This window comes from Heliomarina baculiformis (assembly GCF_019966545.1).
In the GTDB taxonomy this organism is placed as follows: domain Bacteria; phylum Pseudomonadota; class Alphaproteobacteria; order Rhodobacterales; family Rhodobacteraceae; genus Heliomarina; species Heliomarina baculiformis.
Genome location: NZ_JAIMIC010000002.1, coordinates 170169 through 399525, shown reverse-complemented (window position 1 = coordinate 399525; position 229357 = coordinate 170169). Strand labels below are relative to the sequence as shown.

The following is a 229357-nucleotide window of genomic DNA, read 5'->3' as shown; positions in this document are numbered from 1 at the left end:
GCACCTCGGTCGAGAACTCGGTCCATTTCGTACCCTCAAGCGCATGATCCGCCTCGCCCGGTATCGCTCCGACCGTCAGCGGGAACAGCGTCCGCCACGCCGCCGGATGCGCCCCGGCCAGATCGTCCTGACCGCCCTTGCGCAGGACCGAGCGGACATGAACGATCGGTACACCCAGAGCCCGCGCCTCACGGTGAAAAGCGTTGACCGGCGCGATGATCTCGCGCCCGCGTGGTGCCGGACAAGGGCACATCGGGTCCTCAGACAGATGCCCCTCGTGCATGTCGATGGAAATGATCGCCGTATCCGCGCGCGACACCCATGCGCCGAATGTCTCGTCGGGCAGGTCCTTTTCTGCCCCGTAAACCAACGCTTTCACGTGATTACCCCTTGTCTCTATATGAAAAAGGCGGCCGCACGTTGCGCCCGCCCTGAAACCGGCCCGCGGGCCGAACCGTTACGGCGTTGTGCAGGCCAGCCGGATCGCGTTTCCATCCGGATCGCGCATCACCGCCATGTACCAGTGGTAATAGGTCATGAACTGTTCCTGTACCATGGTGCCGCCCATGCCCTTGGCCTTTTCGACGATAGCGTCCAGCGCCTCCTTGCTCTCGCATTGGAAGGTAAAGGCGGTCTGGTCGCCCTCGCCTGCCTTGCGCGGCTCAAGCCCCAGCATTTCGTAAGCGGCCAGCGCGCTGAAGCCGACCATGACGTCGCCCGACATATAGCCCCGGAACACGTCCGAGCGCAGGCTTTCGTTCTCGGTCAGGTCGAACAGGTCGCGATAGAACTCGGACAGGGTGATGAAATCCTCGGAAAAGAGGCTCACCTGCATCAACAGATTCATGGTTTTTCCTTATGCCGCAGCGATGCCAAAGGTCTTTTCGAACTGTGCACGCAAATGCTCGCCCGCCGTCATCGCCGGGTACTTGGCATAGCCGTCATGCTCGAGGATCGTCGGCGCGCACTCGACCTTGTAGAAATATTCCGGATCGCAGAACGTCGGGCAGGAATAGCGGGTCTTGTCGCTGTGGTTGTTCAGAACCCGGTGATAGGTCGCCTTGTAACGGTCATTGGTGATGACCGGCAGCATCTCTCCGAGGTTGATGATATAGGTGCCCGGGATCGGCGGCGCGGCGATCCATTCGCCATCGGCGTTGCGCACTTCCAGACCGCCGATATCGTCCTGCAGCAGCAGCGTCAGCAGACCCCAGTCCGAATGCGCGCCCGCGCCCAGCTGGTTGGCGGCAGCATCTTTTGGCATCGGCGGATATTTCAGGATGCGGCAGTAATGTAGCGGCTCTTCCAGCGCCTGGTCAAAATAATCCTCGGGAAGTTCCAGCGACAACGCGACCAGCTGCGCCAGATGACGCCCCAGATCCAGAACCTTTTCCACATAGGCTTCGTATTGCGGGCGAAACTCGGGGAAGGTTTCGGGCCACTGGTTCGCCCCGGTGCCCGGCACGTTCGCCTTGGTATAGCGATGCTCCGGCCCGGCCTCGACGCTCGACATATAGCCTTCTTTCAGATCCGGCGGAGAGCCCTCGTCCAGCGTCTGCGCCGCCATCGGCTCATAGCCACGGGTCGAATGCTGGTTGACGGAATCGAGCTTCATCTTCTCTTCCAGCGGCAGGTCAAAGAATTCGGCCGCGAGCTTGATCTGGTTGTCCATCACCTCCTGCGGGATGCCGTGGTTCTTGATGTAAAAGAAACCGGTATCGACACAGGCCTTGTGAATTTCCCAAGCCACTTTCTTGCGCTTTTCGATGTCGTCGGAAAAGCTGTCGGTCAGGTCGATCAGCGGGATTTCCGTCGCCGCGTGAGGGGGTTCGTAGATGATCATGGTCTCAAAGTCCTCTTGAGTTCGTTTCAGGGTTCAGGCGCTCAGTCACGCTCTTCTCTTATGTGATGCTGGCCAAGGGCAGCCGGTTGCGCCCAGCGGTCCGACCCGCGCAGCGCGGCCCAGATCATGACGCCCAGCGTGGCCAGGTAGGGGGTCATCTGCAGGAAATAACGGGGTACATCCGCGCCGGTCGCCGCGATCCTCGGGATCAGCGCCTCGATACAGCCAAAGAGCACCGCGCCCAGTACCGCGCGCCACGGATGCCAGCGCGCAAAGATCACAAGCGCAATTGCGATCCAGCCGCGCCCGCCGACAACCGTATCGACCCAGATGCGCGACACCGCCACGGTCAGATACCCGCCCGCCAGACCGATCAGCCCCGCACCGATGACGATGGCGGCAAAACGCATCGCAGTGACGTCAATCCCCGCCGCATCCGCCGCGCCCGGGTTTTCACCAACCGCTCGCAGGGAAAGCCCGAACCGCGTTTTGTTCAGTAGCCAGAGCACCGCAAGCGTCAGCACCGGCACCGCGAATATCACCACGTCTTGCCCCAGGAAGACCGGTTCAAGCCCGGCTATCGCCTTGTTATTCCAGCGCTCCGCGCTTGCGATGAAACTCACCAGCGCCTGCGCGAAGAACACCAGCGCCAGACCAGAGATCACGTGATTGATCCGCAGCGAAGCGACCATGACCGCAAAAAGCAGCCCCAGCAGCATACCTGCCACCACCGATCCGCCCAGCGCCAAGAGCGGTGCCGAACCGTTGAGCATCGCGCCCACACCGGCCAGCGCACCGACCAGCATGAACCCCTCTGCGCCAAGGTTCAGCACCCCGGCCCTTTCGGTGATGATGAGCCCCAGCGCCGCCAGCGCAAAAGGCGCGGCAAACCCGGGAATGTTGATCAGCCAGTTCAGAAGGAAATCGCTCATGCCGCCTGCCTCCAGTGCATCCGGTAGGTCAGGAAGAATTCCGAGGCCGCGACGCAGGTGATAAAGATCGCCTGGATCAGCTGCACCAGTGCGAAAGGCACGCCAAAGAACACCTGAAGGCTCTGTCCCACGAGTAAAAGCACCGCCATAAAGAAGGCAACGACCACCACGCCCAGCGGATGATTGCGCCCCAGAAAGGCGATCAGCACCCCGGAAAACAGGTAGCCGCTAAAGAAATCCTGCGTCATGCGGAATTCGACCCCGGCGGAAATCGCGAACCCCGTCAGACCTCCCACCGCCCCCGACCCAAGGATCGCGGCCACCGTCAGACCAGCCACCGGCACGCCCACGGCCCCCGCCATCCGCGCGTTCGAACTCATCAGGTCCAGCAGGTATCCGACCCGGCTGAACGACATGATCCACCACAGGATCAGCGCCAGCCCCACCGCCAGCGGCAGCGCCCAGTTCAGGTTGAGCCAGCCCAGCATCGGCAGCCGTTCAAAGGTCTCGTATTGCTCGGTATGGGGAAAGGCGCTGACCGGGTCTTTCCACGGCCCGTACACCATATGCAGCAAAAGGTTGAACGCCACGTAGTTCAGCAACAGCGTGGTGATGACCTCGTTGATGCCAAGACGTTGCTTCAGCAGACCCGGCCCCGCGATCCAGAGCATCCCGCCCAGACAGGCGGCCAGCGCCATGGTCACAACGCGCCCGTTCTCCGGCCCGATGTCATATATCGCCACAGCCGAGGCAAAGATCGCACCAAGGATCATCTGCCCTTCCAGACCAATGTTCCAGAAATTGGCGCGAAAGGCGATGGCCGTCGCCAGCCCTGCAATGACCAGCGGCGCCGTGCGCACCAGAACCGAACCGAGCGCGCGCGGGCTCGAAAAGGCGGTCGTGGCAATCTCGCGTCCCAGATCGGAGGGCGCGACGCCAGACCACGCCAGCAATGCGACGGACAACGCCGCCGCCACCAAGAGGCTTATGACATATACGCCGATCCGCAACCTCTCGGAAACGCTCTGGCGCACTTCAAGCAGCGGCACCATGCGCAGCCGCGTCGCGGGGGGCGTCGCCGCCACCGTTTCATGCCCTGTATCTGTCAACTCTGTACTACTCATGTGAAACCATCGCCGCACCGATGTCGCCGCGTTCAGCCGGTGCCTTGAATTCGCGTGTCAGACGTCCGCTGTTCAGCACGCCGATCCGGTCAGAAAGCAGCATGATCTCGTCCAGATCGTCGCTGATCAGGATGACCGCCGCGCCCCGATCCCGCGCGGCCCGCAACCGGTCATGGACCGCCGCTCCGGCCCGCACATCAAGACCCCGCGACGGGCTATGGGCCAGTACCACACGCGGCGCGCCTTCAAATTCCCGCGCGATAACAAGCTTTTGCGCGTTGCCGCCCGACAAAAGCCCGGCCCGCTGACCAAGGCTGCGCACGCCCTGCACGTCATAAGCGGCAACCGCCTCACGCGCGGCGGCCTGCGCCAGTCCGCGCTTGAAATAGCCCCAGCCGCCATAGGCTCCGGCCATCGCACCATTGACCGCGTAATTGTCCGTCACGCTGATCCGTCCGGCCAGCCCGTGGCTGTAGCGATCCACCGGAATACAACCCAGCCCGTGCCGCCGCCGATAACCGGGCCCGCGTTTGGAGACATCGCCCAATCCGTTCATCCCGATCCGCCCCGAAGACGGAAAGGACAGGCCCATGATCGCGGCCGAGAGTTCGTTCTGACCGTTGCCCGACACGCCCGCGACGCCGTAAATCTCGCCCCGACGCACGCGAAAGCTCACATCGACCAGCCCTTTGCGCCCGCTCTCCCCGCTCAGCGTCACGTTCTCAAGCTCAACCTCGATCGGCCCGACCGCCTTGGAAAGCTGCGGTTTTTCAATAATCTGCTCGCCCACGATCAACGTCGTCAGGCTCGCCGGGTCCATCCCTTCGGGCGTGGTCTCTGAAATCTTGCGCCCGCCTCGCATCACCGTGATCCGGTCGGAATGGTGCAGCGCCTCGTGCAACTTGTGAGTGACAAGGATCACCGCGCTGCCCGCCTCGGCCAGCTTTCGCACCAGCCCCATGAGCATCCGCCCCTCTTCGGGGCTGAGCACGGCGGTGGGTTCATCCAGAATGACGATCCGCGCGCCCGCCAAGAGCACTTTCAATATCTCGATCCGCTGCTGCTCGGCCACGCCCAGCGTCCCGGCCTTGTCCGAGAGCGAAATCTCGAACCCCATCTGCCGCGCCAGATCCTGCGCCTTGCTCGCTACCTCACTTGGGCTGCGACCCGGGTTGAACAGCATGATATTCTCGAGCACGGAAAAGGCTGGCACCAGCTTGAAATGCTGGTGCACCATGCCGATGCCCCGTGCCGCCGCGTCCCGCGCCCCGGAAATCCGCACGGTTTTCCCGTCAATGGCCACATGGCCCTCGTCCGGCGCGTACAGGCCGCAGGCAATATTCATCAGCGTCGATTTCCCGGCGCCGTTTTCGCCCAGCAGCGCATGCACCTCCCCGGCCCGCGCCACGAAGTCGACGGTATCGAGGGCCCGAAAGCCCCCGAAACTCTTGGACACCGACGAAAGAGCCAGAGTGTCAGTCATCACCATCCCCGGTTACTGGCCCGAAACGCCGTCAACGAACCAATCCATGCCCCAGAGATCGCCGTCGCCCAGAACTTCGCCCTCGGCCACGCGCTCGGTGCCGTCGCGGTCGCTTAGCGGACCGGCAAAGACATGCTTGCCATTGATGATCGCGTCGCGTTCGGCCATGACCTGCGCTTTCAGCTCTTCGGAAACCGCCGGACCACAGCAGGCGATATCGGTGCCGCCCTCGGCAATCGACAGGAACGCGCCATAGGGGGCCGGTTCGAACTCACCTGCCGCGATTTTTTCGATCTCAGGCTTGAGGAACTTGTCCCATGTCCAGATTGACGAACACTGCGTTGCTTCGGAGAATTCTGACAGGTCGCGGTGGTGGCCGGTGCCGTAGATACCCTTTTCAGCCGCAACGATCTGCACGGTCGGCGTATCGACGTGCTGGCCGATCACATCGACCCCCTGCTCGATCAGCGCCTCCGCTGCCGCGCGCTCCTTGACCGGGTCGGCCCATGCGCCGGTAAAGACAACCGTCAGCTCCGCATCCGGGTTCACCTGCCGCGCGCCCATCAGATAGGCGTTCACCGTCCAGTTCACGAGTCCAAAGGGGTTCGCCGCGACAAAGCCCAGCTTGTTGGATTCGGTCAGACCGCCGGCAACCATCCCGCAGAGATACTGGCTCTCATAGGTGCGGCCGTAGACGCTCTTGAGGTTGTCGCCGTTGGTCGTGCCCGCCGGGTTGATAAAGACAACATCCGGATATTGCTCGGAAAGTTCCTTGAACGTGTCGGAATACCCAAAGGCCGAGCCAAGGATGATATTGGCGCCGCGTTCGATGAACAGCTCGGCCGCCGGACGGATTGCCGTGGCAGATTCGGGGACCTCCTCGGCCATCGGGATGCGCAGATCCAGCTCTTCTTCAAGCTTGCCGCGCGCCTCGTCGATGGATTGCGACCAGCCACCGTCATCGGACTGGCCAAAAAGAATGACGGCCGGGCTGGGGTTCCCCACGGCGGCAAATTCCGCCTGAGCGGTAACGCCTTGAGCAGCCAGAATGGCGCTTGCCGCCATCAGCCGGAAAAAGGTGCGAAAGGTAGTCATATCGGTTCCCTGCATTTGCTTATGGTGCGCGGCTTCGTTCACGCACGACGTGTTTCACCGAGTTTCGAACGCGGATCGGAATATTGGCTTGCACCCGGAAAATAGCCGGTACAAAAGTCACGCTGTCCCCTGCCGGGGCATCGCGTCAAAGCAAACACAGCCCGGTTTGCCGTTAGATCGCGAAAATTTTTCCAATTGGACAAAATTTAATCGGAACTTTGGCCCTCCAAGGACCGTTTGCTACGGTTTTGCGACGCAACCATACAAAAAATGGCGCGAGTGATTCTCGCGCCATTCGATCATTTCCAGCCTATACAGCTATTCATGTCATAGATGTGACGCCAATTGACGTCAGGACATCTGACCCGCGCTGGAAGGCCGCCAAGGATCCTCCACAGCATAAGATGACGCCAACCAGCGCCAGTTTCTACCAGCTTCAGGAACCGATCAGCCGAGGATACCCGGCAGGTTCAGCCCTTGCTCGCGCGCGCAATCAAGCGCGATGTCATACCCTGCATCCGCATGGCGCATCACACCCGTCGCCGGGTCGTTCCACAACACGCGCTCGAGACGTTTATCGGCCTCTTCCGTCCCGTCACAGCAGATCACCATGCCGGAATGCTGGCTGAACCCCATGCCCACACCGCCACCGTGATGCAGCGACACCCATGTCGCCCCGCTCGCCGTGTTCAGCAACGCATTCAGCAGAGGCCAGTCCGACACGGCGTCCGAGCCGTCCTTCATCGCCTCGGTTTCACGGTTGGGCGAAGCGACCGAACCGCTGTCGAGATGATCGCGCCCAATCACCACCGGCGCTTTCAGCTCGCCATTGCGGACCATTTCGTTGAACGCCAGCCCCAGCCGGTGCCGCTGCCCCAGCCCGACCCAGCAGATCCGCGCGGGCAGCCCTTGAAACGCAATACGTTCGCGCGCCATGTCAAGCCACTGGTGCAGATGCTCGTCATCGGGGATCAGTTCCTTGACCTTCTGGTCCGTCTTGTAAATGTCCTCCGGATCACCGGAGAGCGCACACCAACGGAACGGACCGACACCCCGGCAGAACAACGGCCGGATATAGGCAGGCACGAATCCCGGAAAGGCAAAGGCATTGTCCAGACCTTCGTCCAGCGCCACCTGCCTGATATTGTTACCATAATCCAGCGTCGGCACACCTGCGTTCCAGAAATCGACCATTGCAGCCACGTGGGTTTTCATGCTCGCCCGCGCAGCCTTTTCCACCGCTTTCGGATCGCTTTCGCGCTTTTCGCGCCATTCGGCGAGGCCCCAGCCCTGCGGCAGATACCCGTTCAGTGGATCATGCGCGCTGGTCTGATCGGTCACCATATCCGGACGGATGCCGCCTTCGTTCATGCGCCGGACAAGTTCCGGAAAAACATCCGCCGCATTCCCCAGAAGACCGACCGACTTCGCCTCGCCCGCCTTGGTCCAGCGCTCGATCATCTCCAGCGCCTCGTCCAGCGTTTCCGCCTTTTCGTCGAGGTATTTCGTGCGCAGGCGGAAATCGATGCTGTCAGGATTGCACTCGACCGCCAGACAGCATGCACCGGCAAAGACAGCGGCCAGTGGCTGCGCCCCACCCATGCCGCCAAGACCGCCCGTCAGGATCCATTTTCCCGTCAGGTCCCCGCCGTAATGCTGACGACCGGCCTCGGCGAATGTCTCATAGGTTCCCTGCACAATCCCTTGCGTGCCAATGTAAATCCACGACCCGGCCGTCATCTGGCCGTACATGGCCAGCCCCTTTTTATCGAGCTCGTTGAAGTGATCCCAATTCGCCCAATGCGGCACGAGGTTTGAATTCGCGATCAAAACGCGCGGCGCGTTTTCATGGGTTTTGAACACACCCACGGGCTTGCCCGACTGCACAAGCAGCGTCTCATCCGCTTCAAGCTCTTTCAGCGCGGCGACGATACGATCAAAATCTTCCCACGTCCGCGCGGCCCGGCCGATGCCGCCGTAAACCACCAGCTCATGCGGGTTTTCCGCGACATCGGGATGCAGATTGTTCATCAGCATCCGCATCGGCGCCTCGGTCAGCCAGCTTTTGGCGGTGATCTCGGGCCCGGTGGGCGGGAAAATATCGCGGATATTATGGCGCGGATTGGTCATGTCAGGTCTCCGGATAGGGCGAGAGTTTGCAAGGATTGAAGGATTTCCGAAAGCACGGTACGGGTTGGACCAGCCTTCTCAGGCAGATAGGTCCAGGGCGCGGATTCCGTCATATAGGTCGATTGCGCCAGCTCCATCTGGATCGCGTGAAAACCCTCGAAAGGTCTTCCATAATGGCGCGTTGTCCAGCCTCCCTTAAACCTTCCGTTAAGGATCGACGTGTAACCCTGAGTTGAGCGGCAAATCTTATCCACACAGTTTTCCACAAGCGGATCGCAACTCTGCCCTGCATTGGTCCCAATGTTGAGATCCGACAATTTGCCGTCGAACAAATAGGGAATCCACGACCTGATCGAGTGGCAATCGTACAAGACCGCAACACCGTGGATATCCTTCACGCGCTGTAATTCAGCGGACAGGGCATCGTGATACGGCGCGTGATAGCGCTCTCTCCGGTGTTCGATCTCAGCGGCATCCGGCTCTTCGCCTGTCCGATATATTGGATTGCCGTCGAAATCGGTCACCGGGCACAAACCCGTCGTATTCTGCCCCGGATACAGGCTTGAATCGTCAGGTCCTCGATTAACATCAATGGCATAGCGGTGGATCGGCGTGCGCACTGTCGTCACCCCGTCAAGCAGCCCGTCATACAGCCGATGGATGTGCCAGTCCGTGTCCGCTATCGCCAGCCCGCGTTCGTTCAGCCGCGCGGCGACCTCCTCGGGCAGATCGGTCCCCGTATGCGGCAGGCCCAGCACGAGCGGCCCCTCTCCACGTTGAATTTCGATCATGCCACGACCTCCGGGAAGACACCGTCGCGCACCAGAGAAGACGCGATTTCAATGTCCGGCGCGAGGAACCGATCATCAACTAAAGGTTGAACGTCTTGCCTTAACCGTTTGATAACCCTGCCCAGCGGCCCCGAGGTTTGCAACGGCGCTCGCGCTTCGACCCCCTGCGCCGCGCAGAGCGCCTCGATCCCCAGAATGACGTTCAGGTTCTCGATCATCCGCATTAGGCGAAACGCCCCATGGGCCGCCATGCTCACGTGATCTTCCTGGTTGGCAGAGGTCGGCGTGCTGTCGGTCACACATGGGTTGGCGAGATGCTTATTCTCGCTCATCATTGCCGCCGTGGTCACTTCGGCGATCATAAAGCCGGAATTCAGCCCCGGATCGGGTGTCAGAAACGGCGGAAGGTCATAACTCAGCGTCGGATCGACCATCAGCGCGACGCGACGCTGCCCGATGGCACCGATCTCGGCAAGCGCCAGCGCGATATCGTCGGCGGCAAAGCCCACCGGTTCCGCGTGGAAATTTCCGCCCGAAACGATCTGCCCGGTTTCGACCAGCACCAAGGGGTTGTCCGTCACCGCATTCGCTTCGATTTCAAGGGTTTGCCCGGCACGCCGGATTACGTCCCATGACGCGCCAACCACCTGCGGTTGGCACCGGATGCAATACGGGTCCTGCACCCGCGTGTCATTGTCACGATGGCTTTCGCGGATTTCCGAGCCTTCCATCAGCGCCCGCATCCGCGCCGCCACGTCGATCTGCCCCTTGTGACCGCGCAAAGCATGGATTTCCGGCGTCAGCGGCGCGGTAGAGCCCATGATCGCATCAGTCGACAGCGCGGCGATGATGATCGAATTCTGTACCGCCCGCTCGGCCCCGAAACACCCGGCCAGCGCGCAGGCCGTGGAAAACTGCGTGCCGTTGATCAGCGCGAGCCCCTCTTTCGCCCCCAAAACAACCGGCGTCAGCCCGACCTTTTCAAGCGCCGCACCACCGGACAGACGTTCCCCCTTGTAAAACGCCTCGCCCGCCCCGATCAAAACCGCCGTCATATGGGCGAGCGGCGCCAGATCGCCGGAGGCCCCGACCGATCCCTGATGCGGCACGACCGGCGTAACCCCTGCCTCCAGCATCCCTTCGATCAGCGCGCAAATATCCCAGCGCACGCCCGAAGCCCCACGCCCCAGCGACATCAGCTTAAGCACCATCATCAGCCGCGTCAGCCGTTCAGACAGCGGCGCGCCGACGCCGCAGCAATGGGACAGGATCAGGTTTTCCTGAAGCTTTGCGGTATCTTGCGGGGCGATCTTGCGGCTCGCGAGCTTGCCGAACCCGGTGTTCACCCCATAGACCGGCGCGCTTGCCGCTGCCGCCTTGGCCACCAGTTCCGCAGCCGCCTCGACCTTTGGACGTGCCTCGTCCGCAAGGCGCACGGGCGTTTCATTGCGATAGATGCGCTCAAGATCCGACAGGGAAACCTGCCCCGGTGTCACGATCATCCTTCACCTCCAATGATGCGGGCATAAAGCGGGTTGAACCCGATCCGATAAGCAAGCTCGCCCGGTGTTTCGACATCCCAGACTGCCAGATCCGCGCGGTATCCCGGCGCGATCTCTCCGCGATCCGTCAGGCCCAGCGCGCGGGCGGCGTGGCAGGTCACCCCGGCCAGCGCCTCTTCGGGCGTCAGGCGGAACAGGGTGCAGCCCATGTTGAGTGTCAACAACAGCGAGGCCAGCGGCGAGGAGCCCGGATTGCAATCAGTCGCCAGCGCCATCGCCACCCCGTGATTCCGAAACGCCTGCACTGGCGGCACCTGCGTCTCGCGCAGCGTGTAAAACGCCCCGGGCAGCAGCACGGCGACGGTTCCCGCGGCCGCTAGTGCCCGCGCGTCCTCGTCATTCGCGTATTCCACGTGATCGGCCGACAGCGCCCCGTATTCGGCCGCCAAGGCCATTCCGCCCAGATGGGACAGTTGCTCCGCGTGGAGCTTTACCGGCAGGCCCAGTTCCTTGGCGACATCAAAGACGCGCGCGATCTGCTTGCAGTCAAAAGCAATTCCCTCGCAGAACCCGTCCACCGCATCAACCAGCCCCTCGGCGTGGGCGGCCTTGAGCGTGGGGATACAGACCTCGTCGAGATAGGCATCAGGGCGATCCTTGTATTCTGCCGGAACGGCGTGTGCGCCGAGGAATGAGGTCCGTACCGCCACGTTGCGGCGCACGCCCAGTGTCCGCGCCGCCCGCAGCATCCGCAACTCGGTATCGAGGTCGAGCCCATAGCCGGACTTCACCTCGACCACGCCGACCCCTTCGGCGATCAGCGCATCAAGCCGCGCCAGCGCCCCCTCGACAAGCGCCGTCTCATCCGCCGCCCGCGTGTCGCGTACTGTCGAAACGATGCCGCCCCCGGCGCGGGCGACCTCCTCATAGCTCGCGCCATTCAGCCGCATCTCGAATTCCAAGGCCCGGTTGCCGCCAAAAACCAGATGCGTGTGGCAATCGATCAGCGCCGGAGTGACCAGCCGCCCGCCCATATCCTCGGGCGTCACGCCTGCGAAATCATCGGGAATGGCCTGCCCCACATGGGCGATCACTCCATCCCGCAGGGCAATCACCCCATGTTCGATCAGCCCGTAACCGCCGCCGGTCATCGTCGCGATCCGCACCCCGACCAGAACTCGCTCCACCATCCGTGATTGACCTTTTATGTCTACTTTAATAACTTTATGTATAGACATAATTGAGTCGTCAAGAGAGTCCAAATGACCGTTTTCCATGCCGGCGCCGCCTTGCTTACCGATGGGTGGCAAAGTGATGTCACGCTTACCCTTGCGCCGGATGGCACGATTGCGCGGCTCGGCGGCGAAAGCCCCGATCATCATGTCGGCATCCTGCTCCCCGCCCCTGCGAACGTGCATTCCCACGCGTTTCAGCGCGCGATGGCGGGGCTGACGGAAGCGCGCGGGCCATCGGGGCGTGACAGTTTCTGGACATGGCGGCAGCTCATGTTCCGCTTTCTCGACCGGCTCACCCCCGAAGACATCCGCGCCATCACCGCGCAGGTACAGATGGAGATGCTGGAATCCGGCTATGCGGCCAGCGGCGAATTCCACTATCTGCACCACCAGCCGGGGGGCACGCCATATGCCAACCTCGCCGAGACGAGCGCCGCGATCTGCGCCGCCGCCAGTGAGACAGGCATCGGTCTGACCCTCCTGCCAGTGCTCTATGAGCAAGGCGGCGTCGATGGGCGACCGCTTGGCCCCGGACAGATCCGCTTCGGCAACGATCTTGACCGTTTTCACAATCTTCACGCGCAGACAGCCAAGGCGCTAAGCCTACTCCCCGAGGACGCAAAGATCGGCGCCGCGCCTCATTCTCTTCGCGCGGTCACCCGTAACGCACTGGCAGAACTGGCCAAATCCAGCAGCCCGATCCACATGCATCTTGCTGAACAGGTCGCCGAAGTGGATGAGATCAAGGCCGCCTACGGCGCCCGCCCGGTCGAATGGATGCTCGACAATTGCCCGCCGGATAAGAACTGGTGCCTGATCCATTGCACCCAGATGGAGCCGCATGAAACCGCCGCGCTGGCGCAGAGTGGCGCAGTGGCCGGACTTTGCCCGCTGACCGAATCCTCGCTGGGCGACGGGATTTTCGACGGTGTGCGCTGGCTGGAAAACGACGGTGCCATCGGGATCGGGTCGGACAGCAACATCCGGATTTCCCTTGCCGAAGAACTCCGTCAGCTCGAATACTCCCAGCGGCTGCGCGACAAGGGCCGCGCCGTTCTCGCCGCGCCCGGCGGCAGCACGGGCCGACGCCTGTTCGACGCGGCCACGGCAGGCGGCGCACAAGCCATTGGGCGCAAATCCGGCCGTATCGCGACGGGATATCTTGCCGATCTCATCGCGCTGGATGCGGATGATGCCGACCTCATCGGGCGCAGCGGCGATCAGATCCTCGACACATGGATTTTTGCCCGCGACGACCGGCTGGTGCGCGATGTATGGTCCGCCGGGCGTCACGTCGTACAGGGTGGCCGCCACATCGCCCGTGAGACCATCACCGCAAACTACCGCGCCTGCCTCTCTCGCTTGGCCGAGGTCATGTGATGGCGCAAAGCTGGCAGGACATCCACAAGGAAGCGCTGCGCCGCATTCACAGCCGCGAATGGGCGCCCGACACGCTGATCCCGAACGAGGCTGACCTTGCCGAGGAGTTCGGCTGTTCGCGCGCCACGGTCAACCGGGCCCTGCGGGCGCTGGCCGAGGCAGGATGGCTCGAACGTCGCCGAAAGGCCGGCACCCGGGTCGCCCGCGCCCCGCAACGCCGCGCCCAGCTTGCCATCCCGCTCCTGCGCGAGGAAATCGAGGCGCGCGGCCAGCGTTTCGCCCATCGCATCCTGTCCCGCAGCCGTTCAAAAATGCCCAGCCCTCTGCGTGCCGCGCTTGGTCTGTCGGATGACGCCCCGGTGGAACGGGTCCAGACGCTCTATCTGGCTGACGGTCACCCCTTCGCGCTGGAGGACCGCTGGGTGCACCTGTCCGCCGCGCCGGGTTTCGAGACCGCCGAGCTGGAAAAAACCAGCCCGAATGAATGGCTTGTCCAGCATGCGCCGTTTTCACATGGCACGCTGGACTATAGCGCCGCGCCGGCCGGTGATTTCGAGGCGGAACAGCTCGGCTGCGCCCCCGGCACCGCCCTGCTCTGCATGCAGCGCAGCACCTTTGGCCCCGGCGACCACGCCGCAACGCTGGTCACAACGCATTTCGCGCCGAACCACCGGGTCAGACTAGAGATTTAATTGCCGTTCTGGCTGCGCAGCCATTCCACGATGGCCGGGCGCACCGATTGTTCGCCTCTTTCGCGCGCATCCCAGATGATCTCGCGCGCCTCTTCAAGGTTCACCCGCCGCAGCAGGCTCTTGACCGGACCGATCGACGCCGGGCGCATCGACAGGGTCTCTACCCCGATGGCCGCAAGGCATAGGGCTTCTATAGGCCGGCCCGCGTCTTCTCCGCAGAAAGACAGCGGCGTATTCGATTCCCGGCAGCGCTGCACCACCTTGTCGATCAGGCTCAGGAAGCTGACGTTCAGCGTGTCATAGCGACGCCTCACGCGTTCGTTTTCCCGGTCGGCGGCAAAAAAGAACTGTTTAAGATCGTTGCCGCCAATCGACAGGAACCCGACATCGTCAAAGAATTTCTTGGGTGCGAAGGCCAGCGAAGGCGTCTCGAGCATTGCGCCGATTTCGATGGATTCCGGCAGCACATGGCCCAGACGTTCCTCTCGGGCGATGGTCTTGTCGAGTTCGGCCCGCGCCGCAGTATATTCCTCGAACTGCGCAATGAACGGGAACATCAGCGTCAGCGGCCGACCCGCCGCCGCACGGATCAGCGCCTGCAGCTGCATCCGCATGATGCCGGGCTTGTCGAGTCCCACCCGTATCGCGCGCCAGCCCAGCGCCGGGTTCGGTTCGTCATTGGGCTTCATATAGGGCAGCACCTTGTCCGAGCCGATATCCAGCGTCCGAAAGACCACCCGCTTGCCCTTGGCCGAATCCAGAACCCGCGCATAAAGTGCGCTCAGTTCCGACCGTTTTGGCATCTGGTTGCGCACCAGAAACTGCAATTCCGTGCGGAAAAGCCCTACCCCCTCGGCGCCCGAACTTTCCAGCGACGGCAGATCCGCCATCAGCCCGGCATTCATATGCATCCCGATGGTGCGGCCGCATTTGGTCTCGGCTGGTAACCCCCGGATCGAACTGAACCGCTCCTGCGCCTGCGCCAGCATCGCGATCTTGTCGCGGAAGGCACTGACCACCGTATCGTCCGGGCGCAGATGCACCACGCCCTGATCGCCATCGACCATGATGTGATCGCCGTTCAGCGCCTCGGTGGTGATCCGGCTGGCATGGACCACCAGCGGAATCGCCAGCGCCCGCGCGACAATGGCCGCGTGCGAGCCGACCGACCCTTCCTCGAGCACGATGCCACGCAATTTGCGCCCGTATTCAAGCAGATCCCCGGGGCCAATGTTGCGCGCGATCAGGATCGGATCGGGCGGCATCTCTGCCCCGGTCTCGCTCCCCTGCCCGGTCAGGATACGCAAAAGACGGTTCGAAAGGTCGTCCAGATCCGAAAGTCGCTCTCGCAGATAGGCGTCCTGCACCTGCTGCATCCGAGCCCGCGCCTGCGACTGTTCCTTTTCCACGGCAGCTTCGGCAGAAAGACCCCGGCTGATGTCTTCCTCCATCCGCCGCATCCAGCCCTTGGAATTGGCGAACATGCGATAGGCTTCAAGCACCTGAAGCTGGTCCTTGTCCCCGGTCAGGGACATCTCCAGCATCCGGTCAACGCCGACCCTCAACTGCTCGACGGCCTCGGTAAGACGCACCAGCTCGCTCTGAGGGTCGTCCGAGATCGGGTTGGCGACCACCACACGAGGTTCATGCAACCAGACATGACCCTCGGCCGCGCCTTCCTGCCCGGTCGTCCCGCGCAAAAGGACGGCCTGCTGATGGCGCGCCGACAGCGCTGCACCCTCACCGATAAAGGCACCAAGCTCGGTCATCTCGGCCAGCACCATCGCCACCACTTCCAGCGCGTATTGCTCGTCTTCGGAAAACTCCCGCGCATCGCGGGACTGCACCACCAGCACGCCCAGCTTTTCGCCAAGCCGCTGAATCGGCACGCCAAGGAAAGAGGAATACCGCTCTTCGCCGGTTTCCGGCATATAGCGGAACCCCTTGGCCGCCGGGGCGTCGGGGGTATTCACCACTTGCCCGGTACGCGCCACACGCCCGACAAGACCCTCGCCCAGCCGCATACGGGTCTGGTGAACGGCCTCGGGTTTCAGACCTTCGGTCGCGCAGAGCTCCAGCGTTTCCTCGTCCCGGAAAAGGTAAACGGAGCAGACCTCGGACCCCATGCTGTCGGCAATCAGATGGGTGATCTGATCCAGCCGCGCCTGCCCGGCCACATCGCTGGCCATCGTGTCTCGCAACCGCCGCAAAAGCTTGCGGCTTTCGGTTTCCATGCGTTCAGCCATTCTGGCGACAGGTGTCCTATGCAACCTCCGGGCGTTCAGCCCGACCGAAGCCTATAGAACACATGACGCGGAAAAGCGAAATGGATTTCCGTGGCGGAAGGCCCGAAGATTGCCAGAGAAAACCCAACGCCGGCGCAAATCCGCAAAAAAATTGATCGCAATTTTTTCCGAAATTTCTTCAAGAAATTTCCAGCGCGCCGATGCGGAGGGTCAGCCTGCCTTGTCCAGTTCGAAAGCGTCATGCAGCGCCTGCACGGCAAGCTCCATGTACTTGCGATCGATCAGGACAGAAATCTTGATCTCGGAGGTCGTGATCACCTTGATGTTGATCGCCTCATCGGACAGGACACGGAACATCTTGGCCGCGACACCCGTGTGCGAGCGCATTCCGATCCCGACGACCGACACCTTGCACACGTTCGTATCGGCCACCAGTTCCGAGAAGTTCAGCACGCCATCTGCCTTGGCCGCGGCCAGCGCCTTGTCGGCGCGAGCAACCTGATCGGTCGGGCAGGAAAAGGTCATGTCCGTGCGACCCTCTTCCGAGATGTTCTGCACGATCATGTCGACGTTCACATTCGCATCGGACAGCGCGGTAAAGATCGTGGCGGCGATGCCCGGACGGTCGGCAACCGACAAAAGCGTCATCTTGGCCTCGTCACGGGAATGGGCGACACCGGCGACTACATTGGATTCCATAATCTCATCCTCATCACAGACAAGCGTTCCCGCCTCGTCCGACTGTTCCTCAAAGCTCGACAACACCCGCAGGCGCACCTTGTAGCGCATGGCGAGCTCGACCGAGCGGGTCTGAAGCACCTTGGCCCCAAGCGATGCCAGTTCGAGCATCTCTTCAAAGGCGATCCTGTCAAGTTTGCGGGCTTTTTCGCAGATGCGCGGATCGGTCGTATAAACGCCATCCACATCCGTGTAGATATCGCAGCGTTCCGCCCCAAAGGCCGCCGCAAAGGCCACGGCAGTCGTATCCGACCCGCCCCGTCCCAGCGTGGTGATCCGTCCCTCGGGACTCACGCCCTGAAAGCCCGCGACAACGGCCACGCGCATTCCCTGCTCGAACCGGCCCATGATGTTCTCGGTCGGGATTTCTTCGATCCGTGCGGCGGAATGGCTCGACGTGGTCTTGACCGGTACCTGCCAGCCTTGCCAGCTGCGCGCGGGCACGTCCATTTCCTGAAGCGTCAGCGCCATCAGCCCGGCGGTCACGTTTTCACCGCTCGACACTACCGCGTCGTATTCACGCGCGTCGTACATGGGCGAGGTTTCATTGACCCAGCCAACCAGCTCGTTGGTCTTGCCCGACATGGCGGAAACGATGACGATAACATCATAGCCCTTGGCGACTTCGACACCGACGCGTTTCGCCGCCCGCTTGATGCGATCAAGCGTTGCCACCGAGGTGCCCCCGAATTTCATCACGAGAACGGGCATGTTACTTCCTTCGTGCCTAAGAACGCGCCCGCTTTACTTGCGGTAAACACCAAGGGCAACAGGTTTTACATGCGCCAAAGTCTCAATCAGAACGGATGCGCGCGCCCGTCCCATGTCTCGAAACAACCGGTGGTCTCGACCGACAGCGCCTCGAAACGCGATTTCAGCCCCCGGGCTGCCTCATCCACATCGATATCGGCCGTGCCGCCGCCCATATCGGTGCGCACCCAGCCAGGGTGATAGATGCCGACGGCAATGTCTTCAACCTGCAGATCCGTGGCAAGGTTGCGCCCAAGGTTCAGCGCCGCCGCCTTGGAAGCGCGATAGATATAACTGCCTCCCGGCGCCCGTTCCTGCGAGGCCATCTGCGAGGAAATGATCGCGATTTTCGGGGCCAACGCCATGCGCAGGCTTGGCAGCAGCGACTGGATCGTCAGGAAGACACCGGTCACGTTGACCGCGAACATGTCGGCCCAAAGCTCGGGCGCGAACCCGTCGTCAAGCTTTTGCCCCTTGTCGAGATAAACACCCGCGTTGCAGACGAGCAGATCGAGCGGCTCTCCGGTCAGCGCTTGCGCCAGATGGCGATGTGATTCCGGATCGGTCACGTCCAGCTTGGCATCGCCCGACGTGTCGCGCGCCGTGGCGATCACCGTCTCTCCGGCGTCGCGATACACATTTGCAATCGCCTGCCCGATGCCGCGATTACCTCCGGTGATCAAAACTTTCATCAGTTCGCTTTTCTGGTTGGGAGGAAAGGGAGCGGCGCGACCGGCACGCCTTCGTCGACCAGCTTCTTGGCCTCGTCCAGTCGTGCTTCGCCATAGATGGCGCGTTCAGGGGCCTCGCCTGCATGCATCGCGCGGGCTTCGCTCACGAACTTGTCACCGACGTAGCTTGCGTTTTTCTCGATGTTCTTACGCAATTCGGCCAGCGCCTGTTCCGCCGGGCTGCGTTCCTTGGCAAGCGCCGGTGCCGGCTTTTGCCCTTCGCGCGCGGCTCCGACACGCGGCGTCATCATCGCCTTTTCGACGTCAGATCCGCCACATACGCTGCATTCCACCATTCCCGCCCCGGCAAGCCGGTCAAAGGCGCTGGCGGACTGAAACCAGCTGTCGAATGTGTGCCCGTTCGAGCATTTCAAGGCGTATTGAATCATGGTCGTGCCAAGTTAAACCGTTGTGCTTTAATTATTTGTTGAATTGTTAAGATCAAGACCTGTCAGCGCAACTGCTGCGGACGAAAGTCTCTCAAAATCCGCGCCAGTTCCGGCTCGACCACACGCGCCGCAGCTTTCTTGGGCGAAAACCATTTTACACGCCGTTGATTTTGCTCTGGAAATTCCGGGTCGAGGGATTTGACGCGCACCGGATAGACCATGACGACACAAGGCAGCGTCCCGTTCTGGGCGCTGGTCTTGTTATAGGCATAAAGCCCGACGCACTGATTAATGGCAGCACCAATCACGCCCGCCTCTTCCCATGCTTCGCGGGCGGCGGATCGCGCCGGTGTCAGCTTGTCGATGGGCCAGCCCTTGGGAATGATCCAGCGTTTGCTCCGGCGCGACGTGATAAGAAGGATTTTGACCTTGCCGTTTTCCACGCGATAGCAGAGCGCACCGAACTGAGTGCGTACGTCGCTTTTGTGCGTCGCGCGGATGCGCATCGGCAATTGCCTTATCATCTGGTCTTCCCACTTCCTGCGGGTTTTTCCCTGTCAGGAAAAACTACAATGGGACGCAGCCCAGTTCACGCGATTTCTCACCTGAAGCCGGAAAAACCGACGGGCGGTTGCAGAAATCTCCGATGCCCGCCCTAGCGCAGAGGCTTGGCCATCCGCCGATTGAGTCGGGTCACCAACTCGGCCTCGGAGACGCCCGAGTCGATGGCCAGACGGCGCAGGCCAAAGTGGACCTGGGCGATTTCCTGGTAGTAGCTGGTAAAGAGATAATTCGTCGTCGCCCCGGCCACGGCCCCCAAGAGAGGCACCGTCTGCGTTGCGAGTTTCTGCCCCAGAACGGTGGCCAGTTTCGGCGCAACCGCCGCGATCATCCGGTGCATCGTCGGGCCGGTCAGGGTCAGCCGCAGCGTGACAAAAGAGAGATCGGCCCCGTCGTCCTGATCCAGCGGCCCTGCCGCGGCAAAGACCCGAAGACAGTCGAACTGTACGCTTTCCTCGTCGGGGTTGAACCCGTTCTCGGCCGCAACGCCCTGTATCGCGCGCATCAGAACGGTGGTCGTCGCCGGAAGCTCTATCATCGCGGTTGGCAATCCGCCCATGCCTCCGGCCGCACCCATAGCGGTGGTCATCGCGGTGTTGATCCACGCCTTCTGGTCCGGCACCTGCCGGCGCGACTGACGCGCGCCCTCCATCGCGACTTTCAGCGCTGCCTGGGTCGCGCCTTCCATGCCGTTGCGGATCGGCGTGGGCAGACGATCAAGCAGGTTCTCGGCACGGCTGCCGAGCACGTTCAGCAGCCGCATGCCAATCCCGCTGGCCGCACGGTAACGCTTTGCCAGCCTGTCAAGCTCTGCCTCGGCGTCCACTGGCCGTGCCATCACGATGTCATTCATGCCAAACCCTCCCGGCTTCCCGATAAGATTGGCACGAATGCGCGGCATTTCAATCAAGTTATGCGTCCCAGCGGGTCACATCTCCGCAGATGCCCAGCCATGCATCGTCAATCAAAGCCCGGCCAAGCACCCGGTCGGGGTTGGTGGGCGGTGGCATATGTACGTCATCCAGCCGCTCGAACCCGAAGCGCGAATAATAGGGCGCATCGCCAACCAGCATGACGCGCTCCCACCCGGTTTCGGCGGCTTTCTGCAAGGTGCCCTGGATCAGCAGCGCCCCCAGCCCTTCGCCCTGGTGCGTCGGGTGCACAGCGACCGGCCCCAGCAACAGCGACCGCGCCGCACCGATTCGGACCGGCCAGTACCGGATCGCCCCGGCGAGAATGCCCTGCGCATCGCGCGCAACCGTCGAGAGGCCCGCAACCGGCGGCACATCCTCGCGCAGCCGGTACGAAGAAAGGGCAGTCCGGCCCGGCGCGAAACACAGATCGAAAAGCGCTTCGACCTCCCACCAGTCGCTCGCAAGTTCCGGATGCATGTCGATCAAAGGGGCATACACGGGAGAGGCTGGCTTTCTTTAAGTCTATTTGGTGGCAATCCGCGTATCACGCCGCTATCCCTAGGGCAAACGTCAGGAGTTATCTAATGTTCTATCGCCCCGAAGATGGCCACGGCCTGCCCCATAACCCGTTCAACGCTATCGTCACGCCGCGCCCGATCGGCTGGATCTCGACCCGCAACGCCGCAGGGCAGAACAACCTTGCGCCCTATTCCTTTTTCAACGCCATCGCCTATTTCCCGCCGCAGGTGATGTTTTCCTCGACCAGCGCCAAGGACGATCAGGACGGCACCAAGGACAGCGTCGCCAATATCCGCGAGACCGGCGTTTTCTGTGTCAACATCGTTGAATACGAAATGCGCAACGCGATGAACGAGACCTCCATGAACCTGCCCAAGGAGGAGGACGAATTCAAAGTCGCCGGGCTCGATTTCGAGGAATGCGAAACCATCAACTGCCCCCGCGTCGCCGGTGCGCCCGCCGCGCTGGAATGCAAGCTGACCCGGATCATCGACCTGCCGGGCGAAGCCAACCGTCTCGTGCTGGGCGAAGTCACCGGTGTCCATATCCGCGACAACTGCTTGGTCGATGGCCGGTTCGACATAACCACGTTCCATCCACTGTCGCGTCTTGGGTATCGTGACTACACTCGTGTGACCGACCTGTTCGAACTCACGCGCCCCGACGACTGATCCGGACCAAGGGCGGAACGGTGCACCGCCGACGTACAGGGGGTGTACAGGTTGTGCATCGATATCACCCCCCCTGTTTTCGGTCAGATCGGCTCGATCAGGTCGGGCCCGCTGGCCCGGTTCGAATTGACCTTGGGATCGACCCGATACCAGCTCAGAACGTCCTCGTCCCCCGGCACCATGAGCCGGGCCGCCCCGCGGCCCGCCTCCCCCAGCCAGAGCGGCCAGTTCTCCGGTTCCACGATCAGCGGCATGCGGTGATGCAGCTCTGAAACCCGCTTGTTCGCCGCCGTCGTGACAATGGCGCAGGTGTCCTGCGTTTCGTCCTTGCCCCAGCCTTGCCAGATACCGCCAAAGGCAATCGGTTCACCATCCTGACGCTGGAAATACCACGGCAAACGGTTGCCCTTCTCATCCTTGGTCCACTCAAAGAACCCGGTCGCAAGGATCAGGCAGCGCCGCTCACGACAGGCGGATTTGAAGGCCGGTTTGTCCGCCACCGTCTCGGCCCGCGCATTGATCAGAAGCGGGCCGTAATTCTCGGCCTTGTACCAGTGCGGCAGGAACCCCCAGCGCATCGAGACCAGCCGCCGACCGCTGTCTTCGCCCAGAATCACATGTACCTGATTTGTCGGGCAGACATTAAAATTCGGCACTGGGGGCAAGGCATTAGCGGGCTTGGCCGCGAAAAGCTGGGCCATCGCATCCGGAGGCAGGGTGACTGCAAATCTACCGCACATATCCGACAGTCTAGATTTACACGCGGCTTAGTAAAGCCGATAGATGGGCTCAAAAAAGCGTCTTCACAAACCAAACACGTGATAATATTCGGCGGGAAACGGCAGATCATCGAAAACGCGATTGTGTCTTCCGCCAATTAAGGCAAATGACACTTCCATGACAGTTCAGTCTGACCTGACGACATGTATGACGCTGCTTCAGGGCGGCCGACAGAAAGCTGCCTATGACGCCGCCCGAAAAGCCATGGGCCGTCACAAGACCCAGCCTGAATTTCCCAATATCGCGGGTATCGCACTCTGCGGTAACGGGAAATACGCCGAAGGCATCCAGTATTTCAAAAAGGCTCTGAACCTCAGCGCGGATTTCAGCGATGCGCGCAAGAACCTTGCCCAGACGATGATCCTGCTTGGCCAGTTCGCCCCTGCAGAAACCCAGCTTGCCCGGCTGGTGCGCGAAACCCCGCGCGACGGGGCGGTCTGGTATCTGCTGGCGCAGGCGCGGTTGCAGACCGGACAACTGGAGCAGGCGCTTGAGGATATCGAACAAGCCATTTTGATCGACCCGAAACAGGCGCGTAATCATAACCTGCGTGGCTTGCTGCATGACAGGCTCGGCCAGCCCGCAGAGGCGCTGGAGGCTTTCGAGAAAGCGCTGGCGCTGAACCCGAATGACGTGGAAACACTGGTCAATATCAGCCTGCCGCTGGCGCGCCAGCTTCGCGTGGATGAGGCGACCGATGCCGTCCGCCGCGCCGTGGCTCTTGCCCCCGGCCATCTCGCCGCGCGCCTGCGGCTGGGGATGACCATGCTAGAAGCGGGCCAGACCGAAGAGGCAAAGGCCGCTTTTGCTGCGGCAATCGAGATCGACCCGCTGAATGGCGAAGCCTACGAACAGCTGGTGACGCTGAACGATGCCGACGCGAACGAGGCGCTTGGCCCCGCGGTCCGACGGGCCTACAGGAAAGCGCCAAAGAACAGCGAGACCCGCGCGGCGCTGGCCTTTGCGCAGGCCCGCATGGCGCAGCAGCAGGGCGACGCCGAAGAAGCTGCCGAATGGCTGAGGGACGCCAACCGGAACATGGCCGCCCTGCGCCCCTTTGACAGCGAGGCGGACGAGGCGTTCAACGACAGGATCCTCGCGCGGTTCCCCGCCCCGCTGACACTTTCAACGAAGGGCGGGAACAAAAACGGTCCGCGCCCGATCTACGTTCTCGGCCTGCCGCGCTCCGGCACGACCCTTGCCGAAGCGGTGCTTGGCGCGCATCCCCGTGTCAGCGCCTTGGGCGAACGCGCCACCGCCGGCATCGCGATCTATCCCCTGATAGATTCAGATGCCGAATTCGACGCCGACGTCTTTCGCAGGATGGAGGCCGCAGCCCTGCCGCCGCTCCCCGATGGCACGCAGGCTTTCGTCGATAAAATGCCCGAAAATTATAGGCTTATCGGTTTCCTCAAGACCGCGCACCCCGAATGCCGGATCATCAATATGCGCCGCGATCCGCGCGATATCGCGCTTTCGATGTGGCGTGGCCGGTTCACCGGACGGGCGCTCGATTACACCTATGACCAGCAGACGATGGCACGGCGATTCAACACCTATGCCCGGATGATGGCCCACTGGCACAAGGTGCTGCCCGGCCAGATCCTTGACCTGTCCTACGAAGAGATGGTTTCCAATATCGACAGCGCCAGCCGTTCCCTCGCCGACTGGTGCGGGTTGGAATGGGATGCCGCGATGGCCCGCCCGAACGAATCCGCCGGTCAGGTTCTCACCATGAGCGCGGCGCAGATCCGCCAGCCCGTGCATCAACGCTCAGTCGGGGGGTGGAGAGCACATGAAGCCATGCTGCGTGAGTTCATCGACAAACTTGATCCGGCGCTGTGGCCGGAGATTGAAGGCGACTGAAGGGTTACGCCTCGATGGTGCTGACCGCGAACAGCGCTGGCGCCTCAAAGGATACGCTCCCCTCGGCCCCCACATAGCCCGCAAGCCGCTCGCGCGCTTTTTCCTTGAGCGTCTGCATCATCGTGGCGTCCACCATGCGTGCCAGAGTCCAGCCGCCGATTTCCGTGTCGAGCCAATCGCTTAGCGAGGCATGCCGGATCATCCCGACCTTTCGGGAAATCTGCACATGCGGCAGCCCGCCCTTGTCGAGTACTTCCTCGAACGCCTCGCCCTCGCCAAGACAAAAGGGCGCCTTGAGCGCTTCGGCCCCGTCATTGCCAACAACTTCACCCACCAGCGGGATCAGGTCGCGATAGCCCGGTGATTTCTCCCACGCCTCGAATACGGCGACGGCAACCTTTCCGCCCGGCTTGCAGACCCGCGCCATTTCGGTCAGCGCCCGGGGCCGGTCAGCAAAGAACATCAGCCCGAACTGGCACAGCACCGCGTCGAACTGACCATCTTCAAAGGGCAGGTTTTCGGCCACTGCATGTTGGAAATCGACTTCGCGGGCATGTCGGCGCGCCACCGTCAGCATGCCCTCGTTAATGTCGACAGCCGTCACGCGGGCACCGGTGGCCGCCGCGACACGCGCCACCACGCCCGTACCTGTCGCGACATCCAGAACCTTGTCGCCCGGACCGGCCCCGGACAGCTCTACCAGCCACGGCGCGAACTGGCCAAAGAGCGCCGGAACAAAGAAGTTTTCATAAACAGCGGCGGCCTCGGCAGTGATCTGACCTGCGGCGGCCTTTTCCATTTGCTCAGCCATGACAGTTCCTCCCTCACTGCTGACGCAGGGACAGTATACCACGAAACGTCAGTGATTTCTGCGGAGAGGCCGAGCCACCGACTTTTTACCTGATCGTACCAGAGCGACGGGATCGAGGCAGAATAATATGGCGAGTTCAAAATGAAAACGGAGGCCGAAGCCCCCGTTCCCATCGTCTTTTACCAGCAGAACGCCAGCGGTCACTTCACCGCGATGCGGCCATCCGTATAGGGCTTGTAGGGGGCTTTCTCGGCCAGATACTCCGCCGTCACTTCCGCAAGATCCGGCCCGAAGTCATAGGCGTTCTGGGCATCCGTGAACATCTTGTAACCGTCGCCACCGCTGCGCACGTAGTTGTTCGACACAACGCCGTAAAGCTTGTCCATCTCGACCGGTGCGCCGCCAATCATGACGTCGCTGACACGCTCGCCCGCGGGCTTAGAAGCGTCAAAGGCATAGGTCATGCCGGCGACCTGCGCGAAACGTCCCGCTCCCTCCTCGATCTGGCTCACGCCGTTTTCCAGCGCCTCGACAAGCGTTGCGCCGGTGACCTGAAAGGTCGACAAGGTGTTCTGGAAGGGCAGCACCGTCAGCACTTCGCCCATGGTGACCTCGCCCGCGTCGATGCTGGCCCGGATACCGCCGCCGTTCTGGATCGCGACGTCGATACCCTGATCCTTGACCCGGTCGAGCATCGCATCCGCGATCAGGTTGCCCATGGTGCATTCCTGACTGCGGCAGGTTTCACGATCACCGCCGATGGCCTCGTCCGTCTGGGCGACCACCTTGTTGCGGATCTCGTCCAGCGGTTTGGCCGCCTCGACGATCCGAGCAATGGTCTCTTCATCCTCGACCACGGCGGCATCCATCAGAAGCGGCGCGCCGCTTGCTTCGATCACCTTGCCATCGTCGTCAAAAGTGACGTTCAGCTCACCAAGAAACTTGCCATAGGCATAGGCCGAAACGATCGCCGTATCGCCCACCATTGTCGGATAAGGCCCCTCTGCGCGTTCCATATCGCCCAATAGCGTATTCGTATGCCCGCCCACGATCACATCGACACCGGTGGTTTGCTCGGCCAGTTCCAGATCAACCCCATAACCGGAATGCGACAGCACAATGATCTTGTTCACGCCCATCTCGGTCAGCTTGTCGACTTCGCCCTGCACCGCGTCGGCGGGGACGGTAAAGATGACGTTCGGGCCGGGGCTGGCAAGCTCATCCGTGTCCTGCGGGGTCAGGCCGATCAGGCCGATCTTTTCACCGTTCTTTTCGATCACGGTGGATTTCTTGAGCACATCGGCCAGCAGCGGCTCACCGCTGACATCGGCGTTGCTCATGAGGATGGGAAATTCGAGCGCGTCCATGAAGCCGCGCAGTACTTCGGGCCCATCGTCGAATTCGTGGTTGCCCACAGTCATCGCGTCATAGCCCATCTTGTTCATCATTTCGGCGGCCAGTTTGCCCTTGTAATAGGTATAAAACAGCGTGCCCTGGAACTGGTCGCCGCCGTCAACGAGCAGAGAATTGTCGAGCCGCGCACGGGCATCGCGGATTGCGCTCATCAGACGGGCAGAACCGCCGAAACACTTGCCTTCGGTGTTGTCTTCGGAAGAGCAACCGCTGTCGTACTTGTTGATCGGTTCGAACCGGGCATGGAAATCGTTGGTGTGCAGAATCGTCAGTAAATAGTCGGCAGCGGCCGCACCGGCACTCAGGCCAAGCGCCGCAGCAGACATCAGGAATCGGTTCATCATTATTACTCTCCCGGTTGGTTATGCGCGAATGGTGCGCCATTTCCGCTGGCCCTGTCAAAGCTCTCATGCGGCTTGTCGCAGGGGCAATTCGCACCGCGCGCCGATGCCTCTCCCGAGACGCCTTTTACATGGGCAAAAGCGCGCACTCTTGACCGGATCGTCAAAGACCGGCATCTGCAAACCATGCTGATCTACAAGATATTCCGCTCCCCCGAATGGGAGGCACTGGTTGCCGATGGGTCCACGCTGGGCGCGCCCATCGACATCGACGACGGGTTTGTTCATTTCTCGACCGCCGAACAGGCTGCCGAGACCGCCGCGAAACATTTCGCCGGGGTCGATGGGCTGGTTCTTTTGGCTGTCGAGGCCGACTCGCTTGGCGATGCGCTGCACTGGGAGCCCTCGCGTGATGGCGCCCTGTTCCCACATCTCTACCGCCCGTTGCGGATCGACGATGTGAGCTGGCACAAGCCGCTGCCGCTGGTTGACGGTGTACACCAGTTCCCGGAGGACATGGCGTGAGCCTGATCGAGCGTCTTGGCCTTGCCTTCATGCACCGGATCGATCCGGAAACAGCGCATGGGGTGGCCATTCTCGCCCTTCAAAACGGGCTGACGCCCAAGCCGGGACCGGTCACGTCCGACCGGTTGCGCTGCACTTTCGCCGGGATCGACCTGCCCAATCCGGTTGGTCTGGCGGCGGGGTTCGACAAAAACGCGACCGTTATCGCGCCCCTGTCACAATCAGGCTTCGGGTTCATCGAGGTCGGCGCCGCCACCCCGCGTCCGCAGCCCGGCAACCCCAAGCCACGCCTGTTCCGGCTGAGCGAGGACCTCGCCGCGATCAATCGCTTCGGGTTCAACAATGACGGGATGGAAGCAATCGGTGCGCGCCTTGCGGGCCGACCAAAGGACGCTGTGATCGGTCTGAACCTTGGTGCGAACAAGGACAGCACCGACAGGGCGGGCGATTTCGCCGCCGTGCTGCGTCATTGCGGGGCGCATCTGGATTTCGCCACGGTCAATGTCTCCTCCCCCAACACGGAAAAGCTGCGCGACCTTCAGGGCAAGGCGGCGCTGACCGCCCTGCTGAACGGTGTCATGGAGGCGCGTGCCGAGTTGCCACGGCCGGTACCTGTGTTCCTGAAGATTGCACCGGACCTTGAGACAAGCGAATTGCAGGACATTGCCGAAGTTGCGCGTGACACCGGGATCGACGCGATCATCGCGACGAACACGACCCTGTCGCGCGAGGGGTTGAAAAGCGCCCATGCGGGCGAGACCGGCGGTCTATCCGGCGCGCCCCTGTTCGAGAAATCGACCCGTGTTCTGGCACAGTTGTCGCAGATGACGGACGGGTCCATCCCGCTGATCGGCGTCGGCGGCATCGGCTCGGCCGAGCAGGCCTATGCCAAGATCTGTGCGGGTGCTTCGGCAGTGCAGGTCTACACGGCGCTGGTCTATCACGGTCTAGCGCTGGTGTGCGAAATCGCGACAGGTCTCGACCGCCTGCTGGCGCGGGATGGGTTCGCAAACGTGGCCGATGCGGTCGGCAGCAAGAGGAATGACTGGCTATGATCACCTATTGGCACAACCCGCGCTGTTCCAAATCCCGTCAAGGGCTGGCGCTGCTTGAGGAAACCGGCGCCGAGATCACCGTGCGCAAGTACCTTGAGGACGCGCCCGATATTGCCGAGATCACCGCCGCGTGGGCAGCGCTTGGCAAGCCGCCGGTCGCCGACATGATGCGCACGGGCGAGAAAGTCTTTCGCGAAGAGGGTCTATCCAAGGGTGATGACAGCGGCAAGCTGCTGGCAGCGATGGCCGCGCATCCGATCCTGATCGAGCGTCCCTTGGCGATTAAGGACGGCCGCGCCGTGATCGGTCGCCCGCCCGAGGCGCTGCTCGAGTTGCTCTGAACGCGGCCCCTTTTACCACGCTCTCCGGGACATTAAGTTAATGCCAACAAGGAGAGCCTCCATGACCCGATTTTCCGTACTCGATCTGTCGCCCATCGTCGAGGGCAGCACCGCCGCTGAATCGCTCGCCAGCACGCTGGAACTGGCGCAGCATGCCGAAGCGCTTGGTTTCACGCGGTTCTGGCTGGCCGAACATCACAACATGCCGGGCATCGCCTCGGCGGCGACCTCTGTGGTGATCGGCCATGTGCTGGGCGGCACCAAGACGATCCGCGTCGGCTCGGGCGGGGTGATGCTGCCAAATCACGCACCGCTGGTCATTGCCGAGCAGTTCGGCACCCTTGCGACGCTCTACCCCGACCGCGTCGATCTGGGGTTGGGCCGCGCGCCTGGCACTGATGGTAAGACCGCATGGGCGCTGCGCCGCAACATGAACCAAAGCGACGAGTTCCCGCGCGATGTGGTAGAACTGATGGGCTATCTTGGCGACAAGGCGCCGGGGCAGCCGATCATGGCGGTGCCGGGCGTGGGAACCAAGGTGCCGGTCTATATCCTCGGCTCAAGCCTTTATGGCGCGGAACTGGCTGCGCAGCTTGGCCTGCCCTATGCCTTCGCATCGCATTTCGCTCCCGCCGCGCTGGATCAGGCCCTTGCGATCTATCTCGATCACTTCAAACCCTCGGCCATGCTCGACAAACCTTATTTCATCCTTGCCGCCAATGTCTTCGGCGCCGAGGATGACGAAACAGGCGCCTATCTCAAGACGTCGATGCAGCAGGCATTTGTCCGGCTGCGCACGGGCCAGCCCGGCCCCTTGCCGCGCCCGGTGCGCAACATCAGCGAACATGTCGATCCGGCGATGGTGCGCATGGTCGATCAGGCGCTCAGCGTCTCGGTCACCGGCGCGCCGGAAACCGTCGAGAAGGGCATCAGTGACCTGATCGAACGTTACGCTCCGGACGAGATCATGTTCAACGGTCAGATCCATGACCAGCAGGCCCGGTTGCGTTCATTTGAAATTGCCGCCAAAGCGATGCAATCATTGAATGCCCGCCAGCAAGCGGCGGAATAGGGAGGAATTACATGACGAAACCTGCGTTTGACCTGACCGGCAAGGTGGCGCTTGTCACCGGCGGCAATGGAGGCATCGGCCTTGGGATCGCCGATGCGATGGCCGCCGCCGGGGCCAACATTGCAATCTGGGGCACCAATGCGGACAAGAATGCCGCCGCCGTTGAGCAGATTCGCGCACATGGCGTCGAGGCCGAAGCCTTTGTCTGCAACGTGGCCGACCGGGACGTGGTCGATGCGCAGATGGCCGAAACGCTGAACCGTTTTGGCCGGATCGACGGATGTTTCGCCAATGCGGGCGTGTCGGGACGCGGCGCCCGGTCCTTCCTTGAAATCACGCCCGATGAATGGAAGCGCGTGCTGTCGGTCAATCTCGACGGCGTCTACCACACTTATCAGGCCGTGCTGCGCCACATGGTCGAACGGTCCGAAGCGGGTGATACCGGTGGTCGTCTGGTTGCCATGTCGAGCCTCGCCTCGGTCTCCGGCGCGGCGCGCAGCGAGCATTACGCGGCCTCCAAGGGGGCGCTGAACGCGATGACCTATGCGCTGGCAGTGGAATTCGCGCGCTACGGGATCACCGCGAACGCGATCCTGCCGGGCTGGATCGCAACCGACATGACACAGGACGCGATGGCGAACCAGAAATTCGCCGAGAACGCGGGCAAGCGTATCCCTGCCCGCCGCTGGGGCGCGCCCGAGGATTTCGGCGGCATCGCCTGCTATCTTCTGTCGGATGCCTCGGCCTATCACACCGGCCAGCTCTTGCAGATCGACGGTGGTTACTGGCGGTTCTAGGCAGACTTTGAAAACAGTGAACGCGCCAGCAGAGGCGCGTTCGCTATTTTGGAGGATGCTGAGAGGGACGCCCTCGTCAGATCACTACTTCGATCAGGTACGGACCCTTGGTTTCCAGCCCGTGTTCGATAGCACGGGTCAAGTCATCGGCCTGTTCGACCCGCACGCCGTCGACTCCCATGCCCTTGGCCATCGACACCCAGTCAAGCGCCGGACGGTCGAGCGAGAGCATGTCCACCGCCCGCGGACCGGGGTTCTGGACACCGACATTGGTCAGTTCGCCGCGCAGGATCTGGTAGCTGCCGTTGGACATGATCAGCACGGTGATATCGAGTTCCTCGCGTGCCATGGTCCAGAGCGACTGCACCGTGTACATGGCGCTGCCGTCCCCGACCAAAGCCATAACTTTACGATCCGGGCAGGCCACCGCGCAGCCAATTGACACCGGCAGGCTATAGCCAATGGAACCGCCGCAATTGTTGATCCATGTATGCGGCGGCGTCCCTGCGGTATCCGGGAAGAACGCGCGGCCCGTGGTCAGCGATTCATCTACGACGATAGCGTCTTGCGGGATCGTGGCGGCCAGCGCCTGCGCGATGGTGTCCGGATTGTTCTTGCCGGTCGGCATGTCGACTTCCTTGCGCTCGGCGAGAACCGGTTCGCAATCGTCTGCGCCGGTCGCGCTCACCAGCGCGTCAAGGACCGCGTCGAGATCACCGCTGGCCCCGGCCAGTTCGACAATCTCACAGCCTTCGCGGGTCAAGACGGCAGGCTTGCCGGGATAGGCGAAGAAGCCGATGGGCGCCCGTGCGCCTACGAGAACAACCTTTTTGTACGGCTCGAGTTCTTTGAGCGCGATGTCGATCGGATAAGGCACGCGGTTGATAACAACCCTCCCCGCGCCGCGTTCAAGCCGCTGGTTCGACCATTCCGACAAAAGCTTGCAGCCAGTTTTCACCGCGATCTTGCCCGCCAGTTCGAGGTTCTCCGCGCTCAGCGCCTCGCCACCCAGCAAGAGAAGCGTATCCTCGCCATCCAGCGCCTTTGCGGCCTTTTCGAGCATGGCCGGGTCCATCGGGTCTCGCGCGGGCGGTTCACCGGCCACATGCACCTCACCGCCCTCGTTCCACGCGGTATCGCTTGGCAGGATCAGGGTCGCGATCTGCCCGGCCCCGGTCCGCGCCGCCTGAACCGCGTCGGCCCCGGCCTTGCCCACGTCCTCGGCGCGCTCGGAGGTATGCACCCAATGCGACACCGGACGCGCAAGCCCCTGAATATCAGACATCAGCGGCGCATCGAGCTTGCGGTGCGTTTCGGCATGTTCGCCGACGATGTTCACAACGGAGGAGTTCGCCTTTTTCGTATTGTGCAGGTTGGCGATGCCATTGGCGAGCCCCGGCCCGAGGTGCAGCAGCGTACAGGCCGGTTTCCGCGCCATCCGGTAATAGCCATCGGCGGCCCCTGTCGCGACACCTTCAAAGAGCGCCAGCACCGAGCGCATCCCCGCCACATGGTCAAGCGCGGCCACAAAGTGCATCTCGGAGGTGCCCGGGTTGGTAAAGCAGGTATCTACTCCGCTATCCACCAGACTTCGCACAAGGCTTTCGGCTCCGTTCATTTCTTTTCCTTTCCAGTTCAATATGTTGAGCAAATCACAATCCGTGATCCCGCTTTATCCCTGCCAGCGCGACCAGCGCTGCATCGCGCCGGTGGACCAGCGTGTCGCGGTCCTGCCCGGCCAGTTCCCTTTCGACCCCGGCGATCAGTTCTTCCTGCAATTCTGGCGTCAGCGCGCTTTGGCCAAGCTCGCCCCAGCGGACCTCTTGCGTGGGTCCGAGATGTTCGAGGTAATGGCGATAGCCACCCGCGCCGCCACCGAGATGATAGAGAAGATGCGGCCCCATCAGCGCCCAGCGCATTCCCGGCCCATAAGCGATTGCCTTGTCGATATCTTCGACATCCGCGATGCCTTCGGCAACCATATGCACCGCTTCTCGGTAAAGCGCCGAGGTCAGACGATTGGCCAGATGGCCCGCCACCTCTTTCTTGACACGGATCGGCACCCGGTTCAGCGCGCGATAGATCGCTTCGGCGCGGTCAACCACGCCGGGAGAGGTCGCCTGACCGGCGACAAGTTCGACCATGGGCACCATGTGTGGCGGGTTCATCGGGTGGGCAACAAGGATACGTTCGGGGTGCTGCGCGCCCGCCTGAATATCGCTGGCCTTCAGTGAAGAGGTGCTCGACGCGATGATCACGTCGGGCCCGATGTGTTTTTCCAGTTCGGCGACGAGATCCTTTTTAACCGCGATCCGGTCCGGCGCGTTTTCCTGAATGAATTCTGCTTCACCCAAGGCGCTGATGTCCGGAGAAACGATCACCGGCCCCCATGTATCCGTCTCGGTCAGCCCAAGCGCCCGCAGATTGGGCCATGCGTCGGCCAGAAAGGTCGAGAGTTCAGCCGCCGCTTCGTTGCGCGGATCGACAACGATCACCTTGGCGCCATGGGCAAGGAACAGGCTTGCCCAGCTCATCCCGATCAGACCGCCGCCGAGAACGCCGAAAACGGGCAGATCGGTCATGCTGATTCCCAGTAGGGAACGCGCAGGTCCTTCTTGAGGATTTTCCCGATCGAGCTGCGCGGCAGTTCCTCGCGGATCTCGACGGCTGACAGCCGCTGGCTCTTGCCGAGTTTGTTATTCGCGGCTTCACAGATCTCCTCTGCGCTGCGCTTTGCGCCGTTGCGCAAGACCACCAACCCAAGAGGCGTTTCGCCCCATGCCTCGGACGGGACACCGATCACCGCCGCGTCGATCACATCCGGATCGTTCAACAGGACAAGTTCCAGATCATTGGCATAGATATTCAGACCGCCGGAAATGATCATGTCCTTCTTGCGGTCGGACAGGACCAGAAAGCCATCCTCGTCAAAGCTGCCCATGTCGCCGGAGCGAAAATAGATATCGCCAGCCGCGTCGCGCCAGATGTAATCTTCGGTCAGGTCCTCGCGCCCGTAATACCCGGCCATCATGGTCGGCGACCGGCCGCAGATTTCACCCACCTGCCCGGGCGCGACTTCGCGTCCTTCGGTATCGATCAGCTTGATCACGCAGTTTGGCGCGGGCTTGCCCACTGTATGCAGCTTGTCCGGCGTCTCATCGGCGATGAGAACCGTCACGCCCCCGCCCTCGGTCAGCCCGTAATACTCGCACAGTTTGCCCGGAAAGCGTTTCAGCACGTCGGCTTTCACATCTGCCCGCAGCGGGGCCGAGGTCGAGAATTTCACCCTCATTGTGGAAAGGTCGAAATCGTCGAAACCGGGAACATCCATGATGCGTTTGTACTGAACGGGGACCAGCATCGTATGCGTGATCTTTTCATTTTCGACCAGCTCAAGGTAGCCACGCGCGTCGAATTTCGGCATCAGGACCACGGTCGAGCCGCCCACCAGAGTCGGCAGGAACGCCACAATGGTCGTGTTGGAATAGAGCGGAGTCGACAGCAGCGTGCGCGCGTTCTGGTCGTAGCCATTGGCGCTGACGCGGTCCATCTGCGCCGCCCGCATCCAGTGGTTATGGAGGATGCCCTTGGGCGTGCCTGTCGTCCCCGAGGAATAGATCAGGTTCACCGCATCGGTCATCTCGATCGGTATCATCGGATCGGTGACCGGGGCCTTTTCCAGCATATCCTCGTAATCGGCAAAGCCCGAGGCATCGAAATCGATTGCGACCTTCTCGGCACTCAGCCGGTCAAGGAAGGGCGCGGCAAGATCGCGGTACTGGTTGGCGAGAAAGAGCATCCGGGCCCCGCAATCGGCCAGCATCTTTTCCAGAGCGTCAGGCGATGCCATCGTCGAGAGTGGGGTGATGCAGGCCCCCGCCCGGATGATCCCCATGAACAGCTCGGCATAGGCGATGGAATTCGGGGAGAGCACGGCAACATTGTCGCCCTTCCCGACGCCACGCGCGATCAGCGCATTCGCGACCCGGTTGATGCGCGTGTCAAAGTCGCCCCAGTTCAGCCGTTCGTCACCGCAGATCAGCGCCTCTTGATCGGGGTTCTTTCGGGCGCTGGCACGTACCATGTCCACCACCGTCAGTTTCGGCGGCGTTTCTGGCATCGGAGGAGTTATGTCGATCATTTTTCGCTATTCGGTTTTCAATTCCACTTTCGCGTGACCTTAGGGCAAGCCTTTGGAAACACAAGCCACCTTGGTCGGACAATCCGACCGTCAAGCAAACCGATAGGTGCCGCCCCGCTCAAGCGCGCGCTGCCAGGCGGGGCGTTCATGCATGGCCTGAACAAAGGCGGCGAGTTTCGGGTAGCGTTTGCCGCCATCCTGTTTCACGGCAATCTCCGCAGGGAAGCTCAGCATGATATCGGCGGCTGAAAGGTCATCGAGCACGAAATGGCCCGAGGGGCGCAGCATGTGTTCCATGAACTGAAAATGGCTGTCGAGCTGCTGCTCGATGCGCGGTTTGAGCGGTTCGCCTGCCGAACCCAACCTGCCGGTATACAGTTGCAGCAGGATCGGCGTCATCGCAGAGCCTTCGGCGAAATGCATCAGCTCCATATGGGTGATCGCTTCGTCGCTGCCCTTGCGCGGCAACAGGTGCCGGCCGAACTGGTTGCAGACATATTCGACGATGGCTCCGCTTTCGGCGATTTTGCGCCCGTTCTCTTCCAGCACCGGCGATTTCCCCAGCGGATGAACGGAGGCCAGCTCGGAAGGTGCGAGATTCGTCACCGGGTCGCGTTCGTACCGGCGCAGTTGATACTCGATTTCCAGCTCTTCCAGCAGCCACAGGATTCGCTGGGATCTGGAATTGTTCAGGTGGTGAACGATGAACATGTACTTCTCCCCTAGTCGGGGCAGAGAGTGGTCGCCCGCAGCCGGAATGGCAAGGGAAGACGGGACCGGAATGTTACCTGAAAGCAGCGTCCTGTGCGGACGTCCCGCCCGGAAATGCAAAAGGGCGCCCTGTGAAGGACGCCCTTCGATTGATCAACTGATACCGCCTCAGAGAGCGGCCTGGAAAAGCGCCAGCGTGTTCTCGGAGGTCATCTTGACCGGGTTGCCGCCGACACTCGGATCTTCGAGCGCCATCGCGGTGAGTTCGTCGAGACGGTTGTCGCCGACACCCAGATCGCGCAAGCCGTTTGGAATGCCCAGCTCTTTGCGCAGCGCCATCACGCGGTCGTAAAAACCGGTGTAGCCGCCAGAGATGCCCATATAGGCCGCTGCCTGCGCCAAGCGCGATTCGACCTCGGGGCGGTTGAAATCGAGCACCGCAGGCATCACCACCGCGTTGGTCGTGCCGTGGTGCGTGTTATAGACCGCGCCAATCGGGTGGCTCAGCGCATGGATCGCGCCAAGGCCCTTTTGAAAGGCCGTCGCGCCCATGGCTGCCGCGCTCATCATATGCGCGCGTGCCTTAATGTCGGAACCATCCGCATAGGCGCGCGGCAGGTATTCATTCACCAGACGCAGACCTTCGAGCGCGATGCCCTGGCTCATCGGATGGTAATGGGGCGAGCAGAAGGCCTCGAGACAATGGGCGAAAGCGTCCATACCGGTGCCTGCCGTGATCATCTTGGGCATGCCCACGGTCAATTCCGGGTCGCAGATCACGACCTGCGGCAGCACCTTGGGATGGAAGATGATCTTTTTCACATGGGTTTCGGAATTGGTGATGACGCTGGCGCGGCCCACTTCGGAACCGGTCCCTGCGGTGGTCGGAACGGCGATGATCGGTGCGATTCCGGCTGGATCGGCGCGGGTCCACCAGTCGCCGATGTCCTCGAAATCCCAGACCGGGCGCGACTGACCGGACATGAAAGCCACCATCTTGCCCAGATCGAGCCCCGAGCCGCCACCAAAAGCGATGACCCCGTCATGATCGCCGTCACGATAGACCTTGAGTCCGGCGGCGAGGTTGATTTCATTCGGATTGGGATCGACCTCGGAGAAGATCGCGCGGCCAAGCCCCGCCCCTTCAAGGATGTCGAGCGCCTGAAGGGTGATCGGCAGGGAGGCAAGCCCCTTGTCTGTCACCAGAAGCGGCTTGCTCATCCCGCAGGCGACGCAGGCCTCGGCCAGTTCCGCGATGCGGCCCGCGCCAAATTTGATTGCGGTCGGATAGGACCAGTTACCGGTCAGGTTCATTTCGTCACCTTTTTCAGATGGTAGGATTTGGGTCGGGTCAGGTTGTGATAGCCGATTTCGGACAGCGAGCCGCCCTTGCCGGTGCTCTTGCAACCGGTCCAGCAAAGCGCAGGGTCAAGGTAATCGGCGCGGTTCATGAAAACGGTGCCGGTTTCGATCTCAGCGCCCAGCGCCTCGGCGCGTTCCACGTCCTGCGTCCAGAGCGAGGCGGTGAGACCAAACTCGCTGTCGTTCATCAGTTCAAGCGCCTCGGCATCGGATTTGACCGGCATGATGCCGACAACCGGGCCAAAGCTTTCTTCGCGCATCACCCGCATGGAATGATCCACATTTGTGAGGATCTGCGGGGTCAGGTAGGCGCCGCCATCGTCACCGGCCATGGTTTCGATATGCGCCTTGGCCCCGGCCTCGATCGCCTCGTCGGTCTGGGCGCGCACCAGTTCGGCAAAGCGCACATGCGCCATCGGACCGATGTCAGTTGTCTTCTCAAGCGGGTTGCCAAGCATATAGCCATTCACGATCTCAAGCGCGCGGCCGAGGAAATCATCGAACAGGTTCTCATGCACGTAGATCCGTTCGATGCCACAGCAGCACTGGCCCGAGTTGAACATGGCCCCATCGATCAGCGTATCGACCGCCGCCTGCACATCAGCGTCTTCCATGACATAGCCGGGGTCCTTGCCGCCAAGCTCAAGCCCGACGCCGGTGAAGGTGCCAGCCGCAGCGCGTTCGATGGTCTGCCCTGCCCCGACCGAGCCGGTGAAGTTGACGAAGCCAAAGGATTTAGCCGCGATCAGGTCCGAGGTTGTTGAATGGTCAAGGAATACGTTCTGGAACACATCCTCGGGCACGCCCGCTTCGTGGAACGCCCGCGCCATGCGTTCGCCCACAAGCAACGTCTGGGTCGCGTGTTTCAACAACACAGTGTTGCCCGCGATCAGCGCGGGGGCGACGCCGTTGATCGCCGTCATATAGGGATAGTTCCACGGCGCGATGATCAGCACGACACCATGCGGTTCGCGTTTGATCAGGCGGCGGAAGGTGGCGCCATCCTCGATCTCGATCGGGGCAAGGCCTTTTTCGGCGATCTCCGCCATGTATGAGGCGCGTTCATTGAAACCGCCGAATTCGCCGCCGTAACGCACCGGGCGTCCCATCATATGGGCCAGTTCGGGCACGATCTCGTCATTCATTTCGCCGATGCGGGCGACGCCTTTCATCACGAGGTCAATCCGTTCCTGAACCGGGCGCGCCGCCCAGTCCTTCTGAGCGCGCCGCGCGCGGGCGACGGCGTTTTCGGCGTCAGTGCCGGAGAGCACCGCGCGTTCGGCATAGACCGACCCGTCGATGGGCGAGATACATTTCAAAACCTGTGTCATCATTGGTCCTTTGTGGAACCGGTGCGGGTGAGGCACCGGGTTCTTCTGTGAATTGCATGGTCCCGCGCGGACCGGCGTTTGGATCAGGCGCGTTCGAACCCGCGCGCGATTTCCCAATCGGTCACCGCGGAATCAAAGCTTTCCTGCTCCCATTCCGCAGCCCGCGTATAGTGACGGATCACCTCTTCGCCAAACGCTTCCTTGAGCATGGACGAACCGGCCATCGCCACCGTCGCCGCGATCAGCGAAGTCGGGATTTCCTCGGCCTTGCCTTCATAGGCGTCGCCGGTCAGCGCCTCACCCGGATCGAGCTTTTCCTCGATCCCGCGAATGCCTGCCGCAAACAACGCGGCCATTGCCAGATAAGGGTTCATGTCCGATCCCGGCACCCGGCATTCGATCCGCACGGCGGGTGAACTGTCGCCGCAAAGTCGGAAGGCAGCGGTGCGGTTGTCGACGGACCAGACCCGCCGCGTCGGGGCAAAACTGCCCTTTTGAAAGCGTTTGTAGCTGTTGACGTAGGGCGCAAGGAACCACGTCACGTCGCCCGCATAGGCCAGCAACCCACCAAGGAAATGCCGCGCCAGTTCCGACATGCCCAGATCGGCGTCCTTGTCGTAAAAGACAGAGTTGCCATCCTTGTCACGCAGAGACATGTGAATATGCGCCGCCGAGCCGACCCGGTCGGGCCGCCACTTGGGCAGGAAGCTGACCGCGTGGCCCTGCTGCCAGCCGATTTCCTTTGCGGCATGCTTGGAAATCGTGTGGTGATCAGCAGTTTCCATGGCCCCGCCATAGCGGATGTTAAGCTCTTCCTGTCCGGCCTCGGCCTCGCCCTTGGAGCCTTCGACCGGGATGCCGGAATTGTAGAGCCCGTTGCGCAGGGTGCGCATCACGTTCTCTTCCTTGGTGGTCTGAAGGATCGAGTAATCCTCGTTATAGCCCGAGATCGGCTCGAGATTGCGATACTGGCCCTTGCGCAGCGCATCGAAGCTCTGCTCGAAGATGAAAAATTCCAGCTCGGTCGCGGTGATCGGCGAATATCCCATATCAGCAAGCCGCGCGATCTGCGCCTTGAGCAACGCACGCGGTGAATGGGCAACCGGCGCGTGGCCGTGGTGATCCATGATGTCCGAAAGCACCATCGCGGTGCCTTCCAGCCACGCGACCCGGCGCAGGGTGCTGAGGTCGGGCTTCATCGTGTAATCGCCATAACCGCGTTCCCAGCTTGTCGATTCATACCCCTCGACCGTCCACATCTCGAGATCGGTGGCGAGCAGGTAGTTACAGCAATGGGTCTCTTCCCATGCGCTGTCGCAGAAATGCGCGGCGTGAAACCGTTTTCCCATCAGGCGGCCCTGCATGTCGATGACGCAGACCAGAACGGTATCGATCTCGCCCGTCTGGCTCAGGGCGCGCAATTCATCAAGTGTCAGCTGTCCGGGCATTTCCAAAATCCTCTTGTCAATAAAGCCCCGGCCAAAAGCCGGGACTTCTGTTCGTTAAGACGGGGTGTAACCCGGGGGCGCTTAGCCGTAGCGGTAGGGACGCCCAGCCGCGCGCATGTCGGCATTGTACTTCTTGAAGATCTCGACAACCTTCGCCTTGGTTTCGGATTCCGCAGCGATTTCATCCCAGAAGGCCGAAGCCGCATTTTCGACCTGTTCCCATTCCTCGTCGGGGATGGTGGTCAGTTCCATCTTGGTGCCATTGACACGCAGGTCGGCCTCACCGCCCCAATACCAGTACTGGCGGTAGTAGTGGCTGTCCGCACAGCAGACTTCGAACAGGGTCTTGAGATCGTCGGGCAGTTCGTTCCAGCGCTCCATATTGGCAAAGAAGTGGCCGATCCAAGCGCCCGAGATGTTGTTGGTCAGGAAGTAGTTGGTCACATCCGCCCAGCCGACGGTGTAATCCTCGGTGATGCCGGACCATGCCACACCGTCGAGTTCGCCGGTCTGAACCGCAACCTCGATGTCTTCCCACGGCAGCGTGACAGGCACGACGCCGAACTGGCTGAGGAAGCGGCCAGCGGTCGGGAAGGTAAAGATGCGCTTGCCCTTGAGGTCGGCCAGCGAGTTGATCGGATCCTTGGTTGCGAAATGGCAGGGATCCCAGGACCCGGCGCTGACATGCTTGACGCCGACTTTTTCGTATTCCGCCTTCCAGATCTCATCGAGACCATAGCGTTCGAACAGCACCGGCACGTCCAGCGAATAGCGCGAACCAAAGGGGAAGTAGCCGCCGAAAACGGTGACTTCGGTCGGCGACGCCATGGAGTCATCGTCGGACTGAACCGCGTCGATCGTGCCACGCTGCAGGGCCTGGAACAGTTCGCCCGTAGGGACAAGCTGGTCGGCGTAATAGACTTCGATTTCCATCCGGTCGCCGGCGATCTGGTTGAACTTCTTGATCGCGGGGTCCAGCACGTGCTCGGCCAGCGCGGCACCGGCATAGGTCTGCAGACGCCAGGTGATCTTGCTTTGCGCAATCGCGGGCGCAGCCAGCGCAGCGGCCGGAGCGGCAGCGGCGGTGGTCAGGAACTTACGTCTTGTTGTCATCTTCACTCTCTCCTTGTGGATATGATTGCCCCGTTGGCGGGGTTCTTGAGGTTAATTTCCGTATACGTAATTGGGCAGCCACAGCGCGATCTGTGGGAAGGCCATGACCAGCACCAGCGCCAGCACCATAACCAGCACAAAGGGCACGATGGACCGATAGATGTCCTTCAGCCCGATCTCGGCCGGGGCCATCGCGCGCATCAGGAACAGGTTATAGCCGAAAGGCGGGGTCATATAGGCGATCTGCGTCGTGATCGTATAAAGCACGCCATACCAGACCAGATCAAAGCCCAGCGCCTGAACAAGCGGCACATATAGCGGGGCCACGATCACCAGCATGGCCGTGTCGTCCAGGAATGTGCCCATCAGGATAAAGCTGAGCTGCATCAGGATCAGGATCATCCAGGGCGACAGGCCAAGCTGCTCGGTGAACAGGGATTCAATGGCCCGAACCGCGCCCAACCCGTCGAACACCGCCCCAAAGCCGAGCGCGGCAAGGATGATCCACATGAACATGCAGGAGATACCCAGCGTGTTGCGCACCGAATTCTCAAACACCTCGCGCGTCATCCGCCCCTTGAACACCGCCGCGAGAAACGCCGCCAGCGCCCCAACGGCCGAGCTTTCGACGAGAGAGGTCCACCCGTTCACGAAGGGGATCATCATGACGGCAAAGATCCCAAGCGGCAGCAGCCCTGCGCGCAGAAGGCGCAGCTTTTCGTTGCGGCTGACATCGCGATCATCGGCGGGCATCGCCGGGCCAAGCTCGGGCTGGATTCGGCAGCGGATCACCACATAGAGGATGAACATCGCCGCCATCATCAGGCCGGGCACCGCACCTGCCAGCCAGAGCTGCCCTACCGGCGCCCGCGCGATCATCGCGTAAAGGACCAGAACGACCGAAGGCGGCACAAGGATACCAAGGCTCGACCCCGCCTGAATGACGCCGGTCACCATGCGTTTGTCATAGCCGCGCTTAAGCAGTTCGGGCAACGCGATGGTGGCCCCGATGGCCATACCGGCCACCGACAACCCGTTCATCGCCGACACCAGCACCATCAGCAGGATCGTCCCAATCGCCAGCCCGCCCCGCAGCGGACCCATCCAGACGTGGAACATACGATAAAGATCGTCTGCAATCTTGGATTCCGACAGCACGTAGCCCATGAAGATAAACATCGGCAGGGTCAGCAGCGGATACCATTTCATCAGCTTCATTGCTGATGAAAAACCGATATCCGACCCGCCCGGCCCCCACATTAGCACCGCCGCCGCGACGCCGACAAAGCCGATGGCCCCGAACACGCGCTGCCCGGTAAAGAGCATCAGCATCATGGTCGAGAACATGAGGATGGCGATCATTTCATAGGACATCAGACTGTCACCCCGCGAATGGTGGCAACGTCCTTGAGAAACTCGGAAACCGCCTGCAGCAACATGCAGAGAAAGCCAAATATCATGATCACCTTGATGGGCCAGAGATAGGGTCGCCATGCGGTCGGGCTGCGTTCGAGGTAGCCCATTTTTTCTGCCGCGCCGTCCGTACCTCCGGTGACAAAGGCGACCAGCAGCTCCCAGAAGTACTTGAACGGTTCCTGCCCGAAATACCCAAGGCTATAGGCGGTCGAACTTACCGCGCCCATGATAAGGATCACGAGGAAGAACAACAGGAAGAAGACGGTAAAGGCATCGACCCATGCCTTCTGAAGGGCCGTCCATTCGCCATAGAACAGATCCATCCGCACATTCGCGCCAAGCTGGATCGAATAGGGTCCGCCCAGCACGTAATAGGCCACCATCGCGAACTGCGCCATTTCCAGCGTCCAGAGCGAGGGGTTGAAAAAGGTCTTGGACACCGACGACCAGAGCAGGATGCCCATGATCACGAAGATGCCGTACATCACGAGACGGCCTATACCTCGATTGAACCCGTCCACCACACGGATATAGCCAAGCAGGATTTTGGGCATCAGCTCTGCCCCCAGTCGCGCACGTCGGGGCGCGACATGACCCGGCCCAAAGCCCCGGAGAGCATGCTGCCCATACGCGCCACAAGCTCGGGCCGGTTCAGCAGGTCGTTGCGGATTTCCAGCATGACATTGGCAATGCCGCGCGACATCGCGTGACGCTTGAGCGAATGGGTGACACCATCCTGCGGGCCATAGGGCTGGTTGCGTTCCACCTTGTGCGGCGCGCCTTCCAGTTCTTCAAGCAGCGCATCGGCAAGGCGCGTATCCTCATCATGCAAGATACCGATTTCGACGTCACGCTGTGCACCGAAATAGACCGGGGTAAAGCTGTGCACCGTAACCACCATCGCGGGTTGCACATCCTGAAGCGCCTTGTCCATCGCAGCGCAGAAAGGATCATAGATGCGCGACACCCGCTCGGCTCTTGCCTCTTCACTCAGACCCGCATTCCCGGGGATCTCGTAGATCTCGCTCTTGGCTGGGATCGCATCCGGTGCCTCGGGCGGGCGGTTGCAATCGTAAAGCAGGCGTGAAACTTGACCGAAAACCAATGGCGCCTGAAGCGTCACCGCAAGCTGGCGGGACAACGCAAGCGCGCCCGGATCCCAAGCGACGTGGCTCTGACGAACCTCCTCGCTCAGACCAAGGTCGCCGAACTCTTCGGGAAAATCACAGGAGGCATGTTCACAGACAAGCAGAACCGGCGCTGGCGCGGCGGCTCCCTCAAAGGTCGCGGCGGCAATGGCAGTCTGATCTTGTGGCATCTGTCCCCCTTACGCGGGTAAGGTTTCGCCAGCCATGGCAGCCGAGTCAATGATATTTCTGAAACTTTTTCTTCTTTCCCTCCGGCAATGAAACTATGATTACAAAATCGACAATCTGGCAAGGACCTCAGGTTTGGACGACACCGCCCAGCAACGGCTGAAAAAAGTGCATGACACGCTGACCCGTGCCGAGCGGCAGCTTGCCGGAGCCATCCTTGAAAACTATCCGATGTCGGGGCTTGGTTCGATCACCCGGCTTGCCGAAAAGGCCGAGGTTTCAACGCCCACCGTGGTGCGGATGGTGCAAAAGCTGGGCTACAGCGGCTTTCCCGAATTTCAGGCCGCGCTGCGCGAAGAGCTCGAAGCGCAGATCTCGAACCCGATCGACAAGCGCGACAGCTGGTCGAACACCGCGCCGCAGGAACATCTGCTGAACCGCTTTACCGACGCGGTGATCGGCAACATCCGCCAGACCCTTGCCCATATCGACCCGGCGGATTTCGACGCGGTCGCCGCGCTGCTGGCGGATGAGGCGCAGTCGGTCTTTATCGCCGGTGGCCGCATCACTCATGCCCTGTCGGAATATCTGCACCTGCACCTGCAAGTGATCCGGGGCCGCGTCCAGCATATCCCGACCACCTCGAACGCATGGCCTCATGCGCTGCTCGACATCGAACCGGGCGATGTGGTGGTGATCTACGACATCCGACGTTACGAGAATTCGACGCTGAAACTGGCCGAGATGGCCGCCGCACGTGGCGCGCGCACGGTGCTGGTCACCGACCAGTGGCAGTCGCCGATCAGCCGCTTCGCAACCTATTCTTTCTCCTGCCGGATCGAAGCGCCTTCGGCATGGGATTCCACCGTGGCGATGATGCTGCTGTCGGAAACGCTCATCGCCGCCGTACAGGAAGCGGCATGGGAACGGACCCGCGACCGGATGGGCGCGCTTGAGGAAATGTTCGACGAAACGCGGATCTTCCGCAAGTTTGTCTGACCGCCTATTCGTCCTGACCGTATTCGGCTTCGTCGATGATCTGGCGCGACGTGCGTTCGTCCAGAACCGCCCAGCAGGTATCCTTGCCGGGACTCGGCAGAACTTCTTCCTCGCTGTGCCGATGGATATGGGCCTTGGCAAGGAACAACGCCGTCACCGGGGCGGTCAGGAAAAGGAACAGGGTGATCAGCAATTCATGCACCGACACATATCCCTCAAGCACAAAGGAGTGGATCAGCGAGGCGATCAGCACGCCCCCTACGCCAAGGGTCGTGGCCTTGGTCGGGGCATGTAATCTCGACATCGGATCGCGCAGCTTGATCAGCCCGAAAGAGCCCACCAGACCAAAGCAGCCGCCGACCACCAGAAAGATCGCTGTCAGGATATCGCCTATCTCGCCCATCTGGCCCTCACTCGATAATGTTGCCGCGCAGCATAAAGCGCGCATAGGCCACGGTGGAAACGAACCCCAGCATGGCGATGATCATGGTCGCCTCGAAGAACACCTCGGTGCCTTCCTGGATACCTGCAAGAACCAGGATGGCGATAGAGTTCACCACCATCGTATCCAGTGCCAGAACCCGGTCGCCCACGCCTTCGGAAGTGATGATCTTCCAGAGATTCATCAGGACGGCCAGCCCGAAACAGGCAAAGGCAAAATAAAGCGCGTAGGAAAGGATCATTCGAAAATCTCCATAAGGCGGCTTTCGTAACGGTCGATGATCTCCTGGATCACGGCATCCGGATCGGGCGCGTGCAGGCAGTGCACCAGCAGGTTGTGCCCCTCGCTCGACAGATCACAGGAAACGGTGCCGGGCGTCAGGGTGATCGTGGCCGCGAGTGTCGTGATCGCCTCGGGCGTGCGCAGCCGCAGCGGAACGGAAATCCACGCCGGTTGCAACGCGTCGACCCGCATGAACAGGATCTGGTAGGCCACGGTGACATTGGCCACGAAGATATCATAGATCACGACACCGATGTAGCGCGCGACTTTCAGCGGACTGCTGATGCGCGGGTTGTTCGGCCAGTACGGGCGGATCACAAAGGGAATGAAGACGCCCAGCAGAAAACCGAAAATCACCGAGTTCCAAGAGAACCTGTTGACCAGCATCAGCCAGACCAGTGTCAGCAATACAGTCAGCAGCGGGTGCGGGAAAAAGCGGCGGAAGAGGCTCATGATCCGGGCCCTTTCAAAACGGCGTCGATATAGAGCTGCGGCGTGTAAAGTTGATCGGCCGTGTCTTCGGCAAAGCGCATCACCGGACCTGCGAACACGGTCAACGCGATCAGGACGGCGAAAAGGCCGAACACCGGCACAAAGGGCAAGCGCGGCGCATCCGTCGGAAAGACCACGCCTTCGCGCCGGGCGGTATCCTCGTCGACATCACCCCGGCCGCTACCCGTGTCAAACGCCTTCCAGAACACAAGGCTCCCGGCGCGGGCCAGACCAATGATCGCGATCAGCGAAGTGATCAGCACTACGGACCAGATCAGCACCACATCGGGCGCATCCCATGCCGCGTCCAGCACAAGCAGTTTGCCAATGAAACCCGACAGGGGCGGCATGCCCGCCATCGCCACAGCAGCACCAAAGAACAGGGCCGCGATGACGCCGCCATGCTGCATCGGGCGGCGCTGGCTGATGCTGTCGCCACGGCGTTCGATGATCATGTCGGCGACAAGGAACATCATCGCCGTCGCAAAGGTCGAATGGATCAGGTAGTAGATCGCCGCCGCGCTGGCCTCGGGCGTAAAGAGCGAGATGGCAACCATAAGCGTCCCTGTCGAACCGATGGTGATGAATGCCGTCATCCGCGCCACATGTGCCGCGCCCTGCGTGCCGATCATACCGACAGCCACCGTCAGAAGCGCCGCGTAGACCAGCCACTCACCGGCCAGCCCCTGCGCCACCGGTGTCTCGGGACCAAAGATCAGCGTGAACATCCGCAGGATAGAATAGGCCCCGACTTTGGTCATGATTGCAAAAAAGGCCGCCACCGGCGCTGGCGCATTCGAATAAGAGGCGGGCAGCCAGAAATGCAGCGGCAGAACCGCAGCCTTGACCGAAAAGACCAGCAGCAAAAGTACCGCACCGATGCGCAGCAGGGCGGTATCTTCTGCCGGGATCTCTGCCGCCTTCACGGCCAGATCGGCCATGTTCAGCGTCCCCGCGACACCATAGATCGTACCCAGCGCAAAAAGGAACAGCGTCGAGCCGATCAGGTTGTAGGCGACGTATTGAACGCCCGCACGCAGGCGCGTGCCGCCACCGCCATGGATCATCAGACCATAGGAGGCGATCAGCAGAACTTCGAAGAAAACGAAGAGGTTGAACGCGTCACCGGTCATGAACGCGCCGGACACCCCCATGATCTGGAACTGCAACAGCGGGTGGAAATGCCGCCCGCGATTGTCCCAGCCGGACCAGATCGCGTAAAGCACCACCGCCAGCGCCAGCTGTGAGGTCAGCACGATCATCAGCGCCGACAGCCGGTCGAGCACCAGCACGATGCCAAAGGGCGCAGGCCAGTCACCCAGTTCGTAAACCGAGACTTCGCCGCTCATCGCATGGTTCAGCAGGGCAAGCGTGATGCCGTTCAGCACCAGCACCCCGGCAACCGAGAAGATCCGTTGCAGATCAAGATGGTGACGGATCACCATCAGAAAGAATGGGGCCAAAAGCGCCGGCAGGACGATTGGCAGAACGATCCAGTGGCTCATGCGTCGTCTTTCGCCGGTTCAGAGGGGTTGTCCATGTCGATCCTGTCGTCATTCTCGGAAAGATAGGCGCTAAGCGCGATCATCACGATCACCGCCGTCATGCCAAAGGAAATCACGATGGCGGTCAGCACCAGCGCCTGCGGCAACGGGTCGGTATAAGTCTCGACCCCGTATTGCAGAATCGGCGGTGCGCCCACCGACAACCTGCCGGTGGCAAAGAGGAACAGGTTCACCGCGTAGGACAGCAGCGACAGGCCAAGGATGACCGGGAACGTCCGCTGACGCAGGATAAGGTAGATGCCGCAGGCGGTCAGAACACCGATGGCCGAGGCGAATAACAGCTCCATGCTCAGTCCTTTCTGATGACGCGGCCGTTGTCATCGCGCGACGGGTTGATGTCCATCGGATGACGGCTGTCGATATTGGGGTTCCACGCGTAGCGCGACAGGCTTTCAAGCGCGAGCAGTACCGCGCCGACCACGGCCAAGAACACGCCAAGGTCGAACAGCGCCGCCGTCGCCCATTCGAATTCCTCAAGCCCCGGCGGATGGATATAGCCGAATGCCGAGGTCAGGAAGGGCATACCGTTGAACCAAGCGCCAAGCCCGGTCACAGCGGCGACAAGAACACCGGAGCCGATGATCCCGTGATACGGGAAGTGCTGCCGTGCGGCAGCCCAGCCGAAACCCGACGCCATGTATTGCATGATGATGGCGATGGCCGCGATCAGACCGGCAATGAAACCACCACCCGGCAGGTTGTGCCCACGGAAGAAGATATAGGCCGCCACCATAAGCGCCACCGGCATCATCAGACGCGTCACGACCACCATCATCAGCGGATGCGCGTCCCCGGCAACCGGTTGGTCCGGCACGCGGTTCAGCAGACGCGCACGCACGCTGGTCTGCATGATCGCCTCGGTGATCGCATAGATCACGATGGCCGCGATCCCCAGCACGATGATCTCGCCAAAGGTATCAAAGCCCCGGAAATCCACGAGGATCACGTTGACGACGTTGTCACCGCCGCCGCCCTTGTAGGAATTGGCAAGGTGGAATTCAGAGATCGTGTCGAAGGCAAAGCCGCGCGTCATGATCGCAAAGATCAGCCCGCCGACACCAAGTCCTGCGGCGACCGAGATCAGAACATCGCGCGTCCGGCGTCCGACAGAGCTTTCACGCGGGGTGGTTTTGGGCATGAAATTCAGCGCCAGCAGCATCAGCACGATGGTGACCACCTCAACCGAAAGCTGGGTTAGTGCCAGATCGGGCGCCGAGAAGTAGTTGAACAGCATCGTCACGACCAGCCCGACAACACCGATCAGCACCAGCGACAGCAGGCGGTTGCGGTGGAAGGCAACGATACAAAGCGTCGCCGCCACCAGGCCGAACCAGCCAATCGCGGGCAGCACCTCGATCTCGAGCATTGGTCGCGTCTGCGGTCCCATTGCGCCAGTGGTGAAGGCATAACCGCCAAGGACCAGAACAAAGACGATGAAGATCGCCGCATAGCGCCCGATGGCCCCGTCATGCAGCGTGTCGGTGATCCCGCGGCAGGCCCGCGTGAGCGCGCCGACAAGCCCGTCGAAAATCGTCTTGGCCTCGGGCCGGGGCGTTGCGATCCAGCCCTTGTCGAGCGGGCGGTGCAGCGCCAGCAGGATCAGGCCACCCACTACAGCGATGCCCGACATGTAAAGCGCAGGCGTCACGCCGTGCCAGATCTTGAGCGGATAGTAATCGCCGTATTCGCCCATCACTGCGTCGGTAACGGTGCGCACGAGATTGCCCGCGACAGCCTCGGGGAAGAGACCGATCGCGATCACCAGCAGAACGAGGAAGGCGGGCGATATCCACATGCCGACACCGGGATCGTGCGGCTTGGACGGGTAGTCGTCGCGCACCGGGCCAAGGAAGACATGGCCAATGAAGCGGAAGGAATAGGCCGCCGAAAACAACGCACCGATGGTGGCCAGCACCGGGAAGAACCAGTGCGAGTCAAGCCACGTGGTGTGCGAAATCTCTTCGAGCATCATCTCCTTGGAGAGGAAGCCGTTCAGCGGCGGAATACCCGCCATCGACAGCGACGCGATGGTCGCGATGACGAATGTCACCGGCATCAGCGTGCGCAGCCCCCCCAGCCGCTTGATATCGCGGGTATGGGTTTCATGGTCGATGATGCCCGCGCTCATGAAGAGCGCCGCCTTGAAGGTCGCGTGGTTCAGGATGTGAAAAACAGCGGCCAGCGCCCCGGCCTGTGTTCCGAGCCCAAGCAACAGCGTGATCAGGCCTAGGTGACTGACCGTCGAAAACGCGAGCAACGCCTTGAGGTCGTCCTTGAAGAGCGCGATCACCGCGCCCAGCACCATCGTCACCAGACCTGTAGTCGACACGATATAAAACCAGGCGTCGGTGCCCGCAAGCACAGGCCAGAGCCGCGCCATGAGGAACAGACCGGCTTTGACCATCGTCGCCGAGTGCAGATAGGCCGAAACCGGCGTCGGCGCGGCCATCGCGTGGGGCAGCCAGAAATGGAACGGAAATTGCGCGGACTTGGTGAAACAGCCAAGCAGGATCAGGATCAGCGCCGTAAGGTAAAGCGGCGAGGACTGGATAAGCTCTTTCTGATCAAGGATTTCGCTCAGCGAATAGGTGCCTGCGATATTGCCCAGAACCAGCATGCCCCCGATCAGCGCAAGACCGCCCGCGCCGGTCACCGCCAAGGCCATGCGCGCGCCCTGCCGGCCTGCCGGCAGGTGCTTCCAATAGCCGATCAGTAGGAAAGACGATAACGAGGTCAGCTCCCAGAACACCACCAGCAGCAGGATGTTGTCCGACAGAACAATGCCGACCATCGCGCCCTGAAACAGAAGCAGATAGGCATAGAACTGGCCCATCGGGTCTTCGCGCGACAGGTAATAGCGGGCGTAGATGATGATCAGCAGCCCGATCCCAAGGATCAGCGTGGCGAAAAACATGCCAAGCCCGTCCATGAAGAAATGCAGGTTCATGCCAAGCTGCGGCAGCCAGTCGATCTGCGCCGTAACGACGCCGCCTGCCATGACACGGGGCGCGTTCACCAGCACACCGATCAGCGCCAGCAAGGTCACCGCCCCGGCCGCCGAGGCGCAGGCATTGCGCCCCGCCCGGATCAGAAGCGCCGGAAAGACAGCGCCCAGAAAGGGAAGAGCAGCAATCAGAAATAGCGACACTGGCGGCACTCCATTCTTCGGACGCGAAAAGGTTTACACGTGCCTAAGCAAATTTTCCTGACTGTCAAACCCTTCGCGGAGCCGAACTTTGAAAACGCGGCATTTTGCGCCCGTTCAGACGGCCTGCAGCCCTTGTCATGCAGTCCGCAAGCAAGTGTTGCACAAAGGGCGAGTTGACATGAATTTGATCGCATGGATCGGCGGCCGACGTGATGCGCCCTTGCCGGTCGCCAGGCGGCAACGCAAGCTTTGGCGATGGAGCAAGCGAAAGACCCGGCCCCTCTCTTTTCCCGCCGTCGCCTTATGGCAGGTACGGCGCTGACGGTCCTTGGCGGGGGTGCCGCTTTTTACATGTCATCGCTTGCCCCCGGCTACGCGGGTCTCTCGCTGAACGTCCGGGAAGCGCACCAGCAGGCCGTCGCGGGCGACATCACCCTAATCGATATTCGCCGCCCCGACGAATGGGCGCGGACCGGAATCGGCGAAGGCGCGCATCCCATCGACATGCGCCGCGATGATTTTACCGAAGCGCTGGTAACGCTCGTCCCGGATCGGGCCGCCCCCATCGCGCTGATCTGCGCCCGTGGCGTTCGTTCCGCACGCATGGCCAACCGGATGAGCCGAGAAGGTTTCAGCAATATCATCGACGTGCCCGAGGGCATGCTGGGCTCCGCCGCCGGTCCGGGCTGGCTTGCCTCAGACTTGCCTACCCTGCCCTACAAGGAGCCAACATGATCCGCCCCCTCCTCGCCGCGCTGTCGTGCTTCGCCACGCAGGCGCTGGCCGATTGCGGGCCAACACCCGGCGCCTGTTCGACAGAAAACGGCGAATATCACGCCGCCCCGGTCGAGGCCGACAATGCCCCGGCAGTGATCTTCCTGCACGGCGCGGGCAGCAACGGCGCCAACACCATGCGCAACACGGGCCTCGTAAATGCGCTCAATGCGCGAGGATATACGGTGATTGCCCCGACCGGTTCACGTTCCTTCGGAGAATCCGGATCGAGCTGGAATTTTTTCCCAAGCTGGGAAGGCCGGGACGAAACCGAATTTCTTCAGGAAGTCGCGCGAGACGCGGAGACCCGCTTTGGCATCGACCCTGAAAGGATCCTGCTCGCCGGATTCTCGGCGGGCGGATTCCAGGTGACATACACGGCCTGCGATGCTCCGGAAACGTTCGCCGCCTATGCCCCGGTTTCCGGCGGCTTCTGGCGACCCCAGCCGCAAAGCTGCGTCGGTCCCGTGCGGCTCTTCCATACCCACGGCTGGCGCGATACCGTCGTTCCGCTGGAGGGACGCTCGCTCGGGGGTGGCAAATTCGTGCAAGGCGATATCTTCGCCGGTCTGGAGCTCTGGCGGCTTACCAATAAATGCGACGGACACGACCCGACAAGCCATGCAGACACAGGAGAATTTCAGCGCCGCCGCTGGGAAGATTGCGCCCCCGGCAGCGCGCTTGAGTTCGCACTCTTCCCCGGCGGACACATAGTGCCTCCGGGATGGTCTGACATGATTGCGGACTGGTTCGAAAGCCTTCCGGAGTAAGCGTGTTACTCGGCCGCGATCTTATGTGCGCCGCGCCCTTCGAGCATCGTCTTCAATTCGGCCCGGTAGTGACGGGCGGCAAAGGTTATCGGCGGTGCGCGGAAATCCTCGCGGGTTCCCATCCAGCGCCCTGTACGGCTGAACGACACACCGCTCAGCATCGACAGGGGCACAGCCAGCGCAAGGCTGATGGCGATCGGCAGCAGCCACGGCGACACCACGCCAAGCGCCATGCCGGTCAGCAAGGCCGCACCGCTTACCGTTTCGAGGATGTGCACCTTGAGAACCGTCAGGAAGGAATAGTGGCCGCCTTCACGTGCCTGCGGCGACCAGCCCTGCTGCATGCCGGTTGCAGTACGAAACACGGCAACCACCTGCTGCACCATCAGGATAGGCGCATAAAGAACGGACAGGACGACTTCGGAAAGGAAAGACAGGGCAAACCGGGCAGATCCGCCGAACTCAGAGAAACGCGCACCGGTCAGCGGCAGGGCTGCGATCCCCAGCAATTTCGGCGCAAGCAGCATGGCATACATGATGACGATGATCAGCACATGCCGCCCTTCGCTGAGCTCGGGCCAAGTTGGCATCAGTGGGTTCGACGGGCTGAAATAACGCAGCACGCTTGCTTCTTCGCTGGTCCCGATCAACGCCCACATCACCAAAAGCGCAAACCACATCGGCGACAGCAGATACCCGATGGCACCGTGGAACATGTGAAACCGCGACATCGAACGGAAACCACGCGCATTCAGCAGGCTCAGGTGCTGAAGGTTGCCCTGACACCAGCGACGGTCGCGTTGAATATGGTCGATAAGCGTCTGCGGTGTCTCTTCGTAACTGCCCCGGATGCGCGGCAGGAAGCGCACGCCCCAGCCAGCCCGACGCAGCAGGCCGGCTTCTACGAAATCGTGGCTCATGATGAGCTGCGACCGTCCGCCCCGCCGCTTAAGATAGGGCAGACCTGCGCAGGCCGCAAAGGCCGCAGTGCGGATGATTGCGTTGTGACCCCAGTAGTTGCCTTCATGCCCGGCGAGACGGGCGACGCCTTCGGCGAGAGCCGCGCCATAGACCCCCGAGGCAAACTGCTGCATCCGGCCAAAAACCGATTGCGCCCCGATAAGCTGCGGAAAACTCTGGATCAGGCCAGCGCCCGGGTCACGGGCCAGCGCGTCGGTCAGGCGAACGATGGCGCGACCGGTCATCAGGCTGTCGGCATCCAGCACCAGCATAGCCTCATAACCGCCGCCCCAGTTGCAAACCCAATCCGCGATATTGCCCACCTTTCGGTCGGTATTTTCCTCGCGGCGGCGATAGTAAAGCTCAAGCCCCGGCGACAGAACCGCCTGCACGGCGCGAACCGCTTCCTGCTCCTCGCGGGCGATTTCATCGTCGCGCGTGTCAGACAGGATGAACATTGCATACCGATGGGCGCCGCCCCGCGCCCGCAATTCTTCCAGCATGGACCGGGCGTTCCCCAGCACGTACCAAGGCACTTCGTTATAGATAGGCATCAACAGCGCGACGTTCATCGGCTTGGGCATCGCGCCGGCTGAGCGTTCCTGCGGACGTGCGCCCTTTCGTGTCAGCGACCAGACACCCAAAAGAACGGTCGTTACCGAAAAGGCGATCCAGAAGAAGTTGAAGCAGATGAGGGCGATCAGCGTGCCTTCGATCAGGGTGATCCCGGCATCCGAAAACCAGCTGATCATCGCGTAAAGCAGCCCAATCGTCGCGGCAATGGCGGGACCGAAGGCGCAAATCCGGCTCACCGCCGCACCCTTGGCGTAGCCCGCGCCGGGCGCGGTCTCGTCATGGTATTCCTGAAAGAAGTCCTGAACCGGCATCGCGCGGGGGGTGCGCTCCGGCATGAAACGATACTCAGACATTTCTTGTCCACCGATACAGCCAGACTTCACTGGCGGGCGCACCATCCTTGCGGATCTGGGCGCGAAGCTCGACCACATCCCGGTCGCCGGGATCAAATGAAAAGGCCAGGCGCAGGCCACCTGTATCGGGGTTTCTCTGAAGCACCCCTTCAGTGGTCTCGGCCTGTGCCGAAGTGATACGAAGTTCGAACGTATCCAGTTCGTCTTCGAAAATGACATCGGGTTCGAAATCGATGGTGACGATACGCCCGTGTTCGTGTTCCGACCATGCGTGGCTTTCGCCCATGCGCGTCTCGATGACACGGGCCATGCCCGTGTCGACGGGCGCCTCGGCACACCATGTGAGGCGATAGGCCACCTCAAGGCTTTCACCCGCCGGAACCGGATCCTTGGGCCGCCAGTAGGCAACGATATTGTCATAGATCTCGAGGTCTGCCGGAATCTCGACCAGCGTGACCGAGCCCGGCCCCCAGTCGCCTTTGGGTTCGACCCATACACCGGGACGCTTGTGATACAGCGCCTCGAGATCGGCGAAATCGGCAAAGCGGCGAGACCGCTGCATCAACCCAAAACCTTTGGGCATCTGATCCACGAAAGAAGAGATCTGAAGGCGCGTCGGATTGGCCAGCGGCCGCCACAGAACTTCTCCCGCACCGTTCCACACCATCAGCCCGTCCGTATCGTGTACGGCGGGTCTGAAATCATCGAACCGGGTCCGGTCTGTGGCGTCATGTAAAAACATGCTGGTCAACGCGCCAATGCCGATATGGTTCAGTTCTTCTCGCGCAAAAAGTGTGGCCGTCACATCCATGATGCAGGACGGCCCCGGCGTGATGTCGAAACGATAGGCACCGGTCACGCTCGGGCTGTCCAGAAGCGCATGAACAATCATGTTTTTCTGCCCCGGCACTGGCGCCTCAAGCCAGAAACGGGTGAAATCCGGAAACTCCTCGCCCTCGGGGTCGCCGGTCTTGAGCGCAAGCCCGCGCGCCGACATGCCATAGTTCATCGCGTAACCGATCGCGCGGAAATAACTCGCCCCCTGAAAGACGCAGAACTCGTTCTTTTTACCCGGCTCCGTCAGCTCTGTACGTAAACGCAGCCCTGAATAGCCGAGGTTACCCTCAAGGGTTACCTCAGGGAATTTGTCGCTGTGATCGAAACGACTGAAATCGAATGGAAAATCGCGGGCAACTCCGTCTTCGACGATATCGATTCCGACAGTGCGCTTGAAATACAAGCCGGGCGGGAAGAAATCGACCTCGTAGGGGCGGTCCGTATGCGACCAGAGCCCATCCTTGGACCGGAACCAGATAGAGCGGTACTGCTCATAGGTCAGGTCGATCCAGTCCTGCGGAACTGTCGGGCGGGGCGTATACTCCTGCCCTGCCATCTCGTGTGCCAGCGCGATGACCTGATCGTGCGAAAACGGTTCGCTCTGCGCTTTGGCGCGTGACGCGCCCAAGGCCATAATTGCGGTTGATGAGGCCAGAAAAGCGCGTCTAGTCAAACTCATGTCCGTTTCGATCTCCAAGGCTGGGATTTAAACCAAGCCGCGATATAGGCCACTGCAATCAATAAGCAAAAGCCGCCTAAGTTAATCAGCGCGAAGGTGCCGAAATTGCGCCCGATCTGGTCAAGAACAAAGCCAAACAGGCGGGCAACCGCCATCGAGGTGACAAAAACGGCAAGGGATTGCTGCCCAACCTTGAGTGTCACGGTCAGCAGCACCGACCAGACCCGCGCCGCCGCGCCTTCGCCAACCGCGCGCAGACGGTCCCCACCGTCGCCGGCCACGACCCAGGCGAGATAGGCCAGCGACAGGAAATGGACATAGCGCAGGATAGCGAAGTCGGTCTTGTCCCGAAGGTCGAACCCGGTGCTTTCGTTCAGGGCCTTCATTCCGTCCCAAATCGCCAGCAGATCGGCGCCCAGCCCGGGCGTGAGGGCATTCACCCAGCTATAGACTTTCCACGACCCAATCGGCGCGCTCAGCACGAGAAAAGCAGCCGCAGCCCAGATCAGCCCCTTTTTGACGGGCGGTGGCGGCAGCCAACCGCGCATGAATGCGAAGCCGGTAAAAAACAGCAATTGCCAGCCGAACGGGTTAAAGAACCATTCGCGCGACGACCACGGCTCGGCGGGAAAATGGATGCTGCCCACGTTGGCCGCCAGCCAGATCGCGATGACACAGGCAGCCACAGCCCAGAGCGACACCCGCGCAAGCGCCATGATCAGCGGCATCATCGCCAGAACGCCCAAGTACATCGGTAGAACGTCGAAATAATTGGGCACATAGGTCAGCGTGAAGACCCCGACCATCTGCTCTGCGGGATCGTCGAAGAAAAACCGCAGATTGAGATCGTCGATGTAGGAGAACGAGCTGCCCGAGTAGAGATCGAGCGCGGCCATCGCCGTGGCGGTAAAGAAGAAGAGGCAGATATGCGCCCAATAGACCTGCCAGCACCGAAACAGCACACGCGCCGTTCCCATCAGCCATCCCCGGCGCACAAAGGCGCCGCCAAAGGCGATGGCCGAGGCCATGCCGGAACAGAACACAAATATCTCGGTCGCGTCGGAGAACCCGAAACGGGCAGGAATCCAGTTGGCCCAGGCGTTGCCGGGAATATGGGCGACAAGGATGATGAACATCGCGATGCCCCGGTAGAAATCAAGCCGAATATCGCGAGTCGTCGAAACCGCCGCCGGTGTCTTCGTGGCGCTACGGGGCGCAGAGAAATCGGTACTGGGCGAAACTGTCGCCATATGGTTATTCATCCTCGAAAATCATTGTGCAGGCATCGTCCGGGCGCCTGAACCACCGCGTGCCGCCGCGATCAGGTCACGTCGGCTGGTTGTATAGGCGTCTTCGGAACCGGCACGCCGAATCTGCCGCTGACACAGCAGACGCTCGACCGCGTCGATATATCCCGCGCGTAATCCTGCGTCGATAGTAATTCGTTCAAAAACATCACGTTGCGCGTGACTCCCGCCGGCAAGCTGCAACGTGTCTCGGGCGCGCTCCAGATGCGTAAAGGCCACTTCGAAACGGGCCTCGGAAAAAGCGGTGAGACCCGCTGCCGCGTCAAATCCCGGAGCCGACATCCGGGCCGCAGTCTCTCCTTCTCCAAGCTTGGCATCACGCGCGATCCGGGCCAGCATCGCCGCGCCGTTACCAGCGTCGCCACCCCGCATCAGTGCCATGAGATAGTGCAGATCGGCGAAAATCAAACAGCCGTCCTGCGTGCGCTTTGCGCTGATTTCGGCCATCTCCTCCCAGCGATCGCCCACGTCGACGCCCTCAAGCTCCAGCCGCATCAGCAGCGAGGCGCCATTCGATATGTCTCGGTAATCGTCGGTTTTATCGGCGCGGATCTGCTCGTCGTAAAGCGCCAGAACCCGGTCAGTATCGCCCTGATCCAGATGCATCAGCGCCTTGTGCCACCAGACGTGATAGCGGAAATTGTTGCAATGCGCCCATGCGGCTTCGCGCCCTTCCAGCCATTTCAGCCCGGATTGCGCGCGCCCGGTCATGTCATAGACATGGGCCACCGCGTGCAACCCCCAGGCGTCGTTCGGCGCGGTCCAGAGCGCATGCCGTCCGGTGATTTCCGCCTGCTCATAAGCGCCGGTTTCCTCAAGGGTGAAGGCATGGCACCCCAGCATATACCCCCGCGCCGCATGATCCGCGCCATACGCGGGTAGCACTCGCTCGACCGAGGCTCGCATCCCCGCCGCATCGCCCAGCGTGAAACGGATCGCATGGCTCAGCTTCATGGCCAGCGCATCCTCGGGCGTAGCCGCCAGAACCGTTTCCATCGCGTCGACCGCCCCGCTCGGGCTACCATCCATCCAGCGTTCGAGCGCCGCGATGTAAAGCTTTTCCCGGTCCGAGAGCGAAACTGCCGCCGCGGCCTGTCGCGCCTCTGCCAATGCCTCGCGCGCCGTTTCCGTCAGTTCCGCCCGCGCCAGCAGAAGAAAGAACATGCCTTTGACCGCATGGCCCAGCGCGAAATGCGGCTCCGCCTCCAGAACCTTCGCAAGATCGCCGGGCGTCGAGGCCGCATGTGCGAGAAACCCAAGCTGGGTCGCGTTCCATGCCGAAAGACCCTCGGCGGTCTCAAGACTGACCGGCAGGCCAAAAACATCATCTTTCATCGAACGCTTCCCTGTCACTTTTGTGGCTTCTCCAAGGGCGTAACAAAGGTAGGGAATTTGAAATAAGATTATCCACGCTGCTCTCGCATTGGTGAAGCACCGTGTGAGGCCACGTGTTAATTGTTGCAATAATTTCGCCTATGAGCCGGTTTCTCAGGCATAATTCCGCGTGGATTCCAGAATGATAGCGCCACCGGCGCATGACGCGGAAGATGCGTCAGATGCGCCCGTCGTAGGCTCCGCGCGGGATCTCGGCAGCGATCACCGTGAACCGGGAGGCGGAGAGCGCATCCTTGAGCGCCGCGCGCAATTCTCCCCGCGATGCCACTGTGACGCCTTCGCCGCCAAAGGCCCGCCCGATGGCGGCAAAATCGGCTCGGGCGAAATCGACGCCCCGGTTGATCATCTGCCGTTCGCGCTGCTTCTTTTCGATCAGCGCCAGCGAGGCGTCGACAAACACGACAAAGATCACCGGCAGGTTGAGCTCTGCCGCCGTGGCCAGTTCGCCCGCCACCATCAAGAAACCCGCATCACCGGAAAAAGACACCACCGGCCGCTCCGGCGCGGCCAGCTTCAGTCCCATCGCCAACGGTACAGCGCAGCCCATGGTGCAAAGCCCCGAGGACTGCACCAGCCCCCGCGCCTCGGAGCAGCGCCACATCTGCGACAGCAAGATCCGGTGAGCTCCGCTATCTGCCGTGGCAAGCGTGTTATCGGGCAGAACCTCGCGACATTCCGCGATGACCGCTCCCGGCCCCCATGTCTCATCCACCGGGAAAGCCTGATCCAGCGCCGCGCGTACCTTCGCCGGTTCGCCATTGGGCCATACATCCCGTCCCGGTCCCTCAGGCATCAGCGCGTTGAGCGTCGCAGCGGGGTCGGCCACAAAACCCAGGCCCGCGTGGTGCATGTAATGGTCGTTCTGGACCGGCGCGATATCGATAACTTTCTGCCGCGACGGCTCCCACACGTGTCGCCAGCCGGGCCGCATCTCAATCGGGTCGTAACCAACGGCCAGAACCAGATCCGCCTGTTGTACCAGTGGCAGCAGGTGGCCATCCGCCAGCGGCGACAACCCCGCCCCGCCAAGGCAGAGCGGATGGTCTTCGGGCATCACACCCTTGGCCTTGTAGCTGGTGACGAAGGGGATGCCATAGGCCTCGAAAAACGCGTCCAGCGCCGCGCCCTGATCCAGCATATCCAGCCCGACCAGCGCAATCGGGCGCTCGGCACTTAAAAGCCATTCCCTCGCCTGCGCCAGATCCGCGCCCACGGGCGCCACAGCACTGGCCGGCGCGCGCCTCGGCTGGGCCACGTCCGGCACCATCTGATCGGCGACTCCGATAGGCACATCCACATGCACCGGGCCAGGACGCGGATCGGTCGCAACGCAAACAGCGCGATCCGCAACAATTCCCGCCGCCTCGGCGTTCAACCGGAAACTCGCCTTGGTGATCGGCGCGAAGACCGCGCCGTGATCCAGCACCTGATGCGTGTATTGCTGGGCTTCGGCCTCATCGACACAGCCCGTCAGCACGATCAGCGGCACCCGATCCTGATGGGCATTTGCCACGACATTTACCCCGTTCATCGCCCCCGGCCCCAGCGTGGCAACCAGAATGCCCGGCGCTCCGTCCCGATGATAGACACCCTCGGCCATGAACCCGGCCGCGTTTTCATGCTTGGCCAGCACAAAGCGTATCCCGGCTTTCTCAAGAGCATCCACAAGGGTCAGCACTTCGCCCCCCGGCATCCCAAAGGCGTGGCGGCACCCGGCCTCGTAAAGACGACGGGCAAGGACATCGGCTGCGCGGATCGGGGCGTCGGACATGAGGACCTCCAAAAGCTCTGCTTCCTGCAAAGCCCGGTCACGCCCGCCGCGCAAGCCCCTAATTGAATTCATGAAACCTAGTTCACCGCCTCGTCAGCGATTGCGGCGAATTTCTCATCCAGACCTTCGGACAGCTTGACCAGTTCCACGCCGCCCTCCTCGAAATATGGCCCAAAGACAAAGCTCGGCTTTTTATAAGAAAGCATCGCCGTCCCGCCCGCCTGTTCGGTCACGTAGAACCGGATCGGCGCCTCGATCATGGCCGCCTCGGACAGGCGCAGGATCGTCACCGCGAAATCGTTGTTGAACACGCCGATCACCCGGTTGCCGGGGATCGTGATGCCACGGCTCGCCGCCATATCGGTCGGCCCCGCTTCTGTCACCACCCCCATACCATTGGCCTTGGTCGCGTCCTTCACTGCAATGACCAGATCGTCAAAGGGCTTTTGCGTGGCAAAGACCGCCCAGCCTTCTCGCTCGGTCACTTCCGAAGAAGCTGGTTCGGCGGCAAGAGCAAGGATCATGAAGAACGGCAGGGCAAAAAAACGCATATCAATAACTCTCGTAGCGATACCTATCACGATGCCAGCCCCCCACCCGATCCGGCAAGGAACCTGTTTGTGATCGGCATTGCCCCGCCTAAAGCGCCGCGTTCAGCCCCTTGACGATCCAGCTTCGCGTGTCGACCGGATCGATCACCGCGTCGATCTCCTGCAGGGCGGCGATGTTCAGCGCCCGGCCCTTATCATAGGACTCCCCGACCAGCCGGTCGAACAGCGCCTTGCGCGCCATCTCATCCGGTTCGGCGTCCAGCTCGCGCTTGAACCCTAGCGTCACCGCCCCTTCAAGCCCCATCGGCCCGAACTCCCCCGTCGGCCACGAGATATTGAAATCGGGCGTCTCGAAACTGCCGCCCGCCATCGCCTGCGCGCCGATGCCATAGCCCTTGCGCAGACAGACAAAGAAGAGCGGCGCGGTCAGCTCGGCCCCGGCGCTCAGGAAATCGCAGGCCGCCTGAACGCCGCCCTGCGCCTCGCTCTCCGGCCCGACCATGAACCCCGGCGTGTCGCAAAGCGAAACCACCGGCAGCCCGAACCGGGCGCAGAGCCGCAGGAACCGCGCCGCCTTGGCCGAGGCCGGTGCATCCAGCGCCCCACCCAGATGATGCGGGTTATTCGCGATCAGCCCCAGCGCGCGCCCCTCAACACGAACAAGCCCCGTGATCATGCCGGGCGCATGAGCGCGACCCAGCTCCAGAAAACTGTCCCTGTCGACCAACCCGTCGATCACCGCACGCACGTCATAGGCGCGCAGCCGGTTCTCGGGGATGACGTGGCGTAGTTCGCGCGCATCCGCCGCCTCCCAATCCGCGACCGGTCCCTGAAAATAGGACATTGCCCGCCGCGCCGCCTCGGTCGCTTCGGCTTCATTCTCAACCAAGATATCGACCAGCCCGATCTCGGCCTGCATCGGCGCGGGGCCGATCTCTTTCGGGTCGAAACTACCCAGACCGCCCGCCTCGATCATTGCCGGACCGCCCAGACCGATCCACGAGTTGCGTGTGGCGATGCGGATATCCCCCGCGCCAAAGATCGCCGCGTTCCCGGCAAAGCAATAGCCTGAATTGACGGCGATTTTCGGTCCCCGCCCCCTGAGCCGGGCAAAGACATGAAAGGTCGTCACGTCGAGCGCACAGCGCATGATATCGGCGAAATCGACGTCTCCCGGTCGCCCGCCACCGCCTTCGGTGTAAAAGATCACCGGCAGCTTGCGCCTTTCGGCAATCTCGAACAGACGGTCGGTCTTCATATGGCCACGCATCCCCTGCGTGCCCGCCATAACCGTACCGTCATAAGCAAGGATCGCGACCTGCGCGGCCTCGACCGGCACCATTCCCGCATTGACTTCGCCCAGCCCAGTGACGATCCCGTCCGCCGGAGATTTCTCCCGCAGCTCCTCGGCCGAGCGTCGCCGCAGCTGCCCCGCCACGACGAGCTGGCCGTATTCGTGGAACGTCCCGCCCCGGCAAAGGTCCTCGACATTTTCCCGCGCTGTCCGCTGGCCCCGCGCGCGCCGCCGCGCGACCGCCTCGGGACGGTTTTCATCCAGCGTCAGCGCAAGGCGGTCGTTCAGCGCCGCCAGATCGGGCCGGATCGCGTCAAGGTCCCGCGCCTCGGCCACGCTGGCATCAGTGACGTCCCCGGCCCGTGGTTCATAGCTCACAAGCGCGGCCCCGTCCGCGACCAGATCACCCGGCGCCACCAACAGGTCGAGCACGCGCCCCGGCCCATGCGCACTAACCACATGCTGCATCTTCATCGCTTCGAGGATAACAAGTTCCTGCCCAGCGACAAAATCTTCGCCCGGCGCGACCCGGACCGAATGCACCACCCCCTGCATCGGCGCCTTCAGCGAGGACACCCCTTCGGGCAGCACCGGCTCCGGCTCATCGGTCTGAGCCTCGTTCGCAACCGCTTCATCGTCCTGCGCCAGTTCCGTCACCAGACCGCGATCCACCGATCCCACATCCACTGACCAATCCGCCAGTTCCTCTCGCGCCAGCAGGGCCCCAAGATACGGCAGGGTCGTCCCCGCCCCCTCAACCCGGAACTCCGACAGCACCCGAACCGCCCGCACCAGCAGCGGCCCCAACTCGCCCGAGCGTTCGTGCACCACCACCTTTGCCAGCAGGGAATCGAACATCGGGCTGATCGTGTAACCGGCATAGCCATAGGTATCGACCCGCACGCCCGGCCCGCTCGGCGGCGAAAACACGTCAAGCCGCCCATGCCCCGGCCGTACCGACCCATCCAGACCGATCACCTCGCAATTGACCCGCGCCTGCAAGGCCATGCCGCGCGGCAGGCGCGGCCCATCCGCGAGCCCGACATCGGCAAGGCTCGACCCGTCCGCGATCTGTAATTGCAGAGCTACCAGATCAAGCCCCGTGATTTCCTCGGTCACCGTGTGCTCGACCTGAATGCGCGGATTGACCTCGATGAAATGGAACTCGTCGCGCTCCGTCTCGACAAGGAATTCCACCGTGCCGATCCCGCGATAGCGCACGGCCTCGCCGATGGCGACGGCCGCATCCAGCAGAGCCGCCCGCAGGTCCTCGTCCAGAGCCGGTGCCGGAGCTATCTCGACAAGCTTCTGATGCCGCCGCTGCAGGGTGCAGTCACGCTCCCACAGATGGGTCACGTCGCGCCCGTCGCCAATGATCTGCACTTCGATATGGCGCACCGGATGCAGGTAGCGCTCGCCATAGATCCCATCGGACCCGAATGCCGCCTTCGCCTCGGCCCGCGCCTGCGCCAGCGCGCCTTCCATTTCGGAGGCCTCGCGCACCACGCGCATACCTCGCCCGCCACCGCCGCTCACCGCTTTCAGCACCACCGGCGCCCCGTCCTGCGCCAGCAGAAAATACCGCGCGTCTTGCGCGCTCTCCAGCACGCCCGAACCTTCGATGACACCGACCCCAGCCGCCTTTGCCAGATCCCGCGCCGCCACCTTGTCGCCCAGCCGCGCCAGCACCTCCGGCTCCGGCCCGACAAAAATCAGCCCCGCACTGCGACAAGCCCCGGCAAATTCGGCGCTCTCGCTCAGCAGCCCATAGCCCGGATGCACCGCATCGCAGCCTTCATCCCGCGCCACCGCGACCAGCGCCTCGATGTCGAGATATCCCGCAACCCCGCGCCCTGGCAGCTCGACCGCCAGATCCGCATGGCGCAGGTGCAGCGACTCCGCATCGTCCGGCGTGTATACCGCCACCGTCCTGATCCCCATCGCCGCCGCCGTCCGTGCCACCCGTATGGCAATTTCTCCCCGGTTCGCGATCAAAAGCGTCGGAATCATCGTGACTTTCTCCCTTCCTCCCGGCCCTATGGCCGGCCACCCCGGCGACGTTAACCTTAACGTCACCCATGAGGCCAGCGCGATTTCCAAGCCGCTTGCAAGGCCCGCCAAACCGGCCAATAAGCAAAGGATGAACGGTCCCACCTTTCCCCTTACCCATGATGTCGTGCTGATCGGCGGCGGCCATACCCATGCGCTGGTTCTGCGCATGTGGGGGATGCGTCCTCTTCCCGGCGCAAGGCTGACCTTGATCAATCCCGACCCCGGCGCCGCCTATTCCGGCATGCTCCCCGGCCATATCGCCGGTCACTATGATCGCGAGTCGCTCGATATCGATCTCGTGCGCCTCGCCCGTTTTGCCAATGCGCGGCTGGTACTGGGCGCGGCGACCCATCTCGACACGGCCAATGGCATGATCCATGTTCCCGGTCGCCCGCCCATCGGCTACGATCTGGCCTCTATCGACATCGGCATCACTTCGGACCTGCCGGACCTACCCGGCTTTAGCGACCACGCGATCCCCGCCAAACCGCTCGGCCCCTTCGCCAGCGCCTGGACAAGCTTCCTTGAAAAAACCACCGGCCCTGCGCGCGTAACCGTGATCGGCGCGGGCGTGGCCGGTGCCGAACTCGCCATGTCCCTCCACCACCGGCTAAAGCGGTCCGGCCGCCCCGCCACGATCACGCTGATCGACCGGTCGAACGCCCTTTCCGACACCGCCCCCGGCGCGCGCGACAAGCTGCTGAACAAACTGGAAAATTTCGGCATCACTGTCATCGAAAGAACCGGGATCGCGCGTATCGAAGCAAATGCCGTCCAACTCGAGAACGGAAAACAGATCCCGTCCGATTTCACCATCGGCGCCGCCGGTGCCACCTCGCACCAATGGCTCGCCCGCTCCGGGCTCGATCTGACCGACGGATTCCTCACCACATCCGAGACCCTGCAAACCAGCGATCCCGCGGTCTTTGCCGCCGGAGACTGCGCCCATTTCGCGCCCTCCCCCCGCCCCAAGGCCGGGGTCTTCGCGGTCCGGCAGGCGCCCGTCCTGTTCCACAATCTCCGCGCCCGGCTGACCAAAACACCGCTCCGCCCCTACCGACCGCAAAAGCGCTATCTCAAGCTGATCTCCCTCGGCGGCAAATCCGCCCTCGCCGACCGTCCCGGCCTGCCCGCAGTGGCAGGTCCGCTGATCTGGCGCTGGAAGGATCACATCGACCGGAAATTCATGGACCGGTTCACCGACCTGCCCGCGATGCCCGCGCCGCGGCTCCCGCGCGAACACACTGCCACACTGCGCGACACCATCGGCGACAAACCCATGTGCGGCGGTTGCGGCGCCAAGGTGGGGCGCGACACGCTCACTCGCGCCCTCGCCGCCCCCACCCATGCCATCCGCGACGACATCACCGCCCTGCCCGGCGACGATGCCGCCCTGCTCCACACCGGCGGCGCGCAACAGGTGATGACTTCCGACCACCTGCGCGCCTTCACCAATGACCCGGACACCATGACCCGCATCGCCGCGATCCATGCGCTCGGCGACATCTGGGCGATGGGGGCCGAACCACAGGCTGCCACCGCTACTCTGATTCTGCCGCGCCAGAGCGAAGCGCTGCAATCCCGCCTGCTGGCCGAGATCATGACAACCGCCCGTGACACGCTGCACAAGGCCGGCGCCGAAATCGTCGGCGGCCATACCTCGCTCGGCGACGAACTCACCATCGGCTTTACCCTCACCGGCCTCTGCAGGACCGAGCCGATCAAGCTTCAAGGCGCAAAGCCCGGCGATGCGCTGATCCTCACCAAACCCATCGGCAGCGGGACGATCCTCGCCGCCGAAATGCAGATGAAGGCCCGCGGCGACTGGGTCGCAAATGCCTACCGCCAGATGATGCAGGATCAGTCAAAAGCCTCGCAAATCCTGCAAAACGCCCATGCCATGACCGATGTTACCGGCTTCGGCCTCGCCGGTCACCTGCTCAACATCTGCGAGACCTCCGGCACCGCCGCCAGCCTGTCCCTCAAGGACATCCCAACCCTCGAGGGCGCCCAGACACTCGCGGAAACCGGTATCCGCTCCACCCTGTACCCGCAAAACCGCGCCCTCCTCCCCGATCTCCCCGAAACACCCGACACGGATCTCCTCTTCGATCCCCAGACCGCCGGTGGCCTGCTCGCCGCTGTCCCCGCCGAAAAAGCCACCGCGCTGCTCCAGCAGCTCCAGAACGCCGGCTACCCCGCCGCCCTTATCGGCCAGATCACCGAAGGCCCCCCCGGGATCACCCTCACCTGATCCCCATTTCCTCTTGCCCGAAATACTCCGGGGGAGTCCGCGCCAGCGGACGGGGGCAGCGCCCCCCCCAAAAAAACGGCCTCACATGCACCCAATCCCCTGTTTCTCCCGGAAAATCCGCCTCACCGGATGACAGCCCCGGCAGGCTGACCTAAAAGAAGCCCCAACAGGCTAAGACAGGATTTCCCATGTTCGACCTTCTGATCCGCAACGCCACCCTGCCCGACGGGCGTAAGGGTTGCGATATCGCCGTCCGCAACGGGCGCATCGCCGCCGTGGAACCGGGCATCGACGGCGAGTCCGCCGCAACCATCGACGCGGCAGGCCAGCTGGTCAGCCCGCCCTTCGTTGATCCGCATTTCCACATGGATGCGACCCTCTCGCTCGGCCTGCCCCGGATGAATCGCTCCGGCACCCTGCTCGAAGGCATCGCGCTCTGGGGCGAGCTGCGCCCGACCCTGACCAAAGAGGCCCTGATCGAACGCGCGATCCGCTATTGCGATCTTGCCGTCTCCAAGGGGCTGCTCGCCGTGCGCAGCCACGTGGATGTCTCCGACCCCCGGCTCGTCACCGCCGAGGCGCTGCTCGAAGTGCGCGAGCTTGTCGCGCCCTATCTCGATCTCCAGCTCGTTGCCTTCCCGCAGGACGGCTATTACCGGGCTCCCGAGGCCGAAGCGGCGCTGACCCGCGCTCTCGACATGGGCGTGGAAATCGTCGGCGGCATCCCCCATTTCGAACGCACGATGGCGGATGGCGCCCGCTCGGTCGAAGCGCTCTGCCGCCTCGCCGCCGACCGGGGCCTCATGGTCGACATGCATTGCGACGAAACCGACGATCCGCTGTCCCGCCACGTGGAAACCCTTGCCGCCGAGACCGTGCGCTTCGGGCTTCAGGGACGGGTCGCCGGGTCGCACCTGACATCCATGCATTCGATGGACAATTACTACGTCTCCAAGCTGCTGCCGCTGATGGCCGAATCCGGCATGGCCGCGATCCCCAACCCGCTCATCAACATGATGCTGCAGGGTCGCCACGACACCTACCCGAAACGGCGGGGTCTCACCCGCATCCCGCAGATGATGAAAATGGGCATTCCCCTCGGCCTCGGGCAGGATTGCGTCATGGATCCTTGGTATTCGATGGGCACCGGCGACCTGCTCGACGTGGCCCATATGGCCGTCCATGCCACGCAGATGGGCTCGATCGAAGACAAGCGCGCGCTCTTTGACGCGGTCACGGTGAATTCCGCCCGGATCATGGGGCTCGACGGTTACGGGCTGGAACCCGGCTGCCACGCCGACATGGTACTCTTGCAGGCCCGAGACGTGACCGAGGCGATCCGCCTGCGCCCGAACCGGCTCAAGGTCATCCGCAGGGGCAAGGTCATTGCCGAAACCGCTCCGGAACACAGCCGTCTCTCGCTCGACGGCCGCCCCGAAACCGTCGACCCGGCCGATTACGCGCCGGTAAACGCTTCTTGACCAAATGGTCAGAAAATGACCATTAAAGCGGCACTTGCACAGGCTGGTCCCCGTCCGCGGTGACCCGTAGCCTTGACAGGAACCGGCTTCGGCATGCTGACTTCTGCCATGCCATTTCACAGGCAATCATAAACGCCCGATGCTGTGCAGGGGGCGAACAGGGACAAGGAAAACTGACATGAAACCCACTCTCATGAACCGCCGCCGCCTTCTCGGCACCGGCGCCGCCCTCGGCGCTTCCACGCTTTTCGCCCCGTCGATCCTGCGCGCGCAGTCCGGTCCGGTCAAAGTGGCAGGCATCCACGCCTCCCCCGTCGAAAACGCATGGAACTCGGTCCTGCACGCGGCCATGGTCGCCGCCAACGACGAAGGCATGATCGAATACACCTTCTCCGAAGGCGTCTCCGGCACCGACTATCCCCGCGCCATGCGTGAATATGCCGAGGCGGGCAACGTGCTGATCGTCGGCGAATCCTACGCGGTCGAACGCGAAGCGCGCACCGTCGCCGGCGACTATCCCGATACCGCCTTCCTCATGGGCTCCTCCGGCGAAGCGGCGGGCGACAATTTCGGCGTCTTCGGCACCTGGAACTGGGAAGCGGCCTATCTTTGCGGCATGCTCGCCGGTGCGATGACCAAAACCGGCACCGTCGGCTCGGTCGGCGCGATCCCGATCCCCGAGGTCAACATGCTGATCAACGGCTTTGCCGATGGCGTCAAAGCGGTGAACCCCGACGTCAACCACGTGGTCAGCTTCATCGGCACCTTCTTCGATCCGCCGAAAGCACGCGAAGCCGGTCTCGCCCAGATCGACAGCGGCGCCGACATCCTGTTCGGCGAACGCATCGGGACGGCAGACGCGGCGCAGGAACGCGGCATCAAGGCCATCGGCTCTCTGATCGACTATACGCCGCGCTACCCGGATACGGTTTTTGCCAACGCACTCTGGTCCTTCCGTCCGCTGCTCGATTCCGCGCTGGCCGATGCCACTGGCGGCAACCCGGTCGGCAAGAACTACACGCCGCTCAGCCTGATGGAAGACGGCGGCAACGACATCACCTATGTCGATGGCGTCGCCCCGGCGGATGCGGTTGCCAAGATGGAAGAGGTCCGCGCCGCCATCAAGGCAGGCGAATTCGAAGTACCGCGCAACTTCGACGAACCGGCCTGATCGCAATGGCCGGATCCTTCCGGCATATGCAAAGATCCTGCCCCTTTCTGGGGCAGGATGTTTACCGGTGCCCGGCGTGAAAGACACGGGTCACGACATGGAAGATGCGCTCGGCCTAGCCAAAGACATCGCCAATGGCAGCCTGAGCGCCGATGACGCCATGCGCGCGGCCCGGAGCCGGGCCGACGCGGTCCAAGACCTCGGCGCCACCTGCTGGATCGCCCCCGATGACCCGGCCCCGGCCAACGATGGCCCCTTCGCGGGCGTACCGCTGCTGGTCAAGGATCTGGGCGGGCCTTTCGCAGGCATCCCCATGCACGCAGGATCGGCCGCCCTCGCCCGGATGAAGGGCGCAGCCGACAGCGATCTTGCCGCCCGTTTCCGCGCCGCCGGGTTCCGCCCTTTCGGCGCGACCACCGTGCCGGAATTCGGCCTGGCGCTTTCGAGCGAACCGGCAACCGGCCCGATCTGCCGCAACCCGCTGAATCCCGATCTTAGCGCCGGAGGCTCCTCGGGCGGCAGCGCCGCCGCCGTTGCCGCCGGTATCGTGCCTCTCGCCCATGCCACGGACGCGGGCGGCTCGATCCGCGTCCCCGCCGCCTGCTGCGGGCTGATCGGGCTGAAACCCTCGCGCGGGGCCATCCCCGGCGGCCCCGGCTTCGGCAATCATCTCGGTGGCATCGCCAGCGAATTCGCCATCACCCGCACGATCCGCGACGCGCAGGCGCTCTGGCCCTGCCTCACCGGCAATCCACGCGGCCTCTCTCTCGCACCGGTACAACGCCCAACCGAAGCCCCCCTGACCATCGGCCTTTTGACCGCAGCAGAAAACATAACCCCCGACCGAGCCGAAATCCTCCCCGAGGCCGCGCGCGTATACGAAACCGCCGGTCACCGGATCGTCGAAATCCCCGCCAGCGACCTCGCAAAAATTCGCGAGATCTCGGCCCGCGCCTTCGGACGGATCATCGCGGCCAACCTCGCGACACTCTTCCGAAACGGTCTCGACGCCAGTTTGACCGAACCACTGACCCAGGCCTTCATCGAACAGGGCCTGTCGATGAAAGCCACCGATCTCTGGTCCGCGACCGAGGCAGGCGCGACCGCTGCCTACCAGCTCTGGACCCTCTTCGACCGGGTCGATATCCTGCTCACACCGATTCTTTCCTCGGTCCCGCTGCCGCTTGGCTCCTTCCCGATGGATCACGATGACACCGCCGCCCATCTGGGCCGCATGGACGATTTCGCCCCATACGCGGCGCTCGCCAATATCACCGGCGCACCGGCGCTGACCATGCCGTTTGGCAGCGATGCCAATGGCTTGCCCCTGCCGATCCAGCTCATCGCGCCCCTCGGCGGCGACCTGCAACTGCTGTCCCTAGGTGCCACGCTGGAAGCCGAAAACCGTTGGCAACACCCGATCCCGCTCTTTGGAAATCCTGCATGACCCCTGTCCTTGAACTCTCCGGCATCACCAAGCGGTTCGGCCATGTCACCGCGAACGAAGATGTTTCGCTGCATCTCGACAAGGGCGAGATCGTCTCGCTTCTGGGCGAAAACGGCGCTGGCAAGACGACGCTCATGTCGATCCTTTTCGGCCATTACACCGCCGACGAAGGCACCGTTCGCGTCGAAGGTCAGGAACTGCCCCCCGGCCGGTCCCGCGCCGCGATCCGCGCGGGCGTCGGCATGGTGCATCAGCATTTCGCACTGGCCCCGAACCTAACGGTTCTGGAAAACGTCATGACCGGTACTGAACCCCTGTGGAAGCTGCGCTCGGACCGGGCCGCCGGACGCAGAAAGCTGGTCGATCTCTCCGCCCGCTTCGGGCTAAAGGTCGACCCCGACGCCCGCGTTTCCGACCTTTCGGTCGGCGAATGCCAGCGCGTCGAAATTCTCAAGGCGCTCTATAACGATGCCCGTATCCTGATCCTCGACGAACCCACTGCCGTCCTGACCGCGCAAGAGGCCGAAAGCCTCTTTGCCACCCTTCGACAGATGACCGGCGAAGGGCTGTCGCTCATCTTCATCAGCCACAAGCTGCATGAGGTTATGTCCGCATCGGACCGCGTTGTAGTCCTTCGGCGCGGCAAGGTCGTCGCCGAACGGCGCACTTCAGATACCACACGCGAGGAACTGGCCGAGTTGATGGTGGGCCGCAAGGTCGAACGCCCGGCGCGACCGCCTGCGACCCCCGGCGCGGTGCTGCTCGAAGGGGTCGACCTGCATGTCCGCGGCAAGGGCGGCGCATCGCTGCAAGGCATCGGCTTCAAGCTGCGCGCGGGCGAAACCCTCGGCATCATTGGCGTTTCCGGCAACGGACAGACTACGCTCGCCGGGCTGGTCTCGGGGTTGATGGCCCCGGATTCCGGCGCCCTACTAGTTAAGGTCCAGACCGTGGCGACCCATGACGTGCCCCATGCCATCGCCGCCGGGATCGGTCGCATCCCCGAGGACCGCAACGCCGAGGGCACCATCGGCGACATGGCCACATGGGAAAATGCCGTGCTCGAACGCATCTGGTCGCCCGACTTTTCCCGGCGCGGCGTGGTGCGCCGCGCCGCCGCTCGCTCCGCGACCGAAGACATCATCAAGGGCTATGACGTGCGCGGTGCCACCGTCGATGGCCGCATCCGGCTCTTGTCCGGGGGGAACATGCAGAAACTGATCCTTGGCCGGGTGCTCGAAGCCGGGCCCGATATCCTCGTCGCCGCCCAGCCCAGCCGGGGCCTCGACGAAGGCGCCATCGCCGGTGTCCACGAACGCCTCCTCGAAGCGCGGGGCCGTGGTGCGGGCGTCCTGCTGATCTCCGAGGATCTCGACGAAGTGATCGCCCTCTCCGACAACATCCGCGCCATTGTAAACGGCAGGCTCTCGCCCGCGATCCCCGCCGAGCGCGCCAATGCCCAGTTGCTTGGGCTGATGATGGCCGGGGACTGGTCCGCCGCCGAGGCCATCGAAGCGGAGAACACGCATGCGCTTTGAACGCCGCGACCACCCTTCCCGCCTACTCACCGTGCTGGCCCCCATCGGCGCGATCCTTGCCGCGCTGGTCGTGGCAGGCCTGCTCATCGCCATCGCCGGGGCAAACCCGATCCGTGCCTACGGGCTGATCCTCAAGGGCGCCTTCGGCTCTCGCCTCGGACTGTCGGAAACCCTCACACGAGCCACGCCGCTGATCCTCACCGGGCTTGCCGCCGCCGTGGCCTTCCGCGCGCGGCTCTGGAACATCGGCGGCGAGGGCCAGCTCTATCTCGGCGCGCTCGCCGTGCCCGCGCTCGGGATGCTGCCGATCATGGCCAGCCTGCCCGCGCCGATCTCCATCGTACTCTGCCTTGCCGTTGGTGCCATCGCGGGCATGATCCTGCTTTTGATCCCGCTGGGTCTGCGGCTCAGGTTCGGCGTGGACGAGGTGGTGACGACGCTACTGCTGAACTTTGTCGCCGTGCTCTTTGTCTCGCTGATGATTGAAGGCGCGATGAAAGACCCGCTCGCCTTCGGCTGGCCGCAATCGGTGCCGGTCCCCGACAGCGCCATCCTGCCCAAGCTGATGGAGCGCACCCGTCTGCACGCTGGTCTCCTGATCGCGCTGGCCATGTCTATCGCCGTCTGGTGGCTTCAGGCCCGCACCGTCTTTGGCATGCGCGCCCGCGCCGCCGGTCTCAACCCGCGCGCCGCCGCCTTTGCCGGCGTTCCGCTTGGCCGCACGCTGATCGCGGTCGCCTGTCTTTCGGGCGGTCTGGCCGGTCTGGCCGGCGCCATCGAGGTCATGGGCGTCAAGGGATACGTCACCACCGACCTGTCGCCCAGCTACGGCTATTCCGGCATCGTCATCGCCATGCTCGCCAACCTGAACCCCATCGGCGTGATCGGCGCAGCGCTATTCTCGGCGGTCATGTTTGTCGGCGCCGACAGCATGTCGCGCGCCCTTTCGATCCCCTCCTACATCGCCGACGTCACCGTCGCCTTGTCGCTGCTCACCATGCTGGTGGCGATCTTTCTCGCTCAATACAGGATCCGCAGATGAGCGTCTTTCTCGATATCCTCGCCTCGGTCGGCATGTGGGAGGCGGTCCTGCGCATCGCCACGCCCCTGATCCTCGGCACCCTCGGCGTATTGCTCTGCGAACGGGTCGGGGTACTCAACCTCGGCATCGAAGGCATCATGACCTTTGGCGCGATGATTGGCTGGCTGACGGTCTATTCCGGCGGCGATCTCTGGACCGGCATGCTGGTCGCAGCACTCGGCGGCGCGATGTTCGGCTTTCTCCACGCGCTGCTGACCGTGCCGCTGGGTCTCAGCCAGCATGTGACGGGCCTCGGCATCACCCTCTTCGCGTCGAGCTTTTCCTATTACGTCTTCCGCCTCGCCGTACCCACCGCCTCTTCGCCCCCCACTGTCGAACCGTTCCGCCCGCTGGAAATCCCGCTGCTGGCCGATATCCCGTTTCTTGGCCCGGTGCTCTTTAACCAGACCGCGCCGACCTACCTGGCGCTGGTGATGGTGGCGCTGCTCGCATGGGTGCTTTACCGCACGCCGCTGGGCCTCGCGATCCGCATGGCGGGCGAAAACCCCCATGCGGTCGACGCGCAGGGCATCGACCCGATCTGGCTGCGTATCGGCACGATCATGGCCGGTTCCGCGCTGATGGGCATGGGCGGCGCCTTCCTGACCCTCGCCGCCTTCAACTCCTTCTTCCCAACGATGATCCAGGGCCGCGGCTGGATCTGCGTGGCGCTGGTGGTTTTTGCTTCGTGGCGGCCCGCCCGCGCCCTGCTCGGCGCCCTGCTCTTCGCGTTTTTCGACGCTTACCAGCTGCGCCTGCAAACCGTGGTCGAGGGCGTTCCCTATCAGCTCTTCCTCATGCTGCCCTACGTGCTCTCCATCGTCGCCCTGATCCTGATGGCGCGCCGCGCGCGGGTGCCGCAGGCGCTGATGCAACCCTATCGGCGGGGCGAGCGCTAAGCCCCGCCTCTCCCATCGGAGCGAATTTTCCAGCAGTTTCCGGCCTTTCACGGTCGGAAACGCGTGATTTTTCACGCGCCATACGCTGCCGTTTTCACGACCCAGGCGTAGGCGGCCCGAAATCGGCCGGGAATCAGCCCGCCCGGATGCGCCAATGACGCTGGAGAATTCAGATGGTATTCGTAACGAGAAACCTGTCCCCCGAAGGAGCCGCATCAGGCATGGAAATCCGATCCGTCCGCCCCGACGATCTCGATGCGGTGATCGAGATCTGCCAGTCCGATCACGTCAATCGCGGCACCATGCGACTGCCGGTCGAACCCCGCGCCTGGGTCGAAAAGCGCATCAAGGAGGTGCCCGGCACCTACAAGATGGTCGCCCTGCGCGACGGTGCCGTAGCGGGCTATGGCGAGCTTGTGACATATCCCGACTTCCCGCGCCACTGGCACGTGGCCGAGGTCGAGATGATCGCCACCCACCCCGATCACAGGGGCGCAGGCGTCGGGCAGGAACTGCTCGACCGGATGATCGACATGGCCGACCGCTGGCTTCAGATCCGGCGCCTGCAGCTCTTTGTCTGGACCAGCAATACCTCTGCCATCCGCCTTTACGAAAGCCGCGGGTTCCGGATCGAAGGCACGATGAAGGATTTCGTCTTTCTCGACGGCGCCTATGCCGACGCCCATGTGATGGCCCGGTTGCGACCTGCACCAAGCTCGCAAGACGAGGGCTAGGTCATGGGACATTTCTTACCGACGCAACCCGTGCGCGGGCGCGACGGCTGGGCGATCCACGGCGCTACACACGCCTCGGTCGCCCTGTTCGACCGGGCCATCGAAAGCCTGCAAAGCGATCCGGACACCGCCGATGACCTGCTGCGGCAGGCGCTGCGTCTCAGCCCCGGCTGTATCCTGTTTCATGCCGCGCGAAGCTATCTCCTCGCGTCTTGTGACAAGGCCGCCGGTCCCACATTGCTTCGGCTTTTCGGCCCCCTGACCGGGGACAGGCGCACGCTCTCGCACCTGTCCATCCTCGCGGCGCAGCTTGACGCAAAGCAGATCGCGGCGCATCTCGACCGTTGGCCGGGCGACCGGCTCGCGCTTGCTGTGCAGCGCAACATTCAAGCAAAAGCGGCCTGAAACGCCCTGAAATCCTGCCCCCGACGCGCCCATTTACGCGCGTGATCACGGGATTCTTGATCGGCTGAACCAAAGCGGCCATAACGGGCCATCAATTTTCTGACATAACACATTCGCTAACCGTCGGGCGGGCGCGACACCCCGTTCGACCAGGCATTGAAGACAAGACATGAGCCGGATCAAGGTCAACCTACTCGGGGAATTCGAGCTCTGGCGCGGCGATACCCGCCTGCGCCTGCCGACCCGGCGTGCGGAACTGCTCGTCGCGCTCCTCGCGCTGTCACCCGGTCTGGTACACAGCCGAGAACGCCTCTCCACTCTGTTCTGGCCCGGTCGGGACGAAGAACAGGCGCGGACCTCGCTGCGGCAGGCCGTCTACCAGATCCGCCGGTCCCTCGGTGCCGACAAGGACATCCTGCAGACCGATATCCGTTTCGTCGGGCTCGACCCCCAAGGCTTCGACAGCGACTTGGCCCTGCTCCTCGCCCCCGGCGAGACCGAGATCGAAACCATCTGGCGCGGCGATTTCCTTGCCGGTCACGACCCGCGCGAAGAGGCGCTTGAAGCGTGGCTCACCGAGGAACGCGCCCGACTGCGCAGCCTCGCCCTTGAAAAGGCGCAAGCCCGGGCGCAGGCGCTGATCGACCGACACCGTTTTGTCGAAGCCGAGACCGTCGCCCGCCGCTGTCTTACCGTCGATCCCTATGACGAGCTGAGCAGCCGCATTGTCATGCTCGCCTGCGCGCGGCAGGGTCGGCGCAACGCGGCCATCGCCACCTATCGCGACCTCGCCGACCGGCTGCGCACCGAGCTCGCCACCGCGCCGGAACAGGAAACCACGGACCTCTTCCAGTCAATCCGCGCCGGTCAGGACAGCCCGGCCGACGCCCCCGCCCCGCCAGCGGAGACTGAAGCCCCCCCGGCCACCAAACCCGCCGCCCCGCCGCCCGACGAAAACCCCCAGTTCGAGCGGCGCGTCGCCACCGCGCTCAGCCTGGCGCTGCCCGCGCCCGCGCTGGATGTCGACCCCGAGCTTGCGCAGGAACTCGACAGCTCGTGGTATGCCGAGATGACCGCTCTCATCGACCGCCACAGCGGCCGTGTCGTCCACGCAGATGCCAGCGGCCTGACCTGTCTCTTCGGCCTCAGCGGCACGGCCGAAAACCACGCCGTGAACGCGGGCAAAGCCGCCCTCGCGCTGCTCGAGATCAATCAGGATGCCGCGCTCGCCGCCCATTCCGGTCTGGTCGTCACCCCGGCGCGGGGCGCGCAGGCACCCGATAATCCCTTCCTTGGTCCCGTGGCCATGACGGCGCGCGCCCTTGCCGCCACGGTACCTCCCGGCCAATGCCTGTTCAGCGCCGCCGCCCGTCTCGGCGCCGAAGGCTGGTTCGAATTCGCCAACCCTGCCCCGGTGACCGTCCCCGGTCTCTCCGGCCCGCTTCCCGTCAGTGCGCTCAAAGGCGAAACCGACGCCCGCACCGGCTGGGACGTGCTGGCCAGCCGTAACCTTTCCCCCTTTCAGGGCCGCGCTATCGAGGTCGCCGTGCTGAGCGACCTTCTCAAACGCGCCTCGACCCATGCGCAGGTCGCGCTGCTGTCGGGCCTGCCGGGCATCGGCAAATCGCGGCTGGCCCATGAATTCCAGCGCAGATTGCCGCCCGGAACGCGGACGCTACGGCTTGGGCTCACCGCACATGACGTGGATTTCACCTATCGCCTGCCGGAAATGCTGGTGCGCGAATGGCGCTCGGGTCGTGCGCAGAACGGCCTGCCCGATCTGCCTGAGGCGCTGCCCGATCTCGTACGCACCGGCGTGTCGGTGCTCTCTGGCGACGGCCGGACCGGAGGCGACTGGACAGCGCTCGGCCCCAGCCAGCAGATCCACTGCATCGTCGAAACCATCGGCTATATCCTCTCGGACATCGCGCAGGACGATATGCTGGTGCTGGTCCTCGAAGATCTCCACTGGATCGACAGCGCCAGCCGCGAGGTGCTCGCTCAGCTTGTCGGCACGCTCGGGGCGGCCCGGCTGCTCCTGCTAGGCACCGCCCGGCCCGAATTCCAGCCCGACTGGTCCAGTCGCAGCCATGTCCACGTCCTGATGCTGGACGAGCTTGAACAGTCGCAGGCCGAGGCGCTGATCGCCGCCCATATCGGCGATGCGCCCGAACATGCCGACATCCGCAGCGCATTGGCCAGCCACGCCGGGCGCATCCCCCTGTTCATCGAGGAAGTCCTGCGCGAATTGCAGGCCAAGGGCGATCTGGTCCAAGGCTATGACGGCCATATCGTCACGCGCCCGCTCGAAGATCTCGACGTACCGATCACCGTGCGCGGCGTCATCGCCGCCCGTATCGACCGGCTCGACAACGCCCCCCGCACCCTGCTTCAGGCCTTCAGCGTGCTGGGCGCCGAGGTTTCCGAAACCCATCTCGAAGCGCTGGCCGACATGCCCGCCACCCAGTTCCGCGACGCGCTTCAGGCGCTGACCTCGGCCGAGATGCTCTATCGCGGGCGCCGCCCCGGCGAATGGTACATCCGCCACGCGTTGATCCGCGACGTGGTCTATCAAAGCATCCTGCGCGGCACCCGCAAAGCCCTGCATGAAAAAGCCGTCGGCATTCTCTCGGGCGATCAGGATACCGCCTCCGACACGATGGCCGGCACACTCGCCCGCCACGCCCTGCTGGGCGAGCAATGGCAGACCGCCGCGAAATATGCGCGCATCGCTGGCGACCGGGCACATGACCTGTCGATCTTTCAGGCCGCCCGGCGTCATTACAACGATGCCATCGTCGCGCTGAACAACCTGCCCGCCAGCGAGGACACGCTGCGCACGGGCATCGAAACCCGCATTCGCCTGCGCCCGGCACTGATGCTGCTGGGCGAAAGGCAGGAACTCGAACGGGTCCTGGGCGAGGCCGAGGACATGGCGCAGCAGATCGGCGATCCCGGACTCTTTGGCCGGGTTCTGCTGCACCGCAGCTATGCCGAAAGCACGCTGGGCCTCGTACGCGAGTCGCTCTCCACCGCCAGCCGCTGCGCCGCGCAGGCGGAGCTCTACGGCGATCCCTATCTTGCCGCCGAGGCCCGGCTTGCCCGTGGTCAGGCGCTTCGCGTCCAATGCGCCGCCACGTCGGCCATCGACACGCTTGAACCCGATCTGACCTACTGGACCCGCGAAAACCGCATGGTGCGCGGCGACCACCTTGGAACGCGCGCGGTCTGGTACCTCGGCCACCTCGGCGCCGTCTACGCGCTCAGCGGCCGTTTCGATCAGGCCCATGACTGCGTGGACGAGGCGATCCGCATCGCCGACGAAAGCGCCCGCCCCGCCGACCGCCAGCACGCCCGGTTCAGCCGGGCCGAAATCCACTTGCTGCAGGGCGAACTGGACGAAGCCCAGCGCGACACGGAACGCGCCGACGCCATCTTTCAGGCCTCGACCATTTGGCGCACCGGCACCAAGGCGGAAATCTTTCTTGCCACGGGCGAGATCAACCGCGCCATGGACCTGCTGCGCCGGGTCGAAGCCCGCGCCGCCGAACTTGGGCAAGATTACGTGCTGCATTCGCAGGTCGCCGTCGCGCTGGCCGAAGGACTCCTGCTTCAGGGTCACACCGATGAGGCAAAGGCCCGCGCGTTGAAATTGCTTCCCCCGATCCAGGCGCAATCGCTCTACCGGCACGAATTGCGGCTGCGCATCGTCCTGTCGCGCATCGCGCTTGCCGCCAAGGACCACACACTGGCGCTCGATCAGGCGACGGTCGCGCTGACGCTCGCCGAAACCCACGGCCTTGCCCCGGACGAAACCCGCATTCGAGCCCTTCTGGACAAGATCGAAGGCTCCGAGAAAACCAGCCGACTCTCCGCCTGAAAAGCCGAACTTCAGCATAAAACATCCGCTTTTCACAACAAACCCCGCCGTTTTCACGCCAGGCTGACGCTGCGCAAATCACGGTTTTCACGCATCGAAGGCATCACTCTCCCATAGAAGCCTGGGCGTCTCTCCGCAGAAACGGACGCAGCGCCCCCCGAAAAGGAGAAACCATCATGGCCATGTACCGCCACGATCTGCCGCAACTGAAAGACGAGATTTTCCTCACCGACAGCGGTCTGGAAACCCACCTGATCTTCAACGAAGGCTACGACCTTCCGCTGTTCGCGTCCTACACGCTTCTGGAAACCGACAAGGGCCGGGACTCGCTGCGCGCCTACTACCGCCAGCACCTCGAAATCGCGAAAAAGCACGACACCGGCTTCATCCTCGAGGCGCCCACATGGCGGGCCAGCCGCGACTGGGGCGAGCAGATCGGTCACTGTCCGGCAGATCTCGAACGGCTGAACCGTCGCGCCATCGCGATGCTGGCCGACCTGCGAAAGGAATCGAGCTTTGGCCAGCCGATCGTCATCTCGGGCAATCTCGGCCCGCGCGGCAATGGCTACCGTCCCGATCTCGCGATGACCGCCCGGGAATCCGAGGCCTATCACGAGGAACAGATCGGATGGTTCGCCCGGAGCGAGGCCGACATGATCGCTGCCTTCACCCTCAGCACCGTGGCCGAGGCAGTGGGCATCATCCGCGCCTCCGATAAGGCCGGCATGCCCTGCGTTCCATCCTTCACGGTGGAAACCGACGGCAACCTGCCCGACGGGACGCCCCTGCGTGAGGCGATCCTGTCGGCGGATGCGGAAACCGGATCAAGCGCGGCCTATTTCATGGTCAACTGCGCCCACCCGGATCATTTCCGTGACCGTCTCACCGGCGACAAGGGCTGGCTGCAGCGCATCGGCGGCATCCGTGCCAATGCCTCGCGCCTCAGCCACGCGGAACTGGACGAGGCGGAAGAGCTCGATCCCGGCAACCCAGAGGAGCTGGGCCGCGACTACGCCGAACTCCGTCGGCTTCTGCCCCGGGCGCAGGTCCTTGGCGGGTGCTGCGGTACCGACCACCGGCATGTGACCTGCATCGCGGCCTCGAACCTTTCGGCCGTTCCGGCCTGACCGGGTCCCCATTCCCGCGCGTTATTTCGCGCGCGGGCATACCGACCGGCCCGGCAGACCCTGCCGGGCCGAGCAAATTTAATGACGAAAACTTTTAAACCATGAAGAATTGGAGAAGACATATGAAAATCACCATTACCCTTGGCGATCTCGCCGCCCGCAAACTGCCTCCCCGTGACCGCCGCAGGGTCAACGTCCTGCGCGGCCCGGCGGGCGATCACCTCAGGCGGCATCGCGTTTCCCCGCTCGACCAGGTCTGGTTGTCAAAACTGGCCTCGCGCCTCGAGTTATAGGGCGGTGGATATCCGGCAGGCCCCGCAAGGACCCGCCGCAAAGGCGGTCCCGTTCGCGAACCCCGGACGGGCCGAAATACTCCCAGGTCGGGCAGCCCCCTGCCCGACCTTATTTATTGGGGCGTATGCAAACTGTGTTGGACGGGAGGCGAACGATACCGCCTCCGGGATATAAGTCGAAATCTGCTTCGCTCCGCCGCCTCGTAAAGAACCCTGTTCCGCACAGGTTCAAGCACGGGCCGTCCGTCTGCGCGACAGGCGCAGCCCATCGCGCATGTTAAGCCCCAGCAAGGTGATATTGACCGCACCCGCAACCAACTCGATCACTTGCACCCCGTAAAAAGCCATGTCGAACGTCCCCGCCTGTGCCTTGAAAGACAGATACAATGCCGAGGGGATCAGGATCAGGATGCCATTGGCCGCAATGAAAGGCATCCGCTTTTCCTTGGCGTTGACCAGCGGGCCGCGCATTTTCTTGCTTAACTGGAACCCCGAGCCGCCCGCGGCCATCAGGGCAAGAACCAGAATGAAAAAACCGTAGGGAATCAGAGACTTGACCGTCGTAACAGCCTGTTCTCCGGCAAAGGTCTCGGACCAGACGGTAGAGAGCCAGAAACTCAAAATCGTCATCAGAGCTATAGCCCCGGCGATGGGATGAATGGTTTTCGACATGACGAAATTCCTTGTCTGGTGATATTTGTATAGCTAGCTATGTATCAGTTGTATAGCGGGCTATGCAAGTGGTAAGACTTCCCTATGACGTTTTCGAAGGACCAGTCGGCGGGATATCTCGCGAACCACATGGCGCGCATCTTCGCGCAAGGCCTGACCGCGCGGATCAAGCCTCTGGGCCTGACCACCGGCACGTTTCCAGCGCTTCTCGAACTCTGGGAGACGGACGGTCTGACCCAGAAGCAGCTTACCGAGCGGCTCGACATCGAACAGGCGACAATGGCCAATACCTTGGCGCGGATGGAGCGAGACGGCCTGATCGTCCGCAAGAAGGATGCGAACGACGGGCGGGCTCAGCGAATCTGGCTGACCGACAGCGCCCGCAACCTGCGCGACCCGGCCATCGCGGCGGCCCAGGAAGAGAACGCAATGCGACTGGCAGGTCTCACCGAAGATGAAAAGCGCCAGTTCATCGCCCTGATCCAGAAGGTCATCAAAACCAAGCCACCGGGAACAGCGCGGAGATAGGGAAACCGAATCCAAGCAAAAGTAATCACAGCGCCCCGGGCACAACCTTTCACCATGGGCTCAAATCTGACCTCGAGAGCCTACGCTCGACACAAGATGCCGCCCCCCAAATCCCTCAGGCAGAACTCTCGGCAAACGGCATCCGTCCGGCCACCGCGCTTTCGGGCGCCAGCAGCACTGGTTTCGGCGCTTCAAAGGTCATCTTGCCCGACCGCATCCCCCAGACCGGGCGACAGATCTCGGCCACCGCCATCGCCGAAGTCGCACACGGCAAAAGCACCAGATCAGCCGCGTCGCCCGTCTTGATCGCCGCTTCTCGCCCCAGCAGCCGGAAAGGCTGCGCCGAGATCATGTCGAAACAGGCATCCAGCCCCGCCGGATCCCCGATCTGCGCGATATTGGCGAACAGGTTCGCCATCCTCGGCAGCGAGCAATCGCCATAAGGTGTGAACGGGTTCAGCACGTTATTCGTCGCCACGGTGCAGCAAAGCCCCGCCGCATGGAAACGATGTGCCGGGGCCACCCCGCGCGGTACGGAGTCAGTGAATTCACGCCCCATCATGAACAGGTCCGTCGCGGGCAGCACCGTCAGCGCGATCCCCGCGTCGCGCATCACCGCGATTGTCTCGTCAAGCTGCGGTGGCGGCAGGGTCGAGAGCTTGGTGACATGGCCAACCGCCACCCGCCCCTGCATCGCGTGCGCCACGGTTTGCCGTGCCACCTCGTCCAGATGCCGCCATGTATTGTCCAGATCGAAATCGAGGTGGAAATCCAGATCGACATCGTATTCCCGCGCCATATCGAACAGCCGGGCAATCTGCCCCTTCGGATCGCTGTCGGTATAGGGGCAGCCGCCCAGCAGATCCGCGCCCCGGTCCAGCGCCGCGCGCAGCAGCTCTTCGGTGCCAGGGTAATTCAACAGACCCTCCTGCGGAAAGACGCAGATCTGCAATTCCAGCGCCCAGGCATAATCGGCCTTGAGCTGCGCGACCGCATCAAACCCCGCAAGCCCCACCGCCGGGTCGATCTCCACATGGGTGCGGATCAGCGTCGTGCCCTGACAGATCGCCTTTTCCAGCACCCGCGCCCCGCGGGCATATATATCTTCGCGGGTGAAATCCCGCTTGGCCGCGCTCACCGCCTTGATCGCACCTTTCAGCGTGCCCGAGGGGTTCGCCGCCCGGTCCAGCAGGCAGGCCTTGTCGAGGTGCAGGTGACTGTCGGCAAAGCCCTTGATCAGCCGACCGCCTTCGGCATCCATTGCCCGGGCCGCGCTGTCCAGATCCCGGGCGATATCGGCAATGCGCCCGTCGCGAATGCCCAGATCAAGCAGCTCGTCCCCGTCCGACAGCCGCGCGTTGCGGATCACCAGATCAAGTGTCATTGCGCCGCCTCCGCCCGTTCCTGCCCGCCACCCAGATAGGCCGCGATCAGCGCGTCGTCCTGCAACAGCTCCTGCGCGCTGCCCGCGGCCACGATGCGCCCCTGTTCAAGGATATAGCCGCGATCCGCCGCTGCCAGCGCGAGCGAGGCCATCTGGTCGACCAGCAGGATCGTGATCCCGTCGTTGCGCAGTTCGGCCAAGATCGCATAAAGCTCCTCGACCATACCTGGCGACAGGCCCAGCGACGGCTCATCCAGCAGCAACAGCTTGGGCGAGGCCATCAATCCCCGCGCAATCGCCATCATCTGCTGCTCGCCCCCCGACAACAGCCCGGCGCGCGCATGCAGCCGGTCGCGCAGGCGCGGGAAGCGCTGCAAAATCGCCTCCAGCTCGCTCGCATCGGGCCGTGTCTTGCGCCGGTATGCCCCCAGTTCGATGTTATAGGCCACGCTCAGTTCCGGAAAGACCTGCCGCCCCTCGGGCACCAGCACCACGCCGCGCTCGACGATCTGGTGCGGAGGCAACCCGCCGATATAGCCATCGTTCAGGATCACATGGCCCGAGGTCGGCGCCATCAGCCCCGAGACCGTCCGCAGGAATGTCGATTTCCCCGCCCCGTTCGCCCCAAGCAGCGCGACAAGCTCGCCCTTGCCGACCCGCAGGTTGACCGATTGCAGCACATCCGCCGCGCCATATCCGGCACAAAGGTCCTTGGCGATCAGCGTATCCATCGCTCCCGGTTCATGGGCCAGCGACCGGGCCGGAACGCTCAGCGTGCCCTCGCCCAGATAGGCCGCGATGACCCGCGCATCAGCGCGCACCGCCTCGGGCGTGTCAAAGGCAATCGGCTCGCCCGCGTCCATCGCAAGGATGCGGTCGGAAATGCCCATCACCAGTTCCATGTCATGTTCCACCAGCACCACGGCAATCCCGGCATCCGCGAGCCGCCGCAACACCTGCGACATCGCCCGCTTGTCGCCCTGCATCAGACCCGCCGCCGGTTCATCAAGCAGCAACATCCGGGGCCGCATCGCCAGTGCCCGCGCGATCTCGATCAGCCGCCGGTCCACATGCGGCAGGTCCGAGGCCAGCGTTTCCGCCGCGCCTTCATAGCCCACGAGCTGCAGCAAGCCCTGCGCCATCGCTCGCCGCTCCGCCGTGCCCAGCGCGGTAAAGACCCCGCTGAACCGACCCCGCGGAAAGGCCGCCAGCACGTTTTCCTCGGCGCTGAGCGAGCCGAACAGCCGCGTCGCCTGATAGGTCCGCGCGATTCCCTGCCGCGCGGTCGCATGCATAGACCAGCCCGCGATATCGGTGCCACCGGTCTCGATCCGCCCTTCGCCGGGCCGGTAAAACCCCGAGATCATGTTGAGCAGCGTGGTCTTTCCCGCCCCGTTCGGCCCGATGATCGCGGTCACCTCGCCCGGTCGCGCCTCAAAGGCCGCGCCGCTCACCGCCTTGACCCCGCCGAAGGAAATCCCAAGCCCGCTGACACGCAGCCCCTCGGGCGTCTCGGGGCTCACAAATGCCAGCGCCTCTTCCGGCGTGACGGCACTCGCGGGTTGCGCGCGTCGCGGCAGGAAGGCCGCTATGGTGCCGACGATCCCGCGCGGTGCCACCAGCAGCACCGCCACCAGCAGCGCGCCGAAAAACAGCAGCCGGTATTCGGCAAGCCCGGCAAGGAACTCGGGCAACAGCACCGCCACAGCCGCCCCCACCAGCGGGCCAAGCACCGTTCCGGCCCCGCCGAGTATCACCGCGAACAGGAACAGGATCGATTGCGACAACACGAAATTGCTCGGCGCGATGAACTGCATGAGGGAGGCGAACAGCCCGCCTGCAAGCCCCGCCGCGCCCGCCGCAATCGCAAAGGCGGCAAGCTTGGTGAGGAACGGATCATAGCCCAGCGAACCGGCCGAAACCTCCTGATCGCGCAGCGCCGCCATCGCGATGCCCCAGCCGCTGACGGACAGGCGTCGATAGGCCAGCAGCCCCAGCGCCGCCAGCACGATGGCCAGCCGGATCAGGTCCGCCTCGGTAAAGACATAGCCGAAAATGGCGGGCTGATCGAAACCGAATAACCCGTTCTGCCCGCCGGTCAGCGCCCGCCACTCAATTGCGAGATGTTCGACGATAAAGGCAAAAGCAATCGTCACCATGGCAAGGAACGGCCCCGCCATGCGCACCGCCGGTATCGCCAGAACGCAGCCTACCGCCGCGGCAACCAGCGCGCCGGCGGGCAGCGACAGCCAGAAACTCACGCCCGCCTGCGACAGGATCGCATGGGCATAGGCCCCGACGGCGAAAAAGCCGACCTGCCCCAGCGACACCAGCCCGGTCAGACCGAACAGCACGTTCAGCCCGGTGCACAGGATCGTCCAGATCGCCACAAGGCCAAAGACGAACTGCATATAGCCGTTCACCACCCCCAAAAACGCCAGCGCTAGCACGCCAAGCGCAAGGATCGACAGGTCGAGAAGTCGCGATTCACTCATCCGCACAGCGCTATACCTTTCTCAGCGCGGCGGTGCCGAACAACCCGTTCGGGCGCACCGCAAGCACCGCGATCAGCAGGGCGAAAACGACGATATAGGTGTAGGACGACCCGAGGTAGGTGGTCACCAGCGCCTCGACCAACCCATAAAGGAACCCGGCAATCATCACGCCCGAGGCCGAGGTCATGCCGCCAAGGATTGCCACAGCAAAGGCCTTGATCCCGAACAGCGTGCCCATATCCGAATGCACCGAGAGCAGCGGCGCGATCAGCAGCCCTGCTACACCGGCCAGCACCGCCGACAGCGCGAAAGAACCGGAGATCATCGCGGTTGTATTGATCCCCATCAGCCGCGCGGCCTCGGGGTTCTGCACCACGGCCAGCAGGGCGCGCCCCTGCCGCGTGCGGCGGAACAGGACATGCAGGCTAACCGCCAGCCCGACCGCCACCAGCGGGATCAGCAATTGCTGCGGATAGACGCCGGTGCCGAATATCTGCCAGGTCTGCTCTACCAGCGGCGATGGCAGGCTCCTCGGCTCGTTGCCAAAGGTGAACATCACCGCATTGTCAAGGAGGATACCCCCCGCAACGGTCGCCATCAGCCATGCCTCAGAACCGCGCACCGCGAACGGCCGCACCAGCAACAGCTCGACCAACATCCCCATCAGCGCGCATCCCACCAGCGCCAGCGGATAGGCCACGATCACCGGCAGCCCGGCCCGCTCCGTCAGAACATAGCCAAGCACCGCGCCGAGCATCACCATGGAACCTTGCGCGAAATTGACCCGCGAACAGACCGAATAGGTGATCTGGAACCCAAGCGCGATCAGACCGTACATGGCGCCAAGGCCAAGTCCGGTCACCAGTGCCGTTACGAATAATGTCATGTCCTGCTCCGGGACGGGGCCGCGTCACGCGCGGGGAATAGATAAAGACCCCCGGTCACACGGGACCGGGGGTAAAAGATCAGTCTCAGTCCGCAAGCGGAATGATCTGGCCGTCGACGAACTGCGAGAACAGATAGTCGTTCGGACCCAGAGCATCCTGATTGTCGGGCGTGAACGGCGTGTCATAGGTCTTGATGACACCCTCGACACCGCTGATGCCGTACATCGCCTCGCGGATCGCCGGGCCGTCTGTCGATCCAGCAGCTTCGATTGCCGCCGCCAGCAGCAGAACCGAGTCATAGGCGTTGGCGATACCGGTCGCCGGCGTCACATCGGCCAGCGTCTCGATTTCGGGGAACATTTCCTGCAGCTTCACGAACAGCGGGTGTTCCGGATCGGTGAACAGGAAGGTCTGGATAAAATGGACCTTTTCACCGCTCGCCCCGGCCAGCTCGGTGAAACGGCCGCCCGCCGGGCCCCAATGCGACGCAATCGGCACATCCCAGCCCATCTTGTCGAGCGATTTCACCACCTGCGCAGACGGCGCCACATTCGCCACCATGAACAGCCCGTCCGCGCCGTTCTCCTTCAGCCGTGTGAGCTGAGGCACCACGTCCACGTCATTGCTCTCGAACTTCTCGATGCCCGCATGTTCCATACCGCGCGCCTCAAGCGCCTTGAGCAGGCCCTTTTCATTGGATTCACCCCAAGGGTTATTGATCAGGATCATCCCCGGCCTTTTCGCGCCATACTTGGTCACGAGGTACTCGGTGATCGCTTCGTCCACGATCTCATCCACGGCCGAGACGCGGAATACATAGTTTTCCTCGGCCCCGTTCTTGGTGATCGGCGTGCCCGCAGCCCATGGCCCGATAAACGGCACCTTGGCCTCGTTGGCGAAAGGCACGATGGCCAGCGACACGGGCGTATCCAGCCCGCCGATCAGCGCCGCGACACCTTCGCGCTGCACCAGCTCACGCGCGGCGACAAGACCCTTGCCCGGGTTGCTTTCATCATCGCGGCTGACCAGCTCGAGCTGACGGCCCAGCACACCGCCCTCGCCGTTGATCTTGTCGAGCGCCAGCATGATGCCGCGGGTGATCGCCTCGCCGGACTTGGCGGATTGTCCGCTCAGCGCGGCGACAAGGCCGATCTTGATCGGATCTTCCTGCGCCTTGGCAGGAACCGCGCTCAACAGGCCAAGCGCGGCGGCGCCAGCCATTACGGTACGGCGGGTCAGGTTTAGTCGGACGGGCATGATCTATCTCTCCGATGAACAGGGCTTTCAGATGTCTCCTATGGCCGTTGCTGCACCTGCATCTGTCAAAGGCAACCGGTCCAGCGACCCTCAAATTTCCCGCTTTTCCCGCCTCCTGCACAAGGATAAGGCAAATCGCATGCAATTTTTGTATGTAATTTTCGTATGCATCTGGCGGGAGCCCCGCCGGAGTGGCACAGTCGAATCACGCCGAGATGGAAAGGACCCCCATGACCGACACGATGATTCCCGATGCAGACAGCCTACGCGAGGAAGCACGGATCGTCCGCGATTACCTCGAAGCCTCAATGGTACCCGATCCGGAACGCGCCGCGACCTACATGGCCAAGAACGTGACCATCACCTTTACCGGCGGCCGGATGTATCACCACCCCTCAGGCCCGGCGGGCTTCAACGCGATGCGCTACAAATGGGTAAAAAAGGACATGCGCCAGTTCGACGTGGCACAGGGCGCCGAGGGCACGGTGGTCTATTCCACTGGCTATCTCTACGGCGAATGGCATGACGGCACCGCCTTTGAAGGCAACCGCTATGTCGATCGTTTCGTGGTCGAGGGAGGCAAGATCGTCAAGATGGACGTCTGGAACGACAGCGCCGAACGCATCCTGACGGCGCGTGGGATCGAGGCCTGACCGCTCAGCCGCTCTCGCGCATCTTGCTGGCATAGGGCTCCAGCACGTCGAGATAGGAATACCCGCTGTTCTCGGCGCCCTTGAACTGCGCCCTTGCCGATACCGAATCCAGATGCGCGCGGGCGATCCCCTGCGCGCGCGCCACGTCGCCGGTCTTCAGCGCGGCCACGATATCGCGATGTTCCTGTATGCCGCAGGTCGTCGAATGCGGCCGCGAGAATTGCGACAGGGTCAGCCCGCAGCGATAGGCGATCTCGTTGACATAGCGCGCCAGCACCGGGCTGCCGGTCAGTTCCGCCATCAGGATATGGAATTCGGTCGCCAGCCGGATCGAGATTGGCTCCGGCCCCGACTGCGCCTCTTCCTCGCGCCCGATATGTGCCATCAGCGCCTTTTCCTGCGCAGCCGTGAACCCGGTTGCCAGCCGCCGGATCACCAGATCCTCAACCTGCGCGCGCAGCTCGAACAGGTCCTGCGCCTCTTCCAGACTGGGCGAGGCCACCGCCGCACCGCGATTGTGGCGCAGCTCGACCAGACCTTCCGCCGCCAACCGTTCCAGCGCCTGCCTTACAATCGTGCGGCTGGCCCCGAACCGTTCGCCCAGCGAATCCTCGGGCAGCTTCATCCCCGGCAGCAGCGCCCGCTCAAGGATTGCCGAGCGCAGTGCCACACAGATCATTTCCGACCGGTTCTTCTGGGGTTGCCGGGAAGTCATCTGCCATCCTGCCTGATTGTTCCACCGTCAAGGCTGGCACGTCCGCCCCTCTCCCGCAACCTTGTCGCGGCCTCACCGCAGGCCGGCGCCACGCCAACTGTCGCGAAATGCCCGGCCATCGCTCAGCCCATCCGCTCCAGCATCTCGCAAATTTGCGCCGCCGTATCTGCCAGCACCGGCTCCGACAGGTCTGGCAGATCCAGCACCTCTGCCGGTTCCACACCGATCGCCTTGCGCGATTTCAAATAGGACGGATCGTAATGCTGCGCCATCAGCGCCCGCGTCACCCCGGCCTTGTCGCCCGCATCGATCATCGCGTTCCAGCCATCCACGACCTCGCCGCCGCGATGGGCGCGCAGAAAGGACAGCTTGTGGGTCAGCGTCTCGCTGTCCGAAAGGATATCGTCATAGGCCCGCACAAGGTACCGCGTCCGCGCCTCCAGCGGCACGCGCAACTCTATCCGGGGTGCGATCTTCATCGCTTCCCAAATTGCCGGTGGAATGATCCGTTCCCCAACCTTGCTCGATTCCGCCTCAACCAGCACGGGCCGCGCCGGGTCGAACCGGCACAACACCCCGGCCAGTTCCGATTCAAACGCTTTCTGGCTCGGCTGCCCGCCTGCCATCCCACCCAAGAGCGAGCCGCGATGCCCTGCCGCCCCTTCAAGGTCCAGCACCTGCGCCCCGAGATTCCGCGCCCGATGCAGCAGGTCGGTCTTGGCCGTACCGGTAAACCCGTCAAGCGCTACCAGCCGATAGGGCAGCACATCCTCATACAGCATCCGGTTCACCAGCCGCCGATAGGTGCGATAGCCGCCCTCGATCACCTCTGACCGCCAGCCGATCTGCCCCAGCATCCACGCGAAGGATCCCGACCGCTGCCCGCCGCGCCAGCAATAGACCAGCGGCCGCCATCGCCCGTCATGATGCGACAGGCTTTCCTCCAGATGACGCGAGGCGTTGCGAAACACCAACGCCGCCCCCAGCTTGCGCGCCAGAAACGGGCTTTCCTGCTTGTAGATCGTCCCGACCCGCGCGCGTTCCTCATTGTCGAGCACCGGCAGGTTGATCGCGCCGGGCACATGGTCCTCGGCAAATTCCGCCGGGCTGCGCACGTCGATCACGCAGTCATAGCCGTGGTTCAAGAGGTCAATCAGAGAGTCGGATGTCAAAGCCATGTCCCGCTCTACCCTTCTGCTCCGGCAAGGGAAAGCCGGTTAAAACGGGCAATCATAAGCATACTTGCCAGTAATTCTGAAACCCGTCAGGATGAGCAAATGGAAATCTACGCGATGCCAGGCCACCTGATCCGGCGGCTCAACCAGATATCGACCGGGCTGTTCCTTGAACGGATGAATTCGCTCGGCCTGACGCTGACGCCGGTGCAATTCGCCGTACTGTCCACCCTGCGCCTGCATCCCGGCATCGATCAGGCCACCGTCGCGGGCCTTGTCGCCTATGACCGCGCCACCATCGGCAAGGTCATCGACAAGCTGGAAAACCGCGGGCTGCTCGCCCGCTCCACCGCCCGCCACGACCGCCGCGCCAAGGAACTGACCCTGACCGAGGCCGGGCACACGCTCTATGCCACCGCCCAGCCCCATGTGCTGGAAATGCAGCCCGACATGCTCGAAGGTCTGGACGAAGACGAACGCGCGATCTTTCTGCGGCTTCTCGAAAAAGCCACTCTCGCCGCCAATGAACACAGCCGCGCGCCCCTGAAACTACGCGAACCCGACCCGCTTCTGCACCGGCGGTGATTTCGGCCCCGCCCCTTGAACCGCCCGGCGCGATGGATACATAACCACCGCGTGAGGACGACCTCCCCCAGCAAGGGAAACCGGATCGGGACGGCCCGAAAGACAAAAAGGGCCCCGCCATGCGCAGCACCAAGGACCGTATCCGCCACGCCATCCTATTCGAAGTCATCGCGCTTTTTCTGGTCGTGCCGCTGATCGCATGGATCTATGACATGCCGCTTGACCATATCGGCGTCGTCGCCATCGTCAGCGCCACCCTCGCGATGCTCTGGAATTACGCATACAACCTCGGCTTTGACCACCTGATGCGCCACCTGACCGGCAGCACCGAAAAATCCTTGCCCGTCCGCGTCGCCCATGCGCTGCTGTTCGAAGGCGGCCTGCTGGTGATCCTCGCGCCCTTTATCGCGTGGTATCTCGACATCAGCTTTCTGCACGCTGTGCTGATGGATGCGACGCTTGCCGTTTTCTACGTGCTCTACGCCTTCAGCTTCAACTGGCTCTATGATGTGGTTTTCCCGGCACCGGGCACACCCGCCCCGGAACAAGCCAGCTAGCGCAAGCCCCGTAAAAAAACCTGCCAAAACCTGGGTTTCGGCAGGCAAAGTTACCATCCCGGCGGCATTAACCTGCCGCCCTTGTTACGTTCAGGCCCGGCGACGCCCCCGAGCCAGGCCAAACGCCCCCATTCCAAGGAGGATCAGCGGAAGGCTTGCAGGCACCGGAACCGGCGCAGGCGCCTCGAAGTCATAGGTCCCGTCAGCCTCAGTTCCCGAAATGGAAACCCAATCGACATATCCCGTTTCATCCGGGTTATAAGAGCCGATACCAAGCGAAAGTCCGACAAGGCTCGCGTCGCCGAATTCAGCATCGAATTCGCTCAGCCATTCGCTCAGCGTGTAATTCGGCGGTCCGGCAAAAGAAGACCCCACACCGAACATGCCGGTATTCCAGAAACGGCCATTATTCAGATCGACGTTTGCCGTGACCCAATCGCCCTGCGTCGGCGTGATATAATCGTTTTCGTCCACGCCCTGTGCATAGGGTTCGTAAATAAGCTGACCATATCCGTCACCGCCAAAACTCGCGTTGTAAAAGGCAAGCTTCAGCGAAGGCGCAGCCACGGCCCCTCCGGTATCGAACCAGCTATAGGAAAGGCTGAAATTGCCATTCAGAATATCGGAGACCTTTCCGAAATCCTGTACAATGCCAACCTCGGCCTTCGCGGCATTGGTGCTGTCGGTCGTCAGCTTGACCGCACCGGTGCCAGCCGGTTGATTATTCTCAAGATTGCCACCCATTCCCGCAAGATCGACAATCTCGAAATCGCCGCCTGGACGGGTATCGGTGCTTTGCCATCCCTGCGATCCGTCAAAGGTGGTAATAATTTCTGCGGACATTGCCGAGGTCGCCGTTGCAACTGCAAGTACGGCACCTCCGACAAAAGTAATTGAAGTTCTTTTCACTGGTATAGCCCCATTATTAACATTCACATCCGGCATCCTTTCAGGACGAAAAGAACCGATCAAGCCTAAGTGAAAAATAAATATTTCAATTCGAAGTTGTTTAGAAAACGACTGTTTCCATATTGGATATTAATACGGAAAGACTTAATAATCTAATTTCTGCAGCGCGGAAACTTTCGCTATCCAAAATCAATAATCACCCCCATATCGACCTTTTTAATTACTTAAATAGACAGCGCGCAATTTGCATAATACGCCGCTAATAGCGCATTATCAGCGCGCACCGCCGGCAAGCACATGTCCCCTGAATCTCAGCTATCCCACCGCCGAACATTCTCCTTGCCTCAGGACAACACCGCGATACGCTTGGCTTACATGGTCGCGACAGAGGAGTATCGCACATGAATTCCCGTCACATGTTTTCTTTGGCCTGCATCGCCCTGCTGACGAATGCGGCAATAGCTTCGGACAACCCCGACCAGTCCGCGATTGACGCTTGTATCGATAAGCTCGCAGCCTCGGACCTAGCCAGCGCCCCCGGCGGCACCGTGCTGAACTCCAGCTTTTCACAGGCGGGCACCGAGGTCATGCTCGAGGATGGCGGCGGCACGGTCTGGCGCTGCATCGCATATGCCGACGGCACCATCGGTGTGCTCGAAGAAGCAACCGAAGAACAGGCCAAGGCCGCCCGCACAGCGCCGCAACTCTCCGACTTTCAGGAGGTCGTGAAATTCGACGCGGGCAGTTCAGGCACCACCCTTACCCGCAGGCTTGAACCCGGCGGGGCCTTCCAGTTCATCCTCGGCGCGGGTGAAGGCCAGCAACTGGATATCAGCGTGACGCCCCGGGCGGGTAAGATGTATTACACCATCCGCAATCCCGACGGCTCGATCCTGCTAGAGGGCACGGAGGCGGGCACCGCCTATTCAGGCGAGCTTGTGCAATCCGGCGACCATATCGTCGAAGTGGTCAACGAAACGGCCGATGAACTCACCTACGACATTTCGTTCGAAATCGAGTGACGCAAAGGGCCGGAGGTCACCCCCCGGCCCGCGCAACAACCGGTCTCAGTGACCGCCCAGAATACCGGTGCGGACTGAATAATTGACCGCCAGACCGTAATCCGGATCGTCATCGCTATCGACAACCAGATGCCCGGCCTTGTTCAGCAACCGATGGCAATCGCGGCTCAGGTGGCGCAGAACGATCTCCTTGCCAACCGCCTCGTATTTCGAGGCAACGGTTTCAATCGCCTGCAGGGCGGATTGATCGACAACCCGGCTGTCGGCGAAATCCACTACCACGACGCCCGGGTCGCCTGCCACGTCGAACATCTCGACGAACCCGTCCGAAGAGCCAAAGAACAACGGCCCCTGCACCGCGTAAACCCGCGCACCTTCGGGCGTCAGATGGGTCTTGGCATGGATGCGGCGCGCGTTGTTCCACGCATAGGCCAAAGCCGAGACGATCACGCCCACGACCACGGCCACCGCGAGGTCCTGCCAGACCGTCACGACCGTCACCAGCAGGATCACGAAAGCATCGGTCAGCGGCACCTTGCGCAGGATCTTGAACGAGTTCCACGCAAAGGTCCCGATCACCACCATGAACATCACGCCAACCAGCGCGGCCAGCGGGATCAGCTCGATCAGCGGCGCGGCAAAGAGGATAAAAATCAGCAGGAACAGCGCTGCCGCGATGCCCGCAATCCGCGTGCGCCCGCCAGATTTCACGTTGATCATCGACTGCCCGATCATCGCGCAACCGCCCATGCCGCCAAAGAAACCGGTCACCGTGTTGGAAATCCCCTGCGCCACGCATTCCTGGCTCGCCCCGCCGCGCTTGCCGGTGATCTCACCCACAAGGTTCAGCGTCAGCAGGCTCTCGATCAGGCCGATCGCTGCAAGGATCACCGAATAGGGCAGGATGATCTGGAAGGTTTCCCAGTTCAGCGGCACCATCGGGATGTGAAAGCTCGGCAGGCCGCCCTGGATCGAGGCCATATCGCCCACCCGCGGCACATCCAGCCCAAAGGCAATGACGACGGCCGCGACGATCCCGATCCCGGCCAGGGGCGCGGGAACAACCTTGGTAATGCGCGGCGTCAGCCAGATGATCGCCATGGTCACGCCAACCAGCCCTAGCATCAACAGCAGCGGCCCGCCCGACAGCCATTGGCCGCCACCCATACCATGACCGGTATTCTCAACCGATCCCGGCACCTTGAACTGGCTCATCTGTGCCAGGAAGATCACGATCGCCAGCCCGTTGACAAAGCCCAGCATCACCGGATGCGGCACCAGCCGGATGAACTTGCCCCATTGCATGATGCCCGCGAAAATCTGCAACAGCCCCATCAGCACCACGGTCGCAAACAGGTACTCCACCCCATGCTGCGCCACCAGCGCCACCATCACCACGGCCAGCGCGCCGGTCGCGCCCGAAATCATCCCCGGTCGCCCGCCGATGCAGGCGGTGATCAGCCCCACGATAAAGGCTGCATACAAACCCACCAAAGGGTGCACCCCGGCGACAAAGGCAAAGGCCACCGCTTCGGGCACCAGCGCCAGCGCCACGGTCAGCCCCGACAGCAGCTCGATCCGGATCCGCGACGGGCTGAGTTTTTCATCCGGCAGCAGTTGCAGATCGGAAATGGATATACGTTTGGCAAATGACGCCAGAAGTGCCTTGGGCATGAAATGTCCTGAGATTTGACCGGGTTTGAGCAGGCGCATAAGCCATAGCGGCCAAGAAAGCCACCTTTGGCGGGCGGATTGTTGGCCCGAAAGGCCTATCTGCGGCACCACGACCAACTTTCCGCGCGTTAAAGACCGCTCGATAACCATGCGCAGTACCTGCCAAGAACCGAACGGACTGCTCATCAGTCGCTAATACGACTTGGCAAAGAATCAATTCGAGGGGCGAACCGTGCGTCACGGATTGGAACGGAAACGGCTTGGACCATCAATCCACTTGATCAACAATTGCCAGATTAAATCAGATAAATTAATCCAACACGCGCCACTAACGCTGGGAAAGAGATCGCCTGCATCCCCACGGCTGACGGAACGATAAATCAAAAGCGACCATACCGCTGGTGAAAACCCCGACCCACCACCAATGCTGCACTGCGGCGGTGTACAGGGGGTGTACGGATTGTGCACGGCTTGTGCATCGCCGCTGCACGGGTTCACCGAGCACGTTTCAGCGGTTGATTTCCCCGCAGCGGACAGCCACGATCCGCCCAAATCAGAGGAATGGGGCAGCTATGACCAAGACCAAAATCGCCGTGATCGGCGGATCGGGCATCTATGACATCGACGGGCTTGAAGGGGCGGAATGGGTCACGGTCGAAACGCCCTGGGGCACGCCGTCGGACCAGATCCTGACCGGTACGCTCAACGGAGTCGAGATGGCCTTTCTGCCTCGTCACGGGCGCGGCCATGTGCACTCGCCCTCCACCGTCCCCTACCGCGCCAATATCGATGCGCTCAAACGGATCGGAGCCACCGACGTGATCTCGGTCTCGGCCTGCGGGTCGTTTCGCGAAAACATGGAGCCGGGCGATTTCGTCATTATAGATCAGTTCATTGACCGCACTTTCGCGCGTGAGAAATCGTTTTTCGGAACCGGCTGCGTCGCCCACGTAAGCGTCGCCCACCCGACCTGCCCGCGTCTCTCTGCGGCCTGCCTTGCAGCGGCCATCGACGCCGGGATCACCGTGCATGACGGCGGCACCTACCTCGCGATGGAGGGGCCGCAGTTTTCCTCGATCGCGGAATCCAAGATGTACCGCGAAAGCTGGGGCGCGGATGTGATCGGCATGACCAATATGCCCGAAGCGAAACTCGCCCGCGAAGCCGAGCTCTGCTATGCTTCTGTCGCCATGATCACCGATTTCGACAGTTGGCACCCCGATCACGGTGCGGTCGAGATTTCCGATATTATAGCGACACTTACCGGCAACGCCGACAAGGGCCGCGCGCTTGTCTCGCGCCTGCCCGCGCTGCTTGGTCCCAACCGCGAACCCTGCCCCGATGGCTGCGACCGCGCGCTTGAATACGCAATCATGACCGCCCCGGAAAAACGCGACCCCGAACTTGTCGCGAAGCTCGACGCGGTGGCAGGCCGGGTCCTGTAACCAGACCGGCCTCTCGCGCCCGCATCCAACCCGCGTAAAGCAGCCTCTTGCGGTCCGGACGTGCGGCGCGTTAGTCAAATGGCAATGGGCGGTCGCCTATCAACCCTATCGCAAGGAATTCAGAAATGCCCCTTGATCTCTGGTTCGCCTTCCTGGCCGCCTCTACCGCTTTGCTGCTGCTGCCCGGCCCAACCGTGCTGATGGTGCTTAGCTATGCGCTCTCCAAAGGGCGCAGCGTGGCCATCGCCACAGCGCTTGGCGTCTGCCTTGGCGATTTCATCGCCCTAACCGCCTCGCTTCTTGGGCTTGGGGCGCTGGTGATGACCTCGGCGACGCTGTTCTCGGTCCTGAAATGGGCCGGGGCCGTCTATCTGGTCTGGCTCGGAATCAAGCTGATCCGCTCAGCGCCCGAGGATGCGCTGCAACTGGACCGGCCCAGCCGGGACATCACGCCGGGTTCGGTGTTTCGCCACGCAGCGACGGTTACCGCGCTGAACCCGAAATCCATTGCTTTCTTCATCGCCTTCGTGCCGCAGTTCGTGCGTCCCGGAGAGGCGCTGCTGCCGCAGTTCTCGCTATTGATCGCGACCTTCGTGACCCTCGCCGGGCTCAACGCCATCGCCTATGCGCTGATGGCCGACCGCCTGCGCCGCCTGATCACGCAACCGCGCATCATTGCGAACATCACCCGTTTCGGTGGTGCATCGCTTGTTGCCATGGGCTGTCTGACGGCCTTCATGCGGCGCCCGGTTTAGGAAAGGCAGAACCTATTTCGCCTTGTTTTCCTTCATGAATTCGCGAATGAAACGACGGATCTCGCGGGCGGCGCTGGTGTCGAGCTCCTTGCAGAGCTCCACGAAGGCATCGCGCTCTTCCTTGCCAAGCCGCAGAATGAGCTGGCTGTTCTTCTTCGATGCCTTGACGTCTTTCTTCGACACTGACTTCTCCCGCCCGGACCAGGTGACAACCGGATGTATATACATTGTATAGAGGTTGTAAATATAACTGACTCATAAACAATTTGCCGGGCAATGCAAACGCGATGGCAGCGAAATCGCCGCCCTGCCCGAAACGGGGCAAAGCGCCACCCCGAAACCACGCTGAGCCACGGCAATGTGGAAATGCCACCGCCCAAGCTTGCAAGCCGGGCCGGAATGCACCACACCAAGCGCGACCCGAGAAAAATCGAGACCCAGATGCCACCGTCAAGAACCGTTCAGGACTATATCCGCACCATCGAAAATTTCCCCCATGAAGGGATCATGTTCCGGGACGTGACAACGCTTTTCGCCGACCCGCGCGGATTTCGCATGGCCATCGACCAGATGCTGCACCCCTATGCCGGTCGCCGCATCGACAAGGTCGTCGGGCTCGAAGCGCGCGGTTTCATCCTCGGCGGCGCTATCGCCCACCAGCTCTCGGTCGGCTTCGTGCCGATCCGCAAAAAGGGCAAGCTGCCGGGCAAGACGATCAGCCAAGATTACACGCTGGAATACGGTCAGGCGACAGTGGAAATCCACGATGACGCGATCGAGGCCGGCGAAACGATCCTCGTGGTCGACGATCTGCTCGCCACCGGCGGCACCGCCGCCGCCGGAATCAAGCTGATCGAAAAGCTCGGCGGCAAGATCATGTCCTGCGCTTTCATCATCGACCTCCCCGATCTCGGCGGACGAAAGCTGCTTGAAGACATGGGCATGGATGTACACGCGCTCTGCGCTTTCGACGGCGAGTGATCGCGACGCAACTTTCCGCGCGGAATTTTCCCAAGAAAATTGAATTTTCTTGGGCGCACCGCAGCCCTTATGCCCGCAGCACGGCCCCCGGGTTCATGATCCCCTGCGGGTCGAGCGCCGCCTTGATCGCGCGCATCGCCGACAGCTTCACCGGATCGCCATAGCGCTCAAGATCTTCGACCTTGGCGCGCCCGATCCCGTGCTCTGCGCTGATCGACCCGTTCATCTCATGCACCAGCCCATGGATGATATCCTTGGCCTGCACCGCAATATTCTCATACTCAGAACGGTCGCGCCCGGCAGCCGGGAAGATATTGTAATGCAGGTTGCCGTCCCCGAGATGCCCAAAGCAGTTAACCCGGAAATCTCCAAGCGCGGCCAGCTTCTCCGGCGCACTGGCAATGAAGGTCGCAACCGATCCAAGCGGCAGGGCAATGTCATTGCTGACGATCGAGCCGACCTTGCGGTTGGCCTCCGGGATATGCTCGCGCATCATCCAGAAATCCACGGCCTGCGCCTCGGACTGCGCGATCAACCCGTCATAAGCCAGATCGCGTTCCATCGCCTCGCCAAAGAGATCGCTCAGCGCCTCGACCGGATCGCTCCCCTTTGACAGCCCAAGCTCAACCAGCACGCACCACTCCGGCGCTTCGGACCAGGGCTGGCGCAGCTGCGGCAGATGTTCTGACAGGAAGTCGAACCCGTTGCGATGCATCAGTTCAAAGGCGCTCACCCCATCGCCTACCTGCTCCTGTGCCAGCGCCAGCAGCTCCAGCGCCGCGTCGGGGGAATGCACCATCATCAGCGCCGTTCCCTTGGCCGCGGGCTGCGGCGACAGTTTCAGCGCGGCTGCCGTGATCACCCCAAGCGTCCCCTCGGCCCCGATCAGCAGATCGCGCAGATCATAGCCGGTGTTGTCCTTGCGCAGCCGGGTCAGCCCGTGCCAGATGCGCCCGTCCGGCATCACCGCTTCAAGCCCAAGGCAAAGCGCCCGCGTATTGCCATAGCGCAGCACGTTGACCCCGCCCGCATTGGTCGAAAGGTTGCCCCCGATCCGGCAGGACCCCTCCGCCGCCAGCGACAGCGGAAACAGCCGCCCCGCCTCGCGCGCCGCCGCCTGCACATCGGACAGGATCGCGCCCGCTTCGGCCACCAAAACGTTCTCGGAAACATGTACTTCGCGGATCGCGTTCATCCGCTCCAGCGACAGCACCAGCGGCGCCGCCCCCTCGCCCAGCAACTGCCCCGCGACAAGGCCCGTGCCGCCACCATAAGGCACCACCGGCACCCGCGCCTCAGAGGCCGCGCCAACCAGGGCCGAAACTTCTTCAACGGTACGCGGCAGGGCCAGAACACCCGCCTTGCCATGATACCGGTCACGCGGTTCTTCGAGATAACGGGGTTCGACGGGGCGAAAGACATCCGGGGACACCCGGCCCGTAAGCCGCTCCACGAATTGCGCATCTGCTGAGTTCAATTCCATGCCTCTCATTGCCCAAAGCCTCGAGAGGATGCAAGAGTATCAATCGCCCCTATTCGACGAGATAGGCAGGCTCCAGCACGATCACCGTCGGCCGCCCCGGCAGGCTCCGCAGGCCCACCTCAAGGAAATTTATCCCGGCTCGTTCGACCGCGAATTCATCCGCAATATCAATAAGAAAACGCTCCAGCGCCACGCCGCTGAACCAGTGCATCGGGATCACGACCGAAGACTTCAACCGCTTCAGCACCGTGACCATATCCGCCAACGGCAGGGTCATGCCCCCGTCCACCGGTGCCATCACCACATCCAGCCGCCCAAGCGCCGCGAATTGCTCGTCATTGGGCACATGATGCAGATGCCCGAGATGCCCGATACAAAGCCCCGCCACCTCGAAGACAAAGATCGAATTGCCCTGCGGTTCCTCGCCCCCCCACTGCGACCGGATATCCGTCGACACATTGCGCACCAGCATCTCGCCAAGATCGAGGTGATGCGAAATTCCCTCGCCGAAATCCCCCCAGCCCGGCAACACATGCGGAATCCTCGGATCCGGCTCAGCCGTCCAATGGGTCCCATGCGCATGGTTCATCGTCACCACATCCGGCACCATTTCCACCATGCCGATGAAGCCGGTGAAATCCGTCACCGCGTTCAACCCGCCCGGCGTCTGGATCAGAAAACTGGCATGGGACACGTAGCTGATCCGCACCTCGTCCTCAGACACCGGTTCCTGCCAGGAGGCCTTTTGAAGGAACTGCATCCCCGGCGCCGCATCGGCAATTGCAATGCAATGGCTCGGCCGACGCGTTTCCTGCGCCGAAACCGACGTCAGCGACATCACCACAAGACCGATGGAAAAAATCAGAAAACGCATGACACCAACCCTAGCGGTGCCACGCGATTCGACCTTCAAACTTTTTTGTGAGCTTTTCCTCTTGCGGGAAATACTCCAGGGGTGAATTGGCCAGAGGCCAAGAGGGGACAGCGTCCCCTTCCCCGCTCAGCCAGCCTCGGTACGACCCCGCCTGTCACTGCGCAGCGCGGCATAAAGCACATGTGTCCGCCAGCGCCCCCCGATCTGAAGATAGGACTGCGCTACGCCCTCGTACTTGAAACCGGAATTTTCCAGCAAGCCCCTTGATGCCGCATTTTCAGGCAGACAGGCGGCCTCGATGCGCGACAGGTCGAGCCGGGTGAAAGCGTAATGCACCACCGCGCCGATCGCCTCGCGCATGTATCCCTGCCGGGCAAAGTTCTGGCCGGTCCAATAGCCCAGCGTCCCCGCCTGCGCCGGTCCGCGCCGGATATTGTCCAGCGTGATCGCCCCCACGAGAACCCCGCTGTCGCGCCGGAACAGGAACAGCGGAATGGCCGACCCGCCAGACACCGAGCGCTGCGCCCAGTAGACCCGATTGGTAAAGGCCTTGCGGCTCAGATGATCGGGTGCCCAGCTCGGCTCCCACGGCGTCAGGAAATCCGCGCTTTCGCGGCGCAGCGCCGACCATGGGCGAAAATCCGAATGCACCGGCGGGCGCAGGGTCAACCGCTCTGTCTCGATCTTCAATTTACGTTTTGAGAGCAGCATCAAGCGGTTATCCCAGCGGCATCAGGCGGCGCGCCGCTCCTGAAGCTGCGCGAGCGAGGGCGCATCCGCGATCGGGCCATAAAGCGCCAGCGCCGCCGGCGCGCGGCCCGCGATCATCTCGGCAAAGGCACGCACATCGCCCGTTGTAACGGAATCGATCCGCTGGATGGTATCTTCAAGCGACGGCACCTTGTCCCAGATCTGCACCAGCCGGGCCAGACGCTCGGCGCGGTTCGATGGGCTTTCCAGCCCCATCAGCATCCCCGCCTTCATCTGCGCCCTTGCGCGCGCCACTTCCTCGGCGCTGATGTCGCTGGCCGCGCGTTTCATCTCGTCGATGGTGATACCGGCCAGTTCACCGATCTGCGCGGCGCTCGTCCCGGCATAGATCGTCACCGTGCCGGTATCCGCATAGGCACCGGTCTGCGCGAATATCGTATAGCAAAGCCCCCGCCGCTCGCGGACTTCCTGGAACAGGCGCGAGGACATGCCGCCCCCCAGCGCGCTTGAATAGATCTGCGAGACGTAAATCGCATCGTCCCGGTAGCCGGGGCTTTCCAGCGCCAGCGCGAAATGCGCCTGCTCAAGCGTTTTTTCGCGGCGCACTTCGCCACCGGTGAACTTCGCTTGCGAAACCGGCAGGGTCGGGCTCGGCGCGAGGTGGCCAAACAGCTCTTCGGCCGCCTTGACCAGCGCATCGTGATCGACCGCCCCTGCCGCCGACAGGATCATCTGGCCGGGGCCATAATGCTCGCCCACGAAACGCGACAGGTCATCACGGGAAAAAGAACTCACGCGCTCAGACGGACCAAGGATGGTGCGGCCCAGCGGCTGATCGCGATAGCTTTCTTCCTGCAACCAGTCGAAAATCACGTCATCCGGCGTATCCGCCGCCTGCCCGATCTCCTGCAGGATCACGCCGCGTTCGACTTCGATCTCATTCGGGTCGAATACCGGGTTCAGCAGGATGTCGGAAATCACGTCCAGTGCCAGCGGCACGTCGTTCTTGAGCACCCGCGCGTAATAGGCTGTCACCTCGCGCGAGGTATAGGCGTTGATGTAACCGCCCACATCCTCGATTGCCTCGGCGATCTGTAGCGAGCTGCGCTTTTTCGTGCCCTTGAAGGCCATGTGTTCAAGAAAATGCGCAATCCCGTTCTGTTCGATCCGTTCGTGCCGTCCGCCGGCATTTACCCAGATTCCGATGGCCGCGGATTGCAGGCCCGGCATGAATTCAGAGACGATCCGAAAGCCATTGGCCAGTTGGTCTTGTTGAACAGTCACGCGCGGATGTTTCCCTTGATATGGTCCTTGAGCGCCGCGAGATCGTTGGCGATCCGGGTCACCCGTTCCGACCTCTCATACAGATCAGCCATCGCGGGGGGAAGAGGCGGATGTATACCTGTCGCTGCCTCGACCGCGTCCGGAAACTTGGCCGGATGGGCGGTGGCCAGCGTGATCATCGGCACATCGGCCGCGCGTTGCTCTTCGGCTACCTTCACACCAACGGCGGTATGCGGGCAGATCAGCTCGGCACTTTTCTTCAGCGTCTCGGCGATGGTAGCGCTGGTTTCTTCCTCGCTCGCCCGCCCCGAGACAAAGGTTTCGGCGAGGAATTCCATCGCGCCCTGACTCACGTCGAAGCCGCCCTGTTTCAGCTCGTCCATGAGCTGCGCCACGGCCTTGCCGTCGCGCCCGTAGGCATCGAACAGCGCGCGTTCGAAATTGGACGAGACCTGGATATCCATCGAAGGGCTGATCGACGGATGGGTCGGCCCCTTGTGATAGCCCTGCCCCGACAGGCAGCGGTGCAGAATGTCGTTCTGGTTTGTCGCGACCACCAGCTTGTCGATGGGCAGCCCCATCTGCTTGGCGATGTAACCGGCGAAAATGTCGCCGAAATTGCCGGTCGGGACTGTAAAGCTCACCTTACGCTCCGGCGCGCCCAGGCTGACAGCGGAGGAAAAGTAATAGACCACCTGCGCCAGCACTCGCGCCCAGTTGATCGAGTTCACGGCGGCGAGCTTCACCCCGTCGCGGAAATCGTCATCGGCGAACATGTCCTTGAGCGCGGCCTGGCAATCATCGAAATCGCCATCTACCGCCAGCGCATGCACGTTGTCTTCCGAAGGCGTGGTCATCTGGCGGCGCTGAACCTCGGAGACGCGGCCATGCGGGTAAAGGATAAAGACATCGACATTATCAAGCCCCCGGAATGCCTCAATTGCCGCAGAGCCGGTGTCCCCCGAGGTCGCACCGACGATAGTCACCCGATCGCCGCGCCGCGCCAGCGCGGCCTGAAACAGCTGACCGATCAGCTGCATCGCGAAATCCTTGAAGGCCAGCGTGGGGCCGTGAAAAAGTTCGAGTAGAAAGTGGTTCTGATCAAGCTGCACCAACGGCGCACGCGCCACGTGACCGAACCCGGCATCGGCGCGGTCGATGATCGCGCGGAATTCGTCATCGGTGAACGTGTCACCGATAAAAGGGCGCATCACGCGAAAGGCGATTTCGTCATAGCCAAGCCCGTTCAGCGCGGCGATGTCCTCGCGGCTCATCTGCGGGATGGTCTCGGGCACGTAAAGCCCGCCGTCACGGGCAAGCCCGGTCAGCATGGTGTCTTCAAAGCTCAGCGCGGGCGCGGTGCCGCGGGTCGAGATATACTGCATGTCTCTCATTCGGTTTTTCGGGCGCGCGGGCGCCTTATGAAGAAGACGGTCATCGCTACCCAGATCAGGGCCAGCGAAAACCAGGTGATCGCGTATTGCAAGTGGTCATTCGGGATATTGGCCGTCCCGATTGGCATCGGATCAAGCCCCTGATCGGTCTGCGTGCGGGCCACCAGAAGAACCGGCTCGGTATCCAGCGTACGCGCCATTGCGGACACATCACGGGCAAACCAGATGTTGTCTTCGATCTCCGGCTCAGGCGTGAAACGGTCGCGTTCCTGCGGCCAGTGCAGGTTGCCGGTGATCTCGAATGGCCCAAGCGCGCGGGGCGCGTCCTTGGCTGTCTGCCGGACAAAACCGCGATCGATCATGATCCGGCGGCCGGTGTCGGTCACGAAAGGCGCGATCACGCGATAACCGGCACCGATATTCTTTTGCGACACCAGCACATGCACTTCGCCCGGCAGAATCGTCCCAGCAGCGGTGACGGCGAGATAGGTATCGGTTTCCGGATCGGGGTCGGCCGGCAAGGCCACCGGTTGCTCATCGATACGGGCATCGATCTCGGCAAGGATGCCCTGTTTCCATTCCAGCCGCTGAAGCTGCCAGACACCCAGCCAGACAAGGATGGCCGTGCCGACAAGGCCGAAGGTTAACAGGAACAGCAGACGCGGCATCGGAACAGAACCACCTGGACAAGAAGAAGGCGCGCAAACCATGTTGCGCGCCTTGCGTGATACGGGCTGTGCGCGGGATTTTGAACCCGCAATCGACAGCTTACATGCCGGAGGTGCCCCAGATGTAGACTGCGAAGAACAGGAAGAGCCAGACAACGTCGACAAAGTGCCAGTACCATGCGGCGGCTTCGAAACCGACGTGCTGCTCGGGCGTGAAATCGCCCTTCATCGCGCGCAGAAGGCAGACGAAGAGGAAGATCGTACCGATGATCACGTGAAAGCCGTGAAAGCCGGTGGCCATGAAGAAGTTCGAGTAGAACTGGTCGCCGCCGAATTCCCAGCCCTCATGGGCGAGAAGTTCGTAATATTCAAAGGCCTGCAGCGCAGTAAACAAAATGCCGAAGACGATGCCGATGGCGAGGCCGTTGACCAGCGCCTTGCGGTCATTGTTGTGAACCAGCGCGTGGTGCGCCCAGGTAACGGCACAGCCGGACAGCAGCAGCAGAAGCGTGTTGATCAGCGGCAGGTGGAACGGGTCGACCGCGTGGATGACTGGCGGGACGTACTGCGTGCCAACATATTCCGACATCGGGTAGATGGCGTGCTTGAAGAAGGACCAGAACCATGCCGCAAAGAACATGACCTCGGACATGATGAACAGGATAAAGCCATAGCGCAGGCCAATCCGGACAACCGGGGTGTGATCGCCAACGTGGCTTTCCTTTACGACCTCGGACCACCATCCGAACATGGTGTAGAGAACGGCAACCAGCCCGCCCCAGAACAGAAACGGCGTGCTGCCGTGCATCCAGAGCACCGAGCCGAACAGCATGGCAAAGGCGCCGACCGAGCCGATGAACGGGTAGACCGAAGGGCTAAGGATATGAAAGTCGTGGTTTTTTACATGCGCCATTAGAGTTGTCCCTCACCTTGCGGCATTAATTCAGGTTAGTTTCTTGGGCCTGGTCCAGGGCGGCATAGCCCTCGGGCAGGTCGGTTTCGTAGAACGTATAGCTCAGCGTGATCGAATTGACATGCTTGGCATCGATATCGTCGACCATCTCGGGATCGACATAGAAGGTCACCGGCATCTGCACGGTTTCGCCCGGCTGGAGCACCTGCTCGGTAAAGCAGAAACATTCGATCTTGGTGAAATAGCCGCCAGCCTCATAAGGGAAGACGTTATAGACGGCAGAGCCCGCGATGGGCCGGTCGGTCGGGTTGTGAGCCTCGTAAAAGGCCAGCCCCGTCTCGCCGATCTTGATTTCCATCGTGCGTTCGACCGGCTTGAAGGTCCAGTCCATATCCGGATCGATCGAGGCGTCAAAGCGGATCTTGATGGTCTGGTCCAGAACGTGATCTGCGCCCGCCTCGGTCACGTTGGGCACGCCGCCAAAGCCGGTGACCTTGCAGAACCAGCTGTAAAACGGGACCGACGCCCATGCGAGACCGCCCATCAGGACGACCGTGCCGACCGTGGTTGCAACCGTTTTGCCGGGACCGGAAAGAGCCATCAGTTCATCTCCTCGACCTTGGGAACCTGGAAATCGCCACTGGTCACCTTGACCACGGTCAGACCAAAGACGATGCCGATAAAGGCGACAAGCAGCAACGCGACCCCAAGGTTGCGGCCCATGCGGCGCTTGTGGATTTCATGCGTGACGCGAATGCTCATGCCCAGCCTCCAAGGCCCCAGGGCTTGAGCAGCGCCTCGGCCAAAATCGCACCGAAATGCAGGAAAAGATAGAGGAGCGACAGGCGGAAGAACTTGCGCTCGACCGCGAAATTGTCGGCCTCGCTGTCGTTTTCGTCGCGACGCCAGATGCGCAGGGCACCCAGCAGGAACAGCGCGTTCAGCACGACGGCAACGACAAGGTAGATCGGACCGCCAATGCTGGTGAACCCGGCGCCAATGGCCAGCACGGCCAGCAGGACGGTATAGACAAGAATATGAACACGGGTCGCGCGGCGACCGTGGGTCACGGTCAGCATCGGCACGCCGGCATCGTCGTAATCCGAGCGCATGAACAGGGCCAGCGCCCAGAAATGCGGCGGTGTCCACATGAAGATAAGCGCGACCATCAGCCAGGGTTCGACCGCCATGGAACCGGTCACCGCGACCCAGCCCACCAGCGGCGGGAAGGCACCGGCAAGACCGCCGATCACGATGTTCTGCGGCGTCGCCCGCTTGAGCCACATGGAATAGACGACCACGTAGAAAAAGATCGTAAAGGCCAGCAACGCGCCTGCGAGGATATTCGTCGCCAGCGCCAGCATCACCACCGAAAAGCCCGAGAGGGTCAGACCGAGCGCCAGCGCCTCACCGCGTTCGACACGGCCACCGGGAATCGGGCGCTTGCGGGTCCGGCGCATGATCGCGTCGATATCAGCGTCCCACCACATGTTCAGCGCACCTGCGGCCCCCCCGCCAACAGCGATGAACAGCACGGCACAGAAACCGATCATCGGATGCACCGGCATCGGCGCAGCCAGAAGGCCGACCAGCGCGGTAAAGACGACAAGCGTCATGACACGGGGCTTGAGCAACGCGAAATAATCGCCGAATTGGGCCTCGCCCAGATCTGCCTGTGTATTGATGCTTGCGTCAGTCATGCCTGGCCTTGAAACGGGGGCTACCCCCCTGCTGAGTCACTGTGGTTTCGTAAGTTCAGGGCAGGAGACCCGCCCTGCCCTGACATTTGGTACAAGGTGACGGGGCGACCCGCCCCGTCCTGCAATCAATCGGCCATCGCCACGTCGTAACCGGCGGGCTTGCCTGCGTACATTTCGATCGCGCCTTCGAGCCACGCGTCATATTCTTCCTGGCTCACGACCTTGACGGTGATCGGCATATAGGCGTGGTCCTTGCCGCAAAGCTCCGAGCACTGGCCGAAATAGACGCCTTCGCGATCCGCTTCGAACCACAGTTCGGCAAGGCGGCCCGGAACGCCGTCCTGCTTTACGCCAAAGGCCGGGATGGTCCAGGAATGGATCACGTCGGATGCGGTCACCTGAACAACGATGGTCTTGCCGACGGGAACAACGACGGCGGTATCGGTGGCCAGCAGGTATTCGTCCTGGCTATAGCCTGCCTCTTCAAGACCGTCGCGCTGCAGCATGAAGCTATCGAAGCCGAATTCGTTATCCACATATTCATAGCTCCAGTACCACTGGTTGCCGGTCGCCTTGATGGTGATGTCGCCCTCTGGGATTTCCTGCTGTTCGAACAGAACCGGAAGGGAAAACGCGCCAATCAGCACGAGGATGAACACCGGGATGATCGTCCATGCGATTTCCAGCGGCGTGTTGTGGGTAAAAGACGCCGGGTTCGGGTTGGCGCGACGGTTGAAGCGCACAATCGCGAAGATCAGCAGCGCGGTCACGAACACCACGATCAGCGTGATGATGATGAGCAGCAGGTGATCGAGCCCCTGCTGGTCGCGCGCCAGATCAGTCACCGGGGTCTGGAAGTTCACGCCGCCCTGATGCGGCCGCCCAACGATCTCAAGCCCGTCCTGTGCAAGAGCCGGCAGGGCGGAAAGGACCGTCATCAGCCCCGAGAGTGTGAATACATTTTTCATGTCAGTTCCTGATCGTTTGATCGCGTTCTTATTGCTGGCGGCCGGTCGCGAACTGGTCCCGCGCATCCGCCCGTTGTATTTGCTGCATGTTAAAACCATATTCTGTCAGACAGATAAAGAGACCTGCTTGCGTCAAACGGACGCTTTTTTACAAACGGCCCCCTCCTGAAAGGCAAATACCTATGTCCGATGCCCCATTTCGCCCTTTTGAAAGCGCATTTCCGCGGGATGCCGCGCTGAAACAGCTCCAAGAGGCGACGGATGGCGCGGACGACGGAGAGCTGTTTGTCGAGCGCCGCCGCTCGGAATCGCTGGCTTTCGACGACGGGCGGCTGGTGAATGCCAGCTATGACGCCGCCGAGGGATTCGGTCTGCGCGCGGTCCGTGGAGAAGTCGCGGGCTATGCCCACTCCACCGAGCTTTCGATGTCGGCGCTGCGCCGCGCCTCGGAAACCGCGCGGCTCGCTGTCGGCGATGGCGGCGGTGCGCTTGCCGATGCGCCGCTGCCGACGAATCGCCGTCTCTATACGGATGAAGACCCGATCTCCGGCGTGTCCTTCCCGGTAAAGGTTGAAACGCTGCGCGAGATAGATGCCTTTGCGCGCGATCTTGATCCGCGCGTGGTGCAGGTATCGGCGATGCTCGGCGCGTCCCTGCAAGAGGTTGAAATCCTGCGCCCCGATGGCGTGCAGGTGCGCGATGTGCGTCCGATGACCCGGCTCAACGTCTCGGTAATCGTCGAATCGAACGGCCGCCGGGAAACCGGATCGGCGGGCGGTGGCGGGCGTGTCGGTCTGGACGGGCTGATCGATCCGCGGGACTGGCAGGCCAAGGCGCGCGAGGCGCTGCGCATCGCGCTGGTCAATCTCGAAGCGGTCCCCGCCCCGGCGGGCGTGATGGAAGTGGTGCTTGGCCCAGGCTGGCCCGGCATCCTGCTGCACGAGGCGATCGGCCACGGGCTGGAAGGCGATTTCAACCGCAAGGGCACCAGTGCTTTTGCCGGGCTTATGGGCCAGCAGGTTGCGGCCAAGGGCGTGACCGTGCTTGACGACGGGACGATTCCCGACCGGCGCGGCTCGATCACCGTCGATGACGAAGGCACGCCGTCGCGTCGCAACGTGTTGATCGAGCACGGCATCCTTGTCGGTTTCATGCAAGACCGGCAGAACGCCCGGCTTATGGGCGTCGAGCCAACCGGTAACGGTCGGCGCGAGAGCTATGCGCATAAACCCATGCCGCGCATGACGAATACTTACATGATGGGCGGTGATGCCGACCCCGCTGATCTTGTCGCCGAAATGAAGGATGGCATCTACGCAGTTGGATTCGGCGGCGGTCAGGTCGACATCACCAACGGCAAGTTCGTGTTTTCCTGCACCGAGGCCTATCGCGTGATCGACGGCAAGGTGGGCGCACCGGTCAAGGGCGCCACGCTGATTGGCGACGGTGCGACCTCGCTGAAACACATCCGCGCGCTTGGCAATGACATGGCGCTTGACCCCGGTATGGGCAATTGCGGCAAGGACGGGCAATGGGTGCCGGTGGGCGTCGGCCAGCCGACCGTGCTCATGGATGGTCTGACGGTTGGCGGATCTGCGGCCGGCTGACCGAGTCCTGACAGGGCGAGTCGCCGACGGCCCTCGCGCTGGCATTTCTTGCTTAAGAAAGGCCTTACAAAATAGCGCTGCCAGTCGGAATAATTTTCGGAAGAAGAGCGAAAAATCGGCGGCACTTTACGAGCTGTTAACCACTTTGACGCTAGCTTGATGGGGCAATCAGGCGGAGTTACGGATGACCGAGGAAAGTTTTTCTTCCACTCACCCCCCACTCCCACCCACCACGGAAGAAGATCGGTACTCGTGGCTTCGTCTGTTGCGCTCTCGCAGGGTCGGTGTGTCAACGTTCTACCGGCTCCTGTCAGAGCATGGCACGGCGCAGAATGCCCTTGCCGCGTTGCCTGAAGTGGCACGCGCTGCCGGTGTGGACGGATATGAAATATGCCCAGCCGGCGTAATAGATGGTGAACTCAGGGCGGCAAGGGCTGTCAAAGCGCGGCTTTTGTGCCTTGGGTCACCTGATTACCCTCCCGAACTCGCCACCATAGAAGATGCCCCGCCCCTGCTCTGGGCCATCGGGGACATATCGCTGCTGCATCAGCCCGCCATCGGTATGGTCGGCGCGCGCAATGCCTCCTCGCTTGGCACGCGCATGGCCCGTGCCCTTGCCCGCGATCTGGGGGAGCAGGGCTTTGTCGTCGCCTCCGGGCTGGCGCGTGGTATTGATGCGGCGGCGCATCTGGCGGCGCTGCCCACCGGTACGATTGCCGTCATGGCAGGCGGGGTCGATGCGATCTATCCACCCGAAAACGCCGCGCTGGCCCATGACATCGCCGCCAAGGGCCTGCGGATATCGGAACAGCCGATGGGTCAGACGCCCATGTCGCGCCATTTCCCGCCACGAAACCGCATCATCTCAGGCCTGTCGCGGGCCGTCGTCGTGATCGAGGCAGCAATGAAATCCGGCAGCCTGATCACCGCGCGCGACGCGCTGGATCAGGGCCGCGATGTACTGGCGGTGCCGGGCCATCCCTTCGATGCGCGTGCCGCAGGCTGCAATATGCTGATCCGGGACGGGGCCACGCTGGTGCGCAATGCAGAGGATGTGCTGAATGCGCTGTCACCGCGCCGCGCCCCGATCCAGGCCGACCTGCTCGATGACATCCCTCCGCCCCCGCCGGAACGCCGCAGCCTGCGCGAAACCGCCGCGCTGCACAGCCAGATCCTCGACCGGCTCGGCCCCGCGCCGCTGGCCGAGGACCAGCTTATCCGCGATCTCGCCCTCGGGCCGAATATCGTGGCCCCGGCGCTGGTCGATCTGGAGATAGACGGCAAGATCGAACGTCACTCTGGCGGTCTGCTCGCCCGGGCACGCTGATTTCGCTCGCTCAACCTCATTGCGACCCTGCGCCAGTGCCTGCAACACGTGCATCCGGCAGACCAAAGCAACGTCAGATTGACGCGCCGTTTGCAGACGCATTGACATTACACCCTTGCACCCCACATGTTGCGCCGTCATAGAGCAGCCCCGCATCCGCATATGAGGTAAAGCGTTAAATGCCTGTAGTCGTTGTAGAATCTCCGGCCAAAGCGAAGACAATCAATAAGTATCTTGGCCCCGGATACACGGTTCTGGCCTCCTACGGGCATGTGCGGGACCTGCCGCCAAAGGATGGATCGGTCGACCCCGAACACGATTTCGAGATGAAATGGGAAGTCGCGTCGGACAGCAAGAAACACATGAAAGCCATTGCCGACGCACTGGCCGAAGATGGCGAACTGATCCTCGCGACCGACCCCGATCGCGAGGGCGAGGCGATCAGCTGGCACCTGCAGGAGGCGCTGACCAAACGCCGGTCGATCAAGAAGGATACACCGGTCAGCCGCGTGACCTTCAACGCGATCACCAAGGATGCGGTCGCTCAGGCTATGGCCAACCCGCGCCAGGTCGACATGCCGCTGGTCGAGGCCTATCTCGCCCGCCGCGCGCTCGACTACCTTGTGGGCTTCAATCTCTCGCCCGTGCTCTGGCGCAAGCTGCCCGGCGCGAAATCGGCGGGGCGTGTACAATCGGTCTGCCTGCGCCTGATCGTCGAACGCGAGATGGAGATCGAGGCGTTCAATGCCCGCGAATACTGGTCGGTCAAGGCCATGCTCGCCACGCCGCGCGGTCAGGAATACGAAGCCCGGCTGACGGTGCTCGCCGGTAAAAAGCTCGAACGCTACGATATCGAGAATGAAACGCAGGCCGAACTGGCGGTTCAAGCGATCAACAGCCGCAACCTTACCGTGCAATCGGTCGAGGCGAAACCGGCCACGCGCAATCCTTCCGCGCCGTTCATGACCTCGACCCTGCAACAGGAAGCCAGCCGCAAATTCGGCATGGGCGCGCGCCAGACCATGAGCACGGCGCAGCGCCTCTACGAGGCCGGACACATTACTTATATGCGGACGGACGGCATCGACATGGCGCCCGAAGCGGTAACTGCCGCGCGCGACGCGATCCAAAGCCGCTATGGCAAGGAATATGTGCCCGGCAGCCCGCGCATCTACAAGAACAAGGCGAAGAACGCGCAGGAAGCCCACGAATGTATCCGCCCGACCGACATGGCGGCGGATGCGGAATCGCTCAACCTGCGCGAACCCGACCAGCGCAAGCTTTACGACCTGATCTGGAAACGGACACTGGCCTGCCAGATGGAATCGGCGCGGCTTGAACGCACCACGGTCGATATCGGCAGCAAGGATGAACAGGTCCAGCTGCGCGCGACCGGTCAGGTCCTGCTATTTGACGGTTTTCTCAAGGTCTACGAGGAAGGCCGCGACGATTCGGTTGTCGATGACGATGACAAGCGCCTGCCGCAGATCAGCCAGGACGAAAAGGCCGACAAGCGCTCGGTCACGCCCGAACAGCATTTCACCCAGCCCCCGCCCCGCTATACCGAGGCGACTCTGGTCAAGAAGATGGAAGAGCTCGGCATCGGGCGTCCGTCGACCTATGCCAGCATCGTCACCACGATCCAGGACCGCGAATATGTCCGCAAGGACAAAAACCGACTGATTCCCGAGGACAAGGGGCGGCTGGTGATCGCCTTCCTGCAGAACTATTTCCGCCGATACGTCGGATATGATTTCACCGCCGGGCTCGAGGATGAGCTTGACCACGTGAGCGCCGGTGACGCCGATTACAAAGCCGTGCTGGCAAGGTTCTGGCGCGATTTCTCGGCGGCGATTGCCGAAACCAGCGAATTGCGCATCACGGATGTTCTGGAAAAGATCAACGAGGTGCTCGAGCCGCACCTGTTCCCGCCCACCGAGGATGGCAGTGATCCGCGGCTTTGCCCGAATTGCGGTGAAGGACGGCTTTCGATGCGCACGGCCCGGTCAGGCGGCGCATTTATCGGGTGTTCCAACTACCCCGAATGCCGCTATACCCGTGCATTCGGCCCGCCGGGTGCCGAGGACGACGGAGCGATTCCGCCCGATGGCAAGCTGCTGGGCACCGATCAGGGTGACGAAATCCGCGTCTTCAAGGGACGGTTCGGCCCCTATGTGCAGCGTGGCCCGGTCACCGAAGAGAACAAGAAACCGCCGCGCCAGTCCGTGCCCAAGGAATGGCCTGCCGAAGAGCTTGACCTTGAACGCGCCGTGAAACTGCTGAGCTTGCCGCGTGAGATCGGCCCCCATCCCGAGGACGGGATCATGGTCTGGTCGAACATCGGACGCTACGGCCCCTATATCAAACACGCGCCCAGCACCTCTGACCGGGGCGGCACCAACGCCAATCTCGAAAGCCTCGAGGAAGTGTTCACCGTGGGCATGAACCGCGCTGTCCAGCTTTTGGCTGAAAAGGTCGCAAGCCGGGGCGGACGCGGGGCCGCCGCCAAGACCCTGCGCGAGATCGGCGAACACCCTGATGCGGGCGGCCAGATCAGCATCATGGAAGGTAAATACGGGCCTTACGTGAAATGGGAAAAGATCAACGCCACTTTGCCCAAAGAGGTCGAACCGGATGCGGTCACGATGGAAATGGCCGTCGAACTGATCGCGGAGAAGGCGGCGAAGTCGGGCAAGAAAGCCCCGGCCAAGAAAAAAGCCGCCGCCAAGAAAGCCCCGGCCAAGAAGGCGGCGGCGAAAAAGACCACCGCGAAAAAGAAAGCGCCTGCGAAGAAGGCAGCAGGCGACGACTGACGCTTCATCGGGCGCGGCCCTGCGGGGCCGTGCCGTCGCGCGCTGTCGCAACCGGCGCGCGCCCGGCTTCACGCCAATCGCGTTGACTCTCTTCTTCCCCAGGGTCACATAAAGACAGACGCAGAAACTCGGGGATTTTCATGAAAAAGATATACGATTCCGCCGCCGAAGCGCTGGATGGCATATTGTTCGACGGCATGCTGATCGCGGCCGGCGGCTTTGGCCTTTGCGGCATTCCGGAGCTGCTGATCGACGCGATCAAGGAAGCGGGCACCAAGAATCTGACAGTTGCATCGAACAACGCGGGCGTTGACGATTTCGGCCTTGGCGTGCTGCTTCAGACCAAGCAGGTCAAGAAGATGATGTCGTCCTACGTGGGTGAAAACGCCGAATTCATGCGCCAATACCTGAGCGGCGAGCTCGAGCTGGAATTCAACCCGCAGGGCACGCTGGCCGAGCGCATGCGTGCCGGCGGCAGCGGCATCCCCGGGTTTTATACCAAAACCGGCGTCGGGACGCAGATTGCCGAGGGCAAAGAGGTAAAGCAGTTCCACGGCGAGGATTACATCCTCGAGGAAGGTATCTTTGCCGATCTCTCGATCGTGAAAGCGTGGAAAGCCGATGACACAGGCAACCTAGTTTTCCGCAAGACCGCGCGCAATTTCAACCCGCCCGCGGCCATGTGCGGCAAGATCTGCGTGGCAGAGGTCGAGGAAATCGTACCGCGCGGCTCGCTCGACCCGGATCACATCCATTTGCCGGGCATCTACGTGCACCGCCTGATCCAGGGCGAGCATGAGAAGCGGATCGAAAAAGTGACAACCCGCGCGAAGGAGGACGCATAATGCCCTGGGATCGCAATCAGATGGCCGCGCGCGCGGCGGAAGAACTTGAAGACGGCATGTATGTGAACCTTGGCATCGGCATTCCGACACTGGTGGCCAATTACGTGGGCGACAAGGATATCACCCTGCAGTCCGAAAACGGCATGCTGGGCATGGGCCCCTTTCCTTTCGAGGGCGAGGAAGACCCCGACCTGATCAACGCGGGCAAGCAGACGATCACAGAATTGTCGCGCACCTCGTATTTCGACAGCGCGATGTCCTTTGGCATGATCCGTGGCGGCAAGATCGCAGCGGCGATCCTCGGCGCGATGGAAGTGGCCGAGAATGGCGACCTCGCCAACTGGATGATCCCGGGAAAGCTGGTCAAGGGCATGGGCGGCGCGATGGACCTCGTCGCAGGCGTTGGCCGGGTGGTCGTAGTGATGGATCACCAGAACAAGGCCGGTGAATCTAAAGTGTTGAAGGAATGCACCTTGCCGCTGACCGGCAAGGGCGTGGTTGACCGCATCATCACCAACCTCGGCGTGCTGGACGTGGTCGAGGGCGGTTTGAAGATCGTCGAATGTGCGGAGGGTGTCACCGAAGAAGAACTGCGCAACGCCACCGAGGCGACCATCGTCTGATCGGTTTCCGTATTGAGGCAAAGGCCGGGCGGTTGCGTCCGGCCTTTTTCGTTTCCGGCTCAGAGCACAAGAATTTAAGAAATTCTTTGCAAATTTTCGATTAGAAATTTAGCGCTTTGAACGTCAGTCAGTTCATTGTCACAAAGACGCAGCCGTCCGATATCAGTTCAGGCGGTGTCTGGCAGAGCGCGCTTGCGACCTGAAACGCTGCAAGCACCTTGGGCACGTAATCGCGGGTTTCGGCATAGGGCGGAACACCCTTGTGGGATTTCACCGCCCCCTCGCCCGCATTATACCCGGCCAGCACGAGGATCGGATCACTGCCAAACTCCCCCATCAGCCAGTCGAGATATTTCACACCGCCTGAAATGCTCTGATCCGGCGCCAACCGGTCTTTGACGCCAAAGCGCGTAGCAGTATCCGGCATCAGCTGCATCAGCCCCGCCGCCCCAGCCGTACTGAGCGCATCTGTACGTCCCGAGGATTCAACGGCGATCACGGCAAGGACCAGTGCCGGTGAAACCTTGGTGCCGACGGTGCTCTTCAGAATCGGAATGCCCTGTGACTTCGCGATATCCTGCATCGCCTGAAGCCGCGGGGCCGCGACCTTGCCGGAACTGCTCAGCACGCTGAGCGCGGGGGCAAGCCGGCCCGGACCGCTGCCGGACATATCCGGCGAGACCGCATCCCAAAACCAGTCGTAGCGACCGAAGGAGGCCTGCCTGCCCGGCGCGTCGGGATTTGAATCGACAGTCGGGAGAGGTTCGACGGGAAACGCGGGCCGCGCTGCCAGCACGGCGGCCTGTTCTGCCGGGTCGATCTGCACCGTGATGCGTTTGCGCGCCACATTCGGCGCGTTAGCCGTGCGCGCACCGGGCGCGGTCACGCGCTTGGCAGAAAACTCGGGAAATGGCGCGGGCGTATCACCCCGACCGGGAATCGGGCTTGCCAGCGCCAGGCCCATCAGGCCGAAAGCGAGCGCGCGAAAGGTCATGACTTGCCTCACAATTTTCATTTTTTCCACAAGTCTTGCCAAGCGGTGGGCGGATTGCCAGCTTTTCGGAAACGATTCATAATATTCGCTTTGATTTGACACCGAAATGCATCGCCCCCTAGGGTCAAGGGCGTGGTACATTCCAATAATTCCATTTTCTTTTCAATAACTTGATGTTCCCGTAGGGCAATAACCGGGCTTTGCGGCCAAAATTCCCGGATTATGCCCAACTATTGCCATGGCCGAACGCGATAAGCTCTTCATCCCGGTCGAGAATTTTCTGCTCGACTGAATATGTACCATCTTTTCTGTTGATCCTATGGAGGGACCAAAATGAACAAGTTTCTAAACAAATTCCGCAAAGACGAAGACGGCGCCGTTACGGTGGACTGGGTCGTTCTGACCGCAGCCGTCGTTGCCCTGGCGGGCGCCGCCTACACTTCGATCTCCTCGGGCACCACTAGCCTGACCGAAAGCACCGGCTCCTTTATCTCCGGCAAGAGCCCGAGCGGCAGCGGCGGCGAAAGCGAAGCCGAGTAATCTTTCCCCGCGATCTCTCCGATCGTTTGAACCGCGTCCTCTTTCAGAGGGCGCGGTTCTCTTTTGTCCGCCAGAATTTATTCTTTGATCAAAACGACTTCGTGCCGACTCTGCGGATAAGGAGAGTCGCTCTTCCACTCGGCTTGGTTTCTGGCAGCCGGGCAACTGCCGGTCTTTGAGAAAACACAGACATAGTATGAACACATTCGCCCAGCCATCCCCAATCCGGGCGGTGGTCGCATCCATAAATTCAAGGGCTTACAGAATGTCCCTCAAAATCTAACAACTCCGCCGTAAGCGGCGCAAAAAACGAAAATTGATGCCAAATTGCTGCCCCAATCCAACGACTATACTCATTCTAGGCCACGGGATCCGGGTTTGGCAATTTTGCCCCCAACCGGCAAGCGCGGTCTGTATCGCCAGTATATGATCCTATGGAGGGACCAAATATGAACAAGTTTCTAAACAAATTCCGGAAAGACGAAGACGGTGCCGTTACGGTGGACTGGGTCGTTTTGACCGCAGCCGTCGTTGCCTTGGCAGGCGCCGCGTATACCTCAATCAGCTCGGGCACCACAAGCCTGACCGAGAGCACCGGCTCCTTCATCTCCGGCAAAAGCCCGAGCGGCAGCGGCGGCGAAAGCGAAGCCGAATAATCTCTTGCCCGGACAGGCGGTCGTCGTCGCTACGCTTCTCGACAGCGACCCCTGTCCGCCAACGCTTGCGCAACCTGCGAGGACATAATGAAAAATCGCATAGTAAAATTTCTCGGGGGCGAGAGCGGCGCTGTCACAGTGGATTGGGTGGTCCTAACAGCAGCAGTCGTCGGTCTGGCCGGACTTGCCTTTACGTCGATCCAAACCGCGACAGGAGGTCTCGGCAGCAGCACCGGCGCCAGCCTGTCCGGGACAGAAGTCGGAGAGTAATTCTCCAAACTTTTTGAATTTTTCTTCACGTATGACCCGCCGGAACTTCACCGGCGGGTCATTTCGTTTCCCTGATTTGGCCACATTGAAGTTTTAACTTGGCCAGCAACTTGGAACGGCAAATCTCCGGCTCCCCCGCGTGGGGCGGGAATTCTAGAGAGGTACGGAAATGCGTGCGGTGTTTGGACTGGTCCTGATTGTCGGTGTCGCCCTAGCAGGCGGTGCGGTCATGATGGCGAAGAATTACATTACAGCATATCAGAACGAGCTGGCCCGCGAGCGGTCGCAGCGGCAGCCCGCCGTGCCAACAGTCGAGGTCATTGTTGCAGACCGCCCGCTACGCTACGGCGAATCCCTGACACGGGAATCGGTCCGTGCCGTGACCTGGCCACAGAATGCTGTCCCCAAAGGCACGTTCGTCAGCATGGACACCCTGTTCCCCCCCGAGGAGTCGGACGTGCGTGTCGTCCTGCGCGCGATGGAAAAGGACGAGGCCATCATGAAGGTCAAGGTAACCGAGCCGGGACAGGATGCGGGTCTGACTTCGCAGCTTGAACGCGGCATGCGTGCCTTTGCTATCAAGGTCGACGTAGCCACCGGTGTTTCGGGCTTTCTGCGCCCCGGCGACCGGGTCGATGTATACTGGACGGGCAGCCTGCGTTCGGCCGGCGGACGTGGCGAGATTACCCGTCTGATCCAGACCGCTGTCAAATTAATCGCGGTGGACCAGACCGCAAGCGAAGATATCAACTCTGCAACAATCGCGCGAACCGTCACCGTATCCGTCAGCCCCGAACAGGTCGCGGCCCTTGCTCAGGCACAGACAACCGGGCGTCTGTCCCTGTCGCTTGTTGGTGCCGATGACGACACCGTTGCCTCTGTCATCGAAGTGGACCAGCGCTCGCTCCTTGGTCTTGGCGAAATCGAAGCCGCCCCCGAAGCGCCAAAGGAACAGGTCTGCACGATCCGGCAGCGCCGCGGCGCCGAAGTGGTTAACATTCCGATCCCCTGCACAAACTGATGATTACAGGGCAGATTTTCTGATGAGGGCGGTGCCGGTGGCGCCGCCCTCTTTATATTGTTGCTCTTTCTCCACATACAAAACGATCCGGAAACCTTTGATTCTTGCAATAAAAACGCATTCGACGCAGACTAGCGGAAATATCGGGCAAAAAGACCCGCATAATGAGGCGTGATCGGAGAGGCAGGTCACATGACATTGAGAAGCACATTGACGACAGCCCTGCTGGGGCTGGCTCTTGCGTTTGGGCCTGCCGGACAGGCAGCCCTGGCCGAGACGCTGACCGTCGTGAAAACAGGAACTGCACGTTCCCTCGAAGTCCCCATGAACCGGGCCATCGTGGTTGAAAGCGACGTTCCCTTTGCCGAACTCAGTATTGCGAACCCGGGCATTGCGGATATCTCTTCGCTCTCGGACCGAACCATCTATCTGCTGGGCAAGACGCCCGGGATGACCACGCTTACCCTGTTGGATGCGGCCGGTCGGCTGATCACCAACGTGGATGTGCGGGTGTCGGCGGACGTGACCGAATTCAAGGAAAGGTTGCGCCAGATCCTTCCCGGCGAACAGATCGAAGTGCGCACGGCGAATGACGGCATCGTCCTGTCGGGCGTCGTGTCGAGTTCGCAAAGCCTGCAACGCGCGCTGGATCTTGCCCAGCGCTACGCGCCCGAGCGCGTTTCAAACCTGATGAGCGTCGGTGGCGTGCAGCAGGTCATGCTCAAGGTCCGTTTCGCGGAAATGCAGCGCAATGTATCCAAATCGCTCAGCAGTTCGCTTGGCCTGAACGGCAGCATCTTTGGTGGCGACACCGGGTTGAACGGCGGTACCGGTACGGTGAACAACCAGCCGGGCCTGACGAATGCACTGACTGGCAATATCCCGGCTGTGAACGAGAACACCGGTGCGGTCCTGTTCGGCTTTAACGCCGGTTCGGTGCAGGTTGGCCTTTTGATCGAGGCGCTGGAGCAGAAAGGCGTGGTACGCACGCTGGCCGAGCCAAACCTCACCGCGCTGTCCGGGCAAGAGGCGAAATTCCTTGCCGGTGGCGAGTACCCGGTGCCGGTGGCACAGGAACAAGGCCAGATTTCGGTCGAATTCAAACCCTTCGGTATAGAACTGAACTTTACCCCCCGCGTCGTTGCAAAGGATGTCATCAATCTTGAAATGATGGCCGCCGTTTCGGCAATCGACCCGAGCAACAGCGTTACCTTCAACGGGTTTCAGGTCGATGCGTTCAGCCGCCGCGAAACCTCGACCACCGTCGAAATGCGTGACGGCGAAAGCTTTGCAATTGCCGGTCTGATTCAGGATGATTTTGTCGATAACGTCGGCCAGTTGCCCTGGCTTGGCGATGTGCCAGTACTTGGCACCCTGTTCCGCAGCTCGTCCTACCAGCGCAACCAGACGGAACTGGTCATCATCATCACAGCCCATCTCGTCACACCGACACGGGGCGAGGCCTTTGCCCTGCCCACAGACCGTGTCCGCCCGCCGAGCGAAACCGACCTTTTCCTTGGTGGCAAGGTTGCCCAAAAGACCCGCACCACTGGTGCCGTGGGCGAAGTGGCCAAGCAGGATTTCAGCGGCTCTTACGGCTACGTTCTTGACTGATCGGAGGGATCGTCACATGCGCAAGATCATATCGGTTGCCGGAATCGCCCTCGCCCTCGCCGCCTGCGAGAAAGAGGCGGGGCACGAACTGGACCTGAACAGTTTCGGCAATGCCACCAACAACAACCAGTTGGTGATGCGCGGCGAACTCGATTACGCGATCAGCCTTGGCAACCGCTTTGCCAGCGAAGTGCCGACGACGATCACCTTTGCCTTTGACAGCGCGGTTCTCGATTCCGCGGCCCGCGCCACCTTGGACCGGCAGGCCAACTGGATCCGACAGTTCCCCGAAGTGCGATTCAAGGTTTTTGGCCATACCGACAAGGTCGGCTCTTCCGCCTATAACCGGGAGCTTGGACAACGGCGCGCCAACGCGGTGGTGAACTACTTTGCCCAGCGCGGCATCAGCCGCGGACGGCTTGAAGCACTGGTTTCCTTTGGCGAAACGCGCCCACTGATCGACACGCCCGCGCGTGAGCGCCAGAATCGCCGGACCGTCACCGAGGTTTCCGGTTTTGTGAAGCGGCACCCCACGGTGCTCGACGGCAAATACGCACAGATCATTTATCGTGAATACGTTCAAAGCGCCGTGCCAAGAACGAACACGACAGTGACGACCGGCATCAACGAGTAACAATCGCGCCCGTCAGGGCCGCATCGTCGCCCGCCTTCCAACAATTGGGTTTTTTTGGCCTAATTCTCGCCTAGATTACCGGGCACCCTCAAACCACTGGGCGACGTGTGTTTTCCGAATCCGCACGTTGGCAACATAGAACGACTGGGCAGCGAACCGCGTTTCACGCCCGCCGTTCCTGTGCGCCATAGCCCTTTGGAAGAGGATGAAGGGTAATGAGCAGCGAATCGTCGCAACCGGACGTAAATCCTATCGTCGCCTGCACGGTCAGTCGGGACGTGCAGAATTTCGACCTGCTGATTGAAGACATGGAAGCCGTCCTTGGCGAGAGATGGGGCGATCTCGGGTTTTCCGAAGCGCTTGCCTTTTTCAGCCAGCCCGAAGCGGCCGCTCTTGAATTCATCGCGCTTGCCATCGATGCGGATGATGAGGAAGACCTTGTCCTGATGGGTGAAATCATCACCCAGGCCAAATCCCGCAAGATCAACGTGATCCTCATTGCCGAGGACGTCACACCGGCCGCCCTGCACCAGCTGCTGCGCAAGGGGGCCGACGAATTCGTCCCCTACCCGCTTCCCGAAAGCGAACTGGCCGCTGCAATCGAACGGGTCCAGCAACCGGCCGCTCCGCAGGTCACCGATCATGCCACGGCCAATCTCTCCGCGACCGGCGCCAAGGAAGGTGCGGTTCTCGTGGCACATGGGCTTGCAGGGGGCTGCGGCGCAACGACGCTTGCAGTCAACCTTGCCTGGGAACTTGCCAATATCGACAAAAAGAAGCCGCCGAGCGTCTGCCTGCTTGATCTCGACCTGCAATATGGCGCGGTTTCCACCTATCTCGATCTACCCCGCCGCGAGGTCGTTTTCGAAATGCTCTCGGATACCGAAAGCCTTGATCACGACATGTTCGGACAGGCGCTTTTGAGCTTTGAGGACAAGATGCAGGTCCTGACGGCGCCCTCGGACATGGTGCCGCTTGACGTGCTTGGCACCGAGGACATCCAGCGCGTCATCGACATGGCGCGCGCGCACTTCGATTACGTGGTGATCGATCTGCCCTCGACGCTGGTTCACTGGACGGAAACCGTGCTTCAGGCGGCCCATGTCTATTTCGCGGTGATAGAGCTGGACATGCGCTCGGCCCAGAACGCCCTGCGCTTCAAGCGTGCGCTTCAGTCCGAAGACCTGCCGTTCAACAAGCTGCGGTTCGCACTGAACCGGGCACCGAAATTCACCGATCTGTCGGCCAAGAGCCGCGTGAAACGCATGGCGGAAAGCCTTGGGATCTCGATCGACCTGCAATTGCCCGATGGCGGCAAGCAGGTGCTTCAGGGGGCAGATCACGGGATGCCCCTCGCCGCGTCCGCAGGAAAAAACCCGCTGCGAAAAGAGATCCAGAAGCTGGCCCAGTCGATCCACGATCTGGGCCGAAGCGAAGCACAGGCCGCGTAACCTTTCAGGGCGTCTAGGACATGTTTTCAAAGTACAAGAAGACCAATGGAGCACCAGCTCCGAAGCAGATCCCAGCGGCAGCAAAGGTTGCCCAAGCAAGCCCCGCCGCCGCCTCCGAACCCGAGGCGCCCCAAAAGGCCGCGCCCGTCGCGATGCGGCGCAAGATCACCACGGCACCCGCCGCTGCCGCCAATGCCGACAAGGAACGCAAGCGCAAGGAGCGCATGGGCGAGATCAAGATCGAGATGCATCGATCACTTCTCGACAACCTGAACCTTGCCGCGCTTGAACATGCCTCGGAAAAGGAACTACGCGCCGAGATCGGCGCCATCGCGGGCGAGTTGCTTGATGAAAAGGGTATCGTTCTCAACCGCGAAGACAGACAGACCCTGAACAAGGAACTATACGACGAGGTCACCGGTCTTGGTCCGCTCGAGACCCTGCTTCAGGACGATACAGTCAACGATATTCTCGTGAACGGTCCGCAACAGGTTTTCGTGGAGCGAAACGGCAAGCTCGAGCTGTCGGATGTCACCTTCAAGGATGAACGTCACCTGCTACGGATCATCGACAAAATCGTTTCCGCCGTGGGTCGCCGGGTTGATGAATCCAACCCCTATGTGGACGCCCGCCTCGCCGACGGGTCGCGTTTTAACGCGATGGTTCCGCCCGTGGCCGTGGACGGGTCGCTGGTTTCGATCCGGAAATTCAAGAAAGACAAGCTGGGGATCGACGATCTTGTCAACTTCGGTGCCTTTACCGAGGAAATGGCGGCCTACCTGCAGGCCGCCGTAGCAACACGGCTGAACATCATCGTATCGGGCGGTACCGGGTCTGGTAAAACGACGACCCTGAACGCGCTATCAAGCTTTATCGACAACTCCGAACGCATCCTGACCATCGAGGATACGGCGGAACTTCAGCTACAACAGATCCACGTGGGCCGGATGGAAAGCCGCCCGCCCAACGTCGAAGGCAAGGGCGAGGTTTCCCCCCGCGACTGTCTCAAGAACGCGCTGCGGATGCGGCCCGACCGTATCATCGTCGGCGAAACCCGTGGCGAAGAAGTCATCGACATGCTGCAGGCCATGAACACCGGCCACGACGGCTCGATGACCACGATCCACGCCAACTCGGCCCGTGACGGGGTTTCGCGCCTGGAAAACATGATCGCGATGGCCGGGATCGAAATGCCCATGAAGGCGATGCGCTCGCAGATTTCCTCGGCTGTGAACCTGATCGTTCAGGCCAGCCGCCTGCAGGACGGCTCGCGCCGCATGACCTCGATCACCGAGATCACCGGCATGGAGGGCGATGTGATCTCCATGCAGGAAATCTTTAAATATCAGCGTGTTGGACTGACCCCCGACAACAAGATCATCGGTCATTTCACCGCGACCGGCGTGCGCTCCAACTTTTCGGAACGCTTCCGCATGTGGGGCTATGACCTGCCCGCCTCGATCTATGAACCCACCGTGATGGATCCCCGATAATGCAGATCACCGCAGAACCGATCATTTACGGGCTGATTTTCGTCGGCGTCCTCGCGCTGGTCGAAGGCCTCTACCTCGTCGCCTTCGGCAAATCGATCAGCCTCAACAGCCGTGTGAACCGACGCCTGGAAATGCTCGACAAGGGCACCGGGCGCGAAAAGGTGCTGGAACAGCTGCGCAAGGAAATGCAGCAGCACATGAAGTCGCGGTCCATTCCGCTCTATTCGCTGCTGGCGGACAGGGCGCAGAAGGCGGCGATTGCCTTTACACCGCGACAGCTTGTGCTCATCATGGTCGGCGTCGCGCTTTTTGCCTTTATGGGCCTGACGATCGGTACGCAGACCGAGGTTCCCGTGCGGATCCTCGCCTCGGTCGGTATCGGCGTCGGCGGCGTGTTCTTCTGGGTCAACAACAAGGCCAAGAAGCGCATGATGATGATCGAGGAACAGCTTCCCGATGCGGTGGAACTGATGGTGCGAAGCCTGCGTGTGGGGCACCCGTTTTCCTCGGCGATTACAATCGTTTCCAAGGAAATTCAGGACCCGCTGGCCACCGAGTTCGGCATCATCGCCGATGAGACCGCCTATGGGCGCGACGTGGGCGATGCGCTCAAGGAAATGGCCGAACGGCTCGACATGCAGGATTTGCGCTTTCTCGCCGTCGCGGTGACGATCCAGCAGCAATCGGGCGGTAACCTCGCCGAGATCCTCGCCGGTCTGGCCAAGGTGATCCGCGCCCGTTTCCGCCTGTTCCGGCGCGTCAAGGCGATCACCGCCGAGGCGAAATGGTCAGGCAAATTCCTGTCCGGTTTCCCGCTTGTCTGTCTCGCACTGATCATGGTCAACGACCCCGGCTATTACGACGACGTAATGGACCACCCCTATTTCATTCCCGCCTGTTTCGTCGTCGGTATCCTGCTTAGCCTGAACCTCGTCGTCATGCGCGTTCTGACCAACATCAAGGTGTAAGGAGCCCCGCCCATGGATTTCCTGCTTGGCATAAACGAGATGCTGACCGGCACGCTGGGGCCCTTTGGCCCGATCATCGCAATGGGTGGCGTCGGCGTCATCATGATCCTGCTGGTTTTCGCGATGATGCTGAACCAGCCCGAAGATCCGCTCAAAAAACTCAAGCGGAGCATGAACGAGACCGAAAGTTCCAAACCGCAGAAGGAACGGCTGCGTCAGGGCGCGCGCAACGAACAGCTTCAGAAATTCGCCACCTTCCTTGAACCGCAGGACGTGGCCGAGCTTTCAGCGATGCAGCTCAAGCTGCGTCAGGCCGGATACCAGTCACGCGACGCGGTGCGTGTCTTTCACTTTGCCCAATTCCTGCTTGGCGTGATCGGGTTGATCCTTGGCGTCGTCTACGTGACGGTGCTGAACGCCGATCAGGAATTCAGCTCGCAACAAATGGTGATGTATATCATCGGGCCCGGCGGTGTCGGATATTACCTGCCGAAATACTGGGTCACCCGGCGTGTCGAAGAACGCAAGGAAGCGATCACGCGCGGCTTTCCCGATGCGCTCGACATGCTGCTGGTCTGCGTCGAGGCGGGTCAGTCGCTCGATCAGGCCATCGTGCGCGTCTCGCGCGAGCTGACGGCCTCCTACCCGGCGCTGGCGCAGGAATTCGAGGTTGTTTCGCAAGAGATGAAAGCGGGCAAGGACAAGGCCAGCGTGCTGCGCGACATGGGTGAGCGTTGCGGCGTGCAGGATGTGTCCTCTTTCGTCACGGTGCTGATCCAGTCGGCCAGCTTTGGTACCTCGATCTCGGACGCGCTGCGGGTCTTTGCCGGTGAAATGCGTGACAAGCGCGTGATGCGCGCCGAAGAAGCTGCAAACAAGTTGCCAACCAAAATGACCCTTGCCACTATGGGGCTGACAGTGCCGCCACTGTTGATCATCCTTGTTGGTCCTTCGGCGAACGGCATTGCAAATCTGGGCGCAATGAGCGGCAACTAAAATGAAAGTCACAGGTGTGATGAGCAGCACACCGATCCGGGCAATCCTTGCAGGCACCATCCTTGTGGCAGTGGTGGCGGCCTGCGGACCCGAAAGGATCGAATTACCCGAAGAATCTCCCTATGCTCCCGGCACCGACCCGAAAGGCGAGGCTGTGGACGGGGTCGAGGTCGGCAACCGGCTGATCAGCGCAGGCCAGTATGAGCTTGCGCTCGATGCGTTTACACGCGCCGCGCTTGAACAGGGCATGACACCGGAAATTCTTAGCGGTTTCGGCGCCGCAAATCTTGGTCTCGGCCGTCTTGGACAGGCCGAGGAATTGATGCGCCGTTCGGTAAAGGAGGCCCCCGACTGGCCGGAAGCATGGAACAACCTTGGTGTCGTGCTGATGGAAAAGGGCGAGACCGCCGAGGCCGAACAGGTGTTTCGCAAAGCCTACGCGCTGGACAATGGCCAAAGTGACTCAATCCGGGATAATTTGCGCTTAGCACTCGCAAAAACAGAAGTTTCCGGTCATACTGAGACACAAAACGAAGACTTTAAACTGGTTCAACGGGGCGAAGGCGACTTTCTGCTGCGTAAGAACTAGCACTGAGGCACAGCAGTAAAGGACGCAAAAATGCGCCATGTCTTTCTGATTCCAGCAGCGATTGCAGGCGCGCTGACCCTATCCGCCTGCGCTGAAAAGGCCGAAGAAACTGTTGAACGGGCCTTTCAGGATGTGAACGTCGTCGACGAGAGCAACCTCAACGATGTCATGCTGACCGTGGCCGACCCGAACGAAGCCGTCCAATATTTCACCCGCTCCACCAAGAGCGCCCCCGATCGGATCGACCTGCAACGCGGTCTGGCCAAGTCGCTGATCCGCGCAAAGCGCAACACCGAAGGCGTTGCTGCATGGACCAAGGTGGCCAGCATGCCCGGTGCGACCTCCGAGGACAAAGTCAATCTGGCCGATGCGCTGATCCGCAACGGTGACTGGGCCAAGGCCGAAGCGACGCTCGACAGCGTGCCGCCAACCCATGAGACGTTTCAGCGCTATCGTCTCGAAGCGATGGTGGCGGATGCGAACAAGGAATGGGGCAAGTCCGACAGTTTCTATGAAACCGCGATGGGCCTGACCACCACACCCTCGGGCGTTCTGAACAACTGGGGCTATTCCAAGCTGACACGCGGCGACTATGCCGAGGCCGAGCGTCTCTTTGGCGAAGCGATCCGGCAGGATCAGTCGCTTTTCACCGCCAAGAACAACCTCATTCTGGCGCGGGGTGCGCAGCGCAAATACACGCTGCCGGTGATTCCGATGGATCAGACCGAGCGGGCGCAGCTTTTGCACACGATGGCGCTTTCGGCGGTCAAACAGGGCGATGTCCAGACCGGCAAGGCGCTGCTGCGCGAGGCGATCAACACGCACCCGCAGCACTTCGACGAAGCGGTCCGCTCTCTGCAGGCCCTCGAGAACGCCTGATTTGATGCAGGGGAGCTGGTATCTGCCCGAGCAGATGGCGATTACCGCCTATTCTGCCCGGTGGTTCCTGCCCTTTGTCCTGCCCGTCTGCCTTTACGTCTGCTTTACCGATCTGCGCGAAATGCGGATCACAAATCAGGCGGTGCTGGTGCTGGGCGCGATTTTCCTCGTGGTCGGGCTGGTCGCGCTGCCGCTGCCGGTCTATGGCTGGCGGCTGGTGCAACTGGTTGCCGTGCTTGTCCTTGGTGTAATGCTTAACGCGGGCGGTGCCGTCGGTGCCGGAGATGCCAAGTTTGCTGCTGCCGCCGCGCCTTTCGTTGCAGGGGCCGACCTTCGGTTTCTTCTGGCGATCTTTGCCGCCAACCTGCTGGCCGCTTTTGCGACGCATCGTCTGGTCAAATACACGCCCCTGAAACGTATCGCCCCCGGCTGGAAAAGCTGGAATGTCGGCTGGAAATTCCCCATGGGCCTGTCGCTGGGCGGTACGATGGCGATCTACCTTATTCTCGGCGCCATTTACGGGCAGTGAAGGTTTCGTGCCTATGCTCGGGCGGGTTCTGCCGATAAAATATTCTTGTCCGGATTCTGCCGAAATGACCCGAACGCGACACAAAAAAACCATCAAGAAACGGGATCACGGGGCAAAGCAAGAGAGCGGATTCCCCAAGCCATGAATATGCAGAACACGGAAAGCCTGGCCCCTCCTCCTCCGCGCGACCTGAGGAGCATGCGGCTGCCAATGGTGATGATGCGGGATATCCTGCTCAAGACAATTTTCCGCAAGAACACAAATACGACCAGCGAAATCGCCGCTGCCATATGTCTGCCGGTGCAGATCACGCAAGAACTGGTCGACATGGCGCGCGAGCAGAAACTGCTCGAGGCGATGGGCACGCTGAACGCCAACAGCGGCAACGAAATGGGTTACCAGCTGACCGACGCCGGCAAAGCCCGCGCGCTCGATGCGCTGGGTCAGTCGGAATATTTTGGCGCGATGCCGGTGCCGCTGGATGTCTATAGCGAGCAGGTCGAACGCCAGTCGATCCGCAACATCCAGATCACCCGGGGCCAGCTTACTAACGCGATGGGCCACCTCGTTCTGCCGCCCACCCTGCTGGACCAGCTTGGCCCCGCCGTCAGTGCCGGTCGTTCGATCCTGATGTACGGACCGCCTGGCAACGGTAAATCCTCGATTTCAAACGGTATTCGCGACGCGCTGGGGGACCGGGTCTATGTCCCGCGCGCAATCGAATATGCCGGTCAGGTGATCACAGTCTATGACCCGATCGTTCACACCGCCGTGGACGAGGTCGAAGAAGACATGTCGAGCCTGCGCCGTGCCAAACGGTTCGACCAGCGCTACGTCTGCTGCGAACGCCCCACGGTGGTCACGGGCGGTGAACTGTCGCTCAAGATGCTGGATCTGGTCTATAATCCGACTGCCCGCACCTATCAGGCCCCGCTACAGCTGAAATCGACCGGCGGTATCTTTATCGTCGATGACCTTGGCCGTCAGGAAGAACCGCCGCAGGCGCTGGTCAACCGCTGGATCGTTCCGCTGGAAGAAAGCAAGGACATCCTCGGCCTGCAATCCGGTGAAAAGTTCGAGGTGCCTTTCGACACATTGGTGATCTTTTCAACCAACTTCCACCCGAACGAGATCTTCGACCAGGCCGCGCTGCGGCGGATCTTTTTCAAGATCAAGATCGACGGCCCCAGCCAGGAAGACTTTCTCAAGATCTTTGCAATGGTGGCCCGCAAAAAGGGTATGCCGCTCGACGAGGCGGCGCTGGTACATCTTCTCAAGAAGAAATACCCGACCATCGACAACATTTATGCGAATTACCAGCCGGTGTTTCTGATCGACCAGATGATCTCCATCTGCGAATTCGAGGGCATCCCATACCAGATGAGCCCCGAGTTGATCGACCGCGCATGGGGCAACATGTTCGTCAAGGACGAGAAGATCGTCAAATAAGCCTTAGCCCTTTTGATGCCACGGCCCGTGGGTCGCGCCCGGACGGTCGGTGCGGACGAACCCGTGCGCGCCAAAGAAATCGCGCTGCGCCTGGATCAGGTTGGCCGTGCCGGGTGCGCGGCGAAGCGAGTCGTACCAGTTCAGCGCCGAGGCGAGCGACGGAACCGGCAGGCCCGACAAGGCGGCAGCCGCAACGGTCTCGCGCAGCGGCCCGATCGACTTGGCAAGCAGTTCGGCCATTGCCGGTGCAAGCGCGAGGTTTTCGCCCGGGTGGGCCCGCAGCGCGGCGGCAAGTTCATCCAGCAGCGCCGATCTGATGATGCAGCCTGCACGCCAGATTTCGGCAATGCGGCCGAGGTCAAGCGACCAGTCAAATTCCTTCGAGGCCGCTGTCAGCAGCGCAAACCCCTGCGCATGGGCCAGTACCCGGGCCGCCAGGAACGCCGCCCGCAGTGTTTCGGTTGACGGCAATTCGGCTGTCTCGGTCGGCCCGGCCAGTATCCTACCAGCCCGCAACCGGGCCTCCGGATCGGCCGACCAGCTGCGCGCGGCCACTGCCGCTTCGATCACCGTTGCCGAATGCCCGAGCTTCAGCGCCTCGATCACCGTCCAGCGCCCGGTTCCCTTTTGCCCGGCGCTGTCGAGGATCATGTCCACCATGGGCACACCCGTGTCAGGATCACCGGCCGCAAGGATTTCCGACGTTATCTCAACAAGGTAGGACGCAAGCGGTCCGTCGTTCCAGTCACCGAACAGAGCCCCGATCCGGGCCGCATCCCAGCCCTCACCGTCACGAAGCAATCCGTAGATTTCGGCGATGATCTCCATATCGGCATATTCGATGCCGTTATGCACGGTCTTTACGAAATGACCCGCGCCATCCGGTCCGACATGGGCCACGCAGGGATCGCCGTTGAATTTTGCCGCGATGGCTTTGACCATCGGGCGCAGTTGCTGCCAGCTGTGATCGGAACCGCCAACCATCATGGATGGCCCATGCCGCGCGCCTTCTTCGCCGCCCGAGACGCCCATGCCGACAAAATGCAGCCCACTTGTCTCAAGATCGTCAAAGCGCCGCCGGGTGTCGTTGAAATCGGAGTTGCCGCCGTCGATGATCGTGTCGCCCTCTTCGAGCAGAGGCCGGATCTCGGCGATCATCCCATCGACGGGCGCACCGGACGGGATCATGAACAACAGCGTCCTTGGCGCGTCCACGGCAGCCACGAACTCGGCCAGCGTTTCGGTCGGGGTAATCTGCGATGCGAGCGGGCCTGCTTCTTCCATGAAAGGCGCGAGCCATTCCGTTTCCCGGTTGGCGACGGCCACCCGCACCCCGTTTTCCGCAAGGTTCAGCGCAAGGGCGCTGCCCATCGTGCCAAGCCCGTACACCCCGATCTGCGCCTTGCTCATTCGCTTACTCCTTGGTTGACGCATGGTTTACGACCTTGAGCCGGAGGTTCAAGGCCGGAGTATTGAACTTTTGCACCGGAAGCCTATGTTACTGATAACCAGATTTGATTTACTTTTTTTGGGTCACCAGTTCAGAAAAAAAACATAAAATTCGAGTAGCGACAGTCAGTGGCATGACAAGTACCCTTGTGAAAGCGTGGAAGGACGTGCTTCGACCGATGTTCATTCGGCCGAAGCTGGTACAGGTTGCGGCCCTTTGTTACCGCGAGAGCGGCAATGGCATCGAGGTTCTGCTGGTGACAAGCCGGGGGACCGGGCGCTGGATTATCCCGAAAGGCTGGCCAATCAACGGGTTAACCGGATCCGGTGCCGCGCTTCAGGAAGCATGGGAAGAGGCGGGCGTCGTCAGCGCGCAGATCAACAAGCGCCCGGTTGGCACCTATGAATACATCAAGGAGACGGACGAGGGTCTGATGCTCCCCGTCACCACCTATGTCTACCTCGCCAAGGTCTCGCATCTCGAAGACGAATACCCCGAGTGCGAAGAGCGCGAACGGGTCTGGGTGCGGCCACGTGAAGCAGCGGAAATGGTTAATGAACCCGAGTTAAGCGCTCTTCTAAAAACACTTTAAGACAGCTATCACGAAACCTGCATATTGATCACGCATGCTGTGTCCGGACGACATGGCCAGCGGGGGATAGTTTTGACGCAGAGCCCCTTGGGTAACAATTGGACAACGCTCGATAAAGATCTCAAGAGGATCGGTCAGCTCGAACTTGCGACGGCCTATGTGGCCCGGCCGCTTGTCGGGACGGGAATCGCGCTTGTTTTCCTGATCCTTGCGGGTGTCGCGGCAGCAATATTCTTTGAACAGTCGGCCAATAGTCTCGCGGTGATCATCGCGTCGGTCTTCGGGGCCTATCTTGCGATCAATATCGGCGCCAACGACGTGGCAAACAACATGGGTCCCGCCGTGGGCGCCCGTGTCATCACCCTTGGAGGCGCGCTGATCATTGCCGCCATCTGTGAAAGCGCCGGTGCACTGCTGGCGGGCGGGCATGTCATCACGACGATCTCGCAGGATATCATCCATGCGCCCAATGTGGCCGACCCCGAGCATGTCATCTGGGCAATGCTGGCCTCGCTGATCGGCGCCGCCTTGTGGATCAATGTCTCGACCTGGGTAGGCGCACCGGTTTCCACGACGCATTCAATCATTGGCGCAGTCCTTGGCGCAGGTGTAGCGGCGCTGGGTTTATCTGCGGTCAACTGGTCCACCGTGCTCAGCATCGCCGCCGGGTGGCTCGTGGCGCCGATCCTCGGTGGGATTGTCGCTGCCTGCTTTCTAGCCCTGATCAAGTCCCGGGTCATCTACCGCGACGACAAGATTGCCGCTGCCCGGTTCTGGGTCCCGATCCTTGTCGGGCTGATCACCGGCGCTTTCGCCACCTATCTCGCCTCTTTCGGGCTGAGCAAGGTGGTCAGTATCTCGCTGCAAAACGGCTTGCTGATCGGTATCGCGCTCGGCGGGGTGCTCTGGGCCCTCTCGCGCCCCTTTATCCGGCACCAGTCCGAAGAAATGGAGAACCGCAACAAGTCGCTCAAGATCCTGTTCCGGCTTCCGCTGATGATCGCGGCGGCGATGCTCAGCTTTGCCCATGGGGCGAATGACGTGGCGAATGCGGTCGGCCCGGTCGCTGCCATCGCGCATACGGTTCAGAACGGGCCTATCGGCGGTGCAATCGAGATCCCGCAATGGGTCATCCTGATCGGCGCGCTGGGGATTTCCTTTGGTCTTCTACTCTTCGGGCCAAGGCTGATCAGTGTCGTCGGCGACCAGATCACCAAGCTGAACCCGATGCGCGCCTTCTGCGTCGTCCTGAGTTCGGCGATGACAGTCATCCTCGCCAGTTCCTTCGGGCTGCCGGTCAGTTCGACCCATGTCGCCGTTGGCGGCATCTTCGGCGTGGGCTTTTTCCGCGAATGGTACATGGCGCGGCGTTTCAGAAAGACCCGGGGAGGTCTGGCACAGGATCAGACCATCGCCTCGGTCGAACGCCGCCGCCGCAAGCTGGTCCGGCGTTCGCATTTCCTGACCGTGATCGCGGCATGGGTCATCACGGTGCCCGCCTCGGCTCTGCTATCGAGCCTCGTCTACTCGGTGATCAACCTGTTCCTTGGCTGAGCGGCGTATCTCTTCCACGGTCAAGCCGGGTAATCCGGCCCCCTTGTCTTCCGTCTGCAGCACAAGTCTTTGCATCGTCCGGTTCAGCGGCGTCGGAATCCCCAGCCGCTCCCCCATCGTGACGATCCGTCCCTGAAAGGCACCGATTTCACTGCGGCGGCCCGACATAAGGTCATAGGACATTGAGGTGCGCGCCTTTGGATCGATGGTCAGCATCTTTGCCGCGATCCGCCGGAAAAGCACGGTCGGCAGATCGAGCACGCTTGGCACCAAAGCGGCTGGCAGCGGTGTCATCGAACGCGGCTGGATCCCCGCCGCCTTCAGAACTGACAGCGCTTCGCGCATCTGGTCGGCGAGCAGGTGACGCCAGTCACGGTCCGACAGTTGCTCGACCAATGTCAGCCCCGAGAGGGCATTGGGCGCGTTGCCGAGGTTTATCAGCAGCTTGCCCCATTGATACCCTGTTAGATGCGAGGTTTCGCGCACGGGCAGACCGGGTACGCCAAGTGCCAGCGCAGGCTGTCCCGCTTCCATCAGGATGTCCCCGCTGCTGGCCCTGTGAAACCGGCCCTCTCCCATCGGCACAACGTTGAACGGCACCATACCGGCCCGGACATCATATCCCGGCAGGGCCGAGCGAAGGATCTCGATCGCATCGAGCCCGTTCTGCAGGCTGACGATGACCGCGTCGCGCGATGCATGGGTCGCGATCTGTTCCGCCATCGTCCGGGTAGCACCCGTCTTGACCGTCACAAGGATCACACCGGCATCGTCGAGCACGGCCGGATCGTCACTCATCTCGATGGACTTTTGCTTAACGGACATGCCGTCAAAGCCGGTCAGGTGCAGACCATGCACCCGAATTTCTTCGATCACATGGGGTCTCGCCAGCAATCGGATGTCTCGCCCCGATGCCGCAAGTAGGCCGCCGACAAAGCAACCGATCGACCCCGCACCCGCGATGACGATCGGTTGAGCCATGATCAGTCCCGGCTCACGGCAAACGGAAAGCCGCGAGCAAGCGTCGCGCCGCGACTATCGGAACAAGAACGCGCGGTAGCGCACCTTTTGGAAACCGGTATCAAACGCCCAGACACCAGCGCATGATCGCCTTTTGCGCGTGCAGCCGGTTTTCCGCCTCGTCAAAGATCACCGAATGGGGGCCGTCCATGACGGAACTGGTCACTTCCTCTTCGCGGTGTGCGGGCAGGCAGTGCATGAACAGCGCATCCGGTTTCGCCTTGGCCACCAGCGCATCGTTCACCTGGTAGGGGCGCAGCAAGTTGTGGCGTCTTTCGCGGGCCGACTGCGCATCGTGCATCGACACCCAGGTGTCGGCCACGATCAGATCGGCGCCATCGACGGCCTTGGCCGCGTCGCGCTCAATCACGATCTTGCTCCCGCGATCACGGGCGAAGCCGACGAATTCCGCCTCGGGGTCAAGCTGCGGCGGCCCGGCAAAGGTCATGTCGAAACCGAACTGACCTGCCGCATGCAGGAAGGATGCACAAACGTTGTTACCATCGCCGGTCCAGACGACTTTCTTGCCCTTGATCGGGCCGCGATGCTCTTCAAAGGTCATAACATCGGCCATGATCTGGCAGGGGTGCGTTCGGTCCGTCAGACCGTTGATGACCGGCACATCGGCATATTCCGCCATCTCGGTCAGGACGGATTCATCGAAGGTCCGGATCATGATCATATCGACATAGCGCGACAAGACCCGCGCGGTATCGGCGATGGTCTCACCATGGCCAAGTTGCATGTCGCTGCCCGACAGCACCATCGTTTCGCCGCCCATCTGGCGCACGCCAACGTCAAAGGACACGCGGGTCCGGGTCGATGGTTTTTCGAATATCAGCGCGACCATACGGCCCGCCAGCGGCTGTTCGTCATCCGGCGTGCCCTTGGGGCGGTCCGCCCGCGCCTGTTTCATCGCGACGCCCTGATCAATGATCAGCCGCAGCGCGTCGGGGTCGGTCTTATGGATATCGAGAAAATGGTTCATATCGGTTTTCTTCTTTTTCTTGCGTCGCGATCCCCGGCCCGCATCAGCTTGGCCAGGGGATCATCGGGAAAATTCAGGTGTTCTCAACGGCTTTCGCCGCCGCGTCCAGACGGGTGGTGGCCTCGCCGATCTCTTCGTCCGAGATTGTCAGCGGCGGCAGAAGGCGGATGACATTGTCCGCCGCGGGCACGGTCAGCAGCATGTTGTCATACCCGGCCTTGACCACGTCGGCGTTCACAGCCTTGCATTTCAGCCCGAGCATAAGCCCGGCACCGCGCACCTCCTCAAAAACCTCCGGATGCGCATCGACCAGCCCCTCGAGCTTCTGGCGCATCAGGCCTGCCTTGCGATTTACCTCGTCCAGAAAGCCTTCGGCTGTCATTTCATCCATGACCGCCGATCCGACCGCGCATCCCAGCGGGTTACCGCCATAGGTCGACCCGTGCGAGCCTGCGCTCATGCCGCTTGCCGCCTTTTCCGTGGCCAGAACCGCGCCAAGGGGAAAGCCGCCGCCGATGCCCTTGGCCACCATCATGATATCCGGCGTAATGCCCGCCCATTCATGAGCAAACAGACGTCCGGTCCGGCCCATGCCGCATTGCACCTCGTCGAGGATCAGCAACAGGTCATGGTCGTCGCAAAGCGCACGCAACGCCTTGAGATCGCTGTCGTCCATCGGGCGGATTCCGCCCTCGCCCTGCACCGGCTCGACAAGGATCGCGCCGACCGTATCGGTGATCGCCGCTTTCAGCGCGTCTAAATCGCCCCAGGGCAGATGGATGAACCCCGGCAGCAGCGGGCCAAATCCCTTGGTCATCTTTTCGGACCCGGCCGCCGCGATACCGGCCGAAGAGCGGCCATGGAAAGACCCCTCAAAGGTGATGATATCGGTCTTGTCCGGCGCGCCTTTTTCGTACCAGTACTTGCGCGCCATCTTGACGGCCAGTTCGCAGGATTCAGTGCCCGAATTGGTAAAGAACACCGTATCGGCAAAGGTATGTTCGACCAGCTTGTCAGCCAGCGCCTGTTGATTCGGGATCTGGTAGAGGTTCGATGTATGCCAAAGGTTCTGCGCCTGATCGCTCAGTGCCTTGACCAGCGCCGGGTTCGCATGACCCAGAGCGTTCACCGCGATGCCCGCGCCAAGGTCGAGAAAGCGTCGGCCATCCGCCTCGATCAGCCAGGAGCCTTCGCCTTTGACAAAGGAAAGCGGCGCACGGGAATAGGTCGGCAGAACGGACGGGATCATCTGGATCATCCTCTTGAGAGTTGAGCCTTCATGGTTGCCCCATGACAGGCAGGAACGTCAATGTGTTGAGTGAAGTCGCAGCCCATTGGGCGCAGGTGAGCAAACAGCCAGAAGCCGCCGGAATCAACGTCGGCGTCGAAGGATCGAAAAAGGCGCGTTCATGCTCATGACGCGCTGCATACTCATTGGGCGACGCAAAGGAAAGTAAATTCTCTCGCGGGCCTGTGCCCCGGGTGCGACACATGGGGTAAGACGCCTTGTAACTCGCGCTACAGTGATTAAAATAGAGCCCTGTCAAGAATTCGAAGGCGGCCTTTGCGGCCGCTTTTTAGCTGGAAAGGCAACGCATGTCCTGGACTGACGAACGCGTGGAAATGCTCAAGAAGATGTGGAGCGACGGCCAGTCGGCCAGCCAGATCGCCAAGGAACTGGGCGGCGTGACCCGCAATGCCGTGATCGGCAAAGTTCATCGGCTTGGTCTGTCAAACCGCACCGCAGGTGCCGCGCCGGTCAAGCCCGAGCCGCCCAAGGCCGCAAAACCCGCAGCGCCCAAGCCTGCCGAAACAAAGGCCGCAAAGCCGGCCCCCAAGACCGAGGCCGCGCGCCCGGTGACTGCCGCGCCCGAGACGAAATCGTCGATGCCGGCACGCCGCCAGATCATCCCGGCGGGCCAGCCGCTGCCGCCGCAGCCCTCGGCCAATGAGATCAGCCCCGAAGCGCTTGCGAAGGTGAACGAGATCGAAAAGAAATCGAAGAAGATCAGCCTGATGGAACTGACCGAGCGGACCTGCAAATGGCCCGTCGGCGATCCGGCGACCCCCGATTTCTGGTTCTGCGGCTTGCCCGTGCAATCCGGCAAACCCTATTGCGAGGCGCATGTGGGCGTGGCGTTCCAGCCGATGAGCTCGCGCCGCGACCGCAAACGGTAATCGCGAAACGATACATAGAGAAAGCCCCGGTGCAGTGATCCTGCGCCGGGGCTTTTTCTTTGCGGACCGCAGGTTGCGGCCTGTCAGATCTGTTTTTCGGGCATCTGCACGACAAGGCCGTCCAGCGCGTCGCTGACGCGAAGCTGGCAGGTCAGGCGCGAGCGCGCGGGATCGGGTTCATAAGCAAAGTCGAGCATGTCTTCTTCCATGTCTTCCTTGGCCGGCAGCTTTTCGACCCATGCCGGATCGACATAGACGTGGCAGGTCGAACAGGCGCAGGCACCGCCGCAATCGGCCTCGATACCGGGGATGTTATTGTCGCGTGCACCTTCCATGACGGTGAGGCCGTTAGCCACGTCAACCACATGCTCTTTGCCGTTGTGCTCGATATAGGTAATCTTCGCCATGCGCTTGGCTCCTTGATATGCTCTTTCATGACTGTCTAGCCAAGCGATATGGGCCGCGCCACCCCAAATTTCATGGGAAACTCGCACTGTATCTGGACAAAATCGACGTATGTTCTATTTTTGTTCTCATGCGTGTCTATTCCCCCGCCCCCGGCTTTCTCACCCCCGTCACGTCGCCATACCAATGGCCGCGCCCGCCCTCGTGCCTTACGGCAGACCGCCTCCACGAACCGCCCCAGAATGCGCGGATCGCCGTGGCCGGGCTGGTGATCCTGCGCCAGCGCCCCGGCACCGCCAAGGGCGTGATCTTCCTGACGCTCGAGGATGAGACCGGCGTGGTGAACGTGATCGTCTGGCGCAAGATGTACGAGAAATTTCGCCGCGCGGTCATCGCGGGCCGGATGCTGCGCGTCACCGGACGGATTCAGCGCGCCCATGAGGTCGTGCATGTCATCGCCGAAGAGATCGAGGATATATCCTCGATGCTCGACATGCTGCTCGAACGCTGAGCACCGCTTTGCGAAGGCCTCGATTTGCGCTAACCTGTCGCGAACGCCCGACAGAGGCCCCAGAGAAGCCAGAGCATGACCTCTTACCTAACTCTTCTTGCCCCGCTGGCCCTGCTGGCGCTGGCGGCCTGCGACGGGGCCGGTCAGGGCGCTGACCCCGGCTTTGTCGCGCGGCAAAGCCAGACCGCGCCGCCGGGCGCCCCGCCGGGCAGTTGCTGGGGCAAGCTGGTCTCACCGGCGGTTATCGAAACCGTCACCCACCAGGTTCTGGATCAGCCTGCCAAGCTCGCCGCCGATGGGACCGTGCTCAGCCCCGCCACCTACCGGACTGAAACCCTGCAGGAAATCGTGAAGCAGCGCCGCGAAGACTGGTTCGAGACCCCCTGCCCCGATCAGATGAGTACCGAGTTCATCTCTTCGGTTCAGCGCGCCCTAAACGCGCGCAACCTTTTCCACGGCCCCGTCAACGGCCAGATGGACCAGCGCACCCGAGACGCGATCCGCCGTTATCAGGCGCCGCAGGGGCTTGATTCAGGGACGCTTTCCCTCGCCACAGCGCGGCACCTTGGCCTGATCGCCGAGGAAAATGACAACACCGGCTGAACTTCGTCCTTTCATCCAGGCAAAATCCTTGTGACTTGGCATCGCTTTGCTAATCTGCGAGCGCAAACAAAAGGCGCAGGCATGAGCATCAGCACGTTAACCAAGACAGGGTTTCTTTCCGAAGCCTCCGATGCCCTCATCGACATGCTCGATGACCTTGCCACCGAAATCAGGCTTGCCCCCGGCGACGTACTTTTCGAACAGGGTGACGAGGCCCGCGAATTATATGCGCTGGTGAGCGGCGCGCTTGAAATCAGCGTGTTGTCGATGGATGGGCGCAAACTGGCGCTCAACGTGCTGCGCAATGGCGCCCTTTTCGGAGAGATCGCGCTGTTCGATCCCGGTGAACGGACGGCGACGGTGACCGCCTCGGAACCATCGATCCTGCGCCGCATCCGCTATGACGATGTATTGGAACGTATCCGGAAAGAGCCCGAGCTGGCCATCGACCTCATCCAGCTTGCCGGTCAACGCATGCGCTGGATGGACCGCCAGCTGAACGAGCAGGTCTTTCTGCCGATGCCCTCCCGGCTGGCCCGCAAGATCTTATACCTCACCGACCGGCCCGACACCGGATCGGCCACACTTGCGCTCAGCCAAGCGGAACTGGCAGAATTCGTCGGTGCCACCCGCGAAGCCGTGTCCAAGACCCTGTCCTCGTGGAAACGGATGGGGGTGGTGACCTCTGCCCGCGGAAAGCTCTCGGTCGTGGACCGAAACGCGCTGCAAGCCCTCGCGGACCCGGACCAGTTCTGATCGGGGCATAGGCCCCGCGCAAGAATTTCATCGAAATTAATTCTCCAACGTGAACTGCGTCACATACGTGTTGCGCAACTCTGGGCATATTGTTGCTACGAGGTCGCGCAGTCCAACCCCAGTATCAGACCTCGGAGAAAGGAACCGGCCATGCAGCATCTGCTCTCCCCGAACCAATGCTCGACACAGCATGGTTCCGGTTCAACAGCCTCTGTCCGTCTTGGCGACGTCCCGTCCCCAAGTTCCGCCAAGACGGTCAGAGCCAACTTTACAAGCTCGTAACAAGTTAAAATTTAATAGTTTTTAACCAGTAGGCCCGCTATTGCGCAGGTCGCGCCGGAGCCTCCGGACGGGTTAACAAGTCATTTTCTTAGTGTGAGTACCTTATTTCAAAAAGAAAAAGGCCATGTGCTCAACGCACATGGCCTGTTTTTCATCTAGAGGGATCGGGTCAGATCATCCCTCTTCGAGCGACAGCGCCACAAAGCGTGGCTCACCGGCGCGGCGCACCAGCAAGAGCAGTGACTTGCGCCCTGCATCCCTAGCCTCGTCGATTCGTTCTTCAAGCTGGGCAAGGCTGGCGACCTTCTGCTGCCCCGCTTCGGTGATCACATCACCCAGACGCAGACCTTTCTCAAAGGCTTCCGAGGTTTCGTCCACGGCGGAAACAACCAGACCTTCGACATCATCCGGGATGTTCAGCTCCTCGCGTTTCTCCGGGGTGAGCACGCCCAGCGTCAGACCCAGAATGTCCTTCTCAACGACGTCCGGTGCCGCCTCGCCTTCGTCACTCGGCGCTTCGGCACGTTCCGCATCCTCGCGACGGCCAAGGGTTACCGCCAGTGTCTTGGTCTCGCCCTCACGGTTCACGACCACATCTACGGTCTTGCCAACCGTGGTATTGCCGACCTGACGCACGAGCGCGCGCGTATCAGCAACATCGACGCCGTCGAAACCGGTGATCACATCCCCCGACAGCAGCCCGGCGCTCTTGGCAGGTCCGTCGGGGACGTCGGTTATCAACGCCCCGGCGGCGGTCTCAAGACCCATCGCCTCGGCGACATCCTCGGTCACGTCCTGAATACGAACGCCAAGCCAGCCACGGCGCGTTTCGCCGTATTCCTGCAGTTGCTCGACCACCCGCATCACCACGTTCGACGCCATGGAGAACCCGATACCGATGGAGCCGCCGTTGGGGGACAGGATCGCGGTGTTCACACCGATCACCTCACCGTCCATGTTGAACAGCGGACCGCCAGAGTTGCCGCGGTTAATGGCAGCGTCGGTCTGAATGTAATCGTCATACGTCCCGCTGAGCGCCCTGTTTCTGGCCGAAACGATCCCGGCCGACACCGAAAAGCCCTGACCAAGCGGGTTGCCCATGGCCATGACCCAATCCCCGACGCGAGCGGTGTCGCTGTCGCCAAAGCTGACAAAGGGCAGCGGCGTTTCAGAGGTGACCTTGAGCAGCGCGATATCCGTGTTCGGATCGGTCCCGATCACCTCGGCGGGAAGTTCATCGCCCGAAAAAAATTCGATCAGGATTTCATCCGCCCCGTCGATCACGTGGTTGTTCGTCACCACGAAACCGTCGGCGGAGATAACAAAACCGGATCCAAGAGCCGAAGAACGGCGCGGACGCGGGCGATCACCTTCGTTATTGCGCTCACGGAAATCGCGGAAGAAATCCTCAAAAGGCGACCCCTCGGGGACGATCCCCTGCGGCCCGGTGCGGCCTTCGACAACCGTCGACGTGGTGATGTTCACGACCGATGGGCTGATTTTCTCAGCAAGTGGTGCAAGGCTTTCGGGTTTGGCAAATGCCATCATGGCCTGCGCAAAGAGGAAAACGAAGGCCAACGCGCTCAACCACAGAAGGCGCGATCTGGTCTCGTCCCTCTGATCCTGTATCCCGGCGCGGGTAACTGCCTGTGACTGCAATGGGACTCTCCTTGTCGACTGTTCCTGTAACACTCGCCTCGCGGCGGCTCAGGTGACTTGGCTTTTATTGTAGTTCCTTTGAAAGGGCTGGCAAAGGGTGTTCCGCCGGATCAACGCTATGTGAAAATTACGAACACTTCGTTGTTCTGTTTCATCGTTATTCCGTCTTTGGTGACGATCCGCCCGCTTGCAATGCCCTCCCAAAAGCAAACGCGCCGCAAAAGCGGCGCGTCCTTTTTATTCGGAAACGGTACTCGTTTCATTCTGGGGAGAGACACCGGCCGCGTCAGCGGGCCGCCCGGACTCTTCCTCTGTCTGCGGCTCGCTTTCCGCAGCAGTGTCCTCGGCAGTTCCGTCGTCCGTCGCTGTCTCCGACGCGGCGGCCTCGGCGTCGCTTTCCCTACGGCTCACCCGGCTTTCCTGCGACGATAGCGCGCCGCGCCCGGCCCCCTCGGCGGACCCGAGATAGTTGAAGAACTCGGAATCCGGCGAAAGCACCATGCTCGAATTCTCGCCCTTCAGCGCCCGGCTGTACGCCGTCAACGAGCGGTAGAATTCAAAGAACTCCGGGTCTCTGCCAAAGGCATCGGCGAAAATGCCGTTGCGAAGCGCATCAGCTTCACCGCGTACGATCTCGGCTTCACGCTGCGCTTCCGAGACCAGCTCGACCACGGTCCGGTCGGCCTGCGCCCGGATCCGTTGCGCGGCTTCGTTACCACGGGCGCGTTCGTCCGTCGCTTCGCGTTCACGTTCTGCCCGCATCCGGTCAAACGTTGCCGCGAGGTTCTGCGACGGGAGATCGGTCGATTTCAGACGCACATCGATGATGTCGACGCCCAGCGCCCGCGCCGCAGTGATCGCGTTGTTACGGATGCGCAGCATAAGCGCCGCCCGGTCCGAACTCAGGATGTCGCTCGAACTGACCGAACCCAGCACTTCTCGGGTCTCGGCGCGCAGGATCGAATCGAGCCGGCTTTCGGCAGCGGTAATACCGCCCGCACCAACCGCCTGACGGAACCGGTTCACGTCGGAAATCCGGTACCGCGCAAAAGCATCGACGACGAGACGACGGTCATCCAGCGGCGTGATTTCAAGCGGGTCGATGTCGCGCGACAGGATACGGTCATCGTACCGCACGACTTCCTGAATGAGCGGGATCTTGAAAGCCAGACCCGGCTCTTCCTTGACCGAGACAACCCGACCAAATTGCAGCACCAGCGCCTTTTCACGTTCGTCCACGATAAAGACCGAGGACAGCAGGCCGACAACCAGTACGAAGATCACCGGCAGGAGAATGGTTGATTTACGCATCAGTTCGACCCTCCCGACGTAGAGCGGTTACGGTTAAGCTCGTTCAGGGGCAGATAGGGCACGATGCCCTGCGACGATCCGTTGCCGTTTTCGTCGAGGATGATCTTGTCGATATCCCCCAGAACCTGCTCCATCGTTTCAAGATACAGACGTTTACGCGTCACTTCGGGGGCCTTTTCGTATTCTTCGAGAACCGCGCTGAAACGGCTCGCTTCACCGGTGGCTTCGTTCACCACGCGGGCGCGATAGCCTTCGGCCTCTTCGATAAGCTGTGCGGCCTGACCACGCGCTTCGGCGAGAACCTGGTTAGCATAGGCGTCAGCGATGTTGCGCGACCGGCTGCGTTCCTGCTCGGCCGCCTGCACGTCGCGGAAGGCATCGATCACGCTTTCAGGCGGATCGGCACGGTCAAAGTTCACGCGAATGATGTTTACACCGCTGTCATAGGCGTCCAGCGTCGACTGAATCAGGTCCAGCAACTGGTCGGCGATGATACCACGGTCACGGTTGAGGATCGGCGCAAGCTGCGACTGCGCGATGATTTCACGCATCGCGGATTCCGACACTGCCCGGATCGTCGGGCGCGGATCACGCAGATTGAACAGGTACTTGGCCGGATCGGAGATATTCCAGACCACCTGGAAATCGATGTCCACCACGTTTTCGTCGCCGGTCAGCATGAGCCCGGCTTCGCTGCCGCGCTGGCCTGTACCGATATCCTCGGTCTGTTCCCGCGTGACCGGGATGACCTCGTAGGTGACCAGCGGCCAGGGCGCAAAGTTCAGACCCGGCTGCCCGACTTCAGAGAAGTCGCCAAGGAACAGCTCGACCGACTGTTCTTCGGGCTTGACCGTGTAAAGGCTCGCCATACCCCAGAGCACCACAGCGCCCAGAATACCCAGACCGATGGTCCCGCGGGTCAGCATCGGGCCACCACCGCCGCGACGCGATCCGCCGCCGTTCTGGCCGTTGCCGCCACCGCGACCGCCCATCAGGACGCGCAGTTGTTCCTGACCCTTTTTGACAAGGTCTTCGATCTCGGGGATCTGGCCACCTTCGGGACGGCGTCCGCCGCCGTTGTTGCGCTCTCCGCCTTCGTTATTGCCCCGGTTTCCTCCGCCGCCGGAAGAGCCTCCGCCCCCCCAGGGGCCGCCGCTATTGCCCGCCATATGTTGTTTTTCCCTCCAGGCCGCCATCTTGCGGCATAATTCCTTGAATGTCCAAGCGCCTGCGCGCCGTTCAACCCGAGCGCGTCGGGCTCCGCATGGTTACGATCTCTTCGGACATGGTCGGGTGAACCGCCACGGTCCGGTCAAAATCTTCTTTGGTTGCGCCCATCTTGATGGCAATACCTGCCATCTGAATCAACTCACCCGCGTCCGGCGCGACGATATGACAACCCAGGATCTTGCGCGATTCCTGCGAAACGATCAGCTTCATCAGTACCTTTTCAGGCTTGTCCGCAAAAGCTGTCTGCATCGGCCGGAACGAGGTCGCGTAGACATCGATCGCGCCAAGTTTCGCAGCTTCGCCTTCGGTCAGTCCAACCGTACCCAGCTCGGGCTGGGTGAAGACCGCCGAGGGGATCAGCGCGTGATCCACCGGTGTCGGGTTGCCCTTGAAGACCGTTTCGACAAAGGCCATGCCTTCACGGATTGCGACCGGGGTCAGGTTGACGCGGTCGGTGACGTCGCCGATGGCATAGATAGACGGCACCGCCGTCTGGCTGTATTCGTCCACTTCGATCTCGCTCGAACGACCCAGCTTGACGCCGACCTCTTCCAGACCCATCGAAACCGTATTCGGACGCCGACCGGTGGCAAAGAAGACCATGTCGAACTCGACCTCCTCGCCGTCCTTGCGGGTCACACGGACCGGGCCATCGCGGTCGTCGCCCGCGGGCGCCAGCGCGGAAATATCGGTTTCGACTTGCAGGTCGATGCCGCGTTCTTTCATGGAGCTGGCGATCAGTTCGCGGGCTTCGTCGTCGAAACCACGCAGAATCTGTTCGCCGCGATAGTACTGTGTCACCTCGACACCCAGACCATGCAGGATACAAGCGAATTCGCAGGCGATATAGCCGCCGCCGACGATCAGCATGGATTTCGGCAGGGTTTCCAGATGAAAGATATCGTCCGATACAATGCCCAGCTCGGCATTTTCCAACTCGGGGCGTACCGGGCGTCCGCCTGTAGCGACAAGAATATGCTTGGCCGTGTAGGTGTCGCCGTTGTCGAGTTCGACCGTATGCGCATCTTTGATCCGCGCCCGCTGGTCGAACGAATCCACACCCGAATTCTTCAGCAGCTTGCGATAGACGCCTTCAAGCCGGTCGAGTTCGGAGTTCAGGTGGCCACGAAAGCTTTCCCAGTTGAACGCGCCTTTGTTGATCTCCCAGCCGTAATGCGCGGCGATTTCCGGCATATCGGCATAGCTTGACGCATAGACCATCAGCTTCTTGGGCACGCAGCCCCGGATCACACAGGTGCCGCCGTAACGGTCTTCCTCGGCCAGCGCGACCTTTGCGTTCGCTTCTCCGGCTGCAACGCGGGCTGCGCGCACGCCCCCCGAACCGCCGCCAATTACAAACAGGTCATAGTCAAAGCTCATCAGCGTGTCAGTCCCTCAGTAGTCCAATCAGTCCGTCAAATCGGTGAACAGATTGTCGGTTTCGACAAAATCCATTCGGTCGTGCTCTATCGTCCCCTTGTGGATATCGCGCAACTCTACCCGGCCGTCGCCAAAGCCGACGACAGCTATGTCACAGATATCTATGAAAAGCCCGTTTTCAACCACACCCGGCACTTGGTTCAGCACCAATGCAAGCTGGCGCGCATCACCAATTCGTTTGAGGTGCAGATCGACGATGTGATTACCCTCATCCGTGACGAAAGGCGTTTCGCCATTCATCCGCAGAGTCGAGTTCTGCCCCAGCACATCCATCGAGATCAGAAGTTCCTCGACAAGCGACTGCGTGGTACGCCAGCCAAAGGGGATCACCTCGATGGGAAGCGGGAACGCGCCCAGTGTTTCGACCTCTTTGCCGATGTCGGCGATTACGATCATCTGGTCGCTGGCCGTGGCCACGATCTTTTCCTGCAAGAGCGCGCCGCCGCCGCCTTTGATCAGGTTCAGCTCTCCGTCGAATTCGTCCGCGCCGTCGATGGTCAGATCAAGCCACTTGGCCTCATCAAGGCTGATCACGTCGATCCCGACTTCGCGGGCCAGCGCCGCGGTGCGCGTGGATGTCGGCACTGCCTTGATCTTGAGCCCCTCGTCACGGACCATTTCGCCAAGGCAGCGCACTAGCCACGCGGCGGTACTGCCGGTCCCAAGCCCGACGCGCATCCCGTCTTCGACAAAATCAGCGGCACGCTTTGCCGCAACGAACTTGGCCTTGTCTATCGGGGACAACTGTCCGCTCATGGCTTCGACTCCCGTATGGTTTCGCGGCGTTATAGGGGGTTTACACGCAAGGGGCGAGGGCCGAATTCACCTGCACCGGCGTCAATTCATTGGTTCTGCTGACATCCTTGTGAAACAGCCTTCATTCCGCGCAACCTGCGACACAAGGTTGTCACCGCTCACCTCGTGACCGGTTTTATCCAAAGGATGTCGCATCTGTTGCTTGTCCCGGTCTGCCGATAGGATATTGCGCGGATATGGATCCAGAAATTCGTCTTCACTATGCCCCGGACAATGCCTCGCTGATCGTGCGGCTGGCCATGCTCGAACTGGGGATCGACCACCGGACCGTCCTTGTGGACCGCTCGGCAAAGGCACAGTCATCGCCCACCTATCGAATGCTCAACCCGCATGGCCTGATCCCAGCGCTGGAAACGCCGGACGGGGTGATATTTGAGACCGGCGCGATCCTGCTCTGGCTGGCCGACAACACTGGTTGCGGCGCCCCGGCCATCGGCACACCCGAACGCGCACAGTTCCTCGCGTGGTTGTTCTTTGTCTCGAATACCCTGCATACTGACCTGCGCACCACTTTCTACCCGATGCAATATGTCGGAGACGCGCCCGACATGCAGACCGCCCTGCAACTGACCCAGCGCAGCCGGATCCGGAACCACCTTGCGATACTCGAAGAACTTGCGGCCGCCACTCCTGTCTGGTTGGATGGCAGTCATCCCTCGGTGCTTTGCTATTATATCGCATGCCTGCTGCGCTGGATGGTGCTCTACCCGCAGGACGACGATCGCAGTTGGTTCGCACTGTCGGATACACCGCATCTGGCGGCCCTGCTCGCCGCGCTCGAAACCCGAGAGGCCGTGAAAGCCGCTCAGCAGGCCGAAGGTCTCGGCCCGACACCGTTCACCGCCCCCACCTATTGCTCTCCGCCCGAAGGATCGGCCACCTAGATGTTTCTCTCAGTTTTCGACATGTTCAAGGTCGGCATCGGCCCCTCTTCATCACACACGATGGGGCCGATGGTCGCCGCCGCCCGCTTTCTCGATAAACTCCGCGACGCGCCCTTCGACGTGGCCGGGGTGCGCGGCTCGCTGCATGGCTCGCTTGCCTTTACCGGTGTCGGCCATGCCACCGACCGGGCGACCATCCTAGGTCTCGCCGGGTTCCAGCCAGAGACCTATGATGCCGACGCCGCCGAAAAAGCGCTTGCCGAGATTCACGAAACCAAAACCATTTCGCCCGAAGGGCTTGGCACGCTCAAGTTCGATCCGAAAACCGACCTGATTTTCGACTATGACCGCGCCCTGCCCGGCCACGCCAATGGCATGAGCCTGATGGCCACAGATGCGCAGGGCGACGTGATCCTCAGCGAAATCTACTACTCCGTCGGCGGCGGTTTCGTCCTGACCGAGGCGGAACTCGCCGAAGGCAAGGCTAAGGACGATGGCCCGCCAGTGCCGTTTCCGTTCAAATCCGCAGCCGAGATGCTCGACATGGCCCGAGAGTCGGGCAAATCCATCGCCGCGATGAAACGCGCCAACGAACTGTCGCGCCGCGCGCCCGGCGATCTGACGCGCGGTACCGCGCGGATCTGGCAAGTGATGAACGACTGCATCGAACGGGGCCTCACCAGCGATGGCACCCTGCCCGGCGGGCTTCAGGTCAAACGCCGGGCCAAGGCGATCCACGACGCGCTTCAGGCAGAACGCGGACTTAACCTCACGCCGCCGCACACGATCAACGACTGGATGAGCGCCTATGCTATGGCGGTGAACGAGGAAAACGCCGCCGGGGGGCAAGTCGTGACAGCGCCCACCAATGGCGCCGCCGGTGTGATGCCCGCCACTCTGCGCTACTACCTCGACCATGTGCCCGGCGCCTCTTCGGCCCATGTGGAGGATTTTCTTCTGACCGCCGCCGCGATTGGCGGGCTGGTCAAGTATAACGCCTCGATCTCGGGGGCCGAGGCCGGTTGCCAGGCCGAGGTCGGCTCGGCCTCGGCAATGGCTGCTGCCGGTCTTTGCGCTGTGATGGGCGGCACCCCGGAACAGATTGAAAACGCTGCCGAAATAGCGCTTGAACATCACCTTGGCATGACATGCGACCCGGTGCGCGGTCTGGTTCAGGTCCCTTGTATCGAGCGCAACGGACTTGGCGCGATCAAGGCAGTCAGCGCCGCGAGCCTCGCGTTGCGCGGTGACGGAACACATCTGGTCCCGCTCGACGCCTGTATCGAAACCATGCGCCAGACCGGCGCGGACATGAGCGAGAAATACAAGGAAACCTCGCTGGGCGGCCTTGCTGTAAACGTGCCGAACTGCTGACATTGCCGTAACGGAACACGCACGAGCTGTGTTGCCAGAACCACGGCACGCTCATACGGTTGAGAAATGTCACAAGACCGTCCCGTATTGGGCATTCTTCTCATGCTCGGTTTCTGCGTCTTCGCCCCGATGGGCGATGCGCTGGCAAAGCTGATCGGTCAGTCAGTCCCGCTGGGGCAGATGATCCTGATCCGCTTTGCCGTTCAGGCGGTTGTTCTGATTCCACTTGTGCTGGCCACAAGGCGGATCTGGCGGATGTCGGGACGGGTGCTGCGCCTCACGCTTTTGCGGACGGTTATGCATATCATCGGAATCGGCGCCATGTTCACCGCGCTGCAATATCTCGAACTCGCCGACGCAGTGGCCATCGCCTTTGTCATGCCCTTCATCATGCTTTTGCTAGGGAAATACGTGCTGGGCGAAGAAGTTGGCGTGCGCCGGCTGCTGGCCTGCGTCGTCGGATTTTGCGGCACGCTAATGGTGATCCAGCCAAGCTTTGCCGAAGTCGGCTGGCCCGCCCTCTGGCCGCTGCTCGTCGCGGTGAACTTTGCCCTCTTCATGCTGGTGACACGACAGATCGCCAAGGAAACGGACCCCATTGGCCTGCAAGCGGTCAGCGGCGTGATGGCCTGCGCGATCCTGCTGCCTATCGAACTCTACGGCACCCGGCTTGGCTGGCACGAGGTCGTCACGCTGATCCCGTTAAGCTCATATGAATGGTCGCTTTTGCTCAGCATCGGTATAATCGGCACTTGTGCGCACCTGCTGATGACATGGTCCCTGCGCTTTGCCCCGTCGGCCACGCTCGCCCCCATGCAGTACCTCGAAATTCCCATCGCGACGCTGTTTGGCTGGCTGATGTTCAAGGACCTTCCCGATAATCTGGCCGCCGCTGGCATATGCGTCACCATCGTGGCCGGGCTCTATATCATCCTGCGCGAAGGCCGCATGGCGCGCAGTGGCGCAGCGGCAAAGCGCGGGAAGGTCTCGGCCGTCGAGGTCGCCGTCAAACCACATCCGCCCGAGATCTGAGCGAAACAATCACCTCATCAAGGCGGGCAAGCGGCAAAATCCCCACCATGCCCGGCCCGTCCATTTCAAGGGTAACCGGCCCCAGCGCGCGATTGGATGTCCCGATCTGCCCGGCCGGAGTAAAAGCCAGCCCGTCAATCGGCCATTCGAGCCCCGTCGAACGCCCGCTCACCGCCCCCATCGGGAACAGCGAAACCACGTCACCCGGTTGAAGTTGCACCTCGAAATGCGCGGGAAGGTGAAAGATCACCTCGTGCCGCCCGATCAATACGCAGGCCTTTTCTGTCAATTGAACCAGCACGTTAAGTACAGCTAGCTGATGATCCACACGGTCACCCAGAAACCCGACCGCCAGAACCATTGGCGCTGAAATCCGGCTCAGCGCCTTGTGAAAATCCGTGGTATCCTGTTCTGCGATCCGAAACAGCCTATCTTCTGGAATGCGCGACAGCGCGTCCGTCGAAATGGAGTCGAAATCGCCGAACACCGCGTCTGGCACATGGCCAGCAGCAAGCACCGGGGCCGCCCCCGAATCCGCCGCCACGAGCGCTGGCGCGCGAGACAGGGCAAGGTCCAGATCGCCGGGGTCGATGGCCCCGCCACCGACAAGCGTTACCGGCGCACCGGTGCAAAAAAGTTTATCGTTCATGGAAAATTAAATGGCATTTTCGTTAACTGATCACAATCTCGCCACGAAATGATACTTTCATTTGCACAGATTCGGGCCGGTTTTGACGCTGTCGACATTGTATAAGACATTGCATTCAAATGCAGAGGACGAGCATCTGATGGTTAATAACAACAAGATTCTGACTGTTTCTTACGGGACTTTTTCCTGCACGCTCGAAGGATTCGACGATTCCTTCGACATGATGAAGGAAATCGCAGAATATTTCCGTACGCTTGCAGCGGATGACCGTTACTTCGGAGCCGAACCTCCCAAGCTTGACGCAGAAATGCTGACCCAGATCGCCCAGCGCGACCGCAGTCGGCAAATCGAAGCCCGTGCCGACGAGGCGGGCACCGGTGTCATTCTCCGCGCCACTTCGCATCAGAACGCGCCCTTTCCGTCGTCACCAGAAGCGCCCGTTGCCAAGGCAGACAAGACCGCCGAAGACATGGTTCAGCCGACGCAAAATTCGCCCGTTTCGGCACAACAAGGCGCGTTTGCAGCCTTCCCCGAATCGACCAGTGTCGCCAGCGCCAGCACCGGCCCCGACAGTATCGCAGCCAAGCTGAAACGCATCCGCGCCGTGGTCTCCCGTAACGAGGCGGAACAAGAGGCCGAGAAGGCAGAAACCGAGGCAGCTGCCGACAAAGTCGAATCCGCGTCCGGTGAGGATGCGATTTACGAGGAAGTCGCGACCTCAAGCGACGCGCCCGATACGGAACTTGCCGCCATCTTCGACCGGATCGACGCCGAGGGCGAGACTGAGGAAACCATCACCGCCGATGGCGATGCCGAGCGTCGTCTGACCGAATATGACGAGGATTACGAAGAAGACAGTGCCGCAGACGATGGCCGTATTCTCGCCGCCCTTGCCGAACAGAAATCCCGGGAACCTCTGGCTGACACAGAAGAAGACGCAGAACCTGAAATCGTATCGGAAGACGAGAACGAGGAACCCGATCTCGACCTGAGCTCTTATTTCGCCGAGCCCGACGAAGAAGAAGTCGCACTGGTCGAAGAGATGGAATCCGACGAAGCAGAACCGGACGCCGCCGAGACCTCCGGAGAAGCCACAGTCGACGAAACGCCGCTCTCCTCCGCTGACGACGAAGAAAACGCCGCCATCTCGCGTGAAAATGCCCGTCGTGTAGAGCTCAAGCGTGCGGAAATCGCAGCGGCTCTTGCCGGTCGCGATGCAGCGGCCGAAGCCATGTCGCAGGAAAACGACAGCGACGACGAACCGGATATGGAACGCTATTCTCCGGCGACGAAGATGACCGGCACCGAAAGCGATCTCTCCGCCGAGGACGAAGCCGACCTTATGCGCGAACTCGCCGCGCTTCAGGACGATCTGATCGGTGAGACCGAAGAGCCGGAAACACCCGAAGAGCCCACCGCGACGCACAAAAGCGATTATGTCGAAATGGAAGAGACAGAAACGGCCACGCAAGGATTGGATAACGACGTTTCCCGCCTGATGGCTGCCGCCGAAGAAAAAATGGACGCGCCGGAGTATTCCACCAGCCGGAACACCTACAGCCGCCTGCGCGCCGCCGTAGCAGCGGCACAGGCAGAACGGTCTGCCGGACACGATCTCAACGACGACAAGGGCGATGACGCCTACCGTCAGGATCTTGCCAGCGTGGTGCGCCCCCGCCGCCGGGACAACAACCGCTCCCAGCGTCCGGAACGGCCCGCAAGCGAAAAACGCGCCGCCCCGCTCAAGCTGGTCGCCGAACAGCGTATCGATATCGAACAGTCCGAGAATTCGCGCCTCCCGGTCCGCCCCCGCCGGATCACGACGGAATTGCTCGATACGTCTGCCGACAGCCAGTCCGAGGCCTTTGCCAGCTATGCCAAGCAGATGGGCGCCAAGGATCTGCCCCAGCTTCTCGAAGCGGCGGCGGCCTACCTTTCATTTGTCGAAGGGCGCGAGGAATTCTCCCGGCCCCAGCTGATGAACAAGGTCCGCCAGCTGCCCTCCATCGAGTTCAACCGCGAAGACGGACTCCGTTCCTTCGGTTTGCTGCTGCGCGAAGGCAAGATCTGCAAAAATGGCGGTGGACGTTTCACCGCCTCGGTCGATATCGGCTTTCGCCCGGCCAAGCGCGCCGCCGGCTGACAAGAACGTCAGTCGCGCTGATCCGGATCTGCCTGCCCGACGCCCTTGAACACAAATTTGAACGGCAGCGCCCAGATCACGCCCAGCGCGACATAGACAAGCAGTTCAACAAAAATCGAGGGCCGCTCGATCCGGTTCAGAATGTTGACCGCCAGAATGATGTAAAGCGGCAGGCCGATCAGCAAGATGACAAGGGCCCAACGCCGCCGCGCTTTGTATGACAAGGCCATCAGCCCCTCCTTCTGCAATGCATCTGTTTTCCTCTTGCGGAAAATACTCCCGCCGGAGGCACCGCGTTTTCCACCGGAAAACGCGGTTTTCCCTGCACGATCAGATCAATCCGCGAAGGGGTCGGTCACAAGGATGGTATCTTCCCGCTCCGGCGAGGTCGACAGGAGCGCGACGGGGCACTCGATCAGTTCCTCGACCCGGCGCACGTATTTGATCGCCTCGGCAGGCAGATCAGCCCAGCTGCGCGCCCCTTCGGTCGATTCCGACCAGCCCGGCATTTCTTCGTAAACCGGCGTGCAGCGCGCCTGCTGTTCGGCAGCCATCGGAAGGTAATCCAGCCGCTGTCCGTCCAGATCGTAGCCGACGCAGATCTTCAGCTTATCGAACCCGTCGAGCACGTCCAGCTTGGTCAGGGCGATACCATTGACGCCAGAGGTCGCACAGGTCTGACGCAGCAGGGCCGCATCGAACCAGCCACACCGCCGCTTGCGCCCGGTAACGGTGCCGAATTCACGACCCCTTTCGCCAAGGCGCTGACCGTCCTCGTCATGCAACTCGCTCGGGAACGGGCCTTCGCCGACGCGGGTCGTATAGGCTTTCACAATCCCCAGCACGTAATCGATGCCGCCCGGACCGATTCCGGTGCCGGTTGCCGCCTGCCCGGCGATCACGTTCGAAGACGTCACGAAAGGATAGGTGCCGAAATCGATATCCAGCAAGGCGCCCTGCGCCCCTTCAAACAGGATGCGCTTGCCTGCCTTGCGCTTTTCGCTCAGCACTTTCCAGACCGGCGCGGCATAGGGCAGCAACTCGCCCGCGATTTCCTTCAACTGCTCGATCAGCCCCTCGCGATCAATCGGATCGATCCCCAGACCACGGCGCAGCGGATCGTGATGCTGCAGGGCACGGTCGACCCGCGCAATCAGCGTCGCCTCATCGGCGAGGTCCGCAACCCGGATCGACCGGCGTCCGACCTTGTCCTCATAGGCTGGCCCGATGCCACGCCCGGTGGTGCCGATCTTGGTGCCTTTGGAGGCGGCTTCTTCGCGCGCCCGGTCAAGTTCTCCGTGGATCGGCAGGATCAGCGGCGTATTCTCGGCGATCATCAGCGTTTCAGGCGTGATCTCCACGCCCTGCTCGCGGATCGACGCGATTTCCTTGACCAGATGCCACGGGTCAAGCACGACACCATTACCGATGACCGAAAGCTTGCCGCCACGCACCACACCCGAAGGCAGCGCATTCAGCTTGTAGACCTTGCCATCGATGACAAGCGTATGGCCGGCGTTATGCCCGCCCTGAAAACGCGCGATCACATCGGCGCGCTCGCTCAGCCAGTCAACGATCTTGCCTTTTCCCTCGTCACCCCACTGGGCGCCGACAACGACAACATTGGCCATAACCAGTCCTTTGATAATTGGTTCAAACCCGCGCCCGTATAGCGATGCCACAGCCCCGGCGAAACCGGAAATTGCGCTCTACGGCAGGAAACAGCGCTTTCAGATCGCCTGTTCGTCGGACTCGGACAGGCGAACGGGTTCACCATGCGGCGTGGACAGATAGGCCCGCTCCCAGGCCGCGCGGACCGACCCCGCCTCCTCCGGCAGTGCCGATCCCTGCTCTGCCAGAAGCTTTTCGAGCGTTTCCAGCCAGGCCATGAAATAATCGTTGCCCCCGTCGAGATCCCGCGCCAACCCATGGGCGGCAAGGGTGGCACCGAACCTTTCGGCCCAGTCGGGCCAAGCGAACCGCCCGGATTCGTTGAGATGCACGGTGAGCGCGAAAAGCTGCGCGTGCCACGGTTCGGCAAAGGCCGGTTCGGGGATGTCCGGCATCGTCACGCCGGTTCCAGATAGGACTGCCAGAGGTCCAGCACCACCTCGTCACCGGGATGTTCCGGCGCCGCCCAAAGTTCGGCGGCGGGAAAGACCACCGCGTAAAGCGGTTCGGGCGCTTCGCCAAGGCCGTGCGCATTGCTGTCGGGCAACACATGGCTGCCGTGGAGCATCAAAACCCGGCCCCGCGCCCCAGCCGCATAAGCGGGCAGCCGGGTGTGTCCCCCATCGACGAGCCGGTTATCAGCCGGGCGACGGGTCAAAACCGTATCTCCCGCCACGAAACGAGCGGGGATATCGCTGTCACGATCCGCCGGACCGCCTTTGCCAAGCACGGCGGCCACCTTGTCGGCAGTCATCGCCTTGTCGGACAGGGGCTGTTGGTCCGGATTGGACGCGCGCAAGTCATCCCGGCTGACAAGATCCGTCGCAACCAGCAGGTCGGTCAGCGCCGCAATCCATTTCTCGTAATAGCTGAACCGGGCATAATCAGTGTTGCCGACACATTCCCGCGCATGACGCGACGTGTCGATGTTCCACTTGCCCAGCGCGCCTGCGGCCAGCGTCACCGCCAGAGCGCGGGCATGCCAGTCCTTGTGAAAGACGGGGGCGTCTTCCGGCTCGGGGATCACCGGTCCGTCACCGAACCGCCCGCCCATGTCGTGAACGCGGCTCATTCCGGCACCCGCGCCAGCCCGGTGCCGATCATACTGTCGCGCGTGACCAGCTTGGCGAGCTCCTCGACAGACATGCCCTCTGTTCCGGCCGGGCGCAGCGGAATGACGAGATATCGGATCTCGGCGGTCGAATCCCAGACCCGCACCGAGGTTTCCGGCGGCAGCGCCACGCCGAACTCGGCCAGCACCTTGCGGGGCTCGCGCACCGCACGGGAGCGGTAGGCATCGGATTTGTACCATCCGGGCGGAATTCCAAGCAGAGACCACGGGTAACAGCTGCAAAGCGTACAGACGACCATGTGATGTACGGATGGTGTACACTCTGTGCACACAATGTGCTCACCCTGTCGGCCATAATAGCCCAGCTCGCGCATGACCTCGGTCGCATCCACCGCAAGCGCCGCGCGGAAGCCTTCATCGCTCCAGGCGCGGGCAACGACATCGGCCCCGTTCTTGGGGCCGACCCGGTTTTCGTAGGTATCGATGACCTCATCCAGCGCGGCCGGATCAACCAGCCCCTTGCGGGTCAGAATCGTCTCAAGCGCCTTGACCCTCAGCGCCGGGTCCGAGGGCAGCAGGGCGTGGGCATGTTCGTGGTCGGAATGATCATGTGGCATGTGTCGATCTTGCCGGGGAGACATTGCTTTTGTCCAGCCGCAAACTCATCCCTTGCCCCGGCGCGCGATCTTGCATAGATACCCCCCGTCACAGGCCGGAGACCAAACAGCCCTTATGGAAAACGTCGTTCTCATCATCCATCTGATCCTCGCCTTCGGGCTGATCGGTATCGTCCTGCTGCAACGTTCCGAAGGCGGTGGCCTCGGCATGGGCGGCGGCGGTGGTGGCGCGATGAGCGGCCGGGCTGCGGCAACCGCCCTTGGCAAGCTTACTTGGCTTTTGGCAGCGGCATTCATCTGCACTTCGCTCACGCTGACGATCCTGGCGGCAGAAAAGGCCTCGGGCGTTTCGGTTCTCGACCGTCTCGGCACCGAAGCTCCGGCAGAAGGCGAAAGCGCACCGGCGCAAATACCCAATGCAGAAGATCTTTTGCCGCCCGCCGAAGGGGATGACGCACCGCTTGTGCCGCGTGCGGACTGATCTGGCATAACTGCCACAATACCTTGGCTGACGTTTAACTAACGCAACATCATATTGCGGTTCTATTGCCCTTGTCGCGCGAATCCTCTATAGGTGGACTCCCGTGATGACGTGGTTTTTGCGAACCGCATACACTCGAAAATTCGGTACTCACGGGGGCCTGCGAAACCTATGGCGCGATTCATTTTTATTACTGGCGGCGTGGTCTCTTCCCTTGGCAAAGGGCTCGCATCGGCGGCACTTGGGGCGCTTTTGCAGGCGCGCGGTTTTTCCGTCCGGCTGCGCAAGCTCGATCCCTATCTCAACGTCGATCCTGGCACGATGAGCCCGTTTGAACATGGCGAAGTCTTCGTCACCGACGATGGCGCTGAAACCGATCTCGACCTTGGCCATTACGAACGCTTTACCGGGGTCGCGGCGCGTTCGACTGACTCGGTCAGTTCCGGGCGCATCTATTCCACGGTGCTCGAAAAGGAACGGCGCGGCGATTACCTCGGAAAAACGATCCAGGTGATTCCACATGTCACAAATGAAATTAAGGACTTCATTTCCATCGGAGAAGATGAGGTCGATTTCATGCTCTGCGAAATCGGCGGCACGGTCGGCGACATCGAGGGCCTGCCCTTTTTCGAAGCGATCCGTCAGTTCGCACAGGACAAACCGCGCGGGCAGTGCATTTTCATGCACCTGACCCTGCTGCCCTATATCAAGGCCAGCGGCGAGCTGAAAACCAAGCCAACCCAACACTCGGTCAAAGAATTGCGCTCCATCGGTCTCGCGCCCGACATCCTCGTCTGCCGCTCCGAGGGTCCGATCCCGGTCAAGGAACGCGAAAAGCTGGCTTTGTTCTGCAATGTGCGTCCCGATTCGGTGATCGCTGCGCAGGATCTGAAATCGATCTACGAAGCGCCGCTCGCCTATCACAAAGAAGGTCTGGATCAGGCTGTACTGGATGCGTTCCAGATCACCCCGGCGCCCAAGCCGAACCTGGACACGTGGGAAGACGTGGCAGACCGGATCTATAACCCCGAGGGTGAAGTCAAGGTCGCCATCGTCGGCAAATACATCCAGCTTGAGGATGCCTATAAGTCGATTGCCGAGGCTCTCACCCACGGCGGCATGTCGAACCGGGTCAAGGTCAAGGTCGAATGGGTGGATTCCGAAATCTTCGATACCGAGGACCCGGCCCCGCATCTCGAAGGATTCCACGCGATCCTCGTTCCCGGCGGGTTCGGTGAACGCGGCACCGAGGGCAAGATAAAGGCGGCTGAATTCGCCCGGACTCATAAGGTGCCCTATCTTGGCATCTGTCTGGGCATGCAGATGGCGGTAATCGAAGCGGCGCGCAACGTGGCGGGCCTCAAGACAGCCGGCAGCGAGGAATTCGACCACGAAGCGGGCAAGAAGCGTTTCGAACCCGTCGTTTACCACCTGAAAGAATGGATTCAGGGCAATCACACTGTCGCCCGCAAGGTCGATGACGACAAGGGCGGCACCATGCGTCTTGGCTCCTACGACGCGACGCTGGCCGAAGGCTCGAAAGTCGCGCAGATCTACGGCACCTGCCATATCGAAGAACGCCATCGCCACCGCTACGAGGTGGATATGAAGTATCGCGAGAAACTGGAAGAGGTCGGGCTCAAGTTCTCGGGGATGTCCCCCGACGGTCGTCTGCCCGAGATCGTGGAATGGACCGACCACCCGTGGTTCATCGGCGTCCAGTTCCACCCCGAACTGAAATCGAAACCCTTCGCGCCCCACCCGCTGTTCGATGACTTCATCCGGGCCGCCAAGGAAACATCGCGTTTGGTCTGATCTGAACGGTTTGCAGTCCCGGCAAGACAGAAGACGCAAATCGTTAACTGACGAAATACGCTTGCACCAAACTCGCCGGATCTTGGCTGACGGGAATACCAATACAGGCGTATCTGGAAGGCGCCTTCCCGGTAATCCCCCGGATTGGCTGCAAATCGCCGATCCGGCCACGTTGAGCGATTGCCTGACGCGGCAGTATATCCTAGCAAACACACATGTTTCGCTCCCTGCTTGTCCTTTTGCTGACGGTCCCTGCGCATCTTGCCGCGCATCCGCATATTTTCGTGGATACCGGCTTCGAGGTGATCCTTGATGAAACCGGCAGGTTGACCCATATCCGGACCACATGGGCCTATGACGATTACTATTCGCTGCTGATCACATCGGACATGGGGCTGGATCAGGACTATGACGGTGCTCTCACCGACAAAGAACTGGAGCAACTGACTGGCTTCGACATGAACTGGATCGAAGGGTTCAACGGCGATCTCGTTGCCGGGCTGAACGGCGAGTCGCTTGCCCTTTCCGGTCCGAGCGAAGCCACGGCCGAGTTCAAGGCCGGGCGGATCATTACGACCCACCTGCGCGAAGTCGAAGGACATCCGCAGGCCGTTGGTGGCAAGCTGTCGCTGAAACCCTATGACCCGACCTATTACACCGCTTACGACGTCACCCTTCCGGTGACCGTGACCGGCTGGAACGCCTGCATGATTGAGAATGTTCTGCCGCAGATTGGCGACGATCTGGCGGATCTCCAGCAGCAGCTTTCCACGCTCGATCCGAATGCGAACCCGGAGGACGTCGGATTGTCGGATCCCGGCGCGGCCTTTGCAACCGAGGTGCAGGTGCAATGCCCAAGCTCCTGATCCTTCCGGTTCTAATCGTCGTCGCGCTCGCATGGTTCTGGCTGAGCGGCGGGTTTGCCGATCTGGCCAGCTGGGCCGCGACTGAGCAACGCCATTTCCAGAACGGCATCGCCCAGTCACTGCGCAGCCTGCGCGCCCGCGAAGTCGGTGCACTGACCGCGCTGCTGGCGCTCTGTTTTGCTTACGGTTTCGTCCATGCCATCGGGCCGGGCCATGGCAAGGTGCTGATCGGCGGCTATGGGCTGGGGCGAAAGGTGCCCATGTTTCGGCTGGTCGCGATCAGCCTTGTCGCGAGCCTTGGGCAATCGGCCACTGCAATCGCGATCGTCTATGCCGGTGTCTGGGCCTTTCATTTGACACGTGAGCATCTTGTAGGCGTTGCGGAAGGTATGATGGCCCCGTTGAGCTACGCCGCCATCGCGCTGGTCGGCACCTGGCTGATAATACGCGGCTGCCGCCGGATCATGCCGCCCCGGGTAACGCATGACCATGCGCATCACCACCATCATCACGAGCACGACGAAAGCTGCTCGCACCGGCACGGGCCGACGCTCGAAGAAATCGAAAACACCGGGTCGCTGCGCGAAACGCTTGCCGTGATCGCCAGCATTGCCATTCGCCCCTGCTCGGGCGCGATCTTTGTCCTGTTGATCACCTGGCAGATGGGCATCGCACTTGCAGGCATTGCCGCGACGCTTGCGATGGGGCTGGGAACGGCCAGTGTAACCATCGCGGTCGCCTGCGCCGCGACCGGGCTGCGCGGCAGCTTTGTCTCGGCGCTTTCCGGCTCGCCCCTGATGACAAGGGTGGTTCCGGTTCTGGAAATCACAGCGGGTCTAACGATCACAGTGCTGGCGGGCGGGCTGTTGCTGACCGCGCTGGCCTAACCCCACGTCTCGCGCAGTACCCGCATCCAGTTGCCCCAGCAGATTTTTTCGATCCGCTCCGGTGCATAGCCATGCTGCTCCATCGCCCGGACAAGGTTCGGCAGCTTGTCCGCCCGGTTCAGCCATTGCGGCGGCTTGCAGCCATCGTAATCAGACCCAAGCGTGACCCCGTCCTCGCCCAGTTTGTCGAGCAAATAGTCGAGCTGCGCCATGGCATCCGCGCGGGGGGTATCCACATTCGGCACACCATCGGGACGCATAAAGCTGCATTCGAAATTCAACCCGACCACCCCACCACTGTCTGCAATTAGCTGTAGTTGAGGATCAGTCAGGTTGCGGGCATGGGGGCTGACCGCCCATGCGTTGGAATGGGTCGCGACCAGTGGCGCATCGGAAATCTTCGCAACATCGGCAATACCGGCCGCATTCAGATGGCTGAGGTCGATCAGTATCTTCAGCTCGTTGCTGCGCGCGACAAGCGCCTTGCCCGCCTCGGTCAGGCCGACACCAATATCCCCGTCGGACGGGTAGCGGAACGGCACGCCATGACCGAAAATGGTCTCTCGCGACCAGACGGGACCCAGCGACCGCAGCCCCATATCGTAAAGACGGTCCAGTTCGCTCAATTCCGGGCCAATCGCTTCGGCGCCCTCGACATGCATGATCGCGGCGATCACACCGTCTGCCCTTGCGGCTTCGATCTCGTCCACCGTGCGGCAGATCCGGACCGCGCCGGCCTTGTCGAGCGCCTGAAGAATATTCGCCGACCGCTCGACGATTTCCCACGCCTCGGCCTGGTCGACCATCTTTGGCAGCGGCACATCGTAAGGCGGCTTGAGGTCGTTGAGCGAGAAACCGCCCGGCCCGGGAGAGCGTACCCAGATGGCAAAGAACCCACCTGCGAACCCGCCCTCCTGCGCCTTGGGAACATCGATATGTCCGTGCGTTCCCTTGACGAATTGTGCCACGGGATCGGATACCTTGAGCCCGGCCAGCAATGTCAGCGTATCGTTGTGACCGTCGAAAATATGTGTTGCCATGGCGGGACGTTGCACAGATTTTTCCGCAGCCGCAATGGCAACCGTTGAGTTTTGCGAGGCGCTTTGCGACCCTGCCTCAAAATCAGGAGACTACACATGCCCAAGGGGTACTGGATCGCCCATGTCGACGTCGATGACATGGAAACCTACAAGAAATATATCGAAGCGAATGCGGCACCCTTCGCCGAATATGGCGCGCGCTTCCTCGTTCGGGGCGGCGAGGGCGAACAGCCAGAGGGCAAATCCCGCGCAAGGACCGTCGTCATCGAATTTGACAGCTACGAAACGGCTCTGGCCTGTTATAACAGCCCCGGCTATCAGGCGGCCAAGGCCCTGCGGGACCCGGTTTCCACCGGCGATCTCAGCATTTTGCCCGGCTATGACGGATAGGACTCGACGTTGAACCATCTTTGCGGAGCTCAGATGTAACATGCTTAGCAACCTGTTTCAGGCCTTTCGCCCCAAATCGCCGCCGAAATTGCCCGACCCCGATGCCGAGCTTGCCCTTGGCGCGCTGCTGGTCCGGGTCGCGCAGTCGGATCGCGACTACAAGATGGAAGAGATCCGGCTGATCGACCGCATTCTTCAACGGCTTTACAAGCACGACGCGATCGAGGCCGCCAAGGTCAGGGCAACCTGCGAAAAGCTGCACGCGGCGGCGCCTGAGACCGACACCTTTGGTCAGTTGATCCGCGAGACCACGGAACTGTCCGAACGGCTCGCCGCACTGGACGCGCTCTGGGAAGTCGTCATGGCAGACGGCGCGCAAAACCCGGGCGAGTTGAAAATCGTCGAAGATGCGCGCAAGGCGATGGGATTGTCGCGCGCCGACAGCGATGCGGCGCGCGACAAGGTGATCGCCAGGAAATCCTCCCCAGAAGAGGATTAAGCGCCTTCGTGAAGGCTGCGCAATTTGCCTTGGCCAGCCCGGTTTGGCGGCCTATATGCAGGATATGTTTGCAGATTTGATAAATCGCCTTACGGCGAATGACCCAGAACCGATGAACGATGGCGATGCCCGGCTGGCATTGACCGCCCTTCTGGTTCGTATCGCCCGGTCGGACAATGAGTACGCGCCGGCGGAAATCGCCCAGATCGACCGCATAACCGAGGCCCGTTACGGGTTGAGCAAGTCCGAAGCGGAAAACCTCCGCAAGGAAGCGGAAGAAGTGGAATCAGGCGCACCGGACACGGTGCGCTTTACCCGCGCCATCAAGGATGCGGTGCCCTATGACAGCCGACGCGGCGTGGTCGAGGCTATGTGGCAGGTGGTTCTCGCCGATGGCGACAGGGCCGATGCTGAAAACGCACTTATGCGGCTGACGGCCAACCTTCTGGGTGTCACCGACCGCGACAGCGCGCTGGCCCGCCAAAAAGCCGAGACCAGATGATAGCGATGCTTGGCATGTATGACATGCCGGAAATCCAACAAGCCAACGACCGCTATTGGCAGGAAATCCGCGCCCGGCTTGGCTATGGCCCAGAGAACCTGTCCCGCGATCTGGACTACTGGGATATGTGGCAATCGCCCGACCTGTTGCTGGGCCAGACCTGCGGGATGCCTTACCGGACACGACTGTACGACAAGGTAAACCTGATCGGGACGCCTGATTTCGGTTTGCCCGACTGTCCGCCGGGATATTACCAATCGGTGATCGTTGCACGGGCGGACGATCTTCGCGACACGCCGCAGGATTTCGACGGCGCCCGTTTTGCCTATAACGAGGACATGTCTCAATCCGGCTGGGCCGGACCGCTCCATTTCCTGAAAGGCCTGCGGTTTTCAGAAATGGTTCCGACCGGCGGACATCGCCTTTCGCTTCACGCGGTGGCCGAGGGGCGCGCCGATATTGCCGGGATCGATGCCGTGACGTGGCTTTTGCTCTGCGAACATGATCCGTTGGCGGCACAGCTCAAGGTCATCGCGAAAACAAAGCCGACCCCCGGCCTGCCCTACATCACCGCCCAAGACAGAGACCCTGCCCCGATCGCCGAGGCTGTCGCATCCGCCATCGCCAATCTGAACGAACAGGATCGCAAGGCCCTGCATCTGCGCGGTTTGGTCCGTATAGAAACCGCCGACTATCTTTCCGTCCCGACTCCGCAAACTATCGGGGCGTGATCGCCAGCTCGGGCGCGGCCCGGCGGAACGACCCGACCGAAATACGGGAATGAGATTAATTTTCGGGCATTCCCTACCGTCAATTGCCCCCTCTTGCCCCTTGCCTATCTGAATTCACGATTGCAATACGTGCGGAATTAACTCCTACTACGGCGAAATTCAGCAAAACCGGACGCCCCGTGACAGACACACCGCCCGTCATCCAGATCAACAACCTCCACAAAGCCTACGGCCAGCTCGAAGTGTTAAAAGGCGTCAGCATCTCGGCCAGGCGCGGCGATGTCGTTTCGCTAATCGGATCTTCGGGATCGGGCAAATCCACGCTTCTGCGCTGTGCCAACCTGCTGGAAGACAGCCAGCAGGGTGAAATCCTGTTCAAAGGCGAACCGGTTCTCTGGAAAGGTGCAGGCGCGGTGCGGCGGCCTTCAGACGCCAAGCAGGTGCTGCGTATCCGCACCAATCTCTCGATGGTGTTCCAGCAGTTCAATCTCTGGTCCCACATGAGCATCCTTCAGAATGTCATGGAAGCGCCACTGACCGTGCTTGGCCGCAACCGTGGCGAGGTAGAAAAATCGGCCCGGACCTATCTGGAAAAGGTCGGGATCGGCGACAAATGCGATGCCTACCCGGCACAGCTTTCCGGCGGGCAACAGCAGCGTGCCGCGATTGCCCGCGCGCTTTGCATGGAACCCGAGGCGCTGCTCTTTGACGAACCGACCAGCGCGCTGGACCCGGAACTTGAGCAGGAAGTCGTCAAGGTCATCAAGCAACTCGCCGCCGAAGGTCGCACCATGCTGATCGTGACACATGACATGAAGCTCGCAGCAGATGTAAGTGATCACGTGGTCTTTCTGCACAAGGGCCTGATCGAAGAGGAAGGCGCGCCAAGCGAACTCTTCGGCGCTCCGAAATCCGAACGTCTCCAGGGGTTCCTCTCGGCGACGCAAGCGGCCTAATCAAAATAAAACCAAGGGAGTAACTATCATGAAATCTCTGATTTTAACCACGGCGGCACTCGCCATCGTCGCGGGGTCGGCCTTTGCCCAAGACAAGACGATCCGCATGGGCACCGAGGGCGCCTACCCTCCGTACAACTTCATCAATGACTCGGGCGAAGTCGACGGGTTCGAGCGCGAACTGGGCGACGAACTCTGCACCCGCGCCGAGCTGACCTGCGAATGGGTCAAGAACGACTGGGATTCGATCATTCCGAACCTCGTGTCGAGCAACTACGACACCATCATGGCCGGCATGAGCATCACGGACGAGCGTGACGAGGTGATCGACTTTACGCAGGATTACTATCCGCCCACCGAATCCGCCTATGTTGCGCTGTCCGATGACGTTGATCTCGAAGGCGGCATCGTCTCGGCCCAGACCGCAACGATTCAGGCAGGCTATGTCGCGGAAAGCGGCGCAACGCTGGTTGAATTCGCTACCCCCGAAGAAACCATCGCAGCCGTGCGCAACGGCGAAGCGGATGCGGTTTTTGCCGATTACGACTACCTCCTCCCGCTGGTCGAGGAATCGGGCGGCGAGCTGACCTTCGTGGGTGAAGGCGTACCTCTTGGCGGTGGCGTGGGCATGGGCCTGCGCGAAAGCGATACCGAACTGCGTGACAAGTTCGACGCGGCGATCACGTCGATGAAGGAAGACGGCAGCCTGAATGCATTGCTGGACAAGTGGTTCGGCGAAGGCGTCGGCACCTACTGATCCCGACCTCAATGCGGCCCGCCCTTTCGGCGGGCCGTTTCTCTCAACGCGGGGCGCAGGTCGTAAAATGCCGCCCGCGCCACTGAACGGACCCGCATGTTTTCCTATTGCGTCGATCCCGACTCGCTTGAAACGCTGGCATGGCTGTCTTGTTATCTGACCACCGGCGTCCACATGTCATTCTACATGGCTTTTCTCAAAGTGCTGGGCCTTTTGGCCGTGACAGCGCCGGTTGCGCTTGGCTTCGGGTTTCTTGGAGCAATGGCGGCACGGTCGGGTTTCGGACCGCTGCGCTGGTTCGGCAAGACCTATATCGCCATCGTGCGGGGCGTGCCCGACATCGCGTTTTTCCTTTTCTTCGTCATCGCCCTTGATCAGGCACTCGAGTGGCTGCGCCACAAGACACTGTGCCCCGACTGGGACATGCCGATCAGACAAGGCAATGATTTCATCGTCTGTCAGGCTGCCAAGCTGCCCGCTGGCAGCGCGCCGGAATGGATCCACGAAACCTACGGTTTCGCGCTGGCTGTCATCACTTTTGCCATCGTTTTCGGTGCCTTCGCCGCCAACGTCCTGTTCGGCGGCATGCGGGCCGTACCGCATGCCCAGCTCGAGACCGCTGCAGCCTATGGCATGTCACAGCGCCAGACCTTTTGGCGCGTACTGGTCCCGCAGATGTGGGTTTACGCTCTGCCGGGTCTTTCAAACCTTTGGATGGTGCTGATCAAGGCCACGCCCCTGCTTTTCCTGCTGGGGATCGAGGATATCGTCTACTGGGCACGGGAACTCGGCGGCACCAAGACCTCGCGCTTTACGGATTACCCGCATGGCGACTGGCGTATGTGGTACTTTCTTGCCCTGCTGGTGTTCTATCTCGCCTTCACGAAAGTCTCTGAAATCGCGCTTGAAAAACTGATGCTCCGGCTGACGCACGGGCAGGCCACTACCGGCGGCGAAGCCCAGCGGAGGGCCGCCTCATGAGCGCCTGCCTGCAAACCATACAGGACTACGCGCTGCGCAGCATCGGCATCGGCGAGCGCCTTTTGCCCAGAAGTGATTTTACCCTGTGCGAACAGGTCGTCCTTATCGGCTCGGGCATGATCTGGAACATCTATTTCGGCATCTTTGCCCTGGTCATCGGGTTCTTCCTTGCGACCGGGCTTGCCGTGGCCAAGGGTGCGCAGAACCCGTGGCTGCGCAAACCTGCGGAATGGTTCATCTTTCTGTTCCGGGGCTCGCCGCTCTTCATCCAGTTCTTCTTTGCATATTTTTTATTTTTGAACCTGAAGAGTAACATCGAATTTTTTGATCCCTTCACCGCTGCCTGGCTTGGTGCGCTGATTGTCCTGTTCCTGAATACCGCCGCCTATTCCGGAGAGATCTTTTACGGCGCACTCCGCTCTGTGCCCAAGGGCGATGTCGAGGCGGCTGATGCCTATGGTCTGACCGGGTGGACGCGCTTCAAGCGGATCATCTGGCCGACGATGCTACGATTGGCTTGGCCCGCCTATACGAACGAGGCGATTTTTCTCTTTCACGCCACCACGCTTGTCTTTTTCTCCGGCTTCCCGGCATGGCAGCAACGCGGAGATGCGCTCTATTACGCCAGCTACTTTGCGGACAAGACCTTTAATCCTTTTGTCCCCTACCCCATTCTGGCGGGCTATTTCATCCTGTTCACGCTGGTAATCGTAGGCGTTTTCGGCCTTATCAACCGGCGCCTGAACCAACATCTTCCGGGCGAGGCCCGGGCCAAGTTCAAGTTCCGGCCAAACCTGCTGCGCTAGAACGGTCGAAAAAGCTCACACCCGTCGGTCGAGCATCGGATCGATAAATTCATCGTCGCCGAATGCCGGTTTTTCATCGTCAAACCCAAGATCGGCCAGCCGTTCCGCCCAAGACTTTGGCAAGTGCTGTGCAAATTCCGAAACGCGCTCGCGCCCCTGTCGCGCAATCTGGCGCAGCCTTTCGGCCTTAGCGGGATGCCTGCGTTCCAACCGGGCGAAACGATTACTGGCGATTTCCTTCATCCTGTCCGGGCCAAAGTAAAGGTAGGCACACCCCAGCACTGTACCGATCAGCATGAGCACCGCAGGGTAAACCCACAAAGGCACGATCAGAAAAACGGCCACGCCGGCGGTCACCGGAAAAACCCAATTCCGCGCGGATTGAGAGACGCTTTCATAACGGGGTCGCCTGACCTCGCCTTCAGGCTCGATGATCAATGTCATGCGCGGATTTGGCTCAGCCGAGACAGCGGCAGCTTCGGGTCGACGGCTGACTTTTACCCGTTCCATCCGCTCAACCCGGGGTTCGTCCTGTTCTACCCTGTCTTGCTGCGGCTTGCTCTGGCTCCTGTGCGACCGGTTCGTTCGCGGTTTCGCCTGAGCGGAGCTGGCGATGCGCTGCACATGCGGTTTTGGTTTCTCGCTTGCGGCAGCTGCGGCATCGTCAGGCTGCCGGGACGGCGCCTCGCCCTTGTTGCCAAAACCATTGAATTGATAAGCCATGCCAGATCCCGTTTAACGCTTACCACTGACACAAAGGCCTCACGCAGCCGCGTCACCTAAACAGCGGCAGGACATCCCAGGTCGGATTACGCCGAGGAACCTCGCCGCAAACTGGGGCTGACGGCCGACAAGAATATGTCAGACGCGTGGCATTTGTGATTGTTTTTCAGCCTTTCCGGCGCGGGAAATCATCTGCGTAAATAATTTGATCAAATTTCGGTGACACTCGTAAGATCCTCCGCTAAACAAGGGGAAAGCATAATTCGAACAAAAAGAGTCTTTCCGTGGACCTCAGGACATTCCCGACTTTCCGAGTAGCCGCCAGCGATCTGAATGGGCAGATGCGGGGCAAACGCGTACCCGGCTCTTATGCCGACAAGCTTGCCGAGGGCGTCGTCCGCATGCCGCTTTCGGTGCTGAACGTGGATCTCTGGGGGTCTGACATCAAAGACAGCCCGCTGGTTTTCGACAGCGGCGACGCCGACGGCGTCTTGCTGCCAACCGATCGCGGTGCGGTTCCGATGCCATGGCTGGCGACGGCCTCGGCGCTGGTGCCAATGGCAATGTATACCGACAAAGGCGACCCGTTCTTCGGAGATCCCCGCCACGCGCTGCAACAGGTGGTCGACCGCTACGCGGCGCGCGGCTGGACCGCCATTGCCGCGACCGAGATGGAATTTACCCTGATCGACGACAAGGGCTCCCTTCCCGAAGCACCGACAAACCCCGTCACGGGTCGCCCGGTCTATTCCAGCGCCATCCTCTCGGTCCGCCAGCTTGACGCCTTTGATGAATATTTCACCGCGCTCTACGAGGCCTGCAACCAGATGGGCATTCCGGCGGATACGGTGATCTCAGAAACCGGTCTTGGCCAGTTCGAAGTCAACCTCGTCCATCAGGACGCGATGCGGGCGGCTGACGATGCGTGGCTCTTCAAGGCCTTGGTCAAAGGCCTCGCACGCAAACACGGATTCGCCGCGACCTTCATGGCGAAACCCTATGCGGACGATGCAGGTAACGGGATGCATGTCCATTTCTCGGTCGTGGACAAGGACGGGCAGAACATTTTCGACGATGGCGGGCCACGCGGCACCGATACGCTGCGCCATGCAGTTGCGGGTTGTCTTGCCGCGATGCCGTCGAGCACGCTGATCTTTGCGCCGAACGGAAACTCCTATGACCGACTGGTGCCCGGCGCCCATGCACCGGTCAGCGCGGTCTGGGCCTATGAAAACCGCACGGCGGCCATCCGGATTCCCGGCGGATCGCCCTCTGCCCGCAGGATCGAACATCGCGTCGCCGGGGGCGACATCAACCCCTACCTGATGCTCGCAACCGCGCTGGGCGCGGCGCTGACCGGAATCGAGGACGGCATCGAACCGCCCGCCCCCATCACCGGCAACGCCTATGAGAAAACCGGCGTCCCGCGCGTTGCCGCGACATGGGGCGAGGCCATCGACCGGATCGAGAATGACCCGCTGATGGCGCGTATCCTGCCCACGGCGATGATCCAGAACCTCGTGATGACCAAGCGGCAGGAATTGGCGCGTTTCGCAGAAACTCCGCCCGAACGACACTGGATCAGCTACCTCGAAGCGGTCTGACCCCCTTGCCCGTCCACCGGGCCTTCGATACCCTTGTTTTGATCATAAATGACATGTGACTCATGAAAATCGGCATCTTGCAAACTGGCCACGCGCCTGACGAACTCCTTGAGAGCTTCAAGGACTATGACGTGATGTTCCAGAACCTCCTTGGCGGGAACGGCTTTGAATTCGAAACCTACAGCGTTGTCGACGGGGTTTTCCCCCGAGGCGCGGATGCCTGCGATGGCTGGCTTATCACCGGCTCGCGCCACGGCGCCTACGAGGATCACCCTTGGATCCCACCGCTCGAAGACCTGATCCGCGACATCCATGCGCGCAAGCTGCCGCTGGTCGGGATATGCTTTGGCCACCAGATCATCGCGCAGGCGCTTGGCGGCAAAGTCGTAAAGTATGATGGCGGCTGGGCAGTCGGGCGTGTCGAATACGACATGGGCGGCGAAAAGCGTTTCGTGAATGCCTGGCACCAGGACCAGGTCATCGACCTGCCCCCCGGGGCGCGCGTCGTTGGCGGCAATGACTTCTGCAAGCACGCGATCCTGGCCTATGACGACACGATCTGGACGATGCAGCCTCATCCGGAATACGGCGCGGATTTCATCGAGGGCCTGATCGATACGCGCGGCAAGGGTGTCGTGCCGGAAGACCAACTGAATAAAGCCCGCGAAGAGCTGCGCAAGGGCCCTACCGACAGCCCCGCGATCGCCCGCGAGATGGCTGAGTTTTTCAAGAAAGAGAGGGCCTGATGGCCGACTGGACCGACAAGCTTCCGCAACCCGCCCGCGACTTTCTCGAGGGACGGCGGCTGGACGAAGTCGAATGTATCGTTTCCGATCTTCCGGGCATCGCGCGCGGCAAGGCCGTGCCCGCATCGAAATTTGCCCGTCAGACTTCTTTTCATCTACCTGACAGCATCTTTTTCCAGACTATCACCGGGGACTGGGGCGAAGCGGCCGGCGAAGAAGGTTTCATCGAACGCGACATGATCCTCAAACCTGACATGTCGACGGCAACCGCCGCGCCATGGACGGGCGACTGGACGCTCCAAGTGATCCACGACGCCTATGACCGCGACGGCGATGCAATCCCGTTCAGCCCACGTAACGTGCTGAGACGCGTGGTAGATCTCTACCATAAACAAGGCTGGAAGCCGGTGGTCGCGCCCGAGATGGAGTTTTTCCTCGTTGCGCGAAATCTCGACCCGGCCAAGGAAATCATGCCGATGATGGGCCGTTCGGGTCGCCCGGCGGCCGCGCGTCAGGCTTACTCCATGACAGCGGTGGATGAATTCGGGCCCGTCATCGACGATATCTATGACTTTGCCGAGGCGCAGGGTTTCGAAATCGACGGCATCACGCAGGAAGGCGGCGCCGGCCAGCTTGAAATCAATCTGCGCCATGGCGATCCGGTCAAACTGGCGGACGAAGTCTTTTACTTCAAACGGCTGATCCGAGAGGCAGCGCTGCGCCACGACTGTTTTGCAACTTTCATGGCAAAGCCCATCGCGGATGAGCCGGGCAGCGCCATGCACATCCATCATTCGATCATCGACATGGAAACCGGCCGTAATCTCTTTGCCGGACCGCAGGGTGGCGACACGGATGCCTTTTTCAACTTCATCGCCGGGCTTCAGCAGCACCTGCCCTCGGCCATCGCCGTGCTCGCTCCCTATGTGAACAGCTATCGCCGGTACGTGAAAGACCATGCCGCGCCGATCAACCTTGCCTGGGGTCGCGACAACCGGACGACCGGCATCCGCATCCCCCTGTCGGGACCGGACGGGCGCCGCATCGAGAACCGGCTCGCCGGGATGGACTGCAACCCGTATCTGGGGATCGCGGCAAGTCTGGCCTGCGGATATCTCGGCCTTGTCAACGAATTGCGCCCTGAAAAACAGTTTCGTGGTGACGCCTATGACGGCGACAGCGATATCCCCGCCGTTCTCGGTCAGGCGCTCGACATGTTCGACGAGGCAACCGAACTGCATGAAATCCTCGGCCCGGAATTTGCCCGCGTCTATTCCATCGTCAAGCGTACCGAGTACCAGGAATTCCTTCAGGTCATCAGCCCTTGGGAACGCGAACATCTCTTGCTGAACGTCTGAACCCATGGACCTGCTTTATTCGAACGACAAAAAAGGCCAGTACCCGGCCAGCTGGTACACGGCAACGGCCACGCCCATGGACCCGTTCCCCCCGCTCAAAGGAGAGACCCGTGCCGATGTCTGCATCGTGGGCGCAGGCTATACCGGGCTATCCGCCGCTCTGCATCTTGCCGAGGCCGGTCTCGAAGTAGTCCTGCTCGAGGCGCAGCGCGTCGGCTTTGGTGCGTCCGGGCGCAATGGCGGCCAGCTTGGCAGCGGCCAGCGGCAGGAACAGGATGTCGTCGAAAAGATGGTCGGCGATGGGGATGCCGCCAAGCTGTGGGCACTGGCCGAAGACTCCAAGGCCTTGGTCAAGGGGCTGATCGCGCGTCACGACATCAACTGCGATATCAGGCCGGGTGTCGCTCATACCGGTTTCAACGACCGCGAAACCCGCGAGATGCACGAATATGCGGAACATCTCAGCACCCGCTATGGCTATGACAAGATCGAGCTTCTCGATGAGGAAGCCTGCCATGCCATGTGCCCCTCGCCCGCCTACAAGGGGGGCATACTGGACACGGATGCGGCGCATCTGCATCCGCTGAACTATGCGCTCGGTCTGGCGCGGGCGGCGCATAAAGCAGGTGTGCGCATTTATGAGGGCGCGCATGTTCACCATATCGACGAAGGCCGCCCCGCGACCGTCCAGACCGACAGCGGCAAAGTGCAGGCCGACCATGTGATCCTTGCCTGCAATGGCTATCTCGGCTCGCTGAACCGCAAGGTCGCGGCGCGCGTCATGCCGATAAACAATTTCATTGCTGCCACCGAACCCCTCGGGGATGAGGCCGACCGCGTACTGGCCCGGGACGTCGCCGTGGCCGATACGAAATTTGTCATCAACTATTTCCGCCTGAGCGCCGACAAACGGCTCCTGTTCGGCGGTGGCGAAAGCTACGGTTACCGTTTCCCGGCCGATATCGCCGCCAAGGTTCGCAAGCCAATGGTCGAGATCTTTCCGCACCTGCGCGATATCCGTATCGACTATGCTTGGGGCGGAACGCTTGGCATTACAATGAAACGCCTGCCTTACCTGACCCGGCTCGCGCCGAACGTTCTGTCGGCGTCGGGCTATTCCGGCCACGGTGTCGGCTCGGCCACGCAGGCCGGGCAGCTCATGGCCTTGGCGGTTCAGGGCGAAAGCGACGGTTTCGATACGATGACGCGCATCCCGACGACGCCCTTCCCCGGCGGTGCCGCCTTTAGAAACCCTATGCTCATTCTCGCGATGACATGGTTTTCCATGCGCGACCGGCTCGGCATATAAGCCCACCCCATCCCCGACGTTCCGACATGAACCAGCCTTGTGACATGAAAATGTCACAAGGTTGAGGCAGATTCCGCTTTGTCGTAATCGCTAATTGTTTTACCTTTCCCAAAGATTCAATTAAGGAAATCGAAATATGAGGCAAGCTCCGGACGTCCATCAGGCTGAACCCATTCCCGAATCCGCGCGCGAAGCTATTGATGCGTTGCTGCAATCGGGCGATCTTTTCCGTTACACCGCACCAGAGAACGCTCCCGTCGCGCTGCTCGAGGCTGAGTTTGCCGAGCTGCTGGGATCGAAATACGCGCTTGCGGTCTCTTCCTGTTCCGCCGCGCTGTTCCTGTCGCTCAAGGCGCTGGATTTGCCGAGGGATGCGCGCGTGCTGATCCCCGGCTTTACCTTTGCAGCCGTCCCTTCGGCTGTGGTTCACGCCGACTGTTACCCGGTTCTTTGCGAGGTCGGCGAAAATTACCGGATCGATCTGCAAGACTTCAAAGCCAAGATCGACGACGATATCTCGGCTGTTATCATCAGCCACATGCGGGGCCATACCTCGGACATGGATGCGATCATGGCGATCTGCGATGCGCGGAATATTCCCGTGGTCGAGGACGCGGCCCATTCGCTCGGCACCACGTGGCACGGGCAGAACATCGGGACTATCGGCAAGATCGGTTGTTTTTCTTTCCAGTCCTACAAGATGATCAATGCCGGCGAAGGCGGTATAATGATCACCGACGACGCCGATCTCGTGGCCCGTGCGATCATCATGTCCGGCGCTTACGAGCATAACTGGAAGAAACATCCCGTCCTGCACGACGCCTTCGCCAAGTGGCAGAACAAGGTGCCGCTTTATAACTTGCGGATGGGCAACCTGTCGGCAGCGGTCATTCGTCCGCAACTGCCGGAACTGGCCCGCCGTGTCCGTGACGGGCGCGATGGGCACGATTATGTGGCGGCACGTCTGAACGCCTCACCCTATATCGACGTCCCTGCCAAGCTGGGCCCCGAAGAACGCGCACCGGATTCTATCCAGTTCAACCTTATCGGTCTGGACGATACCGAAATCACTGCGTTTTCGGCCGCCGCCGAAGCCCGTGGCGTCAAGGTCCAGATCTTTGGACGCTCTTCCGACAATGCACGGGCATTCTGGAACTGGCAGTTCATTCCCAACCTGCCTGAACTACCCCTGACCCGGGCCATGCTGATGCGCGCCTGCGATGTCCGGCTCCCCGTGCATCTCAGCCGCGACGACTATGACGCGATCGCCGAAATCCTGCTGGATGCGATCGATCAGGCCACACAGCCGTCACGCGCTTATGGAACGTGAGACACGTAAAGGACCCTGCCCAGTAAGCGGGCGGGGTCCCTTACGAAAACTTTCATAACGAAAAAGTTGTAAATACTGGCTTGAGAGCTAAGCCGAACATGATGAATACTTGGTTATATTTAGACCAGGTTCCATTATGAATAGACATTCAGGCCAATCGGCCCGCAAGCATCAGATTGTCTTGGGGGCATTCGAAGCATTGCGAAAGTCGGGATTGCCCAACCTTTCCTATGACGCGGTCGCCCACGAAGCAGGGATGACGCGTCAGCTCGTCCGCTATCACTTTGACCGACACGAAGACCTGATGATCGCGGTCTGCGATTATCTCGCTTCCCTCTACCGCGAAGCCCTTGTCTCGACCGCCGGAAAGCTCAACGGATCGGCGCGGGTAGACGCTTTTCTCGATTTTTACTTCGATTTTCTCGATAACACGCCGAAACCGCGGGACGATCAGATCTATGATGCCATGCTCTGCATGGCCGCGCGGTCAGAACCGATAAAGCATCAGCTACAGGGGCAGTACAAGATGATCGGTCAGGTCCTCAGCCAGGAATTCGAGGTTCAGTATTCCGAACTCGACGCCGCGTCTGCAGAGGAACTTTCCTACTTATTCGTATGTCTCATGTACGGCCACTGGAAGATGGTCGCATCGCTGGGTTTCGCCGAAAAACACCGTCACATCAGCCGTCAGGCGATGGACCGCCTGATTCGCTCATATCGGGAACAAGCGGCGGTAAACGAGGTTACAGTCTGGGCGTGTGAGCCCGAGAAGAAACTTTCGGATCGAAAAATTCCTCAACCCTGAATTGAAGATTGCCTTTGCTTTTAAGGCATAAATTGCAGGGCATTAAACCGCCAATCTCCGTGCCCCTTTTTCATTCCGAAACTTTTTCAGGCTCATTTAAGCTTTGACAGCTTGCTGTTCAGCTCTGCCAACTGGCGCTTGATATCGTCGAGATCCTCCCCACCCTCTTCCTCGCCAGCTTCTTTCTCTGGCCCGCTGCTGCCGGACCAGGCGCCTGTCATCGCCTTGAGAAACGCTTCCTGCTGCGCCTGCAAAGCTTCGAACCCGGGCATCTTGGCAATGGGGTTCATGGCGGTCATATTTTTCATCATCTTCGTCTGGCTCTCGCGGAGCATGTCAAAAGACGATTGCAGGAATTGCGGCATCATCCCACCGCCCGGCACCATGTAGCTGCGGACAAGATCGTTGAGCACGCCAACCGGAAGGACATTCTCGCCGCGGCTTTCATGCTCGGCGATGATCTGCAAAAGGTACTGCCGCGTCAGGTCATCCCCGGACTTCAGGTCGATGATCTGAACTTCCCGTCCGCTGCGGATGAATCCAGCGATATCTTCAAGCGTTACGTAATCGCTGGTCTCGGTATTATAGAGCCTTCGACTGGCATATCGTTTGATCAGCAGGGGTTTGTTATCGTCTGCCATTTTTCCACTCCCGGCGTGATGCCTTGGCAAAGCCTATGCGAGCAAAAAACAAAAAGAAAGGGCAGGTCTTACGACCTGCCCTTGCGATTACACCATTTGAGGGAACGGTGTGGCTTTCGCGATATTACTTCGACGTTGCGGCCTTTTTGGCGGCAGAGGTCACGTCGTTCGTCGCTTTCTTGACAGCGGCGGTGGCGTCTTCGGTCATGTCCTTGCCAGCAGCCATCATCAGTTCGACGGTGTCCATCTGGACCTTCTTCGCGATTTCAGCAAAAGCAGCCATGTTTTCGGCAGCGCTTTCAGCCGAAGCCGAAGCGAAGTCGGACATCGCCTTTGCATAGTCGGCAGGCTCGGTTTTCGCCTTGGACATGTCGGCCAGCTTGGTCAGCGTGTCCTTGGTCCACTTGTTCGAAATCTCGGCCGACTTTTCAGCCGCTTCGAGAGCAACGCCCGACAGCTTTTCGTTCAGCGTAGCGGTGGTCTTGAATGCGTCTTCGAACGCAGCGGTATCGACAGGGAATGCCCCCATCATGTCTTTCATTACGGTTGTGAAATCTTGGGTCTTAGCAGCCATTTCTAAATTCCTTTATTCGCCTTGCGGTTGAACTCGCGGGGTACGTCCCGCATGATCCTCGTATGGAAGGGAATATACATGCTGCACTGCAGCATTTCAAGGGATTTCGCTGCAATGCAGCAAAAAAACCTTTTCTTCAGAATCAACGACTTGCCTTAGTAGTTACATAGGTACCGGGCGCATCGGCCAGTGGTGGATGCTCCGAATCCCCGGGTGTGCGTGCGGCGATCTGCTTGCCAGAACGCTTGCGAAGCCAGGCCTCCCAGTTCGGCCACCACGACCCTTCATGGAAATCAGCGCCTGCCTGCCAGTCTTCCGCTGAAAGGCTGAGGTCGTCATTCAGGTAATGGCCGTATTTCTTCTTGCTCGGCGGGTTCACAATGCCCGCGATGTGGCCTGACTGGGTCAGGATAAAGGTCCGATCCTTGGCACCCATTTTCTGCACGCCGCGATAGCAGTCCTTCCACGCGGCGATATGGTCCGTCTCGCAGGCGATCGAGCAAAGCGGCACGTTCACCTCTTCCAGCTTCAGCTTGTGTCCCAGCAAATCGAACCCGTCCTGCGCGAACTCATTGCGTTGGCAAAGCCCGCGGAGATATTGCATCGCCATCTTGCGCGGCAGGTTCGACCCGTCGCCGTTCCAGTATAGCAGGTCAAACGCCGGAGGCGTCTCGCCCATCATGTAGCTGCGAATGGCCGGCGAATAGACAAGATCGTTGGACCGCAAGTAGCTAAAGGTGCGGGCCATGATATAAGACCGCAGGAAGCCCTGCTTTTCGACCTCGGCCTCGATCCCGTCGATGAAATCATCAGACAGGAATGGCGTGAACTCACCCTGTTCGGCGAAATCAGTCAGCGCCGTAAAGAAGGTTGCGGACTTTATCGATTTGTCGCCGCGCTGTTTCATCAGCGACAGCACAAGCGCCAGGGTTGTGCCCGCGATGCAGTAACCGATGGCGTTGATCTGCTGCACTTTGGTGATCGCCTTGATCTCGCGGATCGCCGCGAAATAGCCGTCCTCGATGTAATCCTCCATGCCAACCTCGGCATAGGCGGCGTCCGGGTTCACCCAGCTCACCACAAAGAGGGTGTATCCCTGGTTCGCGATCCACTTGATAAGGCTGTTTTGTTCTTTGAGGTCGAGAATATAGAATTTATTGATCCAGGGCGGGAAGATCACCAAAGGCGTCTGAAACACCTTCTCGGTTGTCGGTTCGTACTGGATGAGTTCCATCATCCGGTTGCGGTAGACGACCTTGCCGGGAGAAGTCGCGATGTTTCCGCCCAACTCAAAAGCCTTTTCGTCCACGAGCCGGACAACCAGTTCGCCATTGTTCGCTTCCAGATCCGAGACGAGGTTTTCTAGCCCGTCGACCAGCGACTGCCCCTCGGTTTCCAACGCCTTTTCAAGCGCGTCCGGGTTTGTCCCCAGAAAGTTCGTCGGTGCCAGCATATCGACGATCTGGCGCGAAAAATACTTCAGCCGACGCTTTTCCTTTTCATCCATATCCTCGACCGAGTCGACGGCTTCCTGAATAGCATCCGCGTTGATCAGGTACTGTTGCTTGATGAAATTGAAATAGGGGTGCGAATCCCAGAGCGGGTTCGCAAAGCGGCGATCCTTGGGGCCGGGATCGGCCGGCGCCTCGAACTTGCCGCGTGCAAGCGCTTGCTGAGCCTCGGCGAAATGCGTGACCGTCTTACCCCAGTAGGCAACCTGCTGCTCGATGATCCGCGCCGGATTTTGAAGCGATTCCGCCCAATAAGCCGTTGCTGCATTTGCAAACAATTCCTGGCTCGGAGCGTCCAACGCGGGGTTGTGGGATGTCTTGTGCGCCATCACGTCCACAAGACGCCGCGATAACGCCTCAACTTTTTCCAGATTTTCTTTCATACGCTCAACGTGTTCCACGGAAGGGACGTTGCTACCTTTGTCCATAGTTGTCATTTTAACTTTTCCCCCCTATCATGCTGCTATGCAGAATACCGTCGCCGCGTTCGGGAGGCACAAGCGACGCAACATCCGCCACGCCGGTGCCTTTGATGCAGGAGACCCGATATGCGATCTATGTTTACCTACGACTTGATGGAAACGATGCGGAATACCAACCAGTGGATGGGTGCTTCCGCAAAGGCCGTCGCGTCCTACCCGATGTTTGCCATGTTGCCGAACCCCGCGCTGCGCTGGTTCGAAGCCTGGGGCGAGGTCACCGAACGTTCCTTTGAACGAATGGTGGTCAAGCCGGACTGGGGCATTCACAGTGTCACCTGCGATGACGGTCGGGATCATCTGGTCGAAATCGAGACCGTGATCGAAAGGCCGTTCGGCGACCTGATTCATTTTAACGTCTCCGGGCGTGAACCCAGCTCTCGCAAGGTATTGCTTGTTGCCCCGATGTCGGGACACTACGCTACTCTTCTCCGCTCCACTGTGCAAAGTCTGCTGGGCGATGTCGACCTTTATGTGACGGATTGGCACAACGCGCGCGATATTCCAGTCAGCGCAGGCAAGTTCGACATCGAGGATTATACCCTCTATCTCGTTGACTTCATGCGAGAACTTGGACCTGACACCAATGTGATCGCGGTCTGCCAGCCAGCGCCGCTCACCCTCGCCGCAACTGCCTACCTGGCCGAGCAGGACCCCAAAGCACAGCCCCGTTCGCTGACCCTGATCGGCGGGCCTATCGACCCCGAAGCCACACCCACCGAGGTCACCGATTTCGGCGCGCGTGTCACCATGGGTCAGCTGGAGCAGGCCATGATCCAGCGGGTCGGCTTCAAGTACCCGGGTGTAGGACGGTTGGTCTATCCCGGCCTCCTGCAGCTTTCGTCCTTCATGGCCATGAACGCGGAACGCCATGCCGATGCCTTCAAGGAGCAGATCTCTCGGGTCGCACATGGCAGCGCGTCGGACCACGATGCCCACAACCGCTTTTACGACGAATACCTTGCCGTGATGGACATGACGGCCGAATTCTACCTCTCTACGGTTGAACGGATATTCAAGAACAACGAGATCGCGAAGAACCAATTCGTGGTAGACGGGCACAAGGTCGATATCGGCAAGATCACAAGCGTCGCCGTCAAAACGGTCGAAGGCGCGAATGACGACATCTCGGCCCCTGGCCAGTGTGTTGCCGCTCTCGATCTCTGCACCGGCCTGCCGGATTCGAAAAAGGCGAGCCATCTTGAGCCCGGGGCCGGTCACTACGGCATCTTCGCGGGCAAGTCATGGCGTAACAATATCCGTCCGCTGGTGCTTGAATTCATCGACGCGAACAGCGGAACGACGACCAAAACCCGCAAGGCGGCCAACAAGAACGCCGCCTGAAACCGGAGCATCGATTGAAAGACTCATCCCCCGCCCGCTTTGAGTGCTCCTGTGGCACCGTTGCGGGCGAGGTTATGCCGGCCTCGCGAAAAACCGGGACCCATGTTGAATGTTTCTGCGTCGATTGTCGTGCGGCCGATATCTATCTCGGCCGGCCTGATCCGCACCCGAACGGCGTCCACATATTCCAGATCAGCCCGGAAACGGTGCATTTCACCCAAGGCAACGAGCATCTGCGCATTCTGCGTTTGGGACCGAAGGGCTTGATGCGCTGGTATGCTGATTGCTGCAAAGCACCGTTGTTCAACACATTGCCGAAACCAACGATTCCTTTTGCGGGACTGATCGTAGATCGCCTGCAGGACCCTGCCCGGATTGGAAAGGTCGTGACCCAAAGCTTTCTACCGGGAAAGGACGGGGCGAGGCGGCACAAGGGCGCATTTACGATGACAATGCAGGTTCTAAAGCGCGCCGCCGCCGCCCGAATGTCCGGTAAGTGGCGGGACACCCCGTTTTTCGATATCGAATCCGGCGCGCCAACCGCGCCGATCCACGTTCTAGACAAAAAGGAACGTCAGGCGCTGGTCCGATCCTAAGTCTGCGGATCCTCTTCCCAAAGAACTGAACATCGCAGGCAGACATCCAATGCAGCATCTGCGTTCACGTTCGAAATGGCCGCCCGGCATCTATTTCCTCACAGGCGGGACATTCCAAGTTTCACCCGCCCCAGCCTCTAAGCGGCGGTTCGGTCGTCGGAATGAATAGATGGGCTGGAGGGTTTCAATACGAATGCGGAAATGACCTCGGTCAGTTTTCGGGTGCCGTCCATCATAGATTCACTCGCCGCCGATGTTTCCTCGAACATCGCCGCGTTGCGCTGGGTGACATTGTCGAGCTGCGCGATCGCTTCGCTGATGTCGTTCAACGCGCCCGACTGACGGTCAGCCCCGGCGGCGATATCGATAATCCGCTGCACGATACCATTCACGGCTGACATGACGCTTTCGTTCGCCTTGCCGGTTTCGCGAACAAGTCCGACACCCTCACCGACCCGGCTGTCACTTGCGTTTATCAGGTTCTTGATTTCCTGCGCTGCATCCGAACTTCGCTGGGCGAGATTGCGAACTTCCGATGCTACAACCGCGAAGCCTCGACCACTGTCGCCGGCACGGGCGGCTTCCACCCCGGCGTTTAGGGCGAGCAGGTTCGTCTGGAAAGCGATTTCGTCGATAACACCGACAATTTTCTGTATTTCTTTCGAGCTTGTTTCGATCTCACCCATCGCCGTCACCGCTCTTTGCACCAGATCACCACTCGCCAGCACCTGGCGCTTTGTTTCACCGGCTTCGGATTCAGCTTCGCGGGCGGATTTTGCCGTGTCTTTGACGGTTGCCGAGAACCGCGACACGTTCGTTGAAATTTCTGCCAACGTCGCCGCCTGCCGTTCCGTGCGATTGGACATATCCTGCGCGGCATTTGCCATTGCCTGCACGTCGGACCCGATGGATTGAGCCGAACTCTGGACGGTCTCGATAGCCATACGAAGCGCGTCGACCGCCTGATTGAAATCCTCGCGAAGGTCGTCGTATTGCGGATCAAGCCTGTTCCTGATCTGCGCGTGCAGATTGCGCTCGCGAAGTAACTTCAGGCTCGAGCGTAAGGTATCCACCACGACGCGCTGCCGGTCTGCTGCTTTCTGCCGATTCTCCGCCTCTTCCCGCGTAGCTTCGCGCGCTTCGCGATCGGCTGCCGCTGCCCGTTCCGCTTCGCTCTCCGCCCGTTTCAAAGCCGCTTCGACTTCCGAACGAGAATGCTGGGCCTGTTTCTTGGCCTCTTCGGCATCGGCCAGCGCGTGTAACGCGTCATCTGTTGATTTCCTGGCCTTTGCATTCGCCTCTGCCAGAGCCTCGTTCTGGGCGCGCATCGCCCGATCCATCTGATGCTGTTTGCTTAGCGCATAGATCAGCGCGCCGGTCTCCAGCAAAAGGATGACCGCGTGCATCGCCGTACGGGGAATATTCTCAGCAATCGTGGCCGAAGGGAAGACCAGCGCTGGCATCAGGAATGTCAGTGTAAGATGGTGCAGCGCAACAAGTGCGGTAGCGGCCAGAACGGCGCGAATATCGTTCAGCGAAACCGTAATCGCCAGCAGCGCAAAGTACAGCATATGCGCGTCGATCTGCCATGCGTGGCCTGCCATTGCCGCGTTCAGGACAACCGCTTGTCCAAGCAGGGCCTGGGCGGCACCGATTCTTGCCACGACAGGCGCCCCCCGTTGCATAAGCGTCCCCACGAGCGCAAAGATCGCCGCGGCGCCACCGATCCAAAGCACCGGGCTTTGAAGATAGAAAGCGACACCGATATTGACTGCCGTTCCGACCCAGGCCGCCGCAACAATCATGCGAGCCTCCCTAAGGTTACAGGAATCTTCGACTGGGGTGTCTTTCATTTCAAATTCCACAAATAGAAGCAATTAACGAGGCACCGACCACAAGAATGGTCCCCTCGCCGCGCAGACGAGACCGAAACCCGGGAGTCTCAGACGTGGCCAGAACGCCCAGCGGCGCAGACACAGGGCCAAGCAGGCGACCGCCAGCGCGCTGAACGATCTGTTCGGATGAAGGCCCCCAAGGCAACGAGACGACGAGAACGGGGCGATCACCCCGCGACGGCGCGCCCGCCAGCACGATGACCGGCCCGGTCATCAGCGCCATCACGGGCAATATCAGAATGGATAAACGCGCCATTTACGATCTCTCGGGGTATTCCAGCCCGGAAGATGGTCGCTTAGTATTGTGATCTCGTTAACAGCGACGCGGCGACAGTGTCACCTCGCGTGCCCCTACCGCCGCCCGAGAAAGACTGGAAAATCGGCATATCTATCCCGCCGCACCGATAGAGGCTCATCCGGTTCGGCACCCGGTTTAAGCAGGCAGCCGCGCGGCGCGATATAACTGTCGATCCTGCGCCGGGCGACTGGCCGCCAGACGAGGTTGAAGGCACAGAGCTTTGGAAAGAAGAACACCTCGGAATAAGGCAGATGATCATGCAGCCACCAAGCCAGATCGCGCCAGTCCCGTCCCTTTTCATAACGATCCGCAAACCACGGGATAACGACCGACGCACCGGCGATGCGGTTCTCGCCCTCGTCCCGGTCCCAGATGTGGCATTCGATCGGGTTATCGTTGCGCGCGCAGTTCAGCCCGTTTTCATTGCCAAACCGGTTCACCTCGGGTGAGCGATAGCCCGACCGGATCGCAACACGCCCGAATGTATCCTGCAACGGGTCCAGCAGCGACCCACAGAACGCGCGCCCGCATTCGATGGCCAGATCGGGGCGTTCGGGCATGTTCTGAAAACCGTGAAAGGCCGCGATTTCGGAATAAAGAAATTCACGCATGTAGAAATGTTCGGACAATCGCACGCGGCCCAAGGTCTCAAGGCTCCACATGGATCCGGGCTTGCGCATCAGCTCTTGCCGAAGCCTTCCCAGCGAAATGCGCCACCCTCGGCCAAGGGCGACAGCGGGTTATGCGCGATTTCCCAGACATGCCCGTCGGGATCGGCAAAATAGGCGATATATCCGCCCCAAAAGACCTCGCCCGGCGCGCGCAGAATCTCGGCCCCTGCCGATTTGGCCGTCTCGACCAGAACGTCCACCTCCTCGCGCGAGCGGACGTTATGTGCAAGGGTCGCGCCACCCTTTCCCAGATGCTCGACCGGAACGCCCATGTCCTCGGCAAGCTTTTCCAGCGGATAAAGCCCGATGCTTTGACCGATGAGGTCGAAAACAACGAGACCATCCGGCGTCTCGACCTTTTCCCACCCCAGGTCGGTATAGAACGCGGCTGCTCTCCCCAAATCCGCCACTCCAAGCGTGATAAGGCTTACCCGCTGTTCCATCTTCATCTGCCCAGCACCTCCATGATGGCTGTTTCGATGATCCCGAGGCAAGGGCCGTCGGAAAACCGATGATCGGCGTCCTTGACCAGTTGCAGCCGCATATCGGGGCTGTCGGCATGATCGAGCAGACGCAGTGCAGTGTCGGTTGACACGGCCGTATCGGCGGTCCCCTGAAGACAACGCACGGGAAACGGAAGGGGCAGCGGAGACCTCAGGACCAGCCGCTTGCGCCCGTCTTCGACCATGCGTCGCGTCACGATATAGGGTTCCATGTAATCCGACGGCAGTTCGACCTGCCCCTCCTCTTCAAGCTGGCGCTTCTGCGCGTCGCTGAACCCCGCCCAATAGCTGTCTTCCGTGAAATCCGGCGCGGCGGCGACGGTGACAAGGCCCATGACCCGATCCGCCCTCTCACGGGCGAGAAGCAGCGATTGCCATCCCCCCATCGACGACCCGACCGGCAGGATGGTGCCTTCGGTCAGTTGATCCACCACGGCCAGCGTATCTTCGTGCCAGTCACCGATGCAGCCGTCCTCGAAACGCCCCGAGCTTTCGCCGTGACCGGAATAGTCAAAGCGCAGGAAAGCAAACCCCTGCGCGCGCGCCCATTCCTCCAGATGCACCGCCTTGGTGCCCTGCATGTCCGATTTCAGCCCGCCGAGAAAGACAATCACCGGACCCTCTCCGGGCGTGGAATGATAGGCGATCCGCCGGCCATGGGCTGTCTCAAGATATTCCGGCGCGCTCATTGCCGGGCCTCGGGCCTATGGGCAAGATCAGGGTCCGACATTCATTTCCTCCAGTTCCGGCATTTTGCCGGGATACTGCGTGTCCCCGCGCCGAGGTGCAAGTTCAGTCCTGTTTCTCGACCTCGTCCAACCCGCGCGCCACCCATGTGGCGGCCAGCGCCATGATGGCAAAACCGGCCAGCGCCAGTTTAGGGCCAAATATCGACGCCACGCCGCCGCCAAGACCGACCAGCAACAGGATACAGCCGATCATGGTGTTCGACACCGCCGCATAGGCGGAGCGCTGATCCTCCGGCGCCATATCCACAAGATAGGTCGACCGCCCCTGCCGCACCCCGTTATAGGCGATCATCAGCACCATCAGGCAGGCGGGCAGCACCGCCACGACCCCGGCCAGATCCATCAGCGACACCACGACCGCCGCCGCCATCGCCACCGCGCCGATGATCCCGCTGCGCATAAGCACCTTGCGGCTCGACGCGTCGGACAGGCGGCCCCAGAGGTATGAGCTCAGGAAACTCGCCAGTGACGAGGCCAGTACAAGCGCGCCCAGCTGCTGCAACCCGCCCTGCTGATCGAGAAGCACGATATAGGGCGGGGCCAGCGCGGTCGACACCAGCAGGCCGCGCACAAGAATGAACCGCCAGAGCTGAGGATTGTCCTTGAGCAGGCTGAAGTCCACGCGGCCCTTGTCGCCGCCGGTTTCGCTATCCATCTCGCGCAGCATCGACATCACCAGTGCAGCACCGCCCCAGAGCAAAGCCGCCAAGCCAATGGCCGCCAACACCAGCGCCTTGTTCTGGATCACGCCGGTGATGAGCAGCAGCGCCAGCAGCAGAACGCCAGCCGCGGCAACCGACCCTGCCGTTCCGGTAATCGCCCCGCGCCGGGTCTTGGCGACGGTCTTGCCGAGAATATCCTTGAACGACACCGAACAGGCGGAACGGAACAGGGCCAGCCCGCCAAGACTGGCACAGATCGCAAGGCCCGCAGTGACACCTTCCAACAGGAACCCCGACACCACGATCAGCGCGGCACATATCCCCTGTCCGGCGCTGCCGATCACCCAGATCCACTTGCGCTGCGCCATCCGCTGCACCACGCCCGCCAGCACGATCTGTGGCAAGAGCGCGCCCGCCTCGCGGATCGGCACCAGCATCGCGATCAGGTACCCCGGCGCGCCGAGGTTGTTCATCAGCCATGTCAGGATCAGCTTCGGGTCGATCAGACCGTCGGCCACCTTGGTCATCGACAGCGCTACCACATGGCGCAGCCCGTTGGCGGGCTCGACCGCCACCGCTTCTTCCGACAGCCCCACATCGTCTTCCGCCCCTCCGGTCAGGGTTTCGAAAAGCTCTTCCGTGGTGTCATGACTCATCTGGGTGCCTTTCAGGTGCCTGTCATCAGAAAATGCGCGCCAAGGTCGCTTGACTTGCCCTGGACCGGGATGCAGATAGGGCGCGAAACATAACCCGCAACCGGGCGTTCAGTGGGCGCCAAACCGACGAGGAGTGCCGATATGGCCCAAATCTCTCTCACCCTTCCCGATGGCAATGCACGATCCTACGACGCGGGCGTCACCCCCGCCGCCGTGGCCGAGGATATTTCTAAATCGCTGGCCAAGAAAGCCATCTCGGCCACCGTCAACGGCAAGCACTGGGATCTGCAATGGCCGATCGACCAGGATTCCGACATCGCGATCCATACCCTGCAGGACGAAGAGCAGGCGAATGAGCTGATCCGTCACGATCTGGCCCATATCATGGCGCGCGCCGTGCAGGAAATCTGGCCCGACACCAAGGTCACCATCGGTCCGGTCATCAAGGACGGCTGGTATTACGATTTCGACCGCAAAGAGCCTTTTACACCCGAAGATCTCGGTCTCATCGAGAAAAAGATGAAAGAGATCATCAACAAGCGCGAACCCGTGACCACCGAGGTCTGGGAGCGCGCGCGGGCGGTCAAGCACTACGAAGACAATAACGAACCCTACAAGGTCGAACTGATCGACGCCATTCCCGGCGACGAACCGCTGCGCATGTACTGGCACGGCGACTGGCAGGATCTGTGCCGCGGGCCGCACCTGCAGCACACCGGCCAAGTGCCCGGCGATTCCTTTAAGCTGATGTCGATTGCCGGGGCCTACTGGCGCGGCGACAGCAGCCGACAGATGCTGCAGCGCATCTATGGCGTGGCGTTCCAGAACAAGGAAAAGCTTAAGGCGCACCTGCACATGCTGGAAGAGGCCGCCAAGCGCGACCACCGCAAGCTGGGCCGCGAAATGGACCTGTTCCACATGCAGGAAGAGGCCCCCGGTCAGGTCTTCTGGCACCCGAATGGCTGGACCATCTATACCCAGTTGCAGGATTATATGCGCCGCAAGCAGCGTGCCGGCGGCTATAGTGAAATCAACACACCGCAGGTTGTCGACCGCAAGCTCTGGGAAGCGTCGGGTCACTGGGACAAGTACCAGCACCACATGTTCCTTGTAGAAGTCGACGAAAGCCGCGACGGCGAGAACGACGATGCCTCGGCCAAGAACAAGGACCAGACCCGGATCAACGCGCTCAAGCCGATGAACTGCCCCTGCCACGTGCAGGTGTTCAACCAAGGCCTCAAATCCTACCGCGATTTGCCCCTCCGGCTGGCCGAGTTCGGCTCCTGCGCGCGGTTCGAACCCTCGGGCGCGCTGCACGGCATCATGCGCGTGCGCGGCTTTACCCAGGATGACGCGCATATCTTCTGCACCGAGGACCAGATCCAGGAGGAATGCGCGCGATTCATCGACTTCCTCGCGGATGTCTACAAGGAACTCGGCTTTGACGATTTCGAGATCCGCTTTGCCACCCGCCCGGAAAAGCGGGTCGGCACCGAGGAAAGCTGGGATTACGTCGAGAACGCGCTGGAAAACGCGATCAAGGCCGTAGGCCGCGACTATGTGCTGGAACCGGGCGACGGCGCCTTCTACGGGCCAAAGCTCGACTTTTACCTGACCGACGCGATCGGCCGGGTCTGGCAATGCGGCACGTTTCAGGTCGATCCGAACCTGCCGGAACGGCTGGGGGCCAGCTACATCGCGGCGGATGGCGACAAGCACCGCCCCTTCATGCTGCACCGCGCCTGCCTCGGTAGCTTCGAACGCTTCATCGGCATCCTGATCGAAAACCACGAAGGCAAACTGCCCTTCTGGCTCGCGCCGCGTCAGGTTGTCGTCGCCTCGATCACCTCCGAGGCGGATGACTACGTGCACGAGGTCGTCGCCGAGCTGCAGGCCGCAGGTGTCCGCGCCGAGGCCGATATCCGCAACGAAAAGATCAACTACAAGGTTCGCGAGCACTCGGTCGGCAAGGTGCCGGTCATCCTTGCCGTCGGTCATCGCGAGGTCGAGGAACGCACCGTCTCCCTCCGCCGCCTTGGCGAAAAACAAACCAGCGTGCAGGATCTGTCCGCTGTAACAAAAGCTCTTGGCATCGAAGCAACCCCGCCGGACCTGTTGTAACAAATCCCTCGCCTGCCCCCTATTTCCGCCGCAAACCGGGGGCAGGCTTTGAAACATTTGACAAAATTCCCGCTTTTCAACAGCGTTTCTCCTGTCGAAGCCTCACACTGGCTGACAGCGGCGTGAGGCACGGCCTCGTGAAACCCGTGCGGCAACCGGCCCGGCTAGGGTTGAGCACGCCCGACCAAGATTCATGATCAAGGAGGAAGAACTCATGTCAAACACCGCAAAAACGCTCGCCGTTGCCAGCGCCGTCGCTGCCGCTCTCGCCGCTCAGGGCACCACGGCGACCGCCCAGTCCAAAGAGAAATGCTACGGCGTGTCGCTTGCCGGACAGAACGATTGCGCCGCCGGTCCCGGCACCACCTGTGCAGGCACCTCGACCGTCGACTATCAGGGCAACGCCTGGACGCTGGTCGATACCGGTACATGCTCCGAGATCGACCTGCCGGACATGGCCGATGGCACCGAACGCGAAGGATCGCTGGAACCGCTGCAACGCGACCTGCCCGCGTAACCCCGAAGTGGGCGGCCGCGCCGCCTACACACCGGAGCAACCGAGATGCTCGATACCGCCCGCCTCAACCGCCTTCCCGCCGCGCCCGGCGTCGGCTTCAAGCCGCAGCATTTCGCCGCGATCATGGAGGACGCAGGCCCGGTCCGCTGGCTTGAGATCCACGCGGAAAACTACATGGGCGATGGCGGGCGGCCCTTGGCCCAGCTGCGCGCACTGGCCGAGCGTTTCGCCATCTCCGTCCACGGCGTGGGGCTTTCCATCGGCGGTGCCCAGCCGCTCGACAAGGACCACCTCGCGCGGCTGGCCAAGCTTGTCGGCTGGCTCGACCCCGCGTCTTTCTCGGAGCACCTGGCATGGTCGAGCCATGGCGACACCTATCTGAACGACCTGCTCCCCCTTCCCTACACCAATGCCACGCTCACCCGCGTGGCCGAGCATATCGATACCGTGCAATCCACGCTTCGCCGCCCGATGCTGCTCGAAAACCCGTCGAGCTACCTCGCCTTTGCCGAAAGCACATGGTCCGAGCCGGAATTCCTTGCCGAACTCGCGCGTCGCACCGGTTGCGGCCTGTTGCTCGATGTTAACAACGTCTTTATCTCTTCGGTGAACCTCGGCTTTACGCCGCAAAGCTATCTCGATGCCTTTCCGCTGTCCCGCGTGGCGGAAATCCATGTCGGGGGGCATGACCACGATGCCGACGATCACGGCGCCCCCCTGCTGATCGACAGCCACGCCCGCCCGGTCGCCCCACCGGTCTGGGACCTGCTTGCTGAGGTTCTGGCCCGCACTGGACCCTGCCCGGTTCTGGTCGAATGGGACAACGATGTGCCAGACTGGCCAACCCTGCGCGATGAGGCCCGCCGCGCTGAACACGCCCTGCAAACGGTTGCGGTCGGATGACCGCCGGGACCGGCAGTTTCGCACATGCCCTGCTACACCCAAATGTGACTCTGCCCGAGGGGCTGACCGACGGAAACGGGCAGCCCGCAGGCCGCCGGCTCAACGTGCTGCGCAACAATGTCGCGAGCTCTCTGGGCGAAGCGCTGCGCAACGGCTTTCCCGTCGTCACAAAGCTGCTCGGCACCGAGAACATGAAAGCCATCGCAGCCTTGTACCTGCGCGCCTACCCGCCCCGCTCTCCCGTGCTCAGCGCATACGGCACTGACCTGCCCGAATTCTTGGCCGGACTGTCGCAGCTTTCCCACCTTGGCTATCTGCCCGACATCGCGCGGCTCGAACTGGCCCTGCGTGCCTCCTATCACGCGGCGGATGCACCCGCCCTCGATCCGTCACGGCTGACCGACCTGTCACCGCAGGATCTGACCGAATCCACGCTCTCATTCGCACCCTCGCTGCGTCTCGTCCGCTCCCGCTGGCCGGTCCATGCAATCTGGCTGCGCAATACTCAACACGACGCGCCGAAACCGGTGGCAGAGCCGCAGGATGTCCTGATTACCCGCCGCGAATTCGATCCCGTCCCCCACCTGCTGCCCCGCGGTGGGGCGGACTGGATCGCCGCAATTTCCAAAGGCCAAAGCCTCGGAGACGCTTTGGATGTTGCACAAACCACCGCACCGGATTTCGATCCTGCCAGCACCCTCGCCATCCTGCTGCGGGACAATGCCCTGACGTCGCTGACCCTGAAAGACCAACGCCTATGACCGCTCTCGTCAATCTCTACCTGCGTATCGCATTCACCATCGAACAGCGGCTCGGCACCGTGCTGATGCCCACCCTCGCCCGCTTCGTCTTTGCCGCGCTCTTCGCGCTCTATTACTGGACCTCCGCCATGACAAAACTCGGCGGCGATATCTCGGGTCTGTGGCAACCGACCTTCAACGCCTATGCGCAGATCTTTCCGAAAGCAGCTGAAGCCTCCGGCTACGACATCAGCGCGGCCAGCAGTTTTGAGAAATTCACCATCCTCGCCGGAACATGGGCCGAGTTTATCCTCCCCGCCCTGATCATCATTGGCCTTTTCACCCGCATCTCAGCAGCAGGCATGATAGGATTTGTTGTGGTGCAGACGCTGACCGATCTTTACGGTCACGGCGCGATCACCCAGCCCGATACCCTTGGCGCATGGTTCGACAAGGACCCCGGCAGCCTGATCCTCGACCAGCGGGCGCTTTGGGTTATGCTATTGCTGATCCTCGTCTTTCGCGGCGCCGGTCCCGTATCCGTCGACCAGCTCATCAAGCAACGGCTCAACGTGCGCTAGACGGACCGCATCACGCGACGCCCAGCGCCGCACGGGTATCCTGCGTCCAGCCAAGGTACATGGTTTCGCCATCCACGATCAACGGTCGCTTCATCAGGGACGGGTGCGCCTCAAGCAGCTCAAGCTGCGGGCGCGCACGCTCTGAATCGTGAAGATTTCGCCATGTGGTCGAGCGTGTATTGACGAGGCTGTCGCCGAATTCCGCCAAGGCCTGCGAAAGAACCTCAGCGGGAATACCGTCGGAGCGTACATCCAAAAGTTGTGCATCTGGCAATGATTTCAACGCCTTGCGACAAGTATCGCAGTTCTTCAGTCCAAACACCAACATAGTTCGCCCCTTCAATTTCGCGCAAATAACCGGCAATTTAACCCACCGCACCCCGTTTTTCTTGATTTTTACAAATCACATGAGATGCTGACACTGGCCTTAACAAACAGTTGACGTCTGATCGGGCCATTAAAGATTCTGCGCAATTGACGCGCGGAACGCAAGCAAAGGGAGACGCGGAAACATGCCAAGTGGCACCGTGAAGTGGTTTAATACGACCAAGGGTTATGGCTTTATTGCGCCAGACGAAGGCGGCAAGGATGTGTTCGTGCATATCTCTGCCGTGGAAAGATCCGGCCTGACGGGGTTGGCTGATAACCAAAAAGTTGATTATCAATTGCAGGACGGACGCGATGGCCGACAAATGGCTGCAGATTTGAAACTCAAATAATTACCGTTTTTCCGCCTACTAGCGGAACCAAGCCTTTGAGCCTCGCTTCGCCCGGTCCAGGGCGGGCAACTTTCACCCCCGCTGCTCGGACGCATTCCCGAGATAATCTGTCAAGAAATACCTCGGCAGAAATCCCCCGTGCACGTCAAAGCCACCTCTCCGGGCTTAATTGCAGTGTTTCGCATTCTAATTAACCAGCCAACGCAAAATTAATTAACTCCGCAATTACCTGGTTATTTGAAATACCGAACAGCAATTCGAAATCTTCCCATCTCGCAATTCGCCCGATTGCCATTCCAACAGATCAAACATTCTCGGCAGAGGCAACATCGCGACGTATCAATTCCCGCAATGTGAATTTAGAAGGCGAAACAGCCAATTCCCGCCGCGACAATTCCAGCCAGTGGTTTTCTTCAAAAGCCGGAAAGAATGCATCCGCGTCCTTTACCGTCATATCCACCTCGGTGATCATCAACCTGTGCGCGAATGGAAACAGCGCCCGGTAGATCCGCTCGCCGCCAATTCCGTAAATACGCCCATAACCCGCCGCCTGGCTCGCCCGCACTGCATCGGCCACATCCCCGAACACATGCTCTGCAACCGACCCATCGCGCGAGATCACGCAATTCATCCTGTTTTTCAGTGGCTTGACCGGCAGACTCTCCCATGTGCAACGGCCCATGATGATGGCGCCTCCGCTGGTCTCGCGCTGAAACATCTTAAGGTCTTCGGGGCAGTGCCAGGGAATATCGTTATCTTTTCCAATGGCCCCATTGGCCGCGCGGGCGACAATCAATGTAATCATCGTCAGACCGCAACCGGCGCCTTGATACCCGGCTGAGGATTGTAATCGACGAATTCGAAATCCTCGTATTTGAAATCGAACAAAGAGGTAACATCCCGCGTCAGACGCAGTGTAGGCAACGCGGATGGCTTTCGCGAAAGTTGTGTCTGCACCTGATCGAGATGATTCAAGTAAATATGTGCATCGCCAATCGAATGTATGAAATCGCCGGGCTCATATCCGGTAACCTTGGCCAGCATCACCTGCAAAAGCGCATATGAGGCAATGTTGAACGGCACCCCCAGAAACATATCAGCGGACCGCTGATATAGTTGCAGATGCAGCTTCCCGTCCGCAACCCGAACCTGCCAGAGCGTATGGCAGGGCGGCAGGGCCATTTCGTCGATCTCGCCGGGATTCCAGGCCGAGACAATCAGACGGCGGCTGTCGGGCGTTTTCCGGATCGCCTCGACAAGCTTGGCGATCTGGTCGACCTCGCCGATCTGGAGCCGCGCTTCGCCATTGCTGTCGATCTCTTTGCGGATGGTCGGGAAATGCCGCCACTGATGGCCGTAAACCGGCCCCAGATCGCCATTTTTATCCGCCCATTCGTCCCAGATCGAAACACCGTTTTCCTTCAGGTACCCGATGTTCGTGTCACCCGAGAGGAACCAGAGCAGTTCATGCACGATCGATCGCAGGTGCAGCTTCTTGGTTGTGACCAGCGGGAACCCGTCCGACAAAGGATAGCGGCACTGCATCCCGAAATAGGAAATCGTCCCGGTGCCGGTGCGGTCGGTCGACCGGTTTCCCTTGCTCAGAACGGTCTCGAGCGCATCGAGATATTGGCGCATGTGATTTCCTCTGTCTCGGTCGCGGCCTGAACGGATTCGATCCGGCCTTCAATTTCGCTGCCAGATAAACAGGATTCCACCGGATCGCAAAGCCTGAGCTTTACGCGCAAATCCGCGCCACCATACTGTATGTGTCCGCATACCCCACCAGACCCACAAGATAAAGGTAACTTATCGGCCACGCCACGGGGTTTCGAATCGCAACGACGTTGACTTTTGCACCGCCTCGCCCGACTCTGACCGAAAAACCTGATTAACAATGGTTGAGGCAGATGAAACGGTATTGGCTTGGGCTCGCAGCAGCGACCATGTTGTCCGCGTGCGGTAGCGGCGGCGGCAACCCCTTCATCGAGGATACGGACACGGACGATCCAGAAACGGGCGTCCCCGCCGAAGTTGCGCAGGATCTTCAGGGCATTTCCTACGATGCGGACGCACAGACATTGACCGTACGCGGCATCACCCTCGACAACGAGGAATTCGAGGCCGTCTACAGCAGGCGACCCGCGCTCGACCGGAACGGGTACGAGGCCTACACCACGCAGGACAGCTCCCTATCGCGGCACACAACCGCCTATGTGCGTGACATTGACGGCACCCGGGCCGCCGTGGTCACGACGGGCGGGCAGTTCGAATACTTCTTCGGCGGGGCCGTCTATGGCCGCGCCGGTGCCTATGATCCACCATCGGTGACCGGCAGCGGCGGGCTGGCAAGCTATGCCGGACGCTACGTCGGCTTACTGAACGGTCCCGGCGACGGCGGTGACCTGCTTCCTGTGACACCGGGCACGCCCACCTCGGTCAGGCCGGTTCAGGCAGGAGAAGTAACGGGCAAGGTTCTGGTGAATGCCGACTTCACCGATAACGCCGTGAACGGCATCATTTATGACCGAACCTACGTGGACGCCCCGGGAACGGAAATGGTCGATCTGGAACTCGCGCCGACGGCGATCAACCCGGCCTCGGGCACTTTTGCCGGCGACGTGTCGATCCAGCAGCAGGTGCGCGGAAGCTACGGCGGTATATTTGGCGGCGACGATGCGGCAACGATTGCAGGCGGTATCTATGTCGAAAACCACATCACCAGCGTCCAGAACGAAGTCGAATACGGCATCTTCGTCCTGCCGAAATGCGGCACACCCGGCGATGCACCGCTGTGTGACCAGCCCAATCCGTAAACGACTTGCCGGTGCCTGCCTCGCACTTGGCGTTTTTCTCGCCACGGGCATGACCCCGGCCCAGACGGCTGAAAATTCGGTTTCCCTGACCCTCCCGCAGGCGCGTCTTCTGGCGGGGCATGCGCTTGAAACAGGCCAGCCCGCGCTGGCCCTGCGCCTGTCTGCCGGACTTGTTAGGGCCAATCCAAAAGACCCCGTCGCCCATTACATGCAGGCGCTTGCCTACGCCGGGTTGAACCGCAACCGCGATGGCCGACGTGCTGCCGCCCGCGCCTATCGGCTGACCGACATCGGTTCCGACCGGATGCGCGCTGCCGAATTGGCCGCCAAGCTGTCCTATGCCGAAGGTCGTCCGACCCTCGCCCAGATCTGGCTGCGCCGCACCGCGATCCACGCCGAAAGCAAAGAAGTCTCGCAGCAGATCGCGCGCGACTATCGCATTCTGCGCCAGCGCAACCCGTGGAGCTTTTCCATTAACGCGGGTCTGCGCCCCTCGGACAATGTGAACAACGGCTCGTCCAGCCGGTACAACACCATCGATGGAGAGCCCGATTACGGCCTGCGCCCCGCCGATGCGGTGGCGCTTTCCGGAGTCATTGCAACGCTCGATACGATGCTGGGCTACCGGTTGCGCGGCGACCGGCAAAGCGCAACCTACCTTTTGGGACGTCTCTATATTTCGCGCGTCGCCCTGTCAGACAGCGCGGAGGCGCTCGCCCCCGGCGTCAGCGGTCGCAAATACGGCTCGACCTATGGCGAACTGACCCTGCGCCACGCCTTTGCCATCGGCGACCCGCGCGAGGGCAACTTCGCATCCGTTTCTGCAAGCCTTGGCGAAAGTCGCTTTGGCGGCGACCGGAATTTCTATTTCGCGCGTCTCTTCGGAGACCGGACATGGGCATTATCCGAAGCGTCTTCCCTGACCCTCGGCGTCCTTGCCGAAGATCGCTTCAAGGCGAAATCGAAAGCGAACGATGCGCGGGTCTACGGCCTCTCCGCTGTCTTTGATCACCGGTTGCAGGGCGGTAACCGGCTTGGCCTGTCCCTGTCGCTGCGCGATGTTTCGGCACAGGCGATGAACGGCACGTACAGCGGGGCCAGCCTGCGCGGCACGGTGACATTCGACAAGCGTCTGGGTCCGGCACGGGTCAGCGCGGGGCTTGCCCTTGGCGCGACCGACTATCCCCTGATCGCAGCCGGTCTCAACGCTTTCGGGCGGGTCGTGTTTGCGCCGCGCGATGACAAGACAATCGCCGGCGATCTGACCTTTTTCTTTGAAGAATACGACTACGCCGGTTTCGCCCCGACCCTCACGCTGCAGGCCAGCAAGACGGATTCGAATATCTCGATCTACTCCGCACGCGACTTTTCGCTGGCCCTCGGGATCAAATCCACCTTCTGAACAGAGTGCAAGTCTGGTTCTTCCGGCTCAGAACGCTAAAGTTCGCGGGAGCAAACGGAGAATACACATGCCGCTAACCTATCTGCACACAATGGTCCGCGTGAAGGACCTTGAGAAATCGATGGCGTTCTACGCGCTGCTGGGCCTGAAAGAAATCCGCCGCCACGAAAGCGAAGAAGGCCGGTTCACGCTGGTCTTCATGGCGCCCGAAGGACAAGAGGAATGCCCCGTGGAACTTACCTACAACTGGGATGGCGATGATGCGCTTCCCGATGACAGCCGTCATTTCGGCCATCTCGCCTACGGCGTTGACGATATCTATGCCACCTGCCAGCATCTGATGGACAATGGCGTAACGATCAACCGCCCGCCGCGCGATGGGCGCATGGCTTTTGTCCGCTCGCCCGACAATGTCTCGGTCGAATTGCTGCAAAACGGCGATTCCCGGGAACCAGCAGAACCCTGGGCTTCCATGAGCAATACCGGACACTGGTAATGTGGCGGCTGGCCTGCGTTTTCTCGCTGCTCTTGCCGCTTGCGGCGAAGGCACAGGATTGCAGGCTCGCCCTTGTCCTCGCGCTTGATGTCTCCTCTTCGGTCAATGCCGAAGAGGATGCGCTTCAGCGCAAGGGACTTGCCGCCGCGCTGCTTTCGCCCGAGGTGCAGCGCGCCTTTTTCGCGGTGGACGTGCCGGTGGCGCTGGCTGTTTTTGAGTGGAGCGGCCGGTACAATCAGGAACTGCTCCTCGACTGGCAGTTGATCGGTACTCGAGAGGATCTGTTGAATGCGGCCAGCATTATCGGCGTCTCCAACCGCAGTCACAGCGAATTCCCGACTGCGATGGGCTATGCGCTTGGCTATGGCGCGCGCCTGCTCAGCCGTGCCCCCGCCTGCCTGTTCCGCACCATCGATATCGCCGGAGACGGCATAAATAACGAAGGTTTCGGCCCCGAACAGGCCTATGCCCAGTTCCCCTTTGCCGATGTCACCGTCAACGGGCTTGTCGTGAACAACTCGGATTACGAAGCCGAACGCTCCTTGATCAGCTTTTACCGCAATTCGGTGATCTACGGCCCCGGCGCATTCCTGGAAATTGCCCAGAGCTTCGAGGATTACGAACGCGCGATGCGGCGCAAGCTGGAACGTGAACTGACGCCCCGCGCCGTCGGTTTCGATCGGCGCCCGCGCAACCGGGAACCGGGATAACCTTTCGCCTTCTTATTAAAGAGGACGCCCCCGAGGGGCCGCCCCCTGCTGCTCGAACCTAGTAGATATAGCGGATCTGGTCCGTCCAGTAGCGTTCGACCCGCTTAAGCGAGCTCGTGATTTCTTCGATACCACCGGGCCCGATGATGCCGCGTTCCTCAAGCCCCTCTGCATGGCGCAGGAACAGCCCCGACACGACATCGCGGATATTGCGCCCCTTTTCCGTCAGCCGCACCCGAACCGACCGGCGGTCGATCTCGCAGCGCTGGTGGTGCATGTAGCCCATGTCGACCAATTTCTTGAGGTTATAGCTTACGTTGCTGCCTTGGTAATAACCCCGGCTTTTCAACTCGCCCGCCGTGACCTCGTTGTCGCCGATATTAAACAGCAAAAGCGCCTGCACGGCATTGATTTCCAGAACACCAACACGTTCGAACTCGTCCTTGATAACGTCGAGCAGGAGACGATGAAGACGCTCGACCAATGCCAGCGCCTCAAGGTATCCGGCCATGAATCCTTTCGGATCCGACGGCATCAATTGCATCTCCATACTCATCAATCTCTCCGACTCGATCTGCTTCAACAGAAAGTGACCGGAAAAACCGAAGAATCGGTTAAGCTAATTTGATCTTATTTTTGAAATACTTGCGAGACATCATGGATCAATCCGGCGTAAGCCGTTGGCGGCGCGACCTGCCCGGTAACCCATTGGTAAAGGTCTTGATCGTTCTCGTGCAGCAACGCGTCATAGGTATCCAGCGCCGCCGGGCTCATCTTGGCAAGATTGGCATCGGCATAGGCGGTCAGGATCAGGTCCATTTCCTTGATCCCGCGCCGCATCGACCGCATCTTCAGCCGCTTGAGCCGGTCTTCGTGGCTTTCGTTCATACGGTCTCTTCCGCTTTCATCGCCTGCCGGATGCGCTTTTCCAGCCGTGCGGCCCGCTCGGAATTGGCCCGCATGGCGTTGCGGATTTCGCGCAGCTCCGCCGCATAGCCCGCAAGATCGCTCGCCGTATCCGCCGCATCGTCGGGCGCGCTCATGCCTTCGCCCTCGCCGGTCAGCAGCCATGTGATCGATACGTTCAAAAGCCCCGCCATCATCGACAGCTTGTTGGCGCGCGGTTCGGAAATGTCATCTTCCCAGCCTGTGAGCGTCGATTTTTTCACACCGAGGCACCGCGCGAGATGCGATTGGCTCATTCCCGCCGCTTCCCGGGCTGCGGCGACCCGGTCTCCGAAAGTTGCAGCATCGGGTCCGTACCAATCCGTCGTATCATCCATCATGTCGTGGCGCTCCGTCTTGAGTTGCATTCTTGAGTTGCGTCTTGATCAGATATGGTGCCCAGCATAAGACAGTCGAGCCGTAGATACAAACCCGAGGCCCAAATGTCCTTCCTTTCCGATACCCTGTCGCGCGTCAAACCGTCGCCCACCATCGCCGTCACCACCATGGCCAACGAGCTCAAGGCCGCCGGTCGCGACGTGATCGGCCTCGGCGCGGGCGAGCCGGATTTCGATACGCCCCAGAACATCAAGGACGCCGCCGTCGCGGCCATCGCAGCGGGCAAGACGAAATACACCGCGCCCGACGGGATCATCGAACTGAAACAGGCGATCTGCGCCAAGTTCGCTCGCGAAAACGGGCTGACCTACGAACCCAAGCAGATTTCAGTCGGCACCGGCGGCAAGCAGAACCTCTATAACGCGCTGACCGCCACGCTGAACCCCGGCGACGAGGTCATCATCCCCGCGCCCTACTGGGTTTCCTATCCGGACATGGTGCTTCTGGCGGGCGGCGAACCCGTCGCCGTCGAGGCCACGCTCGAGAACAAGTTCAAGATCACCGCCGAACAGCTCGAAGCGGCGATCACCCCCAAGACCAAGTGGTTCATCTTCAACTCGCCCTCGAACCCGACCGGCGCGGGCTATTCGCATGATGAACTAAAGGCGCTGACCGACGTGCTGATGAAGCACCCGCATGTCTGGATCATGTCCGACGATATGTACGAGCACCTCGCTTATGACGGCTTCGAATTCTGCACCCCGGCACAGGTAGAACCCGGTCTCTACGACCGCACGCTCACCTGCAACGGTGTCTCCAAGGCCTATGCCATGACCGGCTGGCGCATCGGTTACGCCGCTGGTCCCGAAAAGCTGATCGCCGCGATGCGCAAGGTGCAAAGCCAGTCGACCTCGAACCCCTGCACCATCAGCCAGTGGGCGGCGGTCGAGGCGCTCAACGGCACGCAGGATTTCCTTGCCACCAACAACGAGACCTTCAAACGCCGCCGCGATCTGGTGGTCGAGGCGCTGAGCGCCATCGACGGCATCACCTGCCCGGTTCCCGAAGGCGCCTTCTATGTCTACCCCTCGATCAAAGGCCTGATCGGCAAGACCACCGAAAAGGGCGTCAAGATCGAGAATGACGAGGATTTCGCCAAGGCCCTGCTCGAAGACACAGGCGTTGCCGTGGTATTTGGCGCGGCCTTCGGTCTCTCGCCCAATTTCCGGGTCAGCTACGCGACCTCGGACGAGAACCTGAAAGAAGCCTGCGCGCGTATCACCAAGTTCTGCGCGGGCCTCAGCTAAGATCCAATTTATTGCAGGTACTGACTACCTCGTGGCACCGATCCCGCATCGGTGCCACAGATTGTTTCCAGATTAAGCATTGCCTTGTAAAGAACCGTTTGCAACGGGCTGCCAAACGCATTTCGAACAACAAGGCGCTTATCATGAAATTCCTCTCTGCATTCAGTGCTTTCGCACTTGCTCTCGGGCTATCATCCACCGCCAGTGCGGCGGATCTTTCCGGCGCCGAAATGTCACTTACGGCCTATGCCGGCTTTGATATCTCGAACCCGACATTCAACGTCGGCCCCGGCGTCGAGACCACTGCGGTTTATTTAACTGACACCTTCACTTTTGACTTCACCGAGACCGGCTTGCTCATGGTCGGGTATGATGGCCCCTACCGGACTGCGTTCACCAGTGGTTTTGGTCAGTTTGTGTTCACTGATATTGGTGACACAATTGCTGACTTTTCCGCTTTCACGCTGTTGTCTTCCTCCACGGCAGATTTCACCCAGTCCAAGCTGAACTTTACGGCAGATACGCTCAGGGTTAATTTTACCGGCTTTTTCATGGAAACGGGCACCCTGTTTACGGCACAGATCGAAACCGCCGTTTCTGCCGTGCCGTTGCCAGCCACTTTGCCCGCGCTGCTTCTGGGCATTGGCGGTCTTGCAACGCTAAGACGCCGCCAGCGTCACGCGGTCTAGTCACAACCTGCCGGTTTCGCTATCAAGCTTTCGTCCCAACAAAGGCATAAGCCATGCCCAACCTGCCCGACTATTACTTTCGCGTCCGCGAAAACGGTGCCTTCGTGTTCCGTATCGATACCGAGAACCGTCAGCGCCGGATCGACATGGATCAGATCGCCGTGGTCAATATCCGCAATGGCGAAATCAAGCCGCATGGCAATCGGACCCTGTCCGACACCGATCTCGGGGAAATCAGGGCGTGGATGGCCGAACGCACGGCCCTGCTCGCCCGCCGCGATATCGACGATATCCACCGCACCATCGATCACATGAACCTGACCGCGCAATGGGCGCAGTCGCGTGCCAGCGACGACCAGCTCGAAGACATCACGGATGCGCTTCTGCTTGCCATGCACGACCTGCGCTCGGTTCTAGTGCGAAAAAAGGCCGACCGGCTCGACAAAAGCGAAAAAGCCGCCCGCAAGGATCAGGCGTAACCGACCTCGCCCAGCGATTTACCCCAGAACCGCAACATCAGCAAAAGCGCGGCCGAGGCGAGCCCCGCCGTCAGCCCCAGCCATACACCCACGCCGCCCCAGCCCAAGACAAAGCCCAGCAGGTAAGACACCGACAGGCCAACTGCCCAGTAGGACAGGATCGCGATCATCATCGGCACCGCCGTATCCTGCACGCCCCGCAGCAAGCCCAGCGCGATCACCTGCGCCCCGTCGACAAGCTGGAACAGTGCCGCAATCGCCAAAAGCTGCACGCCCACGATAAGGATGGCCGGCCGCGCTGGATCGTCCGGTTCGATGAACAGGCTGATCACAGGTTCCGGCACCACAAGAAAGGCGGTGACCGTGATAATGGCAATCCCTAGTGACAGCAGGAAAACGACCAGCGCCCCCCGGGCCATATGCCCGCGATCCCCCCGGCCATAGGCATTCCCGGCCCGGATCGTCGCCACGTTGGACAGGCCCAGATGCACCATGAACGCAGCCGCCGCGACGGTGATGACAATCCCATGCGCCGCAAGCGTCACCGTGCCAAGCCAGCCCATCATCACCGAGGACGCCGCGAACAGGCTGACCTCGCAGACCGTGGTCATGCCAATCGGCAGCCCCAGCCGGAACACCTGCCCGAACATCTCCCAGTCGGGCCGCCACAGCCGCTGAAACAGGTTGTGATCGGGCAGCGCCCGGATCGCGTAGAACACGATGGCGACCAGCGAAATGCTCTGCGTCAGAACCGAGGCAATCGCCGCCCCGCGCAGACCCAGTTCCGGCGCGCCAAGATTGCCAAAGATCAGGATGTAATTCGCCAGCGCATTGCTGATGGCCGCCAGAACCGTGATCCAAAGCACGATCCGCGTGCGCTCCAGCGCCGCGAGATAGGATTTGATCACCATCACCAAGAGCGCCGGGATCAGCCCAAAACCAGCGATCCGCAGGTACTCGCCCCCGGCTTCTGCCACTGCGGGTGTCTGCCCAAGCAGGCCCAGAAGGGTCTTCGCCTTCCACATGATCGGCATCACCAAAAGCGCAAAGCCAAGGCTCAGCCACAGCCCCATCCGGGTCGCCCGCCTCACCGAAACCTCGTCGTCGCGCGCGGCAGCCGCCGCCACCATCGGCATCACCGCAAGCGCGAATCCCGACCCGAGCATGAAAAAGACAAAGAAATAGCTGTGCGACAGGGTCACCGCGGCCAGCGCCTCGACCGAATACCAGCCCAGCATCACCGTATCCGTCAGCCCGATGGCATATTGCGCCAGATGCCCTCCGATAAGGGGCAGACCCAGAAACAGGATCGCCTTGGCATGGCCGCCATATGTCATGTGAACGCTCATAAATTGTGCAATATGTGTATTGCACGCCCCCCGCAAGAGGCCACGAACCGGGCCATCGAGATCCCGCTTCCGGCCCGCCAGCCCCCATAGAGGGCGTTCTAATATGTCGGAAAATCCCGCCTGTGGATAAGATTATTATGGTCACGTCACATTAACCATGTACGATGAACCCCCGAACTGAATGCACAAGACCGGAGACGACATGCGTACTGCCCTGACCTCTCTCGCCCTGACCGCCAGCCTCGCCGCCGGCACCGTCCACGCCGAGAACCGGATCGACCGGATTCGCCCCGACGCGCCCGAACTTGCCGCCTATGGCGCCATGCCCATCGGTGTGACAACCCTGGAATTCACCAATCCTGACCAGATCGACATCGTGAACACGTCCGAGGGCAGCGAGCCGACCTATGACCGTCCCGTGACGGTCGAGGTCTGGTACCCCGCCGAGGAAGGCACCGAGCCGGGCGGCACCTATCAGGCGATCCTGCGCGACGGCGTGACCGAGGTCACGCTCCATGGCCGCGCCGCCCGTGATGCCACCCCGGTCAGCGGCGAAACCTTCCCGCTTGTCGTGATCAGCCACGGCTATCCCGGCAACCGTTTCCTGATGTCGCACCTTGGCGAAAACCTCGCCTCCAAGGGCTATGTCGCGGTCTCCATCGACCACAAGGACAGCACCTATGACGATAAGGGCGCCTTTGGTTCGACCCTGCTGAACCGCCCCATCGACCAGAAGTTCGTAATCGACCAGATGGCCGCGCTCGACAGCCCCATCGGCGCGATCACCGATGCCGAAACCACCGGCGTCATCGGCTATTCGATGGGCGGCTACGGCGCGATGATATTTGGCGGCGCGGGCGTCACGCAGTCCAGCACCGAATACAGCTGGGGTACGCCGAACGGGCTGCTCTCGCGCCACCTCGCGGGGTCACAAACCCATGCCGACCTGATCGATCCACGCGTCAAGGCGACAATCGCCATCGGACCCTGGGGCATGAACACCGGCTTCTGGGATGCCGAAGGGCTCAAGGGCTTCGAGAAACCGCTCCTCCTGATGGCCGGCAGTGTCGATGACGTGTCCGTCTACCCGGCGATCCGCCAGATTTTCGAGGGCACCACCGGCACCACGCGTCACCTGCTGACCTTCATCGGCGCGAACCACAATGCCGCAGCACCAATGCCCGCCCCCGAGGAAAGCTGGGAATTCGACGAGGCGCTCGGTTTCGCCCCGTTCGAGCATTATGCAGACGCGGTCTGGGACACCAACCGCATGAACAACATCACCCAGCATTTCGCCACCGCCTTCATGGATCTCCACCTCAAGGAGGATCAGCAGATGGCCGAATATTTCGACCTCGTGGAACAGTCGGATGACGGTGTCGTCGCGCTGGACGACGCGGGCAAGCCAACCGACGATCACAGCCAGTGGAAGGGCTTTCCCGATCGCACCGCCAAGGGTCTGCGCTTCGAAACCCTGCCCGCCGGCGAGTGATCCCAGACAGGTGGCCTGCCTGGGCGGGCCACCTCTTTCCCTCACACCCAACCCACTCTAACCTGCCCCGACAAGGGAGAGAATTTTACATGCAATCGGAAACCGTCGAGCTTAATGGCCACCCGTTCTTTGTCCGCAGCTGGGGCGATCCGTCCCAGCCCAAGATGCTGTTCCTGCACGGTTTTCCGGAATATGGCGGCGCGTGGAGCGATCTTGCGCCCAAGCTTTCCGACCGTTTTCACGTGATCGCCCCTGACCAGCGCGGCTATGGCCAGAGCTGGGCACCGGAGGGTGTCGAGATGTACACCAGCTCGGCCCTGACCAAGGATATGGTCGCGCTGATCGACCATTACGGCAGCGGACCGGTCACCGTCTTTGGCCATGACTGGGGCGCAGCCGTCGCCTATGGGCTGGCGATGTTCTACCCCGATCACGTCTCGCGCCTGATCATCGCCAATGGCGTCCACCCGGTGCCCTTCCAGCGCGCGATGGCATCAGGCGGCGCGCAATCCGAGGCCTCGGCCTATATCGGCTATCTCCGCCGCCCGGATTCCCACATAAAGCTCGCCGAGAACAACTTCGAAAAGATGATGGATTTCTTCACCCGGCACATGGGTACCAATTGGGTCGATCCCGACCGGGCCGAGGAATACAAGACCGAATGGGCCCGCGACGGAAAGCTCGAAACCATGATCAATTGGTACCGCGCCTCGCCCCTGCGCCTCGCCAAACCGGGCGAGCCGATCACCGACCTGCCCGAGTTTCCCACCGACCGGCTCATGGTCCGCTGCCCCCACCTGCTGATCTGGGGCGAACAGGACGGCGCTCTCTTGCCGGCCGCGACCGAAGGCCTCGAGGATTTCGCCCCCGACCTCACCCGCAGGAACCTCCCCGACGCCGATCACTGGCTGATCCACACCCACGCGGAGGAGATCGCCGGGATCGTGAGGGAGTGGATGCCGGATTGAACATCGCGACCGGCGCGGCTGCTACCCTGTCATTTGCAAATCTGCGAAAGACATCGTACGTGATTCCAAGGTCGCAGATCGACTGTTTGCCATTCGCAAACGCCAGGCCCTAAACCCGCAGGTTTCAGCAAAGACCGGGCCGCCCCCCAGCCATGCTTCTTCAAGCACACGACGCTCAAAGCCAAAACAGCTTCAAATTCAGCCCCTGCCAAGCCGACGCGCTCGCACGATTTCGGGCAAGCCAATCAATAGAAGCGCCCCGGCCCCAATCGCGAAAAACCAGTTACCAACCGAGTTGAACACGATGGCCCCTAGGATGCCGCCAACTGCAAAGGCCGAAAGCGTGAGGGCGTGAAGTTTGAGCCGTGCGGCCGCTTCACGCCTGCCCTCGGCATTGCTGGAAAGCGACGCCAGTCCAATGCCGATATCGGTCGCCATGCCAGACACATGCGTCGTGCGCACCCGGGCCTCGGAGATCAGCGTCGTGACCGCGTTCTGAAACCCCATAACGAAACTTAGTGTAATGGTCATGAGAGCAGCTGACACCCCGCCAGATGCGACCGCCAGTCCGGCAGAGAGCACAATCAATAGACATGCCTCCACGACGATCGCCCATGCGAATGCGCCGTGAACCCGCCTTGCTTGTTCGTGATAGATCAAGGCCGCAGCGGAATAAGCCCCCAGGACAAACGCGACAACCAACGGCACCAGCCAAAGCGCCAAGGCGTATTCACCGGTTACCAGATAATCCGCAAAGGCAGACACGTTACCGGTCATATTCGCGGTGAACACACCCGCCGCAAGAAATCCAGCCGCGTTCAGAGCCCCGGCAATCGTCGCAAGCATACCGGCAAGCGCCAGGTTAATTCGTTCTGTGCGCTCCTGCCCGACGTGTATCAGCATATTTATACTTGGATTATGTGAATTCCCGCGCAGGTTATGGTGTCGGCCTGGAATTGTCAGCCCGCGAAACCATCATCGCGGGGACAGCCGTCAATCCCATCCCGGGCAGCGAAGCTTTCCGCTTAAACCGAGCAGCTTGCGCCCCCGAAAGACGGCACCTATGCCTCCACGGGAACCGACGCCCGCACCGCCCGAGCATTCAGCTCCTCATACAGCGCCTGCGCTTCGGCCAGCAGCTCGGACGAATAAACAGAGCTATCCCCCAAATCCGCACCGGGCCGGAAATACTTCGTAAAATCCACGCCCCCGTGATCCAGACCGATCCGGTCGCAAAGCGCGTCCATCGTGCCCTGCGGATTGGATCGCAGGTCGTCCTGCGCCACGAGGTGACACCCCTCCCCGTTCTGCCGGATCTCCCGAAAGGCCGCGATCCAGTAGGCCAGCCAATAATCGGGAGACGTTGGCTCGCGCCCCCCCGGCGCGAACCCCTCAAAAGCAATCGGACGCATCAGTTCACCAAATTCGAGATGCCCGATGTCATTCATGTAGCGCCGCGAAAACGGGTCCTCCGCGTGGCGGGTCAGGAAATTCTCGTGCTGCCGGAGGAGCGAGGCCGCATGGGTCACAGGATGTCGCAGCGGCACGATCACCTCTGCCCCCGGAAACATCTCGGGGATCACCGTCAGCCGCGCGATATTGGCGTTGTTTTTCGACACGTAATGCACATCTCCGCCCGCCGCCTTGTCGCCCTTGCGCAGCAGGATGATCTTGGACATGTGCCGCCGCATCACGTCACGCGCTTTTTCTTTGATATCCCCCGGACGCCAAAGCGCGATCTTGTTCCCATTGTATTTCTCGGGCCAGTAGAGCCGCCAGAGCACCTCGTCAAAGGCTTCGGGGCTCTCAAGATCAATCTCCATCCCGTCCCCATGCGCCCGCTCGCGCCGGGCGACCGAACGGTTCCCGCCAAGTTTGCTCCACAAGAGCGGCGCGGTCAAAAACGGCATATCCGCATAGCGATGCGTGGCCACGTTCGGCAGATCGTGCAGCGCGTTCAGCAGGGCAGTCGTCCCGCCCCGCGCCAGCGAAGTGATGAATATCGGCCCCGCCGGTTTCACCCCCGCCACCTTACTGGAAAACAAGCTGTCATCGCTCGCCGCCAGCCGCCGCATCAAACCCGGCGAGGCAAAGGCAAGCGTATGCACCATCTGGTCGCCCGCGCTATAGCCTTCGCTCGGCTCGGCCTCTTTCTTGCCGCCCAGCAGTCGCGACAGGATCGACCCGACCGCAATCGCCACGACCGAAACGATGACGATGAACTCCCAGCTCAGCATCATGTCCATCGACGCCTCAAGCGGCACCAGCCCCAGCCAGTCGGCCAGATAGATCGGCACCGCCGCCGCCAGCAGCGACAGGATCAGCCGCAGCGCCAGACCACCAGTCTTTTTGATCAGGTCCAGCCCGGTGCGCCGGATACTGGCTTCTTTCTCGTCATCCGACAGGGCCGGGTCGAACATGGCCGCGATCCCGGCAGAGATCGCCGCAAAGACGCCCTGCGATGATGCGACAAGACGCGTTTTCCATATGCCGAGGCCAAATCCGACCACGGCAACAAGGCAGACAAGTACAGGACCGATCAAGTTCAGCTATCGCGGCTGGGTACTGTCGGCGTGTCAGACTTGCGCGATTTCATCATCCGCTTGACCGGATACCAGACGAACCCGACCACCAGCAGCACAACGCCCACGGCCAGCGCGATGGTCAGGGCAATGGCACCCAGACCGGCACCCGGTCCGATATAGGCATGGGCGGGGCCAGCCGCGTTCAGAATGCTCAGAGCAAGAGCAAAGGTCATTAATTTCCGTTGCATGTCAGTTCAGCCTCTCTGAAAAAATTTTCGTCAAGTTCTGGGGGTAGTACTTCGGCCCAGTAAATCCGAAGCAGTCCTTCTTCGGTCTGGTTCTCGTAACGCCAGGCTAATTTCCTGTCGGGGGTATATTCCACCAATCGGCCATCATCCGAAACGACGATCAGCGTATTGCCATTTGGCAGAGGCTGATGGACGCTCATGATCTGGCTGAAAAATTCCGTTTCCGGGTCGGCGCCGTCGATGACCACGCGCCGCTCTCCGGTCACCGCGTTGAACTCGATGATACGGCTGCCCGTGGCCGGCTCCTGCGCATCCATGCTGAAGGTCCGGTTGTCGAACACCGAAATCCAGTCGCCTTCGACGAAATCGGGATCGTGCTGGCGCATCACTTGGCCGACATTCACGTATTTCAATGCCAGCGTGTCCGGGTCCATCACGAAGATCCCCGAGATATTGCGCAGCGAGAACATGACATCGCCGGTCTCGAATATCTCCGATTCCATGTCTTCGGGAAAGGTATCTATGTCGTTCAGATGCAACGTATCACCCCAGACCCCGTCGCCGGGATTAGCCCTGTCCGATACGTATAGCAGGCCTTCGTAATCGCTGTTCAACAACACGTCGATCACCGGGATCGTGCGCAGGATCTCGCCGTCCATGCTGATGTTCTGCATGGTCCAGTCGCGCAGGTTCGCCGCGTGCATCGGATAGGGCAGAACACCTTCCTGCGGCCGCCGTTCGGCCGAGGCCCAGATCGTCCCGTCCGGCGCGTAATTGACCGAATGGTGCCCGAGATTGTCGAGCTTCCACATCAGGTTGCCGCAGACATCCAACCGGAACGTGCTGTAATGCTCGAAATTCGCAACCAGCGATCCGTCCGGGAGGATCATCACCCCGTGCAGATAGATGCTGTCGGCGGGCCGGGGCGAGAAATCACCCTCGTCCCCGGGCCAAATTTCCGACCAGTTCGGCTTCCATGAATGGATCACGCGACCCTCGCGGTCCATCACCTTCACCTCGGTATGGCGGGTCTTATAATCCCCCGCGACCGCAACCAGGCCCGGCGCGACCTGATCCGGCAGCGGAAAATCGATCGGGGTCTCCGAAGGCGCACGTGTCGATTGCAGCAGCTTGTCGCTCGGCGCGAGCACTTCCTTCACCGTGATGATCCCGCGCAGCATCAGCGGCCAGGGTTGCAGGTTCATCCGGATCGCGAGGATTCCGTAGCAGAACGAACCAAACAGCAGGAGAAACCCCGCGATGGTTAGGAAAATTATCTTTGACCAGTCTCGTTTTTGCGGCGACGATCCTTGGGTAGTCTTATTCATTCAATCCTCGCAACAAACTCGAACATTCTGCAACAGAGGTGAAAAATTTTATTCAATCACCTTTACGGTGACTCGTCAGACAGCTTCTTTCCAGAAAAAAATGGCCTGACAGATAGATTTGACCCTGATCCGCAGGTTTCGACAATTTCCATAGCATCCGCGCGGACCTTTCTCTCTCCGCAACCTGCAGCTGTCACGCCGAAGGCTCCCGGCTGTTCTGCAATAGGATGCGATGGCGGGGATTTTTGACCGACCTGCCCGGGATATGGCCGGAACAAGCGGGGCGAACCCGCCCGCGATTCGGCCCATCATTGGGCTATCCTCCCGGTGACTGCCGCCGCTCAACAGCCACCCAATGGCACCCTCCGGTCACATGGATCAAATTCTCTGAATCTCGAACGGGCCGATCCCGGATTCGCCTTCCCCCACCCTTCCGGCTCTGACATACTGCCGCCCAACCAACAAAAGAGCAGCCGCATGAATGATCTCCTCTCCGGGGCCGAGCCCACCGAGTACGACGCCTCTTCCATCGAAGTTCTCGAAGGTCTCGAACCGGTCCGCAAACGCCCGGGCATGTATATCGGGGGTACCGATGAACGAGCGCTACACCATCTTGTGGCCGAGGTGCTCGATAACTCCATGGACGAGGCCGTCGCCGGACATGCCAACCGGATCGAGGTCGAACTGCACAGCGATTATTCGGTCACCATCCGCGACAACGGTCGCGGCATCCCGATCGACCCGCACCCCAAGTTCCCCGGCAAATCCGCGCTCGAGGTGATCCTCTGCACGCTCCACGCGGGCGGCAAGTTTTCCGGCAAGGCGTACGAGACCTCCGGCGGTCTGCACGGGGTCGGCGCGTCGGTTGTGAACGCGCTCAGCGATTCGATGGTGGTGCAGGTCGCCCGCGACCGGCAGCTTTACGAACAGCGCTTCTCGCGCGGCATCCCCCTTGGCCCGGTCGAACAGGTCGGCGCAGCGCCCAACCGGCGCGGCACCACCGTCACCTTCCACGCGGACGAAGAAATTTTCGGCTCGCATCGCTTCAAGCCCGCGCGGCTTTTCAAATCGATCCGCTCAAAGGCCTATCTGTTTTCAGGCGTCGAAATCCGCTGGAAGACCGCCATCGACGACGGTGAAACCCCGACCGAGGCAACTTTCCACTTCCCCGGCGGCCTCGCGGACTACCTGACCGAAACGCTGGGCAGCTCTTCCACCTATGCCGAACGTCCCTTTGCCGGCACCGTCGACTTCAAGGAAAAGTTCAACACGCCGGGCAAGGTCGAATGGGCGATCAACTGGACACCCTCGCGCGACGGCTTCATCCAGTCCTACTGTAACACCGTCCCCACGCCCGAGGGCGGCACCCATGAGGCCGGCTTCTGGGCCGCCATCCTAAAGGGCATCCGCGCCTATGGCGAGCTGATCTCGAACCGCAAGGCCGCCTCGATCACCCGCGAAGACCTCGTGACAGGGGGCTGCGCGCTGGTCTCCTGTTTCATCCGAGAACCGGAATTCGTCGGCCAGACCAAGGACCGCCTCGCCACGACCGAGGCGCAGCGCCTTGTCGAGAACTCCGTGCGCGACCATTTCGACAACTGGCTCGCCGCCGACACCAAATCCGCGGGCGCGATCCTCGACTTCCTCGTTCTGCGTGCCGAGGAACGCCTGCGCCGCCGTCAGGAAAAGGAAACCGCTCGCAAGACCGCGACCAAGAAGCTGCGCCTGCCCGGCAAGCTGGTCGACTGCTCCGCCACCGCCCGCGACGGCACCGAACTGTTCATCGTCGAGGGCGACTCGGCGGGCGGCTCCGCCAAGATGGCCCGCGACCGCAAGACACAAGCCCTGCTGCCCCTGCGCGGCAAGATCCTCAACGTGCTTGGCGCTGCCTCGTCGAAACTCGGCTCCAACGCCGAGATTTCCGATCTGTCACAAGCCCTTGGCGTCGGGCTTGGCACGCGTTTCAACCTTGACGACCTGCGCTATGACAAGATCATCATCATGACCGACGCCGATGTCGACGGCGCGCATATTGCCTCACTGCTGATGACCTTCTTCTTTACACAGATGCGCCCGATGATCGACGCAGGCCACCTCTACCTCGCCTGCCCGCCGCTTTTCCGCCTGACCCAGGGCGCCAAGCGGGTCTATTGCATCGACGAGGCCGAGAAAGAGGCATGGCTCGAAAAAGGCCTCGGCGGCAAAGGCAAGATCGACGTCTCCCGCTTCAAGGGTCTTGGCGAAATGGACGCCAAGGACCTCAAGGAAACCACGATGGACCCGAACTCCCGCAAGCTGATCCGCGTGACCATCGACGAAGACGAACCCGGCGAAACCGGAGACCTCGTCGAACGGCTCATGGGCAAAAAGCCGGAATTACGCTTTCAGTATATTCAGGAGAACGCGAAGTTCGTTGAGGAGTTGGATGTCTAATCAATTCTCGGCACCAGTACTTCAACGCGCGGACGGCACTGTCGAAGAACTGATCAGAATACCCATCGGGACCAGCGGCACATACGCTGAACGCGATCTGCAGGACCATCTCTTTAACCATCCCTCGCTGCTTCCGGTCGAGGAAATCGACACCCGTTTCATGGGACTGATCCCGATCTGCACGGAACTCAGGCTGCGAGCGGGTTTCATGGACATACTCTATGCAACGCCTGACGGGCAGCTGGTCTGCGTAGAGACAAAACTCTGGCGCAATCCCGAAGCCCGTCGCGAAGTCGTGGGACAGATCCTCGATTACGCGTCAGAACTCAGCACATGGTCGATTGAGAATCTGCAAAACGCTGTCTTCAATCGCACCGGCAGGAGGTTCATCGATATCGTCGCCGATGGCCGTGTTCTGGACGAGGCAAACTTTCTCGACTCCATATCGAGAAGCCTGCGCGACGGTCGTTTTCTTTTGCTTATTTGCGGTGACGGCATAAGGGAAGGAACCGAGGCGATTTCCCGGTTCCTCACCAAGTTCAGCGGCAACGCCTTCACCTTTGGTCTCGTTGAACTTGCTGTTTTTGAATCGACGAGCGGTGACCGGCTCTACCAGCCAAGAGTACTCGGAAAAACGCGTATCATTCCGTGGGAAGATAAACAGACGGCAGAAGACGACACTGCCGCAATCGTCCCGCCCAAGGAAAGCCGCGACAATACAGAGCGCCAGATGGACGCAGACCGCTGGTTGGCGTTTTGGCAAGAGCTTGGTGAGGCTCTTACATTTTCCGACGCAAACCACGTCACTTTCAAGCCGGAAAAACGCTTTCGGGCGGCGGCGAACTGGGCGGGGAAATCGGGCTACATGCTGCTGTACTTTGACAGATCAGCCAATACCATTGGGATCGGCATAAGCCTCGACGCTGGCACGGGCCGCGAGATATTCGACCGGCTGCATGACGAAAAAGAAGCGTTTGAGGACCAGATAGAGCAAGAGCTTATCTGGAAAATCCGGCCGAACGGGCGCTCGCTGATCGGCACGGCGATCCCGTATCTTTCGCCATGGAATTCGGACGAAAGAACGATCGCTCAGGAATGGTTTGCCAGAACGCTCGTAGCTTTTGACGCCGTATTCCGCCCTCGATTGGAAGAACTGGAAGTCGAATTCGGATCAAACGACTAATCCTGACCTCCTGACCTCCTGACAAACAATCAAAGGGCAGTCCCCGGCCGCGGGTGGAGGCAAAGCCCCCGCCCAGGGGGGCGGTCGGGGGCTGCCCGGCCTGCGTCCGGGCGGGACATTGCCACTAACCGAGAAACAAAATCAAACGATCCTCGGGGAATGCCTTCCACGCGGCCCTCACGCAAACGTATACCATTTGTATATACAAAACGTCACATAACCGTTACACTCCATGGCATGTATAAACATGCCCTCCTCCTGCTTGCCCTCCTCGCCACGCCGGCCTCGGCGGTCTCTCCCATTGCCGAGGCGATCTGCGAGCCAACCCCCGCGATGCATGAGAAACTGACCGGCCAGTTCGGCGCCAGCCGGACGGCCTCGGGCATCCGTGACCCGGAACAGGTGATGGAGGTCTGGACCGACGCTCAGGGCGACTGGACGCTGGTGGTCACCTATGCGCACGGCACATCCTGCATCGTCGCGATGGGCGAACACTGGACGGCGCAGATCCCGACCGACCCTGCCTGACGCGCCATGCCGCACTGCGGCGGTGTACAGGGGGTGCACAGGTGCTGCACGGATGTCACCGGGCATGAGAAAGCCCAAATGCTGCAAGTACAGCACGCCCGACCATCTCCATATCAGAAACAATACCCCGCAAAGGCCGCGCACCGTTTACACCCAAAACTATTTATGATCGACCTTCGACCAAGCCCGTTTTCTCCACATGCCATTGAAATACATAAATAATACTGGACATCCCGCCGAACCTCCCCATTTCACGCACGGCTTCTCTACTTCGCCTTAACCTATCGTCCCTCTATACTTTTCTCTGTTGTTGTGTTGCGAGGGTCGGATGACCTGTTTTCTGCGCGGCGTCGTCGGTATGGCGCTTGTTCTGATCTCACTTCCGGCCATGGCCGATCCCATACGCTGGGCGTTGATAGACGACTGGGACGTGGGCTTTTACCCGGCGACCCGCGGTTGCCTCGCTTTCGCGCGCTTTGACGATACCGATTTCTTTATCGGGTTCGACACTTACGAAGACGTGCCCGCGCTGGATATCACCGTGCTCGACGGGCGCTGGGAATCGATTGAACAGAATTCGCGCTACCCGATCTCGCTCGTCTTCGGGGATCAGCCGCCGTGGACACTCGACATGCTGGGTGTCTACATGGACGGCACGCCGGGTTTGAACATCTTGATCGACGCTTCGATGGACCGCTCCGAAACCTTTGTCGATGAATTTCAGCGCGAAGCGGGCATGACATGGTCCTATGGCGATACCCAGCTGGGCAAGTTCACCCTGCGCGGCTCGCGGCGCGCCTTCGAAGAGGTCCGCGCCTGCCAGGAGGCGCATCAGGACGAAATCCTGCGCATGGAGCTTGAGGAAAAAGGCATCATCGTCACCCCGGATGCTCTTCCCCTCCCCATGGAGGCTGCCGCCAGTGTCGTACCCGCCGCGCAGACGGACCTGAGCGCGCAGCGACCGCCGAGCGCGAGCGCAAGGGCGGTGTCCCGGCCTCCTGAGGTGGCAGCAACGGTGCCCCCGCCAGCGTCTGAAGAACCCGCCCGACCAGATGTCATCAAGGCCCAGCCAATCGCCGCGCAGAGCGTCGCGGCACCGCTCTCACCGGTCGATCCCAAAGCCATCAGCGAAGCACTCGCAAGTGATTGATCTGTCGCCAGTCGACAGGCCCACAAACCCCCGCTAGGTTTGCAAAAAGATCAGCCAGGAGAGCAGGATGACGCCAGCGGACGCGCAGAAAATTCTCGAAGAAAACTTCGCCGAATGGGTGCTCGCCCTGCAACCCGAGGTGCTGTCCATCGACAAGGAACACGCGTTGGTCCGTATGCCCGTGGGCCAGCATCTGATCCGTGTCGGCGGGATCGTTTCCGGGCAGGCCATGGCCGCGCTGGCCGACACTGTGATGGTGCTCGCGGCGCTGGCCCACGCGGGCGAATTCCGGCCCTGCGCCACGACCGATCTCAGCACGCAATTCCTGCGCCCGGCGTCCGGCAAGGCGATCATCTGCCGTGCCTTCGTGGTTCGGGCCGGCAAGGCGATGACCTTTACCCGTGCCGAGATGAGCGATGAGGAAAGCGGCAAGCTGGTCTCGACCGCCACCGCCTCTTTTTACGCCGGCTGAGGCAGGATGCTGATCCGGATCTGCCTGTGTCTAGCCCTGCTTGTTGCCGGTTGCGGTCGTCCCCTGACTCAGTCCGAGCTTGCTTTTGCCACGTCTCTGCATGGCGAAGAACTCAACGTCGACAAGGTCCGGCTGGTCGAGGGCGCGCTGGTCGCCGCGGTCACGTTTCACAGAAAGGCACGGCCCCGCACCACCTGCCGAGAACGCATTCTACCGCCTGTGAAAGAGGGGATCGTGACCGCAAAACCAGCAGCCATGACCCTGTTCAACAAGGTTTATTTCGTGCGCGACTGGTTTTCCGAGGATTTCTTGTCCGAGTATCCGGAGCTGCTCAACCTAACCGCCGCGATGCTGCTGGGGCACGAGCTGACCCATGTCTGGCAATGGCAGAACCGTCAGAAAACCGGCTATTCGCCGCTGCGCGCCGCGGCCGAGCACGGGTATATGAAAGACCCCTACCTGTTTGAACTCGAGGGCGCGCCGGACTTTCTGCAATACGGCTATGAACAGCAGGGCGCGATTGTCGAGGAATACATCTGCTGCCGCGCGCTCGATCCCTCTGCGGCTCGCACGAAACGGCTGCATGACATGCTGCGCGGGGCCTTTCCGGTGACCGACCTTCCCCAGAACCGCCAGCGCGAACGGGACGTTCTTTTGCCATGGCGCGGGGCCGAGCTCAGGGGAATTTGTTCGTGATCAACCTTCGGTGCCGACCTGTATGCTTTCCAGATAGGTCATGAGCGCTGCCAGCGGGCGCGGCGTCGGCGTCATCGTGCCTTCGACCTCGACGGGAACAAGCTCGCCTTCGAGGAGGTCGCCGAATTCAGGCATGACGCTGGCGGCCTTGCCCCGCCCGTAGCCGTCAATTTGCGACAGCACATGCGCACGCGGGAAAACGCCATCGTTGCGCTCGGATATGCGCGTCAGGTCAGGAGCAACGGTGCCGTCATTCAACCGCATGCCGGTCGCGGTGGCGGTGTGACATCCCGAGCAATTCCGCGCGAAAAGCATCTCTCCCTCATCGGGGCCGGGCATCACGTCAACGGCACAGGCGGCCGCGATGAACAAGGCCGGCAGGCTCCACAAAGCTTTGGCGATCATTGGCTTTTATCCTCTCAACCCACATGGCGAGTCTGCCGGAGCGCGCGCCGTTCGGCAAGTGGCCCGGGCAAAAACTGTGCCGCTTATGCCTTGGGCGCGGCGAGTTCGCCCACCTGTGCCCAAAGCGTCTCATCCAGCGCGACCGGATCGGCGTGCCGCTTGCCCTGCCCCGGCAGCCGCCCGCCCTCTTCGGCGGCAACGGCCTCGGCCAGTGCCGCGAAACGCGCCCCGAAAGTATCTGTGCAGCCCGGATCGATCAGCAGGTAGAATTGGCCCAGATCATGCGGCGGCCCGTCGGGCGCCTTCAGCGGTTTGACGTCGAGCGAATTGACGCCGCCCGTCATGCCCGCGGCCAGCAATTCCGCCATCACGCCAAAGCCCCAGCCCTTGTAGCCGCCCATCGACACCAGCGTCCCGCCCAGCGCGGCCTCTGGGTCGGTGGTCGGACGGCCCTCGGCGTCAAGCGCCCAGCCTTCGGGGATGGGTTCACCCGCCGCCTTGGCCATGGTGATCTTGCCCAGCGCGACGGTGGTGGTGGACTGGTCGAACTGCATGGCCACACCGCCCTGCCCGTCCGGCACGGAAAAGGCGATCGGGTTGGTACCGATCACCCGCGACCGTCCGCCCGGCGGCGCAACGATGGGCGAGGCATTGGTGAATCCGATCCCGATCAACCCCGCCCGCGCGATCTGCCCGGTGAAAAAGCCAAGCGAGGTGCAGGTATGCGTATGCCCCACGGCGAGCGAAGCGGTGCCGTTTTCCCGCGCCGCCGCCACGGCCTCGGGCAGGCCACGCGCAAAAGCCGGTTGCGCGAACCCCATGCGCCCGTCGACGCGGACGAATCCGGGGCGCGGGCGGTCGACTGTGGGCTCGACATCGCCTTTTACCCGGCCCGAGACGAGCTGTTTGCAATAGCTTTCAAGGTAATAAAGCCCGCAGATCCGGTTTCCGAAAGCCTCGGCCTCGACCACGGCGGCCGTCACTTCGGCCGCGACCCATGATGCGGCCCCGTGGCTTTCTAGCGCCGCCTGCGTGGCCTCACCGATTTCCTTCAGCGAAACCTCGATCATATGAGCTGACCATCGGTCAGGTGGATGACCCGGTCCATCCGCGCGGCAAGGTCAAGGTTATGCGTCGCGATCAGCGCCGCCATTTCGGTGGTTCGCACCAGGTCGATCAGCGCCCCGAACACAGTCTCGGACGTCGCCGGGTCAAGGTTGCCGGTCGGCTCGTCCGCAAGCAAAAGACGCGGGCCATTGGCCATGGCGCGGCAAAAGGCGACACGCTGTTGCTCGCCCCCCGAGAGCGCCGCCGGACGATGACTTGCACGCGGGCCGACGCCGACACGGGTGAGCAATTCCGTGGCTCGTGCTGCCGCCGCGCTCCTGTCCACACCGTTCGCCAGTTGCGGCAGGGTGACGTTTTCCGCTGCCGTGAACTCGGGCAGCAAGTGGTGGAACTGGTAGATGAATCCGACATCGCGCCGCCGTACCTGCGTGCGCACCGCATCGCCCTCGCCGGTCATGTCCTGACCGGCAATCCGAACCCTTCCAGTATCGGGCGTATCCAGCAGCCCCGCGATATGCAAAAGGGTCGACTTTCCCGCCCCCGAGGGCGCGACAAGGGCAACGATCTCGCCCTTGCCGACGCTCAGATCGATGTTGTCGAGCACCCGCACCTCGCCCGGCAGACCCTTGTTGTAGGTCTTTGAGATTCCGCCCAGATCCAGCGCAACATCACTCATAGCGCAGCGCCTCCACCGGGTTCATCCGGGCCGCGCGGCGGGCCGGGAAATAGGTCACGAAAAAGGACAGCCCCAGCGACAGGGCCACCGCCGACAAGACGTCCGACAGGTGCAGCTCTGCCGGAAGCGCATAGATCCCCCGGATCGACGGATCCCAGACACCGCCGCCCATCGCGTAATTGACGAAGGAAAAGATCGGGTCGATGTAAAGCGCAAACAGACAGCCCAGAAGCACGCCCATCGCCGTGCCGATCAGCCCGGTAAAGGCACCGCAGATAAAGAACACCCGCAGCACCGAGCCTTCGCTCAGGCCGATGGTGCGCAGGATACCGATGTCACGGCCCTTGTTCTTGACCAGCATGATCAGTCCCGAGACGATGTTCATGGTCGCAATCAAAACGAGGATCGACAGGATGATGAACATCACGTTGTCCTCGACCTCGAGCGCGCGCAAAAAGCTGCCCGAAGCATCGCGCCACGTCCAGATCAGCGCCTGATCTCCGGCGGCCCGGAACAGTTGCGGCACCAGCTGGTCCACGGTTTCCGGGTTGTCGACCATCACCTCAAGCTCATCCGCGACACCCTCGCGGTTGAAAAAAGCCTGCGCCTCGGCAAAGGGCATATAGATCCTCGTCCGGTCAATGTCATAGCGCCCGGCGGTAAAGACATAGACCACCTCATAGGCGTTAACGCGCGGGCTGGATCCCATCGCGGTCTGCAACCCGTCGGGCGAGGTCAGCTTGACCCGGTCGCCGACCGAAACCCCGATGATCCGCGCCACTTCGGACCCGATGGCAATGCCCTCGTCAAAGCGCGACAGGTCGCCAGCGGATTGCTCTGCCTGCGCGATACCGGGCAGCGATCTAAGATCTTCTGCGGCGATGCCAAAGGCCTCGACCCCGGTGCTTTCGCCCTGCGCGCTCAGAAGCACTTGCCCCCGTATCAGCGGCGCAACCCGCGTCACACCGGGCACCTGCGCCACCGCCTCGGCCATCGCCGGGTATTCGGCAATCGTGCGGTTCACATTGCCAAGCGGGTCGACCTCGCCGGTCGAATAAACCGTCACATGGGCATTGGCGCCAAGGATCGTGCCCACGAATTCCGAGCGGAATCCAGACCTTACGGCAAGGGTGGCGATCAGCGCGAAAACCGCGAGCGTGATTCCGATCAGACTGATCCATGTCATCACGCTGACGCCGCCCTCGGCGCGACGCGCTCTCAGGTAACGCCAGGCAATAAGCCATTCGAAGGCCGCAAAGGGCGGGGGAGTTTTAGGCAAGTCGTGCTCCGATTTCCGGGTCGGGCGGACATTGCGCCGGGCCAGTGCCAGCGTCAAGCCGATCCCCGACCCGGGAAATCAATCCTGCGAAGTCAGGCGAAGAACCGCCCCGTTCGCCTCGTCCACCAAGAGCAGAACCGACCCGTCCGAGGTGACCTCGACATCGCGGATGCGGCCCTGATCCTCGACCAGACGCTCTTCGCCGGTAACCATACCGTCACCGTCCAGCTTCAGCCGCACCAGACCACCGGGGCTGAGCGATCCGGCAAGGATATCGCCCTGCCAGGCCTCGAACATCTGGCCATCGTAGAAATCGAAACCACCCGGTGCGATGACCGGATCCCAGTAGTACACGGGTTCTTCCATGCCCTCCGCGCGGGGAATGCCTTCGCCAATCGGTGCGCCACCGTAGGTCTCGCCATAACTGACGACGGGCCAGCCGTAGTTCAGGGCCGCCTTGGCCCTGTTCAGCTCATCCCCGCCCTTGGGGCCATGTTCCAGCGTCCAGAGAACGCCATCGCGATAGGCGGCGCCTTGGACGTTGCGGTGGCCGTAGGACCAGATCGTGTCAATCGCCCCTTCCTCCGAGGCAAAGGGGTTATCCATCGGCACGCTGCCATCTAGGTTCAGACGGATCACCTTGCCGTAGGTGGTGGAGAGATCTTGCGACATACCCCGTTCGGCCATCGAGGAATGCTCGCCCGTGGTGATGAACACATGACCGTCGCCGTCGAACACGACCCGCGATCCGTAATGCATCGGCGTCGGCGAGGGCGGATCCTGAACAAAGATGTCCTCGACCTCCTCCAGCCGCGTCATGTCCTCACTCAGCACGCCACGCGCCGCGGCTGTCACCGACTTTCCGTCGCCCGCCGGTTTGGAGTAGGTCAGATAGATCATCCGGTCGCGGGCAAAGTCCGGTCCCAGTGCGACGTCGAGCAGACCGCCCTGCTTGACGGCATGCACCTCCGGCACGCCCTCAACCGCTGTTTCCAGCAACTCGCCATCCGCGCTGATGACGCGCAGGCGCCCAGCCCGCTCGGTCACCAGAAAACCGCCACCCGGCAGTTCGGCAATACCCCAGGGGTGCGACAGGCCAGAGGCCACGGTTTCGACCGCAATGCCGATATCGCTTTGCATCGCGGGCGCCCGGGTCTGGTTCTCAAAGGCGGGCTCGAACTCCGGCACGTTCTTCGCCCCCTGCGCCACCGGCTCGGCACAGGCCGACACGCCAAGGGCAAGGGAGAAAATTGCGATTGAACAGGAGGTCAAAATTTTCATGGCACAGGTCCTCGTCTTAGGGGCGGAACGGGTGTCACCCAACACTGCAAGGTTAGAGCAATCAGGCCCCAAGACGAACCAAGCCCGCTCACGATCGGGTGAACGGGCTTTCCATGTCTTATTTGTCTTGTGTCTTAAAGTTCATGCAGGGCGGTATTGTTTTCCTGTATCGCTTGGGTGCGGTCATCGGACACTACCGCGTCCAGCGTACCGTCGTCACCAAACACCAGAACCGTCCCTTCCGGCACATCGTCACCCATCATCGGGTCTGTCGCGATCACCGAGGCGTTCGCCCCAAGCACCCCGCTGTTCTCTCCCAGCATGGGCGAAATCAGATCGCTGACACCCAAGGGCACGGCGAACGCCCATGTGGCCAACGCCAACGCGCCTGCTGTAACACTTGCACCAATAACATACTGCGGCCGTTGCATAACCAGGTCTCCACTTTGATCCCTTGCTTCGGGACCATAACACAGGAGGCATAGGAAAAGTTCCGCCTATGGTGAAAACGGACTGTTGATAAATAAGAAAAAATCCGGATGGCAGGACACGGATTGAGTGCGGAACGCGGCTTTGTGTGGCATCAGCGCCCCCGGTCCGGCATCGTGCCTGCGCCAAAAGAAAACGGCGGGCCAATCGACCCGCCGACATTCCGTGATTTCGGATCAACCCTTGTTTACAAGCTTTTCACAAGGTGCGGCGCATAGATTTCCGCCAGTTTCTTGACCGCATCCTCCGGCGGCAGTTCTTCGCTTTCACCGCTGCGCCGCGAGGTCAGCTCGACTACCCCGTTCTTCAGCCCGCGCGGCCCCACCGTGATCCGCCAGGGCAGCCCGATCAGGTCCATGGTGGCGAATTTGCCACCCGCACGTTCCTTGCGATCATCATAGAGCGGTTCCAGCCCGACTATGTTCAGCGCCGCATAGATCTGCTCACAGGCCGCGTCGGCGGCTTCGTCGCCCTGCTTGAGGTTGACGAGTCCCACGTGGAACGGCGTGACCCCCTCGGGCCAGATGATCCCGTTCTCGTCATGGCTCGCCTCGATGATCGCGCCCAGCAGACGGCTGACGCCGATGCCGTGGCTGCCCATGTGTACGTCGACCTTCTTGCCCTCGGCATCCTGCACGCTCGCGCCCAGCGGCTCGGAATACTTGGTACCAAAGTAAAAGATCTGACCCACTTCGATCCCCCGCGACGACCGGCGACGCTCTTCCGGGATCTCGTTGAACTTGGCCTCGTCATGGGTCTCGTCGGTGCGCGCATAGGGCGTCGTCCACTCCTCGCAGATCGCACGCAACTGCGCCGCATCGGCGAAATCGACTTCCCGGTCGCCCAGTTTGAGATCGGTGATCGCGCTGTCATAGAACACTTCGCTCTCGCCCGTCTCCGCCAGCACGAGGAACTCATGGGTGTCCTCGCCGCCAATGGGGCCAGAGTCCGCACGCATCGGGATCGCCTTCAGGCCCATCCGCTCATAGGTGCGCAGATAGCTGACCATGTGCCGGTCATAGGCGCGCATCGCCGCCTCGTAATCCATGTCGAAGTTATAGCCGTCCTTCATCAGGAACTCGCGCCCGCGCATCACGCCGAACCGCGGCCGGATCTCGTCGCGGAATTTCCACTGGATCTGGTAGAGCGTCAGGGGCAGGTCCCTGTAGCTCGATACATGGCTGCGGAAAATATCGGTGATCAGCTCCTCGTTCGTCGGCCCGAACAGCATGTCGCGCCCGTGACGGTCGGTGATGCGCAGCATCTCTTCGCCATAATCGTCGTAACGACCGGATTCACGCCACAGATCGGCCGATTGCATGGTCGGCATCAACAGCGGGATATGCCCTGCACGCTGCTGTTCCTCATGCACGATATTCTCGATCTTGCGCAGAACCTTGAAGCCCAGCGGCAACCAGGAATAGATCCCCGCCTGCGCCTGCTTGATCATCCCCGCCCGCAACATCAAACGGTGGCTGACAATCTGCGCTTCGGCAGGGTTTTCTTTGAGAACGGGCAGGAAATAGCGGCTCAGGCGCATGTCGGCTCCAAATCGAAACGGTTTTCACAGGGTCTAGGCATTTGCACGCAGCGAGACAAGCCGGTCCGAACGATCAGGCGGCGCTTTCCCGGAAACCAAAGGCCCACAACGATACTTCTGTCTGGTGGCGGACAAACCGCAAAGCGCTAGGTCTACCTGCAAACCCACAAGGAACAGCCAAATGGATTTCGACCCCGAAACCGATCTCACCTTCACCCGGACCCTGCCCGTCGCGCCAGAAACGGTCTGGGCCTGCTGGACGACACCCGAGCATATCAAGCAGTTCTTCGTCCCCCGGCCCCATCGGGTCACCGCCTGCGACATCGACCTGCGCCCCGGCGGCCGTTTCGACACCACCTTCGAGGTCGAAGGCAACGTGATGGAAAACCGCGGCGTCTACCTCGAGATCGACAAACACCGCCGCCTCGTCTTCACCGATGCCTATACCGAAGGCTGGAAACCGGCCCCCGAGCCATTCCTGACCGCGATCATCGAGCTTGAACCCGATGGCGAAGGCGGCACCCTCTATACCGCCACCGCCCGCCATCGCAGCGCCGAGGCCCGCGAACAGCACGAAAAGATGGGTTTCATCGAGGGTTGGAACATCGTCGCAGACCAGCTCATCGACTATGCGAAAACGCTCTGATCCACTCTTCTTTGGGTCTCAAATATCCTCGGGGGAGTGCCGTCAGGCACGGGGGCAGACAGCCCCCTCCCCGCTGTCGGCACGATCCGGCCCCTACGCTTTCCGTGCCGCCAGACCGACAAGGTTCAGGCAGGTCTGCGTCGCCCGGGCCATGTCCTGCACGCTGATCCATTCCAGCGGCCCGTGAATTTCCTGCATGCCGGTAAAGATATTCGGCGTCGGAACACCCAGCTCGGTCAGGCGCGAGCCATCCGTGCCACCCCGGATCGGGACCGACACCACCTCCATACCCGCCGCCCGCACCGCCTCGCGGGCCAGATCCACTGGCGTCATGTCCTTTTCCAGCCAGTAGCGCATGTTGCGATACTGCGGCGTGATCTCACAGGTAATCCGCGCCCGGGGCTCGCCCTTGGCAACGGCGGCGCAGACCTCCTGCAAAAGCGCGCCCTTCTCGGCCAGCCCCTCTAGCTCGAAATCGCGCAGGAAGAATTGCAACTCGACTTCTGCGGCCCGGCCGCGCATCTCAGCCAAATGGATGAACCCTTCGCGCGCCGAGGTCGTTTCCGGCGTCAGCGTCACATGCGGCAGGGTCATAACGATCTTCGAGGCCAGATGCAGCGCGTTCACCAGCTTGTCCTTGGCCCAGCCCGGATGCGCGGCCACGCCCGTCACCGTCACCAACGCCGCATCGGCAGAGAAGCTCTCGAATTCCACCTCACCCGGTTTCGATCCATCCAGCGTATAGGCGAAATCCGCGCCCAGATCGGCCGGCAACCGCGCGTCCACGCCGCGTCCGATCTCCTCGTCCGGGGTGAAAGCCAGCCGCAGCTTGCCATGCGGGATGTCGCGGTTTTCCAAGAGATGCCGCGCCATGGTCATGATGATCGCCACCCCGGCCTTGTCATCCCCGCCCAAAAGCGTCGTGCCACTCGCGGTGATGATATCCTCGCCCTGCTTTTCGCCCAGATAGGGCGAGACCTCGGGCGAAAGAACCAGATCCGGCGCATCCGCAAAGGCGATCTCGCCGCCGTTATAGCCGCGATGCACCACCGGTTTCACCCCCGCCGCATTATACGCCGGGGCCGTGTCCACATGGGCCGCAAAGCCGATGACCGGCACTGCGTGCTCTACCGTCGCCGGCACGCTGGCCAGCACCACGCCATAGTCGGTCAGCTCCACCTCTTCGGCGCCCATCGCTTCCAGTTCGGACACCAGCAGCCGCGACATGTCGAGCTGCCGTTCAGTGCTAGGCGCGCTCGGTGAATCCGCGTCGCTCTGGCTATCAATGGCCGCGTAGCGGGTCAGCCGGTCTTCGAGTTCGCTGTCGAAATCTGTGCGCATCCAAGGCTCTCCTGTTTATTGCGCGCATGGAACACTTCCGCACGAAACGAAGTCAAGCGACCTCCCCCAAACTGCTGATCTTTGCGCCACCCCTTGCAAGCCCGCGCCCCTTGGGCGATGTGAAGGGAGGTAAATCCAGCAAGGGCCGCGCCATGTCGCTACCGGTGAATGAACAGCTGAAATACTGGGGCATCGCGGCGGCGGTCTTCGCCCTGATGCTCTGGCTGCTCGGCGATGTACTGCTGCCCTTCGTGATCGGCAGCGCCATCGCCTACATGATCGATCCGCTGGCCGACCGGCTCGAACGCGCCGGGCTCAGCCGGGCCGCCGCCACCGCGATCATCACCATTGCCGCGATCCTGACTTTCGCGCTGGTCACCCTGCTGATCGTGCCGACCCTCATCTCGCAGACCGCCGGGCTGATCGATACCCTGCCGCAACTGACCAACCGGTTCCAGGCTTTCCTTGGCGAACGGTTTCCCTCCCTGCTCGAAGAAGGCTCGACGATCCGGCAAACCCTCGTGTCAATCGGGGAATCGATCCGCGAAAGGGCGCCGCAGGTGGCCGAAACCTTACTTGGTTCGGCGCTGTCGCTGATCAACGTCGTCGTCCTGCTGGTGATCGTGCCGGTGGTGTCGGTATACATGCTGCTCGACTGGGACCGCATGATCGCCCGCATCGACGAGCTTCTGCCCCGCGAACACGCCCCCACCATTCGCCGCCTCGCCGCCGAAATCGATGAAACGATGGCCGCTTTCGTGCGCGGCATGGGGCTGGTCTGCCTGATCCTCGGTACCTATTACGCGGTGGCGCTGATGATCGTCGGGCTGAATTTCGGCCTTGTCGTCGGCTTTATCGCCGGCCTGGTCACTTTCATCCCCTATCTCGGCGCACTGATCGGTGGCGTGCTCGCCATCGGGCTTGCCCTGTTCCAGTTCTGGGGCGAATGGCTTTCGATCGGCATCGTCGCTGGCATCTTCGTGATCGGCCAGATCGTCGAGGGCAATTTCCTGACCCCCAAGCTGGTCGGCGATTCCGTCGGCCTGCACCCGGTCTGGCTATTGCTGGCGCTGGCGGTCTTTGGCGCGCTGTTCGGATTCGTCGGCATGCTGGTGGCCGTGCCGGTCGCCGCCGCGCTTGGCGTGATCACCCGTTTTGCCGTGAACCAATATCTCGACAGCCGCCTTTATCGCGGCGATGACGGCCCGGGCAGCGTCTGATATGGCCCGTCAGCTTGTCTTTGATCTGCCCGTTCGCGCGGCCCTTGGACGTGGCGATTTCTACGTCGCGCCGTCCAACGCCATGGCGGTTGCAATGATCGATGCCGCGCCCAACTGGCCCACCCAGCAGTTGATCCTCACCGGCCCCGCCGGTTCGGGCAAGACCCATCTCGCGCAGGTCTGGTCGGATACCAGCGGCGCACCCGTGATCGCCGCGACGGACATGGCTGGGCAGGACATCCCTGCCCTCGCCTCGGCCCCCTGCATCGTAGAGGACATTCCGCTGATCGCATCGGATGACACGGCGTTGACCGCGCTCTTTCATCTCTACAACCTCTCGCGCGCCGAGGGTCAGCCCCTGCTGATGACGGGGCGCGAAGCCCCGCGCCACTGGAACCTCGCCCTGCCCGACCTGCAAAGCCGCATCGATTCCGTCTTTCAGGTCGAGATGTCGCCCCCCAATGACACGCTGCTCGCGGCCGTGCTGGGCAAGCTGTTCGCCGACCGCCAGATCACGCCCAAACACAACGTGATCCCCTTTCTCCTGCGCCACACCGAACGTTCTTTTGCGGCGGCGAATGAAATCGTCGCACGGCTCGATCAGCTCTCGCTCGAAGAGGGGCGCACGATTTCACGAAGCTTGGCCGCGCGGCTTGTGGGTGATACCGATGAGAAAGCGTGATCCTGTCACCGAACGGTTACATCTCAACCACATAACGCAGCCATGACACATGCAGATTTCCTAGAGTCCGGCTTTCCTCCGGCGACTGAATTCCCCGAACTGGACCTGACCGGCCCGGGGCGTTTCTATAACCGTGAACTAAGCTGGCTCGGCTTCAACTGGCGCGTTCTGGAAGAGGCCGAGAACCTGCGCGTTCCCCTGCTGGAACGGCTGCGGTTCGTTTCGATTTCAGCCGCCAATCTGGACGAGTTCTTTACCGTGCGCGTGGCCGGTCTGCGCGAACTGGCCCATGCGGGCAACACGACCCCGGCCGCGGATGGTCTTACGCCGGCCGAACAGCTCATGCTTATCGGCCAGGACGCGCGTCGCCTCATGCAGGCCCAGCAACGCGTGCTCGTGGAACTCGAACAACAGATGGAATCCGCCGGGATCTCGGTCCTGACACGCAAGGATCTCACCTCGGCGGACCGAACCTACCTGTCGGATTTCTTTCTGAACAAGGTGTTCCCGGTGCTGTCGCCGCTGGCCATCGACCCGGCGCATCCCTTCCCCTTCATCCCGAACACTGGCTATTCGCTTGCCCTGCAGCTGGAACGCAGCCGCGACAAGCGCAGCCTGCAGGCGCTGCTGCCAATCCCGGCGCAGATCAGCCGTTTCGTCTCGCTGGATGCGGAACCTGGAAATCACCGTTTTCTGCCGCTCGAAGAACTGCTGCTGCTGGAAATCGAAAGCCTGTTCCCCGGCTACAAGCTGAAAGCCCATTTCGAATTCCGCGTCCTGCGCGACAGCGATCTCGAAGTCGAGGAAGAAGCCGAAGATCTGGTGCGCGAGTTCGAAGTCGCGCTGAAACGCCGACGCCGTGGCGAAGTCGTGCGGATGACCCATTCCGCCGGCGCGCCGCAAAACCTGCTCAAGACGATCATGGACGAATTGCACGTCTCGCCCCATGACATGATCGAGGTCGATGGCATGATTGGCGTCGCCGACCTGAGCGAGCTGGTGATCGATTCCCGCCCCGATCTGCTCTGGCCGGTCTTTACGCCGCGCATCCCCGAACGGGTCAGCGATTTCGAAGGCGACATGTTTGCCGCGATCCGCCAGAAAGACATGCTGCTGCACCACCCCTATGAAACTTTCGACATGGTGGTGCGCTTCCTCCAGCAGGCGGCACGCGATCCCGACGTGGTCGCGATAAAGCAAACGCTTTACCGGACCTCGCGCAATTCGCCCATCGTCGAAGCGCTCTGCGAAGCCGCCGAGGACGGCAAATCCGTCACCGCCCTTGTCGAGCTCAAGGCCCGTTTCGACGAAGCCGCCAATATCCGGCAGTCGCGACGGCTCGAGCGGGCCGGCGCCCATGTGGTCTACGGCTTCCTCGATCTCAAGACCCATGCCAAGATCTCGACCGTGGTGCGCCGCGAGGGCGACAACCTCGTGACCTACACCCATTACGGCACCGGCAACTATCACCCGATCACAGCCCGCATTTATACCGACCTCAGCTTCTTCACCTGCGACAAGTCGCTCGGTCGCGACGCCACCAAGGTGTTCAACTACCTGTCCGGCTACGCCCAGCCCGAGTCGCTGGAAAACCTCGCCATCTCCCCGATCACGCTCAAACCGCGCCTGCTCGAGCTGATCGACGCAGAGATCGAGCATGTGAAAGCCGGCCGGAAGGGCGAGATCTGGGCCAAGATGAACTCGATCATCGACAGCGAGGTGATCGACGCCCTCTATCGCGCCAGCCAGGGCGGCGTGAAAATCTCGCTCGTCGTACGCGGCATCTGTGGGATCCGCCCGGGAATCAAGGGGCTCAGCGAAAACATCCGCATCAAGTCGATCGTCGGCCGCTTCCTCGAACACTCGCGTATTGTCTGTTTCGGCAACGGCAGCGGCCTTCCCTCGAAAAAGGCCCGGGTGTTCATATCCTCCGCCGACTGGATGGGCCGGAACCTGAACCGCCGTGTCGAAACCCTCGTCGAAATTGAGAACCCCACGGTCAAGGCGCAGATCGTCAGCCAGATCATGGCGGCAAACCTGGCCGACGTGGCTCAAAGCTGGGTAATGGCCCCGGATGGAAGCTTTACACGTACCCCGATCAAGGAAGGCGAATTCGCGTTCAACTGCCACCGGTTCTTCATGGAAAACCCTTCGCTCTCGGGTCGCGGCTCGGCCGGGGCTTCGGACGTGCCAAAGTTGACCCATACCGACGATTGACTCAGCAGGCGCCGTTATTCGTGGATAGTCCAGATGCCTCCGGCGGGGATATTTTAAGACCCAAAGAAGCAGGGGAATTGGCCTCTTCTTCTTTGGGTCAAAAATATCCCGGGGGAGCCGCTCGGAACGAGCGGTGGGGGCAGAGCCCCCTTTCTGTCGCTTCGCCGAGGGTTTCGGTCGGCCAGAATTCGAAATATCTGTCGCGGACTGCAATTGACCCTCTTGGCCTATTGCCGCAGATTGTGCCGGTATGAACGGGGAAAAGACCAGCGTGCAGACAGATCCCTCGCAGCCTGAGCCGGGCCCTTTCGGGCACCCGTTATTTGAAGACCCTTCCGCCCGCGCCCTGTCGCGTGTCGGTGTCATCGACATCGGTTCGAACTCTGTCCGGCTGGTGGTTTTTGACGGCGCTGCACGGTCACCGGCTTATTTTTACAATGAAAAGATCATGTGCGCCTTGGGCGCGGGCATGTCCGATACAGGCCATCTGAACCCCGAAGGCCGTGTACGCGCCCTGAATGCGCTGCGCCGTTTTCAGCATCTGGCGCGCGGTATGGGATTGCCACAGCTGACTGCCGTGGCCACGGCGGCGGTCCGGGATGCAAGCGACGGTCCCGATTTCCGCCAGGAGGTCCTGCGGGAGACCGGGCTGCGGATCTGGGTGATCGACGGCGAAGAGGAAGCACGGCTATCCGCGCAAGGAGTCCTACTCGGCTGGCCCGGTGCCTACGGGCTGATCTGCGATATCGGCGGCTCTTCGATGGAGCTGGCGGAAATCAACGACGGGCGTGTCGGGAAACGGGTCAGCTCCCAGCTTGGGCCGCTCAAGATCGGAGGCATCAAGGGCGGGCGCAAGGGCCGCAAGGAATACATCAAGTCCACGATCAACGAATTGTCCGAATACATGGGCGAGCAGCACAACCGCCTGTTTCTTGTCGGCGGCAGCTGGCGGGCCATCGCGCGGATCGACATGCACCGGCGCGGCTATCCGCTCAAGGTGCTGCATGAATACCGGATGACCACCAAGTCCGTGCGGGCCACGATCAAATACATCGAATCCGCCGATCTCGAGGCATTGCGCAGCGAATGCGGGATATCATCGGCACGTATGGCGCTTGTCCCTCTTGCGTCGGATGTGCTTAGCCGCCTTGTGCAGACCTTCAGCCCGAAGGACATTGCCGTTTCGAGCTATGGGATCCGCGAGGGTCTTCTTTACGAACAGATGCCGCAGGCCCTGCGCGACCGTGACCCCCTGATCGAAGCCTCGCGTTTCGCGGAAAAGAAGGACGCGCGCCTGCCCGGTTTCGGACGCACGCTCTATAACTTTGTCCTGCCGCTGTTCCGCTCTGCTCCGCCCACGCAGAAACGGCTGGTCAAGGCGGCCTGTCTTTTGCATGACGTCAGCTGGCGCGCCCATCCCGATTACCGCGCCGAGGTCTGTTTCGAGAACGCGACCCGCGCCAACCTTGGCGGGCTGAAACATTCGGAACGGGTGTTTCTCGGGCTGGCGCTGCTGCACCGTTACAAGAACAAGCGCGAAGGGACCTCGTTCGAGAACCTCTATTCGCTGCTCGATGAAAAGGGCCAGCATCAGGCCGAGATTCTCGGCAAGGCGATGCGGTTCGGGGCGATGCTGTGGATGCAGGCCGATGCCAAAATGGGCGAATTCGTCTGGCAGCCAAAGAAAAAGCAACTGATCCTGAAGCTACCGCAGCAGGCCATGCCGCTTTACGGGGAGGTCGCCGAGGCGCGACTGATGTCGCTGGCCCAGACGATGGACGCCGAGGTTACCGTCAAGACCGTTCGCTAGGCTGTGCTCAAAGGTCGGTCACGCCCGCGGGCGGAAGATCCCGCTCGCGGGTTTTGGGTTCCGTGTCCGGCTCTGGCTCGGCTTCGGGATCGGGTTTGCGCCGCATGATTATATCGCCATTCGGCAGCATCTCGGGCGCTTCGTACATGGTCCAGTCTTCGACCTCGTCCAGCACGCGGCCCATGGCAGGGCCCATTTCCTCCAGAAAATCGCGCATCTTGGGTCCGTATTCCAGCATCAGCCCCTGAAGATCGCGCAGCGCCGGAGACATTTCATCGCGCAGCCCCTCAAAGAACTGCTGCATGCCCTTTTCCATGAGCGACGGTTCGTCGTCCTCGGTCTGGGCAGCAAGCGGAGCACCGGTGAGGCAGATGGCTAGGGCAATGGCTATAGAATGTCGCATGAAACCAATATAGCGCAAATCCCGGCGCTCGTAAGGGTCAGATATCGATATCGAGCGTAACCGGGAAATGATCAGATGCCGTGAGCAGAGCATCGCGGAGATTCGGGTCGCGGTAACAGCGGGCATCGTCGAACGGGTGCCAGATCCGCCACGCGGGGCGTTTCGCCATCAGGGTCTGTGAAATCATCACGTAGTCGAGCAGCGCCTGAAGAAAGCGCTCGCTGCCGGGGAGATTGAACCGGGCGGTGGTTGGTGACGCGCCCAGCTTGCGCTGGAGCGCTTGCCGGGCGTGCGGATCATAAAGATCGTCGCCAAGCAGGATTTCCACAGAGGACCGTCCGAACAGGTTCTCATATTCATCCAGCCCCGGCCCGTCGTTGAGATCGCCCATCAGGATCAGGTTATCGCCGCGCGCGAGGTGATCAGAGATCCGGGCGCGCAGCCAGACCGCCTGCGCCAGTTGCTTGCGCCGGTTGGCGATCGACAGGCGCATGATGGCGGCTTCGTTCCTAGCCCCGTGGGGCGCCTTGGACTTGAGATGCGCACCGATCAGGCGAAACGCGGTTCCGGACGCTGTTTCAACGGCCAGCTCAAGCGGTGGTTTGGAAAAGCGGATCGTGTCGGCATGGGCGTCGATATCGAGGTCGATGTGA

Annotated in this window: 222 protein-coding genes (2 of these 222 only partly in view); 107 read left to right on the top strand and 115 right to left on the bottom strand. The window is 61.4% G+C overall.

The features are described 5' to 3' along the window. From MF268_RS05515 to hutI, 11 genes are all read right to left on the bottom strand, one after another. Positions 1-379, bottom strand: partial view of a cysteine hydrolase family protein gene (locus tag MF268_RS05515; protein WP_238369893.1) — the 5' portion only. It extends 308 nt beyond the left edge of the window; 379 of the gene's 687 nt are visible here — the first part of the coding sequence; its start codon is at positions 377-379; its stop codon lies beyond the left edge, outside the window. A 78-nt stretch (positions 380-457) separates the two neighbouring features. Continuing rightward, the gene (locus MF268_RS05510; protein WP_088633673.1) at positions 458-847 is read right to left on the bottom strand and encodes a VOC family protein; all 390 of its coding nucleotides are present in this window, start codon (positions 845-847) and stop codon (positions 458-460) included. A 9-nt stretch (positions 848-856) separates the two neighbouring features. Further along, complete coding sequence (locus MF268_RS05505) at positions 857-1843, bottom strand: isopenicillin N synthase family dioxygenase (RefSeq protein WP_238369892.1); 987 nt, start codon at positions 1841-1843, stop codon at positions 857-859. Positions 1844-1884: 41 nt separating this feature from the next. Beyond that, positions 1885-2775 (bottom strand): ABC transporter permease, encoded by an 891-nt coding sequence (locus MF268_RS05500; protein WP_238369891.1) that lies wholly within the window; start codon positions 2773-2775, stop codon positions 1885-1887. Then, complete coding sequence (locus tag MF268_RS05495) at positions 2772-3899, bottom strand: ABC transporter permease (RefSeq protein WP_238369890.1); 1128 nt, start codon at positions 3897-3899, stop codon at positions 2772-2774. Before MF268_RS05495 ends, MF268_RS05500 begins: the two co-directional genes overlap by 4 nt. Next, on the bottom strand, positions 3892-5382 hold the full coding sequence (locus tag MF268_RS05490; RefSeq protein WP_238369889.1) for an ABC transporter ATP-binding protein: 1491 nt from the start codon (positions 5380-5382) through the stop codon (positions 3892-3894). The genes MF268_RS05495 and MF268_RS05490 overlap by 8 nt, the downstream gene beginning before the upstream one ends. Before the next feature lie 12 nt (positions 5383-5394). Next, positions 5395-6477 (bottom strand): BMP family ABC transporter substrate-binding protein, encoded by a 1083-nt coding sequence (locus tag MF268_RS05485; protein WP_238369888.1) that lies wholly within the window; start codon positions 6475-6477, stop codon positions 5395-5397. 447 nt (positions 6478-6924) lie between these two features. Beyond that, positions 6925-8607 carry a urocanate hydratase gene (gene hutU, locus MF268_RS05480; RefSeq protein ID WP_238369887.1) on the bottom strand — a complete coding sequence of 561 codons (1683 nt, stop codon included), beginning with the start codon at positions 8605-8607 and terminating at the stop codon, positions 6925-6927. Further along, positions 8604-9398 carry an N-formylglutamate deformylase gene (gene hutG, locus MF268_RS05475; RefSeq protein ID WP_238369886.1) on the bottom strand — a complete coding sequence of 265 codons (795 nt, stop codon included), beginning with the start codon at positions 9396-9398 and terminating at the stop codon, positions 8604-8606. Before hutG ends, hutU begins: the two co-directional genes overlap by 4 nt. Then, on the bottom strand, positions 9395-10900 hold the full coding sequence (hutH, locus tag MF268_RS05470; RefSeq protein WP_238369885.1) for a histidine ammonia-lyase: 1506 nt from the start codon (positions 10898-10900) through the stop codon (positions 9395-9397). Before hutH ends, hutG begins: the two co-directional genes overlap by 4 nt. Beyond that, complete coding sequence (gene hutI, locus MF268_RS05465; RefSeq protein ID WP_238369884.1) at positions 10897-12090, bottom strand: imidazolonepropionase; 1194 nt, start codon at positions 12088-12090, stop codon at positions 10897-10899. Before hutI ends, hutH begins: the two co-directional genes overlap by 4 nt. A gap of 72 nt (positions 12091-12162) precedes the next feature. Between hutI and MF268_RS05460 the strand changes: the two genes are divergently transcribed. Both MF268_RS05460 and MF268_RS05455 read left to right on the top strand, forming a co-directional pair. After that, entirely contained in the window at positions 12163-13515 is a 1353-nt protein-coding gene (locus MF268_RS05460) for a formimidoylglutamate deiminase (RefSeq protein ID WP_238369883.1), read from the top strand. Next, entirely contained in the window at positions 13515-14207 is a 693-nt protein-coding gene (locus MF268_RS05455; protein ID WP_238369882.1) for a GntR family transcriptional regulator, read from the top strand. Before MF268_RS05460 ends, MF268_RS05455 begins: the two co-directional genes overlap by 1 nt. Here the strand turns inward: MF268_RS05455 and ptsP are convergent. From ptsP to MF268_RS05420, 7 genes are all read right to left on the bottom strand, one after another. After that, entirely contained in the window at positions 14204-16453 is a 2250-nt protein-coding gene (gene ptsP, locus MF268_RS05450) for a phosphoenolpyruvate--protein phosphotransferase (protein WP_238369881.1), read from the bottom strand. The two genes, MF268_RS05455 and ptsP, sit on opposite strands and share 4 nt — an antisense overlap. A gap of 210 nt (positions 16454-16663) precedes the next feature. After that, positions 16664-17902: an aspartate kinase gene (locus MF268_RS05445; RefSeq protein ID WP_238369880.1), complete on the bottom strand. Its 1239-nt coding sequence runs from the start codon at positions 17900-17902 to the stop codon at positions 16664-16666. A gap of 86 nt (positions 17903-17988) precedes the next feature. Next, entirely contained in the window at positions 17989-18633 is a 645-nt protein-coding gene (locus MF268_RS05440; RefSeq protein ID WP_238369879.1) for an SDR family NAD(P)-dependent oxidoreductase, read from the bottom strand. Further along, positions 18633-19061 carry a DUF1178 family protein gene (locus MF268_RS05435; protein WP_238369878.1) on the bottom strand — a complete coding sequence of 143 codons (429 nt, stop codon included), beginning with the start codon at positions 19059-19061 and terminating at the stop codon, positions 18633-18635. Before MF268_RS05435 ends, MF268_RS05440 begins: the two co-directional genes overlap by 1 nt. A gap of 62 nt (positions 19062-19123) precedes the next feature. Further along, positions 19124-19585 carry an NUDIX hydrolase gene (locus tag MF268_RS05430; RefSeq protein WP_238369877.1) on the bottom strand — a complete coding sequence of 154 codons (462 nt, stop codon included), beginning with the start codon at positions 19583-19585 and terminating at the stop codon, positions 19124-19126. 131 nt (positions 19586-19716) lie between these two features. Next, the gene (locus tag MF268_RS05425) at positions 19717-20475 is read right to left on the bottom strand and encodes an EcsC family protein (protein WP_238369876.1); all 759 of its coding nucleotides are present in this window, start codon (positions 20473-20475) and stop codon (positions 19717-19719) included. A 58-nt stretch (positions 20476-20533) separates the two neighbouring features. After that, a complete protein-coding gene (locus MF268_RS05420; protein WP_238370213.1) occupies positions 20534-21013 on the bottom strand; it encodes a GNAT family N-acetyltransferase in 480 nt (159 codons plus the stop codon). 107 nt (positions 21014-21120) lie between these two features. Here MF268_RS05420 and MF268_RS05415 point away from each other — a divergent pair, with 107 nt between their 5' ends. Next, positions 21121-21726, top strand: a complete 606-nt coding sequence (locus MF268_RS05415; protein ID WP_238369875.1) for a flavin reductase family protein — start codon at positions 21121-21123, stop codon at positions 21724-21726. An 83-nt stretch (positions 21727-21809) separates the two neighbouring features. On the opposite strand, the gene MF268_RS05410 is transcribed toward MF268_RS05415, so the two are convergent. Further along, complete coding sequence (locus tag MF268_RS05410; RefSeq protein ID WP_238369874.1) at positions 21810-22466, bottom strand: SOS response-associated peptidase; 657 nt, start codon at positions 22464-22466, stop codon at positions 21810-21812. Between the two features lie 157 nt (positions 22467-22623). Here MF268_RS05410 and MF268_RS05405 point away from each other — a divergent pair, with 157 nt between their 5' ends. After that, complete coding sequence (locus MF268_RS05405) at positions 22624-24372, top strand: tetratricopeptide repeat-containing sulfotransferase family protein (RefSeq protein WP_238369873.1); 1749 nt, start codon at positions 22624-22626, stop codon at positions 24370-24372. Between the two features lie 4 nt (positions 24373-24376). Here MF268_RS05405 and MF268_RS05400 read toward each other — a convergent pair whose 3' ends face one another. Together MF268_RS05400 and MF268_RS05395 are read right to left on the bottom strand one after the other, a co-directional pair. Then, complete coding sequence (locus tag MF268_RS05400) at positions 24377-25183, bottom strand: class I SAM-dependent methyltransferase (protein ID WP_238369872.1); 807 nt, start codon at positions 25181-25183, stop codon at positions 24377-24379. Positions 25184-25383: 200 nt separating this feature from the next. Continuing rightward, positions 25384-26937: a bifunctional metallophosphatase/5'-nucleotidase gene (locus MF268_RS05395; RefSeq protein WP_238370212.1), complete on the bottom strand. Its 1554-nt coding sequence runs from the start codon at positions 26935-26937 to the stop codon at positions 25384-25386. A gap of 186 nt (positions 26938-27123) precedes the next feature. On the opposite strand from MF268_RS05395, the gene MF268_RS05390 reads away from it, so the two are divergent. From MF268_RS05390 to MF268_RS05370, 5 genes are all read left to right on the top strand, one after another. After that, on the top strand, positions 27124-27462 hold the full coding sequence (locus MF268_RS05390; protein ID WP_238370211.1) for a DUF952 domain-containing protein: 339 nt from the start codon (positions 27124-27126) through the stop codon (positions 27460-27462). Then, on the top strand, positions 27459-28517 hold the full coding sequence (locus tag MF268_RS05385) for a quinone-dependent dihydroorotate dehydrogenase (RefSeq protein ID WP_238369871.1): 1059 nt from the start codon (positions 27459-27461) through the stop codon (positions 28515-28517). Before MF268_RS05390 ends, MF268_RS05385 begins: the two co-directional genes overlap by 4 nt. Beyond that, the gene (gene arsC, locus MF268_RS05380) at positions 28514-28858 is read left to right on the top strand and encodes an arsenate reductase (glutaredoxin) (RefSeq protein ID WP_238369870.1); all 345 of its coding nucleotides are present in this window, start codon (positions 28514-28516) and stop codon (positions 28856-28858) included. Before MF268_RS05385 ends, arsC begins: the two co-directional genes overlap by 4 nt. Positions 28859-28919: 61 nt before the next feature. Continuing rightward, a complete protein-coding gene (locus MF268_RS05375) occupies positions 28920-29930 on the top strand; it encodes an LLM class flavin-dependent oxidoreductase (RefSeq protein ID WP_238369869.1) in 1011 nt (336 codons plus the stop codon). An 11-nt stretch (positions 29931-29941) separates the two neighbouring features. Beyond that, positions 29942-30727 (top strand): SDR family NAD(P)-dependent oxidoreductase, encoded by a 786-nt coding sequence (locus MF268_RS05370; protein WP_238369868.1) that lies wholly within the window; start codon positions 29942-29944, stop codon positions 30725-30727. 76 nt (positions 30728-30803) lie between these two features. On the opposite strand, the gene MF268_RS05365 is transcribed toward MF268_RS05370, so the two are convergent. The 11 genes from MF268_RS05365 to MF268_RS05315 all read right to left on the bottom strand — a co-directional run bounded on the left by MF268_RS05365 (position 30804) and on the right by MF268_RS05315 (position 43567). Further along, complete coding sequence (locus tag MF268_RS05365; RefSeq protein ID WP_238369867.1) at positions 30804-32345, bottom strand: acetolactate synthase large subunit; 1542 nt, start codon at positions 32343-32345, stop codon at positions 30804-30806. Positions 32346-32379: 34 nt separating this feature from the next. Then, positions 32380-33309, bottom strand: a complete 930-nt coding sequence (locus MF268_RS05360; protein ID WP_238369866.1) for a 3-hydroxyacyl-CoA dehydrogenase NAD-binding domain-containing protein — start codon at positions 33307-33309, stop codon at positions 32380-32382. Next, positions 33306-34868 (bottom strand): class I adenylate-forming enzyme family protein, encoded by a 1563-nt coding sequence (locus MF268_RS05355; RefSeq protein ID WP_238369865.1) that lies wholly within the window; start codon positions 34866-34868, stop codon positions 33306-33308. The genes MF268_RS05360 and MF268_RS05355 overlap by 4 nt, the downstream gene beginning before the upstream one ends. Positions 34869-34958: 90 nt before the next feature. Continuing rightward, positions 34959-35579, bottom strand: a complete 621-nt coding sequence (locus MF268_RS05350) for a glutathione S-transferase family protein (RefSeq protein WP_238369864.1) — start codon at positions 35577-35579, stop codon at positions 34959-34961. 168 nt (positions 35580-35747) lie between these two features. After that, positions 35748-36893 carry an iron-containing alcohol dehydrogenase gene (locus tag MF268_RS05345; protein WP_238369863.1) on the bottom strand — a complete coding sequence of 382 codons (1146 nt, stop codon included), beginning with the start codon at positions 36891-36893 and terminating at the stop codon, positions 35748-35750. After that, a complete protein-coding gene (locus MF268_RS05340; protein ID WP_238369862.1) occupies positions 36890-38272 on the bottom strand; it encodes an aldehyde dehydrogenase family protein in 1383 nt (460 codons plus the stop codon). The genes MF268_RS05345 and MF268_RS05340 overlap by 4 nt, the downstream gene beginning before the upstream one ends. 83 nt (positions 38273-38355) lie before the next feature. Next, entirely contained in the window at positions 38356-39720 is a 1365-nt protein-coding gene (locus MF268_RS05335) for a glutamine synthetase family protein (RefSeq protein ID WP_238369861.1), read from the bottom strand. 81 nt (positions 39721-39801) lie between these two features. Then, positions 39802-40833, bottom strand: coding sequence for a TRAP transporter substrate-binding protein (locus MF268_RS05330; protein WP_238369860.1), 1032 nt, complete (start codon positions 40831-40833; stop codon positions 39802-39804). A gap of 51 nt (positions 40834-40884) precedes the next feature. Further along, positions 40885-42207, bottom strand: coding sequence for a TRAP transporter large permease (locus MF268_RS05325; RefSeq protein WP_238369859.1), 1323 nt, complete (start codon positions 42205-42207; stop codon positions 40885-40887). After that, positions 42207-42803 (bottom strand): TRAP transporter small permease subunit, encoded by a 597-nt coding sequence (locus tag MF268_RS05320; RefSeq protein ID WP_238369858.1) that lies wholly within the window; start codon positions 42801-42803, stop codon positions 42207-42209. The genes MF268_RS05325 and MF268_RS05320 overlap by 1 nt, the downstream gene beginning before the upstream one ends. Continuing rightward, positions 42803-43567: an N-formylglutamate amidohydrolase gene (locus MF268_RS05315; RefSeq protein ID WP_238369857.1), complete on the bottom strand. Its 765-nt coding sequence runs from the start codon at positions 43565-43567 to the stop codon at positions 42803-42805. Before MF268_RS05315 ends, MF268_RS05320 begins: the two co-directional genes overlap by 1 nt. Positions 43568-43700: 133 nt before the next feature. Here MF268_RS05315 and MF268_RS05310 point away from each other — a divergent pair, with 133 nt between their 5' ends. Then, positions 43701-44564: a MurR/RpiR family transcriptional regulator gene (locus tag MF268_RS05310; protein ID WP_238369856.1), complete on the top strand. Its 864-nt coding sequence runs from the start codon at positions 43701-43703 to the stop codon at positions 44562-44564. 4 nt (positions 44565-44568) lie between these two features. On the opposite strand, the gene MF268_RS05305 is transcribed toward MF268_RS05310, so the two are convergent. From MF268_RS05305 to MF268_RS05280, 6 genes are read right to left on the bottom strand one after another with little or no spacing between them, the layout of a single operon-like run. Further along, positions 44569-44967 (bottom strand): Na+/H+ antiporter subunit G, encoded by a 399-nt coding sequence (locus tag MF268_RS05305; protein WP_238369855.1) that lies wholly within the window; start codon positions 44965-44967, stop codon positions 44569-44571. Between the two features lie 7 nt (positions 44968-44974). Continuing rightward, positions 44975-45247 carry a K+/H+ antiporter subunit F gene (locus tag MF268_RS05300; RefSeq protein ID WP_273544901.1) on the bottom strand — a complete coding sequence of 91 codons (273 nt, stop codon included), beginning with the start codon at positions 45245-45247 and terminating at the stop codon, positions 44975-44977. Continuing rightward, on the bottom strand, positions 45244-45741 hold the full coding sequence (locus MF268_RS05295; RefSeq protein WP_238369854.1) for a Na+/H+ antiporter subunit E: 498 nt from the start codon (positions 45739-45741) through the stop codon (positions 45244-45246). The genes MF268_RS05300 and MF268_RS05295 overlap by 4 nt, the downstream gene beginning before the upstream one ends. Further along, positions 45738-47285 (bottom strand): monovalent cation/H+ antiporter subunit D, encoded by a 1548-nt coding sequence (locus MF268_RS05290; RefSeq protein WP_238369853.1) that lies wholly within the window; start codon positions 47283-47285, stop codon positions 45738-45740. The genes MF268_RS05295 and MF268_RS05290 overlap by 4 nt, the downstream gene beginning before the upstream one ends. After that, complete coding sequence (locus tag MF268_RS05285; protein WP_088633710.1) at positions 47282-47632, bottom strand: Na+/H+ antiporter subunit C; 351 nt, start codon at positions 47630-47632, stop codon at positions 47282-47284. The genes MF268_RS05290 and MF268_RS05285 overlap by 4 nt, the downstream gene beginning before the upstream one ends. Positions 47633-47634: 2 nt before the next feature. After that, positions 47635-50493 carry a monovalent cation/H+ antiporter subunit A gene (locus MF268_RS05280; RefSeq protein ID WP_238369852.1) on the bottom strand — a complete coding sequence of 953 codons (2859 nt, stop codon included), beginning with the start codon at positions 50491-50493 and terminating at the stop codon, positions 47635-47637. A 255-nt stretch (positions 50494-50748) separates the two neighbouring features. Between MF268_RS05280 and MF268_RS05275 the strand changes: the two genes are divergently transcribed. After that, positions 50749-51228: a rhodanese-like domain-containing protein gene (locus MF268_RS05275; RefSeq protein ID WP_238369851.1), complete on the top strand. Its 480-nt coding sequence runs from the start codon at positions 50749-50751 to the stop codon at positions 51226-51228. Beyond that, positions 51225-52037, top strand: coding sequence for a CE1 family esterase (locus MF268_RS05270; RefSeq protein ID WP_238369850.1), 813 nt, complete (start codon positions 51225-51227; stop codon positions 52035-52037). The genes MF268_RS05275 and MF268_RS05270 overlap by 4 nt, the downstream gene beginning before the upstream one ends. 5 nt (positions 52038-52042) lie before the next feature. On the opposite strand, the gene mdoH is transcribed toward MF268_RS05270, so the two are convergent. The 7 genes from mdoH to MF268_RS05235 all read right to left on the bottom strand — a co-directional run bounded on the left by mdoH (position 52043) and on the right by MF268_RS05235 (position 63770). Continuing rightward, complete coding sequence (mdoH, locus tag MF268_RS05265; protein WP_238369849.1) at positions 52043-53926, bottom strand: glucans biosynthesis glucosyltransferase MdoH; 1884 nt, start codon at positions 53924-53926, stop codon at positions 52043-52045. After that, positions 53919-55442, bottom strand: coding sequence for an OpgD/OpgG family glucan biosynthesis protein (locus MF268_RS05260; RefSeq protein WP_238369848.1), 1524 nt, complete (start codon positions 55440-55442; stop codon positions 53919-53921). Before MF268_RS05260 ends, mdoH begins: the two co-directional genes overlap by 8 nt. Next, on the bottom strand, positions 55439-56704 hold the full coding sequence (locus MF268_RS05255; protein ID WP_238369847.1) for an OpgC family protein: 1266 nt from the start codon (positions 56702-56704) through the stop codon (positions 55439-55441). Before MF268_RS05255 ends, MF268_RS05260 begins: the two co-directional genes overlap by 4 nt. Before the next feature lie 9 nt (positions 56705-56713). Beyond that, positions 56714-58084, bottom strand: coding sequence for a tetratricopeptide repeat protein (locus tag MF268_RS05250; RefSeq protein ID WP_238369846.1), 1371 nt, complete (start codon positions 58082-58084; stop codon positions 56714-56716). A 217-nt stretch (positions 58085-58301) separates the two neighbouring features. Next, entirely contained in the window at positions 58302-59915 is a 1614-nt protein-coding gene (locus MF268_RS05245) for a thiamine pyrophosphate-binding protein (protein WP_238369845.1), read from the bottom strand. A 77-nt stretch (positions 59916-59992) separates the two neighbouring features. Further along, positions 59993-60466, bottom strand: a complete 474-nt coding sequence (locus tag MF268_RS05240) for a DUF302 domain-containing protein (protein WP_238369844.1) — start codon at positions 60464-60466, stop codon at positions 59993-59995. A gap of 88 nt (positions 60467-60554) precedes the next feature. Continuing rightward, complete coding sequence (locus MF268_RS05235) at positions 60555-63770, bottom strand: acetyl-CoA carboxylase family protein (protein ID WP_238369843.1); 3216 nt, start codon at positions 63768-63770, stop codon at positions 60555-60557. A gap of 130 nt (positions 63771-63900) precedes the next feature. Between MF268_RS05235 and selD the strand changes: the two genes are divergently transcribed. From selD to MF268_RS05175, 12 genes are all read left to right on the top strand, one after another. After that, positions 63901-66066, top strand: a complete 2166-nt coding sequence (gene selD, locus MF268_RS05230) for a selenide, water dikinase SelD (protein WP_238370209.1) — start codon at positions 63901-63903, stop codon at positions 66064-66066. 188 nt (positions 66067-66254) lie between these two features. Further along, entirely contained in the window at positions 66255-67547 is a 1293-nt protein-coding gene (locus tag MF268_RS05225) for an amidohydrolase family protein (RefSeq protein ID WP_238369842.1), read from the top strand. Between the two features lie 178 nt (positions 67548-67725). Continuing rightward, complete coding sequence (locus tag MF268_RS05220) at positions 67726-68718, top strand: BMP family protein (RefSeq protein WP_238369841.1); 993 nt, start codon at positions 67726-67728, stop codon at positions 68716-68718. Between the two features lie 76 nt (positions 68719-68794). Further along, complete coding sequence (locus MF268_RS05215; protein WP_238369840.1) at positions 68795-70165, top strand: amidase; 1371 nt, start codon at positions 68795-68797, stop codon at positions 70163-70165. Continuing rightward, complete coding sequence (locus MF268_RS05210; RefSeq protein WP_238369839.1) at positions 70162-71703, top strand: ABC transporter ATP-binding protein; 1542 nt, start codon at positions 70162-70164, stop codon at positions 71701-71703. The genes MF268_RS05215 and MF268_RS05210 overlap by 4 nt, the downstream gene beginning before the upstream one ends. Beyond that, positions 71693-72745 carry an ABC transporter permease gene (locus MF268_RS05205; protein ID WP_238369838.1) on the top strand — a complete coding sequence of 351 codons (1053 nt, stop codon included), beginning with the start codon at positions 71693-71695 and terminating at the stop codon, positions 72743-72745. Before MF268_RS05210 ends, MF268_RS05205 begins: the two co-directional genes overlap by 11 nt. After that, positions 72742-73683, top strand: a complete 942-nt coding sequence (locus tag MF268_RS05200; protein ID WP_238369837.1) for an ABC transporter permease — start codon at positions 72742-72744, stop codon at positions 73681-73683. Before MF268_RS05205 ends, MF268_RS05200 begins: the two co-directional genes overlap by 4 nt. Before the next feature lie 221 nt (positions 73684-73904). Further along, positions 73905-74417 (top strand): GNAT family N-acetyltransferase, encoded by a 513-nt coding sequence (locus MF268_RS05195; protein WP_238369836.1) that lies wholly within the window; start codon positions 73905-73907, stop codon positions 74415-74417. A 3-nt stretch (positions 74418-74420) separates the two neighbouring features. Continuing rightward, positions 74421-74822 carry a hypothetical protein gene (locus MF268_RS05190; protein WP_238369835.1) on the top strand — a complete coding sequence of 134 codons (402 nt, stop codon included), beginning with the start codon at positions 74421-74423 and terminating at the stop codon, positions 74820-74822. Positions 74823-74991: 169 nt separating this feature from the next. Next, entirely contained in the window at positions 74992-78702 is a 3711-nt protein-coding gene (locus MF268_RS05185; protein WP_238369834.1) for an AAA family ATPase, read from the top strand. A gap of 176 nt (positions 78703-78878) precedes the next feature. Beyond that, a complete protein-coding gene (locus MF268_RS05180; RefSeq protein ID WP_238369833.1) occupies positions 78879-79829 on the top strand; it encodes a homocysteine S-methyltransferase family protein in 951 nt (316 codons plus the stop codon). 122 nt (positions 79830-79951) lie between these two features. After that, entirely contained in the window at positions 79952-80122 is a 171-nt protein-coding gene (locus MF268_RS05175; RefSeq protein WP_238369832.1) for a hypothetical protein, read from the top strand. A 228-nt stretch (positions 80123-80350) separates the two neighbouring features. Here the strand turns inward: MF268_RS05175 and MF268_RS05170 are convergent, their stop codons facing one another. Beyond that, positions 80351-80794 carry a hypothetical protein gene (locus tag MF268_RS05170; RefSeq protein ID WP_238369831.1) on the bottom strand — a complete coding sequence of 148 codons (444 nt, stop codon included), beginning with the start codon at positions 80792-80794 and terminating at the stop codon, positions 80351-80353. Positions 80795-80878: 84 nt separating this feature from the next. On the opposite strand from MF268_RS05170, the gene MF268_RS05165 reads away from it, so the two are divergent. Further along, positions 80879-81322 carry a MarR family winged helix-turn-helix transcriptional regulator gene (locus MF268_RS05165; protein WP_238369830.1) on the top strand — a complete coding sequence of 148 codons (444 nt, stop codon included), beginning with the start codon at positions 80879-80881 and terminating at the stop codon, positions 81320-81322. A gap of 115 nt (positions 81323-81437) precedes the next feature. On the opposite strand, the gene MF268_RS05160 is transcribed toward MF268_RS05165, so the two are convergent. The 4 genes from MF268_RS05160 to MF268_RS05145 all read right to left on the bottom strand — a co-directional run bounded on the left by MF268_RS05160 (position 81438) and on the right by MF268_RS05145 (position 87345). Then, a complete protein-coding gene (locus tag MF268_RS05160) occupies positions 81438-82706 on the bottom strand; it encodes an amidohydrolase family protein (RefSeq protein WP_238369829.1) in 1269 nt (422 codons plus the stop codon). Next, complete coding sequence (locus MF268_RS05155) at positions 82703-85201, bottom strand: branched-chain amino acid ABC transporter ATP-binding protein/permease (RefSeq protein ID WP_238369828.1); 2499 nt, start codon at positions 85199-85201, stop codon at positions 82703-82705. The genes MF268_RS05160 and MF268_RS05155 overlap by 4 nt, the downstream gene beginning before the upstream one ends. Positions 85202-85211: 10 nt before the next feature. Beyond that, on the bottom strand, positions 85212-86087 hold the full coding sequence (locus MF268_RS05150; protein WP_238369827.1) for a branched-chain amino acid ABC transporter permease: 876 nt from the start codon (positions 86085-86087) through the stop codon (positions 85212-85214). An 85-nt stretch (positions 86088-86172) separates the two neighbouring features. Continuing rightward, on the bottom strand, positions 86173-87345 hold the full coding sequence (locus MF268_RS05145) for an ABC transporter substrate-binding protein (RefSeq protein WP_238369826.1): 1173 nt from the start codon (positions 87343-87345) through the stop codon (positions 86173-86175). 230 nt (positions 87346-87575) lie between these two features. On the opposite strand from MF268_RS05145, the gene MF268_RS05140 reads away from it, so the two are divergent. After that, the gene (locus MF268_RS05140; protein WP_238369825.1) at positions 87576-87998 is read left to right on the top strand and encodes a nuclear transport factor 2 family protein; all 423 of its coding nucleotides are present in this window, start codon (positions 87576-87578) and stop codon (positions 87996-87998) included. A gap of 4 nt (positions 87999-88002) precedes the next feature. Here the strand turns inward: MF268_RS05140 and MF268_RS05135 are convergent, their stop codons facing one another. Together MF268_RS05135 and mnmH are read right to left on the bottom strand one after the other, a co-directional pair. Beyond that, on the bottom strand, positions 88003-88713 hold the full coding sequence (locus MF268_RS05135; protein ID WP_238369824.1) for a GntR family transcriptional regulator: 711 nt from the start codon (positions 88711-88713) through the stop codon (positions 88003-88005). A 122-nt stretch (positions 88714-88835) separates the two neighbouring features. After that, positions 88836-89891, bottom strand: a complete 1056-nt coding sequence (mnmH, locus tag MF268_RS05130) for a tRNA 2-selenouridine(34) synthase MnmH (RefSeq protein ID WP_238369823.1) — start codon at positions 89889-89891, stop codon at positions 88836-88838. 99 nt (positions 89892-89990) lie between these two features. Here mnmH and MF268_RS05125 point away from each other — a divergent pair, with 99 nt between their 5' ends. Beyond that, positions 89991-90473 carry a MarR family winged helix-turn-helix transcriptional regulator gene (locus MF268_RS05125; RefSeq protein WP_238369822.1) on the top strand — a complete coding sequence of 161 codons (483 nt, stop codon included), beginning with the start codon at positions 89991-89993 and terminating at the stop codon, positions 90471-90473. A 119-nt stretch (positions 90474-90592) separates the two neighbouring features. Next, entirely contained in the window at positions 90593-91030 is a 438-nt protein-coding gene (locus MF268_RS05120; protein ID WP_238369821.1) for a PACE efflux transporter, read from the top strand. 90 nt (positions 91031-91120) lie between these two features. Here the strand turns inward: MF268_RS05120 and MF268_RS05115 are convergent, their stop codons facing one another. Beyond that, the gene (locus tag MF268_RS05115; RefSeq protein ID WP_238369820.1) at positions 91121-91873 is read right to left on the bottom strand and encodes a VPLPA-CTERM sorting domain-containing protein; all 753 of its coding nucleotides are present in this window, start codon (positions 91871-91873) and stop codon (positions 91121-91123) included. A gap of 467 nt (positions 91874-92340) precedes the next feature. Between MF268_RS05115 and MF268_RS05110 the strand changes: the two genes are divergently transcribed. After that, complete coding sequence (locus MF268_RS05110; RefSeq protein WP_238369819.1) at positions 92341-92961, top strand: hypothetical protein; 621 nt, start codon at positions 92341-92343, stop codon at positions 92959-92961. 45 nt (positions 92962-93006) lie between these two features. Here MF268_RS05110 and MF268_RS05105 read toward each other — a convergent pair whose 3' ends face one another. Further along, on the bottom strand, positions 93007-94635 hold the full coding sequence (locus MF268_RS05105) for a SulP family inorganic anion transporter (protein WP_238369818.1): 1629 nt from the start codon (positions 94633-94635) through the stop codon (positions 93007-93009). 572 nt (positions 94636-95207) lie between these two features. On the opposite strand from MF268_RS05105, the gene MF268_RS05100 reads away from it, so the two are divergent. Both MF268_RS05100 and MF268_RS05095 read left to right on the top strand, forming a co-directional pair. Then, complete coding sequence (locus tag MF268_RS05100; RefSeq protein ID WP_238369817.1) at positions 95208-96080, top strand: S-methyl-5'-thioadenosine phosphorylase; 873 nt, start codon at positions 95208-95210, stop codon at positions 96078-96080. A 125-nt stretch (positions 96081-96205) separates the two neighbouring features. Beyond that, positions 96206-96835, top strand: a complete 630-nt coding sequence (locus MF268_RS05095; protein ID WP_238369816.1) for a LysE family translocator — start codon at positions 96206-96208, stop codon at positions 96833-96835. Between the two features lie 12 nt (positions 96836-96847). On the opposite strand, the gene MF268_RS05090 is transcribed toward MF268_RS05095, so the two are convergent. Next, positions 96848-97018, bottom strand: coding sequence for a hypothetical protein (locus MF268_RS05090; RefSeq protein WP_198952261.1), 171 nt, complete (start codon positions 97016-97018; stop codon positions 96848-96850). Positions 97019-97276: 258 nt separating this feature from the next. Here MF268_RS05090 and MF268_RS05085 point away from each other — a divergent pair, with 258 nt between their 5' ends. Further along, positions 97277-97816, top strand: coding sequence for an adenine phosphoribosyltransferase (locus MF268_RS05085; RefSeq protein ID WP_238370208.1), 540 nt, complete (start codon positions 97277-97279; stop codon positions 97814-97816). Between the two features lie 67 nt (positions 97817-97883). On the opposite strand, the gene MF268_RS05080 is transcribed toward MF268_RS05085, so the two are convergent. The 11 genes from MF268_RS05080 to coxB form a co-directional block, all read right to left on the bottom strand. After that, entirely contained in the window at positions 97884-99299 is a 1416-nt protein-coding gene (locus MF268_RS05080) for an FAD-binding oxidoreductase (protein WP_238369815.1), read from the bottom strand. Positions 99300-99348: 49 nt separating this feature from the next. Next, the gene (locus MF268_RS05075; RefSeq protein WP_238369814.1) at positions 99349-100173 is read right to left on the bottom strand and encodes an MBL fold metallo-hydrolase; all 825 of its coding nucleotides are present in this window, start codon (positions 100171-100173) and stop codon (positions 99349-99351) included. Between the two features lie 126 nt (positions 100174-100299). Continuing rightward, on the bottom strand, positions 100300-100884 hold the full coding sequence (locus MF268_RS05070; protein ID WP_238369813.1) for a GNAT family N-acetyltransferase: 585 nt from the start codon (positions 100882-100884) through the stop codon (positions 100300-100302). A gap of 21 nt (positions 100885-100905) precedes the next feature. Then, positions 100906-102168, bottom strand: a complete 1263-nt coding sequence (locus MF268_RS05065; protein WP_238369812.1) for a M16 family metallopeptidase — start codon at positions 102166-102168, stop codon at positions 100906-100908. After that, positions 102165-103553: a threonine synthase gene (thrC, locus tag MF268_RS05060; RefSeq protein ID WP_238370207.1), complete on the bottom strand. Its 1389-nt coding sequence runs from the start codon at positions 103551-103553 to the stop codon at positions 102165-102167. The genes MF268_RS05065 and thrC overlap by 4 nt, the downstream gene beginning before the upstream one ends. Positions 103554-103558: 5 nt before the next feature. Continuing rightward, positions 103559-104230 carry an SURF1 family protein gene (locus tag MF268_RS05055; RefSeq protein WP_238369811.1) on the bottom strand — a complete coding sequence of 224 codons (672 nt, stop codon included), beginning with the start codon at positions 104228-104230 and terminating at the stop codon, positions 103559-103561. 100 nt (positions 104231-104330) lie between these two features. Beyond that, a complete protein-coding gene (locus MF268_RS05050; protein WP_238369810.1) occupies positions 104331-105143 on the bottom strand; it encodes a cytochrome c oxidase subunit 3 in 813 nt (270 codons plus the stop codon). Positions 105144-105168: 25 nt separating this feature from the next. Beyond that, positions 105169-105744, bottom strand: a complete 576-nt coding sequence (locus tag MF268_RS05045; RefSeq protein WP_238369809.1) for a cytochrome c oxidase assembly protein — start codon at positions 105742-105744, stop codon at positions 105169-105171. Beyond that, positions 105744-105905 (bottom strand): hypothetical protein, encoded by a 162-nt coding sequence (locus MF268_RS05040; protein ID WP_198952262.1) that lies wholly within the window; start codon positions 105903-105905, stop codon positions 105744-105746. The genes MF268_RS05045 and MF268_RS05040 overlap by 1 nt, the downstream gene beginning before the upstream one ends. Then, the gene (gene cyoE / locus MF268_RS05035; RefSeq protein ID WP_238369808.1) at positions 105902-106843 is read right to left on the bottom strand and encodes a heme o synthase; all 942 of its coding nucleotides are present in this window, start codon (positions 106841-106843) and stop codon (positions 105902-105904) included. Before cyoE ends, MF268_RS05040 begins: the two co-directional genes overlap by 4 nt. A 125-nt stretch (positions 106844-106968) precedes the next feature. Next, the gene (coxB, locus tag MF268_RS05030; protein WP_238369807.1) at positions 106969-107811 is read right to left on the bottom strand and encodes a cytochrome c oxidase subunit II; all 843 of its coding nucleotides are present in this window, start codon (positions 107809-107811) and stop codon (positions 106969-106971) included. A gap of 182 nt (positions 107812-107993) precedes the next feature. On the opposite strand from coxB, the gene tldD reads away from it, so the two are divergent. The 5 genes from tldD (at position 107994) to MF268_RS05005 (ending at position 115026) form a co-directional block, all read left to right on the top strand. Next, positions 107994-109418, top strand: coding sequence for a metalloprotease TldD (tldD, locus tag MF268_RS05025; RefSeq protein ID WP_238369806.1), 1425 nt, complete (start codon positions 107994-107996; stop codon positions 109416-109418). Positions 109419-109602: 184 nt separating this feature from the next. Continuing rightward, positions 109603-110745, top strand: coding sequence for a DNA-processing protein DprA (gene dprA, locus MF268_RS05020; protein ID WP_238369805.1), 1143 nt, complete (start codon positions 109603-109605; stop codon positions 110743-110745). 179 nt (positions 110746-110924) lie between these two features. Then, the gene (gene topA / locus MF268_RS05015) at positions 110925-113558 is read left to right on the top strand and encodes a type I DNA topoisomerase (protein WP_238369804.1); all 2634 of its coding nucleotides are present in this window, start codon (positions 110925-110927) and stop codon (positions 113556-113558) included. Between the two features lie 140 nt (positions 113559-113698). Next, positions 113699-114403: a CoA transferase subunit A gene (locus tag MF268_RS05010; protein ID WP_238369803.1), complete on the top strand. Its 705-nt coding sequence runs from the start codon at positions 113699-113701 to the stop codon at positions 114401-114403. Beyond that, on the top strand, positions 114403-115026 hold the full coding sequence (locus MF268_RS05005; protein ID WP_238369802.1) for a 3-oxoacid CoA-transferase subunit B: 624 nt from the start codon (positions 114403-114405) through the stop codon (positions 115024-115026). The genes MF268_RS05010 and MF268_RS05005 overlap by 1 nt, the downstream gene beginning before the upstream one ends. A gap of 127 nt (positions 115027-115153) precedes the next feature. Here MF268_RS05005 and MF268_RS05000 read toward each other — a convergent pair whose 3' ends face one another. Continuing rightward, entirely contained in the window at positions 115154-116020 is an 867-nt protein-coding gene (locus MF268_RS05000; RefSeq protein ID WP_420485416.1) for a lytic transglycosylase domain-containing protein, read from the bottom strand. Between the two features lie 333 nt (positions 116021-116353). Here MF268_RS05000 and MF268_RS04995 point away from each other — a divergent pair, with 333 nt between their 5' ends. From MF268_RS04995 to MF268_RS04930, 14 genes are all read left to right on the top strand, one after another. Beyond that, on the top strand, positions 116354-116560 hold the full coding sequence (locus MF268_RS04995) for a hypothetical protein (protein WP_238369801.1): 207 nt from the start codon (positions 116354-116356) through the stop codon (positions 116558-116560). A 449-nt stretch (positions 116561-117009) separates the two neighbouring features. Then, a complete protein-coding gene (locus tag MF268_RS04990; RefSeq protein ID WP_238369801.1) occupies positions 117010-117216 on the top strand; it encodes a hypothetical protein in 207 nt (68 codons plus the stop codon). Positions 117217-117303: 87 nt separating this feature from the next. Next, positions 117304-117486 carry a hypothetical protein gene (locus MF268_RS04985; RefSeq protein ID WP_238369800.1) on the top strand — a complete coding sequence of 61 codons (183 nt, stop codon included), beginning with the start codon at positions 117304-117306 and terminating at the stop codon, positions 117484-117486. 169 nt (positions 117487-117655) lie between these two features. After that, the gene (cpaB, locus tag MF268_RS04980) at positions 117656-118507 is read left to right on the top strand and encodes a Flp pilus assembly protein CpaB (protein ID WP_238369799.1); all 852 of its coding nucleotides are present in this window, start codon (positions 117656-117658) and stop codon (positions 118505-118507) included. Between the two features lie 192 nt (positions 118508-118699). Beyond that, a complete protein-coding gene (locus MF268_RS04975; RefSeq protein ID WP_238369798.1) occupies positions 118700-120121 on the top strand; it encodes a type II and III secretion system protein family protein in 1422 nt (473 codons plus the stop codon). A 16-nt stretch (positions 120122-120137) separates the two neighbouring features. Next, complete coding sequence (locus tag MF268_RS04970) at positions 120138-120755, top strand: OmpA family protein (RefSeq protein WP_238369797.1); 618 nt, start codon at positions 120138-120140, stop codon at positions 120753-120755. A gap of 215 nt (positions 120756-120970) precedes the next feature. After that, the gene (locus tag MF268_RS04965) at positions 120971-122206 is read left to right on the top strand and encodes a CpaE/TadZ family protein (protein WP_238369796.1); all 1236 of its coding nucleotides are present in this window, start codon (positions 120971-120973) and stop codon (positions 122204-122206) included. 20 nt (positions 122207-122226) lie between these two features. Beyond that, positions 122227-123699 (top strand): TadA family conjugal transfer-associated ATPase, encoded by a 1473-nt coding sequence (locus MF268_RS04960; RefSeq protein ID WP_238369795.1) that lies wholly within the window; start codon positions 122227-122229, stop codon positions 123697-123699. After that, positions 123699-124667, top strand: coding sequence for a type II secretion system F family protein (locus MF268_RS04955; protein WP_238369794.1), 969 nt, complete (start codon positions 123699-123701; stop codon positions 124665-124667). Before MF268_RS04960 ends, MF268_RS04955 begins: the two co-directional genes overlap by 1 nt. A gap of 12 nt (positions 124668-124679) precedes the next feature. Then, positions 124680-125663, top strand: a complete 984-nt coding sequence (locus MF268_RS04950) for a type II secretion system F family protein (protein WP_238369793.1) — start codon at positions 124680-124682, stop codon at positions 125661-125663. A 1-nt stretch (position 125664) separates the two neighbouring features. Beyond that, a complete protein-coding gene (locus MF268_RS04945; protein WP_238369792.1) occupies positions 125665-126252 on the top strand; it encodes a tetratricopeptide repeat protein in 588 nt (195 codons plus the stop codon). Between the two features lie 30 nt (positions 126253-126282). Continuing rightward, entirely contained in the window at positions 126283-127131 is an 849-nt protein-coding gene (locus MF268_RS04940; protein ID WP_238369791.1) for a tetratricopeptide repeat protein, read from the top strand. Positions 127132-127135: 4 nt separating this feature from the next. After that, the gene (locus MF268_RS04935) at positions 127136-127660 is read left to right on the top strand and encodes a prepilin peptidase (protein WP_238369790.1); all 525 of its coding nucleotides are present in this window, start codon (positions 127136-127138) and stop codon (positions 127658-127660) included. A gap of 141 nt (positions 127661-127801) precedes the next feature. Continuing rightward, complete coding sequence (locus tag MF268_RS04930) at positions 127802-129109, top strand: ATPase (RefSeq protein WP_238369789.1); 1308 nt, start codon at positions 127802-127804, stop codon at positions 129107-129109. Positions 129110-129112: 3 nt separating this feature from the next. Here the strand turns inward: MF268_RS04930 and gndA are convergent, their stop codons facing one another. Further along, a complete protein-coding gene (gene gndA / locus MF268_RS04925; protein ID WP_238369788.1) occupies positions 129113-130519 on the bottom strand; it encodes an NADP-dependent phosphogluconate dehydrogenase in 1407 nt (468 codons plus the stop codon). Between the two features lie 173 nt (positions 130520-130692). Between gndA and MF268_RS04920 the strand changes: the two genes are divergently transcribed. Both MF268_RS04920 and MF268_RS04915 read left to right on the top strand, forming a co-directional pair. After that, positions 130693-131151 carry an NUDIX hydrolase gene (locus MF268_RS04920; protein ID WP_238369787.1) on the top strand — a complete coding sequence of 153 codons (459 nt, stop codon included), beginning with the start codon at positions 130693-130695 and terminating at the stop codon, positions 131149-131151. A 72-nt stretch (positions 131152-131223) separates the two neighbouring features. Further along, positions 131224-132705, top strand: coding sequence for an inorganic phosphate transporter (locus MF268_RS04915; protein ID WP_238369786.1), 1482 nt, complete (start codon positions 131224-131226; stop codon positions 132703-132705). Here the strand turns inward: MF268_RS04915 and MF268_RS04910 are convergent. The 3 genes from MF268_RS04910 to MF268_RS04900 all read right to left on the bottom strand — a co-directional run bounded on the left by MF268_RS04910 (position 132661) and on the right by MF268_RS04900 (position 135962). Next, positions 132661-133686 carry a 2-dehydropantoate 2-reductase gene (locus tag MF268_RS04910; protein ID WP_238369785.1) on the bottom strand — a complete coding sequence of 342 codons (1026 nt, stop codon included), beginning with the start codon at positions 133684-133686 and terminating at the stop codon, positions 132661-132663. The two genes, MF268_RS04915 and MF268_RS04910, sit on opposite strands and share 45 nt — an antisense overlap. A 100-nt stretch (positions 133687-133786) precedes the next feature. Next, on the bottom strand, positions 133787-134713 hold the full coding sequence (argF, locus tag MF268_RS04905; RefSeq protein ID WP_238369784.1) for an ornithine carbamoyltransferase: 927 nt from the start codon (positions 134711-134713) through the stop codon (positions 133787-133789). Positions 134714-134786: 73 nt separating this feature from the next. Next, complete coding sequence (locus MF268_RS04900) at positions 134787-135962, bottom strand: aspartate aminotransferase family protein (protein WP_238369783.1); 1176 nt, start codon at positions 135960-135962, stop codon at positions 134787-134789. Between the two features lie 347 nt (positions 135963-136309). Here MF268_RS04900 and MF268_RS04895 point away from each other — a divergent pair, with 347 nt between their 5' ends. Continuing rightward, positions 136310-136891 carry a GcrA family cell cycle regulator gene (locus MF268_RS04895; protein ID WP_088633778.1) on the top strand — a complete coding sequence of 194 codons (582 nt, stop codon included), beginning with the start codon at positions 136310-136312 and terminating at the stop codon, positions 136889-136891. A gap of 83 nt (positions 136892-136974) precedes the next feature. Here the strand turns inward: MF268_RS04895 and MF268_RS04890 are convergent, their stop codons facing one another. Beyond that, the gene (locus MF268_RS04890) at positions 136975-137298 is read right to left on the bottom strand and encodes a 2Fe-2S iron-sulfur cluster-binding protein (RefSeq protein ID WP_238369782.1); all 324 of its coding nucleotides are present in this window, start codon (positions 137296-137298) and stop codon (positions 136975-136977) included. Positions 137299-137426: 128 nt separating this feature from the next. Between MF268_RS04890 and MF268_RS04885 the strand changes: the two genes are divergently transcribed. The 3 genes from MF268_RS04885 (at position 137427) to MF268_RS04875 (ending at position 139166) form a co-directional block, all read left to right on the top strand. Then, complete coding sequence (locus tag MF268_RS04885) at positions 137427-137807, top strand: OB-fold nucleic acid binding domain-containing protein (RefSeq protein WP_088633780.1); 381 nt, start codon at positions 137427-137429, stop codon at positions 137805-137807. Positions 137808-137882: 75 nt separating this feature from the next. Then, on the top strand, positions 137883-138410 hold the full coding sequence (locus tag MF268_RS04880; protein WP_238369781.1) for a peptidoglycan-binding domain-containing protein: 528 nt from the start codon (positions 137883-137885) through the stop codon (positions 138408-138410). A gap of 81 nt (positions 138411-138491) precedes the next feature. After that, positions 138492-139166, top strand: a complete 675-nt coding sequence (locus MF268_RS04875; RefSeq protein ID WP_238369780.1) for a Crp/Fnr family transcriptional regulator — start codon at positions 138492-138494, stop codon at positions 139164-139166. Between the two features lie 456 nt (positions 139167-139622). Here MF268_RS04875 and MF268_RS04870 read toward each other — a convergent pair whose 3' ends face one another. From MF268_RS04870 to rpiA, 5 genes are all read right to left on the bottom strand, one after another. Further along, positions 139623-141107, bottom strand: coding sequence for a DegQ family serine endoprotease (locus MF268_RS04870; RefSeq protein ID WP_420485415.1), 1485 nt, complete (start codon positions 141105-141107; stop codon positions 139623-139625). A 237-nt stretch (positions 141108-141344) separates the two neighbouring features. Continuing rightward, complete coding sequence (gene hflC / locus MF268_RS04865; protein WP_238369779.1) at positions 141345-142418, bottom strand: protease modulator HflC; 1074 nt, start codon at positions 142416-142418, stop codon at positions 141345-141347. Further along, the gene (gene hflK / locus MF268_RS04860) at positions 142418-143587 is read right to left on the bottom strand and encodes an FtsH protease activity modulator HflK (RefSeq protein ID WP_238369778.1); all 1170 of its coding nucleotides are present in this window, start codon (positions 143585-143587) and stop codon (positions 142418-142420) included. The genes hflC and hflK overlap by 1 nt, the downstream gene beginning before the upstream one ends. A gap of 70 nt (positions 143588-143657) precedes the next feature. Then, complete coding sequence (gene gor / locus MF268_RS04855; protein ID WP_238370204.1) at positions 143658-145031, bottom strand: glutathione-disulfide reductase; 1374 nt, start codon at positions 145029-145031, stop codon at positions 143658-143660. A 24-nt stretch (positions 145032-145055) separates the two neighbouring features. Then, a complete protein-coding gene (gene rpiA / locus MF268_RS04850; protein ID WP_238369777.1) occupies positions 145056-145844 on the bottom strand; it encodes a ribose-5-phosphate isomerase RpiA in 789 nt (262 codons plus the stop codon). Between the two features lie 236 nt (positions 145845-146080). Between rpiA and MF268_RS04845 the strand changes: the two genes are divergently transcribed. The 3 genes from MF268_RS04845 to MF268_RS04835 all read left to right on the top strand — a co-directional run bounded on the left by MF268_RS04845 (position 146081) and on the right by MF268_RS04835 (position 149194). After that, complete coding sequence (locus tag MF268_RS04845; protein WP_238369776.1) at positions 146081-146788, top strand: glutathione S-transferase family protein; 708 nt, start codon at positions 146081-146083, stop codon at positions 146786-146788. Then, the gene (locus MF268_RS04840) at positions 146789-148162 is read left to right on the top strand and encodes an L-serine ammonia-lyase (protein WP_238369775.1); all 1374 of its coding nucleotides are present in this window, start codon (positions 146789-146791) and stop codon (positions 148160-148162) included. Positions 148163-148228: 66 nt separating this feature from the next. After that, on the top strand, positions 148229-149194 hold the full coding sequence (locus MF268_RS04835; protein WP_238369774.1) for a DMT family transporter: 966 nt from the start codon (positions 148229-148231) through the stop codon (positions 149192-149194). On the opposite strand, the gene MF268_RS04830 is transcribed toward MF268_RS04835, so the two are convergent. After that, the gene (locus tag MF268_RS04830) at positions 149169-149843 is read right to left on the bottom strand and encodes a thiamine diphosphokinase (protein ID WP_238369773.1); all 675 of its coding nucleotides are present in this window, start codon (positions 149841-149843) and stop codon (positions 149169-149171) included. The genes MF268_RS04835 and MF268_RS04830 overlap by 26 nt on opposite strands. Before the next feature lie 139 nt (positions 149844-149982). Here MF268_RS04830 and MF268_RS04825 point away from each other — a divergent pair, with 139 nt between their 5' ends. Beyond that, the gene (locus MF268_RS04825; RefSeq protein WP_238369772.1) at positions 149983-151986 is read left to right on the top strand and encodes a prolipoprotein diacylglyceryl transferase; all 2004 of its coding nucleotides are present in this window, start codon (positions 149983-149985) and stop codon (positions 151984-151986) included. Between the two features lie 8 nt (positions 151987-151994). Here the strand turns inward: MF268_RS04825 and MF268_RS04820 are convergent, their stop codons facing one another. The 5 genes from MF268_RS04820 to nthA form a co-directional block, all read right to left on the bottom strand. Further along, positions 151995-152216 carry a DUF2842 domain-containing protein gene (locus MF268_RS04820; RefSeq protein ID WP_238369771.1) on the bottom strand — a complete coding sequence of 74 codons (222 nt, stop codon included), beginning with the start codon at positions 152214-152216 and terminating at the stop codon, positions 151995-151997. A 105-nt stretch (positions 152217-152321) separates the two neighbouring features. Next, entirely contained in the window at positions 152322-153617 is a 1296-nt protein-coding gene (locus MF268_RS04815) for an adenylosuccinate synthase (RefSeq protein ID WP_238369770.1), read from the bottom strand. A 99-nt stretch (positions 153618-153716) separates the two neighbouring features. Further along, positions 153717-154052 (bottom strand): nitrile hydratase accessory protein, encoded by a 336-nt coding sequence (locus tag MF268_RS04810; protein ID WP_238370203.1) that lies wholly within the window; start codon positions 154050-154052, stop codon positions 153717-153719. A gap of 2 nt (positions 154053-154054) precedes the next feature. Continuing rightward, a complete protein-coding gene (gene nthB, locus MF268_RS04805) occupies positions 154055-154729 on the bottom strand; it encodes a nitrile hydratase subunit beta (protein ID WP_238369769.1) in 675 nt (224 codons plus the stop codon). Then, positions 154726-155346, bottom strand: a complete 621-nt coding sequence (gene nthA / locus MF268_RS04800) for a nitrile hydratase subunit alpha (RefSeq protein WP_238369768.1) — start codon at positions 155344-155346, stop codon at positions 154726-154728. Before nthA ends, nthB begins: the two co-directional genes overlap by 4 nt. Before the next feature lie 115 nt (positions 155347-155461). Here nthA and secG point away from each other — a divergent pair, with 115 nt between their 5' ends. From secG to MF268_RS04780, 4 genes are all read left to right on the top strand, one after another. After that, positions 155462-155827, top strand: a complete 366-nt coding sequence (gene secG, locus MF268_RS04795) for a preprotein translocase subunit SecG (RefSeq protein ID WP_238369767.1) — start codon at positions 155462-155464, stop codon at positions 155825-155827. Between the two features lie 171 nt (positions 155828-155998). Next, positions 155999-157642: a CTP synthase gene (locus MF268_RS04790; protein WP_238369766.1), complete on the top strand. Its 1644-nt coding sequence runs from the start codon at positions 155999-156001 to the stop codon at positions 157640-157642. 215 nt (positions 157643-157857) lie between these two features. Continuing rightward, positions 157858-158508, top strand: coding sequence for a DUF1007 family protein (locus tag MF268_RS04785; protein WP_238369765.1), 651 nt, complete (start codon positions 157858-157860; stop codon positions 158506-158508). After that, positions 158493-159395, top strand: coding sequence for a nickel/cobalt transporter (locus MF268_RS04780; protein ID WP_238369764.1), 903 nt, complete (start codon positions 158493-158495; stop codon positions 159393-159395). The genes MF268_RS04785 and MF268_RS04780 overlap by 16 nt, the downstream gene beginning before the upstream one ends. Here the strand turns inward: MF268_RS04780 and MF268_RS04775 are convergent. Then, a complete protein-coding gene (locus MF268_RS04775) occupies positions 159392-160435 on the bottom strand; it encodes a dipeptidase (RefSeq protein WP_238369763.1) in 1044 nt (347 codons plus the stop codon). The genes MF268_RS04780 and MF268_RS04775 overlap by 4 nt on opposite strands. A gap of 96 nt (positions 160436-160531) precedes the next feature. On the opposite strand from MF268_RS04775, the gene MF268_RS04770 reads away from it, so the two are divergent. From MF268_RS04770 to MF268_RS04735, 8 genes are all read left to right on the top strand, one after another. Further along, positions 160532-160825, top strand: coding sequence for a DUF1330 domain-containing protein (locus tag MF268_RS04770; RefSeq protein WP_088633802.1), 294 nt, complete (start codon positions 160532-160534; stop codon positions 160823-160825). 40 nt (positions 160826-160865) lie between these two features. Beyond that, a complete protein-coding gene (locus MF268_RS04765; protein ID WP_238369762.1) occupies positions 160866-161324 on the top strand; it encodes a tellurite resistance TerB family protein in 459 nt (152 codons plus the stop codon). A gap of 64 nt (positions 161325-161388) precedes the next feature. Beyond that, on the top strand, positions 161389-161826 hold the full coding sequence (locus MF268_RS04760) for a tellurite resistance TerB family protein (protein ID WP_238370202.1): 438 nt from the start codon (positions 161389-161391) through the stop codon (positions 161824-161826). Then, positions 161823-162557 (top strand): phosphate/phosphite/phosphonate ABC transporter substrate-binding protein, encoded by a 735-nt coding sequence (locus tag MF268_RS04755; protein WP_238369761.1) that lies wholly within the window; start codon positions 161823-161825, stop codon positions 162555-162557. Before MF268_RS04760 ends, MF268_RS04755 begins: the two co-directional genes overlap by 4 nt. Positions 162558-162736: 179 nt before the next feature. After that, positions 162737-163513 carry an ABC transporter ATP-binding protein gene (locus MF268_RS04750; RefSeq protein ID WP_238369760.1) on the top strand — a complete coding sequence of 259 codons (777 nt, stop codon included), beginning with the start codon at positions 162737-162739 and terminating at the stop codon, positions 163511-163513. A gap of 28 nt (positions 163514-163541) precedes the next feature. Beyond that, positions 163542-164270, top strand: coding sequence for a transporter substrate-binding domain-containing protein (locus tag MF268_RS04745; RefSeq protein ID WP_238369759.1), 729 nt, complete (start codon positions 163542-163544; stop codon positions 164268-164270). Between the two features lie 96 nt (positions 164271-164366). Beyond that, positions 164367-165251, top strand: a complete 885-nt coding sequence (locus MF268_RS04740; protein WP_238369758.1) for an ABC transporter permease — start codon at positions 164367-164369, stop codon at positions 165249-165251. After that, positions 165248-166057 carry an ABC transporter permease gene (locus tag MF268_RS04735; RefSeq protein ID WP_238369757.1) on the top strand — a complete coding sequence of 270 codons (810 nt, stop codon included), beginning with the start codon at positions 165248-165250 and terminating at the stop codon, positions 166055-166057. The genes MF268_RS04740 and MF268_RS04735 overlap by 4 nt, the downstream gene beginning before the upstream one ends. A 15-nt stretch (positions 166058-166072) precedes the next feature. Here the strand turns inward: MF268_RS04735 and MF268_RS04730 are convergent, their stop codons facing one another. Beyond that, positions 166073-166780, bottom strand: a complete 708-nt coding sequence (locus tag MF268_RS04730; RefSeq protein WP_238369756.1) for a hypothetical protein — start codon at positions 166778-166780, stop codon at positions 166073-166075. A gap of 284 nt (positions 166781-167064) precedes the next feature. On the opposite strand from MF268_RS04730, the gene MF268_RS04725 reads away from it, so the two are divergent. The 6 genes from MF268_RS04725 (at position 167065) to MF268_RS04700 (ending at position 173932) form a co-directional block, all read left to right on the top strand. Beyond that, on the top strand, positions 167065-168384 hold the full coding sequence (locus MF268_RS04725) for a glutamine synthetase family protein (RefSeq protein WP_420485414.1): 1320 nt from the start codon (positions 167065-167067) through the stop codon (positions 168382-168384). Between the two features lie 62 nt (positions 168385-168446). Continuing rightward, positions 168447-169130 (top strand): type 1 glutamine amidotransferase, encoded by a 684-nt coding sequence (locus MF268_RS04720; RefSeq protein WP_238369755.1) that lies wholly within the window; start codon positions 168447-168449, stop codon positions 169128-169130. Further along, complete coding sequence (locus MF268_RS04715; RefSeq protein WP_238369754.1) at positions 169130-170488, top strand: glutamine synthetase family protein; 1359 nt, start codon at positions 169130-169132, stop codon at positions 170486-170488. Before MF268_RS04720 ends, MF268_RS04715 begins: the two co-directional genes overlap by 1 nt. Positions 170489-170492: 4 nt before the next feature. Further along, positions 170493-171797 carry an NAD(P)/FAD-dependent oxidoreductase gene (locus tag MF268_RS04710; RefSeq protein ID WP_238369753.1) on the top strand — a complete coding sequence of 435 codons (1305 nt, stop codon included), beginning with the start codon at positions 170493-170495 and terminating at the stop codon, positions 171795-171797. A 136-nt stretch (positions 171798-171933) separates the two neighbouring features. Beyond that, on the top strand, positions 171934-173127 hold the full coding sequence (locus tag MF268_RS04705) for a DegT/DnrJ/EryC1/StrS family aminotransferase (RefSeq protein WP_238369752.1): 1194 nt from the start codon (positions 171934-171936) through the stop codon (positions 173125-173127). Positions 173128-173263: 136 nt separating this feature from the next. Further along, positions 173264-173932 carry a TetR/AcrR family transcriptional regulator gene (locus MF268_RS04700; RefSeq protein WP_238369751.1) on the top strand — a complete coding sequence of 223 codons (669 nt, stop codon included), beginning with the start codon at positions 173264-173266 and terminating at the stop codon, positions 173930-173932. A gap of 92 nt (positions 173933-174024) precedes the next feature. Here the strand turns inward: MF268_RS04700 and phaR are convergent, their stop codons facing one another. From phaR to phaC, 3 genes are all read right to left on the bottom strand, one after another. Then, positions 174025-174573, bottom strand: a complete 549-nt coding sequence (phaR, locus tag MF268_RS04695) for a polyhydroxyalkanoate synthesis repressor PhaR (protein ID WP_238369750.1) — start codon at positions 174571-174573, stop codon at positions 174025-174027. 124 nt (positions 174574-174697) lie between these two features. After that, the gene (locus tag MF268_RS04690; RefSeq protein ID WP_238369749.1) at positions 174698-175147 is read right to left on the bottom strand and encodes a phasin family protein; all 450 of its coding nucleotides are present in this window, start codon (positions 175145-175147) and stop codon (positions 174698-174700) included. 142 nt (positions 175148-175289) lie between these two features. After that, on the bottom strand, positions 175290-177095 hold the full coding sequence (gene phaC / locus MF268_RS04685; protein WP_238369748.1) for a class I poly(R)-hydroxyalkanoic acid synthase: 1806 nt from the start codon (positions 177093-177095) through the stop codon (positions 175290-175292). 111 nt (positions 177096-177206) lie between these two features. Between phaC and phaZ the strand changes: the two genes are divergently transcribed. Both phaZ and MF268_RS04675 read left to right on the top strand, forming a co-directional pair. After that, positions 177207-178481, top strand: coding sequence for a polyhydroxyalkanoate depolymerase (phaZ, locus tag MF268_RS04680; protein ID WP_238369747.1), 1275 nt, complete (start codon positions 177207-177209; stop codon positions 178479-178481). 14 nt (positions 178482-178495) lie between these two features. After that, positions 178496-179077 carry a DUF6151 family protein gene (locus MF268_RS04675; RefSeq protein ID WP_238369746.1) on the top strand — a complete coding sequence of 194 codons (582 nt, stop codon included), beginning with the start codon at positions 178496-178498 and terminating at the stop codon, positions 179075-179077. A gap of 137 nt (positions 179078-179214) precedes the next feature. Here MF268_RS04675 and MF268_RS04670 read toward each other — a convergent pair whose 3' ends face one another. From MF268_RS04670 to MF268_RS04645, 6 genes are all read right to left on the bottom strand, one after another. Then, positions 179215-180882, bottom strand: coding sequence for a methyl-accepting chemotaxis protein (locus tag MF268_RS04670; RefSeq protein WP_238369745.1), 1668 nt, complete (start codon positions 180880-180882; stop codon positions 179215-179217). Positions 180883-180931: 49 nt separating this feature from the next. Continuing rightward, positions 180932-181228: a hypothetical protein gene (locus MF268_RS04665; RefSeq protein WP_238369744.1), complete on the bottom strand. Its 297-nt coding sequence runs from the start codon at positions 181226-181228 to the stop codon at positions 180932-180934. A gap of 95 nt (positions 181229-181323) precedes the next feature. Continuing rightward, entirely contained in the window at positions 181324-181932 is a 609-nt protein-coding gene (locus MF268_RS04660) for a hypothetical protein (RefSeq protein WP_238370200.1), read from the bottom strand. Between the two features lie 17 nt (positions 181933-181949). Next, a complete protein-coding gene (locus MF268_RS04655; protein WP_238370199.1) occupies positions 181950-182384 on the bottom strand; it encodes a VOC family protein in 435 nt (144 codons plus the stop codon). Positions 182385-182386: 2 nt separating this feature from the next. Beyond that, a complete protein-coding gene (locus MF268_RS04650; protein ID WP_238369743.1) occupies positions 182387-183133 on the bottom strand; it encodes an alpha/beta fold hydrolase in 747 nt (248 codons plus the stop codon). A gap of 103 nt (positions 183134-183236) precedes the next feature. Then, entirely contained in the window at positions 183237-184511 is a 1275-nt protein-coding gene (locus tag MF268_RS04645; protein WP_238369742.1) for an MFS transporter, read from the bottom strand. Between the two features lie 141 nt (positions 184512-184652). Here MF268_RS04645 and thrS point away from each other — a divergent pair, with 141 nt between their 5' ends. From thrS to MF268_RS04620, 5 genes are all read left to right on the top strand, one after another. Then, entirely contained in the window at positions 184653-186632 is a 1980-nt protein-coding gene (gene thrS, locus MF268_RS04640) for a threonine--tRNA ligase (RefSeq protein WP_238369741.1), read from the top strand. A gap of 214 nt (positions 186633-186846) precedes the next feature. Then, on the top strand, positions 186847-187149 hold the full coding sequence (locus tag MF268_RS04635; protein WP_238369740.1) for a BufA1 family periplasmic bufferin-type metallophore: 303 nt from the start codon (positions 186847-186849) through the stop codon (positions 187147-187149). A 45-nt stretch (positions 187150-187194) separates the two neighbouring features. Then, complete coding sequence (bufB, locus tag MF268_RS04630) at positions 187195-188052, top strand: MNIO family bufferin maturase (protein ID WP_238369739.1); 858 nt, start codon at positions 187195-187197, stop codon at positions 188050-188052. Then, positions 188049-188813, top strand: a complete 765-nt coding sequence (locus MF268_RS04625; RefSeq protein WP_238369738.1) for an HvfC/BufC N-terminal domain-containing protein — start codon at positions 188049-188051, stop codon at positions 188811-188813. Before bufB ends, MF268_RS04625 begins: the two co-directional genes overlap by 4 nt. Then, positions 188810-189373 (top strand): DoxX family protein, encoded by a 564-nt coding sequence (locus MF268_RS04620; protein ID WP_238369737.1) that lies wholly within the window; start codon positions 188810-188812, stop codon positions 189371-189373. Before MF268_RS04625 ends, MF268_RS04620 begins: the two co-directional genes overlap by 4 nt. Before the next feature lie 10 nt (positions 189374-189383). On the opposite strand, the gene MF268_RS04615 is transcribed toward MF268_RS04620, so the two are convergent. Beyond that, a complete protein-coding gene (locus MF268_RS04615) occupies positions 189384-189701 on the bottom strand; it encodes an arsenate reductase family protein (RefSeq protein ID WP_238369736.1) in 318 nt (105 codons plus the stop codon). Positions 189702-189885: 184 nt separating this feature from the next. On the opposite strand from MF268_RS04615, the gene MF268_RS04610 reads away from it, so the two are divergent. Continuing rightward, positions 189886-190092 carry a cold-shock protein gene (locus MF268_RS04610; protein WP_088633831.1) on the top strand — a complete coding sequence of 69 codons (207 nt, stop codon included), beginning with the start codon at positions 189886-189888 and terminating at the stop codon, positions 190090-190092. A 304-nt stretch (positions 190093-190396) separates the two neighbouring features. On the opposite strand, the gene MF268_RS04605 is transcribed toward MF268_RS04610, so the two are convergent. Together MF268_RS04605 and MF268_RS04600 are read right to left on the bottom strand one after the other, a co-directional pair. Next, on the bottom strand, positions 190397-190897 hold the full coding sequence (locus MF268_RS04605; RefSeq protein WP_238369735.1) for a dihydrofolate reductase: 501 nt from the start codon (positions 190895-190897) through the stop codon (positions 190397-190399). Between the two features lie 2 nt (positions 190898-190899). Continuing rightward, positions 190900-191730 (bottom strand): thymidylate synthase, encoded by an 831-nt coding sequence (locus MF268_RS04600; RefSeq protein WP_238369734.1) that lies wholly within the window; start codon positions 191728-191730, stop codon positions 190900-190902. A gap of 272 nt (positions 191731-192002) precedes the next feature. On the opposite strand from MF268_RS04600, the gene MF268_RS04595 reads away from it, so the two are divergent. From MF268_RS04595 to MF268_RS04580, 4 genes are all read left to right on the top strand, one after another. Continuing rightward, on the top strand, positions 192003-192908 hold the full coding sequence (locus MF268_RS04595) for a thymidylate synthase (RefSeq protein ID WP_238369733.1): 906 nt from the start codon (positions 192003-192005) through the stop codon (positions 192906-192908). Continuing rightward, complete coding sequence (locus tag MF268_RS04590) at positions 192889-194310, top strand: porin family protein (protein WP_238369732.1); 1422 nt, start codon at positions 192889-192891, stop codon at positions 194308-194310. Before MF268_RS04595 ends, MF268_RS04590 begins: the two co-directional genes overlap by 20 nt. Positions 194311-194377: 67 nt before the next feature. Further along, positions 194378-194806, top strand: a complete 429-nt coding sequence (locus MF268_RS04585; protein WP_088633836.1) for a VOC family protein — start codon at positions 194378-194380, stop codon at positions 194804-194806. Next, positions 194806-195516, top strand: a complete 711-nt coding sequence (locus tag MF268_RS04580; protein WP_238369731.1) for a DUF1194 domain-containing protein — start codon at positions 194806-194808, stop codon at positions 195514-195516. Before MF268_RS04585 ends, MF268_RS04580 begins: the two co-directional genes overlap by 1 nt. Positions 195517-195574: 58 nt before the next feature. Here MF268_RS04580 and MF268_RS04575 read toward each other — a convergent pair whose 3' ends face one another. The 3 genes from MF268_RS04575 to MF268_RS04565 form a co-directional block, all read right to left on the bottom strand. Beyond that, complete coding sequence (locus tag MF268_RS04575; protein ID WP_369824798.1) at positions 195575-196072, bottom strand: MarR family winged helix-turn-helix transcriptional regulator; 498 nt, start codon at positions 196070-196072, stop codon at positions 195575-195577. A gap of 74 nt (positions 196073-196146) precedes the next feature. Continuing rightward, the gene (locus tag MF268_RS04570) at positions 196147-196404 is read right to left on the bottom strand and encodes an FAD assembly factor SdhE (RefSeq protein ID WP_238369730.1); all 258 of its coding nucleotides are present in this window, start codon (positions 196402-196404) and stop codon (positions 196147-196149) included. Further along, positions 196401-196802, bottom strand: coding sequence for a helix-turn-helix domain-containing protein (locus tag MF268_RS04565; RefSeq protein WP_238370198.1), 402 nt, complete (start codon positions 196800-196802; stop codon positions 196401-196403). The genes MF268_RS04570 and MF268_RS04565 overlap by 4 nt, the downstream gene beginning before the upstream one ends. A 102-nt stretch (positions 196803-196904) precedes the next feature. Between MF268_RS04565 and MF268_RS04560 the strand changes: the two genes are divergently transcribed. The 3 genes from MF268_RS04560 to MF268_RS04550 all read left to right on the top strand — a co-directional run bounded on the left by MF268_RS04560 (position 196905) and on the right by MF268_RS04550 (position 199275). Next, on the top strand, positions 196905-198107 hold the full coding sequence (locus MF268_RS04560; protein ID WP_238369729.1) for a pyridoxal phosphate-dependent aminotransferase: 1203 nt from the start codon (positions 196905-196907) through the stop codon (positions 198105-198107). Positions 198108-198250: 143 nt separating this feature from the next. After that, entirely contained in the window at positions 198251-198796 is a 546-nt protein-coding gene (locus tag MF268_RS04555) for a PEP-CTERM sorting domain-containing protein (protein ID WP_238369728.1), read from the top strand. 53 nt (positions 198797-198849) lie between these two features. After that, entirely contained in the window at positions 198850-199275 is a 426-nt protein-coding gene (locus tag MF268_RS04550) for a hypothetical protein (RefSeq protein ID WP_238369727.1), read from the top strand. Here MF268_RS04550 and MF268_RS04545 read toward each other — a convergent pair. Then, positions 199266-200612 (bottom strand): MATE family efflux transporter, encoded by a 1347-nt coding sequence (locus MF268_RS04545; RefSeq protein ID WP_238369726.1) that lies wholly within the window; start codon positions 200610-200612, stop codon positions 199266-199268. The genes MF268_RS04550 and MF268_RS04545 overlap by 10 nt on opposite strands. 214 nt (positions 200613-200826) lie before the next feature. Between MF268_RS04545 and MF268_RS04540 the strand changes: the two genes are divergently transcribed. Continuing rightward, positions 200827-202116, top strand: coding sequence for an alpha/beta hydrolase family protein (locus MF268_RS04540; protein WP_238369725.1), 1290 nt, complete (start codon positions 200827-200829; stop codon positions 202114-202116). Positions 202117-202205: 89 nt separating this feature from the next. After that, on the top strand, positions 202206-203084 hold the full coding sequence (locus MF268_RS04535; RefSeq protein ID WP_238369724.1) for an alpha/beta fold hydrolase: 879 nt from the start codon (positions 202206-202208) through the stop codon (positions 203082-203084). 198 nt (positions 203085-203282) lie between these two features. On the opposite strand, the gene MF268_RS04530 is transcribed toward MF268_RS04535, so the two are convergent. From MF268_RS04530 to MF268_RS04515, 4 genes are all read right to left on the bottom strand, one after another. After that, the gene (locus MF268_RS04530) at positions 203283-203987 is read right to left on the bottom strand and encodes a YoaK family protein (RefSeq protein ID WP_238369723.1); all 705 of its coding nucleotides are present in this window, start codon (positions 203985-203987) and stop codon (positions 203283-203285) included. Between the two features lie 158 nt (positions 203988-204145). Beyond that, a complete protein-coding gene (locus MF268_RS04525; protein ID WP_238369722.1) occupies positions 204146-205627 on the bottom strand; it encodes a sulfotransferase in 1482 nt (493 codons plus the stop codon). Between the two features lie 2 nt (positions 205628-205629). Continuing rightward, positions 205630-205842 (bottom strand): hypothetical protein, encoded by a 213-nt coding sequence (locus tag MF268_RS04520; RefSeq protein WP_238369721.1) that lies wholly within the window; start codon positions 205840-205842, stop codon positions 205630-205632. Beyond that, positions 205842-207185 (bottom strand): arylsulfotransferase family protein, encoded by a 1344-nt coding sequence (locus MF268_RS04515; RefSeq protein WP_238369720.1) that lies wholly within the window; start codon positions 207183-207185, stop codon positions 205842-205844. Before MF268_RS04515 ends, MF268_RS04520 begins: the two co-directional genes overlap by 1 nt. A 477-nt stretch (positions 207186-207662) precedes the next feature. Here MF268_RS04515 and parE point away from each other — a divergent pair, with 477 nt between their 5' ends. The 6 genes from parE (at position 207663) to MF268_RS04485 (ending at position 213647) form a co-directional block, all read left to right on the top strand. After that, the gene (gene parE, locus MF268_RS04510) at positions 207663-209618 is read left to right on the top strand and encodes a DNA topoisomerase IV subunit B (protein WP_238369719.1); all 1956 of its coding nucleotides are present in this window, start codon (positions 207663-207665) and stop codon (positions 209616-209618) included. Continuing rightward, positions 209611-210801: a DUF4268 domain-containing protein gene (locus MF268_RS04505; protein ID WP_238369718.1), complete on the top strand. Its 1191-nt coding sequence runs from the start codon at positions 209611-209613 to the stop codon at positions 210799-210801. The genes parE and MF268_RS04505 overlap by 8 nt, the downstream gene beginning before the upstream one ends. A 237-nt stretch (positions 210802-211038) precedes the next feature. Further along, on the top strand, positions 211039-211329 hold the full coding sequence (locus tag MF268_RS04500; protein ID WP_238369717.1) for a hypothetical protein: 291 nt from the start codon (positions 211039-211041) through the stop codon (positions 211327-211329). A gap of 328 nt (positions 211330-211657) precedes the next feature. Then, entirely contained in the window at positions 211658-212479 is an 822-nt protein-coding gene (locus tag MF268_RS04495) for a flagellar biosynthesis protein FlhF (protein WP_238369716.1), read from the top strand. A gap of 67 nt (positions 212480-212546) precedes the next feature. Then, positions 212547-212951: a PaaI family thioesterase gene (locus MF268_RS04490; RefSeq protein WP_238369715.1), complete on the top strand. Its 405-nt coding sequence runs from the start codon at positions 212547-212549 to the stop codon at positions 212949-212951. A 6-nt stretch (positions 212952-212957) separates the two neighbouring features. Continuing rightward, entirely contained in the window at positions 212958-213647 is a 690-nt protein-coding gene (locus MF268_RS04485; RefSeq protein WP_238369714.1) for a hypothetical protein, read from the top strand. Here MF268_RS04485 and MF268_RS04480 read toward each other — a convergent pair whose 3' ends face one another. From MF268_RS04480 to proS, 7 genes are all read right to left on the bottom strand, one after another. After that, positions 213648-214052 carry a c-type cytochrome gene (locus MF268_RS04480; protein WP_238369713.1) on the bottom strand — a complete coding sequence of 135 codons (405 nt, stop codon included), beginning with the start codon at positions 214050-214052 and terminating at the stop codon, positions 213648-213650. An 83-nt stretch (positions 214053-214135) separates the two neighbouring features. Next, positions 214136-215122, bottom strand: a complete 987-nt coding sequence (locus MF268_RS04475) for an Ldh family oxidoreductase (protein WP_238369712.1) — start codon at positions 215120-215122, stop codon at positions 214136-214138. Next, positions 215119-215796 carry an ABC transporter ATP-binding protein gene (locus MF268_RS04470; RefSeq protein ID WP_238369711.1) on the bottom strand — a complete coding sequence of 226 codons (678 nt, stop codon included), beginning with the start codon at positions 215794-215796 and terminating at the stop codon, positions 215119-215121. The genes MF268_RS04475 and MF268_RS04470 overlap by 4 nt, the downstream gene beginning before the upstream one ends. Continuing rightward, positions 215789-217075, bottom strand: a complete 1287-nt coding sequence (locus MF268_RS04465) for a lipoprotein-releasing ABC transporter permease subunit (protein WP_238369710.1) — start codon at positions 217073-217075, stop codon at positions 215789-215791. The genes MF268_RS04470 and MF268_RS04465 overlap by 8 nt, the downstream gene beginning before the upstream one ends. 78 nt (positions 217076-217153) lie before the next feature. Further along, on the bottom strand, positions 217154-218356 hold the full coding sequence (locus MF268_RS04460; RefSeq protein WP_238369709.1) for a PQQ-dependent sugar dehydrogenase: 1203 nt from the start codon (positions 218354-218356) through the stop codon (positions 217154-217156). Between the two features lie 134 nt (positions 218357-218490). Continuing rightward, positions 218491-218787, bottom strand: coding sequence for a hypothetical protein (locus MF268_RS04455; RefSeq protein ID WP_238369708.1), 297 nt, complete (start codon positions 218785-218787; stop codon positions 218491-218493). Between the two features lie 245 nt (positions 218788-219032). Continuing rightward, on the bottom strand, positions 219033-220385 hold the full coding sequence (gene proS, locus MF268_RS04450) for a proline--tRNA ligase (RefSeq protein ID WP_238369707.1): 1353 nt from the start codon (positions 220383-220385) through the stop codon (positions 219033-219035). Positions 220386-220566: 181 nt separating this feature from the next. On the opposite strand from proS, the gene MF268_RS04445 reads away from it, so the two are divergent. Next, positions 220567-221031 carry an SRPBCC family protein gene (locus MF268_RS04445; RefSeq protein WP_238369706.1) on the top strand — a complete coding sequence of 155 codons (465 nt, stop codon included), beginning with the start codon at positions 220567-220569 and terminating at the stop codon, positions 221029-221031. 93 nt (positions 221032-221124) lie between these two features. On the opposite strand, the gene pepT is transcribed toward MF268_RS04445, so the two are convergent. Next, positions 221125-222372, bottom strand: coding sequence for a peptidase T (gene pepT / locus MF268_RS04440; protein ID WP_238369705.1), 1248 nt, complete (start codon positions 222370-222372; stop codon positions 221125-221127). Between the two features lie 152 nt (positions 222373-222524). Here pepT and MF268_RS04435 point away from each other — a divergent pair, with 152 nt between their 5' ends. The 4 genes from MF268_RS04435 to MF268_RS04420 all read left to right on the top strand — a co-directional run bounded on the left by MF268_RS04435 (position 222525) and on the right by MF268_RS04420 (position 228301). Further along, positions 222525-223592 carry an AI-2E family transporter gene (locus MF268_RS04435; RefSeq protein ID WP_238369704.1) on the top strand — a complete coding sequence of 356 codons (1068 nt, stop codon included), beginning with the start codon at positions 222525-222527 and terminating at the stop codon, positions 223590-223592. A 1-nt stretch (position 223593) separates the two neighbouring features. Next, positions 223594-224274 (top strand): P-loop NTPase family protein, encoded by a 681-nt coding sequence (locus tag MF268_RS04430; RefSeq protein ID WP_238369703.1) that lies wholly within the window; start codon positions 223594-223596, stop codon positions 224272-224274. A 42-nt stretch (positions 224275-224316) separates the two neighbouring features. Beyond that, the gene (locus MF268_RS04425) at positions 224317-226491 is read left to right on the top strand and encodes an RNA degradosome polyphosphate kinase (RefSeq protein ID WP_238369702.1); all 2175 of its coding nucleotides are present in this window, start codon (positions 224317-224319) and stop codon (positions 226489-226491) included. 250 nt (positions 226492-226741) lie between these two features. Then, positions 226742-228301 (top strand): Ppx/GppA family phosphatase, encoded by a 1560-nt coding sequence (locus tag MF268_RS04420; RefSeq protein ID WP_420485413.1) that lies wholly within the window; start codon positions 226742-226744, stop codon positions 228299-228301. 7 nt (positions 228302-228308) lie between these two features. Here the strand turns inward: MF268_RS04420 and MF268_RS04415 are convergent, their stop codons facing one another. Both MF268_RS04415 and MF268_RS04410 read right to left on the bottom strand, forming a co-directional pair. Beyond that, the gene (locus MF268_RS04415) at positions 228309-228704 is read right to left on the bottom strand and encodes a hypothetical protein (RefSeq protein ID WP_238369700.1); all 396 of its coding nucleotides are present in this window, start codon (positions 228702-228704) and stop codon (positions 228309-228311) included. Between the two features lie 37 nt (positions 228705-228741). Next, positions 228742-229357, bottom strand: partial view of an endonuclease/exonuclease/phosphatase family protein gene (locus MF268_RS04410; RefSeq protein WP_238369699.1) — the 3' portion only. The gene runs 377 nt beyond the window's last position; only the last 616 of its 993 coding nucleotides appear in the window; its start codon lies beyond the right edge, outside the window; it ends in the stop codon at positions 228742-228744.

Bases quoted from the DNA above. Each gene is read 5' to 3' on its own strand.
- MF268_RS05100 (WP_238369817.1), top strand. From the start codon at position 95,208: ATGACCAAGACCAAAATCGCCGTGATCGGCGGATCGGGCATCTATGAC.
- argF (WP_238369784.1), bottom strand. From the start codon at position 134,713: ATGAACCATTTTCTCGATATCCATAAGACCGACCCCGACGCGCTGCGG.
- hflK (WP_238369778.1), bottom strand. From the start codon at position 143,587: ATGGCGGGCAATAGCGGCGGCCCCTGGGGGGGCGGAGGCTCTTCCGGC.
- MF268_RS05155 (WP_238369828.1), bottom strand. From the start codon at position 85,201: ATGAGTGAATCGCGACTTCTCGACCTGTCGATCCTTGCGCTTGGCGTG.
- coxB (WP_238369807.1), bottom strand. From the start codon at position 107,811: ATGAAAAATGTATTCACACTCTCGGGGCTGATGACGGTCCTTTCCGCC.
- MF268_RS04670 (WP_238369745.1), bottom strand. From the start codon at position 180,882: ATGATTGTTGCGGCGGCCTGGGTCGGAACGGCAGTCAATATCGGTGTC.
- MF268_RS04720 (WP_238369755.1), top strand. From the start codon at position 168,447: ATGAAAATCGGCATCTTGCAAACTGGCCACGCGCCTGACGAACTCCTT.
- MF268_RS04545 (WP_238369726.1), bottom strand. From the start codon at position 200,612: ATGACATATGGCGGCCATGCCAAGGCGATCCTGTTTCTGGGTCTGCCC.
- MF268_RS05085 (WP_238370208.1), top strand. From the start codon at position 97,277: ATGCCACCGTCAAGAACCGTTCAGGACTATATCCGCACCATCGAAAAT.
- proS (WP_238369707.1), bottom strand. From the start codon at position 220,385: ATGCGCCTGAGCCGCTATTTCCTGCCCGTTCTCAAAGAAAACCCTGCC.
- MF268_RS04535 (WP_238369724.1), top strand. From the start codon at position 202,206: ATGCAATCGGAAACCGTCGAGCTTAATGGCCACCCGTTCTTTGTCCGC.
- hutI (WP_238369884.1), bottom strand. From the start codon at position 12,090: ATGGTGGAGCGAGTTCTGGTCGGGGTGCGGATCGCGACGATGACCGGC.
- MF268_RS04990 (WP_238369801.1), top strand. From the start codon at position 117,010: ATGAACAAGTTTCTAAACAAATTCCGGAAAGACGAAGACGGTGCCGTT.
- MF268_RS04655 (WP_238370199.1), bottom strand. From the start codon at position 182,384: ATGGAACAGCGGGTAAGCCTTATCACGCTTGGAGTGGCGGATTTGGGG.
- MF268_RS04710 (WP_238369753.1), top strand. From the start codon at position 170,493: ATGGACCTGCTTTATTCGAACGACAAAAAAGGCCAGTACCCGGCCAGC.
- MF268_RS04425 (WP_238369702.1), top strand. From the start codon at position 224,317: ATGACACATGCAGATTTCCTAGAGTCCGGCTTTCCTCCGGCGACTGAA.
- tldD (WP_238369806.1), top strand. From the start codon at position 107,994: ATGTCCGATGCCCCATTTCGCCCTTTTGAAAGCGCATTTCCGCGGGAT.
- MF268_RS04460 (WP_238369709.1), bottom strand. From the start codon at position 218,356: ATGAAAATTTTGACCTCCTGTTCAATCGCAATTTTCTCCCTTGCCCTT.
- MF268_RS05500 (WP_238369891.1), bottom strand. From the start codon at position 2,775: ATGAGCGATTTCCTTCTGAACTGGCTGATCAACATTCCCGGGTTTGCC.
- nthA (WP_238369768.1), bottom strand. From the start codon at position 155,346: ATGCCACATGATCATTCCGACCACGAACATGCCCACGCCCTGCTGCCC.
- MF268_RS04770 (WP_088633802.1), top strand. From the start codon at position 160,532: ATGCCCAAGGGGTACTGGATCGCCCATGTCGACGTCGATGACATGGAA.
- MF268_RS04705 (WP_238369752.1), top strand. From the start codon at position 171,934: ATGAGGCAAGCTCCGGACGTCCATCAGGCTGAACCCATTCCCGAATCC.
- bufB (WP_238369739.1), top strand. From the start codon at position 187,195: ATGCTCGATACCGCCCGCCTCAACCGCCTTCCCGCCGCGCCCGGCGTC.
- MF268_RS04740 (WP_238369758.1), top strand. From the start codon at position 164,367: ATGTTTTCCTATTGCGTCGATCCCGACTCGCTTGAAACGCTGGCATGG.
- MF268_RS04665 (WP_238369744.1), bottom strand. From the start codon at position 181,228: ATGGCGCGTTTATCCATTCTGATATTGCCCGTGATGGCGCTGATGACC.
- MF268_RS04755 (WP_238369761.1), top strand. From the start codon at position 161,823: ATGATAGCGATGCTTGGCATGTATGACATGCCGGAAATCCAACAAGCC.
- MF268_RS05055 (WP_238369811.1), bottom strand. From the start codon at position 104,230: ATGCCGCGTCTGCTGTTCCTGTTAACCTTCGGCCTTGTCGGCACGGCC.
- cyoE (WP_238369808.1), bottom strand. From the start codon at position 106,843: ATGACTGACGCAAGCATCAATACACAGGCAGATCTGGGCGAGGCCCAA.
- MF268_RS05455 (WP_238369882.1), top strand. From the start codon at position 13,515: ATGGCGCAAAGCTGGCAGGACATCCACAAGGAAGCGCTGCGCCGCATT.
- MF268_RS04615 (WP_238369736.1), bottom strand. From the start codon at position 189,701: ATGTTGGTGTTTGGACTGAAGAACTGCGATACTTGTCGCAAGGCGTTG.
- MF268_RS04745 (WP_238369759.1), top strand. From the start codon at position 163,542: ATGAAATCTCTGATTTTAACCACGGCGGCACTCGCCATCGTCGCGGGG.
- MF268_RS05205 (WP_238369838.1), top strand. From the start codon at position 71,693: ATGCGCTTTGAACGCCGCGACCACCCTTCCCGCCTACTCACCGTGCTG.
- MF268_RS04785 (WP_238369765.1), top strand. From the start codon at position 157,858: ATGTTTCGCTCCCTGCTTGTCCTTTTGCTGACGGTCCCTGCGCATCTT.
- MF268_RS05050 (WP_238369810.1), bottom strand. From the start codon at position 105,143: ATGGCGCATGTAAAAAACCACGACTTTCATATCCTTAGCCCTTCGGTC.
- MF268_RS05145 (WP_238369826.1), bottom strand. From the start codon at position 87,345: ATGCCCGTCCGACTAAACCTGACCCGCCGTACCGTAATGGCTGGCGCC.
- MF268_RS04445 (WP_238369706.1), top strand. From the start codon at position 220,567: ATGGATTTCGACCCCGAAACCGATCTCACCTTCACCCGGACCCTGCCC.
- MF268_RS05420 (WP_238370213.1), bottom strand. From the start codon at position 21,013: ATGCATCCGGAACTTGCGAGCGACTGGTGGGAGGTCGAAGCGCTTTTC.
- MF268_RS04895 (WP_088633778.1), top strand. From the start codon at position 136,310: ATGTCCTGGACTGACGAACGCGTGGAAATGCTCAAGAAGATGTGGAGC.
- MF268_RS05355 (WP_238369865.1), bottom strand. From the start codon at position 34,868: ATGATCGACATAACTCCTCCGATGCCAGAAACGCCGCCGAAACTGACG.
- MF268_RS04890 (WP_238369782.1), bottom strand. From the start codon at position 137,298: ATGGCGAAGATTACCTATATCGAGCACAACGGCAAAGAGCATGTGGTT.
- MF268_RS05095 (WP_238369816.1), top strand. From the start codon at position 96,206: ATGCCCCTTGATCTCTGGTTCGCCTTCCTGGCCGCCTCTACCGCTTTG.
- MF268_RS04435 (WP_238369704.1), top strand. From the start codon at position 222,525: ATGTCGCTACCGGTGAATGAACAGCTGAAATACTGGGGCATCGCGGCG.
- MF268_RS05115 (WP_238369820.1), bottom strand. From the start codon at position 91,873: ATGTCCGCAGAAATTATTACCACCTTTGACGGATCGCAGGGATGGCAA.
- MF268_RS04495 (WP_238369716.1), top strand. From the start codon at position 211,658: ATGACCTGTTTTCTGCGCGGCGTCGTCGGTATGGCGCTTGTTCTGATC.
- arsC (WP_238369870.1), top strand. From the start codon at position 28,514: ATGATCACCTATTGGCACAACCCGCGCTGTTCCAAATCCCGTCAAGGG.
- hutG (WP_238369886.1), bottom strand. From the start codon at position 9,398: ATGATCGAAATTCAACGTGGAGAGGGGCCGCTCGTGCTGGGCCTGCCG.
- MF268_RS05245 (WP_238369845.1), bottom strand. From the start codon at position 59,915: ATGTCCGACGCCCCGATCCGCGCAGCCGATGTCCTTGCCCGTCGTCTT.
- MF268_RS05315 (WP_238369857.1), bottom strand. From the start codon at position 43,567: ATGCCACAAGATCAGACTGCCATTGCCGCCGCGACCTTTGAGGGAGCC.
- dprA (WP_238369805.1), top strand. From the start codon at position 109,603: ATGACCGAGGAAAGTTTTTCTTCCACTCACCCCCCACTCCCACCCACC.
- MF268_RS05425 (WP_238369876.1), bottom strand. From the start codon at position 20,475: ATGAATGACATCGTGATGGCACGGCCAGTGGACGCCGAGGCAGAGCTT.
- MF268_RS04575 (WP_369824798.1), bottom strand. From the start codon at position 196,072: ATGAGTATGGAGATGCAATTGATGCCGTCGGATCCGAAAGGATTCATG.
- MF268_RS04955 (WP_238369794.1), top strand. From the start codon at position 123,699: ATGCAGATCACCGCAGAACCGATCATTTACGGGCTGATTTTCGTCGGC.
- MF268_RS04650 (WP_238369743.1), bottom strand. From the start codon at position 183,133: ATGAGCGCGCCGGAATATCTTGAGACAGCCCATGGCCGGCGGATCGCC.
- MF268_RS04540 (WP_238369725.1), top strand. From the start codon at position 200,827: ATGCGTACTGCCCTGACCTCTCTCGCCCTGACCGCCAGCCTCGCCGCC.
- MF268_RS04520 (WP_238369721.1), bottom strand. From the start codon at position 205,842: ATGACCTTTGCTCTTGCTCTGAGCATTCTGAACGCGGCTGGCCCCGCC.
- MF268_RS05255 (WP_238369847.1), bottom strand. From the start codon at position 56,704: ATGAATAACCATATGGCGACAGTTTCGCCCAGTACCGATTTCTCTGCG.
- rpiA (WP_238369777.1), bottom strand. From the start codon at position 145,844: ATGAGCGGACAGTTGTCCCCGATAGACAAGGCCAAGTTCGTTGCGGCA.
- MF268_RS05110 (WP_238369819.1), top strand. From the start codon at position 92,341: ATGAATTCCCGTCACATGTTTTCTTTGGCCTGCATCGCCCTGCTGACG.
- MF268_RS04605 (WP_238369735.1), bottom strand. From the start codon at position 190,897: ATGATTACATTGATTGTCGCCCGCGCGGCCAATGGGGCCATTGGAAAA.
- MF268_RS04765 (WP_238369762.1), top strand. From the start codon at position 160,866: ATGCTTAGCAACCTGTTTCAGGCCTTTCGCCCCAAATCGCCGCCGAAA.
- MF268_RS04500 (WP_238369717.1), top strand. From the start codon at position 211,039: ATGTATAAACATGCCCTCCTCCTGCTTGCCCTCCTCGCCACGCCGGCC.
- MF268_RS04415 (WP_238369700.1), bottom strand. From the start codon at position 228,704: ATGCGACATTCTATAGCCATTGCCCTAGCCATCTGCCTCACCGGTGCT.
- MF268_RS05220 (WP_238369841.1), top strand. From the start codon at position 67,726: ATGAAACCCACTCTCATGAACCGCCGCCGCCTTCTCGGCACCGGCGCC.
- MF268_RS04910 (WP_238369785.1), bottom strand. From the start codon at position 133,686: ATGGCTCAACCGATCGTCATCGCGGGTGCGGGGTCGATCGGTTGCTTT.
- MF268_RS05430 (WP_238369877.1), bottom strand. From the start codon at position 19,585: ATGATAAGGCAATTGCCGATGCGCATCCGCGCGACGCACAAAAGCGAC.
- MF268_RS05140 (WP_238369825.1), top strand. From the start codon at position 87,576: ATGACCGACACGATGATTCCCGATGCAGACAGCCTACGCGAGGAAGCA.
- MF268_RS05125 (WP_238369822.1), top strand. From the start codon at position 89,991: ATGGAAATCTACGCGATGCCAGGCCACCTGATCCGGCGGCTCAACCAG.
- MF268_RS05390 (WP_238370211.1), top strand. From the start codon at position 27,124: ATGCTGATCTACAAGATATTCCGCTCCCCCGAATGGGAGGCACTGGTT.
- MF268_RS04845 (WP_238369776.1), top strand. From the start codon at position 146,081: ATGGATCCAGAAATTCGTCTTCACTATGCCCCGGACAATGCCTCGCTG.
- MF268_RS04820 (WP_238369771.1), bottom strand. From the start codon at position 152,216: ATGGCCTTGTCATACAAAGCGCGGCGGCGTTGGGCCCTTGTCATCTTG.
- MF268_RS05210 (WP_238369839.1), top strand. From the start codon at position 70,162: ATGACCCCTGTCCTTGAACTCTCCGGCATCACCAAGCGGTTCGGCCAT.
- MF268_RS05495 (WP_238369890.1), bottom strand. From the start codon at position 3,899: ATGAGTAGTACAGAGTTGACAGATACAGGGCATGAAACGGTGGCGGCG.
- thrS (WP_238369741.1), top strand. From the start codon at position 184,653: ATGGCCCAAATCTCTCTCACCCTTCCCGATGGCAATGCACGATCCTAC.
- MF268_RS05185 (WP_238369834.1), top strand. From the start codon at position 74,992: ATGAGCCGGATCAAGGTCAACCTACTCGGGGAATTCGAGCTCTGGCGC.
- hutU (WP_238369887.1), bottom strand. From the start codon at position 8,607: ATGACCAATCCGCGCCATAATATCCGCGATATTTTCCCGCCCACCGGG.
- MF268_RS04790 (WP_238369766.1), top strand. From the start codon at position 155,999: ATGGCGCGATTCATTTTTATTACTGGCGGCGTGGTCTCTTCCCTTGGC.
- MF268_RS04470 (WP_238369711.1), bottom strand. From the start codon at position 215,796: ATGAGTGATGTTGCGCTGGATCTGGGCGGAATCTCAAAGACCTACAAC.
- MF268_RS04555 (WP_238369728.1), top strand. From the start codon at position 198,251: ATGAAATTCCTCTCTGCATTCAGTGCTTTCGCACTTGCTCTCGGGCTA.
- MF268_RS05270 (WP_238369850.1), top strand. From the start codon at position 51,225: ATGATCCGCCCCCTCCTCGCCGCGCTGTCGTGCTTCGCCACGCAGGCG.
- MF268_RS05005 (WP_238369802.1), top strand. From the start codon at position 114,403: ATGCCCTGGGATCGCAATCAGATGGCCGCGCGCGCGGCGGAAGAACTT.
- phaR (WP_238369750.1), bottom strand. From the start codon at position 174,573: ATGGCAGACGATAACAAACCCCTGCTGATCAAACGATATGCCAGTCGA.
- MF268_RS04920 (WP_238369787.1), top strand. From the start codon at position 130,693: ATGACAAGTACCCTTGTGAAAGCGTGGAAGGACGTGCTTCGACCGATG.
- MF268_RS04550 (WP_238369727.1), top strand. From the start codon at position 198,850: ATGCCCAACCTGCCCGACTATTACTTTCGCGTCCGCGAAAACGGTGCC.
- MF268_RS04815 (WP_238369770.1), bottom strand. From the start codon at position 153,617: ATGGCCAATGTTGTCGTTGTCGGCGCCCAGTGGGGTGACGAGGGAAAA.
- MF268_RS04810 (WP_238370203.1), bottom strand. From the start codon at position 154,052: ATGCCGGACATCCCCGAACCGGCCTTTGCCGAACCGTGGCACGCGCAG.
- MF268_RS05360 (WP_238369866.1), bottom strand. From the start codon at position 33,309: ATGACCGATCTGCCCGTTTTCGGCGTTCTCGGCGGCGGTCTGATCGGG.
- gndA (WP_238369788.1), bottom strand. From the start codon at position 130,519: ATGAGCAAGGCGCAGATCGGGGTGTACGGGCTTGGCACGATGGGCAGC.
- MF268_RS04595 (WP_238369733.1), top strand. From the start codon at position 192,003: ATGAAACGGTATTGGCTTGGGCTCGCAGCAGCGACCATGTTGTCCGCG.
- MF268_RS05080 (WP_238369815.1), bottom strand. From the start codon at position 99,299: ATGGAATTGAACTCAGCAGATGCGCAATTCGTGGAGCGGCTTACGGGC.
- MF268_RS04530 (WP_238369723.1), bottom strand. From the start codon at position 203,987: ATGCTGATACACGTCGGGCAGGAGCGCACAGAACGAATTAACCTGGCG.
- MF268_RS04480 (WP_238369713.1), bottom strand. From the start codon at position 214,052: ATGATCGCCAAAGCTTTGTGGAGCCTGCCGGCCTTGTTCATCGCGGCC.
- phaC (WP_238369748.1), bottom strand. From the start codon at position 177,095: ATGACAACTATGGACAAAGGTAGCAACGTCCCTTCCGTGGAACACGTT.
- MF268_RS04735 (WP_238369757.1), top strand. From the start codon at position 165,248: ATGAGCGCCTGCCTGCAAACCATACAGGACTACGCGCTGCGCAGCATC.
- MF268_RS04825 (WP_238369772.1), top strand. From the start codon at position 149,983: ATGGTTAATAACAACAAGATTCTGACTGTTTCTTACGGGACTTTTTCC.
- hflC (WP_238369779.1), bottom strand. From the start codon at position 142,418: ATGCGTAAATCAACCATTCTCCTGCCGGTGATCTTCGTACTGGTTGTC.
- MF268_RS04635 (WP_238369740.1), top strand. From the start codon at position 186,847: ATGTCAAACACCGCAAAAACGCTCGCCGTTGCCAGCGCCGTCGCTGCC.
- MF268_RS05240 (WP_238369844.1), bottom strand. From the start codon at position 60,466: ATGCGTTTTTTTGCCCTGCCGTTCTTCATGATCCTTGCTCTTGCCGCC.
- MF268_RS04620 (WP_238369737.1), top strand. From the start codon at position 188,810: ATGACCGCTCTCGTCAATCTCTACCTGCGTATCGCATTCACCATCGAA.
- MF268_RS05070 (WP_238369813.1), bottom strand. From the start codon at position 100,884: ATGCTGCTCTCAAAACGTAAATTGAAGATCGAGACAGAGCGGTTGACC.
- MF268_RS05135 (WP_238369824.1), bottom strand. From the start codon at position 88,713: ATGACTTCCCGGCAACCCCAGAAGAACCGGTCGGAAATGATCTGTGTG.
- pepT (WP_238369705.1), bottom strand. From the start codon at position 222,372: ATGCGCACAGATTTCGACAGCGAACTCGAAGACCGGCTGACCCGCTAC.
- selD (WP_238370209.1), top strand. From the start codon at position 63,901: ATGAACGGTCCCACCTTTCCCCTTACCCATGATGTCGTGCTGATCGGC.
- MF268_RS04885 (WP_088633780.1), top strand. From the start codon at position 137,427: ATGCGTGTCTATTCCCCCGCCCCCGGCTTTCTCACCCCCGTCACGTCG.
- MF268_RS05000 (WP_420485416.1), bottom strand. From the start codon at position 116,020: ATGACCTTTCGCGCGCTCGCTTTCGGCCTGATGGGCCTGGCGCTGGCA.
- MF268_RS05445 (WP_238369880.1), bottom strand. From the start codon at position 17,902: ATGCCCGTTCTCGTGATGAAATTCGGGGGCACCTCGGTGGCAACGCTT.
- MF268_RS04760 (WP_238370202.1), top strand. From the start codon at position 161,389: ATGTTTGCAGATTTGATAAATCGCCTTACGGCGAATGACCCAGAACCG.
- MF268_RS04485 (WP_238369714.1), top strand. From the start codon at position 212,958: ATGCTGATCCGGATCTGCCTGTGTCTAGCCCTGCTTGTTGCCGGTTGC.
- MF268_RS05175 (WP_238369832.1), top strand. From the start codon at position 79,952: ATGAAAATCACCATTACCCTTGGCGATCTCGCCGCCCGCAAACTGCCT.
- MF268_RS04775 (WP_238369763.1), bottom strand. From the start codon at position 160,435: ATGGCAACACATATTTTCGACGGTCACAACGATACGCTGACATTGCTG.
- phaZ (WP_238369747.1), top strand. From the start codon at position 177,207: ATGCGATCTATGTTTACCTACGACTTGATGGAAACGATGCGGAATACC.
- MF268_RS05350 (WP_238369864.1), bottom strand. From the start codon at position 35,579: ATGTTCATCGTTCACCACCTGAACAATTCCAGATCCCAGCGAATCCTG.
- mnmH (WP_238369823.1), bottom strand. From the start codon at position 89,891: ATGGCTTTGACATCCGACTCTCTGATTGACCTCTTGAACCACGGCTAT.
- topA (WP_238369804.1), top strand. From the start codon at position 110,925: ATGCCTGTAGTCGTTGTAGAATCTCCGGCCAAAGCGAAGACAATCAAT.
- MF268_RS04490 (WP_238369715.1), top strand. From the start codon at position 212,547: ATGACGCCAGCGGACGCGCAGAAAATTCTCGAAGAAAACTTCGCCGAA.
- MF268_RS04985 (WP_238369800.1), top strand. From the start codon at position 117,304: ATGAAAAATCGCATAGTAAAATTTCTCGGGGGCGAGAGCGGCGCTGTC.
- MF268_RS05505 (WP_238369892.1), bottom strand. From the start codon at position 1,843: ATGATCATCTACGAACCCCCTCACGCGGCGACGGAAATCCCGCTGATC.
- MF268_RS05330 (WP_238369860.1), bottom strand. From the start codon at position 40,833: ATGACAACAAGACGTAAGTTCCTGACCACCGCCGCTGCCGCTCCGGCC.
- hutH (WP_238369885.1), bottom strand. From the start codon at position 10,900: ATGATCGTGACACCGGGGCAGGTTTCCCTGTCGGATCTTGAGCGCATC.
- MF268_RS05400 (WP_238369872.1), bottom strand. From the start codon at position 25,183: ATGGCTGAGCAAATGGAAAAGGCCGCCGCAGGTCAGATCACTGCCGAG.
- cpaB (WP_238369799.1), top strand. From the start codon at position 117,656: ATGCGTGCGGTGTTTGGACTGGTCCTGATTGTCGGTGTCGCCCTAGCA.
- MF268_RS05105 (WP_238369818.1), bottom strand. From the start codon at position 94,635: ATGCCCAAGGCACTTCTGGCGTCATTTGCCAAACGTATATCCATTTCC.
- MF268_RS04660 (WP_238370200.1), bottom strand. From the start codon at position 181,932: ATGTGGAGCCTTGAGACCTTGGGCCGCGTGCGATTGTCCGAACATTTC.
- MF268_RS04645 (WP_238369742.1), bottom strand. From the start codon at position 184,511: ATGAGTCATGACACCACGGAAGAGCTTTTCGAAACCCTGACCGGAGGG.
- MF268_RS05295 (WP_238369854.1), bottom strand. From the start codon at position 45,741: ATGAGCCTCTTCCGCCGCTTTTTCCCGCACCCGCTGCTGACTGTATTG.
- MF268_RS05165 (WP_238369830.1), top strand. From the start codon at position 80,879: ATGACGTTTTCGAAGGACCAGTCGGCGGGATATCTCGCGAACCACATG.
- mdoH (WP_238369849.1), bottom strand. From the start codon at position 53,926: ATGTCTGAGTATCGTTTCATGCCGGAGCGCACCCCCCGCGCGATGCCG.
- MF268_RS05485 (WP_238369888.1), bottom strand. From the start codon at position 6,477: ATGACTACCTTTCGCACCTTTTTCCGGCTGATGGCGGCAAGCGCCATT.
- thrC (WP_238370207.1), bottom strand. From the start codon at position 103,553: ATGCAGTATATCTCGACCCGCGGCACCGCGCCCGCGCTGAGCTTTGAA.
- MF268_RS04880 (WP_238369781.1), top strand. From the start codon at position 137,883: ATGACCTCTTACCTAACTCTTCTTGCCCCGCTGGCCCTGCTGGCGCTG.
- MF268_RS05510 (WP_088633673.1), bottom strand. From the start codon at position 847: ATGAATCTGTTGATGCAGGTGAGCCTCTTTTCCGAGGATTTCATCACC.
- MF268_RS05195 (WP_238369836.1), top strand. From the start codon at position 73,905: ATGGAAATCCGATCCGTCCGCCCCGACGATCTCGATGCGGTGATCGAG.
- MF268_RS05190 (WP_238369835.1), top strand. From the start codon at position 74,421: ATGGGACATTTCTTACCGACGCAACCCGTGCGCGGGCGCGACGGCTGG.
- MF268_RS05225 (WP_238369842.1), top strand. From the start codon at position 66,255: ATGTTCGACCTTCTGATCCGCAACGCCACCCTGCCCGACGGGCGTAAG.
- MF268_RS05160 (WP_238369829.1), bottom strand. From the start codon at position 82,706: ATGACACTTGATCTGGTGATCCGCAACGCGCGGCTGTCGGACGGGGAC.
- MF268_RS04975 (WP_238369798.1), top strand. From the start codon at position 118,700: ATGACATTGAGAAGCACATTGACGACAGCCCTGCTGGGGCTGGCTCTT.
- MF268_RS05285 (WP_088633710.1), bottom strand. From the start codon at position 47,632: ATGGAGCTGTTATTCGCCTCGGCCATCGGTGTTCTGACCGCCTGCGGC.
- MF268_RS04585 (WP_088633836.1), top strand. From the start codon at position 194,378: ATGCCGCTAACCTATCTGCACACAATGGTCCGCGTGAAGGACCTTGAG.
- MF268_RS04600 (WP_238369734.1), bottom strand. From the start codon at position 191,730: ATGCGCCAATATCTCGATGCGCTCGAGACCGTTCTGAGCAAGGGAAAC.
- MF268_RS04830 (WP_238369773.1), bottom strand. From the start codon at position 149,843: ATGAACGATAAACTTTTTTGCACCGGTGCGCCGGTAACGCTTGTCGGT.
- MF268_RS04930 (WP_238369789.1), top strand. From the start codon at position 127,802: ATGAATATGCAGAACACGGAAAGCCTGGCCCCTCCTCCTCCGCGCGAC.
- MF268_RS05260 (WP_238369848.1), bottom strand. From the start codon at position 55,442: ATGAGTTTGACTAGACGCGCTTTTCTGGCCTCATCAACCGCAATTATG.
- parE (WP_238369719.1), top strand. From the start codon at position 207,663: ATGAATGATCTCCTCTCCGGGGCCGAGCCCACCGAGTACGACGCCTCT.
- MF268_RS05325 (WP_238369859.1), bottom strand. From the start codon at position 42,207: ATGTCCTATGAAATGATCGCCATCCTCATGTTCTCGACCATGATGCTG.
- MF268_RS04580 (WP_238369731.1), top strand. From the start codon at position 194,806: ATGTGGCGGCTGGCCTGCGTTTTCTCGCTGCTCTTGCCGCTTGCGGCG.
- MF268_RS04780 (WP_238369764.1), top strand. From the start codon at position 158,493: ATGCCCAAGCTCCTGATCCTTCCGGTTCTAATCGTCGTCGCGCTCGCA.
- MF268_RS04730 (WP_238369756.1), bottom strand. From the start codon at position 166,780: ATGGCTTATCAATTCAATGGTTTTGGCAACAAGGGCGAGGCGCCGTCC.
- MF268_RS04945 (WP_238369792.1), top strand. From the start codon at position 125,665: ATGAAAGTCACAGGTGTGATGAGCAGCACACCGATCCGGGCAATCCTT.
- nthB (WP_238369769.1), bottom strand. From the start codon at position 154,729: ATGAGCCGCGTTCACGACATGGGCGGGCGGTTCGGTGACGGACCGGTG.
- MF268_RS04610 (WP_088633831.1), top strand. From the start codon at position 189,886: ATGCCAAGTGGCACCGTGAAGTGGTTTAATACGACCAAGGGTTATGGC.
- MF268_RS05170 (WP_238369831.1), bottom strand. From the start codon at position 80,794: ATGTCGAAAACCATTCATCCCATCGCCGGGGCTATAGCTCTGATGACG.
- MF268_RS04515 (WP_238369720.1), bottom strand. From the start codon at position 207,185: ATGAATAAGACTACCCAAGGATCGTCGCCGCAAAAACGAGACTGGTCA.
- MF268_RS05410 (WP_238369874.1), bottom strand. From the start codon at position 22,466: ATGTGCGGTAGATTTGCAGTCACCCTGCCTCCGGATGCGATGGCCCAG.
- MF268_RS05375 (WP_238369869.1), top strand. From the start codon at position 28,920: ATGACCCGATTTTCCGTACTCGATCTGTCGCCCATCGTCGAGGGCAGC.
- MF268_RS05415 (WP_238369875.1), top strand. From the start codon at position 21,121: ATGTTCTATCGCCCCGAAGATGGCCACGGCCTGCCCCATAACCCGTTC.
- MF268_RS04960 (WP_238369795.1), top strand. From the start codon at position 122,227: ATGTTTTCAAAGTACAAGAAGACCAATGGAGCACCAGCTCCGAAGCAG.
- MF268_RS04420 (WP_420485413.1), top strand. From the start codon at position 226,742: ATGAACGGGGAAAAGACCAGCGTGCAGACAGATCCCTCGCAGCCTGAG.
- MF268_RS05395 (WP_238370212.1), bottom strand. From the start codon at position 26,937: ATGAACCGATTCCTGATGTCTGCTGCGGCGCTTGGCCTGAGTGCCGGT.
- MF268_RS04995 (WP_238369801.1), top strand. From the start codon at position 116,354: ATGAACAAGTTTCTAAACAAATTCCGCAAAGACGAAGACGGCGCCGTT.
- MF268_RS05365 (WP_238369867.1), bottom strand. From the start codon at position 32,345: ATGAACGGAGCCGAAAGCCTTGTGCGAAGTCTGGTGGATAGCGGAGTA.
- MF268_RS05250 (WP_238369846.1), bottom strand. From the start codon at position 58,084: ATGAAAGATGATGTTTTTGGCCTGCCGGTCAGTCTTGAGACCGCCGAG.
- MF268_RS04430 (WP_238369703.1), top strand. From the start codon at position 223,594: ATGGCCCGTCAGCTTGTCTTTGATCTGCCCGTTCGCGCGGCCCTTGGA.
- MF268_RS04965 (WP_238369796.1), top strand. From the start codon at position 120,971: ATGAGCAGCGAATCGTCGCAACCGGACGTAAATCCTATCGTCGCCTGC.
- MF268_RS04625 (WP_238369738.1), top strand. From the start codon at position 188,049: ATGACCGCCGGGACCGGCAGTTTCGCACATGCCCTGCTACACCCAAAT.
- MF268_RS05370 (WP_238369868.1), top strand. From the start codon at position 29,942: ATGACGAAACCTGCGTTTGACCTGACCGGCAAGGTGGCGCTTGTCACC.
- MF268_RS05040 (WP_198952262.1), bottom strand. From the start codon at position 105,905: ATGAGCATTCGCGTCACGCATGAAATCCACAAGCGCCGCATGGGCCGC.
- MF268_RS05490 (WP_238369889.1), bottom strand. From the start codon at position 5,382: ATGACTGACACTCTGGCTCTTTCGTCGGTGTCCAAGAGTTTCGGGGGC.
- MF268_RS04560 (WP_238369729.1), top strand. From the start codon at position 196,905: ATGTCCTTCCTTTCCGATACCCTGTCGCGCGTCAAACCGTCGCCCACC.
- MF268_RS05045 (WP_238369809.1), bottom strand. From the start codon at position 105,744: ATGGCTCTTTCCGGTCCCGGCAAAACGGTTGCAACCACGGTCGGCACG.
- MF268_RS05010 (WP_238369803.1), top strand. From the start codon at position 113,699: ATGAAAAAGATATACGATTCCGCCGCCGAAGCGCTGGATGGCATATTG.
- MF268_RS05440 (WP_238369879.1), bottom strand. From the start codon at position 18,633: ATGAAAGTTTTGATCACCGGAGGTAATCGCGGCATCGGGCAGGCGATT.
- ptsP (WP_238369881.1), bottom strand. From the start codon at position 16,453: ATGGCTGAACGCATGGAAACCGAAAGCCGCAAGCTTTTGCGGCGGTTG.
- MF268_RS05405 (WP_238369873.1), top strand. From the start codon at position 22,624: ATGACAGTTCAGTCTGACCTGACGACATGTATGACGCTGCTTCAGGGC.
- MF268_RS05335 (WP_238369861.1), bottom strand. From the start codon at position 39,720: ATGCCCGGACAGCTGACACTTGATGAATTGCGCGCCCTGAGCCAGACG.
- MF268_RS04935 (WP_238369790.1), top strand. From the start codon at position 127,136: ATGCAGGGGAGCTGGTATCTGCCCGAGCAGATGGCGATTACCGCCTAT.
- MF268_RS04840 (WP_238369775.1), top strand. From the start codon at position 146,789: ATGTTTCTCTCAGTTTTCGACATGTTCAAGGTCGGCATCGGCCCCTCT.
- MF268_RS05435 (WP_238369878.1), bottom strand. From the start codon at position 19,061: ATGATTCAATACGCCTTGAAATGCTCGAACGGGCACACATTCGACAGC.
- MF268_RS04835 (WP_238369774.1), top strand. From the start codon at position 148,229: ATGTCACAAGACCGTCCCGTATTGGGCATTCTTCTCATGCTCGGTTTC.
- MF268_RS04700 (WP_238369751.1), top strand. From the start codon at position 173,264: ATGAATAGACATTCAGGCCAATCGGCCCGCAAGCATCAGATTGTCTTG.
- MF268_RS05200 (WP_238369837.1), top strand. From the start codon at position 72,742: ATGAGCGTCTTTCTCGATATCCTCGCCTCGGTCGGCATGTGGGAGGCG.
- MF268_RS04875 (WP_238369780.1), top strand. From the start codon at position 138,492: ATGAGCATCAGCACGTTAACCAAGACAGGGTTTCTTTCCGAAGCCTCC.
- MF268_RS05290 (WP_238369853.1), bottom strand. From the start codon at position 47,285: ATGAGCCACTGGATCGTTCTGCCAATCGTCCTGCCGGCGCTTTTGGCC.
- MF268_RS05150 (WP_238369827.1), bottom strand. From the start codon at position 86,087: ATGACATTATTCGTAACGGCACTGGTGACCGGACTTGGCCTTGGCGCC.
- MF268_RS05345 (WP_238369863.1), bottom strand. From the start codon at position 36,893: ATGAACCTGACCGGTAACTGGTCCTATCCGACCGCAATCAAATTTGGC.
- MF268_RS05340 (WP_238369862.1), bottom strand. From the start codon at position 38,272: ATGACACAGGTTTTGAAATGTATCTCGCCCATCGACGGGTCGGTCTAT.
- MF268_RS04715 (WP_238369754.1), top strand. From the start codon at position 169,130: ATGGCCGACTGGACCGACAAGCTTCCGCAACCCGCCCGCGACTTTCTC.
- MF268_RS04940 (WP_238369791.1), top strand. From the start codon at position 126,283: ATGCGCCATGTCTTTCTGATTCCAGCAGCGATTGCAGGCGCGCTGACC.
- MF268_RS05275 (WP_238369851.1), top strand. From the start codon at position 50,749: ATGGAGCAAGCGAAAGACCCGGCCCCTCTCTTTTCCCGCCGTCGCCTT.
- MF268_RS04570 (WP_238369730.1), bottom strand. From the start codon at position 196,404: ATGAACGAAAGCCACGAAGACCGGCTCAAGCGGCTGAAGATGCGGTCG.
- MF268_RS04970 (WP_238369797.1), top strand. From the start codon at position 120,138: ATGCGCAAGATCATATCGGTTGCCGGAATCGCCCTCGCCCTCGCCGCC.
- MF268_RS04690 (WP_238369749.1), bottom strand. From the start codon at position 175,147: ATGGCTGCTAAGACCCAAGATTTCACAACCGTAATGAAAGACATGATG.
- secG (WP_238369767.1), top strand. From the start codon at position 155,462: ATGGAAAACGTCGTTCTCATCATCCATCTGATCCTCGCCTTCGGGCTG.
- MF268_RS05180 (WP_238369833.1), top strand. From the start codon at position 78,879: ATGGCCATGTACCGCCACGATCTGCCGCAACTGAAAGACGAGATTTTC.
- MF268_RS05075 (WP_238369814.1), bottom strand. From the start codon at position 100,173: ATGCGTTTTCTGATTTTTTCCATCGGTCTTGTGGTGATGTCGCTGACG.
- MF268_RS05460 (WP_238369883.1), top strand. From the start codon at position 12,163: ATGACCGTTTTCCATGCCGGCGCCGCCTTGCTTACCGATGGGTGGCAA.
- MF268_RS04455 (WP_238369708.1), bottom strand. From the start codon at position 218,787: ATGCAACGGCCGCAGTATGTTATTGGTGCAAGTGTTACAGCAGGCGCG.
- MF268_RS04900 (WP_238369783.1), bottom strand. From the start codon at position 135,962: ATGATCCCGTCCGTTCTGCCGACCTATTCCCGTGCGCCGCTTTCCTTT.
- MF268_RS05320 (WP_238369858.1), bottom strand. From the start codon at position 42,803: ATGCCCAAAATCCTGCTTGGCTATATCCGTGTGGTGGACGGGTTCAAT.
- MF268_RS04505 (WP_238369718.1), top strand. From the start codon at position 209,611: ATGTCTAATCAATTCTCGGCACCAGTACTTCAACGCGCGGACGGCACT.
- MF268_RS05300 (WP_273544901.1), bottom strand. From the start codon at position 45,247: ATGATCCTTTCCTACGCGCTTTATTTTGCCTTTGCCTGTTTCGGGCTG.
- MF268_RS04475 (WP_238369712.1), bottom strand. From the start codon at position 215,122: ATGATCGAGGTTTCGCTGAAGGAAATCGGTGAGGCCACGCAGGCGGCG.
- MF268_RS05305 (WP_238369855.1), bottom strand. From the start codon at position 44,967: ATGGGCGAGATAGGCGATATCCTGACAGCGATCTTTCTGGTGGTCGGC.
- MF268_RS05235 (WP_238369843.1), bottom strand. From the start codon at position 63,770: ATGATTCCGACGCTTTTGATCGCGAACCGGGGAGAAATTGCCATACGG.
- MF268_RS04950 (WP_238369793.1), top strand. From the start codon at position 124,680: ATGGATTTCCTGCTTGGCATAAACGAGATGCTGACCGGCACGCTGGGG.
- MF268_RS05120 (WP_238369821.1), top strand. From the start codon at position 90,593: ATGCGCAGCACCAAGGACCGTATCCGCCACGCCATCCTATTCGAAGTC.
- MF268_RS04565 (WP_238370198.1), bottom strand. From the start codon at position 196,802: ATGATGGATGATACGACGGATTGGTACGGACCCGATGCTGCAACTTTC.